This window comes from Macrococcus equipercicus, assembly GCF_024205945.1.
Lineage (GTDB): Bacteria > Bacillota > Bacilli > Staphylococcales > Staphylococcaceae > Macrococcus > Macrococcus equipercicus.
Genome location: NZ_CP073809.1, coordinates 1665152 through 1892512 on the forward strand (window position 1 = coordinate 1665152; position 227361 = coordinate 1892512).

The 227361-nt window shown below is 45.9% G+C and carries 235 protein-coding genes, 28 tRNA genes, 6 rRNA genes, 1 pseudogene and 1 riboswitch (2 of these 271 only partly in view); of the genes and pseudogenes, 68 read left to right on the forward strand and 202 right to left on the reverse strand.

The features are described 5' to 3' along the window. Positions 1-549, reverse strand: the 5' end (the start) of a protein-coding gene (locus KFV11_RS08740) for an ABC transporter permease (RefSeq protein WP_254249751.1). It extends 669 nt beyond the left edge of the window; the window shows 549 of its 1218 coding nt (coding positions 1-549); its start codon is at positions 547-549; the stop codon falls past the left edge of the window. Next, positions 542-1279, reverse strand: a complete 738-nt coding sequence (locus KFV11_RS08745) for an ABC transporter ATP-binding protein (RefSeq protein ID WP_254249752.1) — start codon at positions 1277-1279, stop codon at positions 542-544. Before KFV11_RS08745 ends, KFV11_RS08740 begins: the two co-directional genes overlap by 8 nt. Positions 1280-1389: 110 nt before the next feature. Between KFV11_RS08745 and KFV11_RS08750 the strand changes: the two genes are divergently transcribed. From KFV11_RS08750 to KFV11_RS08770, 5 genes are all read left to right on the forward strand, one after another. Then, positions 1390-1803, forward strand: a complete 414-nt coding sequence (locus KFV11_RS08750; protein ID WP_254249753.1) for an HIT family protein — start codon at positions 1390-1392, stop codon at positions 1801-1803. A 47-nt stretch (positions 1804-1850) separates the two neighbouring features. Then, positions 1851-2207: a YtxH domain-containing protein gene (locus KFV11_RS08755; RefSeq protein WP_254249754.1), complete on the forward strand. Its 357-nt coding sequence runs from the start codon at positions 1851-1853 to the stop codon at positions 2205-2207. Positions 2208-2291: 84 nt separating this feature from the next. After that, positions 2292-2837, forward strand: a complete 546-nt coding sequence (locus tag KFV11_RS08760) for an HTH-type transcriptional regulator Hpr (RefSeq protein WP_254249755.1) — start codon at positions 2292-2294, stop codon at positions 2835-2837. A 45-nt stretch (positions 2838-2882) separates the two neighbouring features. Continuing rightward, entirely contained in the window at positions 2883-3428 is a 546-nt protein-coding gene (locus KFV11_RS08765; protein ID WP_254249756.1) for a DUF3267 domain-containing protein, read from the forward strand. 98 nt (positions 3429-3526) lie between these two features. After that, positions 3527-4453, forward strand: coding sequence for a foldase protein PrsA (locus KFV11_RS08770; RefSeq protein WP_149459426.1), 927 nt, complete (start codon positions 3527-3529; stop codon positions 4451-4453). Between the two features lie 38 nt (positions 4454-4491). On the opposite strand, the gene yhaM is transcribed toward KFV11_RS08770, so the two are convergent. The 6 genes from yhaM to xdrA all read right to left on the reverse strand — a co-directional run bounded on the left by yhaM (position 4492) and on the right by xdrA (position 12136). Next, positions 4492-5433 (reverse strand): 3'-5' exoribonuclease YhaM, encoded by a 942-nt coding sequence (gene yhaM, locus KFV11_RS08775; protein ID WP_149459427.1) that lies wholly within the window; start codon positions 5431-5433, stop codon positions 4492-4494. After that, a complete protein-coding gene (locus KFV11_RS08780) occupies positions 5433-8336 on the reverse strand; it encodes an ATP-binding protein (protein ID WP_254249757.1) in 2904 nt (967 codons plus the stop codon). The genes yhaM and KFV11_RS08780 overlap by 1 nt, the downstream gene beginning before the upstream one ends. Then, a complete protein-coding gene (locus KFV11_RS08785; protein ID WP_149459429.1) occupies positions 8333-9514 on the reverse strand; it encodes a metallophosphoesterase family protein in 1182 nt (393 codons plus the stop codon). The genes KFV11_RS08780 and KFV11_RS08785 overlap by 4 nt, the downstream gene beginning before the upstream one ends. A gap of 156 nt (positions 9515-9670) precedes the next feature. Beyond that, on the reverse strand, positions 9671-11146 hold the full coding sequence (locus tag KFV11_RS08790) for a coproporphyrinogen III oxidase (RefSeq protein ID WP_254249758.1): 1476 nt from the start codon (positions 11144-11146) through the stop codon (positions 9671-9673). Between the two features lie 57 nt (positions 11147-11203). Beyond that, a complete protein-coding gene (locus KFV11_RS08795) occupies positions 11204-11566 on the reverse strand; it encodes a YlbF/YmcA family competence regulator (RefSeq protein ID WP_149459431.1) in 363 nt (120 codons plus the stop codon). Between the two features lie 105 nt (positions 11567-11671). Continuing rightward, positions 11672-12136, reverse strand: coding sequence for an XRE family transcriptional regulator XdrA (gene xdrA, locus KFV11_RS08800; RefSeq protein WP_149459432.1), 465 nt, complete (start codon positions 12134-12136; stop codon positions 11672-11674). Between the two features lie 306 nt (positions 12137-12442). Between xdrA and KFV11_RS08805 the strand changes: the two genes are divergently transcribed. Then, a complete protein-coding gene (locus KFV11_RS08805; protein WP_149459433.1) occupies positions 12443-13309 on the forward strand; it encodes a cation diffusion facilitator family transporter in 867 nt (288 codons plus the stop codon). Between the two features lie 4 nt (positions 13310-13313). Beyond that, positions 13314-14018 carry an SDR family NAD(P)-dependent oxidoreductase gene (locus tag KFV11_RS08810; RefSeq protein WP_254249759.1) on the forward strand — a complete coding sequence of 235 codons (705 nt, stop codon included), beginning with the start codon at positions 13314-13316 and terminating at the stop codon, positions 14016-14018. Between the two features lie 51 nt (positions 14019-14069). Here the strand turns inward: KFV11_RS08810 and KFV11_RS08815 are convergent, their stop codons facing one another. The 3 genes from KFV11_RS08815 to KFV11_RS08825 are packed head-to-tail and all read right to left on the reverse strand — an operon-like array spanning position 14070 to position 17355. Continuing rightward, on the reverse strand, positions 14070-14702 hold the full coding sequence (locus KFV11_RS08815) for a response regulator transcription factor (RefSeq protein WP_254249760.1): 633 nt from the start codon (positions 14700-14702) through the stop codon (positions 14070-14072). 4 nt (positions 14703-14706) lie between these two features. Beyond that, positions 14707-15810 (reverse strand): GAF domain-containing sensor histidine kinase, encoded by a 1104-nt coding sequence (locus KFV11_RS08820; protein WP_149459436.1) that lies wholly within the window; start codon positions 15808-15810, stop codon positions 14707-14709. Between the two features lie 6 nt (positions 15811-15816). Continuing rightward, positions 15817-17355 carry a bifunctional GNAT family N-acetyltransferase/carbon-nitrogen hydrolase family protein gene (locus KFV11_RS08825; protein WP_149459437.1) on the reverse strand — a complete coding sequence of 513 codons (1539 nt, stop codon included), beginning with the start codon at positions 17353-17355 and terminating at the stop codon, positions 15817-15819. Positions 17356-17435: 80 nt separating this feature from the next. On the opposite strand from KFV11_RS08825, the gene KFV11_RS08830 reads away from it, so the two are divergent. Together KFV11_RS08830 and KFV11_RS08835 are read left to right on the forward strand one after the other, a co-directional pair. Beyond that, positions 17436-18257, forward strand: a complete 822-nt coding sequence (locus KFV11_RS08830) for an RluA family pseudouridine synthase (protein ID WP_149459438.1) — start codon at positions 17436-17438, stop codon at positions 18255-18257. Between the two features lie 64 nt (positions 18258-18321). Next, a complete protein-coding gene (locus tag KFV11_RS08835; RefSeq protein WP_254249761.1) occupies positions 18322-18933 on the forward strand; it encodes a nitroreductase family protein in 612 nt (203 codons plus the stop codon). A gap of 35 nt (positions 18934-18968) precedes the next feature. Here KFV11_RS08835 and KFV11_RS08840 read toward each other — a convergent pair whose 3' ends face one another. The 4 genes from KFV11_RS08840 to KFV11_RS08855 form a co-directional block, all read right to left on the reverse strand. Beyond that, on the reverse strand, positions 18969-21128 hold the full coding sequence (locus tag KFV11_RS08840) for an RNA degradosome polyphosphate kinase (RefSeq protein ID WP_254249762.1): 2160 nt from the start codon (positions 21126-21128) through the stop codon (positions 18969-18971). Between the two features lie 64 nt (positions 21129-21192). Beyond that, positions 21193-22719, reverse strand: a complete 1527-nt coding sequence (gene ppx / locus KFV11_RS08845) for an exopolyphosphatase (protein ID WP_254249763.1) — start codon at positions 22717-22719, stop codon at positions 21193-21195. Between the two features lie 50 nt (positions 22720-22769). Continuing rightward, entirely contained in the window at positions 22770-24155 is a 1386-nt protein-coding gene (gene fumC / locus KFV11_RS08850) for a class II fumarate hydratase (protein WP_149459442.1), read from the reverse strand. Positions 24156-24242: 87 nt separating this feature from the next. Beyond that, positions 24243-24395 (reverse strand): SAS053 family DNA gyrase inhibitor, encoded by a 153-nt coding sequence (locus KFV11_RS08855; RefSeq protein WP_170234589.1) that lies wholly within the window; start codon positions 24393-24395, stop codon positions 24243-24245. Positions 24396-24505: 110 nt separating this feature from the next. On the opposite strand from KFV11_RS08855, the gene KFV11_RS08860 reads away from it, so the two are divergent. Continuing rightward, entirely contained in the window at positions 24506-25414 is a 909-nt protein-coding gene (locus KFV11_RS08860) for a nuclease-related domain-containing protein (protein ID WP_254249764.1), read from the forward strand. Positions 25415-25662: 248 nt separating this feature from the next. Here the strand turns inward: KFV11_RS08860 and KFV11_RS08865 are convergent, their stop codons facing one another. From KFV11_RS08865 to KFV11_RS09040, 36 genes are all read right to left on the reverse strand, one after another. Continuing rightward, entirely contained in the window at positions 25663-26277 is a 615-nt protein-coding gene (locus KFV11_RS08865) for a 6-phosphogluconolactonase (RefSeq protein WP_254249765.1), read from the reverse strand. 21 nt (positions 26278-26298) lie between these two features. Continuing rightward, positions 26299-27441, reverse strand: a complete 1143-nt coding sequence (gene nagA, locus KFV11_RS08870; protein WP_254249766.1) for an N-acetylglucosamine-6-phosphate deacetylase — start codon at positions 27439-27441, stop codon at positions 26299-26301. A 221-nt stretch (positions 27442-27662) separates the two neighbouring features. Next, entirely contained in the window at positions 27663-28406 is a 744-nt protein-coding gene (nfsA, locus tag KFV11_RS08875; protein ID WP_254249767.1) for an oxygen-insensitive NADPH nitroreductase, read from the reverse strand. Positions 28407-28417: 11 nt separating this feature from the next. Continuing rightward, the gene (trmL, locus tag KFV11_RS08880) at positions 28418-28894 is read right to left on the reverse strand and encodes a tRNA (uridine(34)/cytosine(34)/5-carboxymethylaminomethyluridine(34)-2'-O)-methyltransferase TrmL (protein WP_149459447.1); all 477 of its coding nucleotides are present in this window, start codon (positions 28892-28894) and stop codon (positions 28418-28420) included. Continuing rightward, positions 28881-30017, reverse strand: a complete 1137-nt coding sequence (gene queG / locus KFV11_RS08885) for a tRNA epoxyqueuosine(34) reductase QueG (protein WP_149459448.1) — start codon at positions 30015-30017, stop codon at positions 28881-28883. The genes trmL and queG overlap by 14 nt, the downstream gene beginning before the upstream one ends. Positions 30018-30122: 105 nt before the next feature. Then, positions 30123-30845, reverse strand: a complete 723-nt coding sequence (locus KFV11_RS08890) for an amino acid ABC transporter ATP-binding protein (RefSeq protein ID WP_149459449.1) — start codon at positions 30843-30845, stop codon at positions 30123-30125. Next, entirely contained in the window at positions 30838-32262 is a 1425-nt protein-coding gene (locus KFV11_RS08895) for an ABC transporter substrate-binding protein/permease (protein ID WP_149459457.1), read from the reverse strand. The genes KFV11_RS08890 and KFV11_RS08895 overlap by 8 nt, the downstream gene beginning before the upstream one ends. 128 nt (positions 32263-32390) lie before the next feature. Further along, the gene (locus KFV11_RS08900; protein ID WP_149459450.1) at positions 32391-33443 is read right to left on the reverse strand and encodes a PTS sugar transporter subunit IIC; all 1053 of its coding nucleotides are present in this window, start codon (positions 33441-33443) and stop codon (positions 32391-32393) included. A 32-nt stretch (positions 33444-33475) separates the two neighbouring features. Then, positions 33476-33940 carry an NUDIX hydrolase gene (locus KFV11_RS08905; protein ID WP_254249768.1) on the reverse strand — a complete coding sequence of 155 codons (465 nt, stop codon included), beginning with the start codon at positions 33938-33940 and terminating at the stop codon, positions 33476-33478. A gap of 11 nt (positions 33941-33951) precedes the next feature. Beyond that, positions 33952-34467 (reverse strand): GNAT family N-acetyltransferase, encoded by a 516-nt coding sequence (locus KFV11_RS08910; protein WP_254249769.1) that lies wholly within the window; start codon positions 34465-34467, stop codon positions 33952-33954. 71 nt (positions 34468-34538) lie between these two features. Further along, a tRNA-Leu gene (locus KFV11_RS08915) sits at positions 34539-34622 on the reverse strand. A gap of 120 nt (positions 34623-34742) precedes the next feature. After that, positions 34743-34817 (reverse strand) — tRNA-Gly (locus KFV11_RS08920). Between the two features lie 12 nt (positions 34818-34829). After that, positions 34830-34903: transfer RNA gene (locus tag KFV11_RS08925), tRNA-Cys, on the reverse strand. Between the two features lie 9 nt (positions 34904-34912). Beyond that, positions 34913-34984, reverse strand: a tRNA-Gln gene (locus KFV11_RS08930). A gap of 10 nt (positions 34985-34994) precedes the next feature. Continuing rightward, a tRNA-His gene (locus KFV11_RS08935) sits at positions 34995-35067 on the reverse strand. 2 nt (positions 35068-35069) lie between these two features. Further along, a tRNA-Trp gene (locus KFV11_RS08940) sits at positions 35070-35143 on the reverse strand. A 5-nt stretch (positions 35144-35148) separates the two neighbouring features. Beyond that, a tRNA-Tyr gene (locus tag KFV11_RS08945) sits at positions 35149-35232 on the reverse strand. Between the two features lie 7 nt (positions 35233-35239). Beyond that, positions 35240-35315: transfer RNA gene (locus KFV11_RS08950), tRNA-Thr, on the reverse strand. A gap of 12 nt (positions 35316-35327) precedes the next feature. Next, positions 35328-35400, reverse strand: a tRNA-Phe gene (locus tag KFV11_RS08955). 5 nt (positions 35401-35405) lie between these two features. After that, positions 35406-35481, reverse strand: a tRNA-Asp gene (locus tag KFV11_RS08960). Between the two features lie 4 nt (positions 35482-35485). Further along, positions 35486-35559, reverse strand: a tRNA-Met gene (locus KFV11_RS08965). A gap of 51 nt (positions 35560-35610) precedes the next feature. Continuing rightward, positions 35611-35703: transfer RNA gene (locus KFV11_RS08970), tRNA-Ser, on the reverse strand. Positions 35704-35713: 10 nt separating this feature from the next. Continuing rightward, positions 35714-35787 (reverse strand) — tRNA-Ile (locus KFV11_RS08975). Between the two features lie 32 nt (positions 35788-35819). After that, a tRNA-Met gene (locus KFV11_RS08980) sits at positions 35820-35893 on the reverse strand. Positions 35894-35907: 14 nt separating this feature from the next. Beyond that, a tRNA-Ala gene (locus KFV11_RS08985) sits at positions 35908-35983 on the reverse strand. Positions 35984-36009: 26 nt separating this feature from the next. Continuing rightward, a tRNA-Pro gene (locus KFV11_RS08990) sits at positions 36010-36083 on the reverse strand. A 16-nt stretch (positions 36084-36099) separates the two neighbouring features. Further along, a tRNA-Arg gene (locus KFV11_RS08995) sits at positions 36100-36173 on the reverse strand. 5 nt (positions 36174-36178) lie between these two features. Continuing rightward, positions 36179-36267 (reverse strand) — tRNA-Leu (locus KFV11_RS09000). A gap of 32 nt (positions 36268-36299) precedes the next feature. Further along, positions 36300-36374 (reverse strand) — tRNA-Gly (locus KFV11_RS09005). A gap of 5 nt (positions 36375-36379) precedes the next feature. Then, positions 36380-36463 (reverse strand) — tRNA-Leu (locus KFV11_RS09010). A 10-nt stretch (positions 36464-36473) separates the two neighbouring features. Beyond that, positions 36474-36549 (reverse strand) — tRNA-Lys (locus KFV11_RS09015). A gap of 5 nt (positions 36550-36554) precedes the next feature. Next, positions 36555-36630 (reverse strand) — tRNA-Thr (locus tag KFV11_RS09020). 11 nt (positions 36631-36641) lie between these two features. Next, a tRNA-Val gene (locus KFV11_RS09025) sits at positions 36642-36717 on the reverse strand. Between the two features lie 10 nt (positions 36718-36727). Beyond that, positions 36728-36842: ribosomal RNA gene (rrf, locus tag KFV11_RS09030) — 5S ribosomal RNA — on the reverse strand. Between the two features lie 197 nt (positions 36843-37039). After that, positions 37040-39963 (reverse strand): 23S ribosomal RNA (locus KFV11_RS09035). Between the two features lie 237 nt (positions 39964-40200). Further along, positions 40201-41754, reverse strand: a 16S ribosomal RNA gene (locus tag KFV11_RS09040). The 16S, 23S and 5S rRNA genes sit together here with 23 tRNA genes alongside, the layout of an rRNA operon. Before the next feature lie 522 nt (positions 41755-42276). Between KFV11_RS09040 and KFV11_RS09045 the strand changes: the two genes are divergently transcribed. Next, positions 42277-42708, forward strand: coding sequence for a DUF2614 family zinc ribbon-containing protein (locus tag KFV11_RS09045; RefSeq protein ID WP_149459626.1), 432 nt, complete (start codon positions 42277-42279; stop codon positions 42706-42708). 33 nt (positions 42709-42741) lie between these two features. Here the strand turns inward: KFV11_RS09045 and perR are convergent, their stop codons facing one another. The 3 genes from perR to KFV11_RS09060 form a co-directional block, all read right to left on the reverse strand. After that, positions 42742-43197, reverse strand: coding sequence for a peroxide-responsive transcriptional repressor PerR (gene perR, locus KFV11_RS09050; protein WP_149459544.1), 456 nt, complete (start codon positions 43195-43197; stop codon positions 42742-42744). Positions 43198-43270: 73 nt separating this feature from the next. After that, positions 43271-44221, reverse strand: a complete 951-nt coding sequence (locus KFV11_RS09055; RefSeq protein ID WP_254249770.1) for an NAD(P)-dependent oxidoreductase — start codon at positions 44219-44221, stop codon at positions 43271-43273. Then, positions 44218-44667, reverse strand: a complete 450-nt coding sequence (locus tag KFV11_RS09060) for a peroxiredoxin (RefSeq protein ID WP_149459546.1) — start codon at positions 44665-44667, stop codon at positions 44218-44220. The genes KFV11_RS09055 and KFV11_RS09060 overlap by 4 nt, the downstream gene beginning before the upstream one ends. A gap of 80 nt (positions 44668-44747) precedes the next feature. On the opposite strand from KFV11_RS09060, the gene KFV11_RS09065 reads away from it, so the two are divergent. After that, positions 44748-46046 carry a glutamate-1-semialdehyde 2,1-aminomutase gene (locus KFV11_RS09065; RefSeq protein WP_254249771.1) on the forward strand — a complete coding sequence of 433 codons (1299 nt, stop codon included), beginning with the start codon at positions 44748-44750 and terminating at the stop codon, positions 46044-46046. A 50-nt stretch (positions 46047-46096) separates the two neighbouring features. Beyond that, entirely contained in the window at positions 46097-47188 is a 1092-nt protein-coding gene (locus tag KFV11_RS09070; RefSeq protein WP_149459548.1) for an FUSC family protein, read from the forward strand. Between the two features lie 97 nt (positions 47189-47285). Here KFV11_RS09070 and KFV11_RS09075 read toward each other — a convergent pair whose 3' ends face one another. The 4 genes from KFV11_RS09075 to mutY form a co-directional block, all read right to left on the reverse strand. Continuing rightward, entirely contained in the window at positions 47286-47888 is a 603-nt protein-coding gene (locus KFV11_RS09075; RefSeq protein ID WP_149459549.1) for a DNA-3-methyladenine glycosylase, read from the reverse strand. Positions 47889-47969: 81 nt separating this feature from the next. Further along, complete coding sequence (locus KFV11_RS09080) at positions 47970-49712, reverse strand: ABC transporter ATP-binding protein (protein WP_254249772.1); 1743 nt, start codon at positions 49710-49712, stop codon at positions 47970-47972. 155 nt (positions 49713-49867) lie between these two features. Further along, positions 49868-50419 (reverse strand): nucleoside tri-diphosphate phosphatase, encoded by a 552-nt coding sequence (gene ntdP, locus KFV11_RS09085; protein ID WP_149459551.1) that lies wholly within the window; start codon positions 50417-50419, stop codon positions 49868-49870. Between the two features lie 73 nt (positions 50420-50492). Continuing rightward, positions 50493-51533, reverse strand: a complete 1041-nt coding sequence (gene mutY / locus KFV11_RS09090; protein WP_254249773.1) for an A/G-specific adenine glycosylase — start codon at positions 51531-51533, stop codon at positions 50493-50495. A 74-nt stretch (positions 51534-51607) separates the two neighbouring features. On the opposite strand from mutY, the gene KFV11_RS09095 reads away from it, so the two are divergent. Beyond that, the gene (locus KFV11_RS09095; protein WP_254249774.1) at positions 51608-52618 is read left to right on the forward strand and encodes a metal-dependent hydrolase; all 1011 of its coding nucleotides are present in this window, start codon (positions 51608-51610) and stop codon (positions 52616-52618) included. Positions 52619-52663: 45 nt separating this feature from the next. On the opposite strand, the gene KFV11_RS09100 is transcribed toward KFV11_RS09095, so the two are convergent. The 12 genes from KFV11_RS09100 to KFV11_RS09155 all read right to left on the reverse strand — a co-directional run bounded on the left by KFV11_RS09100 (position 52664) and on the right by KFV11_RS09155 (position 61609). Further along, positions 52664-53428, reverse strand: a complete 765-nt coding sequence (locus KFV11_RS09100) for a hypothetical protein (RefSeq protein ID WP_149459554.1) — start codon at positions 53426-53428, stop codon at positions 52664-52666. A 9-nt stretch (positions 53429-53437) separates the two neighbouring features. Beyond that, the gene (locus KFV11_RS09105) at positions 53438-54964 is read right to left on the reverse strand and encodes an ATP-binding cassette domain-containing protein (protein ID WP_149459555.1); all 1527 of its coding nucleotides are present in this window, start codon (positions 54962-54964) and stop codon (positions 53438-53440) included. Positions 54965-54976: 12 nt separating this feature from the next. Next, a complete protein-coding gene (locus KFV11_RS09110; protein WP_149459556.1) occupies positions 54977-55300 on the reverse strand; it encodes a YfhH family protein in 324 nt (107 codons plus the stop codon). Beyond that, positions 55293-56087, reverse strand: coding sequence for a recombination regulator RecX (gene recX, locus KFV11_RS09115; protein WP_149459557.1), 795 nt, complete (start codon positions 56085-56087; stop codon positions 55293-55295). The genes KFV11_RS09110 and recX overlap by 8 nt, the downstream gene beginning before the upstream one ends. 15 nt (positions 56088-56102) lie before the next feature. Next, positions 56103-56822 carry a glycosyltransferase gene (locus KFV11_RS09120; protein WP_302054837.1) on the reverse strand — a complete coding sequence of 240 codons (720 nt, stop codon included), beginning with the start codon at positions 56820-56822 and terminating at the stop codon, positions 56103-56105. 162 nt (positions 56823-56984) lie between these two features. After that, positions 56985-57503: a type 1 glutamine amidotransferase domain-containing protein gene (locus tag KFV11_RS09125; protein WP_149459559.1), complete on the reverse strand. Its 519-nt coding sequence runs from the start codon at positions 57501-57503 to the stop codon at positions 56985-56987. A gap of 66 nt (positions 57504-57569) precedes the next feature. Continuing rightward, positions 57570-58946, reverse strand: a complete 1377-nt coding sequence (gene rlmD / locus KFV11_RS09130; RefSeq protein ID WP_254249776.1) for a 23S rRNA (uracil(1939)-C(5))-methyltransferase RlmD — start codon at positions 58944-58946, stop codon at positions 57570-57572. Positions 58947-58956: 10 nt separating this feature from the next. After that, complete coding sequence (locus tag KFV11_RS09135) at positions 58957-59115, reverse strand: SE1561 family protein (RefSeq protein ID WP_170234595.1); 159 nt, start codon at positions 59113-59115, stop codon at positions 58957-58959. 180 nt (positions 59116-59295) lie between these two features. Continuing rightward, a complete protein-coding gene (locus tag KFV11_RS09140) occupies positions 59296-59814 on the reverse strand; it encodes an acyl-CoA thioesterase (RefSeq protein WP_149459561.1) in 519 nt (172 codons plus the stop codon). A 101-nt stretch (positions 59815-59915) separates the two neighbouring features. Beyond that, the gene (locus KFV11_RS09145) at positions 59916-60107 is read right to left on the reverse strand and encodes a hypothetical protein (protein ID WP_254249777.1); all 192 of its coding nucleotides are present in this window, start codon (positions 60105-60107) and stop codon (positions 59916-59918) included. A gap of 53 nt (positions 60108-60160) precedes the next feature. Next, entirely contained in the window at positions 60161-61396 is a 1236-nt protein-coding gene (locus KFV11_RS09150; RefSeq protein WP_254249778.1) for an aminopeptidase, read from the reverse strand. Between the two features lie 15 nt (positions 61397-61411). Next, entirely contained in the window at positions 61412-61609 is a 198-nt protein-coding gene (locus KFV11_RS09155; protein WP_149459564.1) for a DUF1128 family protein, read from the reverse strand. Between the two features lie 165 nt (positions 61610-61774). On the opposite strand from KFV11_RS09155, the gene KFV11_RS11770 reads away from it, so the two are divergent. Genes KFV11_RS11770 through KFV11_RS09170 form a run of 3 tightly spaced genes read left to right on the forward strand, consistent with a single transcriptional unit; the run spans position 61775 to position 63822 of the window. After that, positions 61775-62197, forward strand: a complete 423-nt coding sequence (locus KFV11_RS11770) for a hypothetical protein (protein WP_436970200.1) — start codon at positions 61775-61777, stop codon at positions 62195-62197. 35 nt (positions 62198-62232) lie between these two features. After that, the gene (locus tag KFV11_RS09165) at positions 62233-63240 is read left to right on the forward strand and encodes a YihY/virulence factor BrkB family protein (protein WP_149459565.1); all 1008 of its coding nucleotides are present in this window, start codon (positions 62233-62235) and stop codon (positions 63238-63240) included. A 9-nt stretch (positions 63241-63249) separates the two neighbouring features. Further along, positions 63250-63822, forward strand: a complete 573-nt coding sequence (locus KFV11_RS09170) for a beta-class carbonic anhydrase (protein WP_149459566.1) — start codon at positions 63250-63252, stop codon at positions 63820-63822. Between the two features lie 39 nt (positions 63823-63861). On the opposite strand, the gene KFV11_RS09175 is transcribed toward KFV11_RS09170, so the two are convergent. The 5 genes from KFV11_RS09175 to map all read right to left on the reverse strand — a co-directional run bounded on the left by KFV11_RS09175 (position 63862) and on the right by map (position 67408). Further along, positions 63862-64488, reverse strand: a complete 627-nt coding sequence (locus KFV11_RS09175; RefSeq protein WP_149459567.1) for a response regulator transcription factor — start codon at positions 64486-64488, stop codon at positions 63862-63864. Continuing rightward, a complete protein-coding gene (locus tag KFV11_RS09180) occupies positions 64485-65510 on the reverse strand; it encodes a sensor histidine kinase (RefSeq protein WP_149459568.1) in 1026 nt (341 codons plus the stop codon). Before KFV11_RS09180 ends, KFV11_RS09175 begins: the two co-directional genes overlap by 4 nt. Continuing rightward, the gene (gene liaF / locus KFV11_RS09185; protein ID WP_149459569.1) at positions 65507-66202 is read right to left on the reverse strand and encodes a cell wall-active antibiotics response protein LiaF; all 696 of its coding nucleotides are present in this window, start codon (positions 66200-66202) and stop codon (positions 65507-65509) included. Before liaF ends, KFV11_RS09180 begins: the two co-directional genes overlap by 4 nt. Further along, entirely contained in the window at positions 66199-66564 is a 366-nt protein-coding gene (locus KFV11_RS09190) for a hypothetical protein (RefSeq protein ID WP_149459570.1), read from the reverse strand. The genes liaF and KFV11_RS09190 overlap by 4 nt, the downstream gene beginning before the upstream one ends. Positions 66565-66649: 85 nt before the next feature. Continuing rightward, complete coding sequence (gene map, locus KFV11_RS09195; RefSeq protein WP_149459571.1) at positions 66650-67408, reverse strand: type I methionyl aminopeptidase; 759 nt, start codon at positions 67406-67408, stop codon at positions 66650-66652. Between the two features lie 91 nt (positions 67409-67499). On the opposite strand from map, the gene KFV11_RS09200 reads away from it, so the two are divergent. Beyond that, positions 67500-68486, forward strand: a complete 987-nt coding sequence (locus tag KFV11_RS09200) for an FUSC family protein (protein WP_254249779.1) — start codon at positions 67500-67502, stop codon at positions 68484-68486. A 34-nt stretch (positions 68487-68520) separates the two neighbouring features. Here KFV11_RS09200 and KFV11_RS09205 read toward each other — a convergent pair whose 3' ends face one another. Together KFV11_RS09205 and murT are read right to left on the reverse strand one after the other, a co-directional pair. Then, positions 68521-69240, reverse strand: coding sequence for a type 1 glutamine amidotransferase (locus KFV11_RS09205; protein ID WP_149459573.1), 720 nt, complete (start codon positions 69238-69240; stop codon positions 68521-68523). Continuing rightward, entirely contained in the window at positions 69240-70550 is a 1311-nt protein-coding gene (gene murT, locus KFV11_RS09210; protein WP_149459574.1) for a lipid II isoglutaminyl synthase subunit MurT, read from the reverse strand. Before murT ends, KFV11_RS09205 begins: the two co-directional genes overlap by 1 nt. Positions 70551-70772: 222 nt before the next feature. Here murT and KFV11_RS09215 point away from each other — a divergent pair, with 222 nt between their 5' ends. From KFV11_RS09215 to KFV11_RS09230, 4 genes are read left to right on the forward strand one after another with little or no spacing between them, the layout of a single operon-like run. Then, complete coding sequence (locus tag KFV11_RS09215; protein WP_149459575.1) at positions 70773-71006, forward strand: FeoA family protein; 234 nt, start codon at positions 70773-70775, stop codon at positions 71004-71006. Next, positions 70999-72990: a ferrous iron transport protein B gene (feoB, locus tag KFV11_RS09220; RefSeq protein ID WP_149459576.1), complete on the forward strand. Its 1992-nt coding sequence runs from the start codon at positions 70999-71001 to the stop codon at positions 72988-72990. Before KFV11_RS09215 ends, feoB begins: the two co-directional genes overlap by 8 nt. A gap of 11 nt (positions 72991-73001) precedes the next feature. Further along, positions 73002-73163, forward strand: coding sequence for a FeoB-associated Cys-rich membrane protein (locus tag KFV11_RS09225; protein ID WP_149459577.1), 162 nt, complete (start codon positions 73002-73004; stop codon positions 73161-73163). Positions 73164-73216: 53 nt separating this feature from the next. Further along, on the forward strand, positions 73217-74101 hold the full coding sequence (locus tag KFV11_RS09230; RefSeq protein ID WP_149459578.1) for an exonuclease domain-containing protein: 885 nt from the start codon (positions 73217-73219) through the stop codon (positions 74099-74101). On the opposite strand, the gene KFV11_RS09240 is transcribed toward KFV11_RS09230, so the two are convergent. From KFV11_RS09240 to KFV11_RS09255, 4 genes are read right to left on the reverse strand one after another with little or no spacing between them, the layout of a single operon-like run. Next, on the reverse strand, positions 74102-74302 hold the full coding sequence (locus KFV11_RS09240) for a hypothetical protein (protein WP_149459579.1): 201 nt from the start codon (positions 74300-74302) through the stop codon (positions 74102-74104). A 17-nt stretch (positions 74303-74319) separates the two neighbouring features. Next, positions 74320-75387, reverse strand: a complete 1068-nt coding sequence (gene dinB / locus KFV11_RS09245; protein ID WP_149459580.1) for a DNA polymerase IV — start codon at positions 75385-75387, stop codon at positions 74320-74322. Between the two features lie 4 nt (positions 75388-75391). After that, a complete protein-coding gene (gene rlmD / locus KFV11_RS09250) occupies positions 75392-76738 on the reverse strand; it encodes a 23S rRNA (uracil(1939)-C(5))-methyltransferase RlmD (protein ID WP_254249780.1) in 1347 nt (448 codons plus the stop codon). Further along, positions 76738-78537 carry a 5'-nucleotidase C-terminal domain-containing protein gene (locus tag KFV11_RS09255; protein WP_149459582.1) on the reverse strand — a complete coding sequence of 600 codons (1800 nt, stop codon included), beginning with the start codon at positions 78535-78537 and terminating at the stop codon, positions 76738-76740. The genes rlmD (KFV11_RS09250) and KFV11_RS09255 overlap by 1 nt, the downstream gene beginning before the upstream one ends. A gap of 113 nt (positions 78538-78650) precedes the next feature. On the opposite strand from KFV11_RS09255, the gene KFV11_RS09260 reads away from it, so the two are divergent. Beyond that, the gene (locus KFV11_RS09260; RefSeq protein ID WP_149459583.1) at positions 78651-79469 is read left to right on the forward strand and encodes a glucose 1-dehydrogenase; all 819 of its coding nucleotides are present in this window, start codon (positions 78651-78653) and stop codon (positions 79467-79469) included. Between the two features lie 112 nt (positions 79470-79581). Here the strand turns inward: KFV11_RS09260 and KFV11_RS09265 are convergent, their stop codons facing one another. The 4 genes from KFV11_RS09265 to KFV11_RS09280 form a co-directional block, all read right to left on the reverse strand. Beyond that, complete coding sequence (locus KFV11_RS09265; protein WP_149459584.1) at positions 79582-80562, reverse strand: diacylglycerol kinase; 981 nt, start codon at positions 80560-80562, stop codon at positions 79582-79584. Continuing rightward, entirely contained in the window at positions 80562-80759 is a 198-nt protein-coding gene (locus tag KFV11_RS09270; protein ID WP_149459585.1) for a hypothetical protein, read from the reverse strand. The genes KFV11_RS09265 and KFV11_RS09270 overlap by 1 nt, the downstream gene beginning before the upstream one ends. Continuing rightward, entirely contained in the window at positions 80756-82183 is a 1428-nt protein-coding gene (locus KFV11_RS09275) for a helicase HerA-like domain-containing protein (protein WP_254249781.1), read from the reverse strand. The genes KFV11_RS09270 and KFV11_RS09275 overlap by 4 nt, the downstream gene beginning before the upstream one ends. Before the next feature lie 93 nt (positions 82184-82276). Then, positions 82277-82801: a GrpB family protein gene (locus tag KFV11_RS09280; protein ID WP_149459587.1), complete on the reverse strand. Its 525-nt coding sequence runs from the start codon at positions 82799-82801 to the stop codon at positions 82277-82279. A gap of 262 nt (positions 82802-83063) precedes the next feature. On the opposite strand from KFV11_RS09280, the gene KFV11_RS09285 reads away from it, so the two are divergent. Continuing rightward, positions 83064-83819 (forward strand): hypothetical protein, encoded by a 756-nt coding sequence (locus tag KFV11_RS09285; RefSeq protein WP_254249782.1) that lies wholly within the window; start codon positions 83064-83066, stop codon positions 83817-83819. A 71-nt stretch (positions 83820-83890) separates the two neighbouring features. On the opposite strand, the gene KFV11_RS09290 is transcribed toward KFV11_RS09285, so the two are convergent. Then, positions 83891-84685, reverse strand: coding sequence for a tyrosine-protein phosphatase (locus tag KFV11_RS09290; RefSeq protein ID WP_149459589.1), 795 nt, complete (start codon positions 84683-84685; stop codon positions 83891-83893). A gap of 212 nt (positions 84686-84897) precedes the next feature. Here KFV11_RS09290 and KFV11_RS09295 point away from each other — a divergent pair, with 212 nt between their 5' ends. Further along, complete coding sequence (locus KFV11_RS09295) at positions 84898-85089, forward strand: hypothetical protein (RefSeq protein ID WP_254249783.1); 192 nt, start codon at positions 84898-84900, stop codon at positions 85087-85089. Between the two features lie 104 nt (positions 85090-85193). On the opposite strand, the gene gatB is transcribed toward KFV11_RS09295, so the two are convergent. The 3 genes from gatB to gatC are packed head-to-tail and all read right to left on the reverse strand — an operon-like array spanning position 85194 to position 88377. After that, the gene (gene gatB, locus KFV11_RS09300) at positions 85194-86621 is read right to left on the reverse strand and encodes an Asp-tRNA(Asn)/Glu-tRNA(Gln) amidotransferase subunit GatB (protein ID WP_149459590.1); all 1428 of its coding nucleotides are present in this window, start codon (positions 86619-86621) and stop codon (positions 85194-85196) included. Between the two features lie 12 nt (positions 86622-86633). After that, on the reverse strand, positions 86634-88079 hold the full coding sequence (gene gatA / locus KFV11_RS09305) for an Asp-tRNA(Asn)/Glu-tRNA(Gln) amidotransferase subunit GatA (protein WP_254249784.1): 1446 nt from the start codon (positions 88077-88079) through the stop codon (positions 86634-86636). 1 nt (position 88080) lies between these two features. Next, positions 88081-88377: an Asp-tRNA(Asn)/Glu-tRNA(Gln) amidotransferase subunit GatC gene (gatC, locus tag KFV11_RS09310; RefSeq protein ID WP_149459592.1), complete on the reverse strand. Its 297-nt coding sequence runs from the start codon at positions 88375-88377 to the stop codon at positions 88081-88083. 157 nt (positions 88378-88534) lie between these two features. Here gatC and putP point away from each other — a divergent pair, with 157 nt between their 5' ends. Continuing rightward, entirely contained in the window at positions 88535-90070 is a 1536-nt protein-coding gene (gene putP / locus KFV11_RS09315; RefSeq protein ID WP_149459593.1) for a sodium/proline symporter PutP, read from the forward strand. Between the two features lie 180 nt (positions 90071-90250). Here putP and KFV11_RS09320 read toward each other — a convergent pair whose 3' ends face one another. The 11 genes from KFV11_RS09320 to KFV11_RS09370 form a co-directional block, all read right to left on the reverse strand. Continuing rightward, the gene (locus KFV11_RS09320) at positions 90251-91417 is read right to left on the reverse strand and encodes a CamS family sex pheromone protein (protein ID WP_254249785.1); all 1167 of its coding nucleotides are present in this window, start codon (positions 91415-91417) and stop codon (positions 90251-90253) included. A 10-nt stretch (positions 91418-91427) separates the two neighbouring features. Next, positions 91428-93419: an NAD-dependent DNA ligase LigA gene (ligA, locus tag KFV11_RS09325; RefSeq protein ID WP_254249786.1), complete on the reverse strand. Its 1992-nt coding sequence runs from the start codon at positions 93417-93419 to the stop codon at positions 91428-91430. 3 nt (positions 93420-93422) lie between these two features. After that, the gene (gene pcrA, locus KFV11_RS09330; RefSeq protein ID WP_254249787.1) at positions 93423-95567 is read right to left on the reverse strand and encodes a DNA helicase PcrA; all 2145 of its coding nucleotides are present in this window, start codon (positions 95565-95567) and stop codon (positions 93423-93425) included. 6 nt (positions 95568-95573) lie between these two features. Next, positions 95574-96266, reverse strand: a complete 693-nt coding sequence (gene pcrB, locus KFV11_RS09335; protein WP_254249788.1) for a heptaprenylglyceryl phosphate synthase — start codon at positions 96264-96266, stop codon at positions 95574-95576. A gap of 85 nt (positions 96267-96351) precedes the next feature. Beyond that, positions 96352-97044 carry a M15 family metallopeptidase gene (locus KFV11_RS09340; RefSeq protein WP_254249789.1) on the reverse strand — a complete coding sequence of 231 codons (693 nt, stop codon included), beginning with the start codon at positions 97042-97044 and terminating at the stop codon, positions 96352-96354. Between the two features lie 68 nt (positions 97045-97112). Further along, positions 97113-97439, reverse strand: a complete 327-nt coding sequence (locus KFV11_RS09345) for a YerC/YecD family TrpR-related protein (RefSeq protein ID WP_149459597.1) — start codon at positions 97437-97439, stop codon at positions 97113-97115. 208 nt (positions 97440-97647) lie between these two features. Next, a complete protein-coding gene (gene purB, locus KFV11_RS09350; protein ID WP_254249790.1) occupies positions 97648-98943 on the reverse strand; it encodes an adenylosuccinate lyase in 1296 nt (431 codons plus the stop codon). A 136-nt stretch (positions 98944-99079) separates the two neighbouring features. Further along, positions 99080-99256 (reverse strand): NETI motif-containing protein, encoded by a 177-nt coding sequence (locus KFV11_RS09355; protein ID WP_254250614.1) that lies wholly within the window; start codon positions 99254-99256, stop codon positions 99080-99082. After that, entirely contained in the window at positions 99246-99785 is a 540-nt protein-coding gene (locus tag KFV11_RS09360) for a DUF2179 domain-containing protein (protein ID WP_254250615.1), read from the reverse strand. Before KFV11_RS09360 ends, KFV11_RS09355 begins: the two co-directional genes overlap by 11 nt. A gap of 78 nt (positions 99786-99863) precedes the next feature. After that, positions 99864-100688, reverse strand: a complete 825-nt coding sequence (gene nadE, locus KFV11_RS09365; protein ID WP_254249791.1) for an NAD(+) synthase — start codon at positions 100686-100688, stop codon at positions 99864-99866. After that, complete coding sequence (locus tag KFV11_RS09370; protein ID WP_254249792.1) at positions 100689-102146, reverse strand: nicotinate phosphoribosyltransferase; 1458 nt, start codon at positions 102144-102146, stop codon at positions 100689-100691. It lies immediately after the preceding gene. A 111-nt stretch (positions 102147-102257) separates the two neighbouring features. Here KFV11_RS09370 and KFV11_RS09375 point away from each other — a divergent pair, with 111 nt between their 5' ends. The 3 genes from KFV11_RS09375 (at position 102258) to KFV11_RS09385 (ending at position 105635) form a co-directional block, all read left to right on the forward strand. Beyond that, positions 102258-103424, forward strand: a complete 1167-nt coding sequence (locus KFV11_RS09375; protein ID WP_254249793.1) for an MFS transporter — start codon at positions 102258-102260, stop codon at positions 103422-103424. Positions 103425-103481: 57 nt separating this feature from the next. Further along, positions 103482-104513, forward strand: coding sequence for a pyridoxal phosphate-dependent aminotransferase (locus KFV11_RS09380; protein ID WP_254249794.1), 1032 nt, complete (start codon positions 103482-103484; stop codon positions 104511-104513). A 66-nt stretch (positions 104514-104579) separates the two neighbouring features. Then, positions 104580-105635, forward strand: a complete 1056-nt coding sequence (locus KFV11_RS09385; protein WP_302054838.1) for a nitric oxide synthase oxygenase — start codon at positions 104580-104582, stop codon at positions 105633-105635. 76 nt (positions 105636-105711) lie between these two features. Here KFV11_RS09385 and KFV11_RS09390 read toward each other — a convergent pair whose 3' ends face one another. Then, the gene (locus KFV11_RS09390) at positions 105712-106851 is read right to left on the reverse strand and encodes a glycosyl hydrolase family 28-related protein (protein ID WP_149459630.1); all 1140 of its coding nucleotides are present in this window, start codon (positions 106849-106851) and stop codon (positions 105712-105714) included. Positions 106852-106930: 79 nt separating this feature from the next. On the opposite strand from KFV11_RS09390, the gene KFV11_RS09395 reads away from it, so the two are divergent. Genes KFV11_RS09395 through KFV11_RS09405 form a run of 3 tightly spaced genes read left to right on the forward strand, consistent with a single transcriptional unit; the run spans position 106931 to position 108733 of the window. Continuing rightward, positions 106931-107488, forward strand: coding sequence for a cysteine hydrolase family protein (locus KFV11_RS09395; protein WP_254249795.1), 558 nt, complete (start codon positions 106931-106933; stop codon positions 107486-107488). Between the two features lie 40 nt (positions 107489-107528). Beyond that, the gene (locus KFV11_RS09400) at positions 107529-108449 is read left to right on the forward strand and encodes a manganese-dependent inorganic pyrophosphatase (protein ID WP_254249796.1); all 921 of its coding nucleotides are present in this window, start codon (positions 107529-107531) and stop codon (positions 108447-108449) included. A gap of 14 nt (positions 108450-108463) precedes the next feature. After that, positions 108464-108733 carry a GNAT family N-acetyltransferase gene (locus KFV11_RS09405; RefSeq protein WP_254249797.1) on the forward strand — a complete coding sequence of 90 codons (270 nt, stop codon included), beginning with the start codon at positions 108464-108466 and terminating at the stop codon, positions 108731-108733. Between the two features lie 97 nt (positions 108734-108830). Here the strand turns inward: KFV11_RS09405 and KFV11_RS09410 are convergent, their stop codons facing one another. The 3 genes from KFV11_RS09410 to KFV11_RS09420 are packed head-to-tail and all read right to left on the reverse strand — an operon-like array spanning position 108831 to position 110454. Beyond that, positions 108831-109142, reverse strand: coding sequence for a DMT family transporter (locus tag KFV11_RS09410; RefSeq protein ID WP_254249798.1), 312 nt, complete (start codon positions 109140-109142; stop codon positions 108831-108833). Continuing rightward, complete coding sequence (locus KFV11_RS09415; RefSeq protein ID WP_254250617.1) at positions 109139-109459, reverse strand: DMT family transporter; 321 nt, start codon at positions 109457-109459, stop codon at positions 109139-109141. The genes KFV11_RS09410 and KFV11_RS09415 overlap by 4 nt, the downstream gene beginning before the upstream one ends. A 35-nt stretch (positions 109460-109494) precedes the next feature. Next, positions 109495-110454 carry a Gfo/Idh/MocA family protein gene (locus tag KFV11_RS09420; protein ID WP_149459608.1) on the reverse strand — a complete coding sequence of 320 codons (960 nt, stop codon included), beginning with the start codon at positions 110452-110454 and terminating at the stop codon, positions 109495-109497. An 85-nt stretch (positions 110455-110539) separates the two neighbouring features. Between KFV11_RS09420 and KFV11_RS09425 the strand changes: the two genes are divergently transcribed. Continuing rightward, positions 110540-111913 carry an aldehyde dehydrogenase gene (locus KFV11_RS09425; RefSeq protein WP_254249799.1) on the forward strand — a complete coding sequence of 458 codons (1374 nt, stop codon included), beginning with the start codon at positions 110540-110542 and terminating at the stop codon, positions 111911-111913. Between the two features lie 285 nt (positions 111914-112198). Beyond that, entirely contained in the window at positions 112199-113092 is an 894-nt protein-coding gene (locus KFV11_RS09430; protein WP_149459610.1) for a nuclease-related domain-containing protein, read from the forward strand. 148 nt (positions 113093-113240) lie between these two features. Here KFV11_RS09430 and KFV11_RS09435 read toward each other — a convergent pair whose 3' ends face one another. Both KFV11_RS09435 and pglS read right to left on the reverse strand, forming a co-directional pair. Continuing rightward, the gene (locus tag KFV11_RS09435) at positions 113241-114014 is read right to left on the reverse strand and encodes a carbon-nitrogen family hydrolase (protein ID WP_254249800.1); all 774 of its coding nucleotides are present in this window, start codon (positions 114012-114014) and stop codon (positions 113241-113243) included. 12 nt (positions 114015-114026) lie between these two features. Next, complete coding sequence (pglS, locus tag KFV11_RS09440) at positions 114027-115055, reverse strand: 6-phosphogluconolactonase (RefSeq protein ID WP_254249801.1); 1029 nt, start codon at positions 115053-115055, stop codon at positions 114027-114029. 198 nt (positions 115056-115253) lie between these two features. Here pglS and KFV11_RS09445 point away from each other — a divergent pair, with 198 nt between their 5' ends. The 4 genes from KFV11_RS09445 to speB are packed head-to-tail and all read left to right on the forward strand — an operon-like array spanning position 115254 to position 118896. Continuing rightward, positions 115254-116759 carry an aminotransferase class I/II-fold pyridoxal phosphate-dependent enzyme gene (locus KFV11_RS09445; protein WP_149459613.1) on the forward strand — a complete coding sequence of 502 codons (1506 nt, stop codon included), beginning with the start codon at positions 115254-115256 and terminating at the stop codon, positions 116757-116759. Between the two features lie 4 nt (positions 116760-116763). Then, positions 116764-117189, forward strand: coding sequence for an adenosylmethionine decarboxylase (speD, locus tag KFV11_RS09450; protein WP_149459614.1), 426 nt, complete (start codon positions 116764-116766; stop codon positions 117187-117189). An 11-nt stretch (positions 117190-117200) separates the two neighbouring features. After that, positions 117201-118061: a polyamine aminopropyltransferase gene (speE, locus tag KFV11_RS09455; RefSeq protein WP_149459615.1), complete on the forward strand. Its 861-nt coding sequence runs from the start codon at positions 117201-117203 to the stop codon at positions 118059-118061. Beyond that, positions 118048-118896, forward strand: coding sequence for an agmatinase (gene speB, locus KFV11_RS09460; protein WP_149459616.1), 849 nt, complete (start codon positions 118048-118050; stop codon positions 118894-118896). The genes speE and speB overlap by 14 nt, the downstream gene beginning before the upstream one ends. Before the next feature lie 19 nt (positions 118897-118915). Here the strand turns inward: speB and KFV11_RS09465 are convergent, their stop codons facing one another. Then, complete coding sequence (locus KFV11_RS09465) at positions 118916-120142, reverse strand: MFS transporter (protein WP_149459617.1); 1227 nt, start codon at positions 120140-120142, stop codon at positions 118916-118918. A 99-nt stretch (positions 120143-120241) separates the two neighbouring features. Between KFV11_RS09465 and KFV11_RS09470 the strand changes: the two genes are divergently transcribed. From KFV11_RS09470 to KFV11_RS09480, 3 genes are all read left to right on the forward strand, one after another. After that, on the forward strand, positions 120242-121837 hold the full coding sequence (locus KFV11_RS09470; RefSeq protein WP_254249802.1) for an ABC transporter substrate-binding protein: 1596 nt from the start codon (positions 120242-120244) through the stop codon (positions 121835-121837). A gap of 86 nt (positions 121838-121923) precedes the next feature. Further along, entirely contained in the window at positions 121924-123162 is a 1239-nt protein-coding gene (locus KFV11_RS09475) for an MFS transporter (protein ID WP_149459619.1), read from the forward strand. 161 nt (positions 123163-123323) lie between these two features. Next, positions 123324-123728, forward strand: a complete 405-nt coding sequence (locus KFV11_RS09480) for a YolD-like family protein (RefSeq protein ID WP_149459620.1) — start codon at positions 123324-123326, stop codon at positions 123726-123728. Between the two features lie 51 nt (positions 123729-123779). On the opposite strand, the gene KFV11_RS09485 is transcribed toward KFV11_RS09480, so the two are convergent. Next, positions 123780-124391, reverse strand: coding sequence for a response regulator transcription factor (locus tag KFV11_RS09485; protein WP_254249803.1), 612 nt, complete (start codon positions 124389-124391; stop codon positions 123780-123782). 308 nt (positions 124392-124699) lie between these two features. On the opposite strand from KFV11_RS09485, the gene KFV11_RS09490 reads away from it, so the two are divergent. After that, positions 124700-125143 carry a hypothetical protein gene (locus KFV11_RS09490; protein ID WP_254249804.1) on the forward strand — a complete coding sequence of 148 codons (444 nt, stop codon included), beginning with the start codon at positions 124700-124702 and terminating at the stop codon, positions 125141-125143. A gap of 6 nt (positions 125144-125149) precedes the next feature. Here KFV11_RS09490 and KFV11_RS09495 read toward each other — a convergent pair whose 3' ends face one another. Next, a complete protein-coding gene (locus KFV11_RS09495; protein ID WP_254249805.1) occupies positions 125150-125626 on the reverse strand; it encodes a hypothetical protein in 477 nt (158 codons plus the stop codon). Positions 125627-125680: 54 nt separating this feature from the next. Beyond that, positions 125681-125842 (reverse strand): hypothetical protein, encoded by a 162-nt coding sequence (locus tag KFV11_RS09500; RefSeq protein WP_170234600.1) that lies wholly within the window; start codon positions 125840-125842, stop codon positions 125681-125683. Between the two features lie 123 nt (positions 125843-125965). Here KFV11_RS09500 and KFV11_RS09505 point away from each other — a divergent pair, with 123 nt between their 5' ends. The 3 genes from KFV11_RS09505 (at position 125966) to KFV11_RS09515 (ending at position 129145) form a co-directional block, all read left to right on the forward strand. Then, entirely contained in the window at positions 125966-126337 is a 372-nt protein-coding gene (locus tag KFV11_RS09505; protein WP_254249806.1) for a hypothetical protein, read from the forward strand. A 14-nt stretch (positions 126338-126351) separates the two neighbouring features. Continuing rightward, a complete protein-coding gene (locus KFV11_RS09510) occupies positions 126352-127362 on the forward strand; it encodes an NAD(P)H-dependent flavin oxidoreductase (RefSeq protein WP_254249807.1) in 1011 nt (336 codons plus the stop codon). A gap of 262 nt (positions 127363-127624) precedes the next feature. After that, positions 127625-129145 carry a M4 family metallopeptidase gene (locus KFV11_RS09515; protein WP_149459882.1) on the forward strand — a complete coding sequence of 507 codons (1521 nt, stop codon included), beginning with the start codon at positions 127625-127627 and terminating at the stop codon, positions 129143-129145. 40 nt (positions 129146-129185) lie between these two features. Here the strand turns inward: KFV11_RS09515 and KFV11_RS09520 are convergent, their stop codons facing one another. The 3 genes from KFV11_RS09520 to KFV11_RS09530 all read right to left on the reverse strand — a co-directional run bounded on the left by KFV11_RS09520 (position 129186) and on the right by KFV11_RS09530 (position 130680). Beyond that, complete coding sequence (locus tag KFV11_RS09520; RefSeq protein WP_254249808.1) at positions 129186-129983, reverse strand: hypothetical protein; 798 nt, start codon at positions 129981-129983, stop codon at positions 129186-129188. 278 nt (positions 129984-130261) lie between these two features. Continuing rightward, entirely contained in the window at positions 130262-130480 is a 219-nt protein-coding gene (locus KFV11_RS09525) for a hypothetical protein (protein WP_149459880.1), read from the reverse strand. Further along, on the reverse strand, positions 130477-130680 hold the full coding sequence (locus KFV11_RS09530; protein WP_149459879.1) for a helix-turn-helix transcriptional regulator: 204 nt from the start codon (positions 130678-130680) through the stop codon (positions 130477-130479). Before KFV11_RS09530 ends, KFV11_RS09525 begins: the two co-directional genes overlap by 4 nt. A 154-nt stretch (positions 130681-130834) precedes the next feature. Here KFV11_RS09530 and KFV11_RS09535 point away from each other — a divergent pair, with 154 nt between their 5' ends. After that, positions 130835-131872 carry a C45 family autoproteolytic acyltransferase/hydrolase gene (locus KFV11_RS09535; protein WP_149459878.1) on the forward strand — a complete coding sequence of 346 codons (1038 nt, stop codon included), beginning with the start codon at positions 130835-130837 and terminating at the stop codon, positions 131870-131872. A gap of 412 nt (positions 131873-132284) precedes the next feature. Here the strand turns inward: KFV11_RS09535 and KFV11_RS09540 are convergent, their stop codons facing one another. From KFV11_RS09540 to KFV11_RS09550, 3 genes are all read right to left on the reverse strand, one after another. Continuing rightward, complete coding sequence (locus KFV11_RS09540) at positions 132285-133043, reverse strand: NUDIX hydrolase (protein ID WP_254249809.1); 759 nt, start codon at positions 133041-133043, stop codon at positions 132285-132287. A gap of 79 nt (positions 133044-133122) precedes the next feature. Next, on the reverse strand, positions 133123-134220 hold the full coding sequence (locus KFV11_RS09545) for a DUF1648 domain-containing protein (RefSeq protein WP_254249810.1): 1098 nt from the start codon (positions 134218-134220) through the stop codon (positions 133123-133125). Next, on the reverse strand, positions 134213-134587 hold the full coding sequence (locus KFV11_RS09550) for a GntR family transcriptional regulator (RefSeq protein ID WP_149459875.1): 375 nt from the start codon (positions 134585-134587) through the stop codon (positions 134213-134215). The genes KFV11_RS09545 and KFV11_RS09550 overlap by 8 nt, the downstream gene beginning before the upstream one ends. 188 nt (positions 134588-134775) lie before the next feature. Here KFV11_RS09550 and KFV11_RS09555 point away from each other — a divergent pair, with 188 nt between their 5' ends. Continuing rightward, entirely contained in the window at positions 134776-135816 is a 1041-nt protein-coding gene (locus tag KFV11_RS09555) for an NADH:flavin oxidoreductase/NADH oxidase (protein WP_254249811.1), read from the forward strand. A 4-nt stretch (positions 135817-135820) separates the two neighbouring features. Beyond that, a complete protein-coding gene (locus KFV11_RS09560) occupies positions 135821-136471 on the forward strand; it encodes an HAD family hydrolase (RefSeq protein ID WP_254249812.1) in 651 nt (216 codons plus the stop codon). Positions 136472-136484: 13 nt separating this feature from the next. Here KFV11_RS09560 and KFV11_RS09565 read toward each other — a convergent pair whose 3' ends face one another. Continuing rightward, positions 136485-136898 (reverse strand): DUF2188 domain-containing protein, encoded by a 414-nt coding sequence (locus tag KFV11_RS09565; protein ID WP_254249813.1) that lies wholly within the window; start codon positions 136896-136898, stop codon positions 136485-136487. A gap of 121 nt (positions 136899-137019) precedes the next feature. Between KFV11_RS09565 and KFV11_RS09570 the strand changes: the two genes are divergently transcribed. Next, positions 137020-137724 (forward strand): PepSY domain-containing protein, encoded by a 705-nt coding sequence (locus KFV11_RS09570; RefSeq protein ID WP_170234617.1) that lies wholly within the window; start codon positions 137020-137022, stop codon positions 137722-137724. Between the two features lie 44 nt (positions 137725-137768). On the opposite strand, the gene KFV11_RS09575 is transcribed toward KFV11_RS09570, so the two are convergent. Beyond that, on the reverse strand, positions 137769-138998 hold the full coding sequence (locus tag KFV11_RS09575) for an aminopeptidase (protein WP_149459870.1): 1230 nt from the start codon (positions 138996-138998) through the stop codon (positions 137769-137771). Between the two features lie 252 nt (positions 138999-139250). On the opposite strand from KFV11_RS09575, the gene KFV11_RS09580 reads away from it, so the two are divergent. Continuing rightward, on the forward strand, positions 139251-139805 hold the full coding sequence (locus KFV11_RS09580) for a thioredoxin family protein (protein WP_254249814.1): 555 nt from the start codon (positions 139251-139253) through the stop codon (positions 139803-139805). Positions 139806-139928: 123 nt separating this feature from the next. Here the strand turns inward: KFV11_RS09580 and KFV11_RS09585 are convergent, their stop codons facing one another. The 8 genes from KFV11_RS09585 to KFV11_RS09620 form a co-directional block, all read right to left on the reverse strand. Then, positions 139929-140828 carry a nuclease-related domain-containing protein gene (locus KFV11_RS09585; protein ID WP_149459868.1) on the reverse strand — a complete coding sequence of 300 codons (900 nt, stop codon included), beginning with the start codon at positions 140826-140828 and terminating at the stop codon, positions 139929-139931. Between the two features lie 59 nt (positions 140829-140887). Further along, complete coding sequence (locus KFV11_RS09590; protein ID WP_149459867.1) at positions 140888-141337, reverse strand: GNAT family N-acetyltransferase; 450 nt, start codon at positions 141335-141337, stop codon at positions 140888-140890. Between the two features lie 13 nt (positions 141338-141350). Then, positions 141351-141962: a LysE/ArgO family amino acid transporter gene (locus tag KFV11_RS09595; protein WP_149459886.1), complete on the reverse strand. Its 612-nt coding sequence runs from the start codon at positions 141960-141962 to the stop codon at positions 141351-141353. A gap of 51 nt (positions 141963-142013) precedes the next feature. Continuing rightward, a complete protein-coding gene (locus KFV11_RS09600) occupies positions 142014-142490 on the reverse strand; it encodes a DinB family protein (RefSeq protein WP_254249815.1) in 477 nt (158 codons plus the stop codon). 1 nt (position 142491) lies between these two features. Continuing rightward, positions 142492-144561, reverse strand: a complete 2070-nt coding sequence (locus tag KFV11_RS09605) for a HelD family protein (RefSeq protein ID WP_254249816.1) — start codon at positions 144559-144561, stop codon at positions 142492-142494. Positions 144562-144614: 53 nt separating this feature from the next. Continuing rightward, positions 144615-145112 carry a hypothetical protein gene (locus tag KFV11_RS09610; protein WP_149459864.1) on the reverse strand — a complete coding sequence of 166 codons (498 nt, stop codon included), beginning with the start codon at positions 145110-145112 and terminating at the stop codon, positions 144615-144617. A 140-nt stretch (positions 145113-145252) separates the two neighbouring features. Beyond that, complete coding sequence (locus tag KFV11_RS09615) at positions 145253-146089, reverse strand: nuclease-related domain-containing protein (protein ID WP_254249817.1); 837 nt, start codon at positions 146087-146089, stop codon at positions 145253-145255. A gap of 152 nt (positions 146090-146241) precedes the next feature. Continuing rightward, positions 146242-147438: an NAD(P)/FAD-dependent oxidoreductase gene (locus KFV11_RS09620; protein WP_254249818.1), complete on the reverse strand. Its 1197-nt coding sequence runs from the start codon at positions 147436-147438 to the stop codon at positions 146242-146244. 160 nt (positions 147439-147598) lie between these two features. Between KFV11_RS09620 and KFV11_RS09625 the strand changes: the two genes are divergently transcribed. Together KFV11_RS09625 and KFV11_RS09630 are read left to right on the forward strand one after the other, a co-directional pair. Continuing rightward, a complete protein-coding gene (locus tag KFV11_RS09625; protein ID WP_149459861.1) occupies positions 147599-147829 on the forward strand; it encodes a hypothetical protein in 231 nt (76 codons plus the stop codon). Positions 147830-147867: 38 nt separating this feature from the next. Beyond that, positions 147868-149016 (forward strand): low temperature requirement protein A, encoded by a 1149-nt coding sequence (locus KFV11_RS09630; protein WP_149459860.1) that lies wholly within the window; start codon positions 147868-147870, stop codon positions 149014-149016. Positions 149017-149029: 13 nt separating this feature from the next. On the opposite strand, the gene KFV11_RS09635 is transcribed toward KFV11_RS09630, so the two are convergent. Next, on the reverse strand, positions 149030-149677 hold the full coding sequence (locus tag KFV11_RS09635; protein WP_149459859.1) for a metallophosphoesterase family protein: 648 nt from the start codon (positions 149675-149677) through the stop codon (positions 149030-149032). 126 nt (positions 149678-149803) lie between these two features. On the opposite strand from KFV11_RS09635, the gene KFV11_RS09640 reads away from it, so the two are divergent. Together KFV11_RS09640 and KFV11_RS09645 are read left to right on the forward strand one after the other, a co-directional pair. Beyond that, positions 149804-149902: a type I toxin-antitoxin system Fst family toxin gene (locus KFV11_RS09640; RefSeq protein ID WP_149459858.1), complete on the forward strand. Its 99-nt coding sequence runs from the start codon at positions 149804-149806 to the stop codon at positions 149900-149902. A gap of 255 nt (positions 149903-150157) precedes the next feature. Then, positions 150158-151468: a PepSY-associated TM helix domain-containing protein gene (locus tag KFV11_RS09645; RefSeq protein ID WP_254249819.1), complete on the forward strand. Its 1311-nt coding sequence runs from the start codon at positions 150158-150160 to the stop codon at positions 151466-151468. Between the two features lie 31 nt (positions 151469-151499). Here KFV11_RS09645 and KFV11_RS09650 read toward each other — a convergent pair whose 3' ends face one another. Next, positions 151500-153104, reverse strand: coding sequence for an ABC transporter substrate-binding protein (locus KFV11_RS09650; protein ID WP_254249820.1), 1605 nt, complete (start codon positions 153102-153104; stop codon positions 151500-151502). A gap of 11 nt (positions 153105-153115) precedes the next feature. Continuing rightward, positions 153116-154726 (reverse strand): SgrR family transcriptional regulator, encoded by a 1611-nt coding sequence (locus tag KFV11_RS09655; RefSeq protein WP_149459855.1) that lies wholly within the window; start codon positions 154724-154726, stop codon positions 153116-153118. A gap of 353 nt (positions 154727-155079) precedes the next feature. Here KFV11_RS09655 and pgaC point away from each other — a divergent pair, with 353 nt between their 5' ends. The 5 genes and pseudogenes from pgaC to KFV11_RS11710 all read left to right on the forward strand — a co-directional run bounded on the left by pgaC (position 155080) and on the right by KFV11_RS11710 (position 158939). Continuing rightward, complete coding sequence (pgaC, locus tag KFV11_RS09660; RefSeq protein ID WP_436970201.1) at positions 155080-156333, forward strand: poly-beta-1,6-N-acetyl-D-glucosamine synthase; 1254 nt, start codon at positions 155080-155082, stop codon at positions 156331-156333. Then, positions 156285-157460, forward strand: a complete 1176-nt coding sequence (gene icaB, locus KFV11_RS09665; RefSeq protein ID WP_496113305.1) for an intercellular adhesin biosynthesis polysaccharide N-deacetylase — start codon at positions 156285-156287, stop codon at positions 157458-157460. The genes pgaC and icaB overlap by 49 nt, the downstream gene beginning before the upstream one ends. Then, on the forward strand, positions 157457-158500 hold the full coding sequence (locus KFV11_RS09670) for an acyltransferase family protein (protein ID WP_254249822.1): 1044 nt from the start codon (positions 157457-157459) through the stop codon (positions 158498-158500). Before icaB ends, KFV11_RS09670 begins: the two co-directional genes overlap by 4 nt. Positions 158501-158520: 20 nt before the next feature. Next, positions 158521-158733: pseudogene (locus KFV11_RS09675) on the forward strand (AarF/UbiB family protein); the annotation flags it as partial. A gap of 71 nt (positions 158734-158804) precedes the next feature. Next, positions 158805-158939 carry a hypothetical protein gene (locus tag KFV11_RS11710; RefSeq protein WP_302054839.1) on the forward strand — a complete coding sequence of 45 codons (135 nt, stop codon included), beginning with the start codon at positions 158805-158807 and terminating at the stop codon, positions 158937-158939. 87 nt (positions 158940-159026) lie between these two features. Here the strand turns inward: KFV11_RS11710 and KFV11_RS09680 are convergent, their stop codons facing one another. The 4 genes from KFV11_RS09680 to groES all read right to left on the reverse strand — a co-directional run bounded on the left by KFV11_RS09680 (position 159027) and on the right by groES (position 162150). After that, a complete protein-coding gene (locus KFV11_RS09680) occupies positions 159027-159197 on the reverse strand; it encodes a hypothetical protein (protein ID WP_254249823.1) in 171 nt (56 codons plus the stop codon). 65 nt (positions 159198-159262) lie between these two features. Next, a complete protein-coding gene (locus KFV11_RS09685; protein WP_254249824.1) occupies positions 159263-159826 on the reverse strand; it encodes a hypothetical protein in 564 nt (187 codons plus the stop codon). Between the two features lie 368 nt (positions 159827-160194). Then, positions 160195-161814 (reverse strand): chaperonin GroEL, encoded by a 1620-nt coding sequence (gene groL / locus KFV11_RS09690; RefSeq protein ID WP_149459853.1) that lies wholly within the window; start codon positions 161812-161814, stop codon positions 160195-160197. Between the two features lie 51 nt (positions 161815-161865). Then, a complete protein-coding gene (groES, locus tag KFV11_RS09695) occupies positions 161866-162150 on the reverse strand; it encodes a co-chaperone GroES (protein ID WP_149459852.1) in 285 nt (94 codons plus the stop codon). Positions 162151-162322: 172 nt separating this feature from the next. Here groES and mroQ point away from each other — a divergent pair, with 172 nt between their 5' ends. Then, positions 162323-163090: an intramembrane glutamic endopeptidase MroQ gene (gene mroQ, locus KFV11_RS09700; RefSeq protein WP_254249825.1), complete on the forward strand. Its 768-nt coding sequence runs from the start codon at positions 162323-162325 to the stop codon at positions 163088-163090. A 51-nt stretch (positions 163091-163141) separates the two neighbouring features. Here mroQ and KFV11_RS09705 read toward each other — a convergent pair whose 3' ends face one another. Next, complete coding sequence (locus KFV11_RS09705; protein ID WP_254249826.1) at positions 163142-164566, reverse strand: phosphate--AMP phosphotransferase; 1425 nt, start codon at positions 164564-164566, stop codon at positions 163142-163144. Positions 164567-164675: 109 nt separating this feature from the next. On the opposite strand from KFV11_RS09705, the gene KFV11_RS09710 reads away from it, so the two are divergent. Beyond that, positions 164676-166373, forward strand: a complete 1698-nt coding sequence (locus tag KFV11_RS09710; protein WP_254249827.1) for a M3 family oligoendopeptidase — start codon at positions 164676-164678, stop codon at positions 166371-166373. A 56-nt stretch (positions 166374-166429) separates the two neighbouring features. On the opposite strand, the gene KFV11_RS09715 is transcribed toward KFV11_RS09710, so the two are convergent. Continuing rightward, positions 166430-167443, reverse strand: coding sequence for an LPXTG cell wall anchor domain-containing protein (locus KFV11_RS09715; protein WP_254249828.1), 1014 nt, complete (start codon positions 167441-167443; stop codon positions 166430-166432). Between the two features lie 235 nt (positions 167444-167678). Here KFV11_RS09715 and KFV11_RS09720 point away from each other — a divergent pair, with 235 nt between their 5' ends. Together KFV11_RS09720 and KFV11_RS09725 are read left to right on the forward strand one after the other, a co-directional pair. Next, the gene (locus tag KFV11_RS09720) at positions 167679-168530 is read left to right on the forward strand and encodes a VOC family protein (protein WP_254249829.1); all 852 of its coding nucleotides are present in this window, start codon (positions 167679-167681) and stop codon (positions 168528-168530) included. 35 nt (positions 168531-168565) lie between these two features. Next, entirely contained in the window at positions 168566-169201 is a 636-nt protein-coding gene (locus KFV11_RS09725; RefSeq protein ID WP_149459846.1) for a nitroreductase family protein, read from the forward strand. An 85-nt stretch (positions 169202-169286) separates the two neighbouring features. On the opposite strand, the gene KFV11_RS09730 is transcribed toward KFV11_RS09725, so the two are convergent. The 5 genes from KFV11_RS09730 to KFV11_RS09750 all read right to left on the reverse strand — a co-directional run bounded on the left by KFV11_RS09730 (position 169287) and on the right by KFV11_RS09750 (position 173386). After that, a complete protein-coding gene (locus tag KFV11_RS09730) occupies positions 169287-170156 on the reverse strand; it encodes a MurR/RpiR family transcriptional regulator (protein WP_170234615.1) in 870 nt (289 codons plus the stop codon). 13 nt (positions 170157-170169) lie between these two features. Then, positions 170170-171639, reverse strand: coding sequence for a glycoside hydrolase family 32 protein (locus tag KFV11_RS09735; protein WP_149459844.1), 1470 nt, complete (start codon positions 171637-171639; stop codon positions 170170-170172). A gap of 84 nt (positions 171640-171723) precedes the next feature. Next, positions 171724-172482, reverse strand: coding sequence for a twin-arginine translocase subunit TatC (gene tatC / locus KFV11_RS09740; RefSeq protein WP_149459843.1), 759 nt, complete (start codon positions 172480-172482; stop codon positions 171724-171726). A gap of 53 nt (positions 172483-172535) precedes the next feature. Next, positions 172536-172742, reverse strand: coding sequence for a twin-arginine translocase TatA/TatE family subunit (gene tatA / locus KFV11_RS09745; protein WP_254249830.1), 207 nt, complete (start codon positions 172740-172742; stop codon positions 172536-172538). Between the two features lie 11 nt (positions 172743-172753). Next, complete coding sequence (locus KFV11_RS09750) at positions 172754-173386, reverse strand: redox-sensing transcriptional repressor Rex (protein ID WP_149459841.1); 633 nt, start codon at positions 173384-173386, stop codon at positions 172754-172756. Positions 173387-173538: 152 nt separating this feature from the next. Between KFV11_RS09750 and KFV11_RS09755 the strand changes: the two genes are divergently transcribed. Then, on the forward strand, positions 173539-175461 hold the full coding sequence (locus KFV11_RS09755) for an ABC-F family ATP-binding cassette domain-containing protein (protein WP_254249831.1): 1923 nt from the start codon (positions 173539-173541) through the stop codon (positions 175459-175461). Positions 175462-175706: 245 nt separating this feature from the next. Here the strand turns inward: KFV11_RS09755 and tsaD are convergent, their stop codons facing one another. The 25 genes from tsaD to KFV11_RS09880 form a co-directional block, all read right to left on the reverse strand. Beyond that, positions 175707-176705: a tRNA (adenosine(37)-N6)-threonylcarbamoyltransferase complex transferase subunit TsaD gene (gene tsaD, locus KFV11_RS09760; RefSeq protein ID WP_149459839.1), complete on the reverse strand. Its 999-nt coding sequence runs from the start codon at positions 176703-176705 to the stop codon at positions 175707-175709. Then, entirely contained in the window at positions 176698-177126 is a 429-nt protein-coding gene (gene rimI / locus KFV11_RS09765) for a ribosomal protein S18-alanine N-acetyltransferase (RefSeq protein WP_149459883.1), read from the reverse strand. The genes tsaD and rimI overlap by 8 nt, the downstream gene beginning before the upstream one ends. A gap of 11 nt (positions 177127-177137) precedes the next feature. Beyond that, positions 177138-177794 carry a tRNA (adenosine(37)-N6)-threonylcarbamoyltransferase complex dimerization subunit type 1 TsaB gene (gene tsaB, locus KFV11_RS09770; protein ID WP_149459838.1) on the reverse strand — a complete coding sequence of 219 codons (657 nt, stop codon included), beginning with the start codon at positions 177792-177794 and terminating at the stop codon, positions 177138-177140. Then, on the reverse strand, positions 177775-178236 hold the full coding sequence (tsaE, locus tag KFV11_RS09775) for a tRNA (adenosine(37)-N6)-threonylcarbamoyltransferase complex ATPase subunit type 1 TsaE (RefSeq protein ID WP_149459837.1): 462 nt from the start codon (positions 178234-178236) through the stop codon (positions 177775-177777). Before tsaE ends, tsaB begins: the two co-directional genes overlap by 20 nt. Before the next feature lie 162 nt (positions 178237-178398). Next, positions 178399-178513: ribosomal RNA gene (gene rrf / locus KFV11_RS09780) — 5S ribosomal RNA — on the reverse strand. 197 nt (positions 178514-178710) lie between these two features. Next, positions 178711-181634, reverse strand: a 23S ribosomal RNA gene (locus KFV11_RS09785). Positions 181635-181771: 137 nt separating this feature from the next. Next, a tRNA-Ala gene (locus KFV11_RS09790) sits at positions 181772-181847 on the reverse strand. 28 nt (positions 181848-181875) lie between these two features. Beyond that, positions 181876-181952, reverse strand: a tRNA-Ile gene (locus KFV11_RS09795). A 91-nt stretch (positions 181953-182043) separates the two neighbouring features. Then, positions 182044-183597, reverse strand: a 16S ribosomal RNA gene (locus tag KFV11_RS09800). A 135-nt stretch (positions 183598-183732) separates the two neighbouring features. Then, positions 183733-183806 (reverse strand) — tRNA-Gly (locus KFV11_RS09805). A gap of 16 nt (positions 183807-183822) precedes the next feature. Beyond that, positions 183823-183906, reverse strand: a tRNA-Leu gene (locus KFV11_RS09810). Between the two features lie 111 nt (positions 183907-184017). Continuing rightward, a tRNA-Glu gene (locus tag KFV11_RS09815) sits at positions 184018-184089 on the reverse strand. A gap of 74 nt (positions 184090-184163) precedes the next feature. Further along, on the reverse strand, positions 184164-184613 hold the full coding sequence (locus KFV11_RS09820) for a SprT family protein (RefSeq protein WP_254249832.1): 450 nt from the start codon (positions 184611-184613) through the stop codon (positions 184164-184166). After that, on the reverse strand, positions 184610-186754 hold the full coding sequence (locus KFV11_RS09825) for a Tex family protein (RefSeq protein ID WP_254249833.1): 2145 nt from the start codon (positions 186752-186754) through the stop codon (positions 184610-184612). The genes KFV11_RS09820 and KFV11_RS09825 overlap by 4 nt, the downstream gene beginning before the upstream one ends. 67 nt (positions 186755-186821) lie before the next feature. Continuing rightward, positions 186822-187598: an RNA polymerase sigma factor SigB gene (gene sigB / locus KFV11_RS09830; RefSeq protein WP_149459114.1), complete on the reverse strand. Its 777-nt coding sequence runs from the start codon at positions 187596-187598 to the stop codon at positions 186822-186824. Then, positions 187573-188049 (reverse strand): anti-sigma B factor RsbW, encoded by a 477-nt coding sequence (rsbW, locus tag KFV11_RS09835; RefSeq protein WP_149459115.1) that lies wholly within the window; start codon positions 188047-188049, stop codon positions 187573-187575. The genes sigB and rsbW overlap by 26 nt, the downstream gene beginning before the upstream one ends. Then, positions 188046-188372 carry an anti-sigma factor antagonist gene (locus KFV11_RS09840; RefSeq protein WP_254249834.1) on the reverse strand — a complete coding sequence of 109 codons (327 nt, stop codon included), beginning with the start codon at positions 188370-188372 and terminating at the stop codon, positions 188046-188048. The genes rsbW and KFV11_RS09840 overlap by 4 nt, the downstream gene beginning before the upstream one ends. Positions 188373-188454: 82 nt before the next feature. After that, positions 188455-189453, reverse strand: coding sequence for a SpoIIE family protein phosphatase (locus tag KFV11_RS09845; RefSeq protein ID WP_425463260.1), 999 nt, complete (start codon positions 189451-189453; stop codon positions 188455-188457). An 81-nt stretch (positions 189454-189534) separates the two neighbouring features. Further along, positions 189535-189888 (reverse strand): type II toxin-antitoxin system PemK/MazF family toxin, encoded by a 354-nt coding sequence (locus tag KFV11_RS09850; RefSeq protein WP_149459118.1) that lies wholly within the window; start codon positions 189886-189888, stop codon positions 189535-189537. Next, positions 189889-190032 carry an antitoxin MazE gene (locus KFV11_RS09855; protein ID WP_254249835.1) on the reverse strand — a complete coding sequence of 48 codons (144 nt, stop codon included), beginning with the start codon at positions 190030-190032 and terminating at the stop codon, positions 189889-189891. It lies immediately after the preceding gene. A gap of 65 nt (positions 190033-190097) precedes the next feature. Further along, positions 190098-191243, reverse strand: coding sequence for an alanine racemase (alr, locus tag KFV11_RS09860; RefSeq protein WP_254249836.1), 1146 nt, complete (start codon positions 191241-191243; stop codon positions 190098-190100). A gap of 95 nt (positions 191244-191338) precedes the next feature. After that, positions 191339-191686, reverse strand: coding sequence for a holo-ACP synthase (gene acpS, locus KFV11_RS09865; protein WP_149459318.1), 348 nt, complete (start codon positions 191684-191686; stop codon positions 191339-191341). 169 nt (positions 191687-191855) lie between these two features. After that, on the reverse strand, positions 191856-193358 hold the full coding sequence (gene cshA / locus KFV11_RS09870) for a degradosome RNA helicase CshA (RefSeq protein ID WP_149459121.1): 1503 nt from the start codon (positions 193356-193358) through the stop codon (positions 191856-191858). A gap of 191 nt (positions 193359-193549) precedes the next feature. Further along, a complete protein-coding gene (locus tag KFV11_RS09875) occupies positions 193550-194893 on the reverse strand; it encodes a UDP-N-acetylmuramoyl-tripeptide--D-alanyl-D-alanine ligase (protein WP_254249837.1) in 1344 nt (447 codons plus the stop codon). A 5-nt stretch (positions 194894-194898) separates the two neighbouring features. Next, a complete protein-coding gene (locus tag KFV11_RS09880) occupies positions 194899-195969 on the reverse strand; it encodes a D-alanine--D-alanine ligase (RefSeq protein WP_254249838.1) in 1071 nt (356 codons plus the stop codon). Between the two features lie 135 nt (positions 195970-196104). Between KFV11_RS09880 and KFV11_RS09885 the strand changes: the two genes are divergently transcribed. Further along, positions 196105-197280 carry an FtsW/RodA/SpoVE family cell cycle protein gene (locus KFV11_RS09885; protein WP_149459124.1) on the forward strand — a complete coding sequence of 392 codons (1176 nt, stop codon included), beginning with the start codon at positions 196105-196107 and terminating at the stop codon, positions 197278-197280. Positions 197281-197321: 41 nt separating this feature from the next. Here KFV11_RS09885 and KFV11_RS09890 read toward each other — a convergent pair whose 3' ends face one another. Beyond that, positions 197322-197456 (reverse strand): Lmo0850 family protein, encoded by a 135-nt coding sequence (locus KFV11_RS09890; RefSeq protein ID WP_254249839.1) that lies wholly within the window; start codon positions 197454-197456, stop codon positions 197322-197324. A gap of 196 nt (positions 197457-197652) precedes the next feature. Between KFV11_RS09890 and cls the strand changes: the two genes are divergently transcribed. Further along, entirely contained in the window at positions 197653-199128 is a 1476-nt protein-coding gene (gene cls / locus KFV11_RS09895; protein WP_149459125.1) for a cardiolipin synthase, read from the forward strand. On the opposite strand, the gene KFV11_RS11715 is transcribed toward cls, so the two are convergent. Continuing rightward, positions 199125-199247: a hypothetical protein gene (locus KFV11_RS11715; protein ID WP_302054840.1), complete on the reverse strand. Its 123-nt coding sequence runs from the start codon at positions 199245-199247 to the stop codon at positions 199125-199127. The two genes, cls and KFV11_RS11715, sit on opposite strands and share 4 nt — an antisense overlap. A gap of 104 nt (positions 199248-199351) precedes the next feature. Between KFV11_RS11715 and KFV11_RS09900 the strand changes: the two genes are divergently transcribed. After that, the gene (locus tag KFV11_RS09900; protein ID WP_149459126.1) at positions 199352-199978 is read left to right on the forward strand and encodes an HD domain-containing protein; all 627 of its coding nucleotides are present in this window, start codon (positions 199352-199354) and stop codon (positions 199976-199978) included. 50 nt (positions 199979-200028) lie between these two features. Here the strand turns inward: KFV11_RS09900 and KFV11_RS09905 are convergent, their stop codons facing one another. The 9 genes from KFV11_RS09905 to KFV11_RS09950 all read right to left on the reverse strand — a co-directional run bounded on the left by KFV11_RS09905 (position 200029) and on the right by KFV11_RS09950 (position 206905). Further along, positions 200029-200577: a divalent metal cation transporter gene (locus KFV11_RS09905; protein ID WP_367305165.1), complete on the reverse strand. Its 549-nt coding sequence runs from the start codon at positions 200575-200577 to the stop codon at positions 200029-200031. 17 nt (positions 200578-200594) lie between these two features. Continuing rightward, positions 200595-201449: a membrane protein insertase YidC gene (yidC, locus tag KFV11_RS09910; RefSeq protein WP_149459128.1), complete on the reverse strand. Its 855-nt coding sequence runs from the start codon at positions 201447-201449 to the stop codon at positions 200595-200597. Between the two features lie 82 nt (positions 201450-201531). Beyond that, positions 201532-202173 (reverse strand): thiamine phosphate synthase, encoded by a 642-nt coding sequence (thiE, locus tag KFV11_RS09915; protein ID WP_254249840.1) that lies wholly within the window; start codon positions 202171-202173, stop codon positions 201532-201534. Then, a complete protein-coding gene (thiM, locus tag KFV11_RS09920; RefSeq protein WP_246143135.1) occupies positions 202174-202959 on the reverse strand; it encodes a hydroxyethylthiazole kinase in 786 nt (261 codons plus the stop codon). It lies immediately after the preceding gene. Further along, positions 202959-203753, reverse strand: coding sequence for a bifunctional hydroxymethylpyrimidine kinase/phosphomethylpyrimidine kinase (gene thiD, locus KFV11_RS09925; protein ID WP_254249841.1), 795 nt, complete (start codon positions 203751-203753; stop codon positions 202959-202961). The genes thiM and thiD overlap by 1 nt, the downstream gene beginning before the upstream one ends. Further along, complete coding sequence (tenA, locus tag KFV11_RS09930) at positions 203719-204417, reverse strand: thiaminase II (RefSeq protein WP_254249842.1); 699 nt, start codon at positions 204415-204417, stop codon at positions 203719-203721. The genes thiD and tenA overlap by 35 nt, the downstream gene beginning before the upstream one ends. Positions 204418-204466: 49 nt before the next feature. Further along, positions 204467-204564, reverse strand: a riboswitch (TPP riboswitch). An 88-nt stretch (positions 204565-204652) separates the two neighbouring features. After that, a complete protein-coding gene (locus KFV11_RS11720) occupies positions 204653-205522 on the reverse strand; it encodes a LysM peptidoglycan-binding domain-containing protein (RefSeq protein WP_302054841.1) in 870 nt (289 codons plus the stop codon). A 330-nt stretch (positions 205523-205852) separates the two neighbouring features. Beyond that, the gene (locus tag KFV11_RS09945) at positions 205853-206098 is read right to left on the reverse strand and encodes a hypothetical protein (RefSeq protein ID WP_149459134.1); all 246 of its coding nucleotides are present in this window, start codon (positions 206096-206098) and stop codon (positions 205853-205855) included. Between the two features lie 186 nt (positions 206099-206284). After that, a complete protein-coding gene (locus KFV11_RS09950) occupies positions 206285-206905 on the reverse strand; it encodes a single-stranded DNA-binding protein (RefSeq protein WP_149459135.1) in 621 nt (206 codons plus the stop codon). A gap of 215 nt (positions 206906-207120) precedes the next feature. On the opposite strand from KFV11_RS09950, the gene KFV11_RS09955 reads away from it, so the two are divergent. Continuing rightward, positions 207121-207549, forward strand: coding sequence for a YwpF-like family protein (locus KFV11_RS09955; RefSeq protein ID WP_149459136.1), 429 nt, complete (start codon positions 207121-207123; stop codon positions 207547-207549). 42 nt (positions 207550-207591) lie between these two features. Here KFV11_RS09955 and fabZ read toward each other — a convergent pair whose 3' ends face one another. The 26 genes from fabZ to glpX all read right to left on the reverse strand — a co-directional run. Further along, positions 207592-208032, reverse strand: coding sequence for a 3-hydroxyacyl-ACP dehydratase FabZ (gene fabZ, locus KFV11_RS09960; protein WP_149459137.1), 441 nt, complete (start codon positions 208030-208032; stop codon positions 207592-207594). Beyond that, positions 208033-208224 (reverse strand): DNA-directed RNA polymerase subunit beta, encoded by a 192-nt coding sequence (locus tag KFV11_RS09965; protein ID WP_211359996.1) that lies wholly within the window; start codon positions 208222-208224, stop codon positions 208033-208035. 5 nt (positions 208225-208229) lie between these two features. Next, positions 208230-209513: a UDP-N-acetylglucosamine 1-carboxyvinyltransferase gene (gene murA / locus KFV11_RS09970; protein ID WP_254249843.1), complete on the reverse strand. Its 1284-nt coding sequence runs from the start codon at positions 209511-209513 to the stop codon at positions 208230-208232. 97 nt (positions 209514-209610) lie between these two features. Beyond that, positions 209611-209838 carry a DUF1146 family protein gene (locus tag KFV11_RS09975; protein ID WP_149459139.1) on the reverse strand — a complete coding sequence of 76 codons (228 nt, stop codon included), beginning with the start codon at positions 209836-209838 and terminating at the stop codon, positions 209611-209613. Between the two features lie 57 nt (positions 209839-209895). Further along, complete coding sequence (locus KFV11_RS09980; RefSeq protein ID WP_254249844.1) at positions 209896-210303, reverse strand: F0F1 ATP synthase subunit epsilon; 408 nt, start codon at positions 210301-210303, stop codon at positions 209896-209898. Positions 210304-210324: 21 nt separating this feature from the next. Beyond that, positions 210325-211737 carry a F0F1 ATP synthase subunit beta gene (gene atpD, locus KFV11_RS09985; protein WP_149459141.1) on the reverse strand — a complete coding sequence of 471 codons (1413 nt, stop codon included), beginning with the start codon at positions 211735-211737 and terminating at the stop codon, positions 210325-210327. A 19-nt stretch (positions 211738-211756) separates the two neighbouring features. Beyond that, positions 211757-212617: an ATP synthase F1 subunit gamma gene (atpG, locus tag KFV11_RS09990; RefSeq protein WP_149459142.1), complete on the reverse strand. Its 861-nt coding sequence runs from the start codon at positions 212615-212617 to the stop codon at positions 211757-211759. Positions 212618-212654: 37 nt separating this feature from the next. Beyond that, complete coding sequence (gene atpA / locus KFV11_RS09995; RefSeq protein WP_149459143.1) at positions 212655-214163, reverse strand: F0F1 ATP synthase subunit alpha; 1509 nt, start codon at positions 214161-214163, stop codon at positions 212655-212657. 18 nt (positions 214164-214181) lie between these two features. Continuing rightward, complete coding sequence (locus KFV11_RS10000) at positions 214182-214715, reverse strand: F0F1 ATP synthase subunit delta (RefSeq protein WP_254249845.1); 534 nt, start codon at positions 214713-214715, stop codon at positions 214182-214184. After that, complete coding sequence (locus tag KFV11_RS10005; RefSeq protein WP_149459145.1) at positions 214715-215239, reverse strand: F0F1 ATP synthase subunit B; 525 nt, start codon at positions 215237-215239, stop codon at positions 214715-214717. The genes KFV11_RS10000 and KFV11_RS10005 overlap by 1 nt, the downstream gene beginning before the upstream one ends. Before the next feature lie 86 nt (positions 215240-215325). Then, positions 215326-215538 carry a F0F1 ATP synthase subunit C gene (gene atpE, locus KFV11_RS10010; protein ID WP_149459146.1) on the reverse strand — a complete coding sequence of 71 codons (213 nt, stop codon included), beginning with the start codon at positions 215536-215538 and terminating at the stop codon, positions 215326-215328. A gap of 45 nt (positions 215539-215583) precedes the next feature. After that, positions 215584-216306, reverse strand: a complete 723-nt coding sequence (gene atpB, locus KFV11_RS10015; RefSeq protein ID WP_149459147.1) for a F0F1 ATP synthase subunit A — start codon at positions 216304-216306, stop codon at positions 215584-215586. A 24-nt stretch (positions 216307-216330) separates the two neighbouring features. Then, a complete protein-coding gene (locus KFV11_RS10020) occupies positions 216331-216684 on the reverse strand; it encodes an ATP synthase subunit I (RefSeq protein ID WP_149459148.1) in 354 nt (117 codons plus the stop codon). A 188-nt stretch (positions 216685-216872) separates the two neighbouring features. Then, a complete protein-coding gene (gene wecB / locus KFV11_RS10025; RefSeq protein WP_149459149.1) occupies positions 216873-218012 on the reverse strand; it encodes a non-hydrolyzing UDP-N-acetylglucosamine 2-epimerase in 1140 nt (379 codons plus the stop codon). Positions 218013-218031: 19 nt separating this feature from the next. Then, positions 218032-218661, reverse strand: coding sequence for a uracil phosphoribosyltransferase (gene upp, locus KFV11_RS10030; protein ID WP_149459150.1), 630 nt, complete (start codon positions 218659-218661; stop codon positions 218032-218034). Positions 218662-218695: 34 nt separating this feature from the next. Then, positions 218696-219934 (reverse strand): serine hydroxymethyltransferase, encoded by a 1239-nt coding sequence (glyA, locus tag KFV11_RS10035; protein ID WP_254249846.1) that lies wholly within the window; start codon positions 219932-219934, stop codon positions 218696-218698. 31 nt (positions 219935-219965) lie between these two features. Continuing rightward, a complete protein-coding gene (locus KFV11_RS10040; RefSeq protein ID WP_149459152.1) occupies positions 219966-220490 on the reverse strand; it encodes a TIGR01440 family protein in 525 nt (174 codons plus the stop codon). Next, positions 220477-220929, reverse strand: coding sequence for a ribose 5-phosphate isomerase B (gene rpiB / locus KFV11_RS10045; protein ID WP_149459153.1), 453 nt, complete (start codon positions 220927-220929; stop codon positions 220477-220479). The genes KFV11_RS10040 and rpiB overlap by 14 nt, the downstream gene beginning before the upstream one ends. Positions 220930-220993: 64 nt before the next feature. After that, the gene (locus tag KFV11_RS10050) at positions 220994-221422 is read right to left on the reverse strand and encodes a low molecular weight protein arginine phosphatase (protein ID WP_254249847.1); all 429 of its coding nucleotides are present in this window, start codon (positions 221420-221422) and stop codon (positions 220994-220996) included. 12 nt (positions 221423-221434) lie between these two features. Beyond that, positions 221435-222442 carry an L-threonylcarbamoyladenylate synthase gene (locus KFV11_RS10055; RefSeq protein ID WP_149459155.1) on the reverse strand — a complete coding sequence of 336 codons (1008 nt, stop codon included), beginning with the start codon at positions 222440-222442 and terminating at the stop codon, positions 221435-221437. Positions 222443-222530: 88 nt separating this feature from the next. Then, positions 222531-223367 carry a peptide chain release factor N(5)-glutamine methyltransferase gene (prmC, locus tag KFV11_RS10060; protein WP_254249848.1) on the reverse strand — a complete coding sequence of 279 codons (837 nt, stop codon included), beginning with the start codon at positions 223365-223367 and terminating at the stop codon, positions 222531-222533. Further along, a complete protein-coding gene (gene prfA, locus KFV11_RS10065) occupies positions 223354-224430 on the reverse strand; it encodes a peptide chain release factor 1 (RefSeq protein ID WP_149459157.1) in 1077 nt (358 codons plus the stop codon). Before prfA ends, prmC begins: the two co-directional genes overlap by 14 nt. Before the next feature lies 1 nt (position 224431). Beyond that, the gene (locus KFV11_RS10070; protein WP_149459158.1) at positions 224432-225010 is read right to left on the reverse strand and encodes a thymidine kinase; all 579 of its coding nucleotides are present in this window, start codon (positions 225008-225010) and stop codon (positions 224432-224434) included. 119 nt (positions 225011-225129) lie between these two features. Then, on the reverse strand, positions 225130-225387 hold the full coding sequence (locus tag KFV11_RS10075) for a type B 50S ribosomal protein L31 (RefSeq protein ID WP_149459159.1): 258 nt from the start codon (positions 225385-225387) through the stop codon (positions 225130-225132). 107 nt (positions 225388-225494) lie between these two features. Beyond that, on the reverse strand, positions 225495-226811 hold the full coding sequence (gene rho / locus KFV11_RS10080) for a transcription termination factor Rho (protein WP_149459160.1): 1317 nt from the start codon (positions 226809-226811) through the stop codon (positions 225495-225497). 130 nt (positions 226812-226941) lie between these two features. Continuing rightward, on the reverse strand, positions 226942-227361 hold the final stretch of the coding sequence (glpX, locus tag KFV11_RS10085) for a class II fructose-bisphosphatase (protein ID WP_149459161.1). 558 nt of this gene lie beyond the right edge of the window; 420 of the gene's 978 nt are visible here — the last part of the coding sequence; its start codon lies off the right edge, out of view — the gene reads right to left on this strand; it ends in the stop codon at positions 226942-226944.

Below are 227361 nucleotides of genomic sequence, written 5' to 3' on the forward strand. Positions count from 1 at the left end.
TTCCAGCGAGTTATAAATGCCGGCCATCAAGATGATGAACAGCAGAATGTTAACTGATAGATTGCTGATGCCGAGCTTCATCGCTGACCAGCGGACAAGCAGACCAAGCAGAATGGCTGCCACACCGAATAAATAGGCACCTATCATACCGATGAAATAAAAGTGAGCGCCTGCGTGATAGAGCGGATACAATAAGGCAAAAAACAGCGACCAGATTACTGCATGCTTGATGAATGCTGCTATGATCGATTTCTTCACATAATCTTTCAGCTGCCGCTCATAGGCCAGCAGGAACACTTGGTCCGCTTCCTTGAAATACGTCCTGAGCGGCGCGATGCCGCCTAAAGAGAGCAGCAGAGCGATGATAAGGTGATAATTAATGCCTTTCGGCAGATGTTTCAATAATTCAGCGTACTGCAGCATCAGCGCCCCGAACGCGATGGACAAGAATAAGATGAAGTGGCCGTTAAAGATAAATCTGCTGTAACGAAGCACTTCAGCTCTATTGTCATTTGACCGTTTGGCAAACAATGTTTGTGCGTTAACCATTCACATCACCTTGCGTCAGACGGATGTAGATGTTATCAAGTGACTGTCCCGGCATGCTGAGAGCATCCTGCAGCTCCTGCATATTACCTTTAGCGACGAGCCGGCCCTGATGCATAATGAGGAAATAATCACAGTACTTCTCAGCGGTTGCGAGTATATGGGTGCTCATCAGTACAGTGCGGCCTGCCTCACGTGCTTCGACCATCAGTTCAAGCATCGAATGAATGCCGAGTGGGTCAAGCCCTAAAAACGGCTCATCGATGATATGCAGCTGCGGCTGACTGATGAACGCACAAATAATCATTACTTTCTGCTTCATCCCTTTGGAGAAGTTCTGCGGGAACTGCTTCAGCTTATCCTGCAGCCGGAAAATGCGAAGCAGCGGCAGACTTCTTGCCACCGCTTCGTCTTTAGTCAGGCCGTAAGCCATCGCCGTCATATCGATGTGCTCCTCTAAAGTCAGTTCATCATAGAGGACCGGGGTCTCCGGTATATAGGTGATCATCCGCCGGTAGTCATACGGCGCCGCATCCAATGACAGGCCGTCAATAGCAATCTCTCCCGCCATCGGTCTCAGCAGTCCGAGCATATGCTTGATCGTCGTGCTTTTACCTGCCCCGTTCAAGCCGATAAGCCCTACGATCTGCCCTTTCTGTAATGTGAAATCAATATCATGAATAACAGGCTGATTACCATAACCACCTGTCAGCTGTTTTACTTCTACAGTCACGCTTGCACCTCCAGCTTTTCTTTAATTCATATTGTATCAAATAACTTATCCATTCACCTATCGAAATCAATTAAATGCTATAATATCATTAAATGATTGGAGGGACTCCTATGACAACATGTATTTTCTGTAAGATCATCAGCGGTGAGATTCCATCGTATAAAGTATACGAAGATGACCATACGCTCGCTTTCCTGGATATTTCTCAAGTATCAAAAGGGCATACGCTCGTCGTACCGAAGCAGCACAGCGACGATCTGCTGAGCACTGATCCTGAAGTGCTACAGCATACGACAGCTACTGTACAGAAAGTCGCGCAGCAAATTGATGATGCGTTAAAACCGGATGGCATCAATATTCTTCAGAACAATAGAAGCTTCGCTGACCAGAGTGTCTTTCATCTGCATTTCCATATTATGCCCCGCTATAAAGATGATGTAGACGGCTTCGGCTACAAATGGCAGACACATGATGTGGACGCTGACGAAATGACGGAACTGCTGCAGACGATTAAGGATGCTTGATTCTCCTCAGTCGGGGTATAACTAACAAAACTATTGGAGGAATTAACATGAAACTAAGAACTGTGCTAATCGGCTTCACTTCCGGCGTGGCGACAGGTATCATCACAGCATTGATGAAATCACCGCGTCCGGCAGGAGAAACTGAACAAAACTTCGTCTCTAACTCTTACGAAACAAAGTCCTTGCTCCGCCAGCTTAAAATTGAAGCGGTAGAAGTGAAAGATTACGTGATGAAAACTAAAAATGAAAGCCAGTCTGCGATGAAGACGATGGGCGATGAAGTCAAAACGATGATCGCTACGTACAAAAGCGATATTGACCCAAATATCACTCATCTGAAATCTAATATCGAAAATGTCAAAAATCGTGCAGATGAAGTAAAACAAACGTTTTCAAAAAAATAACAGCTATGCTAAAATAATAATTAATAAGTACAAAAAGCATGATGCGACCATCATGCTTTTTCTTTATATTAAGGAGGTAAAGCGATGAAGAGAGACCGGGAGACCATCGAGAAAATGTTATACACCCATAGAATTTCACAGCTCAGTAAAGCATTGTGGAAAACTGTTGAGAAAGACTGGCAGAATTGGATCAAACCTTTCGACTTGAATATTAATGAGCATCATATTCTAATCATTATCAGAAATCTTGAGAAGGCCACAATATCTGAAGTTTCCCAGTATGGTGTCATGCATGTCTCAACCGTGTTCAACTTTGCGAAAAATCTTGAGAAGCGCGGTTATTTAACGATGCCGAAAAGTGAATATGACAAACGTAACACTTATCTTGAACTGACTCAAAAAGGACGAGATCTGCTGTATGAGACATACATCGGCTACAGTGATATCGACAACCGCATTTATGATGCAGCCGAAGAATACAGTGAGCTGATGCTGTCTTTACCTCCATTCATCGATATCACGTTTATGGTCGGCCAGATTTACGGCAAGGAGTTTGTTGAACAGCTGAATAAAAGTCATGATGATTTGTTGAAGCTTCTACTTGACGAAAATGATAGTGATAATGCATAATGCATAAGATATGTCTGCCCATTATACAAACAAGGAGTATTTATCGTGTTTTCATGCACAAAAAATTTCAATATTAAAACCACTTATGGTATTCAGCGCATTGTGTTTATTTCAGCTATTATCACAATTGTCGTATTCCTTATTTCGTTTGAAATCTTTATTTCATTAGTCAGCAACCGGTTTACCGATAAGAACTTTCTGCTGTTCCTGTTCAGTCTGCTGGCTATTTATCCGGTCCATAAAATCATTCATCTGCTGGCTTTTATCGGCGACACGAGATCACTCGTCATCCAGAAGATCACAAGAAAGTCATGGCCGCCGCTGCTTAACATTCGTGTTAATCATCCGGTCAGCAAGCTGCACTTCACCATCGCACTGCTACTGCCTTTCACCCTGATCACGGCTGCTGCGGTCACTGCAGCCGTGATGATGCCGCAATACGGGCATTATTTATTATTTATCGGCTCAGTCAATGCAGGCATTTCATTCATTGACTTTATTTATCTGAAGTACATCATCAAAACACCAAGAGGCACATTCATTGAAGAAAGACGCTATGGCCTGGAGTTATTAATTAAATGTAATGGTTAATTCTCATCTGATTTTAATCAGTAAATGATAGAGTAAATTGCAATCAATTATTTCAGTATGCTATATTGGGTGTACGTTTTCAGAAAAGGAGAATTATAATGAACAAATTCAAAACAGCTGTACTGCCTGCTGTGTTATCAGTTTCAGTCCTTGGGCTGGCAGCGTGTGGTAATAACAACGGAGAAACTTTGATTACATCTAAGGCAGGAGACGTCAGCTCTGCAAACGTCATCGACCAGTTGGGAAAAGATGAAGTAGCTAAAACAGCTTTTCAGATTCTCATTACAGACATTTTAAAAGATAAATACGGCAAAAAAGTCGATGAAGATAAAATCAAAAAAGATGTCGACGCTGAAGTTAAGAAATACGGCGGTAAAAAACAATTTGAATCTATTCTGCAGCAGCAGCAGGCCGGTATGACTATCGCTAAATACAAAGAATCCCGCATCAATGACGCTTATCAGAAAAAACTGATGGAAGAGACAGTGAAAGTCTCCGACGCTGATTTAAAGAAAAATGCGAAAAAAGCTTCGCACATTTTAATCAAAATCAAATCCTCTTCTGATCCATCCGGATTAACAGCTGACAAAGCGAAAGCAAAAGCTGAAGAAGTTCTGCAGGAAGTAAAAGCACATCCGGAAGACTTTGCTAAAATCGCGAAGAAAGAATCAGGAGATACTGGTTCTAAAGCAGCAGGCGGTTCACTCGGCTATGTCGTCAAAGGCCAGACCGTAGAAGCATTTGAAAATGCACTATTCAAACTTAAAGAAGGCGAAATGTCCGGCCTTGTGAAATCTGATTACGGTTACCATATCATTAAAGCAGATAAGCAGGATGACTTCGATAAGAAGAAAGCTGACTTGAAAGACCAGGTCCGTCAAGCTAAAGTTCAGAATAATCCTCAAGTGATGATTGATGCTTATAAGAAACTGCTTAAAGAATATAATGTAGACTACAAAGATAAAGATATCAAGAAAGTCGTAGAAGAACAGATTTTGACGGCTTCAAGCGCTCAGCAGCAATAAAATAAAAGCACAGCCGCCGGCTGTGCTTTTATTTTGTCTCAGTCAAGTGAGGAAGGCTTATAAAACTGTCTGTTCTCCAGTGCAAATATTCGTTCTGTGAACTGACCTTTCTCCACTTTTTTCAGGTGTTTATCAAACATCTGCATACGCGCATCGATGTTATCAATGAAATGCAGAATTTCCGCCTCTTTGACCATCGGCAGTTTCGGTGAACCATATTCATACTTACCGTGATGCGACAGTACTAAATGTCTTAAGAGAAGAATCTCCTCCCCTTCAATATGGTGCTCTTTCGCCATATCAGCAATTTCATCACTCATGATCGAAATGTGTCCGAGCAGATTGCCTTCCACTGTATAACTGGTCGCGACAGGTCCGGACAGTTCTTTCACTTTGCCCATATCATGCAGGATGATGCCTGCATAGAGCAGACTGCGGTTCAGTGACGGATAAATATTGCACAGCGCTTCTGCCTGCTTCAGCATCGTTACAACGTGATAGAGCAGCCCGGAGACAAAGTTGTGATGGTTTGAACTCGCTGCTGGATACGTGATAAATTCCTGCTGATATTTCTTCAGCAGCAGTCGTGTCACCCGCTGCAGGTTCGCATTGCTGATGTCCATCACATAAGTCATGAGCTGATCGGTCATCTCATCAGCTGAAACTGGTGCAGACTCGAGGAAGTTCTCGAGCCTTACACCATCTTCTGGTGTCACTAAGCGGAACTGGTTGATTTTCATCTGCATTCTGCCGCGATAATCAATGACATCCCCTTTAACGCGGATCAGTTTTTCGGGGACGAGCTTTTTGATGTCTTCCTCAGTGACTGTCCACACTTTCGCTTCAATGTCACCACTTTTATCTTTTAAGTATAATGTCAAGTAAGGCTTCCCCTGCCCTGTCACACCTTGCACAGCCCGGTGAATCATGAAATAAGCATCCACAGATTCCCCCGGCTTCAACGTTTCAATCGTTCTCATTATTTAGTCTCCTTGTCGTGACGCTCAAGTACAAGCGTATTTTTACCCGGTATGTTTGTTGAACGGTTAGGCGTAAAGTAGAGAACCTGGTTGTCTTCTTTCCTCATCAAATAATCAATAATGAAGTCCTTCCGCTGCTTATCAAAATGGACGAACGCATCGTCGATAATAATCGGCAGTGGATACAGGTGATGCAGATGCTGGATCAGACTCAGCCGCATCGCGATATAGAGCAGCTCTTTCGTCGACTGTGACAGTTCTGTCGGATGATACACTTGACCGTCCTTATGTTTGACCACCAGCTCTACTTCATACATTACAGCAATATATCTACCTTCTGTTAGTGTACTAAAGATACGCGATGCTTCACTAATGATATGCGGTATTCTTTCTTCTTTGACTTTCTGCCGGTGCGATGCGATGAGTGTTTCGATATAATTCAATGCGCCGTATTCTTTAGCAAGTCTGTTCACAATCTCTCGTTCAATCGCATACTGATAGTTCAGTCCAGATAATGTCGTATCCTTCTCCAGTTCAGCCATTTCCTGTTCCGTCCGGTGCAGCTCAAACTGTTCTTGCTGGAGAGCATCTTTGAGCTCATGAATTTGATCGCTGATTTCTGCTTCTGACCTTCTCAAGTCTTCCGCTGAAGTATGAGCGAGCTCTGTGTTCATCTCATAAGTGAAGTTTTCATCTTCCAGCTTACGGCTTAACTGCTGATGACGTTCAAGGTCCTTCTTGTACTGCTTATATTCAGCAAACCTGGCATAATATGCAGCTTCATCTGCTGCAGCTGTATCGCTGAAAAGCTGGGCGATCTCTGCATTCATCTCATCGGCTGAAGTTTTTACTGCGGCGAGCTCTCGTTCACTGATGGTGAGCTGTTCGTCGCGGCGGAGCTTATGCGTACGCTTCTTTTCTTCTGATTTTACGATAGCGCTCAACTCCTGGAACGCAACGGTCAAGTGTTCATGATTAGTAATCCCGCCGAAGTCAGCCAGCCGTGCTCTGAAATTCTCGATGACTGACTGCTGAGCCAGATACTGCGTTTTCAGCTGATCAATCGCTGTTTTTAACTGCTGCATCCTGCTGACTGTGCGATAAACATGGTGCAGCAGACTATCTTCAAAATGTGCTGGAAGCCGGAGCTGCTCCTTTGTTTTCTCCAGCTCCCGGACAATCACAGCATAAGCTGCCTGCTTCTTCTCAAGACTGTTGTTCAGCTGCTGCTCTTTTCTTTTATGAAGCTTCTGTTCCCTGTCAAGTACAGTCAGCCGCTCTCTATAATCACGCTGTACTGAAAGATCAAATGAGTCATCAAGACTGCCGGCCAATGCAGCAATGGAACTCTCAAGGGCTGAAATTTCATCATCCAGTATGTTCCATTCATAAGTACGTGGTTGTTTATTCAGCAGAAATAATATTATCATGCCGATCGGAATGACGATCATCGCTAGAGCTGGAATCAGCATGGCACTGAAGAAGAAGTAAACAGCCGCAGCCACTGCTGCAAGTGCAATAATCCCATACGCGATGTTTAATTTTTTACGCTTTACTTCATCGACTGCTGCATTTCTCTTCTGCTCGGCGCTCAATTTGTTGTACAGCTCTGTTTTCTGAGCCAGTTCATCCTGCTGAGCGCCTAGCTGTATACCGTTACTGTACTGCTCATCGGAGACGATATGAGGTTCAAGTTCTGCCCGCTCCTGCGCTGTCATCGCTGCTTCTGACTTTGCCTGCTCTCGTTCACGGTTCAGCTGTTCAAGCTGTGACAGCAGTCGCTCTTTTTCAGCGACGTTATAAATAATCTGCTCTTTCAGTGAGTCGCCGAGCGGAATATCTTCATAGCGGGACCAGCCGATATCTGTCTGCAGCGAATGCATGGCAGCCTGCTTATCCAGTATATCGCGGTCCAGATTGTTCAGCGTCTTTTCATGCTGCTTGATGACCGGCTCTTCTTTAAGGAGCCCCTGTGCCGTCTCATAAGCAACATCCGGCATCAGTTCAATGGCCGCCTCTTTTGTCAGCTGCTTCACTTTTTCAGCGCGGAGCATAATATCGCGTTCATTATTATAACGCTGCCGTTTTAATGACTCATAGCGTTCAATCCCGTTGTCAGGAAACACGACCGGTTCAATGTTCAGCTGATGCTCCAGCTGTTTCCATTCTTTCATATCAGCATGGAACATCATTTCCTTCTGCTTCCGCTGCTGGATTTCTGTCAACTGGTCAATATGAGAACGCAGCATGTCTATCTTGCCTTTCAGCTGATACGCACGGCTTGTGTGGACATCATAGTGCTGGAGTTTGTTCTCCTCTTCTCTGATCTGTATTTCAAGGTTATTAAGCGTAAGCAGATGGTCATACAGTTCCCCTGATTCGTGGTCATGAGTAATAATTTTCAGCTTCTCCTCTTCCAGCTTGCTTTCCAGACTGGAATATTCAGTTGAACCGAAGACACCTGCCTGCAGTAGATAAGTCTGCAGTTTATTCTCTGTCAGCTGGTGGACATGCTGCAGGCTCAAGACATCAAAAGAGAAAATCTGTCTGTACGTCTCTTTAGTGATGAAACTCAGCTTCTGGTTCAACCAGGCTGCATCTTTCGGCTGATCCTGATACATCACGGTCAGCTCTTCTTTATGCTCGCGGTAGACACGTTCGACAAATAGTTCTTCACCATCTATCTCAATGATCAGATTACCGCCGTAAGTCGTCGCAAATCGCGGCATCAGCTTCGGTTCATCAGGACCCGGAAAGCCGAATAAAATAGAATGGATAAAGAGCTGCATCGTCGATTTGCCGGTTTCATTTTCTCCGTAGATTTGAGTGAATGAGCGGTTTAACTGATACTTTCTCTGCCGCAGTCTTCCGTAACCGTATATTTCAAGTGATTTTATGTTCATTCGTTATCCCTCATTCGTGCTTTGATCTTTCTCTCGCCGGTAGCAAGCAGCTCTTCTTTACTGAACGTCTCATAGTTATCAAGGAAGCGGCTGAACGTCTCATCGTGATAGAGAGGACTTAGTGCGTCATTGAACAATGTACTGTCATTCAATGACGCAGTGTCAAATTCGTGATGCAGCGTTGTGCCGTCATGCGGCTGCGTGAGTGTCAGCTGGTCAATCCAGATAAAGTTCTGTTCGTGCGTCTCATACTGCTGAAGCAGCGACAGCAGCTCATCAAGCTGACTTTGTTTGACCAGTGTCTCACTGTTATTGATCAGTTCAATCTTATAAATACATTTACCGTTCGTTCTCTGGTCATTTTTGAAATCAGTCACGTCCTGATAAATCGCATTCTTCCCTGTATCCGTCAACTTAATCTGAGCTTCTTCAAAGCGGATGAACTGGGTCGGCACAAAGACCACATCCATCGATACATGGTCCCCCGTTACAAGCAGATAACCTTTCTTGCCTGATTCGTCCATCGTAGTCCCTTGAATATTACCTGGATAATGAATATGAGGCAGTTCGCTGATCAGTCTTCTGTCATGCACATGTCCAAGTGCCCAGTAATGATACAGCTTTTCGTTGAGTTCTTCCTGACTGAATTCAGTCAGCGGATCCCGGGCCTGATGCTTCACGAATGTCCCGTGCAGCAGCCCGATATGTATGCTGGAATCTACTTGATTAGTCGGATACTGTTCAAGTTTATTGTGATAGTTCATATGTTCTTTGTAACTGAAACCATGGATATAGACAACATTGCCTTCTTTAGTGATAAATTCATATGTTTCCACTTGTTCGCCGAAAACCACTACATTGGACGGCCAGTTAATGCGTGAATATTTGATATCATCAGCTTCTCCGCGAATGACATAGACAAAAATATGTGCATCCTTCAGCCGCTCGAACTGCTCCTTCAGGAAAATCATCGTTCGTAACGACTGGTTCTTAGCATCAAATAAATCACCGGCTATCAAGATGAAATCCACTTCCTGATGAATAGCATCTGTTACAAGCCTCCTGAAGCTTTCAAAGCTAGCTCTGCGGATATCTTCCATAATTGCGTCTGATACATGATAGTTCAGTTTAAAAGGTGCATCCAGATGTAAATCAGCACAATGGATAAATTTAATCATAAGAATCCCTCATTTCCAGTATTCAATTTATTTTACAACAAAAATTAAGCGAGTTGTATGACTTGAGGAATCTTTCCTTAAAATAAAAGATGTTCCTTCATCTATGTTAATGAAGGAACATCTTGTGAAATTCAGCTGCTCTCGTTGCGCAGAATGTTATTCGACTACAGCTGTGCCGTTATACAGCAGCTCGAGTTTCCTGATTTTTTCTGTAGTGTAATGTTTGTATGACTTGTTGTAGCTCTTCGGGTCTTTCGGGTTCAAGTAATTTTCTATTTTCCCTGTTTCAGGATGAATCAACTTACTTGAAGCACCGCAGCCGATGCCGAGGATAGTCTGGACTTCCTCCATAATCAGAATATTATAGAGTGAATATTCCTTATCAATCGCATAACCTATGTTCTCAAGATTACCGAGAATATTTTTCTGGCGGTATAAATAATAAGGAACATAGCCATGATCACGGGCATATGTCTTTGTCAGTCCCATCATCGTCATAATCTCATCGCGGTCAGCGACAGGATATTTCGCTTTATTGCGCGTCATTTCACTCGCACGCTTGAAACTCAGCGTATGGACAGTGATCGACTCGGGTCTCAGCCTGGCCACTTCAGCAAGGGAATGCTGCACATGTGTCCGGTCTTCGTTAGGCAGACCAATGATCAAGTCCATATTGATGTTATTCATCTGGTGCTCCCGTGCAAGCTTGAACTTCTCCACTGTCTCTGCCACTGAATGATGTCTGCCGATTGCTTTCAATGTCTCATCAGTGAAGCTCTGCGGATTAATGCTGATGCGGTCGATATGAAAGTCATTCAGTACATCCAATGTCGCGGGATCAATCGTATCCGGCCGTCCTGCTTCAACGGTCACTTCGCGCACAGCCGTCATATCAAATGAACGGTAGCATTCGTCGAGCAGCAGCTTCAAGTCTTCCGGTGTAATAGACGTCGGCGTACCGCCCCCGAAGTAAATAGAAGTGACTTTAACGTCGTTTTTCTTCAGCCACTCACCTGTCTCCTTAATCTCATGGAGAAGACCGACGAGAAATTCAGGTACATCATTTTTGTGGACAAGAATGCTGTAGGCAGGAAATGTGCAGTAGGCACACTTCGTCGGACAGAACGGAATACCGATATAGACGCTGACTTCTCGTTTCAAGTCATATAAATCCGGTATCGCTTCATTTTGAATACGGACGATATCACGCATCAAGTCCAGCTTCTCGCGGCTGATCAAATAATCGGCTGCAAGCTTCTCGCATATCGCTTCATGACTGAGTCCCTGCCGGTACAGCCGGTGATACAGCTTTGTCGGCCGGATGCCGGTCAAAGTCCCCCAGCTCTGAGTGATGCCTGTATGCTCGGTCAACATGTTGACCAAAGTTTTTGCTATCGCCTGCTTCACTGACTTCTTATCTGTTTCAGGCCGCACTGCTTCTGACTGGTAACTTTGTCCTGCTATCGTCAAGCAAGCTTTGACGTGTGTCATCGTATCGTTCATTATATTGAAGGTGAGCTGATTGTCACCTTTGCCGTTCAGCACGAAGACATCCTCGAAATACAGGTTGAATATATTTTTGATGAACAGGAGCTGCGGCTCAAGTTCCGGATGATCTACATATATCTTCATCTTTGTTTACCTCTTAAAAAAAATAAACGAAATCTTCATTCCGTTTATTTTTCACTATTATTGTTCAGTCGGTTCGTTGACACCATATAAGTCCTGTAATGGTCTCATGATGATGCGGTTTAAGTCTTCGATGATCTGGCTCATGCGCTGTTCTGCCTGCATTAACTTAGCGATATTTTCATCCTGCTCAATTTTAGCAGCGACGTTGTTCGCACTTGCGATATCTTCTTCAGTGATCTCCTGGCCGGACATCTGTTTCTCCTGCAATGTCAGCTGGATGTTTCTGAACTCATCGAACAGCTGCTTTGATTCAGGGTTATTATTGATTGCCTCGAAGTAAGTTTTTACTGCCGTGTATTCGTCACTTTGACGTAATGCACTTTCCAGGCGATTTGCTTCATCATAAATATTAACTGTCATTTTGAATGGCTCCTTTAAGTAATGTCTGTTAATAATGTACCATAATTCAGCAGATTAACCAATCGATACTATAGACATAAAAAAAGCAAACGACGTGTCGTCTGCTTAAGCGTTGATTAACTGATCCGCCACTCTTCTGTTGAAGAAAGTATCAGCTTCACGTTCTTTGTTTGAGCCGAATAACGGCTGATTAGCTGAATCAATAACGCGGTAAAGGTTTGAAATTTTATTGAACTGAAGTGTGTAGCCTGCTTCTTTCTGCTTTGTTTCCCACCACAGCTCATCAAGATTCTCATTTTTAGGGTATGCACATGCACCGCGTGAGATGACTTGAATGACTTCAAGCGGATCTCCGCCGAGTGTCGTCTGCAGTACTTCTGAATCTCTGAATAATGCACATAACGATACGCATGTTGTCCAGTTGGGTAGCACCCGTTCCTTTTCAATTTGCACTAATGTTTTTTTAGACAGACCGATCGTTTGAGCCATTGTATCCTGTGTGTAGCCTGCTTCTATACGGACCATTTTGAATTTTGTCTGCAATAAATCTGTGAAGTTCTGTTTATCCATTATATACGACCTTTCTTCTATATATTTACGCTCAACATATGCACTGAGCATTAAATTGAAATAATACACATCTTTTTAAGACACATTTACCATCTTAATATAATTTACAGCAAATTAAAAGAGGAAAAACTCGAAGTTTTTCCTCTGTCGCAAATTTGTCACTTATTGAGCGGTGATACGATTTAATTTTCTTTTTTCACGCTGTGCTGTGCTGCCTGATTTCATTATTCCGGGAAACTATCACTAGATATTTCACCGGTAATGCCTCATAATAAGACGGTACAAAACGTAAAGGACGCGATGATATTGCATATTAAGGATAAGCTTGAGCAGGCTAAAAAAGGTGCCCGGCTCAGTATTTTAATGTATATAGTTCTGACGCTTGCCAAGTTATTATTCGGCTGGATCAACGGTTCACAGGCACTGATTGCGGATGGTCTGAACAACGCGACTGATGTCATTTCATCTATTGCGCTTCTTGTCGGCTTATCTATCTCCATGAAGCCCGCAGACTCCAATCATAACTACGGGCATTACCGCTCAGAATTCATCGCTTCTCTTACAGCATCGTTCATCATGTTTGCAGTCTCTGTGCAGGTTATTGTGCATGGTGTGACAAACTTTCTGAGCGGCACGTATTCAACGCCGACCGCTGAAGCGGCTGTAGTCGCCATCATTTCGGCCGCTGTCATGTTCTGCGTCTACTTATATAACCGGAACCTTGCCAGGAAAGTCGATTCCAGCGCTCTGAAGGCTGCCGCTTATGACAACTTATCCGATGCATTGGTCAGCGTCGGCACATTTATCGGAGTGATGGGTGTATACGTCGGTGTTCCGATGCTCGATACTATCGCCGCTATCGTCGTCGGCTTCATCATCATGAAAACAGCAGTCGATATATTCAGGGATACGGCAATCACTTTAACTGACGGCTTCGAAGTAGAAACATTAGACAGGATGAGACATCTTGTCTCCTCCATCCCCGGCGTCATCCAGGTCGTCGACTTAAAAGGCAGAAATCACGGTGTCATCTCTTTTGTCGACGTCACCGTCACCGTACTACCTACACTTTCTGTGAAAGAAAGTCATGACATTGCAGAGCAGATTGAACAGCAGATGAAAGAAGAGTTCGGTTCTGTCGAAACAATCGTCCATATTGAACCTGAGGAGTGATTCGATGTTTAAAGAGCGAGTAGTGGTCATTACCGGTGCCGCAAGTGGTATCGGCAGAGCTGCAGCAGAAGCATTCAAGAAAGAAGGGGCACATGTCGCGGTCATTGATATGGCACCTAATGATTATTTCACAGGTGATATCGCTGATGAGCAGACGCTCATTCAGTTCAAAAACCAAGTCATCCAGGACTTCGGACATATCGATATACTTGTCAACAACGCGCTGCCTTTAATGAAAGGGCTCGATGACTGCTCTTATGAGGAATTCAACTATGCCTTAAAAGTCGGTGTGACAGCGCCTTTCTTTCTCACCCAGCTCTTCCAGCCGCACTTCAGACAAGGAGGTACGGTCATCAATATTGCATCGACGAGAGCGACGATGAGTCAGCCGCAGACTGAAAGCTATGCAGCTGCTAAAGGCGGCATCAGCTCCTTGACTCATGCATTGGCAATCTCGTTAAGCGGCAAAGTCAGAGTCAATGCGATTGCACCCGGCTGGATAGCTACTACAGGACAGACGTTTTCAGGTGCGAACAACAGCCAGCATCCCGCTGGACGCGTCGGTAAGCCGGAAGATATCGTCGACATGATACTGTTCCTTGCTTCAGATAAAGCAGGCTTCATCACAGGCGAACAGATCACGATTGACGGCGGCATGACTAAGCAGATGATCTATCATAACGACCAAGGCTGGACTTATCAGCCATAACAAAAACAGCACACTTTGTTAAAGTGTGCTGTTTTACTGTAGTTTTGATGCTTATTGCTTTTTCACTAAATGATAAGTCATCGCATAGATGGCAGCCTGCGTCCGGTCGTTGACCTCAAGCTTTGAGAAGATGTGGCTGACATGCGTTTTGACGGTTTTCTCAGACACGAATAAAATACCCGCTATTTCCTTGTTCGTCAGTCCTTTGACCATCTGCTCCAGCACTTCCAGTTCACGCTTGGACAGCTTCTTCTGTAAATGCGGCAGCTGTTCGGCGTTTCTGACAGCAGTCATGACAGACGGATGAAAGATTTTTTCTCCGGCGACTACCCGGCGGATTGTTTCTATCAGCTTACCGGGTTCTGCATCCTTCACTTCATAGCCGTCTGCACCAGCTTCCATCACACCGAGCACATGCTCTTCGTCAATGTAACTTGAAAGCACAAGAATCTTAAGGTCGGGATGCAGTGCCTTCAATGTCTTCGTCGTCTTGATGCCGTCCATCTTCGGCATGACAAGGTCCATTAAAATACAGTCCGGTGGTTCATGTGTTGTTAAATAATCGATGACTTCGGACCCGTCGCTAAAATCAGCCGCAATGGTATAATCCGTCATCGAACTGATGAGGAACTTCAGTCCCTGTCTGACGATATGGTGGTCATCGACCAGTATAATTGAAGTCATTCCGTCATCCTTCCTGCAGCGTAAATGTAACGACTGTGCCGGTGTCCATACTGCTCGTAATGAACAGCATCCCGCCGATTGACTCTGCCCGCTGCCTCATATTAGCCAGTCCATGCGTCGGCAGCTGCTTCGCCGATTGCACAGCGAATCCTTTACCATTGTCTTTGATCGTCAGGCTGAATGCCGTCAGCTGATTGATTGTGATTTCCACTTCAGCTGTTCCTGCATGCTTCTTTATATTATTCAGTGCCTCCTGGGCAATTCTGAAGACGACCGTCTCTTCTTTGTTATCCAGCTGAATCAGTCCGTTGATGTGCATCGTCACGTTCAAGTTAAGGACATCCGCATACTGATGGATGGCATGAGCAAGGCCCTGCTCAAGTCCGATAGGCTTCAGCTGCCAGATCAGTGCGCGCATCTCATTGACTGCCGACTGACTGGTTGCTTCTATAATTTCAAATGCAGATTTCGCTCTGTCATCCTTTGTATTGGCGGCGGCAGCATGCGCAGTCAGCCTGAGTGAGAACAGCATCTGGTTGACTGAATCATGAAGGTCACGCGCAAGACGGTTCCGTTCATTAGTCAGTGCAATCTCACGTTCGCGCTCTGTCAGAAATATGCGTTTAATAGCGCTGCCGATCTGGAACGCGACGGACTCCAGCAGTTCCAGCTCATCTTCACTGTAGCTTGTTTTATGTGGAGCGGCGACATTCAGCAGCCCGAACCGTTCCTGCCCTGACTGGAGCGGCACTGTTGCATGGTGCGTAATATCAGCGGTCCCGTCCGGATGCTGACGATTAGCCTTGACGATGCGGGAGCACGTGATGATATTGGATGCTTTCGTCAGCTTCCCCTGATGATATCTGGACACACACCAGCACGGTCCTGCCGTCATATAGTGACAGTCATTCTGCTCAAGTGCATCCGGCAGCCGGTAGTCAGAGATCAGCTGATGGCTGCCTTCATCATCAATGAAGAAAATCCAGCCGGTCGAAAAATCAGTGCCTTCGACAAGCCGCTTCAGTGCACCGTCCAGCATGGAATAAGTCTCTGTCTCTTCATTCAGAAACTCCGCGATCTCTTTAAGTAAAGCGGTCCTCGACTTCATGGTCTCTTATCTCTTATATTCGACGCGGTATAGGTCATGACGTCTGTCACGCAGCTGTCTGACGGTACCATCTTCACGGCCGCGGCGCAGCACTTCCAAGTCGACGTCTCCGATCATGACCATCTCCAGATTCTCCCCTGTTTCACCTATAATACCATCACGGGCAAACCCGAAATCACTCGGCGTATATATACCTGACGCTGAATACTGGATGTCCATGTTTTCAGTCTGCGGCAAGTTACCACATGTACCGCTCGTCACCGTGTAAATCTGGTTTTCGATTGCACGGGCCATTGAGCAGTATTTAACGCGCAGATAACTCTGACGGTCTTCTGTTGAGAACGGTGTGAAGATGATCTTCGCACCTTTTTCGGTTGCGATACGTGCCATTTCAGGGAACTCAGCATCGTAACAGATCTGGATTGCAATCTTACCGCAGTCTGTATCGAACACTTCGACTTTCTTGCCCGGAGAAATTCCCCACCAGCGGCGTTCGTTCGGTGTCACATGGATTTTGTACTGCTTCTCAATAGAGCCGTCACGGCGGAATAAGTAGGAGATGTTATAAATGTCATCGTTCTCCTCAACGAAATGCGAGCCACCGATAATATTGATGTTATAGCGCAGCGCAAAGTCATTGAACATCTCAATGTACTGCTCTGTGTAATTGGTCAGCTGGCGGATAGACTCAGCAGGACTCCGCTTCTCATCAAAGCTCATAAGCTGTGTAGTCAATAGTTCCGGGAAGACGACAAAATCACTGCCGGCATCATAGGCCACGTCGACAAAGTATTCAATCTGATTCGCAAACTCCTCAAAAGAATCGATCTTACGCATCATGTAGTTGACCGTGCAGATACGTATCGGATGACTCGTCTTGAAATGAAGATTTGATTTCGCCACAAAGTCAGGATTGTTCCACTCCATCAATGTCGCGTATTTGCTGCTTTTCACGTCATCCTTCAAATAACCCGGATTGATACGCATCAACGTGAAGCCGTTCATAAACTGGAACGTCAGCACCGGGTCCTTAATTTTGCGCTTCATGACATCAGTCACATACTCACGCGGTGTCAGTTCATCTTTGTAAAGATGATAGTTCGGGATGCGGCCGCCGATAATAATACTCTTCAAGTTCAATTCATAGGCAATTTCGCGGCGTGCCTCATACAGCCGCTGTCCGACGCGCATGCCACGGTAGTCAGGGTGAACCATCACTTCAATACCGTATAAGTTATGACCGTTCTCATTATGATTCGTAATATAACCGTTATCGGTAATATCATCCCATGTATGTCTGTCATCATATTCATCAAAGTTAATAATCAGACTAGAGCATGAGCCGATAATGCGGCCTTCATATTCTATGACCATCTGGCCGCGCGGGAATAAATTCAGATGCGATTCCAGCTGCTCTTTCTTCCACGGATCCATACCCGCGAAACAGATTTTCTGCAGCTGCATCACTTCTTCTATATCTTCAAATGTCATCTGACGCGCTTCTATAGACTTGTTAAACTTCTCAAGATTCAATTCTTCTGTCATGTTCAAGCTCCTTCATGTAAACTATACATATATTATACACGATTATAAGTACTATCAAACGAACTGCTCTGGAGGAAACAATGAAAATAACGATAAATGATCAATTTAAAGGAATGACAATCGAAGAACTGCTCAGACATTGGGTGCTGCCGAAGAAAATGATTCATGAGCTGAGAATGTCTAAAGCGCTGACCGTGAATAGTCAGCCTGCTCTGTTCGCCACACAGCTGCACACAGGAGATGTTCTGGAGCTGCCTGTCGCTGAGGAGCACAGCCAGTATAAGTCGTCTCACCGGCTCTGTGAAGTCGTCTATGAAGATGACTATTTAGCGGTGCTCGTAAAACCAAAAGGCGTCAAGACACATCCAAACGACATGATGGAAACCAATACACTACTGAATCATGCCGTCTATACATTGAAATCTGACTATGTCGAACCGATTCACCGCCTTGACCAGGAGACAGTCGGCCTAGTGCTCGTCGCTAAAAATCCGCTGATCAAAAAAATTCTCGACCGCATGCTTGAACAGCGTGAAATTACCCGGACTTATAAAGCGAAAGTCAGAAGTCTTCTGCCCATTAAAAACCAGACGATTGAACTGCCGATCGGCAAAGATAAGTTCCATCCGAATAAACGCCGTGTGTCCGATACGGGTCAGCACGCAGTGACACATATCATCAGCTCTCAAGTGCTTGGGGACGGTGTCACTGAAGTCGAACTGAAGCTTGATACAGGACGGACGCACCAGATCCGGGTGCATCTCGCAGCTATCGGCCACCCTGTGCTCGGCGACCCGTTGTACAGTGACTCCAAGCTTCGCCAGCTCCAGCTGACAGGCTATAAGCTCAGCTTCATCCATCCGTTTACCGGTGAACTCGTACAGGCTGAATTGAAGCAGTAATATTGCATTTTCTCACTTTCAGTCTTACCATAATAACTAGGAAGATTTAACACGGAGGATTATTATGATACAAACACATAGAGATATTTTCTTTGACAGACGCTCAGTGAAAGAATATGATCCAGCCTTCAAGCTCACTCAGGACGAACTGTCAGAGCTGATCAACAAAGCCAATCAGGCACCATCAGCATGGAATCTGCAGCACTGGAAGTACTTGGTCATCCATAGTGACGAAGCAAAAGCTGCGTTACTGCCGATTGCATTCCACCAGCAGCAGATTGCTGACTCAAGTGCAACAGTGGTGATTCTCGCTGACCGGGAAGCACATAAACAGGCAGAGCCGGTCTTCAGCCGTGACATCGCGGAAGGTCGTATGACCGAAGAAATCAAGGCACTGCTGACAAAGCAGATTGACAGTGCTTACGCGAAAGCAGAATATCGCTTTGAGTCCGGCGTGCTGAATGCCTCACTTGCAGCGATGCAGCTGATGAACGCAGCAACACTTGCCGGGCTCGGCACTTGCCCGATCGGCGGCTTCAAACGGACCGAACTGATCAGACAGTTCAATATTGAGGAGCGTTACTTACCGCTCATGCTCATCACCATCGGCAGAACGCGTCAGGAACCTCGTGCGACCGCAAGATTATCGGTCAAAGAAACTGCAACTTTTCTATAGACACTAAATAAAGCATCCCTTGCGGGATGCTTTATTTAGTTCTTTCTTATACGTGAAATCACACGGTCAAGCAGTTTAGAACGGCGCGACATGACTGGTTCCGGCACAGCGGGTTTCTCTTTCAGTGAGCGTCTGAACTGCTCTGCTTCTTTCACTAAATATTCCTGTGAATTAAGCGGCTCAAGTTCATTTCTCACGTAATGATACACACCATTCATATCCTGTTCACGCGCTTTCTGATTATCATTCAGCTGGAGCTGCAGAAAATCTTTCAGCCGTGTGACAATGTCCGGATCAAGAATCGGGAATAGAATTTCCACCCGTTTGATCATGTTTCTTGTCATCATATCTGCTGACGATAAGTACATTCTTTCTTCTCCGTTATGATAGAAATAATAAATTCTTGAATGCTCGAGGAACCGTCCGACGATACTAATCACGCGTATATTGTCACTGACGCCGGGAATGCCGGGTTTCAGACAGCAGATACCGCGGATGATCAAGTTCACTTTAACGCCGGCCTGACTCGCTTCAAACAGTTTTTTGATGACCGCTTTATCCGTCAGCGAATTCATCTTTGCAATGATCAGGCCATTGCCATTCTGACGGTGTGATTCAATCTCCTGATCGATGTGATCCAGAAACTCCTCCCGTATCTCAAATGGTGCTACATGCAGCTTATTGTATTCCGGCTTCTCAGAATAACCGCTTAAGTAATTGAAGAAGTTCATCGCGTCCTGCCCGATTTCCTTGTTCGTCGTAATGATGCCCATATCGGTATAGATTTTCGCGGTTTTATCATTATAGTTACCGGTGCCAAGATGAACATAAGGCACAAGTTCATCGTTGATTTTCTTGATGACGAGCGTAATCTTACTATGGGTCTTCAAGTAGGTCATCCCGTAGATTACATGACATCCTGCTTCTTCAAGCATCTTCGCCCAGTGCACGTTGTTCTCTTCATCAAAACGCGCCTTCAGCTCTACAAGCACAGTGACCTGTTTGCCGGCTTCAGCTGCATTTTTTAATGCTTCAATAATCGGAGAATCACTGGAAACGCGGTACAGCGTCTGCTTGATGGCAAGCGTCGCCGGATCAACTGACGCTTCCTTAATGAAATCCACAATCGGCTGGAAAGATTCATACGGGTGATGGAAGAACACATCGCGCTCGCGTGCTGCTTCGTACACATTTCTTATGCCGAGTGAGGCAGGCGGTGCTGGCTCGAATTTCTTAAATTCGAACTGCGGGTACTTTTTCGACACCATGCCGGATAACTGGAACAGCATCGTCAAATCAAGCGGGCCGTCAATCTTGTAGACATCGCGCTCCTCGATCTCCAGTTCGTGAGTCAGGAAAGAACCACCGATTGTCGGATCGTTTCTCGTATCGATCTCAAGGCGGACAGCGGCACCGCTCTTTCGTTTTTTGAGGAACTTTTCGATTTCAATGAGCAGGTCTTCTGCACCGTCTTCATGAATCGATAAGTCGGCATTACGCGTGATTCTGAACGTAAATGCACGGCGTACTTCATGTCCACTGAATAATCTGCCGATGAAATGGATGATGACATCTTCCAGCATGACAAAAATCATGCGCTGATCATCCTGCAGCAGAATAATGCGGTTTAACAGTGCCGGAATCTGGACGATGGCTGATTTGTCCTCGCCTTTTGCATCAACTACATCCACAAAGACATTCAATGACTTATTGGACAGCTTCGGAAACGGTCTGTAGGCATCAATGCCGAGCGGCGTGAGTGTCGGCATAATTTCAAACTCAAAGCGCTGCTTGATTACCTCATAATTATGCGATTCGAGTTCCTCCGGCTGCTTGAGAAAAACGTTATGCCCTTCCAGTTCCTGCAGCAGCTGGTGATACTGCTCATATTGCAGCCTGACATTCTCTCTGTTGTCTTTGTCGATAGCTACAAGCTGTTCTTTAGGTGTCATCTGCGTCTTGTTTTCACGCTCATTGAAGTTAAGTTTAATCTGGTCTTTCAGTCCTGCGACACGGACCATGAAAAACTCATCTAAGTTTGAAGAAGCGATGGCAAGAAACTTCAATCGTTCTAACAGCGGATTTCTTTTATCCAGAGCTTCTTCAATGACGCGGTGGTTAAATGCAACCCAGCTTACTTCTCTATTGTTGTAATATTGCTTGTTGTTCAAATCAATCGCGTTTGTCGTCTCCATATATTATCACTTCCACTTTTAATAGTTAAAATATTATCCCGACTTAAGTTATAACGAACTATTGTTAATTCTCTGTAAAAGTGATGTGAATTTTTGCTTTCACAATCTTCTCAAGGTGTTTCTTCTGTCTTTCAGCCTGATATTCTTCGGCTATCGGATCGCCTTTATACATTATAACTAAGTTATAGCGGTCTTTATGCTTTTCAAGATAAAGAGAGTTCACGACGCTTGTATTGCTGCTGTTCAGTGCATAGGCAAATTTCAGTATACTGCCGAGGAGCTGAATCTTGGCTTTTTCGGCTTCTGTGAACCATCCCGTTTCATCCGCGAAGAATTTCAGCAGCGTTTTATTCTTGTAGCTGGATAATAAGGCAAGCTTCACCCGGTTGCGGTGGGACACGCCGTTTAAGCTTGAGTTGGAAATGATATAGTACGTATGCTGGCTCGCTGCATCGGAATCGATGTAACTGCCGAGATAAAATAAGTAAGCTGACTGAAGCAGCAGTTTTTTATCCAGTTTGTTTCCGTCTATCAAGTCGTTCTTCTCAAGTTCATAATAGAGCATTTCGGCGAGCCTCTGACGCTGCAGCGCTTCCTGCCGCCCGATATTATAGCTGTAAGCCAAGTTGCGCAGACTTTCTTTGAACACTTCATGCTTATCAAACGGGTGTTTGTATTCTTTCTCGAGGATGGACATGATGACACCTTCACGCAGACCTTTACGGGAGAAGACAAACTCAGTTGCCTCCACTTCTTCATACAGTTCCTTGAACAGCAGTGTCGACGGGATGATGATGTCTCTCCGGTCGCGGCTCAGTCCGTCCAAGTCTTCCAGGTCATCCATCGTTGAACTCATCAGCTTCTTGTAGACGACACTAATGTCTTCCTCTTTCATGGAGTAGCCATGAACACCGGCTATCGGATATTCGACAAGCGACTGATGAATGCGGGCAATATTACGGGCAGAGCCACCGATGGCAATAATCGGCACTTTTCGTTTCGCCAGCCATTTTAAGCTCTGCAGCTGCTCTTTAATGAATGCACGTGCCTGAGACACAGCTTTGTCATCATTATGCTTCTTATTCTCAAAGAACAGCTTCTGCAGGGTCACGACGCCGAACGGGAAACTGTGCGAGAACTTCAGTTCCTTGTCTTCAAAGTAGGTGACTTCTGTACTACCGCCGCCGATATCCACTGTGACACCGTCGCTGAAGTTAAGCGTATGGACAACCGCATAGTAGCCGTAGAACGCTTCTTCTTTCTCCGTGACAATCTGCATCGTGATATTTGTCTGTTCTTTGACGTAACTAATAATTTCTTCGATATTCTTTGATTGCCGGACCGCTGCTGTCGCCACTGGATATAAAGCTTCCACATGAAACTTCGCAGCTACCTGCTGAAAGCTTTGAAGCGTACTGCAGAGCACTTCTATCCCTTCCTGTGCCATCACTTTATCTCGATCCAGATACTGATACAGCCGGGCCGGCGTCTTGATGTTCTGGAGTTCCTGCAGGCCGGTTGACTCCGAGTATTCAAATATAACAAGGCGGATGGTGTTTGAACCGATATCCACTAATCCTATTCTTCTCATGGTGAACCTCTCTTTAGTAAAAAATGCCTGCTATCATGCAGGCATTCCAATTATTTTGGGTGGATCATCTCTTCTGGTTTAATCCACTCGTCGAACTGCTCTTCTGTTAAATAACCGCTGTTAATCGCGGATTGTTTTAACGTCAGTCCTTCTTTATGAGCAGTCTTCGCAATATATGCTGCTTTTTCGTAACCGATATGCGGGTTGAGTGCAGTGACCAGCATAAGAGAACGGTTTAAGTAATCGGAGATATTGTCTGCTATCGGTTCTATACCCACTGCGCAGTTGTCGTTAAACGAGTTCATGCCGTCAGCCAGCAAATAAATAGACTGCAGTGTATTGTACATGATCACTGGTTTGAAGACATTCAGCTCAAAGTTACCCTGGCTTGCCGCAATACCGACTGCCGCGTCATTTCCCATGACCTGTACAGCGACCATCGTCAGCATCTCACTTTGAGTCGGATTGACCTTACCAGGCATAATTGATGAGCCGGGTTCATTTTCCGGGATGGACAGTTCACCGAGACCTGCACGTGGTCCTGATGACAGCCAGCGAACATCATTGGCGATTTTCATTAAATCAGCTGCCAGTGCTTTTAAGGCACCGTGGACAAATGTCACTTCATCATGAGCTGTTAAAGCATGGAATTTATTAGGAGAAGAAATAAAATCATAGCCTGTCTGTGCTTTGATCTGAGCTGCGACTCTATCGCCGAATTCCGGATGCGCATTGATGCCGGTGCCGACTGCAGTGCCACCGATAGCAAGGTTAAGCAGTTCTTTCCGGGATAAGTTAAGCAGTGCTTCACATTTGTCGAGCATATATCTCCAGCCGGAAATCTCCTGACCGAGCGTCAGCGGTGTCGCATCCTGTAAGTGCGTACGGCCGATCTTGATGATATGATCGAACTGCTCTTCTTTCTGCTTCAATGTGTCACGCAGTTTTGCCAGTGCAGGCAGCAGCCGCTCTTCAATTTCACTGTACAGGCTGACATGCATCGCTGTCGGATAAGTATCGTTTGAACTTTGAGATTTGTTGACATCGTCGTTCGGATGAACAGATTCATCGCTGCCTGATTCCTGTAAATACTTGTTCGCTGCAAAAGCCACCACTTCATTGACATTCATGTTGCTCTGCGTACCGCTTCCTGTCTGCCAGACGACAAGTGGGAAGTGGTCATCCAGCTTACCGGATAACACATCGTCACATGCTTTGACGATCGCCTCACATTTAGCTTCGGATAGTTTGCCGAGGTCCTTGTTGACGATCGCTGCCGCTTTCTTCAGATGCGCGAATCCATAGACAACTTCAATCGGCATCTTTTCTTTACCGACCGGGAAGTTTTGTTTACTTCTCTGCGTCTGTGCGCCCCAGTATTTATCCGCAGGTACTTCTATTTCACCAAATGTATCATGTTCAATTCTTACAGACATTCTTTTCTCCCCTTATCTCTTAATAAGTCCATTCTACAATAAATAACGCTTTCATTCATCTGTTTTCATAGAAAAACAGCTGATTTCTCAACTGTTCTGCGCGTCATCTTCTTCCGACCAGTCATTGTCCCGGTCTTCTTCGTTGCGGAGTGAAATCTGCTCCATCTCCTTGCCCAGTTCGACAACATCGTCGAAGTCCTGCACCATTTCGTTGTCCTGATCTTGATAGCGGTCTGTCATTATCATGACCTCCTTTTTAAATGATTATACTACATAACGCTCAAAGTTGTGAATGTTAACAAAATGATATATCTTATAATTGTTAAATTTTATATGTAGCGGAGGTATGGATGAAATCATTGAAACCACGTGTATCATTGCACCAGGCAGACTGTTTCCGGCTGCTGCAGGAACGCTTCCACTTTTCTGACGACACTGCTGCAAGGTGTGACAAGCTATTAAAAGGTGAATACGGTGAAACTCGTGTCGATGAACTGCTGAGTTGTTTTTTTGATGGGTTTGATGGCATTTATATTAGTGACCTCAGATTGAATATTGATTTTCAGCAAGTGCAGGTTGATAGTTTGATTGTTCTGGACGACTGCGTGCTGGTGTTTGAAGTCAAGAACTTATCGTTCGATCTGCATGCTGCGGACGGCTTATTTTACATGATGAGCGGAGAGCCGTTCACAGCGCTGAACGATCAGCTGGCGCGCCTGAAGAAACTGCTGCGCGCTTATGTTGCGCAGTTCGATCCCTACATCGATGTTATCGTCTACCCGTTTTTCATAAATGACAGCCAGTGCATTCATGGCATGCTGCTCCGCGGCGACGTGCTGGCCACCAGTAACTTCGCGCTTGTACTCGCGAAATACCGTAGACGATTTAATTGGCGCAGCACCGTCCCATTAGTCAATCACCTAATGAAGCGCAGCGTTCCCAATAATTTCGATAAAAAGATGGACATCGACTATTCCAAAGTGACAAAAGGCACCTACTGCTCTGTATGTTATAACAAAGTAGAGCGGATTAGCCAGAGAAAGTTCCAGTGCCTGAAATGCAATACTGACATAAGCACGGCTGCCGTTATTTCTAATGGTGTTAAAGAAATCTCACGAATCTGGCCGGATAAACCGATAACTACTAAGTTAGTGACTGACTGGCTTGGAGAGTCGATTGACAAAAGAACCATCCAGCGAGTTCTGTCGAAAAACTATCTGCTGACTAAGGGTAATTATGAGGGCTGGCACTATAAATAATTAAATGGAAGACACTCATGAGAATTCGTAATCACGAGTGTCTTCAATCAGGACACTCAGCTCCACTTCTGCTTACGAGTGTCTTCAATCAGGACACTCAGCTCCACTTCTGCTTACGAGTGTCTTCAATCAGGACATTCAGCTCCATTTCTGCTTACGAGTGTCTTCAATCAGGACACTCAGCTCATCTTCCATGTTCCCACTCTTTACAAACAAAAAACATCGGCCGCAGCCGATGTTCTGTTATATCAGGAGAATAATGAGCGGTAATATTCGCGGATATCCGCAGGTAATCCTTGTGCTGCTTCGTTATCGAGGATAACAGTGACCATGCGGTGTCCTTTTAAGTTGGCCGCTTCAAACGTCGTCTGAGATTCAGCCGTTTCGTACAGGCGTTTGACTGCCTTTGCTTTGTCAGGTCCTGTCACCAGCACAATGACTTCACGCGCTGTCAGCAGACCTTCCTCTTTATCTGCATTGACTTCACGGTAGCCGATGCTGCCGTCTGCATTGAACGTCGTCACAAGCATCGTCAGCTTGCCTTTGTTCTCTTTAGTCTTCACTTTTTTCACGTCATGCTGCAGGCTGCCGTTTCTGTCTGCCTTATGCAGCTGTTCTGTGACGATGCCCATCTGTTTGAAGCTTGCTTCATTCTTGTCATAGTCGAACACATGGATCTGGCTGGCATCCACTGGATTTTTCGTCACATCCTCTATTAATGCACGATAGAAAAAATCCTGCTCATCATTCATAGCGAAAGCGATGATGGATGTTGGATTGTTGTTCATCTGTTTACGTACAAGGTCCGCTGCATATTTTGCTGCGATGCCTTTAGAATCAAATATTTTAAAGTTCATAGCCATGATGTTTTCCTCCTGTACAACCTAGTTTTTAATCAATTTCATATACCCTTTTTTCACTGCTGTTAAAACATTTAACTCGTGATCCACTAAAACGAGGTCCGCATACTTCCCTGCTTTGATGCTGCCGATATCCTGCTGCATGCCGAGAGCGACGGCCTGGTTATAGCTGACGACGCGCCATGCATTATCAAGTGTCTCACCAGTATAAGCCATAAAGTTGCGCAGCGCATCATTCATTTTCAGAATACTGCCGGCAAGCGTCCCAGAAGCGAGTACGGCCTTACCGCCTTTTTTGATGACCCGCTGACCACCGAGCTCATAATCCCCGTCAGGCATTCCTTTGGCACGCATCGCATCGGTGATGACCATGAAGCGGTCACGCCCTTTCAACCGGTAGGCAATTTTGACAGCGGCGGGGTGAGAATGAATACCGTCTACTATACATTCTGTCTTCAGTCCATCATTCAACCATGCTGCACCGAATGCCCCGGGTTCGCGGTGTTCAAACGGTGTCGCCGCATTATAGAGATGGGTGATATGCGCTGCCCCCGCTGCTGCTGCCTCGTTCAGCTCATCAAATGTCGCTACAGTATGACCGAGCGAGAAGATGATATCCTCATGTTTTTCGCGGATGACGTCCATCGCACCTTCCACTTCGGGTGCGATAGTCATAATTTTAATTTTACCACGCGCTGAGCGCTGCAGCTCCTCAATTAACTCGACAGTCGGACGCCTGACATAGTCCGGATTCTGGGCACCGACTTTATGCTCGGAAATAAACGGCCCTTCGACATGAATGCCGATGATCTCTGCACCAGGACCATCATAAGCGCTCGCAGCATCAAGTGCACGTTTCACACGGCTTAAATCTTCTGTCATCGTCGTCGCGAGAAAAGATGTCGTCCCCTCACTAAGGAGGCCTTCTGTCAGCGTAGTGAGCGCGTCCTTGTCAGCATCCATCGTGTCCACTCCGTAACCGCCGTGGATATGAATATCAATGAACCCCGGCAGCAGTATATGGCCGCCCCCGTCCATCACGTCAGTGCAGTCTCCGGCATAGTCTCCGGGCTCGACCGCCGCAATCCGTTCTCCATCTATTAGAACATAGCCCCGCTCGATGACTGCATGCTCCGTGTAAATTTTCACATTGTTTATAACCTGCATGTCCTAACGTCTCCTTTTCTTTAGTCTGGCTTTAGTATATAATAAAATCAATAATAGTATAGGAGGCCAACATCAATGGGCACAATTTTAATTGGTATGGTTGCTTTATCTTTCATTGTCGCTATGTTAACTGCCGGCAGAGAATCTAACTACGGAATTAGAGACGAAGATCTTAACAAATAAAAGACAGAATCGGCTGAGCCGGTCCTGTCTTTCTTTTATTACTGCTGCAAAAAGCCCTGGGTTTTAACGATGCCGTCTACGTCTGTGCGGGTCTTCCTGCTCAGCATATCAGTGACCTGGCTGCTCCACTTATCACTGCGTCTACCGTCCGTACGTTCACGGTAGTAGTCAGCAATCTCTTCATCATACGCTGCTATCTGCTGCAAGTACTCGGCACCTGTCTCATAACGGTTCTCGTGATAGACATGTTCAAACGGCAGGCGTGCTTTTCTGCTGCCCGTCTGTGCCGGATAGCCGACGACCATGCCGAATAACGGATACGTATAATCAGGAAGCCCGAGCAGTTCAATGACTTCAGCCATATTATTTCTCAGGCTGCCGATATAGCATATACCAAGCCCCATGCTTTCTGCGGCTACAGCCATGTTCTGTGCGGCAAGGCTGGCATCAACTGTGCCGACGATAAAGCTCTCTGTCGCACCGAAGTAATCATCGATGGAGACTTCTGCCCGTTCAGCGATTATATGGTGCCGTTTGAAATCGGCGATAAAAACAAAGAGATGGCCGTTATGTTCAACGTAGTCCTGTGTGCTGATGGCGCGCAGTGCCTGTTTGATCTCAGGATCAATCACCCCGATAATAGAGTATGCCTGGACAAAGCTTGATGTCGATGCCTGCTGTGCTGCTTCGACCAGTATTTTTACCGTATCCTCGTCCAGTGATTTATCTTCAAATTTCCGGATTGAACGGTGCTCCATCAGCTGCTTCACTACTTCATTCATGTAATCAGTCCTTATTTAAGATTTGGGTAGTTCTGCTGTCTCAGCGCTTCGTATACTAAAATCGCTGCAGTATTGGATAAGTTCAGTGAACGTACATTGTCATTCATCGGAATTCTGAGGGCCGTGTCCATATACTTCTCTTTCACCCAGTCCGGAAGTCCTGTCGTCTCACGGCCGAAGATGAAGTAATGGTCGACTGACGTGTCTGAATAGTCGAATGTTGTATGCGGCTTTTTGCCGAACTTCGTCAGCAAATAGTAATTACCGCCTGCTGTCTTGTCGAAAAATTCCTCGATGCTGTCATAGTAGATGATGTTGACGAATTTCCAGTAATCAAGGCCTGCACGGCGCAGCATTTTATCGTCCGTTGAAAATCCGAGCGGACGTATTAAATGCAGTGTCGTATCCGTTGCTGCACAAGTTCTTGCGATATTACCTGTATTCGCCGGAATTTCCGGCTGATATAAAACGACATTAATTGATGACATGTTCAATCTCCTCTAAACCTTTTAATATTTCATTTCTGACTTCTGCGTCTTCTTCTATATTATACCGTTCCTTCAAAAACGGCGCTTCCAATTGGCCTGCGATTTTGCCGATGGCCCAGTAAGCAGTCCCTTTAATGACAGGGCGCGTGTCTTCGACGGCGACCTTTTTCAACGCCGGGACGGCTGACTCTTCCTTGAAATGCGCCAGCGCAATAATCGCATTGCGCTGGATCGGCTTCTTACCCCGCCAGCTGCCTGCTAGATGACTGTATTCATTTTTGAACATCTTGTTACTGATGGTCAGCAGCGGCTCGAGCAGCGGCTTCAGCTTCAGCGGCTCAAGAATGATATCATCCTGCAGTGTGTTAATACCGCGGTTTCTCGGGCAGACTTGCTGACAAGTATCGCAGCCGTACAGCCTGTTACCGATCTTTCCGCGGTACTCATCAGGAAGAAAGCCTTTCGTCTGCGTCAGAAAACTGATGCATTTCTGAGCGTTCAGCTGGCCGTTCCCGACCAGTGCACCTGTCGGACAGCGGTCGATGCATATTGTGCAGTCGAGACAGCTGTCGCTGACCGGCTTATCCGGCGGCAGCGGAATCGACGTCAGCAGTTCACCGAGATACGTCCATGTGCCGAGCTTGTCATTCAGTATAAAGCCATTTTTTGCTGCGTAGCCGAGCCCCGCACGCTCTGCGACTGCCCGGTCACTCAGCACGCCTGTGTCTACCATCGACAGGCATTCGGCAGACGGCATCCGTTCCTCGATGAATGCCTGCAGCAGTGTCAGCCGCTTCCTGAGCAGCGAATGGTAATCCATTCCCCATGACGAGCGGGCGAACATACCCCGCCGCTCCCCGCGTATGCTTCGCGGCGCATCTGGAAGCCGGTTCGGATAGCCGACTGCAATGGCAATGATGGAGCGCGCAGACGGCAGTGATTTCTTCGGATCGATTCTGAGCTCGATATCAGAACTCTCAAACCCGGATGCGTATCCCTTCGAATAATACTCTTCAAGCTTCGGCCGCAGCTCTTCGAACGGTTCAGCCGTCGTAAATCCGATGGCATCTATACCTATCGTTCTGCTGTAGGCGATAATCTCCTGCTTCAGCTGTTCTGACATGTACTCACCTCCAAATCAATGCAACTATTTTAACACAAAAACAAGCCGGCACCTAAATAAATCTTCGGTTGCCGGCTTATTTGATAGCTCTATTTTAGTCGCTTACTATAATACTTTAGATAGGAAGTTCTGCGTCCGTTCGTTCTGCGGGCTGCCGAATACTTGCGCCGGTGTCCCTTCTTCCTGGACGATTCCTTTATCCATGAAGACAACGCGGTCTGCTACTTCTCGTGCAAATCCCATTTCGTGTGTCACAACAACCATCGTCATCCCTTCACGTGCGAGGTCTTTCATAACTTGCAGCACATCACCGACCATCTCCGGGTCAAGCGCTGAAGTCGGCTCATCGAAGAGCATCACGTCCGGGTTCATCGCCAGTGCTCTTGCGATCGCGACACGCTGCTTCTGTCCACCTGATAACTGCGACGGATAAGCACCTGCCCGTTCTTTCAGTCCGACTTTTTCGAGCAGTCCTAATGCGCGCTGCTCTGCTGACTCTTTCTTCTCACCCTTAACAAGCATCGGTGTCAGCGTCAAATTCTCAAGCACCGTTTTATGCGGGAAGAGATTGAAGTTCTGGAACACCATCCCCATCTTCTGACGGAGTTTATTGATGTTTGCCCCTTTCGCGTTCAGCACTTCCCCTTCAAATATAATGCGGCCGCCTGTCGGTGTTTCAAGCAGGTTCAGGCATCTTAAAAATGTCGATTTGCCGCTTCCTGACGGTCCGATTACTGCCACTACTTCTCCTGATGCCACTTCAAGGTCAATCCCCTTTAATACTTCTACTTGTCCGAAACTTTTATGAAGGTTTTCTACATTAATCACTTACACTCATTCTCCTTTCGAAGACATTCATCACACGAGATAACGTGAATGTCAGGATAAAGTAGGCAACTGCGGCAATCAACAATGGGGTAAACGGATCAAACGATGCACCTTGCACTTTCTGTGCATTGAACATCAGTTCGCTGACACCGATAACAGACACAATTGATGATTCTTTAATAACAGTGATAAATTCATTACCAAGTGCCGGCAGAATGTTTTTAATGGCCTGCGGCATGATGACTTTGTTCATCGCCTGTGAATGACTTAAACCGAGTGAACGTGCCGCTTCCATCTGTCCTCTGTCGACTGCGTTAATACCTGCACGGATAATTTCAGCGATATACGCTGCACAGTTCAGTATCAGAGCAATGACACCGCAGACAAATGCTGACAGATCAAGGCCAAGCACTGCTGTTGTACCGAAGTAAACAAGGAACACCTGCACTAATAGTGGTGTGCCGCGGACGAACTCAATATATATCCATGCGATAGCTTTCACGATGATGTTTCGGCTCAGTTTCATAAAGGCCAGAATGCCGCCGAACAACGAACCGAGTATAACACCGAAGATAGAAATCAGAATCGTCGCTCCAATCCCTTTCAGGAAGTAATTGCCATACTTGCTTAAGAATGACCCTTCTTCAAACATCGCTTTATTGGCTTTTTTCTGATAGTCTTTAATCAATCCCTGGTCCCGCACTTCTTTAATGCTGGCATTCAGCTTATCAAGCAGCTCCGGTGAATCTTTCGGTAAAGCGATTGCTGTTCCTTTAGCCGCATCTGCAAACTGCAGTTTTGAATAAGAAAGTCCTGTGTTTTTTGAGAGGTATGCATCAGCTACCGGTCCTTCAAGGATAACCCCGTCAATCTTACCGGAGTTAAGTGACATGATGATTTCAGGCACACGCGTTAATGAAGACAAGTTTGCATCTGGAATTTCTTTTTGTGCTAGTGCTTCCTGAGTCGTCTGCTTCTGCACCCCAATATTTTTACCTGAGAAGTCTTTAATTGATTTAAGTTTATCTTTATTCTTCTTCTGAACAACCATACGCTGAGTGACTTCCATGTAATTATCTGTGAAGTCCACTTCTTTACGACGTTCAGGTGTCGGTGACATCCCTGAAATAATGACGTCAATCTTACCCGTTTTCATCGAACCGAGCAGACTGTCAAATGACATATCTACAACATTTAATTTTACCCCTAAATCTTTCGCGATCTTTTTGGCAAGCTCAATGTCTATGCCGACATATTCACTTTTACCGTTGACAGTCTGCTCAAACTCATATGGTGCATAGTCAGCAGACAGCCCGACGCGAATTTCCCCTCTTTTTTTAATGGTCTCATACTGATCGTCCTGTGCACTCGCCGATTTAAACGGAATACAAGACAATAGCAGTACGGTCATCATCATGAACACGACTAATTTCTTCAATTCACTGCCCCCTTTGTTACTTTCCTGTATAAAAGTATACAGGTCATTGAAATAATATACAATACTAAAAATAAAAAATATTCTGTTAATTAACAGAATATTTTTTATCACTCACTTTTATTAAATTGATAAATATCAGCGTGATATCCCGGCAGAATTTTCAACAGCACGGTATGGGCTAATATGCTGACCGGCAGCGGCACGAGGACATAAGCTGCAAGCAGTTTCAGGACATTGACTAAAGCACTGCTGTCCATATATTTAAACGCATTGAGCGGACCGACAAGCCCTGTATAGCCGAACCCTGCTGACATCGGCGTCCCTTGAACGCCCATGAAATAAGCCATTGTACCGCCGACGATGCCATTGATTATCAGCGGCACCATAATGATAGGATGTCTGACATAAACCGGCATCATCATCTTGGCAGCGCCGATGACGAGTGTTGTATTCACCCCTTTATCATTGACGAACCAGGAACCGACAATAAACGTATAACAGCATGCCGTAATCCCTAAATTGGCAGCGCCGCTCCCTAAACCTGACAAGCTGATCACGGTGGCGATTGCGACTAAAGAAATAGGTGTCGCCATCAGCAGTGCATAAGCAGTGCATATTAAAATGCACATGACGAGTGGATTTAACGTCGTAAAATGCGCGATGACCTGGCCGAGTGAGCCTGTGACCATCTTCATATAAGGCAGCGTAAACGTTCCGACGGCCCCGGGCAGAACGCCTGCCAGTATCGGCAGAAAGACAATGTTCAGCGTGCCGAGCCGGTTGCCGAGCGCTCTGATGACAAGGGCCGCTACAGTTATTGTCAGCAGCATATTAAGCAGATCACCCATACCGGCAAGACTTGCCCCTTTATCCGTGAACTGGACCGCACCAGAACCGATAAATGCCGCCCCGCCGAGAATGACACTCTGAATGCCGTTGAACTTCAGCTGATATCCTGCAAGCACCCCGATGATAATAGAGGCGCTGAACTGGAACATCATCAAGTACTGCGTCAGCACTGTAAACAGCTCATGATACTGACTTAAGTATTTAAACAGCTCACCGAGCATCGCATTCGGAATCAGTGCCACTACAATTCCGGTTGCCATACCGTTCAATATATTGAAGTAGAATGATTTAAAAGACATATGTTTTTCCATAAATGACCGACTTTCTGTTTTAATCTCTGCTGTTAAAGATTATCCGCTATATAGTGACCGTGGTTATCTTTTCCGAGCATTAATACTTTTAATTCCTGAGGCTTAATAATCTCCTGATCCAATTCTACTGCTGAATAGAATTTGAAGACAAAATGAGGGTCGGGCTGTGCAAATATTTCTCCTTCACCCAGCTCATCGCCGACTTCTAATAAGTAGACAAATAGCAGCTCATGATAATGCGTCCCTCTGTAATCAAAGAAGCTCTCGATAATCGTTTTAAACTGAAGCTCATTCGCACTTACTGTCAAATTTAACTCTTCCTTCAGCTCTCTTATCAGCGCAGACTGTGAATCTTCCAGTAACTTAATGCGTCCGCCGACCGTCGTGATAAATTCATCGTTGACCCCGTAATGCATCAACCATTCATCACCGCGCCGAATGATCGCCGATGTTCTCATATTTAGTTTGTGGCTGTCTAATAACAGAGATAAGTCCATAGTTTTTCTCCTTAAAGGGTGACCACCCATATATGATGATCCCCGCCCTCACCCCAGTAATCTTTAACTACATAGGTCGCAGGACCAAACATCTTCGTCCATGTTTTGATCGCAAGAGTATACGAAGCATCAAAACAGAATTCACGTATTCCAGCAGCCCGCAGCTCTTCCTGCATCTGTCTGATCAATGTACTGCCAATCCCCTGCCCCTGATATGCTGGATTGACATACAACGAACCTATTTCATATAAGTGATTCAACTTGCCTTTCATCATCTTGTCGATGTTACTGTTTGGACGATAGGAGGCAATGCCGCCGATGATCTGTTTATCATTTTTAGCTATTATAAAGCATACATCCGTCTGACGATAATAGCGCTCAATATAACTATATTTCGTATCGATTTCATGCTGCAGGTCTTCAGCATCGTCAATACCGTCTACTTGAAATGTATGGGTAATGACCCGCTTATAATGTGCTTTTAAAGCGCTCTTGTGTTCAAGAGCCGGCTTTATATAATCAATCAATTGAGCACCTCCTGTACATTTGTCTTATTATACACTAAAAAAACCCTGAAACATAAGTTTCAGAGTTCAGATACCGGCGGCCGGGGTCGAACCGGCACTCCTGTGAGGGAACTGGATTTTGAGTCCAGCGCGTCTGCCAATTCCGCCACGCCGGCGTAATATTATAAAGAGCATTTAATCAAAAATAATGGAGCGGAAGATAGGACTTGCACCTATATCTCGAATCAGGAAGATTCGTATTCTAAAGTTGAAATACTCCCGCACAATATAAAATATGGAGCGGAAGACAGGACTTGCACCTGTATCTCTGACCAGGAAGGTCAGTATTCTAAAAATTGAAATACTCCCGCATATATGATGAATGGAGGCGCCAACCGGATTTGAACCGGTGATAAAGGTTTTGCAGACCTCTGCCTTACCACTTGGCTATGGCGCCAGAAAAGAGCTGGGGTAGCTGGATTCGAACCAACGAGTGACGGAGTCAAAGTCCGTTGCCTTACCGCTTGGCTATACCCCAAGAATAGAAGGGCGACTGATGGGAATCGAACCCACGAATGCCGGAACCACAATCCGGTGCGTTAACCACTTCGCCACAATCGCCATGGCAGGGGCAGTAGGAATCGAACCCACATCAAAGGTTTTGGAGACCTCTATTCTACCGTTAAACTATGCCCCTATTTATGGTGGAGGGGGGCAGATTCGAACTGCCGAACCCGAAGGAGCGGATTTACAGTCCGCCGCGTTTAGCCACTTCGCTACCCCTCCAAATACATGGTGCCGGAAAAAGGACTTGAACCCTCAACCTACTGATTACAAGTCAGTTGCTCTACCAGTTGAGCTATTCCGGCATAATAAAAAGATGGCTCAGGACGGAATCGAACCGCCGACACATGGATTTTCAATCCATTGCTCTACCGACTGAGCTACTGAGCCATACATGGCGGTCCCGACCGGGATCGAACCGGCGATCTCCTGCGTGACAGGCAGGCATGTTAACCGCTACACCACGGGACCTTAGTTGCGGGAGGCGGATTTGAACCACCGACCTTCGGGTTATGAGCCCGACGAGCTACCAGACTGCTCCATCCCGCGATAATAATAAATAGTGTGTTTATTCTTGTTGAGTGCTGAAGTAAAAAATAATGGCGGAGGAAGAGGGATTCGAACCCCCGCGGGCCGTTAAGCCCCTGTCGGTTTTCAAGACCGATCCCTTCAGCCGGACTTGGGTATTCCTCCATTATATAAGTGGACCTTGCAGGACTCGAACCTGCGACCAAACGGTTATGAGCCGTTTGCTCTAACCAACTGAGCTAAAGGTCCTAAATCCAGAAGTTACACTTTTAAAAAATTAGTGGCGGCAGAGGGGATCGAACCCCCGACCTCACGGGTATGAACCGTACGCTCTAGCCAGCTGAGCTACGCCGCCGTATTAAATTATTATGGTGGAGACTAGCGGGATCGAACCGCTGACCTCCTGCGTGCAAAGCAGGCGCTCTCCCAGCTGAGCTAAGCCCCCATAATATAAACTACTTAAGAAGTAAGTCGGGAAGACAGGATTCGAACCTGCGACCCCTTGGTCCCAAACCAAGTGCTCTACCAAGCTGAGCTACTTCCCGTAGCAAAAATAATTAGCGCGCCCGAGAGGAGTCGAACCCCTAACCTCTTGATCCGTAGTCAAACGCTCTATCCAATTGAGCTACGGGCGCATAAATGGTGCCGAGGACCGGAATCGAACCGGTACGGTAATCACTTACCGCAGGATTTTAAGTCCTGTGCGTCTGCCAGTTCCGCCACCCCGGCTGATATATCGATTTTTGACAAAAAAATAATAATGGAGCGAAAGACGGGATTCGAACCCGCGACCCCAACCTTGGCAAGGTTGTATTCTACCACTGAACTACTTTCGCAAATATGGTGCGGGTGAAGGGAGTCGAACCCCCACGCCGTAGGCGCTAGATCCTAAGTCTAGTGCGTCTGCCAGTTCCGCCACACCCGCATATTTAAAATGGTGAGCCATAGAGGATTCGAACCTCTGACCCTTTGATTAAAAGTCAAATGCTCTACCAACTGAGCTAATGGCTCTAACATGGTGCCGGAAAAAGGACTTGAACCCTCAACCTACTGATTACAAGTCAGTTGCTCTACCAGTTGAGCTATTCCGGCATAATAATAAATGGTGGAGGATGACGGGATCGAACCGCCGACCCTCTGCTTGTAAGGCAGATGCTCTCCCAGCTGAGCTAATCCTCCAAATGTTTCTGCCCGGCAGCGTCCTACTCTCGCGGGACGTCAGTCCAACTACCATCGGCGCTAGAGAGCTTAACTTCTGTGTTCGGTATGGGAACAGGTGTGACCTCTCTGCCATCGTCACCAGACAGATGGGGTGAATTATACCCTCAAAACTAGATAAACGCTGAAGAAGTGATCCGACCGGCAATGCCGATAAATCTATGTTTGTCCAGCTACAGCTGCGCTGTCTTTCATCATTTTCTAAGCCGTACTGACAATCAGGATTGTCATCCGCCTCATCAAAAATGATTCAAGCCATTCCGCTTGCCTTCACTTTTCTTAATTGATTAAGTCTTCGATCGATTAGTATCCGTCAGCTCCACACATTACTGTGCTTCCACCTCGAACCTATCTACCTCATCATCTTTGAGGGATCTTATAACCGAAGTTGGGAAATCTCATCTTGAGGGGGGCTTCATGCTTAGATGCTTTCAGCACTTATCCCGTCCATACATAGCTACCCAGCTATGCCGCTGGCGCGACAACTGGTACACCAGAGGTATGTCCATCCCGGTCCTCTCGTACTAAGGACAGCTCCTCTCAAATTTCCTACGCCCACGACGGATAGGGACCGAACTGTCTCACGACGTTCTGAACCCAGCTCGCGTACCGCTTTAATGGGCGAACAGCCCAACCCTTGGGACCGACTACAGCCCCAGGATGCGATGAGCCGACATCGAGGTGCCAAACCTCCCCGTCGATGTGAACTCTTGGGGGAGATAAGCCTGTTATCCCCGGGGTAGCTTTTATCCGTTGAGCGATGGCCCTTCCATGCGGAACCACCGGATCACTAAGTCCGTCTTTCGACCCTGCTCGACTTGTAGGTCTCGCAGTCAAGCTCCCTTGTGCCTTTACACTCTGCGAATGATTTCCAACCATTCTGAGGGAACCTTTGAGCGCCTCCGTTACTCTTTAGGAGGCGACCGCCCCAGTCAAACTGCCCGCCTGACACTGTCTCCCGCCACGATAAGTGGCGCGGGTTAGAAAGTCAACACAGCCAGGGTAGTATCCCACCAGCGCCTCGACGTAAGCTGGCGCTCACGCTTCGAAGGCTCCTACCTATCCTGTACAAGCTGTGCCGAATTTCAATATCAGGCTGCAGTAAAGCTCCACGGGGTCTTTCCGTCCTGTCGCGGGTAACCTGCATCTTCACAGGTACTATGATTTCACCGAGTCTCTCGTTGAGACAGTGCCCAAATCGTTACGCCTTTCGTGCGGGTCGGAACTTACCCGACAAGGAATTTCGCTACCTTAGGACCGTTATAGTTACGGCCGCCGTTTACTGGGGCTTCAATTCGTAGCTTCGCTTGCGCTAACCACTCCTTTTAACCTTCCAGCACCGGGCAGGCGTCAGCCCCTATACGTCACCTTACGGTTTTGCAGAGACCTGTGTTTTTGATAAACAGTCGCTTGGGCCTATTCACTGCGGCTCTTCAGGGCTTGCACCCTAAAAAGCACCCCTTCTCCCGAAGTTACGGGGTCATTTTGCCGAGTTCCTTAACGAGAGTTCGCTCGCTCACCTTAGAATTCTCATCTTGACTACCTGTGTCGGTTTGCGGTACGGGCACCTAATTTCTAACTAGAGGCTTTTCTTGGCAGTGTGAAATCAACGACTTCGCTACTATAATTTCGCTCCCCGTCACATCTCAACCTTCGCGAGCACCGGATTTGCCTGATGCTCAGTCTTGATGCTTGGACGTACATAACCAACAGTACGATCGCCTATCCTTCTGCGTCCCCCCATCGTTCAAACAATCTTAGGTGGTACAGGAATATCTACCTGTTATCCATCGCCTACGCCATTCGGCCTCGGCTTAGGTCCCGACTAACCCAGAGCGGACGAGCCTTCCTCTGGAAACCTTAGTCAATCGGTGGACGGGATTCTCACCCGTCTTTCGCTACTCACTCCGGCATTCTCACTTCCAAGCGCTCCACATGTCCTTGCGGTCATGCTTCGACGCCCTTGGAACGCTCTCCTACCATTGTCCTACGGACAATCCACAGCTTCGGTAATATGTTTAGCCCCGGTACATTTTCGGCGCAGCGTCACTCGACTAGTGAGCTATTACGCACTCTTTAAATGATGGCTGCTTCTAAGCCAACATCCTAGTTGTCTGGGCAACGCCACATCCTTTTCCACTTAACATATATTTTGGGACCTTAGCTGGTGGTCTGGGCTGTTTCCCTCTCGACTACGGACCTTATCACCCGCAGTCTGACTCCCGCATTAAATTATCTGGCATTCGGAGTTTGTCTGAATTCGGTAACCCGAGGGGGGCCCCTAGTCCAAACAGTGCTCTACCTCCAGTAATCATCATGCGAGGCTAGCCCTAAAGCTATTTCGGAGAGAACCAGCTATCTCCAGGTTCGATTGGAATTTCTCCGCTACCCACACCTCATCCGCTCACTTTTCAACGTAAGTCGGTTCGGTCCTCCATTCAGTGTTACCTGAACTTCAACCTGGACATGGGTAGATCACCTGGTTTCGGGTCTACGACCTGATACTCATTCGCCCTGTTCAGACTCGCTTTCGCTGCGGCTCCGCATCCACTGCTTAACCTTGCATCAAATCGTAACTCGCCGGATCATTCTACAAAAGGCACGCCATCACCCATTAACGGGCTCTGACTACTTGTAAGCACACGGTTTCAGGTTCTATTTCACTCCCCTTCCGGGGTGCTTTTCACCTTTCCCTCACGGTACTGGTTCACTATCGGTCACTAGAGAGTATTTAGCCTTGGGAGATGGTCCTCCCGGATTCCGACGGAATTCCACGTGTTCCGCCGTACTCAGGATCCACTCAGGAGGGAATAACTTTTCGACTACAGGACCTTTACCTTCTCTGGTTGACTTTTCCAAAGTCATTCGTCTAAATTATTCCTTTGTAACTCCGTGCTGAGTGTCCTACAACCCCAGGATGCAGGCATCCTGGTTTGGGCTCTTCCCGTTTCGCTCGCCGCTACTCAGGGAATCGAGTTTTCTTTCTCTTCCTCCGGGTACTTAGATGTTTCAGTTCCCCGGGTGTGCCTTCTCATATGCTATGTATTCACATATGGATAACATGACATGACTCATGCTGGGTTTCCCCATTCGGAGATCTCTGGATCAAAGCTTACTTACAGCTCCCCAGAGCATATCGTCGTTAGTAACGTCCTTCGTCGGCTTCTAGTGCCAAGGCATCCACCGTGCGCCCTTAATAACTTAATCTGTTATTAATAATGTGATGTCTGCATAAATGCAGACGCGCGATTTCTAAGAATTCAAAAAATGAACTCACTCGGTATTGCTTGGTAAAATCTTTTTCTTCTTCATTGCTTATCTAGTTTTCAAGGTACAATCTGAATGCATGGACCACAGGTCCTATGAACATTCAAAACTGAATACAATATGTCAGACGTTAATCCCTAAGGGATATCAAGTATCCCTTTTCCGTATAATCCTTAGAAAGGAGGTGATCCAGCCGCACCTTCCGATACGGCTACCTTGTTACGACTTCACCCCAATCATCTGTCCCACCTTCGACGGCTAGCTCCTAAAAGGTTACTCCACCGGCTTCGGGTGTTACAAACTCTCGTGGTGTGACGGGCGGTGTGTACAAGACCCGGGAACGTATTCACCGTAGCATGCTGATCTACGATTACTAGCGATTCCAGCTTCATGTAGTCGAGTTGCAGACTACAATCCGAACTGAGAATGGTTTTATGGGATTGGCTTGACCTCGCGGTTTTGCTGCCCTTTGTACCATCCATTGTAGCACGTGTGTAGCCCAAATCATAAGGGGCATGATGATTTGACGTCATCCCCACCTTCCTCCGGTTTGTCACCGGCAGTCTCTCTAGAGTGCCCAACTGAATGATGGCAACTAAAGATAAGGGTTGCGCTCGTTGCGGGACTTAACCCAACATCTCACGACACGAGCTGACGACAACCATGCACCACCTGTCACTCTGTCCCCCGAAGGGGAACGCTCTGTCTCCAGAGTTGTCAGAGGATGTCAAGATTTGGTAAGGTTCTTCGCGTTGCTTCGAATTAAACCACATGCTCCACCGCTTGTGCGGGTCCCCGTCAATTCCTTTGAGTTTCAGTCTTGCGACCGTACTCCCCAGGCGGAGTGCTTAATGCGTTAGCTGCAGCACTGAGGGGCGGAAACCCCCCAACACTTAGCACTCATCGTTTACGGCGTGGACTACCAGGGTATCTAATCCTGTTTGATCCCCACGCTTTCGCACCTCAGCGTCAGTTACAGACCAGAGAGCCGCCTTCGCCACTGGTGTTCCTCCATATCTCTGCGCATTTCACCGCTACACATGGAATTCCACTCTCCTCTTCTGCACTCAAGTCTCCCAGTTTCCAATGACCCTCCCCGGTTGAGCCGGGGGCTTTCACATCAGACTTAAGAGACCGCCTACGCGCGCTTTACGCCCAATAATTCCGGATAACGCTTGCCACCTACGTATTACCGCGGCTGCTGGCACGTAGTTAGCCGTGGCTTTCTGGTAAGGTACCGTCAAGGTACGTTCAGTTACTAACGTACTTGTTCTTCCCTTACAACAGAGTTTTACGATCCGAAAACCTTCTTCACTCACGCGGCGTTGCTCCGTCAGACTTTCGTCCATTGCGGAAGATTCCCTACTGCTGCCTCCCGTAGGAGTCTGGGCCGTGTCTCAGTCCCAGTGTGGCCGATCACCCTCTCAGGTCGGCTACGCATCGTCGCCTTGGTGAGCCGTTACCTCACCAACTAGCTAATGCGCCGCGGGTCCATCTATAAGTGACAGCAGAACCGTCTTTCACTGTTTCACCATGAGGTGAAACATATTATCCGGTATTAGCTCCGGTTTCCCGAAGTTATCCCAGTCTTATAGGTAGGTTACCCACGTGTTACTCACCCGTCCGCCGCTGACTTCAAGGAGTGCAAGCACTCCTGTCTGTCCGCTCGACTTGCATGTATTAGGCACGCCGCCAGCGTTCATCCTGAGCCAGGATCAAACTCTCCATAATAGTTTGTCTGATAAAAGCTCGTTGACTGCTTAAGCCAGTCACTCTTTGAAAGTACTAAAGTACTCAAATTATTGGAATTAACGTTGACATATTGTCATTCAGTTTTCAATGTTCATTTTTCGCTGTTACAAGATTAAATTATATCAGCTATCTTCTTTCGAAGCAAGCCTTTTATTTAGGAAGTTTTACACTCAAGCGTTAGCTGCTTGTCAGTGTTTTATTCCCTCTTGCATAAAAAATTTTACTCGCTTTTTGTTCTAAAGACAAGCGTCTTTTTTACACTTTTCATCATTTAATTATCAAGCTTTTGCGATGTTTGTCTGCTGTTTTCAGCGACTTTTATATCTTAACAAGATGACTGGAAAGAGTCAACAGTTTTTCTGCAATTTTTTTAACTTCTTTTCTCTATAGAAGAAAGCTTATAAGTTTTCTTCTTATTATTAGTAGTGTGCTAAGAAGCTAGCAGCAAAAATCTGTGACTTTTCAGTGGCTTCTGCATTATATGAAGATAGATATGCTATAATGCTTGCAGTAATTAATCAAGGAGATGATTATTTGAAATTCGCTAAAAAGCCAACAAGTAAAATTAACCGCATTAGAACATGGGCACTTGCACTGATTTTTATTGCGATGATTGTCATGTACTTAGGTGTTGTGCTGTTTTACTACACGAAAAGTCAGCTGCTGTTCTCATTGTTTTTACTTCTTGGAACATTGGCTTTCATATTAAGTTTTGTCGTGTATTTCTGGATTGGCATGTTATCTACGAGGGCCGTCACAGTACTCTGTCCGAACTGCAATCAATATACGAAGATGCTGGGCCGTGCTGATATATGCGCCCGCTGTAACGAACCGCTGACGCTGGATCCGACTCTGGCCGGCAAAACATTCGACCAGGACTATAATAACAAACGTAAAAGTAAGAAGCTGGAACAGGAAAGTGAAGCTGAGTAAAAAATCACCCTTACAATAAGTAAGGGTGATTTTTTACTGCTCTGCTTTCTGCTGGCACTCAGGACAGATACCATAGATCTCCATCCGGTGGTGAGTGACATTGAAGTTCGTGATGTGTTCTGCTATATTCTCTACTTCATCTAATCTTGGATAATGGAAGTCGTTAATCTTTCCACATTCGCTGCAAATGATATGGTAATGATTATGTGAGTCAAAATCAAATCGACTAGCTGCATCGCCATAAGTCAGTTCTTTGACCAGTCCGCTTTCTTTGAAGACTTTCAAGTTATTATAAACCGTCGCTACACTCATACTTGAGTATTGTGGAGCTAACGCCTTATAGATTTCATCTGCTGTCGGATGGCTATCCGCTTCGATCAAGTAGTTAAGTACGGCTTGTCTCTGCGGTGTAATTCTGACACCACTGTCTCGAAGCTGCTGTACTGCCTCATGCAGTTTCGCTTCTGCTGAAACACTTTCAACCGCCATACTCGCACCTTCTTTCTACTTATTTTATTTCTTTCATCATACCTGTAAAAGTCAAATCGTGTCAATGTAGATGTTAGTAGCCTTTGTCGTAATCGACAAGATTGATGAAGGCGCTGCTGTGCTCGATGCCCTTTTTCAGATTTCCCTTGAAGATATTGGTCGCCCTAGCATTATAGTGCCTGCTCAATCCGGTAATATGCGGCGTCATGATGACATTAGCTAGTTGATAGAGCGGATTGTCTTCATTGAGAGGCTCATGCTCATACACATCAAGTGCAGCTTTACGGATCACTCGATTCTCCAGTACTTTCACCAGTGTATCTTCTGCAACCACCGTCCCTCTTCCGACGTTGATGAACAGAGCATCTTTCCCCATAGCTTCGAAGTCTTCCCGTGTCAGCAGCTCAATGGTCTCTGCTGTTTCAGGCAGAACATTGACGATGATGTCAGCTTGCGTGAATGCACTCCTTCTATTAGTAAGCGGCTCTGTCTCGTTAAAATGTTCGACACTCCGCCCGTCTGTATTAACGCCGATAGTCTTCATACCGAAAGCGCGGGCGATACGCGCTGCGTTCTTTGCGATTTCCCCGGTGCCGATAAAACAGATGGCCTGTTCATAGAGTTCTGAAGTTCTGATTGCCGTCTTGTAGCCCCGGTTTTCCTGCAGCTCCTGAAACTCAGCCAGATACTTGTAGTCAGCCATAATATACGCAAATATGAACTCAGCTATTTGTATTTTATGTATGCCGCGTGCATTCGTCAGTATAATACCCCGTTCTTTCATATAAGAGAGCGGCAGCTTGTTGACACCCGCCACATACCAGACAAGCCATTTCAATTTCGGCATCTGTCCAAGCAGCGCTTCATCGAGCTTCGTCTGCTGAGCAATCAGTACTTCCACTGACGATAAATCTTCCGGCGTCAAATAATCAAGTGATTCCCGCTCAATGAACTCATGCTCATTAAATTCATCTTTCAGCTCATCGAGTAAATGTTTCAGCTTGACTGTTGATACAATTTTCATGACTGTCCCTCCAGTGCTGCAGTAATATCGTCGAACTGCTCTTTCACTTTCACTTTGTCAAACCGTCTCATAATTTCAAGATCCGGCCCGATGATTAGTGTCGTCCGGACAATTCCCATCGCTTCTTTGCCGAAACTCTTCTTCAGCTGATAAATACCCAGCTGTTCTGATAACTTAAACCCGTCATCGACAAGCAGGTCAAATCCGATATGATGCTTGGTGATAAAATTTTGGTGCTTCTTCCGGCTGTCTCCACTGATGCCGTATACTTGGATGCCTTTAGCGGCAAAGTACTCAATATGTTCAGTGAAATCAACGGCCTGCGCGGTGCATGTCGGTGTATTATCCCGCGGATAGAAGTAGAGAATACTCGTTTGTCCGAGCAGCTGCTGCTCTGTAATAAATTCCCCGTGCTGATTCTCCAGCTGGAATGCCGGTACTTTCATAATTGCCCCTCCTGTTCAAAGTTCTCTCCTATTTATGTTACGATATGTTATGTAAAATATTAAGCAAAAGAGGTTATAGTATGAAATTTACAGAGTCAGAACGAGTTCAGCAGGAAGCAGAACAGTATATTTTAGGCGGCGTCAATTCACCGTCCCGCTCTTATAAAGCAGTCGGCGGCGGTGCCCCGGTCGTCATGGAGCGCGGCGATGGTGCCTACTTCTATGATGTCGACGGCAATCAATACATCGACTACCTGGCAGCGTACGGTCCGATTATTGCCGGCCATGCCCACCCGCATATTACTGAAGCCATCAACAAAGCGGCTGAAACCGGTATATTATTCGGAACGCCGACTAAACACGAAGTAACGTTCGCTAAAATGCTGCAGGAGGCTATTCCTTCCCTTGAAAAAGTCCGTTTCGTCAATTCAGGGACAGAAGCCGTGATGACAACGATCCGCGTCGCCCGCGCCTATACAAAGCGCGATAAAATCATCAAGTTTGCCGGCTGTTACCACGGTCATTCTGACTTAGTGCTCGTGGCAGCAGGCAGCGGACCCAGCCAGTTAGGAACACCTGATTCTGCCGGCGTCCCTAAAAGTGTCGCCCAGGAAGTGATCACTGTTCCGTTCAATGATATTGAGTCATTCAAAGAAGCCGTGAATCATTTCAGCGACCAGATTGCAGCCGTACTCGTTGAACCGATTGTCGGTAACTTCGGTATTGTTGAACCTGTATCTGGATTCCTTGAAGCTGTGAATGACATTGCCCACGCTAATGGTTCACTCGTCATCTATGATGAAGTCATCACAGCATTCCGCTTCTGCTACGGCGGCGCCCAGGATATGCTCGGCGTGAAACCTGACTTGACAGCGTTCGGCAAGATCATCGGCGGCGGACTGCCGATTGGTGCTTACGGCGGCCGGCAGGATATTATGGAGCAGGTCGCACCGCTCGGCAAGGCGTATCAGGCAGGCACGATGGCAGGTAACCCGCTTAGTATGCAGGCAGGCATCGCCCTACTTGAAGTCATTAAAGAGGAAGGCACTTACGACTACCTCGACCGGCTCGGCAAGCAGCTGGAAGACGGCATCAATGCATTGATCACAGAATATGAGATCCCTGCGACCATCAACCGCTTAAAAGGGGCCATGACCATCTACTTCACGACTGAGAAAGTCACAAGTTACGAGCAGGCTGAAAATACAGACGGCGAACTGTTCGCCCGCTTCTTCAAACTGATGCTTAATCAAGGCATTAACTTAGCTCCTTCTAAATATGAAGCATGGTTTATCACCATCAGACATACAGAAGAAGATATCAAACAGACATTGCTCGCTGTTGAAAACAGTTTCAAGCAGCTTTCTCTTGTAAAGTAAAGAGGGATACTGTATAAGAATAGTATCATCTTAATAAATGAGGTTACTATATGAAACTAGGGGCTCGAATATTCAAGACAGGTGTCTCCATAGCACTGGCACTGTTTTTAGCACAGTTTATCAGTCTTCAGGGTTCAGTTGTCTCCGGCATTTCAGCGTTGTTCGCGATGCAGCCGAGCGTCTACAAATCTTATAAGACTATTATCGAGCAGTTTCAAGGAAATATCATCGGCGCTTTACTTGCTGTCGCCATGGTCCAGCTGTTTGGTGTCCATATTTTAATCATCGCGCTGTCATCCATTATATTAATCGCCGTGCTCTCTCAGCTCAAACTGCAGAACGTTACCGGCCTTGCAGTCGTCACCCAACTGATCATCATGGATCACCATCAAGGAGATTTCTTTCAGACCGCACTCATGCGCTTTGCCTTCGTGATGATCGGTGTGATCAGCGCGTCCATCGTCAACCTTGTTTTTCTGCCGCCGAAGTATGAGACAAAGCTTTACTACAACTGCTTGAATGTGTGCGGTGATATTTTCAAATGGATCCGGCTCAGCATCAACGGCACAAGCGAATATCATATCGTAAAAAAAGATCTGGAAGAGTTTCACTCGCGAATTACATCGCTCGAATCCCAGTACAATCTGTACAAGGATGAGCGGGCCTATACTAAGCGCCAGGCTTATCAGAACACCCGCAAGAAAATATTGTTCAAAGAAATGATCAGTGCAACACGCAAGGCATATGAGCTGCTCAGAAAACTGAATCGCTATGAAAACGATATTTTGAATCTGCCGGAAGACTTAAGAATACAGATGAAATTTGAACTGGATGAACTAATGAGCTATCACGAGGAACTGCTGATGCGTGTGACGAACAAAGTATCACTCGGCCGCGCCGCGAATACCTCACTCGTCAATGACCAGTTCAAAGAAGACCTGCTTGATGTCTACTTAAAAGAGCTGAACAGCTATCATGCCCGTGAAGAAAATTACTACAAGCAGCACGTTTTTCAAGTCATCGGTGCGATGTTTGAATACCGCGAAAAACTGGAACACTTGGATACGCTCACTCACAGCTTCTACAACTATCATAAAGAAGAAAAGAAAATCACTGTCGAAGATGAGAATTTCGATATGTAATCTGTCATGACTTATTCGTTATCACAATAACCCCCCTCACTTTTAGTTACACTAAAAGTGAGGGGGGTTATTTTTTGTCAGCTATCTATAAATATCCTTACAGCCATCCAAGCTGCTGTGCCGGTTTCACGCGGTCTTTTGACACATACGGATTTCCTTTGACGGTGAAGCGGTACAAATAATCGACCGCTTCTTCTTTATTGGCGATGCCGATTCTCTTTGATTCAAGGATCACTTCAGGGCTGCGCCCTGCTTCAATTAAGATCGGTCCTTCATTCAGTTTCAGACCATTATGCAGGTCACGCTTCACGCCAAGGCTTTTCGTCAATTTCCCCGGTCCGTCTGTCAGATGATCTGTTCTGCCGCGCCGCTCCTGCATCACATCGATTCCTTCCAGCGGTTCTATCGCCCGGATCAGCACTCCTTCAGGCGACTCTTGATCACGCGTGATGAAATTCATACAGTGATGGCCATGCATCGTATAGACATAGATTGTCCCGTAATCCCTGAACATCATCTCATTTTTCTTCGTCCGTCTGCCGCCGAATGCATGGGCCGCTTTATCATGAATCCCTAAATACGCTTCAACTTCTGTAATATAGCCTGACGTCGTCGTGCCGTCAACGATAGTCGTCAGTTTTTTGCCGAGCAGCGCTTTTGCTGCGGCCAATGTGTCATCTTCCATAAAACTTAAGTCCATTTATATCTCCTCTTTCACTTCGGTGTTCTTATAAAAATACCCCTGATGTATGGTTATCATACATCAGGGGTATACCGGAAGTTAACCTTCCAGATGCTGTATCGTATAAAGATTGTAATAATGTGATTCATTCTGCATCAGTTCCTGATGCGTGCCTGTCTCAACGATTTCACCGTTCTGCACGACTACAATTTTGTCTGCATGAGTGATTGTTGACAGACGATGGGCGACGATGACTGTTGTCCGGTCCTGAGACAATATCTCGAGTGCCTCCTGGATGACTGCCTCACTTTCAAGGTCAAGCGCACTAGTCGCTTCATCAAGAATTAAGATCGGTGGATTTTTCAGGAACACACGGGCGATAGCAACGCGCTGCTTCTGCCCGCCTGATAACTTAACGCCGCGCTCACCGACTTCAGTGTCATAACCGGCGGGCAGACTCATGATGAAGTCATGGGCGTTGGCAAGCTTCGCCGCATAGATCATCTCATCTTCTGTCGCATCCGGTTTACCGAGCAGTATATTCTCTCTGATGGATTCTGAGAACAGAATATTGTCCTGCATGACCATGCCGATCTGACTGCGCAGACTTGCTATCGTATAAGCATCTATCGGCCGGCCGTCAATCAGAATTCTACCTGATGTCACATCGTAAAATCTCGGAATCAGACTGATCATCGTAGATTTACCGCCGCCGCTCATACCGACGAACGCAACAGTCTGACCGCTCTCAATATCAAGACTGACATGTCGGAGCACTTCACTTTCATCTTCATTATATTTGAAGCCGACCTGCTCAAATGTAATGCCGCCATGCTCGATTGTCATCGCTTTGGCACCGGGTTTATCAACGATGTCATAAGGTTCATCAAACAGCTGGAACATTCTGTCCATCGACGCTAAACTTTGTGTCAAAGTCGTCGATGATGAAACGAGTCGTCTTAACGGGCCATAGAGCCGGTCAAGATAGGCGATGAACGCCGCAAGACTGCCGACCGTCATGCCATCATTGATAACGAAATAAGCACCGAAGCCGACGACAAGGAGCGGCCCGATATCGGTTACCGTATTGATGACAGCAAAACTTTTCGCATTCCACTTTGTATGTTCAGTCGCCTTTGTCAGGAAGTTCATGTTTCTCTTGTTGAAGCGTTCGTTCTCATTCTCTTCAATAGCGAAGCTTTTAATGACCGTCATCCCCTGCACCCGTTCATGCAGGAAGCCCTGCACTTCTGCCAGTGACTGCGACCGTCTGCGGGTCAGCTTACGGAGATTGCCGAAGAAATAATAAACACTGAAAATGTAAAACGGGAAGATAATAAGTGAGACAAGCGTCAGCTTAGCATCCATCGTCCACATAATGGCCAGGGCAATAATGATAGTGACAAGATCAAGCCAGACATTCATAAGCCCTGTGACAATGAAATCTTTCGTTGATTCCACATCATTGATAACACGTGAAATCACCTCGCCGACTTTATTGTTCGCATAGAAGCGGACACTTAGCGCCTGGAGATGACGGTATAACCTTTTACGTATATCATAAAGAATTTTGTTGCTCGTCCACTGCGCTAAATACTGTCGGTAATATTCGACCGGCGGCCGGATGACCGTAAAGATAAAGCCGAAGATCAGCAGCACGCGCAGCAGCGCATCTTTTTTATCTGCAAGTGACATCGTGTGACTGCCGATGACATCGTCAATGACATATTTAATAAGCAGTGGTATTAACAGCGGTATACCAAACTTCAGTATACCGATTAAGATCGTCAGTATGATCAGCCATGTATAAGGCTTAACAAACTGCAGATACCTTCTGAACATTCAATCATCTCCTTAAAATGTAAGAGCCCGAGATAACATCCTCCTTCTTCGAACTGAACTTCACCGATGAAACCGGAGACGCAATGCTGGTTGTCCGATCCATGAAGCAGGCACGTCTTTCTGTGTTCGAAGAAATATAGATATTAGTCTCAGACTCAGTCTTCCATCATACGTTTTTGCAGATGAAAACGTTCCTGCCAGACTTTAATAAAGTCAGGCGCAAATGGTCCTTTTTTTCGTTCAATCCATTGCTGCAAAGTATCAACGTTTCTTCTCAGGATCTGATCAATCGCCGCCGGATAGTTCATCTGTTTCATATGCTGCTGATACTCATCCTCATCCAGCAAGTGATATTTGCCATTTGGGTATACCTTGATATCCAGATCATAATCAATATATTTGATTGCCTCTGTATCATAGACAAAGGGTGACGACAGATTACAGTAATAGTAGACGCCGTCTTCTCTGAACATGCAGATAACATTGAACCAGTACTCTGCATGGAAATAGACAATCGCCGGTTCTCTCGTAATCCAGGTTCGTCCATCACTTTCAGTGACAAGTGTCCGGTTATTCCCCCCAATGATGACGTGATTCGTTCCCTTTAAAATCGTTGTTTCAGACCAGACGCGGTGGATTTTCCCGTTATGCTTATAACTTTGAATCTGCACGCTCTGGCCTTCTTTTGGTATGGATTCTTTGACCATGTTCCACACCACCTAATGAATAGTATTTGCATACATATTATAGCATAGATTGTGCAGCATGAAACGAATTTGTCTAGCTCTCTGTCTTCAAGTAATGCTCATAAATCTTCGTCATTGACACCGGAAACGTGTAATTCTCTTTTTCTTCTCGTGCTATAAAGTGGTAATCACCCGTTGCACTGTCAGTCGTCCGGTACAAATAAACGTCAAGCAGCCAGTCTAGATGCGTGAATTTATGAGTCACTGTATGAAACAATTCCGCTTCCTGATATAAGTTCATATGGAGCAGCTCTTCAATGTCTGCAAGTGACGCCTCTTCATCCACCATCGGAAACTGCCACATACCGCCCAGCAGCCCGCTAGTCGGCCGCTGCACAATAAGCAGTTCACCTTGATCGTTGACGATGAGCAGCACTTTATAGCGGTATGACTTCCGCTTGAGCTTTTTGACTTTCACCGGCCGCTGCAGAACGGTACCTTCGGCGAAAGCTTCACAATGGTCCTGCACTGGACAGAGCATGCAGATTGGGTTTTTCGGTGTACAGACAGTCGCTCCGAGCTCCATCAGTGCTTCGTTGAAATCTCCTGCCGCATCCGGCATCACGGCCATCACTTTTGCTTCAAAATGTTTTCTTGCCGTACTTTTAGCGATGTCAGTCGCATCATCATCAAGTCTTGAGAATACCCGGTAGACATTGCCGTCTACTGCCGGATACTTCAAGTTATAGGCGATGCTCATGACAGCCCCGCGTGTATACGGGCCGACACCTTTCAAGCTTAAGAAAGCATCGCCGTCTTTCGGCACGACACCCCCGTACTGCTCCTGCACTTCGCGCACACCTGCCTGGAAATTCCGGACCCGCGAATAATAGCCGAGTCCTTCCCAATATTTCAGCACTTCATCTTCATCTGCTGCTACAAGACTCGTCATCGTCGGGAACCGTTCGATGAATCTGTTGTAGTAACCTTTCACAGTGACGACTTGTGTCTGCTGCAGCATGACTTCTGACAGCCATATTTTATATGGATCATTCGTCTCACGCCACGGCATAGACCGCTTGTTGTTATGGAACCAGTCCAGCAGATTATGTGAGAATGTCTCTATCTTATACAATAACTTCACCTCTAAGTCTAAATATTTATTTATACGTATATATTCGATTATAATGATAGGAAAGGAGGGGTAGTATGGATACTGCAACACACTTCGCAATGGGTGCAGCACTCGCGGGGCTCGCTACAATAGATCCCGCAGCTGCAGCCCACTATCCTGTATTCGTGACCGCTGTTGTTGCCGGCTCTCAAATACCAGACATTGACACTGTCTTAAAGTTAAGAAACAATGCCGTCTATATTACCCATCACCGAGGGATCACACACTCCATTCCTTTCACTTTCATGTGGCCGGTACTTATAACTGCAATTCTTTACTGCTTTAACCACAACATCAATGTCATGCATTTATGGGCATGGACACAGTTCGCCGTCTTTCTTCATGTTTTCGTTGATATATTCAACTCATACGGCACGCAGGCATTAAGACCTATTTCGAAAGAATGGATTCAGATTGGTATCATCAATACATTCGACCCGATTATTTTTTCCCTGCTGCTGGCAGGATGCGTCATCTGGGCATGGGGAGGCCCTCCGTTCTATACATTCGTTATCATCTTCTTAATACTAGTCATTTACTATATCATTAGAAGAAATCTTCAGCAAATGATTAAGAAGCGTGCGATGAAATTAATAGCGACGCACGAAACCGTACAAAAAGTGTTCGTCGCTCCAACGGCCCGTTTCTATGAATGGCGCGTCGGCATCCAGACGGATAAATTTGACTACATCGGCCGCAGCTACGGGACAACCGTGAACTTCAGTGATAAGTTCAAGCGAGAGCCCTATCCTTCGGACGAAGTGATGATTCATGCGAAGGATGATCCGAACTTAGTAGCTTTCCGAAGCTTCAGCTCTATTTACCGCTGGACATTTATCGAGCAGCCGTTCGGCTATGAACTGAGATTGATTGATCTGCGTTATTTAAAGAACGGTCACTATTCTTTTGTCGCTATCCTTAATCTGGACCATGAGTATAACGTGACCCATAGTTATACCGGCTGGGTATTCTCAGAGAAAAAACTGCAGGACAAACTGAAACAAAGCGTCATCAAAAGTAATATCCAGCTGAATGCCCGGCACTGAAAAAGCCAGATGGAATGATTATTCCATCTGGCTTTTCGTTTACTATCAATTGGTTTTATTCATGTTGATCTCATCTTTCATCAGCTTGTAGAAATAGCCGGTCCATAAGTAGATGAGCACCAGCTCAAAAATGAACAGCAGATGATTCGGATAATTATAAAATGCCGACGTGCCGAGGACGACTGATTCCTGAAAGCCGTTCACTAAAAAATAAAAGGGATTCAGCTTCAGTATGTTGAGCAGTCCAGTCGGCATCATAGATGGCACCCAGAGTATTGGTAGTGTTAAAAAGAGCACGGCTATAGCACTGCCGATGATGACCGGTTTCTGTCTAAAGAGACTGACCAAAATGCATACCGGCATGAGCAGTAAATACGTCAGCGCGATAAAATAGACGACGCCGAGCCAGCTTGTTTCAAGCTGTATGCCGCTGATTGATTTGATGACCAGCAGCAGCAGAAACGAGATTAAAAAAGTAAAGAAAAAATTAATGATCTGTATATTGACGAGCACATAGACCGGTAAGTTCGTGATATTAAGGATAAATCCTTTTCTCGGCAGTATTAAGTTCGAGATGATGATCGATCCTGCTATCCATAACAGCATGACATAGCCGCTCAGCTGAAAAATACGTGTCGACCGGTCAATCGGCATGCTGCCCATTAAGTTGAGCAGCAGAAGTGCAAGCACAATGACGATCATATTGGCTGACAGAAAGATAATATACTGCTGCAGATGATAACGGAGTTCTATCCAGATGTTTCTCAGCATATAGGGAACATATTTAACTAAATTTATCACTTCATTCATTCAATTCACCTACATCTTAAAATACAGCCACTGCTTACGTTCAAAATCAGCTACCGCATAGGCATCGCCGATTTTGACAATCCACTGCCTGTCCTTAATATTAAATTTCTTTTTCAGTTCATCGGCCTTCAGCATCGGGAAGCTGATGCCCGTCATTTTATTCGCATCATTGAAGTGAAGGAAAATATCATTCTTTGTCAGCTTAATGCGGAACCGGTCACTGGATTCCGGATACAGCTCTTTATTGATCGTCGCATGACTTTTACCGAGATAGCTGTTAAAGAAATCCTTGAAGTTCGCATAGTTACTATACATATAGTCGCTCAGCTCATCAAAGTCATGCTCATCATATAAGGCTGCCGGATTAATATAAAGCATATGGCTCCGCTTCATCGTCATTGCTTTATCGCCGTAGGAGATCCGGTAATCAGTATCATTGAATCCGGTGACTTCCATCAATGTACCGGCAGGAACTTTGACGACCGGCCTGTTCTGATAAATAATCGGCTGATTATCCGCTTCGACTACCACAAAGGCATATTTATCGGTAAACGCTTCTTTCTTTTTGACGATTGCCGTTTCGTCCTTCATTTCAGTCTTCGGCTCATAAGCCACCTGCTGCCATACAAGGATAAACATAATGAGGCATAGCGTCATGACCACAAGTGTTGTGAGCAGCAGTTTCTTGACATCTTTATCGAGCAGACTTTTGGAGTGCCTGGATACGCGGCGCATCGCTTCTTCATTGCCGACAGCCTGCCGCTGCATCTTGTAATCAAGGTCAAACAGCTCTCCGTTCTTTGTCCTAAGTGATTCGTTATAACGTGACAAATAATTCTCATAAACCGGCATGACTTCTTCCGGTTTCCCCGACTTCCTCACCTGACCATGGCTGATCCACGTCATATAGTTCGCTTTCTCTTCGATTAACTTAAGTTCGTCTTCAATGAGGACGACTGCTTTGTTCTCCATCATCAACAGATCAATCACGGTTCTGAACTTCTCTTTGAACAATGGCGTTAAATGCCGGGATAGTTCATCATAAATCACCACTTCAGGTTTCAGGAAATAAGTAAGCGCTATAAACAGCTGTGACTTCTCACTTACTGTCAGCTGATCGAATGGTGATTTCGACTTATCCTGCAGTTCAGCATAACTGAGTATCTGCCCTATCTTGTCAGGAAAATCTGTCAGCGGCACATTATATGACAGTAAAATCGTTTCAATCATCTGATTCAGTGAATGCCGCCCTGTGAACCGGTGATTATGGCTCGCCAGAAACGTCGGCGAGTCATTGCGGACTTTTCCGCTTGACGGCTCAATGACTTTGGAGATCAGTTTGCCGATGACTGATTTCCCGGATCCCGGCAGTCCAGTGATACCTAGCGTTTCACCACGGTATAAATGAATGGTCACATTGTTGACTTCCACATAACGCTGTTCCTTGTTATGCAGCCTTCTGAAAGGGCTCATATTTGCTGTGTCCCTGAAATATTTAGTTACGTTAACCAGTCTGACAAGTATCTCACCGGACATATCGTTGCTCCTTTACTCTTTCAGCTGCAGCAGGGCCAGCGGTATGCCTTCTTCACTGGAAGTGCCGTTTAATCTGAATCCCCATGCAAATATTCCTTTAATACGTTCTACTTTGAAGTAATGATCTTCAATACCGATCAACCGGTAGACTTGGCCGATTGTGACCAGGTCTGGATCAACTAAATAACTTTCTGCAATCAGTGCCTTCCGCTGATATACTTCGTATTCATTGATGACACCCATCGTTTCAGCTTTTCGTGCTTGCTCTCGATAGTGCGCAATGACTTCACGTAGTTCGTGCGCCGTCATTTCAACTAATTTTTTGTCTTCACTCATCTGCTATACCACTTTCCTTCAGCGCCGGTAATAGTTCATCATATGAGAACCCTTTACGCATCATCGCTGTAATGACTTTTTGTTTCAGTTCATTGCCGGAAGCTTTACGTGACCATTTTGCGACCTGCTTCTCCAGTTCGTTGTGCATGACATCCCGGTCCCCGTTATATGATATCTCTTTCATATAAGGGATTATGATATTCAAATTATAACCTTTTTGGACAAGGGTTTGTATTGTTTTTTGTTCAGCCAGCCGCTTCGATGACTTACGCGCATGTTTATCGAGTTGTTTCTGGATAAGCCCGGTCATCCGTTCCTCATCCATCTGCTCTGTATAGTACTCATAGTACGCGTCGATCAAATCGCGTTCAATCCCTTTTTCAAACAGCTTCTGCTTAAAGATATCCGGTCCTTTGTCCGTTGTGTTGATCATCGTGTTCATCAGACTCCGGGCGTAATCATCGTGATTGATATAACCATTATCATAGCAGTATTTCAGTACTTGACTAACGGTTTCTTCCGGCACTTCATCTTTCAGCAAATAATCGCGAATTTCTTTTTCAGTGCGTTTCTTGAACGACAGATAGCCGATAGCACGATTAATCGCCCTGCGGTAATCATCATAAAGCTTGATTTCCGCAAGGCGTTCTTTTGTTACTTCATCGTCTTTTCTTAAATTGAAGTGGACATAAGTCGCACTGTCTATTCCCATATGAAAGTTACCATCAATATAAAGGTTGAAGCGGTCCTTGTTGTTTTTCTGGACTTCTATCATCGTAATCTTCATTGATTCACCCCTTTATCAGTTCACCGGGATGCCTGCTACTGCTGCGTCGTACTGCATCTGTGTGATTAACTTCTGCTCAAGCATCTTGTCCAGCGTGTTCTTTGTGCGTGTTTGCAGTGCAGTATCTGCCGCAAAGTTCTCGGCATGGTAATTACTCGGTGCGTTAATGACGCTCGCAAGAATCGCACTCTGCAGCACTGTAATTTGAGGCCGATAGCCGTTCATATAGGTCGTCGTGCCAAAATATGTGTTAGCGGCCTGCTCTATATTATAAATATTATCACCGAAGTAGATAGAACTTAAGTAATAACTCAAAATTTGGTCTTTTGAGTAGTTATTTTCAATTCGTTTTGCAACGACAATCTCCTTCAGTTTACGGGATATGGATTTCTCATTGTTAAAGAAATAATTTTTGACCAGCTGCTGAGTAATAGTACTGCCTCCTTGAGACGCTTCCCCATTTTTCAGCGATATGACAAGCGCACGACCTGTCCCGAGCCAGTCGACACCATCATGCTGATAAAACCGTTTATCTTCAACTGCGATAAAAGCATTTTTAACGTAGTCGGGCATATTTGAAGCAGCGACATATGTTTTTTCATTTTGAATGTCCTGCAGTGAATCGATATTAACTTTCATGCCTTGATAGTAATAAAAACCGAGAACTAACGCGATGACTAAAATAGGAACGAATAAAAACAAACAGCCGCAGCCGCGTCTTTTCCTTCTCATCAACTTTCTCCTTCCTTTGTATATTGATTAAATAGTAACAAATATAACCGCACGAAGGAACGTTAATTACTCGGGAACACAATAAATCAGACTTAAGCCGTAGAGAGAATAAGCCGGGATATCTTCAATAAAAATAAGAGCCGTGACGGCTCTTATTATAAGATGCTATTTAAGCTGTGCTAATAATTCACGGTTGAAATCAGGCAGGTCATCAGGCGTTCTTGAAGTGACAAGTTTACCGTCAACTACTACTGATTCGTCGACTACTGTTGCCCCTGCATTTTCAAGATCTTTACGTACTGACAGATAACTTGTTAATTTACGGCCGCTCAGCTCATTTGTGTCAATGAGTAACTGCGGACCGTGGCAAATAGCAAACACCGGTTTGTCAGCTGCAAAGAATTCTTTCGTGAACTGTCCAAAACGTCCTTCTTTATCGCCGCGCAGCTGGTCAGGTGAAAAGCCGCCCGGAATAAGTAATGCGTCATAATCAGACGCTTGAACATCAGCAATTCCTTTATCAATCTGAACTTCTGTGTTTTCTTTTTTGCCTTTGACGCTTGTACCTGCTTCTTTACCGATGACTTCTACTTCATAGCCCTCGCCTTTCAGCGCTTCTACCGGGCTTGTATACTCAACATCTTCGAACAAATTATCTAATACGACTGCTACTTTCTTAGTCATGAATAAATTCCTCCTATAAGTAGTGATAGTATTATTTACCCGTCTGCCATGTCATAAAACATATGTTTAGCCGAGCCGTTTTTTTCTGCTGAGTTTGACGACCATTTCGACCTGGACAGTCTGCGGGAACATATCAACCGGCTGAATAAAGTCTACTGTAAATGCTTTCGTCAAATGCGCGAGGTCTTTAGCAAGAGATGATGGATTTCTGCTGATATAGATTAATGTCTTCGGCTTGATATCATTGAATGCATCTAATTCGTCGAATGATAGGCCGGCTCTTGTCGGATTGACAGTGATAACATCAGGATAAAACCCTTCCTCAATCCACTCTTCCAGCTTATCAAGCGGCTCACCCGCTTCAAACTTGCAGTTTTCAATATTATTCAGTGCTGCATTATAGACCGCATTAATGATTGCTGCATCGTCCACATGGACGCCGCGCACTTCTTCTGCCTGCTCCGCAAGCCAGAGCGCGCTGCCCCCTGTGCCGCAGAAAAGGTCAGCCACTGATTCCGTTCCTGTTAAAGCTGCTGCGTCTTTAATCGCTTTGTATAATACAGTGCTCTGTTCTGTATTGATCTGGAAAAATCCTTCTGGCGTCAAATCATATTCAAAATGCGCGAGCAGCTCACGAATCGTCGGTTCACCTTTAATAATCAGCGTCTCTGGCCCAAGAACGCGGGATTCTTTGTCAGCGTTAATATTCAGCGCCAGACTTTTCACGCCTGGAATGCGCATAATGCGTTCGGCAAGCATATCCAGCTTATTAAGTGAAGCAGTTGTCGTCACAATCACCACTTGAATGTCACCGGTCTCTTTCGCGATACGCGTCACGATAAAACGGACACCGTCTTCCCGCTGCGGATTTTTAGCGACATCAATATTCAGTTCGCTCATAATCCGCTTGACTTCATTAGTCACTGCCATTGTCCGGCTGTCCTGCACGATGCAGTCATCGATATCAATCAATGTATTGGAATGTTCCTTATAGAGTCCGGCACGTATGGTCCGTCCTGATTTTTCGACAGGGAATAAGTTCATATTGCGGTATCTGAATGGTTCTGCCATACCGATGACTGGACTCACTTTATCTTCCGGTATATGCCCGGCGTAGCGGTCGAGCGAGTCTTTAATAATCTGCTGCTTGTATTCCAGCTGTGCCGGATAGCTTAAATGCTGGATTTGACAGCCACCGCACAGATGAAACACAGGGCACGGGGCTTTCACGCGGTCTTTTGAACGCTCTCTAATTTTCAGCATTTTACCTTCGAGATACTTAGTGTTGACTCGTGTCACCTGCACAAGCACTACCTCACCCGGCAGAGCGTCAGGAACGAACGTTGCTTTACGCTTGTAATACCCTACGCCTTCTCCGTTAATGCCGAGCCGTTTAATTGTCAGCGGGAACTTCTGTCCTACTTTTACATTGATATCTGCCATGTATTACTCCTTAAGATTTAATTGACTTCACTTTCTGTTCCAATTGATCCAGGATTGCAAGCCACTCATCGATATCAGCAAGATCCGTTGTTTCAGGATTCACAGATTCAATCTCTTCAATAAAATCCGTTAACTTCTCTTTAATTTCATTTAATGATTCATTAGCCATCTTCATCTCTCCAGTTTTCAATCTTTTATTTAGTCGTCCTTTATTATGTACCACATAGCCATCACTTTCAATCTTATTCTGTTTGACACACGAACGGGGATCATACCATCAGTAAAAAAAGACGGCCCGGACAATCGTCCAAGTCATCTCTTATGAACAGCTCAAACTGCCGGGCAGTAGTTAAACATATAATTTCGTGGCAAAGAAATTAAGCAGCTCTTTACTCTGCGTCACACGTTCTTTACGCTTCTGTGCTCTTTCCTTACCGGTTTCATTCAGCCAGACTTGATCTTCAGTCTCCCCGTACACTTCCGGCACCTGCACCGGCTTATTATTCTCGTCCAGCGCGACAAATGTCAGAAAGCTGATAGCGGCGAGCTGTTTCGTCTGCTCAAGCACATTTTCAGCAATAATCTTGACGCATACTTCAAGCGATGAATTGCCTGTGTAAGTCACTAATGACACTAATGAGACAATCTCGCCCGGACGGATCGGTTTGATGAAGTCGACTGAATCGGTCGAGGCAGTGACGACTGAGCGGCCGCAGTGTCTTGTCGCGGCAATCGCTGCTACGTCATCAATCATCGCCATCAGTCTGCCGCCGAACAATGTATTGTGATGGTTCGTATCTGTCGGAAATACTTGCTGTGTTTTAATGGTCCGTGATTCGGACATGGATTTTCGCTGTCTTTCTGTCATAACTTGATCCCCTTATCCCTTATATTACTTCTATTTTACATGATGTATTTAAATAAAGACATAAAAAAAGAGATAGCGGACTATCTCTTTTGTCATTCTTATTAATGCATGTCGTCTGCAAAGACTTTCTTCTCAAGCGCTTCTTCAGGCGTGTCAATTTTCTCAGCTTCTGATGAAACGAACGCATGACGCAGGAAATACATCAACGCTCCACCGAATACAAACATTGAGAAGAGGAAAGCTAATACTACAAACCACATCATTGGTTCAGACATCATTGGATTTTCAGCCATTATTTATCCTCCTGTTCATCTACAGCTATTATCATATCATTTATAACTTTAAATTAAAATGCCCAATTCCCGTTGATGAAGATCGGTTCTTCATTGCCTTCTGCTGTAATTCCGCTGATATTCATCTCAGCACTGCCGATCATGAAGTCTTCATGAGTGATTGAATTATTCAGTCCCGCTGCTGTCAGTTCATCATCAGACATCAACTTGCCGCCTTCAAGACAAAACGGGTAAGCAGAACCGAGCGCTAAATGGCATGAAGCATTCTCATCGAACAGCGTATTATAGAACAGCACCTGGCTGTTAGAAATCGGTGAATCATGCGGTACTAAAGCAACTTCTCCTAAATAAGCGGCAGCGTCGTCGGATTCTAACAGACCTTTCAGTATGTCTTCTCCAGTCTCCGCTTTGTAATCTACTACTTTGCCGTCTTTAAAAGTGAGCACGAAATTATCGATGATATTGCCGCCGTAACTGAGCGGCAGCGTACTGCTGACCGTGCCGTTGACCTCATCTTTATGTGGAACTGTGAACACTTCTTCCGTCGGCATGTTAGCCATGAAATCGATACCTGCCGCGCTGACAGAAGAAGCACCGCACCAAATATGACCTTCCGGCAGTCCGATTGTAAGGTCTGTGCCGGGCGCCGTATATTTAAGCGCTTTGTAGTTTTTCTTATTTAAGTAATCGGCCTTAAGATGAAGGTTCTCGTTATGTGCTTCCCATGCCTTGACAGGATTTTCAACGTCTGCACGCACTGTATATAAAATCAGTTCAAGCAGCTTGTCGAACGCTACTTCCTTGTCAAGTTCCGGGAACACAAGCTGCGCCCACTCATAAGAAGGATAAGCTGCTACCGTCCATGCGAACTGATCAGACTGCATCATCTTCATATATTCTTTGAAAGCTGTGCCATAAGCACGCATGTTTGCTGCTAATTTTTCAGGATCTGCATCTTTTAGACTTTCAGGACTTGAAGAGATCAGTGCCAGCTGTGCTGCCCCGTCTTTTGCATAGTCCATCCGTTCGTCTACTACATAATCCGGAAAATTAGTAATCACTTCAAGTGGACGGTACTGGAAAGCAAGCTGCGACAGCCGGTCATCACTATAAGCCACATGAACATCTTCCGATCCTGCTTTGTACGCTTCTTCTACTACTAAATGGACAAATTCTGCCGCATCTACTGTCGCTCTAATATAAACACGCTGCTTCGGCTGAACGTTCATGCCGACATTGACCAGCAGACGTGCATATGTTTGTAACTTCTCATCCCGCTTGGTTATCATTCTTAAAACTCCCCTTTACTTTCTTAAACTACCTAACGCTTCTGTAATAGCTGTCATTTCGCTTGGTGATATATTATCGCGTTTCATGACCATCTCATAGAGTTCCTGCAGTTCATCTGTTTTTGCGTCATCAATACTTTCAGGTTTTATGACACCGATATTAACCAGCTTCAACTTACCGGCAATAGCGTTCAACATTTCTTCTTTAGTCATTGTATAGTCCTTTCTGTTCAGTGTGAATTCTACTTCATTCTAGCAAAACTACATCTGTCTTGAAACATTTTAATTATTTTCTTGCCGAAAAGAAGTTTATCCATATATGATAGTGGATATACATACATTAACAACACAAAACATTTATCCAGGAGGAGATTCAACATGAATAACAAGTTAGTCCCAGCAGTAGTAGCAGGTGCAGCAATTGGTGCCGCTGTTGCTCTATTAGACAAAAAAACACGCAGCTCAGTAAAAGGCCAAGTTAACAATGTAGGCCAAGTGACTAAAAATCCATCAAGTGTTAAAGATAAAGCATTGAACATCAAAGATGAGTTCCTTTACTGGAAAGACCAGGTGGAAGAAATCCGCCGCAATAACCCAGAACTCGAAAAAGCATTAATTCAGGCGAAAGACTTAGTAGTCAGCTTACGTAACGGCGATGCCAGCGTTAACAACTTAAGCGATGCTTTAAAGCAGACTAAACCTGAAAATAATGATAACAACAATACTAACTCTAATAAAAATAACAATAATAACAACAACAATAACAAAACGTTTGATCAGCATAAATCAAACAATAAATAATCAACAATAACTTAATAGCATAAGGAGTGAGTCATTTGGCGAAAGACCAAAAAAGCTCCTCTAAATACTTGACTCAGACGGCCCATCCGTCTGAGTCAAGTCATTTGGAGGAAAACTATGTAGCGACACAGGAGTTCCAGTCAAAGGAACCGAAAAAATCTGACGAAGAACTCCACGTCTCTAAAATCAATAAACCGGCAAAATACAAAAAAGACGGAAATTTCTTTCAGAAGTTACTTTACCGTATCGGCAAAGACGATGCATCAGGCTTAGCAGCACAGCTGGCTTACTATTTTCTGCTGTCGTTGTTCCCACTGCTTATTTTCTTATTAACGTTGATTCCATTATTTAATGTTGACCAGACGACAATTACTGACGCTATTTCTCAAAACGCGCCGGGTGATACTGCTAAGATGATTAATGGTATCGTCGGAGATGTAATGAAGAGCAGTTCAGGCGGTCTGCTGTCATTCGGGATCATCGCTGCCTTATGGTCAGCCTCAAACGGTATGACTGCTTTAATGAATGCGTTCAATGTGGCTTACGAAGTAGAAGACGGCAGAAACCCTATTATTGCAAAGCTGTTATCAGTCTTATTCACTGTCGTCATGATTTTAGTGCTTGCTATCACACTTGCCTTACCAGTATTCGGCGAGCAGATCGGCAACTTCTTATTCGGTAAACTTGGTCTTGAGAGTCAGTTCAAATGGATATTTAATGTGATTAAGGTTGTCCTTCCTTTAATCGTGACTTTTGTCGTCTTTATGACCTTGTACGCTATAGCACCACATGTTAAACTTAGATGGAAATCTGTCTTACCCGGTGCGTTGTTTGCAACCATTGTCTGGCTTGGTGCCAGCGCTCTTTTTGGAGTATATGTCAGTAACTTTGCTAACTACTCTAAAACATATGGCAGCATCGGCGGCGTTATCGTGTTGATGTTATGGCTTTATCTGACCGGCTTCATCATTATCATCGGTGCACAGATCAATGCAATCTTCCACCAGAATAAGACGGGTAAAACAAGCAGTATGAACAACTAGGAGGAACTTATGACATTACTTGATGACGTACTTTCTTACAATAAACAATTTGTAGCAAACAAAGACTATGAAGGATTTGAAACTTCAAAAGTTCCATCGATGAAAGCTGTTGTCCTGACTTGTATGGATACACGGTTAGTCGAATTATCTTCTAAAGCATTAGGCTTCAAAAACGGCGATATTAAAATCGTCAAAAATGCCGGTGCTACTATCACTCACCCATACGGCGCAACCATGCGGAGCCTGTTAGTCGGCATCTATGCATTAGGGGCTGAAGAAATAATTATTATGGGCCATAAAGACTGCGGCATGGGTAACCTTGATGTAGATGCAGTGCTTACGACGATGAAGTCACGCGGCGTTAAAGAAGAAGTCCTTCATACGCTGGAACATTCAGGTATTGATATTCATCATTTCCTTGAAGGATTTAAAGATGTCAGAGAAAATGTTAATAATAACATTGAGCTCATTTACAATCATCCATTGTTTGATAAATCAGTTCCTGTACACGGATTAGTCATTGATCCACATACCGGTGAACTTGACTTAATTCAAAATGGCTATGATAAAGTGATTAAATAACAATAAACCGCTGAGAAATCTCAGCGGTTTATTGTTATTCTACTGTGCTACGAGATGATGCTTGAAAGCATAAATGACAGCCTGTGTTCTGTCCTGCACTTCAAGTTTACTCAAAATATTGCTGACATGGGTTTTCACTGTCTTGATTGTGATATGGCTGGCATCGGCAATCTCCTGATTTGAATAGCCTTTGGCAATGAGCATAAGAATCTCCATCTCACGCTCGGTCAGCATTTCGTGCAGTGCCGCTCTCTGGTTCACCCGGTTGCGCATCTTCGTCATGACTTCCGCTTCAAACACCGATTCTCCGCTGTATGTTTTACGGACTGCTTCTGCGATAGCATCGGCACTCGATGTCTTCAATATATAGCTGTCCACACCGGCATCAATCGCTGCATACACTTCCTGGTCATCGATGAAGCTCGTCAGCATGACGACTTTAATCTGCGGCCATCTGCTCTTAATAATAGTAGTCGCTTCGATGCCGTTCATCTTATCCATCACCATATCCATCAGTATGACGTCTGGATTCAGTGCTTCCGCCTGCGCGACCCCCTCTATGCCATCCCCTGCTTCACCGACAATCTCAATGTCACTTTGCGTGGACAGAAAACTCGATATCCCGATTCTAACCATCTCATGATCATCTACAAACAATACTCTCATGATGTCTCTCCTCCTGTATATGGCACTTTGACTTCTATTCTTGTACCACTCTTAACAGCAGAGATGATCTGACAGTTGCCGCCGATCTCTACCGCTCGTTCCTTCATTGTATTGATGCCGTAGCGTGATTCATCGCGCTGTGACATATCAAAGCCCCTGCCGTCATCAGTCAATCTTAAAATCACACTATCCCCGACTTGGAACAGCTCTATAGCCAGCTGGCTGGCGTGCGCATGCCGTAAAGTGTTGGAGATAGCCTCCTGTGTAATTCTGAACAGATGGTCTTCTACGCCTTTAGACATCGTGATATCCGCTATATCCATTCGTATAGTAAGCGGTATTTTCTTCTTCAACTCAGAGATGAGGTCCTGAATTCCGGCACGGAGCGACTTATTCTGCAGCGCGAGCGGCCTTAAGTGCAGCAGCAGCGCTCTCATTTCAAGCTGCGCTTCATGCAGCATTTTCCCGAGTATGGCGACCTGCTTTGCCGGCTGTTCATCAAGCGGGTGGTTTTTAATGGCAGACAACATCATGCTCGCTGCAAAAAGCTGCTGGCTGACGGAGTCATGAAGGTCACGGGCGAGTCGCTGCCGTTCTTCCTCGACAATTTTTTTGACAATCTGTTCATTGACACCTGTTGTGACAAGCTGATTCTGATGCTTGATAGTCCGGACTGACTCATTCAGCTTGACGATGGTCTGAAACAGTTCATATATTTCCGGCTGCATCATCATCTCCTCATTGTCATCGAGCGGTTCGCCGAAATCAACAGCCTGCATCTGCCCTTTAATCCATGCCAGCTGCTCGTTCTGCTTGTAAGCAGTGAGTGACCCCATAACAATGCATGCCAGAATAACGACGATATTGAGAAATAAAAATGCCGGGACTCCGATAATCTGTGTATACAGCATCCCCTGGAAATAAATGATATTTGTAAAAATACGGTCAAGTATATAAAAGATAAAGACGAGAGAATAAACAAGGATGAGCATGACACCAATCATTCGCGTATAGTTATTCATCGATGCACGACCTCCAGATCACCGACAATAGATGAGACGATGACTTTGACTGCGACGCCGTTCTCATAGTCTTCAGAAATATAAGTCAAGCGCTCATTTTTGGCGCGTCTCGTGAACTCATGATCTACTTTCAGCTGTCCATACAGTGCTGAATAATCAATCTTAGTCTGATAATGATGCGGCACAATGACCGTCGTCTTTCCTATCATATGATTGACGACTATTAAATTTTCCTGCTGCAAGTTCGCCGCATTCGTCAAATCAATCGTCACATCGCCGACTGCATGCTGAAGATGAATATCATCAAAGCGGTAAACGGTCTTCGGCGTCTCCTGTGTATTGAACCACTTCTGCCCGTAGACATGAACATCTTTATCAGCGGTGACAATCACATGAACCGGCTTTCTTTTCGTAATCGCATAGCGCACTGCAATGATGACGAGAAAGCTGAACAATACAATAAGTGTATAAGGGTTGGACAGCAGTCCGAACAGCAAAAGGCTAAGACCGCTCCAGAACAGCACAAGCCCTCTCAGCTTCTTCCTGAAATACTGACTGATGTAAATCAGCAGCCCCCCGAGCACGAGTACGAGGAGCATCCCTGTCTTGATAAAAAAGATATAGTATAAGTTAGACAACAGCAGCAGGATTAAAAAGCTGATTAATATTTCTGTTGATACTAATTGCTTCACGTACTCACTTCTTTCCCCTTCAGTTTTCTAATCATCATTATCTCATATTCTGTCTCTTCTTTCATGTGGTCGAGCATTTGCAGCGATGCTTCAATCTGCTGCAGCTCATCGTCAATCTTGTTCAAAGCGTCGATTGCTGCATAGCGGTTCGTACGGAAATCACGCATGCTGCCGTCCTCTGAATCAATGACAGCTAGCTGGCTGTCATAGGCTTCAGTCAGACGTCTATGTTCTTCACGTTTCATCGCTTTCATCACATTCAGTTCAGTCAGTCTCTGCTGCAGTTCTTTTAACTTTAAATATAGACTATGCCTCACGCTTTTCTTCACGGTCTGCTTTAAATAAGATTTCAGTCGCTCCATCTCGTCATCTCCTTACTATATCTTCTACTATAAAAAAAGCTCCTGATGACGTGAAACGTCTCAGGAACGATTTTTATCTCATACTTTAGTCGGAGATGCGCTCAGTGAGTAACAGGGGACCTTGTTCAGTGACAACAATGGTATGTTCAATCTGTGCGACATAGCTGTTATCACTTGTTTCAAAGGCCCATTCATCCTTACCGTCTGTTACCAGTGTCGCTTTTGATGAAATGAACGGCTCTACTGCAAGAACCATGCCTTCTTTCAGCAGTTCTTTCTCAAAAGGGTCGTAGTAATTCAAGATATGCTTAGGATTTTCATGCAGACTTCTGCCGATGCCGTGGCCTGTCAAGTTTTTGATGACAGTGACATCGTTCTTCTTCGCCGTCGCATTCACCGCACGACCAATCTGGCTGAGCTTTGTGCCCGGTTTCACTTTCTTCATCGCTTCTTCAAACGCCATCAAGGCCACATCGACCACTTTTTGTTTGAGCGGGTCTGTGCTTTCGCCGACCACGAATGAAATGCCTGTATCTGCATAATAGCCATCCTTGCAGCCTGACACATCAACATTGACGAGGTCGCCTTCATTGATCACACGGCTGCCCGGAATACCATGAGCCACTTCTTCATTAACACTGATACATGTGTAGCCCGGAAACTCGTATTCGGTAATTGGTGCAGATTTTGCACCGAGCTTATCAAATAGCTTTCCTGCGATATCGTCCAGTTCTTTAGTCGTAATGCCAGGAACTGTTTTTTCCTTCAGCGTATCGCGGATTTCTGCGACAATCTGACCGATTACCTTTAATTTCTCAAGTTCTTCGTTCGTTTTTACGATCATCAATTATCTCTTCTTTCAATTAGTTATGATAGTTCATTATAACAAATTATTAATGTTATACTAATAAAAAACTACGAATAGGTACGAGCTCATGAAATGGACAAAACAAATTATCGGTCCGCGGATCATCAAGACGGGTCTTGCGACATTTTTGACGGCGTTGTTCTGCCAGCTGCTTCATCTGCCGGCTACATTCGCTGTTATTGCATCGCTTGTTTCCATCGAACCGACAGCTAAAGCGTCGCTCAGAAAAGCGTTCATCAGGTTTCCTGCTTCTATACTCGGGGCATTCATCGCAGTGACCAGCGCTTATTTCCTCGGCGAATCACCTTTAGCATACAGCATTGCTGCAACCCTGACAATTGTCATCTGCTATCAGCTCAAGCTGCATGACGGCATGCTTGTCGCCAGTCTGACTGCTGCTGCCATGATTCCGAACATCCATGATGACTTCGTCTTCAACTTCTTCTCAAGACTAGTGACAACGACGATCGGTCTGACGACAGCAGGGCTTGTCAACTTCCTCGTGCTGCCGCCGAAGTATCAGCTGCAGATTGAGACGCTGATCAACAATGTCGAGAGCGAACTGCAGCAGTTATTCATTGCCCGCGGAAAAGAAGTTTTAATCGGTCATTTCCATTCGAAGGACAGCGTCAGAAAGCTGAATCATATAGACAAGATGATCACTAAAATAGAGCAGCTGATCCAATATGAACACGAGGAATTTCAGTATCATCAGAGCGATATCAACAGAAAGAAATTGATGATGACGCTTGAGAAACGACTGCAGTTCAACCGGCTTTATATCATTCATCTGACCAACATGATCTATATGCCGCAGGAAACAGCATTTGATTTTCATGCAGAAGAGCGGCAGGCGTATACGGATATGATCACAGCGATGCAGCAGCATGAGCCGGTGCCGAGAGCTGCCTTGTCGACATTCAAGTCAAGTGTCAAACACCTGGCAGAATTTGATGACAATCAGCTGAAAAGTCATTACATATACGAGCTGCTGATGATTCAGAAACTGCTGACAGAACAGCACGCCGATTACCAGACAGACGAAACGCCTTGACCGCTCCTGGTCAAGGCGTTCTTTTGTGTCCACCTTACTTCTCACTGAGCAGGCGGTTAATAATGACATTTTTTGCGTTCTCTTCTGTACTGTTGTCGCCGATTGATTCAAACGGGATGTTCTTACGGTCACACGCAGCTTGCAGCAGGTAGTCAGTGATCTCATGATTTTTCGGCAGAATCGGCCCGTGCAGATAAGTGCCGAGCAGATTTTTATAATGCAGTCCTTCTTTTTTGTCGGTATCGTTGTTGCCGTATCCTGCGATGACGTCTCCGAGCGTACCGTAAGGATGATACGTTCTGCCGCCGTGGTTCTCAAAGCCGACAATGCGGCCGAATGTCTCTGACTCTATGACGATGTTGCCTGTCAGCCGTTCTTTCTTCGATTCTGTATAGAAATCAAGAATATTCAGGCCCGGCAGCTCCTGACCATCAGGCGTCACATATTTCTCGCCTAAAAACTGATAGCCGCCGCAAATAGTAAGTGCCGGCACGCCGTCTTCAATAGCAGCCTTGAACTCATCTTTAATGCGGAATAGTTCCTGTGTTGCGATTGCCTGCTCGCGGTCACTGCCGCCGCCGATAAATAAAATATCCGCTTCACTGACAGCGAGTCCAGACGTCTCTTTGACATCAGTGACTGTGACGTCAATACCACGCCATTTCGCCCGTTTCTTAAGCGCGATGATATTTCCGATATCCCCATATAAATTGAGTTTGTCAGGCATAAAGTGATAAACATTGATTGAAGACATTAGTTGCCCTCCTTAAAGAAGTTTGTCAGTGTACGGTGCATCGGTTCGAGTGATGTATAGTTCGGTATACATACGGTATAGGCGTCATCCATAAGCGCCGCTTTTGTTGCAGCCGGAATATCCCTGATGACTTCGACCGGCACATTAATTTCAGCGTATTTCAGTCTTACTGCCAGTTCCTCCGCCCGGTTACCTGTACAGTAAATCCGGCTGATCGTCTGACGTTCCAGTTTTTCAAAGTCAGCGTCCCAGATCCAGGAAATGTCCCGTCCATCGGCTCCATTGTCGTTCAGACTGATTAAATAGCTCTTCTGTCCTTCAATTTTCTCTCCGACAGACAGACTGGCATTCAGTCCAGCGGGATTTTTAGCGAGATTGATGATCGCTTCTTTCCTTCCGTTCGTGAAGTACTGCATGCGGCCGTTGTCCGATGCATAGCTTTCGAATCCTTTTCTGATGGCTTCATCAGTTAAGCCCAGTTCTTTCAGGACGCTGTAGGCCGCAATAATATTGAAGACATTGAAGTCACCGGCAAGCTTCATGTTGAATGTCTCGCCGTTAATAACCGGCACTAAATACGGATTTTCAGCAAGTGCTTCGATTTCATATTTAGGCACAGCACGGTTAAAGCCGCAGTCACAAGTATAATGACCCAGCTGGTTATAATGAATGGCACTGTAATCGAGCAGTCTGCCGCAGTTCGGGCAGTACTTGCTTTCAATCATCGTGCTTTCCTCGAAATGATGGATGCCTGCTTTCATGCCGTAATAGACAACGTCGTCACTTGCTATTTTAAGACGTGACACAAATGGGTCGTCAGCATTCAGGAGGAGCTTGATGCCTTTACCTTTAATATGGTCCGCTATACCATCGACCAGTATATCGATCTCACCGAAACGGTCCATCTGGTCGCGGAAGAAGTTCGTGAACACCATCATAGTCGGTGTCATCTCGCTCAATACACGTGGAATTGACCCTTCATCGATTTCTATAATGGCGAGCTTTGTATTTCTTTTTGTCTGGACGATAAAACTTGATGTGATACCGGCTGCCATATTGGCACCTTCTGTATTATGAACAATCTGAATATGATTAGTTTTTAAAGTGTGACCGATTAAGTTCGATGTCGTCGTCTTACCGTTCGTCCCTGAAATAAAGACTACGGCATCGACTGATGATGCGAGTTTGCGTAAAATATGCGGATCAATTCTACGCGCCAGCTGACCCGGCAGATCCGTCCCGCGTTTACCGGCAGCGATGCTTGCGCGTCTTGCTGCTTTTGCGATTAATTTAGCTGAAAAAGTTCTCATAACAACCTCCTTGATTAACAATTCATTATACCATAGTTAAGCCATTGCTAAATATTATACCGAACCTATTAAATTGATTAACTTTGTATCACTGTTTTATTGCTGGCTGGCCGTTGTCACGAAGTTGTGATAAATTTTTGTGCTACTTTATTGATGAGATGTATAGACCGTGTTATTATGTAATTGAGAATGATAATCAATACAAATTAAGAAGGTGTCCGCATGCTTCATGCAGCAAATGCTCAGTTAGGTACGACTTATAAAATTAAATCAATGATACTTGATCATCATATGCTCCACCGATTGAATGCACTTGGTTTCTCAGAAGGCAGCCTGATCAAAGTCCGTCAGAAAAGCCTGTTCAAAGGGCCGTGTACGCTGGATATGAACGGTCAGCACATCTGTATCAGAAACTGTGATGCGTGCAAGATTATGCTGGAGCTCAATCATGACTAATTCATTCTGTATTTTAGGCAATCCGAACGTCGGTAAAACGTCACTGTTCAATGCACTGACCGGTTCTTATGAATATGTCGGTAACTGGAGCGGTGTAACCGTCGAGAAGAAAATTGGCCGGCTGAAGAAAAACTATGGCCAGCTCGTCGATCTGCCCGGTACATATGATCTGCTGCCGATTTCAAAGGACGAAACAGTCGTCACTAATTTTCTGCTGCATGAATCGTTCTCCGGAATGATCAATATAGTAGATGCCGCTCAGCTGCAGCGTAATCTGCTGCTGACGATCCAGCTGATGGAGTATGGCTCTCCTTTGTTGATCGGACTCAATATGGTCGATGTTGCCAGCAAGCGCGGTATTCGTATCGACACTCAAAAACTGATGCGCAAGCTGAAAACACCTATTATTCCGGTTGTCGCAAGAACGGGCAGAGGTTCTGATGAAGTACTCAAAGCACTCGGCGATGCTCAGCTGTCGACTGCCCGTCCGCTAAAAATCAATTATGACAAGCGCATTGAATCCGCAGTCAGTCAGTTAGTGACACTGTTCAGCAGCTTGTCCATCCACCAGAAGCACAAGCGATTTCTTGCGCTGCAGTACTTGCTTGAAAATCCGTCAGTGATCGACTATATCGGCCCTGCAATCGCTGCAGAAAGTGACAGCATCAAAGCAGCGCTGCAAAACTCACTGGACCGCTCAATCAAATATTATATTCAGCAGGCCCGGACTAATTTCATCAGTGAGCTGCTGACTGATGTAGTGACTTATCCTGAGAACCGGACCAGTTATTTATCTGAGACGATCGACAGAATCGTCACACATAAAATATTCGGTATCCCTATTTTCTTATTTTTAATGTGGCTTATCTTTCAGACGACTTTCACATGGATCGGTACACCTTTATCAGACAAGCTGGACGGCTTTTTCGGCGGACCGCTGACAGATTTCGCTCAGTCAGTGATGTCGTCACTCGGCATCGTCCCTTTTCTGCAGCATCTCGTCACAGACGGGATCATCGCAGGTGTCGGCGGCGTGCTCGTGTTCGTCCCGCAAATACTCGTCCTGTTCTTCTTCATCTCACTGCTTGAGGATTCCGGCTATATGGCAAGAATCGCAGTGATCATGGACCGGATTATGGAGATGTTCGGACTGAACGGTAAATCCTTCATCCCTATGATTATCGGCTTCGGCTGCAATGTGCCAGGCATTATGGCGGCACGCAGCATCGAGGAAGAGAAAGAACGGCTGACAACGATACTGATTGCACCGTTTATGTCCTGCTCCGCCCGGCTGCCTGTATATGCTTTGTTCGCAGGTGTATTCTTCAAGGAGAATCAGGCACTGATTGTACTGAGTCTGTACATCATCGGCATAGTCGTCGCACTGATTGTCAGCTTTATACTGTCACGGACGTTACTGAGCAAAGATACATCGATCTTTGTCATCGAACTCCCGCCGTATCGCCTTCCTTCTTTAAAGACATTATGGCGCAGCACTTGGGAAAAAGGAAAAGGATTCATCAAGAAAGCAGGGACTTTTATATTCGGTGGTTCCGTGCTCATCTGGCTGCTTAACTATGCAGGACCAGCAGGCTTCGGCGTCGATATCGATCACAGTTACTTAAGCATGATCGGCGGCCTGCTCGCTCCGCTGTTACTCCCTCTTGGCTTTGGGACATGGCAGGCAGGCGCGACGTTAATTCCCGGCTTCCTCGCAAAAGAAGTAGTCGTCAGTGCGATGGCCATCATCTATGCGGTGAAAGACAATGCATTGATCGGAGTCATTCATGAACAGTTCACACCGGTGTCAGCCTATGCCTTTATGCTGTTTATACTGCTCTATATTCCATGCTTGTCAACAGTAGCTGCAATTCGTAAAGAGACTTACTCATGGAAATGGACGGCACTTGCAGTCGCTTATCCGCTCGCTACCGCTTACAGTCTGACATTTATTGTCTACCAGCTCGGAAATATGTTGTTCTAGGAGGAAAAGACATGGCTTTACTATTTAATATACTGCTCTTTGCATTGATTTTTGGCTATGCCATCTATACTTTAGTGAAGTTCTTCAACAAATCAAAAGCCGGCAAGTGCAATACTTGCGATACAAATCCTGCCTGCTCATGTGAAGTACTGATTGACGACAAACGTATTTAAAGCGTTTGTCTTCTTTTTTTTGTAGAATAAGTAGTATGAAGGGGGCAACGACAATGACTGAATTTATCGCACTGGATTTTGAAACAGCGAACGGGCAGCCGGCGAGCATATGCAGCGTCGGCATGGTCAAAGTGCAGGACAATATGATGACTGAGACTTTCTATACACTAGTGAACCCCGAAACTTATTTTTCAAAAGGGAACATCGCGGTACATGGCATTAAACCTGAAGACGTGACAGATGCACCGTTGTTTCCGGAAGTCTATCAGCATATGCTTGACTTCATCGGCGAGCTGCCGGTCGTGGCTCACTTTGCACGCTTTGATATGAATGTGCTTTATGCATCCATCGAACGTTACAATCTTGATATGCCGACGCTGAAATATTTCTGCTCATGCAATATGGCGAGGAAGACTGTTAAAAATCACAGCTACAGTCTGAAGAATATGATGGCTTATTATAACCTTGACTTCCATGGTCATCACCATGCACTGAACGATGCTAAAGCGAGCGCTATGATCACAGTCAGATTATTGAAATCATATCCATCACTGGACGATTACTTGAAAAAGAACGGGTCCTATTTATCTTCCATGAAAAACAAAGCATCACAGCTTGACCGTTACAATAAGGAGCTCAAAAGCATTAAACCTTCGAGCAGTGACTTCGATATGACGCATCCTTTCCACGACAAAAAAGTGGCCATTACAGGAACGCTTCACATGAAACGCAAAGACATCGTCCAGTATATCGTTGACCACGGCGGCACGTTTGAACTTGATTTGGAGCAGCCGGTCGATATATTTATATTCGGCAGACAGCGCAGCAATCAACCATCAAAAAAGGAGACAATCATTAAAAATAAGATTGCCTCCGGTCAGGATATATTACTCCTCAGTGATGACAAACTGAAGCAGCTGATTACGTTTTATCAGTAGTTACTTCCTGTTTCTCATATTGTCCTTGATGCGTGTTCGGGATACAGGACGTTCCAGTTTCTGGTCAATCCAGAACAACAGCCCTGCTATTAACACAATAGCGAGAAGCTTCAGCGGCTCAAAGCCGTTGTCGATGGTGTTCTTTATGAACATCGCTATCAGCACGGCAGTGATTCCTATAATAGAAAACTTGAATTTCATACTCATCACTCGTTTCCTCAAATAAAATCATAAATTGTCATGTTCATGAACTGACGTTCTTCTAAATTCCCGACTGTAACACCGATTAAACGTATCGGCCGGTCGGGATGTTTTAATGCAGTATACAAATCATAACATACATTGTAAATATCTGTAGTATCGGACACTCGGTAAGGCAGCTTCAGCTGTCTGGATGTCGAGCGGAAGTCAGACTCTTTCATTTTCACAGTGACTACATCGCCTGTCAGACCGTAGCGGTTCAGCTTGTCACTCACCTGCTGTGAGAGCTGACGGATGATACCGAGTATTTCATCATCATCGTTTTTATCGACAGCGAACGTCGTCTCTTTGCCGATCGACTTTCTGATGCGCTCTGCTTTGACTGTCGAATGATCAATACCGCGTGCATAGTCATAGAGTCTCGGCCCCCGCTTACCGAACCGTTTGATGAGTTCACGTTCTGTCAGCTGATAAAGGTCAAGTCCGGTGTGAATGCCGTCCTGCTTCATCTTCTCCTCAGTCACACGGCCGACGCCCGGAAAAGCACCAATCGGCAGCTTCATCAATATGTCATGGACATTCCCGTGATGGATAATCGTCAGACCATCCGGCTTATTCATTCCAGATGACAGTTTAGCGAGAAACTTATTATAGGAGACGCCCGCTGAACATGTCAGACGGGTCGCTTCAAAAATATCGCGTTTAATGAACGCCGCAATACGTGATGCCGGCATATCCCGTCTCACGAGATGCGTGATATCCAGATACGCCTCATCAAAAGCGACCGGCTGCACATGCTCAGTGTAACTTCTGAATATCGCCATGATTTTCTCTGATTCATCGCGGTAAACATCAAACCGCGGCCTGACATAATAACCGTCCGGACAGAGCTGGTGGGCACGGCTCATCGGCATGGCTGAATGCACCCCGAACTTTCTCGCTTCATAGCTCGCCGTCGCGACTACACCTCTTGAGCTTGATTTACCGCCGACAATGACCGGCTTGCCCTGAAGCTTAGGATTATCACGCTGCTCTATCTGCGCATAGAAGGCATCCATATCGACATGGAGTATTCTTCTTTCCATAGCATCATCCCTTGAGCGTCATCCGACAGACCGCTTCGACATGCGTTGTCTGCGGGAACATATCAACAGGTGTCATTTCATCGATGATATAAAGTTCTGCCAGACTCTGAATATCCCGCATCAATGTCGCAGGATTACAGGAGACATAGACAATACGTTCTGGTTTCAGTGCTTTCAATGTATCGATGAAGAGTGGATCACAGCCCTTTCTCGGCGGGTCAATCATGACAACGTGAGGCTTCACGCCCTGCTGCTGCCACTTGATGATGATGTCCTCTGCCTTACCTGCCTCAAAATGCGTGTTCGATAAGCCGTTCAGTGCTGCATTCTTCTCTGCATCCTTGATGGCCTTCTCGACGATTTCCACGCCGTATACGCGTTCAGCATGCGCTGCCATAAATAAGCCGATGGTACCGACACCGCAGTATGAGTCAATGACATTCTGACGGCCGTTCAGTTCGGCATAGTCAAGCGCCTGCTGGTAGAGCTTCTCGGTCTGTTCATGGTTGACCTGATAGAAGCTCATATCTGATATCTCAAATTTGAGTTCAGCCAGCTGATCCTGTATCTCATCTTTCCCTCTGATTGTCTTTGACTTGCTGCCCATAATGACGTTCGTCCGCTCCGGATTGATATTCTGTTTGACACTGACGATAGCCGGGAATTTCGTCATCATATGCTCTGCGATGACATCAGCCTGTTCAAGACGACTGTTTTTCGTCACGAGGACAAGCATCGTCTCGTCGATTCGCGTACCGCTTCTGATGACAATGTGTCTCAAGTTGCCGCTATGACGCCGTTCGTCATAAATGCTGACGTTCAGTTCGTTCAGCAGCCGCCGCAGCTCATTCATGATATCATCGTGACTTTCCTTCTGGATGATGCATTCTTCAATCGGGACGATGTCATGTGAACGCGGTCTGTAGAAACCGGTCACTATCTCATCTTCCCGTTTCACAGGAAGCTGACTTTTATTGCGGTAACGCCATGGATTTTCCATGCCGATGATCGGGCGCACCGGGATATCAAGCTTCGTCATTTTGCGGATGAGATTTCTGACCTGCTCTTCTTTCATCTGCAGCTGGGCGTCATAAGATAAATGCTGAATGTTGCAGCCGCCGCACTGATAATAGTAAATACACGGCGGTGTCACTCTGTCCGGGCTTTCTTCGACAATGGAAACCAGCCTGCCGATTCCGAAGCCTTTGCTCATTTTTATGACTTTAACTGTCACTTTTTCACCTTTGACTGTGTTAGGTACAAATATAGGATAACCGTCGAACTTGATGACACCATTGCCTTCATGGGTGTAATCAATGACATGTCCTGTCAATATATCGTTTTTATTCATTATGTCCTCAATTCTTTCGTATCTATTTCAAATAAAGCATAGCCGTCTGCCAGCTGTGACTTCAGCGTGACGGGGTAATGGGCTGCCACTGTTTGTGCATGCCGGCTTGTCTTGATCAAGTAGCGGCCGTCCTCAAGCAGTTTAAACGGTATATGCGGCGTGAAGTCAACGCCCTGTGTTTTCACGTAATGGCTGACCGCATCCCGCACTTCAATGTCATCCAGCGGAACGACCGAGACCGCATCATCCTTCAGAAAAGGCGTGAAGTTTGCCCGGTAGTCATGGGTCAGCACTATATATATCTCTTCGTCATCAAGCGGCGCGCCTTGATAAGTGACGGCTGTCACTCTTTCTGAGTCGCTGATTTTTATGCCGGCATGATTATAGCGTGGCGGCTGTGCAAGGCTGATCGTGTAGTCCAGCTCATAGAACAGATCCATGTTGTAGCTCGGAAAACCAGGCGCTATCGACTGATTTTCCTTCAGTAAATATGGCGCGCCGTCCGTATTGAATGCAGAGGCACTCCACTCGAGCCATTCTTTGAGGAGACGACCCGGTACATTGAGCGCCGTCAGCTTGTTCGGAAAACGGTAGATGCTCATCACATCTTTCAATGTTATATCACCGGGCTTCACCATGACGTAGTCGTCGCCACCGTCTCTCCCTGCCTTCAATGGTGCTGATGTCGATATAATGTTCATACCGGCTGTACCAACGCGCGCGGAGAAGGCAGAGCGTGTGCTTTTAGCAATCAGTTCCACTGCTCTGCTCGGCGCGACTTGACTGAAGAAACTTTCTATCTCATGACTTGTGCAGCCGACTTTACTGTTGATGAACGCGAGCACGTCATGATGCGTGCGCTCATTGACTGCAGCGAGCTGCGGCTCAACAGGTTCACCTTTCAGTCCGATGACTTCGCTCTTCCCGTCCTTAATAGTAAAGCCGTTTTCACCGTAAGTGAGCGTCAGCTGGATCACGCCTAAATGCGTGCCGAAAGAAACCGGCTGAACGGCAAACGTCCCGTTAATCGTCCCTCTTTCAGCATCGACGTAGTCTACAGCACTGTAGTCACCACCAGGGAACTGCTGATGCGTATGACCGAAGATCATGGCGTCAATATCAGCAATCGTACTGATCAGATGGACTTGATTTTCAAGGCCCGGTATTTCTCCCTGCGACGGATCGAAACCTGAATGACATAGACATATGATGATATCACACTGGCCCTTAATTTGTCCTGCCCAGTGTCCAGCAGCCTCATACATATCATCCACTATCAACTGACCATCAAGGATGGCTTTATCCCATATCAAGATCTGCTCCGGTACAACGCCGATCACGCCGACTTTAACGGTCCTGCCGTCAGCAAATGTTCTGCTGATAATTGTATGCGTCTTGAAAATGTATTCTCCTGCGCTGTTTTTAACGTTGCAGTTCACGACCGGAAAATTTGCTTGTGCCATCGTGTCGAACAAGAAATCGAGCCCGTAGTTGAACTCATGGTTGCCTAACGTCCCCGCATCATAGCCGATTTCATTCATGATATTGATCACCGGATGTACGGCGGGTCTATTACCCACCGCATAATCCGCCACAAGATTGCCCTGCAGAACATCCCCGTTATCGACGACAATAGTCTGTATATCACGTCCGTCATTCTGTGCCTTCAATGCTTTAATTTTACTGCCTGCAAGTATGAACCCATTCGCTTCCTGCGGCTGGTCCATAAAGTAATCATACAAGCTGATATGAGCATGAACATCTGTCGTTCCTAAAATCATTAATTGATAGTCTGTCATCGGTCTCCACCTTTCTATTCTATTTTATTCCAACATGAATTCATTGTCACATAGATTACACGGGAGCGATATGGGTATATGGAAGCTAGACTGATTAAAAGGAGTGTAGTTATATGTATAATGACTTAAAAGATAAAGTAGCGCTCGTCACAGGCGGCTCTTCTGGTATCGGTAAAGCGATTGCTGAGCGTTTTGCCGCAGAAGGCATGAAAGTAGCAATCAACTATCATTCAGGTTCTGAAGCTGCGGAAGAAATGGTGAAGGCCATTAAAGAACAGGGCGGAGAAGCAATTGCCATCAAAGCTGACACAACAAAAGAAGAAGAATTTCTGGCGATGTTCAAAGAAACGATCGATACGTTCGGTGCCCTGCACGTCATGGTGAATAATGCCGGCATCCAAAAAGATATCGTCAGCCATGAGATGACGACGGAAGAATTCGATCAAGTCATGAACGTCAATCTCCGCGGTACATTTATCGGCTGCAGAGAAGCGATCAAGCAGTTCATGAAGCAGAAATATAAAGGGAACATCATCAATGTTTCAAGCGTCCACGAAATTATTCCATGGCCGCATTACGCCCAGTATTGTGCGAGTAAGGGCGGCGTCAAACTCCTCACTCAAAGTTTAGCGATGGAATACGCCCGCGTGCAGATCCGCGTGAACAATATTGCGCCGGGTTCTGTCGATACACCGATCAATGCGGCAAACTTCGATACTGAAGAAAAGAAAAAAGGCGCAGAGGACTTTGTGCCGATGGGTTATGTTGCTGAGCCGGCAGAGATGGCTAACATCGCTGCTTTCCTCGCAAGTAAGGAATCTAAGTACATCACCGGACAGACTATCGTTTCTGACGGCGGACTGTCGCTCTATCCATCACACCGTAACTGGGAATATGATGAACTGGCGGCAGAATTTACTGACGAAATATAACAGAGTCATAATAAACTAGTGGATTGCCAGCTGAACTTAAAAACAGCCTCCCATCTTTGCAGCTTAAGATGGGAGGCTGTTTTGTTAACGAACTGTTACGGCTATACGCCGATTACTGTCCGGTTAGACTACTGTCTCGGATTTCTTTCTGATACTGGCCGTCGATTTCATTTTTCTTCTGCACATTATTCTCCTTCTCCAGTCTTTCCAGCGGACTGAAGACATTGACGTGCCGCTCAAGGTTGATGAAGTGCGCCGGCAGTATGCCACCGAACTCACCGTCCACATTCAGCTGCACTTTCTCAAATGACGATACTTTCACATCTTTCGCCTTCACATAATGAACTTTCGGATGCTTTAAATGCTCTCCTCTCGTTGCAAGCGTAAATATATGGCCGAACTCCGCGATATTCACTTTCTCAAGGAACAGCACTGTAAAGTAGCCGTCGTTAATCGATGCTTCAGGCGCCAGCTTCTCGAAGCCGCCGACTGAATTAGTCAGTCCGATCAAGAACAGCATGACTTCTCCGGTAAATACTTCTCCGTCATATTCAATGCGTACATCTGACGCTTTAATCTCAGGCAGCATTTCAAGCCCTTTGACGTAATAGGCGAGCGGCCCGATCATCGTCTTCAGCTTGCTCGGTGCCTCGTATGAGATCTCTGTGATCTTACCGCCGCCTGCTATGTTGATGAAGTAGCGGTTATTCATCTTGCCGATATCGACCGGCACTGTCTCACCGTCAATAATGACGTCCACCGCTTCCATAATATCTTTCGGGATCACAAGCGCTCGTCCGAAGTCATTGACGGTTCCCATCGGTATAATGCCGATGTCAGGAATGTTGTCCTGTTCCGCCACACCGTTAATGACTTCGTTCAATGTCCCGTCTCCGCCCGCTGCGATAATCAGATCGAACTCCTCTTTTAACGCAGCTCTTGCCGCCACTGTTGCATCGCCGACTGCTGTCGTCGCATGAGCACTCGTCTCAAAGCCTGCCTGTTCCAGTTTAATCAGCACATCCGGCAGTGCTTTTTTAAACTGTTCCCGGCCAGATGTCGGATTATAGATGATTCTTGCTTTTTTTCTCATTATCTTTCTCCATCTTCTTTATTTTCTTTAATGAACTCCCGCTCTTTTACATACATTCTGAACAATGTGAAAGTAACTACTACAATCAGTATTTGCAGCAGCTTATGCATCCAGCCTTCAGTCAGCTGCATAAATAAAAGCGTGATCAGCACTAAATTGACAGCGATCAATGCGATATAAACCAAATTTTTGTTCATCGTCTGCGTCCACCGAAAATATTTCTGACAATTTCGCGGCCGATCTGCCTGCCGACACTCGTCAGCACAGATGCCGCTACGCGCTGCAGTTCAGATGGTTTTTCTTTTTGCGGTCTTGCTTTTTTCGCTGTGACTTTCGGCGCCTCCTGCTCATCTTCGAACTTCTGCTTGAGCAGTTCGTACGCACTTTCGCGGTCGAGTGTCTGATTATAGACGGCATGCAGTGGATTCGCCTTCAGCAGTGCGGCTGCAATATCGGGCTCAATCACTCCGATCTTACTTTCCGGCGGTCTTATGAATGCACGTTCGACGATCATCGGCTGACCTTCTTCATTCAGAAATGAGATCAGGGCCTCTCCTGTCTTCAGCTCACCGATAGCAGACGCCACATCAATGTCCGGATTCTGTCTGAACGTCTCAGCTGCGCTTTTGACCGCTTTCTGGTCGCGCGGCGTAAAGGCACGCAATGCATGCTGGACGCGGTTACCGAGCTGACCGAGCACCTCATCCGGCAGATCGACCGGATTTTGAGTGATGAAATAGACGCCTACTCCTTTTGAACGGATCAGACGCACCACCTGTTCTACTTGCGTGATAAATGCTTGATTGGCATCCTTGAACAATAAATGTGCCTCATCAAAGAAGAAGACAAGCTTCGGCTGATCCAGATCTCCTACTTCCGGCAGCACTTCGAATAACTCTGTCAGCAGCCAGAGCAGAAATGTCGTGTAAAGCAGCGGCTGCATATAGAGGTCGCCCGCCTGCAGAACATTGATGACGCCTTTACCATCGACCTTCGCCATGAAATCTTCCAGCTTCAAAGCCGGTTCCCCGAAGAACTGAGCGGCACCCTGACTTTCAAGCTCAAGCAGCTTACGCTGAACCGCACCGATTGACTGCTTCGAAATGTTGCCGTACTGACTTATATAATCATTGCTGTTGTCCGCCATATGCCGCAGCAGTGCCTGTAAATCTTTCAGATCAAGAAGCACCAGTCCTTTATCATCACTGATTTTAAAGGCCATATTAAGCAGCCCTGCCTGCGTGTCATTGAGCAGCAGCAGCCGTGACAATAACAGCGGCCCCATTTCAGTGATTGTCGCTCTGACAGGTGTGCCGTTTTTACCGAAGACATCCCACAATCTGACAGGAAAGTGCTGCGGCTGATAATCACTCAGCTGAAGAGTATCCAGCCGCTCCTGAATCTTATCAGTGACTGTCATCGTTTCAGCGAGACTTGCAAGGTCGCCTTTAACGTCAGCCAGGAATACCGGTACACCGGCCTTTGAGAATTGTTCAGCCATTACTTTCAAAGTAATGGTTTTGCCTGTCCCTGTTGCTCCGGCAATCAAACCGTGGCGATTGGCCATTTTAAGATTTAAAGCAATATCACTACTATTTTTCGCTATATTCAGCCCAGTCATTTATATCACTCTTTCACATTTTATTGTTATCATCATTGTACCTAATTTATTCAATTATGCAATTTTAGAAAAAAAAAGACCCGCATGCGGGTTTTAACGTTTCATTGATTGGTACCAGCTGATGGCATCCCGTTCTAGAGATGAGACATACTCATTCCTTGCAGTGTGATAGTCCGGCGAGTCATCGCTGTATTGAAAGGCAAGCTTCTCTTTTAAGGCATATGCCGTTCTAATATCAGCATGCACCCTTAAATAATCTCTTACTGCCAGCCTTCTGTCGACCACTTCATAATTAGTCTTTTCAACCATAATGATGACACGGGTCAGATTATCGATTTCTCTCGTAAATGATTTGCAGCGTTCGTCTGCGCAGATGGACAGCTCTGCCGCGCGATAGCCGGCAAGAGTCATCGCTTCTGAATACTGGTCAATTTTATCGATGTTTTTGACGACAGGCAGTATATCCATCGACTGATTGCCGGGCATATCCTGGACGGCAGTGCTGCCGACATGGTGGATCTCAACAATCTCATTTCGGAAAATCTCAATCAGCTGCTTAGCTTCAGCTATAAATATTTTATGATAATCTGTGACATTCCACGGGGTATAATCAATCATATAAATCCTCCACTTTTGGTATGTCTCTGCTTTTCCGCTATTCTATCACAATAAATGTAAATATTCTATTAAGATTGTGTATATTTTCAACAAAAATCCATTTACAGCGGTCTAGACAATAACTAATACCTCGTTATGAAAATGCTAAACATGCTGTCAAGGCGTTGTAAATTATTTGTTAAAGCCAATATAGTTGTATAAATTTTTTCCTGCGTTTGCTAAAATTGAATTATTGACCATCATGTCGGGAGGAAAGGCATCAATGAAAAACTTACTTTTCTGGCTCTATGTGGTGATTGCTCTTGCACTCATTGCATTCGGCTACATTTACTGGCAGCAAAAAGTAACTGATTCAGCTGCAGCAAACAACGTGAGCACTCAGTCAGTCAGCAAGAAAGCACCTAAAAAACAAGCAGCTGCTAAATCAGCCGGCAGCCTGTTCAAAGACGATGCCTTTCAACAGCTCTATAATAAGAAGACTAAAGACGGCGGGAAGATGACGATCACATTAGTAGCGACACCCTACCAGACATCTGAACATAACACAAGCGTCAAAGATGACCTGGAGAAAGCAGCCGACAAACAGCTCGCTATCAATGCTGTGGAAGTTTCAGGGGCGTCAACTGCCGCAAGCTTAGCAGCAGCCTATGAGAAAAAGCCCGACTTAATTCTACTCGATGCACTGACAATCAATGATTACTACGAAAATATTCCAGTGAACGCTCATCTGGCAGCTCTAGAAACAATGTATAATGATGCCGTCGAACAGCATGATATTCCTGTTGTGATCATCGGCACGAGACCGATTTATAATGATCCCGCATTTGCTGACTACCAGCAGGCAGAAGCTGATTATCTCAGCAATAAAGACAACAACTTCAACTATGTCAGTCAAGCTGGCGAGTGGCCGACTGATGACAGCATCACGGATGACTACAATACAGCAAGCGCGTTACTGACTAGTCGCGGTATTAAGCGCTGGTCGACTGCCATAACTGACCACTTATTCAACAAATAAACCAGATTCCAGGACATCCTGGAATCTGGTTTTTATAATCAAATCTATGCCTTTCAGCAAAAACTTCACCTTTAAAATAATCCTAGAAATTTTTTCTTTTTCTTCTGTCTCTCTAAATGGCCGGCCTGCACTTCAAGCGGGCTGACGTAGCGTATCTTTTCACCGTTCAGCACTTTCCGGGCGTTTTCCTTGTAATAGTTGACCTGGTCAATCCCGTACTGACCCTCTATATATTCATAGCACTCATCCATAAAGAAGTTCCGGCCTGTTACATTGTGGGCGTCACTTGCCACGAAATGAATCATCTTATGCTTCATCATCTGCTGAGCGACTGACTGGGAATAATCTCCGAGCCTTCCGACGACGACACCTGCCGTCACTTGGCACAGTGCTCCGAGCTCAATTAATGACGCAAGTTTATTCGGATTCTTCTGCAGTTCACTGTTACGCTCAGGATGTGCTATGACCGGCACATAGCCTTCCAGCGCCATGTTAGTGAACAGCTGCTCTGTATAAACCGGCACTTCCTGTGTCGGCAGTTCAATCAGGACGTAAGGTGCGTCTTTCATCAACGGCAGTGCTTTTCCGGTTTTCAGATCTGCAATGACGTCACCGTAAATTCTGATTTCCTGACTCGGATGGACAGTGACCGGTATTTGATGTGACCGTATCAAGTTATTGACCTGGTCAGTAAGTTCGATGATTTTCGGTCCGTAGTTTTCATAGACGCCAATTTTATGGTGCGGCGTCGCAATAATATCCGTGATGCCGTTCGCTGCAGCAGTCCGGGCCATCTCAAGAGCTTCTTCAGTATTTTTAGCCCCGTCATCAATGCCGAACAAAATATGGTTGTGTATATCTACCATTAGAATCCCTCTCTTCCTATCATGCTTTATTTTCAATATACACGGCGCAGCAGGAAATATAAAGCGAATAAGTTATCTGAATATTCCTGCACTTTGGGTTGCCATGTTTACTCTTATCATATACAATTACTGTTAACGATATGGACGCCAACAGCTACTTCAAAGGAGGACGACTTGTGACATATACCGACGTAATCTTTCGAGTGAGTCGAATGGAATGCTTATATAAACAATATATGGCTGAATCACGGGAAGAACTTTTCCATCATTTGAAGCATTATTATTATAGCCAGTGGGCTGACGACCGTGATTTCATATTTGCAGAAACTGATCTATCATATATTATCTTTCAGCCGCATCGACTCAACCGGCTCATTGAGCAGACTGAAGAAATTATGCTGTAAGACAACAAAACCTTCGATTTTCATGTAATGCTGACTTCTTCTAAGAAGCTGCATCGCTATAAGAATCGAAGGTTTTTATATAACGATCATTGATTAATTGACGATCAGCGCTTTTCAAGCTCCTGCTTAAGAAGCTGGTTGACGAGCTGCGGGTTCGCCTGACCTTTCGACAGTTTCATGATCTGACCGACCAGGAAGCCCATCGCTTTACCTTTACCGTTCTTAAAGTCTTCGATAGACTGCGGGTTCTGGTCAAGTGCATCATTCACCAGCGCTGTTAACTGTGCCGGGTCAGAAATCTGTACTAATCCCTGCTCTTCCATGATGACTTTCGGTGCTTTTCCAGATTCAACAGTTTCCTGGAAGACCTTCTTGGCAATCTTGCTTGAAATCGTGCCGTCAGCAAGCAGTTTGATCATCTCAGCAAGATTTTCCGGTGTCAATGCGGTCGCGCCTAGTTCTTTCTGCTGTTTGTTCAAGTACTCGTTCACGCCGCCCATCAGCCAGTTGGAAGTGAGCTTCGCATCAGCACCCAGTTTGATTGTCTCTTCAAAGAAGTCGGACATTTCTTTTGTCAGTGTCAAGACGTGGGCATCATATGCCGGCAGACCATAGTCGCTGACGTATTTTGCTTTACGTACATCCGGCAGTTCAGGAATAGAAGCACGTACACGTTCTTTCCATTCTTCGTCGATAACGAGCGGCACTAAGTCCGGTTCAGGGAAGTAACGGTAGTCATCAGACCCTTCTTTAACACGCATTAAAATCGTTTTACCGGTCGACTCGTCAAAGCGGCGTGTCTCCTGCAGAATTTCTCCGCCGGACAACAATACTTCTGCCTGCCGTTTCTCTTCGTGCTCAAGTCCACGTCTGACGTAGTTGAATGAGTTCAAGTTTTTGAGCTCCGCTTTCGTACCGAATGCTTCCTGCCCTCTAGGACGCAGCGAAATATTGGCATCACAGCGCAGTGAGCCTTCTTCCATCTTACAGTCAGAGACGCCTGTGTACTGGATAATCGCCTTTAATTTCTCAAGGTAAGCATACGCTTCTTCCGGCGTACGAATATCCGGCTCAGAGACAATCTCAACAAGCGGTGTACCCTGCCGGTTCAAGTCAACTAATGAATAACCATCTTTATGGGACAGTTTCCCAGCATCTTCTTCCATATGAAGACGTGTGATACCGATACGTTTTGTCTCGCCGTTCACTTCAATATCAATATAACCGTTCTCACCGATCGGCTCATCAAACTGTGAAATTTGATAAGCTTTCGGATTATCCGGATAGAAGTAATTTTTGCGGTCAAACTTTGTCTCTGTTCTGATATCCATATTGAGCGCCATCGCAGCACGCATCGCCCAGTCGACTGCCGTTTTATTCACGACCGGCAGGACGCCCGGATAGCCGAGGTCGATGACGCTGACGTTTGTGTTCGGTTCAGCACCAAAGTGTGCAGGAGAACTGGAGAACATCTTGGATTCAGTCTTTAATTCAACGTGGACTTCAAGTCCGATTACTGTTTCGAAATGCATATCATCGTCTCCTTATAACGTTTGATAACGGTCTGTTAAGTTAAATTTTTGTTCGTACTGATAAGCGACATTGTAGACTTTCTGTTCATCGAATGGTTTACCGATGATCTGCAGTCCGATTGGTCGACCGTTATGTTCGCCGCAAGGTACAGAGATCGATGGCAGGCCGGCTAAATTAATTGGAATCGTCAAAATATCATTGGCATACATAGTCAGCGGATCATTGATCTGCTCACCAATATTGAATGCTGGTGTCGGTGCTACTGGTCCGACGATGATATCGTAGTCAGCGAATACTTTCTCGAAGTCCTGCTTGATCAATGTTCTTACTTTCTGTGCTTTTTTGTAGTAAGCATCGTAATAGCCTGAACTTAACGCATAAGTCCCGAGCATGATACGGCGTTTGACTTCATCACCGAAACCTTCCTGACGCGTCTTCTTGTACAGTTCCTCTAAGTTCGTCGCACCTTCTGCCTGATAGCCGTAACGGATACCGTCAAAACGCGCTAAGTTAGCTGAAGCTTCTGAAGAGGCAAGAATATAGTAAGTTGCTACTCCGTATTTAGAGTTAGGCAGCGACACTTCTTCAACGACTGCACCGAGTGCGCTTAATTCTTTGATTGCTGCTTCTACGCTTGCTTTTACTTCTGCCTGGACACCTTCACCTAAATATTCTTTCGGTACAGCAACACGCAGGCCCGTCAAATCTTTCTCGAGATTTGATGTAAAGTCGACATTATCTACTGGTGCACTTGTTGAATCCATTTTGTCGACACCTGAAATGATTTCAAGTACAGTCGCATTGTCCTTAACATTGCGCGTGATCGGACCGATCTGATCAAGTGATGAAGCGAAAGCGACAAGGCCGTAACGTGAGACCCGGCCATAGGTCGGCTTCATGCCGACAACGCCGCAGTATGATGCCGGCTGGCGGATAGAGCCGCCTGTATCTGAACCAAGTGCGAACGGCACAAGGCTCGCTGCCACTGCTGCTGCACTGCCGCCTGATGAACCGCCCGGCACTGCTGTATGATCAAACGGATTGACCGTCTTCTTATAGAATGAGTTCTCTGAAGAACCGCCCATCGCGAATTCATCCATGTTCAGCTTCCCGACTAGTATCCCGTTTTCGTTATTTAATTTCTGCATAACAGTTGCATCGTATACCGGAGTAAAGCCAGTCAGCATTTTACTTGCGCAAGTGGTCTCAACATTTTTAGTGACAATGTTATCTTTGATACCCATCGGAATACCGAATAAGCGGCCGGATGGTGTTTCATTATCAAGCGCTGCAGCTTTTGCCATCGCCTGTTCTTTATCAAGTGCAAGGAACGACTGGATCTTCGCGTCATCCTGTTCAATATTTTTGAATGTGTCAGCGATAAGCTCTGACGGTTTCAGCGCTTTGTTCTGAATCATTTGAGACAATGATTCAATCGATTCATATCTTAACGACATTTTATTCTCCTCCTAAAATTGAAGGCACACGGAACTGGCCGTCTTCTTTGACCGGCGCATTCTTCAGTACTTCTTCTTGTGTCAAGCTGTGATGCGCCACATCATCACGCAGTACGTTCTGCAGATCCAGTACGTGGAATGTCGGCGCAACACCTTCTGTATCTACTTCTTCGAGCTGATTGGCGAAATTAAGAATCGCTTCCAGCTGGGTGCTGAATTTTTCCGCTTCCTGTTCATTAATAGCAAGACGTGCCAGATGGGCCACGTGTTTTACTTGATCATTTAATATGGTCGTCATGTTTATCCTCCTAAACGTATATAACATCTATAAATTCTATCAAATTTCTATATAAAAATCTAAAGAAACTAAAAAAGATATATGAAAACGCTTTAACGCGGTATATAATTAGTACATAAGTATTATAATTATTCATAAAATTAAAGGAGGAACATTTATGATACTCGCTTCTACTTTTCAAAATGTCAAGATTGAAGCCACTTGGATGACGTATGTCATGATTGCTGTCTATTTCTTAATCCTGCTCGGCATCGGCTACTATGCCTATAAACAGTCGACAAGCACGCTTGATGAGTACATGCTCGGCGGCAGAAGTCTCGGGCCGCTAGTCACAGCATTGTCTGCCGGGGCAGCTGACATGAGCGGGTGGATGCTCATGGGCCTACCGGGTTCTGTCTATACGACAGGACTATCTGCCACATGGATTGCGATCGGCTTGACGATCGGCGCATGGCTGAACTATATACTTGTCGCACCGAGGCTCAGAGTTTATACAGAGCTTGCTGACAACGCCATCACTATTCCCGACTTCTTCGAGAAACGTGTCAGCGACCATACACGGATGCTGAAAATCATTTCAGGCCTTGTCATCGTCGTCTTCTTCACTCTATATACACAGGCCGGTATGGTCTCAGGCGGTGTACTGTTCCAAAGTGCGTTCGGCCTTGACTATCACTGGGGTCTCATTCTAACAGCAGGCATCGTTATTCTTTATACGCTGTTCGGCGGTTATCTTGCGGTTTCGCTGACGGATTTCTTCCAGGGCGTCATCATGTTGATTGCACTTGTTATCGTCCCTATCGTCGCCCTGCTCAAATTAAATGGCCTTGATACATTTGATACTGTCGTTGACTTGAAACCGACGAACCTTGACTGGTTCAAAGGAACGACGACAATCGGCATTATCTCGCTGCTTGCCTGGGGACTGGGTTACTTCGGTCAGCCGCACATCATCGTCCGCTTTATGTCTATCAGATCGCACAGACTGCTGCCGGCAGCACGCCGCATCGGGATTTCATGGATGGCCGTGTCACTTATCGGCGCTTGTATGACCGGTCTGATCGGTATCGCATTCGTCCACGAATCCGGCCAGAAACTGGATAACCCAGAGACCATCTTCGTTGTAATGAGTCAGATTTTGTTCCATCCGTTGATCGCAGGATTTTTCCTCGCTGCTATTTTAGCGGCAATCATGAGCACTATTTCTTCACAGCTGCTTGTAACGAGCAGTTCGTTGACACAGGATTTCTATATGCTGTTCCGCAAGACAAACATTCAGGATAAATCCCGCGAGAAAGAGTTCGTGCTTGTCGGAAGGCTGTCAGTACTCCTCGTCGCGCTAATTGCCGGATTCATCGCATGGCATCCAAATGACACCATTTTGAACTTAGTCGGTAATGCATGGGCAGGATTCGGTGCCGCATTCGGACCACTTGTACTGCTGTCATTATTCTGGAAAGGCCTGACAAAAGAAGGCGCTATTTCCGGGATGATTCTCGGCTCGCTGACGGTCATCTTCTGGATCGTCATGAAATCCGCACCTCACCATGCGACAATATTTGATCTTTATGAAATCATCCCGGGCTTCGTCATCAGCTTATTATCCACTATTTTAGTGAGTATGCTGACAATCAAACCGGAACAGCGTGTGCTTGATGAATTCGATGAAATGAAGCGGATCGTCAGAAGCTGATTCAAGATAACCACAGCGATAATAAAAGCACGTTCCATAAAGGAGCGTGCTTTTTTCTGTTACTGACCGAGTAAATCCACTGTAACAGTTTCTCTTCATCAAAAAAGAAGAGAAGCTCAACATGAGAAAGATCAATTTATAGTTATAAAACAAGATCAGCTTCAGGAAGCTGATCTTGTTCTACTGCTGATATACATGAATTTTAGGTTCTTTATCATCTTTCTTCTTTGTAATCAGTGCCAGCGGTTTATCACTGTCGACAATTGAGATTTCCAGATTGTCAACACCACTAAAATACTTCGTGGATAAGTCACTGATATACTGCGTCACGCCGACTACTTCAGCTTTGCCATAGTAATCAAGCGGGACATTGATTGTCACTTCTTTTATTTTATCATTAACGAAGTGACCGGTGCCGATGGCCTGTGTGAAGTTCGGGAAGAAGCTCTGCAGAGAGTCGTTGAACTGCTTGAAATCATTGTTCAATTTCTTGTTCAGTTCTTCTGCATCACTTGACGGCAGCAGTGCATATTTTTCATTGACGTCTTTCCACTTCTCTAGAGATTGACTGCCTTTATCGCTGACAGCATACGCTACAAAGTTTCCAGGAACGATACTTTCTTCTGAACTCTGCATAAAAATCGCAAATGTAATCGGAATATTTTTCAATTCAGACTTCGCGCGTAGTCGTGACAGAATTTCCTCCGCCATTTCCTTCCCTTTCTTTTCACTGAGCTTTGTATCGAGCGTTTGACTGTATATCTCACCGTACTGCTCTTTCTGGTAATAATAGACGCTGTTCATCGCAAGACCAATTGTCATGCCGGAGATCTTCTCGTTCTTCGCGTCCTTCTTCGTATAATAATCCTGTTCTAGCAGGTGAGATAAGTAGGCCGGCGAATTCTCGGCGATTTTCTCAGGGTCCGTCTCACCGTGATGAGATGGATTCAGACCGAAGTTAGCATAGGCATTGCGTTCTATGCGCGTATCTTCATCCATCGCATCTATTTCTTCTTTCGTAAACTGCGGCTCAAGATAACTTTCAACGGCATTTTTCGTCAGCAGCTGCCCGTCGCGGAACAAGTAATCGTCCGGCGAGAACACACGTCTGCTGATGCTGAACAGACCTGATTCAAAGGCATCACCATTATAGGCATTCGCCATGTTTGCACTTGTCAAACCACGCGCCTGGCTTTCTTTGAACGGCAGCAGTGTCCGGTAGTAATCTCCTGAAATCCGGGCATCTGTCGCAATCTGCTTCTCATCCTTCTGTTGCGCCGTATCATTAGTTGAGCCACAGGCTGCCAGCAGCAATGCTGAGAGCATGACAATTGATACTTTCTTCATAATAGGCTCCTTAATTCATTTCCTGTAGTTTATTGATCAGTTGTTCCTCAGTCCACACTTCAATGCCAAGATTTTCAGCTTTCTCAAGCTTACTTCCGGCATCTTCACCCGCAATGACTAAATCGGTCTTCTTAGTGACACTGCTTGTGACATTCGCACCGAGCTTTGTCAGCTGTTCGGTCGCTTCTGTCCGCGTCATGATAGAGAGTTTACCCGTCAGTACAATGGTCTTGTGCTGAAATTCAGGGTTAAAAGCTGTTTCATCTATCGTAGCACCAGTATACGTCATATTGACAGCTGCTGCATTCAGTTTTTCAATCAGCGCCTGAATATCTTCATTGTTCAAGTAAGTCATGAGTGACTGAGCCATCTTATGGCCGATATCGTGAACGGCTGTCAGCTGTTCTTCAGAAGTCGTCATCAGCTTGTCCATCGTCTTATACTGCGCCGCCAGAATACTGCTTGCCTTTGTGCCAAGATGGCGGATGCCGAGACCGAACAGCAGCCGCTCAAGTGAATTCTCCTTGGATGCTTCTATTGCAGCGAGCAGCTTATCAACTTTTTTGTCGGCCATACGCTCAAGCGGCAGCAGATCTTCCCGCTTCAAGTAATAAATGTCCGCGACATCTTTAATGAGTCCTGCTTCAAACAGCTGGGCGACAATCTTCTCGCCTAAGCCCTCGATATTCATCGCCTGCCTTGAGACGAAATGAATGACGCCTTCAATGAGCTGGGCTTCACATGTCGGATTAATACAGCGGAGCGCCACTTCATCTTCCAGGCGGACAAGTGCATGGCCGCATGCGGGACAGTTATCCGGCATGTGATAAGGTTCAGCGTCAGCAGGCCGTCTGTCAAGAATCGGCCGCACGACTTCAGGAATGATGTCTCCTGCTTTACGGACGACGACGTCATCACCGATCCGGATATCTTTCTCGTGGATTAAATCTTCATTATGCAGTGAAGCACGGCCGACAGTTGTTCCTGCAACTTTAACCGGTTCAAGAATAGCAGTCGGTGTAACGACCCCGGTTCTGCCGACAGACAGTTCGATATCGTTCAGCTTCGTGATCACTTCTTCAGCCGGAAACTTATAGGCGATAGCCCAGCGCGGAGATTTCGCTGTAAATCCGAGTTCTTCCTGCTTCGTCAGACTGTTGACTTTAATGACGATGCCATCGATATCATAGCTTAAATGATTGCGTTCTTTCGTCCAGCGGCTGATATAGTCCAGTACTTCATCAATAGAGGCGCATAGTCTGCGTTCGTGGTTCGTCTTGAAACCGATTTTATCAAGTGTATCCAGCGCCTCACTCTGCGAGGCAGCATCCAGTTCCCGTAAATCATTGACGCTGTAAAGAAAGATATCCAGCTTACGCTTTGCCGCAAGCTTGGAATCCAGCTGTCTCAGTGAACCCGCAGCAGCATTTCTCGGGTTCGCTGCAAGCGGCTCACCGCGCCGTTCTTTTTCCTCGTTGAGTTTCAGGAATGACTGACGCGGCATGTAGGCTTCACCCCGCACTTCCACAGTCAGCGGCTCTTTAATGACCAGCGGAATGGCGTAGATCGTCTTTAAGTTGTCTGTGATGTTCTCACCTGTCGTGCCGTCGCCGCGCGTCAACCCTTGAACGAATACGCCGTCCTCATATTTCAGCGATACAGCAAGACCATCAATTTTCAGTTCAACCATATATTCAACCTGCCCGACGTTATCGGTCACGCGTTTGTCAAACGCTCTTAAATCCTCTTCATTGAAAGCATTGCCGAGACTGAGCATCGGTGTATCATGACGCACTTTTTCAAAGGCAGACACCGGTGTGCCGCCGACACGTACCGTCGGTGAATCGACCGTCTTCAAGTCTGGATACTCTTCCTCAATCGCGATGAGCTCGTGAAGCAGCTTGTCGTATTCACTGTCAGGGACAGACGGCTGATCAAGTACATGATATTCATAATTATACTGGTGCAGCAATTGATGCAACTCATCTACTCTTTTTTGCATGGCCTACTCCTTCTTCTCGATCGGCGCAAACTGGCTGAGCAGTCGTTTCATGCCTACCGATTTAAATATGATGTCCAGTTCAAGAGAACCGGATTTTTCCGTGACGTTGCTGACGAGCCCTTCTCCCCACGATTTGTGGATGACTTTATCACCGATATTATATGTCTGGCCGGATGCAGCTGGTCTGCTTGATGCACTTCTTTTCGTGCCGAAAACAGGACGCGGCTTATGCCCTTCCAGCAAGTCCGCCGGAATCTCATCAAGAAAGCGTGATTTCCGGTTGGACTGACTGCGGCCGAATAATGTTCTGCTGTCGGCATGCGACATATGCAGATGTTCTTCCGCTCTTGTAATAGCTACATACATCAGCCGCCGTTCCTCTTCCATCTCGCTGTCATCCGCGAGACTTCTTGAATGCGGGAAGATGGTTTCTTCAAGCCCGGCGATGAACACAACTTTGAACTCAAGACCTTTAGCCGAGTGCATCGTCATCAGTGTGATGCCTGTCCCCATATCGGCATTGTCTACATCGCTGACAAGTGACAAGTCGGTCAGAAAGTTGACAAGTGACTGCTCTTCAATCGGTGTCAGCTTCTCATAATCTTGCGGTACGCTTAAAAACTCCTCCAAGTTCTCAAGGCGCGACTGCGACTCTAGCGTCCGGTCCGCCTTCAGCATATCAGTGTAGCCTGTCTTCTCCATAATCTGCTCGACAAGCTCTGTAATTGACAGAAACTCCTGCTGTTTCATAAAGCCGTCCATCATTTCGTAAAACTTTACGAGTGTTTCTGTCGTCTTACGCGGCAGTCCGATGAAATCAACTTCTGCCAGCGCGTCAAAGTAGCTCAGGCCGTTAGCTGTTGCGTACGCCGCTATTTTATCCAGTGCTCCTGGGCCTACGCCGCGCTTCGGTGTATTGATGACACGTGTGAAGCTGATATCTTCATTGCTGTTAGCGACGAGCCGTAAGTAACTTAAAATATCTTTAATCTCTTTCCGTTCGTAGAACTTCGTGCCGCCGACCATCGTATAGTTGATGTTGGATTTTAAGAGCGTCTCCTCCAGCACACGCGACTGTGCATTCGTCCGGTAAAGAATCGCCATATCGCTCAGCTGATAATGGTCGCGCTGTTTTTTCTGGATCTCGGCGACGATATATTCTGCCTCATGGCGTTCAGACATGGCCTTGAAATATTGAATCTTGCTGCCGTCCTCATTATCCGTCCATAATGCTTTCGGTTTCCGCTCTGTGTTATTTCTGATGACTTCATTTGCTGCATGCAGAATATTTTTCGTCGACCGGTAATTGCGTTCAAGGAAGATGGTCTTTGCACTTTTGTAGTCTTCTTCAAAGCTTAAAATATTATAAATGTCCGCGCCGCGCCAGCCGTATATCGACTGGTCAGAATCACCGACGACACATAAGTTCTCAAATTTTTCGGCGAGCATCTTGACGAGCATGTACTGCGCTCTGTTCGTATCCTGATACTCATCGACGTGAATATAATGAAACTTGTTCTGATAATACTCAAGCGCTTCAGGGATGCGCTCGAACAGCTGCAGTGTCGTCATAATCAGGTCATCGAAATCAAGCGCATGATTTTTCAGCAGAATATTTTGATAGCGTTTGTAGACTTTCGCAGTTGTCAGCGCCATATAATCATTCGCTTCACGTTCTGCGTCATTCGGTGTCTTCAGTTCATTTTTCAAGTTTGAGATCTGGGCAAGCAGTGAGCGGGGCTCAAACTTTTTCAGGTCCAGATTTTCCTGCTTCAGCACTTCCTTCATCACAGAGCGCTGATCAGTCGGGTCAAGTATGGTGAAGTTACGCTCGATACCGATACGGTCAATATCGCGTCTCAGTATTCTGACGCACATGGAGTGAAACGTTGAGATCCATACTGCTTCTGCTTCAGCGCCGATCAGCTGTTCCACCCGCTCCTTCATTTCCTTTGCTGCTTTGTTCGTGAATGTGATCGCCAGTATATTATAAGGATTGACTGATTTCTCTCTGATCAAGTAGGCGATGCGGTGCGTCAGCACGCGTGTCTTACCGGAGCCGGCACCTGCCATGATCAGCAGCGGTCCTTCAGTCGTCTGCACGGCTGCCCGCTGTTCCTCGTTCATTCTCTTCAATAATTCGTTCACTATCAGTTATCCTTTCTGTGCTTTGATTTTCACTGTTTCAAGTGCGCGCTTTAAGTCTTTATATATAATATTTCCGACAACGATAGTATCCGCATACTGCTTCATCTCAAGCGCCTGGTTCAGGCTCTCAATGCCGCCGCCGTAAATGAGTCGTGTGTCGGGACAAGCTGACTTCAACGTCTTCAGCAGTGTGACATCACCATAAGTTCCGCTGTATTCCAGATAGCAGACCGGGAACTTATAGAAATGGTTGATCATCTGCCCGTAGGCGTATATATCATCTGCGTCAAGTGTCGTATCAGCTGCCGTCAGCCGGGCTACTTTGCTCTCTTTGTTCATCACGATATAGCCTTCCATTGTGAATTCATCGAAGTCAATCATATGACCATACTGCTTGAGCGCTTCCAGCAGCATGCCGTTATGAAACGTCACGTCCGGACTGTTGAGGACAGCGGGCACTAAGTAGCGGTCAAAGCCCGGGATGACGCTTGCCAGATTTGATATTTCAAGCGCGCAGGGCACTGTATAGCGCCTTACTCTAGACATCAAGTCCAGCACATTATCGAGCGTGACATTATCAGTCCCTCCGATAATAATCGCATCTGTACCTGATTCACAGAGCTGCTGCAGCGTGCTGTCATCGATTTCATTGGCAGGATCCAGTTTAAAAACATGTTCCCAATCTTTCACTTTATACATGGAACTACTCCTTTTTTGATATATTTATAATTATAGCATTTTTAGTGCATTTCTTTGCTGTAGAAACAAAAAAGCCAGTGACTGCTCACTGACTTTTCTTCTTATACAGCCCTAAATATTCTTCAAGTGTCTCATTGTTCTTATACAGCTCTGAAGCGAGCGCTGTACCGACATATCTGACATGCCACGGCTCGTACTGATAACCCGTAATAAATGTCTTCCCTTCCGGATAACGGACGATAAATCCGTAGTCATGGGCATGCTGCTGCAGCCAGGCACCTTCCGGCGTATCACCGAATGACACTGTGAAATCATTGACTGATGCCACACTGCCGATATCGAACGTCAGACCGGTCTGATGCTCAGAATGGCCAGGCCTTGCGCTGTACTGATCAGCCGCCTGCTGACCGTCGCGTGCCACATATTCAGTATAAAGATGCTGCTGCTCACTATAACTGCGGTAGCCGCTGCGAATCACAAACTGCAGGCCGCTGCTGTTACCTGCAGCCATCAACCGTTCCACAGCCTGCTTCGCTGCTGGATTTTCGCCGGGCGCGTAAGTAGGCGGCAGCGCAATCTGCTTATTAACAATCAAAATACCATCGATGTATGTGACACCGTCTTTTACCGTTCTCACATGACCAAAAGAAGCGAGCTTCTTCAGCGGCAGTGAGTGCAGCGCGCTGTCTGTTGATGGTGTTAATTCTGTCTTAACCGGCTTCGTGCTGCAACTTGCAAGAAACAGGACAGCGGTCACTGTAGTCAATAATCTTTTCATCTTAACCCTCATTTCCCTATTATTATAAGACAAAAAAATACTGAATCAAATTGATTCAGTATTCCCTGTTATTCTTCCTGGTGTGCTGTCTGTTCATCTTGTTTATCATCATTCATTCTCTGGATGACCATTGAATAAGCATCATTTCCCCACTGCAGTGAGCGTTTGACACGGGAAATCGTCGCAGTGGAAGCGCCGGATTCCTTTTCGATGACCGCATAAGTATGACCCTGCTTGATCATCATCGCTACTTGCAGCCGCTGTGAAAGTGAATGAACTTCGTTGACTGTACATAAATCATCAAAGAACTCATAGCATTCTTCACGCGTTTTAAGTGTAAGAACTGCATCAAATAAATCATCAAGACGCTTGCCCTTTAATTTTTCTATCTGCATTACTTCAACCCCTTGAACTGTTATATAGATATATTAACGCATTAAACTATTAAAGTACAGTTTAACATGTTATACCAAATTGCTTCGTATATCGATATATAATTTTCTCATGTTTCAGGCAATTTGTCGAATTAAATCATTAAAGTCTGGAAATTTTTCTGTTAACCGCCGGTAAAAAAGCACACTGCCGCCAGTGTGCTGCCATTTCTTATTCTAATCCTGCCCGTCTAAACAGCGTATCAACTTGATTCAAGTGATGCGTCTCGTCGAAGCAGTCATCAAGATCCTGCTCTGATAACAGGGATGTCACTCTGTCATCCTGTTCAAGCAGTTCTCTGAACGGTGTTTCTGTCTCCCATGATTCCATTGCTTTCGGCTGCACTAAGTCATACGCTTCTTCACGGACCATGCCTTTGTCAATCAATGTCAACAGCACGCGCTGTGAATAGATGAGGCCGAATGTTTTATCCATATTGCGTTTCATATTATGGTCATAAATAGTTAAGTTCTCAATGATATTCGCAAAACGGTTGAGCGCATAATCAAGCGCAATCGTCACGTCCGGCAGCATGATGCGTTCTGCTGAAGAATGTGAGATGTCGCGTTCATGCCATAACGGTACATTTTCGTAGGCAGTCGTCACGTAACCACGGATGACACGTGCCAGCCCTGTGATGTTCTCTGACCCGATCGGATTACGTTTATGCGGCATCGCGGATGACCCTTTCTGACCTTTTGCGAATGCCTCCTCTACTTCACGCGTCTCTGTTTTCTGCAGGTTACGTACTTCAACTGCGAATTTCTCAAGTGACGTCGCAATCAGTGCAAGCGTCGCCACGTAGTAAGCATGTCGGTCACGCTGCAGCGTCTGCGTAGAAATTTCAGCGAAGCCGATACCGAGTTCCTGACAGACGTATGCTTCAATTTCCGGCGGAATGTTCGCAAATGTGCCGACAGCACCGCTCATCTTACCGACTTCAATTTCTTTACGGACTTCTTTGAAACGCTTAAGATTACGCTGCATTTCCATGTACCAGAGCGCCATCTTCAGACCGAACGTCGTCGGTTCTGCGTGGACGCCGTGTGTGCGTCCCATCATCAATGTATTCTTATATTTCAGCGCTTTCTGCTTCAGCACTTCAATGAAACGTTCTAAATCTTTCTCGATGATGTCATTCGCCTGTTTAATGACATAGCTCAGCGCCGTATCAACGACGTCTGTGCTTGTCAGTCCGTAGTGCACCCACTTCCGTTCTTCACCTAACGTCTCGCTCACTTGACGGGTAAATGCCACGACGTCATGACGCGTCTCCTGTTCGATTTCTTTTGCGCGTTCCACATCCACACGTGCATTTTGTCGGATCAACTTCACATCTTCTTCAGGAATATAACCTAATTTACTCCATGCTTCACATGCCAGTATTTCTACTTCCAGCCATGCTTCAAACCTGTTCTGCTCGCTCCAAATACTTGCCATCTCTTTACGGGAATAACGCTCGATCATAAATTAAGCTCCTATCATGGTTAATTTGTCTTCTTCATTATAACAAAAAACCGTACATTAAATACAATAATTTTAAAAATGTCCGTTATTATAACTAAAAAACAGATTCAGCAATAGTATATCACTGAACCTGTTGTTATTCTTCTATCTTCCGTCCGACAAATACAATCTGCTGTTTCAGCACTTCTACTTCACCATCTTTTGTTTCGTGAAAGATAGGTTTCTCCATACGTCTGACCGGCGTATAGCCCGCCTCCCGCATACGAGCAAGGCAGTCTGCAAGCGTCTCATGTTCTCTCACTTCAAACTTCATCTGTGTCATAGGATTTCAACCGTTTGCTGCGTAAACCTTTTACCCAGAAGCCGCCATGAATGTTTTTCGGTTCATAGGCGATGATAAAAGCTTTCGGGTCAAGCGTCTTCACAGTGTCCATCAGTTTGAGTTCATATTTACGCGGCGTTAAAATCTGCATCACCATACGCTGACCATCACGGCCGTTCGCCGCATAGTGCGTCACACCGTAACCAAGATCGCGCAGTTTTCTCGGGATGTCTTTCTCATAATCCGCTGTTGTTACATTCACCACAATATATCCTAAAGCAATCCACTCTTCCAGTTTCATGCCGATAATAATGCCGACACCGAAACCAATCGCATAAGCAAGTACGTTCTCTATTTTGTCCAGACTGTTCAGAACAAGCCCTAAACCGACTACGTAAATTACTGTTTCAATGACCGAAACGCCTGCAGCATAATAGCGGTAACCTTTAAGCGTCAAGATCATTCTCATCGTCAGACATGTCACATAGATGACATTGATTAAAAAGATGACAGCTATCATGATTAATGGATTATCTAACAAGGGTGCACCTCCTCAAGTACTAACGAATTCTATCAAACAATCGAAGAGGATGCAATATTACTTGATTAATTCATCAAACGAATATCTGGAAATCGGCATCATGCGTTTATGCTGTGTTTTCAGATAATGCTTTTCAATGGTTTCACGCGCTTCACTTGTCACTTCTTTACCTTCCAGGTAATCGTCAATCGCTTCATAAGTGACACCGAGCGCCACTTCATCCGGCAGCTGCGGCTTGTCTTCTTCAAGATCCGCGGTCGGCTGTTTATTGTAAAGATGCTCCGGACAGCCTAACTGTTTCAGTATAGCCCGGCCCTGCCGCTTATTCAGACCGAACAATGGAAGTACATCAGCACCGCCGTCACCATACTTAGTATAGAAGCCGGTGATGCTTTCTGCCGCGTGATCTGTGCCAAGTACAATGCCGCTGTTCGATGCAGCGATAGAATACTGGACTTTCATACGTTCGCGTGCTTTCTCATTACCTTTTTGAAAATCTGTGAGCTCAATGCCTGCCTCTTTCAGTGCTTTGACACTTTCATCGACGCTCGCCTTAATATTGACCGTCAGTTCCTGTGATGCACCGATGAAGTCAAGTGCATCCTGACAGTCCTGCTCGTCTTTCTGCACACCGTGCGGAAGACGGACAGCGATGAATGAATAATCGCCGCCTTCCTCGTTCAGTTCATTGACAGCCAGCTGTGCAAGTTTACCGGCAAGCGTTGAATCCTGGCCGCCGGAGATGCCGAGCACCATTGATTTTAAGAAGCCGTACTGCTTCATATAAGTCTTCAGGAAGTCGATAATCGCACGTGACTCCTGTTCCGGATTGATTTCAGGTTTTACATGCAGTTCCTGAATGATAGTTTCTTGTAATGTCATTTATTCCACGTCCTCTACTTTATTAGATACTTCGTGTATTTTGTCATTTTTGTTGTTCCAGCATGCTGTACTTAAATCAACAGGATATTCCTGCGGATTCAAATGGCGCTTTGTCTCCTCCCAGATTAACTCCAGGTTCTCCAGATGGTATGCTGCGATTTCGTCAAGACGCGGCGTCGTGTAAACAAGTTCGCCCTCATTGAAGATATCGACATGCAGATCTTTTGCCGTAAAATCCTTTACCCGTTTTTTCTTGTAAGTAAAGATAGGATGGAACATTTTCAGTTCTGCTTCTGCTGAAGGATTTTCATGGTCAAGTGTAATGTAGTCTCCTTCAGATTTGCCGGTTTTATTGTTGATGATGCGGTAAAGGTTCTTTTTACCGGGCGTCGTCACTTTTTCAGCGTTATTAGAGATTTTGATGCGGTCCTGCAGCACGCCGTTATCGTCAGCGATAGCAACAAGCTTGTAGACGGCCCCGAGCGCCGGCTGGTCATAAGCGGTGATCAGCTTCGTACCGATTCCCCACGCCGTGATTTTGCTGCCCTGCTGCTTCAGACTGATGATTGTCTCTTCATCAAGGTCATTGGAAGCGAAGATTTTAGTATCTTTAAATCCTGCGTCATCGAGCATTTTGCGCGCTTCTTTTGACAAATAGCTCAAGTCTCCTGAATCGAGACGGATACCGACGAAGTTGATTTTATCGCCGAGCTCTTTTGCAACGCGAATCGCGTTCGGGACACCGCTCTTTAATGTATGGAATGTATCGACGAGGAAGACGCAGTTTTTATGGCGCTCTGCATACTTTTTAAAAGCAATATATTCGTCGTCATAAGCCTGGACCATCGCATGAGCATGCGTTCCTGAGATCGGGATGCCGAACAGTTTGCCTGCTCTGACATTGCTCGTTGAGTCAAATCCTGCAATATAAGCCGATCTCGCTCCCCAGATCGCCGCGTCCATCTCCTGGGCACGTCGTGTACCGAATTCCATGACAAGCTCATCTTTGACGACTTGTTTAATGCGGCTCGCCTTAGTCGCTATCAATGTCTGGAAGTTGATGATGTTCAGCACCGCTGTCTCAATCAGCTGCGCCTGAATTAACGGCGCCTCGACACGCAGCAGCGGTTCGTTGTTGAAACAGATCTCTCCTTCACGCATCGACCGGATATTGCCGGTAAAGCGAAGTTCCTTTAAATAGCTCAGGTAATCTTCCTGAAAGCCCTGCTCTCTTAAATAATCGATATCAGACGGCGAGAACTTCAGACGTTTAATATATTCAATAATACGTTCAAGCCCGGCGAACACTGCATAACCTGAATCAAACGGCATGCTGCGGAAATACACGTCAAATACCGCTGTATTTTCGTGGATACCATCAAACCAGTATGTCTCTCCCATATTAATCTGATACAAATCAGTATGTAGCATTAAACTGTCGTCTTCTTTTAGAAACATCTCAATCCCTCATTTACTTTTGATATATTTAGTTTAACATACCCTATTTAAATTCAAAATCCGAGGAATATAATGCTACACTAAAGCTATTAACAGAAAATGGAGAACGCTATGGAACAGAAAAAACTTATTGTTGTCTTAACTATCGTCGTGTCGATATCAGGCTTGTCGCAAGGGATGCTGCTGCCGCTCATCGCCTATATTTTTGAGCGGGAACATGTGCCGAGCCACATTAACGGCCTGCATGCCACTTCGCTCTATATCGGCGTGTTTGCAGCCTCGCTGTTTCTGGAAGGGCTGCTCAGGACATTCGGCTACCGGACGCTCATCGTCTGCGGCGGGCTGCTCGTCTTTTTGTCGCTTGTCCTGTTCCCCGTCTTTAATTCAATGACGGTCTGGTTTATTCTGCGTCTGATTGTCGGAATCGGTGATAACACGCTTCACTTTTCAACGCAGTCATGGCTGACAGAAATCATACCGAAGCATAAGCTCGGGAAGACGATGGCCGTCTATGGCCTCAGTTTCTCTCTCGGCTTCATGCTCGGACCGCTGCTGGCGAAGCTTGTCGAGTATCATGCAGCGCTGCCTTTTTTAGTGAGTGCCGGTATGACGCTCTGTGCGTTCTTGTTGACGTTCAATTTGAAAAACAGTTTCCCGCCGTCTGACGAGCGGGCGATTTCGTTCAGCTCGACACTCAACAACTTCGGGACAGTCATTAAAGTGTCGTGGATTGCCTTTATCTTTCCGTTAATATTCGGGCTGCTTGAAAGCACATTGAACAGCAACTTTCCCGTGTTCGCCTTGAAAAATCAGCTGACACTCAGCGATATCACATTGATTCTGCCGGCTTTCAGCCTCGGTTCAATTTTGTTTCAAGTGCCGATCGGCGGATTGACCGATAAATATAAGCGCAGTCATGTCATGGCGGTGCTGACACTGCTCGGCGGACTGACCTTTATCAGTGCCGACTTGTTCATCGGCAGCAGCTGGATGATGATAATGATTTTCTTTCTCGCAGGTGTATTTGTCGGCTCGCTGTACTCCCTCGGCGTCAGCTATATGGCCGACATCACACCGAGTCATTTGATGCCTGCCGGCAACTTGATGTGCGGCATGGCGTTCAGTGCAGGCAGTATTACCGGTCCTATCATCGGCGGTATGATGATCCATTATTCCGGCAATCAGTATTACTTTGTACTTGTCGGCCTGTTGATTCTCATGACAAGCGCCGCTACATTTCTCTTCATTAAAAAAACATCACAGGGCATTGCGTCATAATACATAGCATGGTATATTAATTTTCAGATAATTCAGTACTTTAAAGGGGTGGCTTAATTGATCAGAATCAACAAAAATGAAAGTCCTATCCGTGCTTTCACAGATGAGACTTTAAAGGAAATCGTCGTCAATTCCAGGTTTTTTGAATATCCGGATGATGAATACGATGAATTTCTGGAGGCTTATGCCACTTATAACGGCTTTGACAAAAACCAGCTGTCAGCAGCCAATGGTTCTGATGAATGGATACAGAAATGCATGATTGCGCTCGGCGATGGTCCCGTGCTGACGATCAATCCGGATTTCTTTATGTATACCGATTACGCGGCGCAGCTTAAACGTCCGATTCATTATGTTAACTGTGAAGAAGATTTCAGCTTTGATCTCACTAAAATATTGACAGCAATGGATGACCTGAAGCCGTCATTCTTCATCCTGAGTCAGCCGAACAATCCGACCGGTGCACTGTTCAGCGATGACTTCATCCAGCAGTGCAGCGACAAAATGGAAGCGCTCGGCGGCTATTTCGTGCTCGACGAAGCCTACATCGAGTTCAGTGAGCCTTACTCAGTGCCTGCCGGTAAACACGTCATTCAGATGCGGACGATGAGCAAGATTTATGGTTTCGCCGGTCTCAGAATCGGTATTGTCATCACTCACCCTGATACTATTGCCCTATTGAACAGCATCCATCATCCTTATCCGATCAATACACTCAGTCTGCAGCTGGCCACTCATCTACTACGTGATCAGCCGAGCCTTGATGAGTTCTTCGCTTATCAGCGCGCCCGGGCGGCACAGCTCCAGGCTATCTTCCTGAATCAGTCGGATGTCATCAATGTCATTCCATCGCACACTAACTTCATTATGACGTATGGTGAGAATGCCTTATCACTCGGCCGCTACATCGAGTCGCACGGCTTCCTGCCGAGAACTTATCCTGATGATGCGCTGCTAAAGGAAGTGGTCCGCTATTCTATCTCGACCGAGGAAAACCTGAATCAGCTTGCACGTATTGTAACTGACTGGCGCAGTCATTATGACAGCGTAAACGACCAGTCATTAGAAATTCGCGATAAAGTTAAATAAAAGGTAACAAACTCCGTATCCCTCTTAATTTCCTTCATGCTATGATGATATTAAGAGGTGATTTTTTTGTATGCAGAAGCTGTTGAATTTATAGAACTTATGCACCGTGAACTGAATATTCCATATACCATTACAGCAGAACGGCTGCATAGCATTGAGTCAGAAATCAAAGCGACGGGCACCTATCACCATACGTTCGAGGAACTTGATTACGGAGCGAAAGTCGCCTGGCGTAACAGCAACCGCTGTATCGGCCGCTTGTTCTGGGATAAGCTCCATGTCCTCGACAAAAGACATCTGACGGCTGAAGCAGAGCTGCTGGATGCTGTCGTCCATCATATTGATTATGCGACGAACAGTGGTAAAATCCGGCCGACTATTACTATTTTCCCTCAAGGGAAGGCGGCTGATGCGCCGTTTGTCATCGTCAATGACCAGCTTGTCAGATATGCAGATGACCCTATAGCAGGGCCGCTCAAACAGCAGGTTGAACAAATGACAGACAGCCGCTCTCATATCCTTCCGCTGCTCTACCGCTATGACGGAGAACTGAAGACGTTTGAAATTCCGGCGGATGTCATTATGGAAGTGCCGCTTGTTCATCCGGCTTATCCGGCGTTCTCGAAGCTCAACTTAACATGGTACGCTGTACCGATGATTTCAGCGATGGATCTTCGTATCGGCGGCATCACTTATTCATGCGCGCCGTTTAACGGCTGGTATATGGAATCTGAGATTGCAAGCCGCAACCTGCTTGACACTTATCGCTATGACCTGCTTGAGCAAATCGCTGATGCCTTTCAGCTCGACCGTTCAACGACTGTCACTTACTGGCGTGACAAAGCACTCGTTGAGCTCAACTATGCAGTTTATCACTCCTTTAAGACAGCCGGTGTTTCAATCGTCGACCACTATACAGCGAGCAGGCAGTTCGAGAAGTTTGAACAGAATGAACTGGCAGAAGGGCGCAAAGTCACGGGAGACTGGACATGGCTCATTCCGCCCATCTCGCCGTCGCTCGTCCATAATTTCCATAAAGGTTATGATAATACGTACAATAACCCTAACTTCTATTACCGCAGCAAAAAAAGCTGCCCATTTCTGCAGCAGCTTGAGCAGTAACTATCATAATCGGTGTCATTATTAAATCTTTGCCTGCAGCGCGCAGCCAAAGATTTTTTTAGTTTGTCACTAAGCGTTATTTCTCTCCGTGACTTTCCTGACGCTCTGTAAGCTCATCGTAGAAATCTTCTACTTCCTGCTTTTTCAGTTTCTTCAGATGGCTGTTCTGCGCACAGATGACCCCTTTAGCGAAACCGATTTTAACGCGGCAGCTCTCATCTTCACTGAACGTATTATCAATGATGAAGATGTCTTTATTATGGACGCCTTCATAGCTTTGAAACAGAATGGCATACTTGCTGTTGATGGAATGGAAGTGATTATTGTCAATCATCGTCATCTCTCCCGCCTGAACACCCTGGTCAATGCCATCAGCGTCCACTGAATATTTGCCTTTATTGACTGCAAGATACCGGACACCGCCTTCGCAGTCATTGAATGTATTGCCGGTAATACGCAGCACTTTGCTTTTCAGGAACGTCAGCGCGTAGTCTCCCATCTTATCAAATGTATTGTTCTCGATAAAGATATTCTCGTAATAAATCTCATAGCGGCTTGCATGCGAGCCGATTGCACGGTTCCACGGCTTCATCAGCGGTTCATCGGAATTGCCGAAATAACAGCCTGAAATAATGACGTTTTTCGTTGGTGTGCCGTCGTATTCACCGAACTTCGGAAATGAGTCTTTCAGCTGCAGGTCAATCTGGACGGCTTCTGAGAATGCCCGTGTCCCGGTGTCATCCCGGAAACCGAGGAACTTACAGTTACGCACTTCAAAGCCGTCAATCCCGCATGCATCGATGGCATGACCCTGCACAACGTTTTTGAAAGTGACGTCTTCTATTAATATCTCTCTTGCATGGCCGAGCGACATAATCGTGTTATTATAGTTCAACACATGCCCGTACTGATCAAATGTTCCACCTTTAATGGTAATATGACCGTTGCCGTCATAGCCCTTGTAGCCTTCACTTTTCAGTCCGTTCTTCAGCATTGCAAATGGACTCATCCGTCTGAGCACGGCATCTTTATGCAGCAGCAAAGTCGTATGCGCGTAAATGACCAGTTCCTTGCCGATATAATAAGTACCGGCCGGTATGTATACGGTAACCGGCCCTTTCTTCGCCCGGTTCAGCGCCAGCTGAATGCCGAGTGTATCGAGCAGAACATTCTTTCCTGTGGCACCGTATTTTCTTACGTTAATTGTATTTTTAATTTTATTCACGATTTACACCTACATATCCTATATAATGAAATTGATATTACTGTTATATACCCAACTGGAGGATGATTACATGGAAAAAGCACTGCTGATCGTTGATTATTCGTATGACTTCGTCGCTGATGACGGCAAATTGACTTGCGGCAGACCCGGTCAGTCGATTGATCGTGCTATCGCCGACAAATTCAATGATTACGTCGCGGCAGCACGTCCGGTCTTCATCATGATGGACTTGCACCACGACAATGACCCTTATCATCCGGAAACAAAACTGTTTCCGCCGCATAACATCGCCGGCACACCAGGCCGCGAACTATACGGACGTGTCAAAGAAGTCTATGACGCGAATAAAGATAACCCGCTCGTGATATGGATCGACAAAACCCGCTACAGTGCATTTGCAGGCACTAACTTACATCAGCTGCTGGCTGAGCGTTGTATTCAGTCGATTGAAATTACAGGTGTATGTACAGATATTTGTGTGTTTCATACGGCTGTGGACGGCTATAATCTTGGTTACGACATGACAGTCGATGCAGCAGCCGTGCAGTCGTTCAATGAAGAAGGCCATCGCTATGCACTCTCTCACTTCAGAAGCACACTCGGCATGACGGTTCATAGTGAGTCATGATAAACTATATTTATCTTGTTAAAGGAATAGGAGAAGAACAATGACTAAAATTTTGACTTTCGGACATCAAAATCCTGATACAGACACGATTACATCAGCTCTTGTGATGCAGGACCTTCAGACAGCTGCCGGTAAAGATGTTGAAGCGGTGAGACTTGGCGAAGTAAGCGCTGAAACGCAGTACGCACTTGACCAGTTCAATGTCGCTGCGCCGCGGTTAATCGACAAAATAGAAGGTGAACAAGTCATCCTTGTTGACCATAACGAATTCCAGCAGTCAGCACCAGGTATTGAATCAGCGACGATATTAATGGTAGTCGACCATCATCGTATTTCCAACTTCGAAACTGCAGCGCCGCTTTATTACCGGGCAGAACCGGTCGGCTGTACAGCAACTATTCTGAACAAAATGTACAAAGAGAACGGCATTGAGATCAAACCTGAAATAGCCGGCTTAATGTTATCTGCCATTATTTCTGATACATTGCTGTTCAAGTCACCGACATGTACAGCAGAAGATGTGCAGGCAGCAGCAGAACTTGAGAAAATTGCAGGCATCACCAAAGAAGAATACGGCCTCGAAATGCTAAAAGCCGGTGCTTCTACTGCGGATAAAACAGCTGAAGAATTATTGAACATCGATGCGAAATCATTCTCAATGGGTGACAAAGAAGTACGTGTCGCACAAGTGAATACTGTCGATATCGACGAGGTGTTCGCCCGTCAGGAAGAACTCGAAAATGCCATCAACGCTGAAACAGCACAGCACGGCTATGATCTATTCGTCCTAGTGGTCACAGACATCATCAACTCTGATTCAAAAGTGCTGGCGCTCGGCCAGGAACAGGCAGCTGTAGAGCAGGCATTCAATGTTGCACTTGATAAAAATACAGCGCTCCTTAAAGGTGTCGTATCACGTAAAAAACAAGTAGTTCCTCAATTAACTGATGTACTGTCATAATCAGGAGGTTAGTCATGGATATTAAACAAGGTGACAATCGTTTCTATATCGACGAAGGCTCTTCTTTCAAAGCGGAGATCACTTTTGTGCCGCAAGGTGATACATTAGTGATTGATCATACATTTGTCGATCCATCGCTGCGCGGCCAAGGAGTCGCAAAGCAGCTGGTCGACCGCGTAGTGGCTTACGCCCGCCAGGAAAACAAGAAGATTCTTCCCGTCTGTTCCTATGCGATGATCGTTATGGAACGGGACTTATCAACGCATGATGTCCTGAAAAGATAGTAAATAAAGCGCCCAGGCAGCTGCCTGGGCGCTTTATTTACAAGAATGAAAAAATGGCACTTATATAATAGCATTATTTATCAGAATAATCAATATTTCATACTAGCTTTAAGCCGGCTATCAAGATGATAATCAATGTAATCAATATAATTTTCTGCAGGCTCACTTTCTCCTGGAAGAACAGCATACCGACGACTACGCTTCCCATAGCTCCAATACCGGTCCATACTCCGTACGCGGTCCCGAGCGGAATCTCCTTGATAGCAAGCGACAGCAGAAACAGACTTGTCAGACTGAGCAGAAACCAGATGGCGCTCCATTTTTTATTGCTGAAGCCGTTACTGTTTTTCAGCGCAATGACCATCAATACTTCCATGATACCCGCACCGATCAATGTGATCCAGCTCATTCTGATTCAGCTCCTTCCACAAGCTTCAGCCCGATGATGGAACCGATCAGCGTCATAAGAAGCAGTGCTTTTAACAGACTCATGCCTTCATCAAGGAAAAGATAACCGTACAGCACTGTACCGACAGCACCGATTCCAGTATAGATGGCGTAAGCTGTACCGATTTCAAGCCTGGACAGACTATAGGCGAAGAAATAAAATGACACGGCCATGACGGCCAGCGTAAAAATAGTCCACGGTATGCTGGTAAAACCGTGTGCGTATTTCAGCCCTACCGCCCAGACGACTTCCATCAGACCGCCGATGACTAAAAACATCCATGCTTTGTTAGTTATCACACTGCGACCTCCCATTAAAATGCCAGGCCAATCTGCTCTTTCACTGCTTCTACGACGCGCAGCGTGTCAAGACTCGTCTGCTCGTTGTTATTAGTCAGCTTCATCGTTTTGCACGCCTCCGTGAAGTTCGCGACTTCGTATGACATCGGTGGTGCACTATGCGTAAATTCTTCGAGTGTCTCTCCTGCTCTAGTCATCTTGACGATATGACTGGGAGCAGAAATCTTATCAATCGTTATAATGCCTGCCTCACCGATAATTTCTGACGGCATATAGCTGTCGGCAATTTTGCTGAAGCTGAGCACTGCCGTCATGTCGCTGTACTGGCAGAGCACTGTCCCCTGTCCGTCGGCTCCAGTCGACAGTTTTTCAGCTGCTGCATGCAGCGTATCCGGTACGCCGAACAGTTTGACGAGCGGCGCAATTGTATAGACGCCGAGATCCATTAATGAGCCATTACCAAGCTCCGGTTTGAAGGCATTTTCAATGATACCTTCTTTCAGTTTGTCATAACGCGAAGAATATTGATTGTAGTGGAAGTTCACACGACGGATCAAGCCGATTTCATGAATCCACTCTTCAAGCTTTCTGAATGCTGCTGATTCTGTTGATTTCATTGCTTCCATCAATATAACGTTATTGTCGCGGGCTGTCTGGAACATCTCTTTTGCCTGTGCGACAGTTAATGTCAGCGGCTTTTCGCATAAGACATGTTTGCCGTGCTTCATCGCATCTATCGACTGGCGGGCGTGCAGTAAGTTCGGTGTTGCAATATACACTGCTTCGTATGTATCGCTCGCAAGAAACGCCTCCCAGTTATCAAATCGATACTCAATATGATGTTTATCAGCGAAGTCATCGGCTTTTTCCTTTGTTCTTGAATAGACTGCTGTCACTTCAAATTCTGCTGTTGTCTGACCTGCTTCAATCAGCCGGTCAGTAATCCAGTTAGTGCCTACTATACCAAATCTCATGTCGTCACCTCTTTTTAAGCTATATTAATTTTAACATGTTTTAATTTGATGTACACTGAAGACAAAGGCGAATGGAGTGAATGGGATGACTTATAAAGCACAAGTCGAGGCAATGAATACATTTTTTTATACTGATGCAACAAAAGAAATTAAGTTCCGAAAGAAGCAGCTGAAAGCACTGAAAAAAGAAATACAGCATAGAGAAGCCGATATTTTAACGGCGCTGAACCAGGACCTCGGAAAAGGCAAAGTCGAAGGCTATGCATCTGAAATCGGCATCATCCTGAAATCTATCAGCATGTTCTTAAAAGAAATTAAAACGTACAATAAAGTAGAAACCGTCACGACGCCGATGCTGCAGTTCCCTGCGAAAAGCTTTGTCATGCGTGAACCGCTCGGCACCGTGCTGATTATCGGACCGTTCAACTATCCATTCCAGCTGGTCATGGAACCATTAATCGGAGCAATCGCTGCCGGCAACTGTGCTGTCGTCAAACCATCTGAACTGACGCCGCATACAAGCCAGGTGATCAGCGAGATTATCGCTGCAGCATTTCCGCCGGATTATGTAATGACTGTACTCGGCGAGAAAGAAGCGACGACTGACCTGCTGCAGGAAAAGTTTGATTTCATTTTCTTCACCGGCAGCACAAGAGTCGGCCAAATCGTCTATGAAGCAGCAAGCAGACATTTAACACCGGTCGCTCTCGAACTCGGCGGCAAAAGCCCGACTATCATCGATGAGACGGCGAACATCAAAGTAGCAGCAGAACGCATTACATTCGGGAAATTTATGAATGCCGGGCAGACATGTGTCGCACCGGACTATATTTTAATCGACCGTAAAGTCAAAGATAAGTTCATTGAGGCCATGCGGATGACAATCGCAGAGTTTTACGGCAAAAATCCGGCAGAAAGCGCGGACTTCGGCCGGATCGTCAATGACAATCATTTCAGACGGCTGAGCGGAATACTTGCATCAGCTGAAGGGCGGATCGTTTCAGGCGGCAGGACAGAGGCAGCAGAACGCTACATTGAACCGACGTTGATCGATGATGTCACGCTTGACGATGAAGTGATGAAAGAAGAGATTTTCGGTCCACTGCTGCCGATCATCACTTTTGATTCACGCGATGAAGTGTTTGATATCATCCGCAGCTATGATAAGCCGCTCGCACTCTATATTTTCAGTGAGGACAGTGACTTCGTCAAGACCGTGTTCAAACGTCTGTCATTCGGCGGCGGCTGCATTAACGACACACTGATGCACGTCTCCAATCCATATTTACCATTCGGCGGCGTCGGTGCTTCAGGTATCGGGGCTTATCACGGCAAATATTCTTATGACTTGTTCAGCCACCAGAAAGCCTATATGACAAAAGGCACGAAGCTCGAAACGGGGCTCATGTTCCCGCCTTATAAAGGCAAGTTTAAGTACATCAGACAGTTCTATAAATAAGCACGGAAGCGACTACCGACTGACCGGTAGTCTTTTTTTGTCAAAATTTCTATAATAACAAATTATAGGGCGTAAAATTTAAAAGTTGCCAATTTGGAAATTTTCCGCATTTTAATATTAAAACATGGTATAATTAAATATTTTAGTGAAAATCGATGAAATCTTTACTGAAAATGACGAAATCACTGTTTTCATGAATTTCTGCAGGCTGATCGGAGGTTTTCGTCATTTTCTGCTTTTTGATTTTTGAAGTCGTCGCCGCTATAGTGATAGCGGGGTGAAGATATGTTCATTAAACTGCACGAACCGACTCGCTATCAGCAGTTTCTACTTGCCGCTGAGCACCGTACAGCTTTGAACGACTATGACCGGCATCAATTATTCAATTATTTAAGAGGTCAGGAAGGAGAACGGTATTTTTACGAGCTCGTTAAAACTTCTGCCGGCGTGAAACTATGGGATATCAGTCTTGATTACCGGAAAGGCAGTCAGTATGACTTTCTCATTTTCGATAAAAGAATCGTTTATCATTTTGATGTGAAGAACTTTACGGGATCTTACAAGCTAGTCAACCAGCAGTTCGTCTCACAGCAAGGTTACGTCCATGCAGATGTTTTGTCACAGTTGAATAAAGCGCACTATAAGTTAGAAGAATTTTTGAAGTCTCAGCTTATTCAGATGAAAGTAGTGAGCAGAGTATTATTTGTGAATCATCAATATGAACTGCCTGACGCTCATGTGCCTGACAAAGTGCTGCTTCCTCATCAAGTGCAGGAAGTCGTGCAGTACATTCACACAATTAGACCTTCACAAGAACACGTGACGATTGCTGACAAAATTAAAGCCTGCCATAGGAATGAGCTGGTCAAGGAACGGATTCATTACTATGCATTTGAGGACTACAGGCAAGGTATACGCTGTGAACAGTGCCGGCAGCTGTCGATGATTCCTGACTGCAAGAAAAGATATATCAGCTGCATTAACTGCCGCTATCGCGTGGATAATAAAACTGCTTTATTGGCATTAATAAAAGAAATGTTCCTCCTTAAAAACGATGCGCTCTCAGCCGCTGAAGTCAGCAGATGGAGCGGCATACCTCAGCAGACAGTTAGAAGAATCATGGCTGACTTGTGCCATACAAGCGGTGCCAACAAAAACCGTCAGTACATCCTTAAATAGTGGGCGAAGTTATGACTGATATTCCGGATTTATCGGTCATAACTCTGCAAAATCACAGGGTTTCTTGGAGTTATGACCGATATTCTTCAGTTATCGGTCGTAACTCCACAAAAAAACCGCCCCTCATCATGAGGAGCGGTTCTACTTCTTAATATAAGTCAGTTCTGCGTGATTTAAGTATCGGTATCGCCTGACGAATCGCTTCGGACTGTTCTATGTCGATGTCAGCTGTTATCGTTGCTTCGTCAATATCCGCTGCCACTATTACAGCGCCCGACGGACTGACCACCATTGATTGTCCTCCGAATACTGTATCTTCACATTCGCCGGACGCGTTACATGCGACGATATAGCATTGATTCTCTATCGCCCGTGCTTTCAGCAGCGCCGTGAAATGAGTAATGCGCTCAAGCGGCCACTCGGCTACGACATAGATGACTTCTGCACCGTCAAGCGCGAGCTTCCTTGTAATCTCCGGGAATCTGAGGTCATAGCAGATGATGAGTCCCATCTTTTGATCATCCAGCTTAAAGGTGCTGAATTCGTCTCCCGCTTCTAAAAATTCAGGTTCATTAAGCATCGGTACTAAATGGACTTTGTCATAGTGATAAATGATATGGCCGTGCCGGTCAATGACAACGGCCCGGTTCCGGAACTTATCACCATGCTTCACTGCGATTGAGCCCGCTACAATATTCAAGCGCCGCAGCCGGGCGATGTTCTGGAGTGCACTGATTTCAAGGCTGCCTTCATCATCAATCAAATCGGCTAATTGCTGAAGCATGTAAGAAGTGTTCCACATTTCAGGAAGCACCGCGACATCTGTATCTTCCGGCAGCCGATTCAGCCAGTCCGCCACTTTCTTCAAGTTCTCCCGAGGTTGCCCCGGTATGACTGTCATCTGATAGACTGCTGTTTTCATGACCACGGCCCCTTACAAAAACTGTACGCAGACACCTTCTGCCGCCTGCTTGTCATTTTCAAGCAATGTCAATCTGCCTGTCGCGCTGTCTCGTTCAAACAGTGAGACATTACCGCTCACTTCGTGCGCACATACTAAAAACTTGTCGCGCGGCGTAATGTTGAAGTCGCGCGGCCAGTCACCGCCGCAGTCCGTAATTTCTACAAGAGAAAGCTTAGCGCCGTCTTCTTCCACTTTATAGACAGCGATACTTTGATGCCCCCGGTTAGACGCATAGACGAATTTGTTATCACGGCTCATGCGGATAGCTGCACCCTGCGTATTGCCGGAGAAGTCAGCCGGCACCGCATGATGCTGCTCCAGCACTTCAAATGTACCGTCATTATAGTTAAGCACGAATACATCGTTGCTCAGTTCAGTGAATAAATACGCATACTGCCCGTTCTCATTAAACGTCAAATGTCTTGGACCAACGCCTGCCGGCAGCTTTAATGCGCGGATTCTCTCAAAGCCATTGTCACTGAACTTGAACGTGATGACTTCATCAGCACCGAGATCTATCGCCACTGCATACTTCAAGTCCGGCGTCTGCTGGATGAAATGTGTATGGGCCTTATCCTGGCGGTCCTCATTCGGTCCTTTCCCGTCCTGCACGACTGTATCAATCAGCTGCAGCACTTCGCCTGTTTCCGGCTGCAGGCTGTACAGACGTACTTCTCCTGCCCCGTATACTGCTTCCATCAAATATTTACCGTCGTCAGTCACCCATATATGACAGCCGCTTTCTGCTGATTCACGGCAGTCATTGATGTATTCAAGCTGTCCTTCTTCTCCGATTTTGTAAGCAGCGACACCTGCTTTGTCATCTTCTTTCTTAATGCCATATAAATAGTCTCCATGTTTGACGACATAAGTAGACGCAGGCACTTCAAAAGCCGTCTCCACTGTCTCGATTTTTTTTGCTTCTTCGTTCACTGTAAAACGGTAAATTCCTTTGCCTTCGCCTTTTGTATAAGAACCAATATAGCCGATAGTATTCATAATTATCCCCCTCTTGTTTTCTACATTCTATCAGACTATTCCCGCTTCAAAAAAACATATGCAAAATGAAATTTTTTCTTGCTAATAGTTTAGTAATACATTACAATTTGTTTGGTAAAAATAAATTAACAGATATATAAAACCTCTGGTTAAGTATTACTATATTTTACAATTCACCTAATATTGTGGGGTGCAAAATTGATTAAACGATCAGAAATCAAGCCATTGACAGCAATTGATAGCACGAAACATCATGCTACCCCGCTGTTTGATGCATTAAAATTATACGAAGCCCAAAATGTCACAAGCTTTGATGTGCCGGGTCATAAACGTGGTCTGGACGAGCAGTCGGAACTTTACTATTACGGCCGTTCTACATTAAGGCACGACGTCAACTCCATGCCGCAGCTGGACAATTACGATAACCCGAAAGGCGTCATCAAGGAGGCACAAAATCTGCTTGCTGACTTGTATTTAGCAGATGAGGCTCATTTTTTAGTCAACGGTACGACAGAAGGCATTCAGACGATGATTCTTGCGGTCTGCAGACCCGGTGATAAACTGATTCTTCCGCGTAACGTCCATAAATCAGTCCTGAATGCGATGGCACTGGCTGATGTCACACCTGTCTATGTCTCACCTGAATTCGATGTTAAGTTCGGTATCGCCCACAACTTGAGCTATGACAATGTCAAAGCCGCTATCGATAAACATCCGGATGCGCGCGCTATCTTCATTATGAATCCGACTTACTTTGGTGCTGTCAGTGATCTGCAGGCGATAACAGAGCTTGCGCACGCACACGGCATGCCGGTGCTTGTAGACGAAGCACATGGTGCGCATTTCAGATTTTCGCCGCATCTGCCGATTTCCAGCATGGAAGCCGGCGCAGATATGGCAGCGACCAGCCTTCATAAGACAGGCGGCTCGTTCACTCAGTCAAGCGCACTGCTCGTCCAAGGAGATTTAGTGGATAAGCGCAAAGTGAAAAGTGTCATCAACATGCTGACGTCAACGAGCGCGTCTTACCTGCTCATGTCGTCACTCGACATCGCACGTAAAAATCTGGCGCTGAACGGCCCGGAGAAGTTTGAGCAGTTAATGATTTCTCTCCAGAAGTTCAAGCAGGCTGTCAATGACATTCCAGGGTTTCATATGCTGGACGGCAAAGCATTCAAAGACCTTTATCATCAGCAGCTTGATGAATCCAAGCTGACTATCTACATTGATTCAACCATTGAATTGTCTGGATTTGAAGTGTACAAACTACTGAGAAGCGATTACAGCATCCAGATGGAACTCGCTGAACCGAACTTAATCATGGGAATTGTCTCTATCGCTGATAACGAGGCGGTGCTGGAACGTCTGCTCGAGGCGCTGCAGTCCATCAGCCGGCTTCATCACCAGGCAGAGCGGGAAGTCCACTCGCCGGTGCTCAAACAGCTATCCATCCCCGAGCAGGCGATGGGGCTCCGGGAAGTCTTGTATGCGGATAAATATCCAGTCAATATCGAAGATGCTGTCGGAGAAATCTGCGCAGAATCACTGATGATTTATCCGCCGGGCATACCGATCGTCATGGCAGGCGAACGCATCAGCCAGGACATCGTTGATTACTGGCAGTTCATCAACAACCAGCCGATCATCAAAATCGGCACTGAAAATTCAAATCAAGTTTATATCATAGAGAAAAGAGGAAAATAATATTATGAAATTAACGACTTTAGGAAGACACGTATTAATCGAGTACTACAACTGTGACAAGGATATTTTAAAAGACCACGATAAAATCGAAGCAATCATGAACGAAGCAGCACGTGTCTCCGGTGCAACAATCGTTGAAAGCTGTTTTCATACATTCAATCCGTACGGCGTATCAGGTGCTGTCATCATCTCAGAATCTCATTTAACCATCCACACATGGCCTGAATACGGCTATGCATCTGTTGACGTCTTCACATGCGGCGACACAGTAGACCCGTGGAGAGCAGAAGATTACTTAGAGAAAGCATTAAAAGCCGAACTTTCTGACTCATATGAAATCGGCCGCGGTATGGCTGATAAAATCCACAAATATTCTAAAGGTGAAATCGTTGTAGAATCATTCAAACCTGTTGAAGTAGACGTTAAATAAGGAGGATTATTATGTTAGACCTTTGGTATACAGAGAATCACACAGACCATGTTAAATTTTCAATCAAGACAAAATCACATCTTCATACTGAAACGTCACCTTTCCAGCAGATTGATTTCTTTGAATCTGAAGAATTCGGTACATTCTTTACGCTGGACGGCTTAATGATGGTCAACGAAAAAGATGAGTTCGTTTATCACGATATGATTACGCACGTGGCGATGGCGACAAATCCTAATATCAAAAAAGTGCTTGTCATCGGCGGCGGCGACGGCGGTACAGTGCGCGAACTGGCACGTTACGAATCTATCGAGCAGATCGATATGGTTGAGATTGATGAACGCGTTGTACGTCTGTCACAGGAGTACTTGCCGATTACTGCAGGGAAACTGGAAGATCCACGTGTAACCTTATTATTTGAAGACGGCCTTGCTTACGTGAAGAACAAAGAAGACGGCTACTATGACTTGATTCTTGTGGATTCTACTGACCCGATCGGTCCTGGCGAAGGTCTGTTCTCTCATGACTTCTACAACAATTGTTTCCGTGTGCTGACTGACGACGGTATTTTAATCAACCAGCATGAGTCACCGTATTACCCAAGCTACGCACACGAAATGAAACGTGCACATTCAAAAATTAAAGGTTTATTCCCGATCACACGTGTGTATCAGTTCCATATGCCGACTTATCCATCAGGTCACTGGCTGTTCGGCTTCGCATCCAAGAAATACGATCCATTGAAAGATGCCGATTTAGATGCATGGAACAAACTCGGCCTTAAAACAAAGTACTATAACACAGATATTCATACAGGCGCATTCGCCCTGCCGACATTCGTCAAGGAGATGCTTGAAGATGCAGCCGAATAAGCATGTCTATATGAGCTGCGAGGCATCATTCGAAGAAGCATCAACGGTGATTTACGGCGCACCATTTGACGGCACTGTGTCCAATCGTCCAGGCACACGTTTCGCAGCGGATGCCATCCGTTCTGAGTCATACGGCCTTGAGACTTACAGTCCTTATCTTGATAAAGACTTAGAAGATGTCAGCATCATGGATTCAGGCGACGTTGACATCACAATCGGCAATAAAGTGAAAGTGCTGGATGAATTAGAAGCAACAGCACGCGAGATTCTGACTGCCGGCAAACTGCCGTTTATGATCGGCGGCGAGCATTTAGTGACGCTCGGACCGTTCCGTGCTGTACACGAGAAATATCCAGATGTCGTATTAGTGCAGCTCGATGCACATACGGACTTGCGCGACGACTATATGGGTGAGCCGCTCAGTCATGCGACAGTCGTGCGCCGCATTCACGACATCACAGGCGACGGCCGCATCTATCAGTACGGCATCCGTTCAGGCACGAAAGAAGAGTTCGACTGGAGTGATGCTCATACAACACTCGAGAAATTCTCTATCGATACACTGAAAGACCTGCCGGCCCTGTTAAAAGACACACCGGTCTATGTGACAATAGATCTCGACTGTCTTGACCCGTCTATCTTCCCGGGCACTGGCACACCGGAACCGGGCGGCTTGACATACAAGGAACTGCAGCCGGCATTCAAAGTATTTGAACAGCTGAATGTCGTCGCAGCAGACATCGTGGAGCTCTCTCCACCATACGATGCATCAGGCGTATCCAATGCAGTCGCGGCAAAAGTCGCACGCGAACTGATGCTTGCCATCACTAAATAACAAGAAGAATCCCTGGATGCTATCCAGGGATTTTTTTATAGTGCGTGCCGAATAAGCTGCTCATCATGAACACACTGCCCAGCATGACGATGAAGAAGACGACGAAGCTCATGGCATAAGGATTTAAATAAGCGCCGATAATGAGTGAACCATTTGACAGCAGCTGGGCACCGCTATATGTGAAAGAACTGAATGTATTATAGGACCCCCGCTGATTCTTCGGAATAAGCGTTAACGTTTCAGCGCTTTTAATTGGTGCATAGATCATCTCCCCGCATGTCGCGATCAGCATCGCAACGATAATCAGCCACCATAAATTCGCAGCTGTCAGCAGCGCATAACCTAATCCATAAACAACGAGCCCTGCCAATAGTATACGGTTGACCGGGAAACGTTCCGCAAATTTGCCGACCAGCAATGAGCAGCTGACCACTGTCAATGTATTGGTCATATTGATCAGCGTGAACATGCGGACACCGTTAATGCTGAACCCCATTAGATTAATCGGCGCAAACGACTGGTGCAGCCTGACAGCAACGTAAGTACTGGTCATCAGTTCAACAGTCGCCAGCAGCATGCCGCCGATGACCATGATGACAAAACGTCTATCGCGCGATACAGTACTGTAGGCAGACAGCAGATCCCTAAAAATATTGTGATGCTTCTTCTCCCGTATGAAGCTGTTCGTCTCCTCGATGTACTTTGCATATAGGCCAGCGAGTATCGATGCGGCCAGTGCAGTCATAAAGAACAGCCACTCTTTATGAGTGGTGTAAAGCAGGCCGCCGAGCAAGGCGCCGACCGCAAGAGAAAGGTTAATCAGCCAGTAATCCATGCGGTACAGCAGCTTTTTGTTTTCCGGCGTCGCTGAATCCTGGACGATTGCACTCATGGCAGGCCGTCTGAACGCACTGAAAATCGTAAACAGCACATATGACGCGAGAAATAATACAAGCCAGGACTGAAGAACAGTGACCCACATTAACACAAGTGCTGCCGCTTCGAGAACTGCGCCGAAAACCAGCATCTTCTTGCGGGGCATACGGTCAACAAAATAACCGCCCCATATATTACTCGCAAACTGAACAAACACACCTACTGCCAGGAACAGTCCGGCGAATGAAGCATTGACCTGATCCGTTAAATAAAGCGCTAAAAATGGTAATGTCGCACTGTAAGTACAACGGTTGACGAACGACCCCCACAACCTCAAATGAATATTAAGCGGTAAATCTCTGATCCTCATATCCTTCACCTCTTCTGTTATATTTAACTTTATGATAAAGTAGACTGAATTAATTAAAAATGGACAATATTTTATTTCAGTCTACTTTTAGAGGTGACCATGGAATCATTACTACTCTCTTTTTATAATCTCAGCAAAGCGTCAATCAACCAGAAGACAGTCAGTGAACAGCTGAAAATCAGCCAGAAACATTTAGCACGCAGTTTAAAAAGATGGCAGGCTGAGCAGTTCCTCACTTATACAAGTGGCAGAGGCCGCGGCCATATGACAGAAATTGACTGGCAGTTAAATATCGATGACCATTATTTCCAGCAAGTCACATCATTATTCAGCACGGAGCCGCTTGATGAAGTCGTCCACTATCTGACGTGGGATTGGTCTGAAACATCGAAACAGTCGCTGCTGCTGCAGGCTAATCAGCTGCTCGGTATAGACAGAAAAGACAATGACAGGCTGATCATCAAAAAGCGCTATGCCCCTTTAACCCTTAATCCGCTCGCTGCGAATGATATTAACAGCTTTAATGTACTGAGCAACCTCTATGATACGCTCGTCGAATTTAAAGAAGGCCGTTATCATTATCAGCTTGCTCATCATATTCATGTGACGGAGACTGAAGCTGTCATTTATTTACGGAAGAACATCCGCTTTCACGACGGTCAGCTGTTGACAGCACTCGATGTCAGTGACTGTCTGAAGACGGCGAAGTCCTCTTCTTATATGCACGGCTTACTTGATCCGCTTCACTCGATTGAGACTATCAATAACTATCAGCTCAAACTGTCATTCACTGACTGTCCTTACATTCTGGATATTCTATCGACACTTAACTTAAGCATTTATAAAGTGGCAGATGAAAGCTATATCGGCACCGGCCCTTTTTATATTCACAAGAACACGGACACGCATTCCATCCTGAAGGCATTTGATAATTATTACGGCTTGCGTCCGTTTCTCGATGAAGTAGAGATGATCTATATCCCTGACCAGAAGCACGATGAATTCTCCCTGCTGGCCGGCGACCAGCTCACCGCTCACACTGTAACAGACGGATTTTATTACATGCTGTCACTGCGGGATAACCGGCTGACGCAAGCACAGCGGGAAACCACCCATTACATCATGCAGACGTATTTACGTCAGACGTCCGAACGAAAGAACATCGCCAAGGCTGCACCCACTATTCTGAAACAGTCACGTTACTTCAGCCGGACACCTGAACTGACATCCGGGTTCACTGTTCGTCTTGTTTATCCGAGCTATATCAGGAAGCTGATGAACGATGTCAGGCAGCTGCTGAAACGGCATCATATTGAAGTAGAGCTTATCCCTGTCACGATTGACGAGGCGATTCATTCCAGACTTGATTATTCAGCAGACTATTATTTGCACGGGGCTTTCTTAAACGGTGCAGAGCACTACGAATATTTCAGCTTGCTCTTTCAGCATAAAGCGATGCAGCATCACCTGCCTGCACAGTATCCGGCACTAAAAGATATATTCGAGAGCTATATCACAAGCCCCACAGCTACCTGGTCGCGGCGCCATATTATCGTTGACCGCGCACTGGAAAAACGTCATCTTCTTATCCCGCTGTTCAATAATCAGAAGACGCTGTACGTCCCTCAAAAGCTGCACAGTGCACGCATCGTCCTGCACGGTTTCTACAACTGGGACGAAGTATACATCGAATAAGAGCGGCCACACTGCAACAGCTGTATTATTTTTGAAATATTTAGATTATAATGTAACTAATCTTATGAAAATAGAGGACTATCACCATGAAATTCTCTGAGTTCCCTTCCAATGTTAAACTTCGTATTTGCTGCGGTTTCTTTGACCATGCGGCGAGTATGAGTGTGATGCCTTTTATGGTGCTGTATATCGCTGACGAACTCGGTAAAGTTACATCAGGGCTGTTATTATCGATCAACGTCATCTTCGGTTTACTATGCAACCTGCTCGGCGGTTACTTTGCTGACCGCTTCAGCAGAAAAGGCCAGCTGTTAGCAGGTCAGATGATTTTTGCGGTCATTATGATCTTAATGACCATCTTCATCCATCCTCATGTCAATATGCCATGGGTTGTCGCCATTCTGTTCATGCTGACAGCTATCAGCAATGCGATGGTCTTCCCGGCACTTGAAGCTTTGATCATTGATTCAACGACTGAAGACATGCGCAAATCAGTCTACGTGACGACGTACTGGGCAAATAACTTAGCGACTGCTGTCGGTACAGCGATCGGTGGTCTGTTCTACAGGGACCACCGCCTGATGCTGTTCATATTGATTATTGTCATTATGCTCATCAACACGTTCATCTTTAAGAAGTATTTAATCGATCCGACAACTGACCGCGCCCCAAGAGCAGTGACAACCCACTGGATGCGGGATCTCTTGAGCAACTACCAAGCGGCATTAAAAGATACAAGATTCGTCTTCTTCACGATGGCAGCCGTTTTTATCTTTTCAGCAGAGTTTGCGCTGACGAACTACATCGGTGTCCGGCTGCATGATGAATTTAAACCGGTCAATCTGCTCGGCATACATGTCGACGGCGTCCGGATGATGAGTTTGATGCTTATCGAGAACACGCTGCTTGTTGTATCCATCACTTTTCTAGTCGCTAAAGTGACCGAAAAGAGCAATCAGCTTGCTGTACTTATGCTCGGTGCTTTCATGTACACAGGCGGCTATGGTCTGGCGCATCATTTGACGAATTGGTACTTGCTGCTGCTTGTCGTTCTTATCGCGACTATCGGTGAACTGATGCAGACACCGATTCTCTCGGTCTTTCAGGCTAAGCTGATGCCGGAGGACAAGCGGGCAAGCTATATCGCCTTCGGTTCACTCGGCTATAGTGGTGCCGGCCTTGTGGCGAGTTCCGGTCTCATTGTCGGTACTGTGCTGAACAGCACAATGATGTCGGTCTACGTCATTTCTCTTGGTCTGATTGGCATGCTGCTGCTTTATCTCTCTATTCACTCAAACTTTTTCAAGCAGCAGACCCCGTCATAAAAAGACTGCGGAAAACCTTGATACAACAAGGTTTTCCGCAGTCTATTTTTTGTTGTGCACTTATGAAGTTATAACTGTAAAAGATAGCTAATCATTAAATATCTTGAAATACCGAACATATGTTCTTATAATGAGGTTACATCCACGAAAGAAGTGATGTTATGATTCATCCTGTTTATGGTGAGACTGATTACCGTAACATCGAGCGGAGTCAATTGAATCCGAATATTCCTTTGGGACGCGGCATGATCAAATGGGCGCCTTTTGCGACGATGCCTGAACAGTATGCGGATATTAAAAAGCAGCTTGAGCAGCAGCACAAAGTAGAACGGCCGGTGCTCTGTGATGACCGGCTTGAAGAGCTCAACCGCACATTACAGGAAGCGCTGCACCGTCATTGTCCACTGCTGATTGAGTTTTATCACGACGGCTATATTAAGCAGCTGCAACTTACCGTCGAAAAAATCGACCACTGGGCTATGCTGATTATCGGTGTCAATCTGGATAACCAGCAGCTGTGCTTTGTTTCTTTCATCGATGTCATCAATCTCTCGCTCCAGCTGTAATCAGTCATAACAAAGAACCCGGTCCGGGTTCTTTGTTATCTCTATAAACATCTACATCCTTATATCTTCTTCGATGATGCCGAGCTTCAATCCTTTAATCACTGCCCCTACTCTTGATTCCACCTCAAGCTTACGGATCAGGCTGGACACTTGATATTCGACCGTACGTTTGCTGACAAACAACGCTTCACTGATTTCCTTGTTTGTCATATCCCGCGCAACCAGTGCGAGTATTTCCCGCTCACGGACAGTCAGGAGCTGATATTCCGGCTTGATCTCGGTCAATAGGTTGCGGTTGAAGTAATAGACTTTCCTCAGCGAATCAATTAAATAATCGGCGGATTCTTCTTTCAAAATAAAGGCCGCTGCCCCGTTATCATATGCTCTTGCCTTATATTCTTCTATGTCGTAGCCCGTCAATATGATAAAGCGCGTTTTGTCATATTTATCGACGAGCGCCCGCAAATTGAGCAGCATGTTTATTCCGCTGATTTTCGCTTCACAGAGCACAATATCAGGTAATAATGTCTCTATATAATATTCCAGATGATGAAGTTCCGAGAATGCTTTCAGCACATCTATATCAGTTTCAGCTGACAGTAGATGTGCGATTCCCTGTCCCACCATTTCCTGATCATCCAGCATAATAATCTTGATTCCCATCACCTACTTTACTGATATCTCACTATTGCAGCTTTATATGGTTTTTGCAGCATTTTTATCATCATACATTAAATTTTAGACAAGTTCGACAATTTTTTGATTTTAAGTGCTGCTGCTTCAAGATTTGCTTCACTATATCCAGTTAATACTATATAAATTTTAATTATTTTTACATAGCTTCCTGATCTTGAAGAAACAATGAATTCCATGTGACAGCTGTTAAGATATTGATAATTATCGTCAACATCATAGAGGAGCAGCTTATTATATGTCATAATAAGTTTAATCAACTGCAAAGGAGAAGCGAAATGAAAATTTTTTTACGAACTTTTATATTAACCCTTTTCTTTGTCACCCTGCCCTTGACTGTATCTGCAGCCACGACTAATTCTAGCGCTAAAGATCCGGTCAGCCGAATCATCAATGAGCATCAGCCTGCTGAAGACGTTAAGACTGAAGTTAGCAGCTATGCAGATCAAGTGCCGCCTCAGCTGCCGGTTGAAAGCGGACCTGATGGTTTCAAGCTTCCTGCTGACACGAGAACCTTAGAGACGAGCAGCAACAGAACAAGCAGCTCACACGATGCCTCAACTGAAGACGCACATGAGCAGAAAGAATCATCTTCAGCAGTACTGCCGGCCGCCGGAGAAAATCCGCTGCCGTTGAACGCAGCCTATATAATGATCGTCACCGGACTAGTGCTGCTATTTATGCCTCATCGCCGTAATAGAAGGCAGTCATCCGTCAGGTGACTGCCTTTATGTAATAGTTTGGAGCTGTGACATTCTCCACGCTTCTCCGGTCCAGCTGACGCCCGTTAATTGGTGAAAAAACAATGAGTCCAGTGACCCGTCTCTATTTCCGAGCACGTAAGTCTGCTCAGCTGTCAGCTCAGAGCACTTATGAAGACGCCTATTGATCTCCTTAAAACCCGCTGTCATCCCGACGACCACAAAAGCATCGGGATGGTGCCGGGCAATACGACTGCAATACTTATTGAACGAACTCGACTGCTCATTCCAGCACACAATATCAAGCACTGTGCCGCCTTCACTATTAAAACCGCCTCGCTGTTCCCATGCTTCCTTAATAGACAGTGCCACCGCATAATCTTCCGGTTTTCTTTGACAACCAATCACAATGTCTTCAATACAAGGATGTTTCAGACTCATCAACTTCACCAGCTGGTCAAGTGCCTTTTCTATTAGAGATACATCCGACAATGTCAATGCCAAACGGCCGCCTCCTCAATTCACTTAATAAAAAAGAACTCACCATAATGGTAAGTTCTAGACATTTTCTGATTCAATTTTAGCGATAATATCCTGAGTACGACGCTCAATATCTTCAAAGTCAGCTTTAAAACGCGTAAATAATACAGCTGCTCCACCTGTTATAATGATTGCCAATAGAAATACGATGAAAAATAATCCTTTTAATAAACTCTTCATTCTCATTTCACCTCTTATCATCTGATAATCCTATATTATCATATTAAATTCTATTAAAGAAATGTTTATCTCTTTAGTTCATGCTATAATAAATCACAATCAACCAAATTGCTGAAAAGGAACGTGAATGACTTGGCACATGTCCGTCTATTAGCCGCATGGCAGAACCAAGATATAGAAACTATCAAGACTATACTCTCACCAGAATTAAAGGCAAGTTTTGTTCTTTCCACTCATGAAGAACTCATCTACAATTATGACCAGATCATCAATGTGTTTAATGAGCGTTTTAAAGAGCAGCAGGAATGGCGTTTTGATGTTCTCTACAAGACAGAGCGCGGGACAGATAACATTGTCATCATTCGGATTTACCGTGAGGATGACCACTATAATCTGCTTGAAGATTCTTCACTGACTATTTTAACGTTCAAGACCATTGATGGAGACCGTAAACTCATCCGTATGTATACCGAAATGGGTATTACAGGCGCTTAAAGGAGTGTTTTCCTATGCTTGACATCACCTTCCCTATCATTCAGGCACCGATGGCAGGCGGCATTATCAGCCCTGCATTTGTGGCTGCAGTGTCAAATTATGGCTGTCTCGGCTCATTAGCTGCAGGCGGCCTTTCTCTTGATACGCTGGCTCGTCAGATTGAAGAGGTGCGATTCAGGGCCGCTCGACCTTATGCCGTCAATATTTTTGCGCATCAGCGCACGCCTGAAGTCCCGGATAATATAACAGCTGTGAACGACGCGCTTAACGACATCCGCCGGATATTGAACATTCCGGAAGTGACGGATATCCAATTTTCCAGTGAGCCGTCTATCGAAGACTATGCTGCGTTCTGCATCAAGATGAATGTTCCGGTAGTCAGCTTTACTTTCGGCTGTCCGGATAAGCAGCTGATCTTACAGCTGAAAGACGCCGGCATACAAGTGATCGGCACAGCGACAAATGTCAAGGAAGCGCTTATTATCGAAGAACACGGTATGGACTATGTGACAGTGCAAGGGTACGAGGCCGGCGGACATCAAGGCGGCTTCCTCAAGCAGCCGTCCATCGGTCTGATAAGTCTTATTCCACAGGCGGCAGATGCCGTCAGCATTCCGGTCATTGCAGCGGGCGGTATTGCTGACCGCCGGGGAATCGCAGCCGCGAAAATGCTCGGGGCGGATTATGTTCAAATCGGTACCCGCTTCCTCAACACTTATGAAAGCAGTGCGCACCCCCTTCATAAAGAAGCGATTAATAACGCCGACGAAACTGCAGCAGTAGTAACCACTGCTATTACAGGGAAGTCAGCCCGAGGCATCCGCAATAAACTGATGCAGCAGCCGGCTGTTCCTTATCCGCTAATGAATCAGATGACAGCTGATATAAGGGCAGCAGCAAAAGTTCAGAATAACTCAGAATATATGAGCAACTGGTCAGGGCAGAACATACGCAGCGCTGAAACAATCGCTTTACATGTGCTGCTGGATGAACTGACAAATACTGAACAGCCGGATTTTCAATGATCCGGCTGTTTTGTCATGAGGTTGTTTTTAACTTTTTAACATACTTTAAAAGTTAAAATTATGTTTATAAATCAGTAATATCAACATATTTAATATTTAATTTTAGTCATATTATATATATTTTTTATATAATATAATCATATTATCAAGAAATGTTAACATCTCTTTTATACAGATTTGCGTAAAATACAGATGTCAAACAATTCAAAATAATTATAATAAGAATTAGCTTTAAAAAACCACTATTTAAGGAGTGTATTACATGTCGAAAAAATTCATCGTTCCTGCAGTATTATCTACAGCTTTACTTGCTTCACTTGTTCCAGCGAATGAGTCGTTCGCGAAATCAGATGGTTCAAAGGCACTGACAAAGCTTGAAAAAGTACAGAATAAACAGGAAGCTAAAAACACACTTAAAAATTTACCTGGTTCAAAAGAAGTTAAGAAAACTTACAAGCAGTACGATGTCGTTTCAGTTGAACAAGACGATCTCGGCTTCACTCACTATACATTAAAGCCAAAAGTTAACGGCAAAGTCGGACTGAACACAGAAGTTAAAGTCCACGTCAATAAAGAAGGACAAGTGACATTCGTCAACGGTGACCTTGACCAGAAAGAACTCGCACCGACCAACACTCAAAAACTGACAGCAGAACAGGCAGTCGATAAAGCTTATGCTGCTGCAGGTGTCGATAAAGATGCAGTCAAAAACCAAGGTCGTAAAGTCGTCAAAAAAGCAGATTTAGTCGTCAACCCTGAGCACAATAAACTCGTCTATGATGTTCAGCTGATTTACTTGACACCTCAGCCTGCTAACTGGAAAGTTCAAATTGATGCAGAAACAGGCGAAGTCGTTGCTAAGCAGAATGCGCTGACTGACGTCGGGCCGACTACCGGCAGCGGTACAGGTAACAAAGGCGATACTAAAACATTGAACATCTATGAAGAGAACGGCACTTATTATTTAGCGGATATGACGCACACTGGTAACATCGAGACATATGACGCTAAAAATGCGACATCAAACTATTCTATCGTGACGGATTCAGACAAATATTTCACAAGTCCAGCACAGCGTGCAGCAGTCGATGCGCATTACTATGCTGACCAGGTTTATGACTACTACAAAAATGTCCATAACCGTGATTCCTACGATAATCAGGGTGCACCTATCTACTCTATCGTCCATTACAGCACCAACTACAACAATGCTTTCTGGAACGGTGAATCGATGGTTTATGGTGACGGAGACGGCGTGACATTCTCCCCGTTATCAGGTGCCAATGATGTCATCGCTCATGAACTGACACATGCGGTCACTGAAAAAACAGCAGGACTTGTCTATGAGAATCAGCCTGGTGCATTGAATGAATCATTCTCAGATGTCTTCGGTTACTTTGTAGACCCTGACTTCTTAATGGGTGAAGATGTCTATACACCGAACAAGAGCGGTGATGCACTGCGCAGCATGTCGAATCCAGATCTTTATGGCCAGCCTTCTCATATGAACAATTATAAATACTTGCCGAACACAAAGGCCGGCGACTGGGGCGGCGTTCATACAAACAGCGGTATCCCGAACAAAGCGTTCTACAACACAGTAACGAAACTCGGCAAAGCAAAATCAGAGAAAATCTACTACCGTGCTTTAGTTTACTACTTAACACCTAATTCATCATTCGCAGACGCTAAAGCTTCCTTAGTAAGAGCAGCGACTGACTTATACGGCACAACAGATGCTTCAACTGTGGCTAATGCGTGGAGCCAAGTCGGCGTCAACTAACCAAAAAAAACCGGGTCAGCCGATCCGGTTTTTTTGTCGTTTAAGCGTAACAAGCTTGTTTGTTAGTCCTTGCCATATTTGCTTTCCCGGCTGAACTGTAATAGACCAGTTCACAGTCTTTCCAGTCGGCCTTCACTTTGTCAATGCGGGCGATATGCCATGGATTGTAGAACATCTGTCCTGATTTATTGAAGCAGTAGTCGTCATCAATCATATAGCATGCATGGACGACGACACCATCACGGACAAATACCATGACGCTGTCACTTTCCGGCTGATCAGTCTGTATATAGTGATTACGGGTCAGCATGTCAGTGAACATCTGATCATGAATCCACTCATTAAGAATTGTTTCTTCGTCCGTCACACCGTACAGAGCCGCTGCGAAACAGTTACCACCGTGCTCATCAGGAAATACGCCGTGCAGACGTGTGAAACGGTCAGGCAGCCCTGACACATCCAGCTGTTCTATCGGTTCATCGTAAAGACTGATGACTTTCTGCTGCTGTGCTGCTGTCAATTGTGACCAGAAGCGCTGTGTGATCAGCGTACTGCCGATCAGCATGCAGGAACCTGTCCGTTTCTGCTCATTGAACACAAGCTGCTGCTTACTTGCCGGCAGACTTTCGTACCAGCCGGGCTGTGCAGCAATCACATAGTCATAATCTGAAATGCGCCACGTTCTATGGCAGTTGCTCACATGAAAGTTTTTATAGATGGCATGTCCGCGAAATTCATCTTTCGGGCATACAACGGTCGTCTTTAATTCCTCTGTCAGTAAATCGTACGTTGAACCATCAATAAAGAAGAGATCCTTCTCCTGTTCCAACGTTCTCATACTATCACTCCTCACCGCCTACCTTAGTAAAAATCAGGAGTGAAGTCAACCGACGCGGGCTGGAGACGGAGAAATCAGACAAAAAGTCCCGCTTTGCAGGACTTTTAAACCATATTATCACTTTCGGTTACTCATGCACGGGCAACATCAGCATTATTATTTATTATATTCATTAGCTTTATTGTAATATTTAACAGCTGAATAAATCAACATACCCGTAAATAGCAGCATCCCTATAATCTGGTTCTCACCTTGAGCAATCTGGTAAATAGCGAGAATCAACTTTGAAGAAGGTTATTTGTCGTTCTAAACTTTCTCATGGAAAGCGTTATATATAGTACCAGCGCCATAATAATAATGATGATGGCTCCTGCTTTCATTTCACTGTCGAAACGAGCTGCTAGAAAATTAATCGCATCCAGCCCCCCGCCTAACAGCATACCGAAAATCCCTCCAATCACAGCACCAATCAAAAAGCCTTTCCACATTTTTTTCATAGTTCATCCTCCTTAAAAATAAATACGTCTTCTATCTGTTCCTCAAAAATCCGCGCGATTCTAACTGCCGTCAACAGAGAAGGCATGAAACCATCACGCTCAATCAAACTGATTGTCTGTCTCGATACGCCTGCCCGCTTTGCGAGCTCTGTCTGATTAAAGCCATCTCTTGCCCGCAGTTCCTTCAGCCTGTTTTTCATAATGTATTCACATCTCTTTTCACTAGAATTCATTGAATCTATCTTTATTGTAATATATGTTTTACAATTTGACAAATACAATAGTCAATTTGTTTGTTATGATAGTCAAATCAATTATGTTAGAATATATATAAAAGGCTAAAGGCGTGATCATATGCAGGACGTTACAAGCAGCATTACAGAATTCCGCGGCAGTCATTATGACTTCGGTTATGCCCAGGGAGAATGGATTAAAGGAACACTGATGATGAAAAACCGCGCCCGCGAATGGCGGATCAGACGACCGCGGTTTGATGTGGATATAGAGGAAACAAGACGAGTGTTCAATGAGTTTGCACCGTATATATGGGATGAATTAATCGGGCTTCAAGATTCACTTGATATGGGACTTGAACAAGTGCTGCAGAACTTCGGCGGCTATAGAGTTTATGCGAAAGACTCCGGGTGCTCTGTCTTTACTGCCGAAGGTTTTCTTGTCCGTAATTATGACTATCATCCAGCGACTTACGACGGCCGGCTGACATTCTTTCAACCGGATGACGGCGGTTATGCGACGATGGCCCCTGTCTCGCGGGTGACCGGCCGGATGGACGGCATCAATGAACACGGTTTGACGATGGGCTACAATTTCATGCACCGCAAAAATCCGGGTGACGGCTTCGTCTGCTATATGATCGGCCGGCTGATACTTGAGACATGCAGAGATGTCGAAGAAGCAGTCAAGCTGCTGCAGTCCATTCCCCACCGCTCAAGCTTCTCCTATATTGTGCTCGACAAAAAAGGTATCACACAGATTGTAGAAGTGACACCGCGGGATATTAATATAAGAGAACACCATTACTGTACCAATCACTTCGAAGTCCTCACTCATGAAAACCGAAAAGTACTGACAGATTCTTATGACAGAATGACCGCGATGACTGCGCAGGTCAACAGCGGATTAACTGCAGCCGAGGCATTTAATGCTATGAACAGTTCGACTGCCGGCATCTTCAGTGATAAATATTCCAGCTGGAGCGGCACCATCCACACAAGCTGCTATTTTCCGAAGGAGCTGAAGGCCTGGATAGCGCTCGGCGGTGATACAGAGCCGACAGAACTTGATTTCGGTCAGTGGCTGCAGGGCGGACCGCTGCCGCTGACCGAATTGACCGGCCAGCTTGATACAACTCTTAAATTCGCCAGTGAATAATGGATTTTTTCTTGAAAATCAGCGAGAAGTGGCCTTCAAACAGCTCCTGAAGGCCAAAATCCAGTCCAACCGATCGAAATTCAGTGAGAAGTGGCCTTCAAACAGCTCCTGAAGGCCAAAATCCAGTCCAACCGACCGAAATTCAGTGAGAAGTGGCCTTCAAACGGCTCCTGAAGGCCAAAATTCAGTCCAACCGACTGAAAATCAGCGAGAAGTGGCCTTCAAACAGCTCCTGAAGGCCAAAATCCAGTCCAACCGACCGAAATTCAGTGAGAAGTGGCCTTCAAACAGCTCCTGAAGGCCAAAATCCAGTCCAACCGACCGAAATTCAGTGAGAAGTGGCCTTCAAAAGTCATAATAAACGCCCTGCAGTTCGCCACTACTGCAGGGCGTTTATTTTGGCTATACTTCTTTAGTTCAGGCGTTCGACAAGATTGTAAGGTCTGCTTGTCATAATATCGAGCGGAAGATAACTCAATTTCTGTGATTCGATAATACGTTCCTTGAAATCGGGGCGTTTAACGTAACGGTCAATCGCTTGTTCAGATGTATCGTAAAAGCCGACATCCTTTGTCTCTTCTTCATAGTCTGCAATTTGGCCGCCTGTAATTTTTCCGTGGAAGACAAACGCTACGATACCGTTAGACACGTTGTGCGAAATATAAACAAGTCCTAATATTTCCACATCGAGTCCTGTTTCTTCCTTCGTCTCTCGGATGGCACATTCTGTCAGGCTCTCTTCATGATCCACCATACCGCCGGGGAGTTCCAGTGTATCGCTTCTATGCAGACTTCTGACAAGCAGTGTCTCGCCTTTGTCATTTTGTGCAAACACACTTGCTGATACACTGTGCAGCGGCTGGAAGTAATTACCCGTCGGCTCCATATGTGTTTCTTTCTTCGAGATAATCCATTTATCATTAGCCAGTTTCTCGGCTACGCTGTTCTTGTAATGAGATGTCTTCTTTCTCAATTCAAAAAACTGCTGATAATGATTTTTATCATGGAATGCCCATATTTCTGTAATCAGTGTACAGTCGGCGTCCACCCAGCGTCCTCTAAGCTTTGCACCGAGCTCAATATAACTGCGGAATACATGGTCATGAAAAAATCGGTTCACTGACTCAAATCCGTCCGGAATAATCTTGACTTCTGTTTTCACTTCATACATATTCCCACGCCCAATCTTATGGTCTTGAACTTATTATAGGAAAGATTGGCCTTGATTGCATGTAATAACGCGCTGCCGGCTAGCCGAAAATAAATAATAAAATGATCGGCAGCAGCGTCACAATAAGAATTACAGCGGAAATAAGCAGTGCTTCCGGCCGTGCAAAGTTCATCGTCATCCCGAACTGCGAAACTTTCGGCACCCAGACGCTCGAATCCTGCTTATTGTAGTAAAACAAGCCCCATTTGTAGTTACTGTCATCATGATAAGGTGCTTTATCGACTACTGCTGCAGTTTCCCGGTACTTTTTGTCTGCACGGAACTGATAAATGATACTGAGAACAATCGGGATAATCATGCCGGCAATCATCACCGGCATGACATAACCCGGCATATAGCCCGGCGGGAACAATAACGGCTGCACAAGAATAAAACTGAACATCAGTGACACGACAACAGCGATGATAAACATCAAATAGCTGTTGTTTCTTCTCACGCTGCTCTCATATTGCTGTGACGCCTCTTTCGCTGCGGGATTAAGCATCATCGGAAAACAGCTGATGGCTGAATTGACCGCTATCAGCAGCAGAAGAATGCCGTAACCGAGCAGCCCTGAATAGAATACAGTGCCGATACTCTTGTCCTCCCAGCGGTCCGCTTCATTATTGATGTTCCAGTGCACCGCTATTCTGTCTGGTATATGACTATAGTTCAGCGCCGTGTAAATCACACTGAGCGTCAGCAGCGCGAATGGAATTAAATAAATCTGCCATGGCAGCAGTGCAAGATCATCCCGGGCAGCTGTATTTGCTGTCCGCAGCATTTTTACACCGGCCATCCAGTCATCTCTCTCTTTCAGTGCCTTCATCTTTTCATTGGCGTTCCTGTACAACAGTACATCTATGATGAGCAGCAGATTGAGCAGCATCATCAATATAATGACCGCTGTATGGCCGGCAGACAGCATGACGATAAAGTTGACCATGGCGCTGAGCACTGCCGCTGTAATGACCTGCACTCTAAACTGTTTGATGATGTCCCTTACTTCAGCTTCCTTCCGGTACTTGTCAGGAACGTACACGGAAAACAACATATTACGTTTAACGAAGCGTCCTGATAACAGTATGACGAGGCCTGTCACCCCTATAATCAAACTTGTGACTATCGCTTCAATCATCATTTTCACACTCCTTGATTAATTGATAGATGGCTTCTTTAGATAACCGCAGACATCTTGCTTCATCTATAATAGGCTGCAGTCGTTCTTTCAGTAACTGTACTTCACTGGCACTGGCCGCTCTCACCGCTTCCGGATGAATCATGGCACCCGACTTCGGCTGCACTTGAATAAAGCGTTTATCCTCCAGATAATGGTAGGCTTTGTTCACGGTATGCATGTTAATCCCGAGGTCGCCTGCAAGCATGCGACCGGACGGCAGCGCTTCGTACGGCACCAGCTCTTTGTTCGCAATGCCCCGGATAATCTGATTGGCCAGCTGCAGATAAATCGGGGTGCTGCTTTGATCATCGAGTTCTATATACATTATGTCACCACCTGTTCTATTATTTGTATAACAGAATAACAAGCAAAAAATTAGGAACGTTACAACTGTTCTACTGATAGTAGAACACTATTTCCTCATTGTGTAAACTGTAACTTTAAAATCTTCAAGCATATTCATGTTATATTGCTTTATTCATTACTATAATAAACGGTATAGGAGGAATGATGATGAAGACTTTATTGAACACACCTTTTACATATAAGAATATGGAACTTAAAAACCGCGTGGTCATGCCGCCGATGTGCCAGTATTCTGTCACAAAGGAAGATGGCACACCGAATGACTGGCACTTTGTCCACTACGCATCCAGGGCTGTCGGTCAGACCGGCCTTATTATCGTCGAGATGACCAATATAGAGCCGGACGGCAGAATTACTGCCAACTGCCTTGGACTATGGGATGATGCCCAGATCCCAGCGTACAAGCAGCTCGTAGACGTCATTCATGCACAAGGCAGCAAAGCAGCGATCCAGATTGCGCATGCCGGCCGTAAAGCGACACACATTAAAACACCGGTCAGCTCGTCAGAAATGCCGGTTGAAGCTCATTCGGAGTTCGGCGAGACACGTTATCCAAGAGCGCTGTCCACTGAAGAAGTGAAGCAGATGGTGGATAAATATAAGGAAGCCGCGCGCCGCGCCGTTGCAGCCGGATTTGATTCGATCGAAATACACGGCGCCCATGGTTACTTGATCCATCAGTTCCATTCACCAGGCATCAACAAACGTGACGATGACTACGGCCGTGACTTATCATTGTTCGGCGTCGAAGTGATCAAAGCCGTTAAGTCAGTCATGCCGGAAGATATGCCGCTGATGTTCAGAATATCTGCCCGTGAATATATGGACGGCGGCTATAATGTGGACCATGCTCTTGAACTCGGCCGCAAATATAAAGAAGCAGGCGTCGATTTATTCGATATTTCAACAGGCGGAGAAGCACCGGCCGGCAGCGACAAGCCCGGCAACTATCCAGGCTACCAAGTACCGTTCGCCCGCCGCTTCAAAGAAGAACTTGATGTTCCAGTTATCGCAGTCGGCATACTGGACACACCGGAAGTCGCTGAAATGACATTGAAAAATAATGACGCTGATTTAATCGCAGTCGGCCGTGGTATGCTGAATGACCCGTACTGGACGATTCATGCTGTCAAACAGCTGAGAGATGAAATCATCGTTCCAACACAATATGAACGGGGCATCAGATAGCACTATGACGTATAAAAATATATTATTTGACCTTGATGGCACGTTAACAGATCCAAAGCTTGGTATTACAAACTCCATCATCTTCTCACTCGGCAAGCTCGATATCGCTGCTCCGCATAACGACGAACTGGAACATTTTATCGGGCCGCCGCTCAGTGAAAGCTATGAATCCACTTACCAACTGACTGGTGACAGAAATCATCTGGCGATTGATTACTACCGGGAATATTTTTCGGACAAAGGCCTTTATGAAAACAAAGTATACGAAGGCATCGAAGAGCTGCTCAAGGAACTGAAGTCAGCAGGATGTCATCTGTTTGTCGCTACGAGTAAGCCTGTCGTATTTGCAGAGCAGATACTTGAGCACTTCAAGCTGGATGGTTATTTCGATGCTATCGCCGGCAGTGAGCTTGACGGTACAAGAGTCCATAAAGATGAAGTCATCAAGTTTGTCGTCGACCGCTATCAGCTCGATGTCCATGACTGTGTGATGATCGGCGACAGAAAGCATGATTTAGTCGGCGCCCGCAAAAATAACATGGATGCAATCGGCGTCATGTATGGTTACGGTAGTCTTGCTGAACTGGAAAATGAACAACCTGTAACAGTCGTGGAGTCCGTTGAAGAACTCGGCGATTATTTAAAAGCACATTAACAAGGAGAGCAGTCTACTGCTCTCCTTTGTTATGCTGTATCACTTTCGTGCCTTTGTTGCCGGCGATTTCCTTTGCCCGGTCGACTGCTTCTTTCTTCGTGCTGAAAGTGCCGCTCGCACGCTTTGCACTCACAGTTTTCACTTTCCACGCATCTTCTTCGTAGTACACTTCAACATCCTCATCCATCAGCTCGGGATTCGCCGATGCGTCTTTACTGTGCTTTGAGACTTTCTTGTTCTTCAGTTCTTTCAGTTCATCAGCAGATGCATCTTTATACCATTTTTCCGCCTGACTTGTTGCAATCGGAATGGCATCCGCTTCTTTGTAACCATTCGTCAGCATCGCGTTACCGATATCAATCGCTTTTTTGCGTTCCAGTTCATCGAGGTTCTTCCAGCTGTCCGGATAATTCTGAGTAGTCCACATTAATGATCCGCCCCTTTCAGTTATACTGTTCTATACCACTTTTGCTGCCAGTTATTCACAATAAAGTTTAGCGGTAATTGAAAGAGGTTATGAGTTTAGTAAAAGTACACAGGAGGATATGATGATGAAATTTAAAATACTAAGCCTGCTGTTGACTGCTGGTCTCGCTCTTGCAGCGTGTGATGCAGATAACAGTAATGATAAAGCAACCAGTCCGGACGATAAAAATAAATCAGAAGTTGATTCTTCAGAAGCGAATAAATCAGACGCAGTCAAAAAGAATGAAGCTGCGAATGTCACAAAAGACAGCAATGCCAATGATGAAGACGATGCAGATGACGCTGTGAAAGATGACGAGAAAGCTTCATCAAGTAAAGACAGTGAGGACAAGATGCTGCTCTCTAAAGATGAGATCACTGCGACGCCTGATGACATCATTAAACAGCTGCAAAATGACAACAAGCAGGGAAAACTGACGAATATCGATTTTGAAAATGATAACGGCCAGTGGGTCTATAAAATCGGTCAGAATGAAAACAATAAAAATATGGTATACACCTATTCCATGAAAGATAAGAAACTGCTGTCCTCTAAAGAAGATGCAGTAGCTAAAGACGAACAGACATTCAACTATGACAAGATGCTGTCTTTCGACGAAGCACTGACAAAAGCACAGAATAAAACAAGTAAAGACGCTAAAATCAAAGAATGGACGCTTGAATCAAAAGATAACATTCCAGTCTATGAGTTCAAATTGATGGACGGCAGCAAAGAAAAAACTGTTATGGTCGACCCGTATGAAGGAGAAACTCACGTAGAGGAATAAATAATAACCCCGCAGACACTGAAACGTATCTGCGGGGTTTGTTATTAAATCACCCAGTTGCCATTGCGGAATACCGGTTCTGATGTGCCGTCTTCCTTGACACCATCGATTGAAAGATCCGGGCCGCCGATCATAAAGTCGACATGAATGATTGAACTGTTCATTCCTCGTGCCGTCAGCTCTTCTTTTGATAATGATTTACCATCTGCGATCGCATTCGGGAATGAGCGGCCGAGTGCGACGTGGCATGATGCATTTTCATCGTACAATGTATTATAGAACAACACGCCAGAATTCGATATCGGTGAATCGTCAGGTACAAGCGCGATTTCACCAAGACGTCGTGCACCGTCATCACTGTCCAGCATATTTTTCAGCACTTCATAGCCCTGCCCCGCTTCGAAGTCAGTGACGACACCGTCTTTGAATGTCAGCTTGAAGTCATCGATGATCGCACTGTTGTAACTCAGCGGTCTTGTGTTGCCGATCACGCCGTTCACCCGTCTGAAGTCAGGGGATGTGAACACTTCTTCAGTCGGCATGTTCACTTGAATTTCCACACCATCAGCATTGACGGCACTCGCACCAAGCCAAATATGGCCTTTGTTCAGACCGATTTCAACATCTGTCCGTTCGGACTTGTAGTGCAGCTTATCATAACCTTTGTCAGTGAGCACGCGTGCCTTCTCGTTTAACTTCTCATTATGCAGCCGCCAAGCTTCGACCGGGTCCTCCTGGTCCACACGCACTGCCTTGATCATTTCATCAAGCAGCTTCATGCGCGCTTCCTCGCCTTTTAAGTCAGGAAACACAAGTTCCGCCCACGCTGTATTCGGAAATGCTACGATGCTCCATGTAAAGTCATAACGCCCGACCGCACGTGCATAGTCACGGTTTGCTTCACCAAGCGCCTTGGCAGACGCCGCGATTTTAGCGGGATCCGCCTGTTTCAGCAGTTCAGGTGTCTGAGAATAAATCTTTAAGTTAGCAATGCGCTCTGCAACGTAAGCGTTCGTTTCATCGATGCGGTACTGTTCTACTGTTTCGAACACGTCAATTGGTGCGTGCTCGTACTTCATCTGCAGCGATGGACCGTCTGACAGTTTCTGGATGACTTCTTTTGCACCTGCTGCGTATGAGGCACGTGTCAGTTCACGTACAAAGTCAATGGCATCAATATCTGCATTCAGTACAACACGCTGGCCCGGCTGCACGTTAAGCCCTACTTTAACGACTAATTCAGCATACTTTTTTACTTTTTCTTCATAATTCATGCGATCACTCCTTTGTCATTTAATTATATTATATCGGAAAACGAAATAAATGAGGAGAAAAAAATAAAAAAGGGACCAGTGCGTACTGGTCCTGAAGGAGACTTGCAGTATGAAAAAATTAGCTGTCTTAAGATTATCAGGCCTTCAATGAAGATTCATCCGTATTTACCGCAAATTCAATAAAAAATCAGATTATTTTGAGAGCTTTATCGGCATTGCTATAATGGGATTGAATACAAGGGAGGAATCATCATGACAACATTAAAGACTTATTTTGAGAACGGACTGACAGCTGATGACTATATCAATCAGATGGAAGTGAATAAAGAAGAGATGCAGACGATCTACGACAACTTCGAACTGCCGGAAGATGCACGTCTTGAATCCGTGACCGATAAACACCTGAAAGCAATCGCCATCACTGAAGACTGGTGCGGAGATGCAATGATGACTATTCCAGTACTGCTGAAAATCGCAGAACAAGCAGGCATCGACGTGCGCTTTGTCCTGCGTGATGAAAACCTTGATTTAATCGATCAGTATTTGACAAACGGCACAGCCCGCGCTATTCCTATTTTCGTCTTCATGGATAATGACTATCATCAGACAGCTGTCTGGGGGCCGCGTGCTCAGAAAGTACAGGAGTTTGTCACTGAAACACGGAGCGACCTGCCTGCTAAAGAAGACCCGACTTTCGACGAGAAAAGCAAAGAAAAACATCAAGTCATTCACGACAAATATAAAAACACGCCGGAGTTCTGGCAGGAAGTGTATCAATCTATCGTTGACCGACTCGTCCATGCATAGCTGACAGTTGAGTAACGGCTCGTTGTTGTTTATCCGGGAAACTGGTCCACATTTTGATTTGTGGGCCACTTTTTGAGTGAAACTGGTCCACATTTTGATTTGTGGACCAATTTTGAACTTGTTCTACAAATAGTATTTCACTGATTTTTTCTGTCCTGTAGATTTGAAATATTCTCGCAGCAGCCTTTTAAGTGTTGTCCGGCTGGATAATTGACACCATTCCTCAGCCTCACTAATACTAAAGGGTACTTCTTGTAAGTAATATAGGTCTTGCAGACTTCTCAACAAAATTTCTTTTCTCATAAAGACTCTCATGCATGCCGGGCAGTTGTAATATTTTTTGCCGGTCAACAGAATCTCTATCCGCTTTCTGCACAACGGACATTTTAAACCTCCGGCTATACTGCTAAACTCAGTTTTAACGGGCATATTCAAATGAGGGTTCGGCTGATGTCTCTGTAGTAAATGGTTACCAAGCTGCATATTATGTTCGGTCATAGGATGCGGATTGTCGATAGCAGAAAGGTGATGTTTCAGCTGACTTTTGTACAGCCACTGTTCTTTCTTACTGCCATCAAGATGGAACGTCTCATTAATAAATACAATATAGCTTTCGACTTCATACCGCCAGTCATAACTTTTTATTTCACTTTCCAGTACTGCATGTGCCACAGCAAGCTGCGTATCCGGATTTTTAATTTTGCTGCCTGTCCTGGAGACAAACATATTTCCCTGCAACTGATATGAGCCTTTGAAGTTCTTTACATCATAATGCGTCACGACATAATCATGGATTACAATAAAATCAAACTGCGCTTCACCACAACGATTATTGAGCGAAACGTCCCATAATACGACTGCATGCTTATATGCTTTGATCAGCTCAGCAAAAGACCACTCACCTTGATAGCCCGACTGATAGATGGCATAGTCTTTCGACTGCTTATCAGTCATCTTGACCCGTCCGACCAGCGCATCATAATATTTCAGTCGATAAGGTACGTCACATGATTTTAGTAACAAATGACACCTCCTCTCACTATATTTTATTATAATATAACAAAATAAAAAACATCTTATTATTAATAAGATGTTAACTTTTTCTCCCAGTATATTATGTCAGAACTCTCACTTGTGACGTTAAACGCGAGCTTCTCGAGCACGCGCTGCGACGCCGGGTTATCCTTAAAACACTCTGCTTTCACGGTTAAAGCTGCATTCCGTGCGTACACATCAGCCAGCAGCGCACTGACACTTTCAGTCGCATAGCCCTGTCCGTGATAGTCCTGCAAAAAGCTGTATCCTACTTCAATTTCCAGCGATTCATCCGGCTTCCCTTTAAAGCCGATGTCACCGATATAAGTGCCGTCTTTCAGCTGCACAATCCACACATCCCATCCTGTCAAAGTCGGGTCGATCGACAGCTTCTCGACATGGTTCAAAAATCGCTCTTGCACCGGCTCATCCGCTGTCATGTCATCGATTAACTGCTTGTCAAGCGGCCGGATGGTCAGCCTTTTCGTTATAATCATCTTCTTCCCCCTGTTAAATCAATTCCATAAGCTGTCTCACCAGCATGACGATCACGATCAAGATGATGAATACCGACAGCTTGTTAATAGCAGTGAGCAGTTTGCCATCTTTATCAATATGACCCGCTTTTCTGCCGGCAACAGCGAGCATGAAGAACCAGAGCCATGACACAGCGATACACGTCAATGTGTACGCCCATTTTTCAGCACCGTCATAAGCGATTGAATTCGTCCCGATGACGCCGACTGTATCCATGATCGCATGAGGATTGAGCAGTGACACCGACATAGCAAACAACACCTGCTTCTTCGCTGACAGCGGCGCTCCTTCTTCTGCCGTCACAGCACTTGTCCATATTGACCAGCTCATATAAAGGAGAAATATGATACCGACGATATAAAGCGCGATCTGCAGTGAAGGCATACTCACAATAATGACCGATACACCAAGCACGGCGAGACTGATCAAGAGCGTATCACAAAGCGCCGCTGTTAATATCACGGGAAGTGCACGAGCAAATTTCTGCTGTGTCGCCCCTTGATTAAACACAAAGATGTTCTGCACACCAAGCGGCAGAATCAGCCCGATGGCCAGTAAAAATGCATGTAATACAGCTTGCAGCACGATAGTAACCTCCAGTGAGCGCATTAAAATAGACATCTCTCAAGATGTCTATCATTCAAATAATTGAATCGTTCGAAGATCTTCTCCTTCAACTTTCAGAAAGCTGAACAGCTGGCTGCGGTGATGACTTAAATGCGTCAAAATAGTGAGCAGCCACTCCGTCTGACTGTATGCCGTCCCCCAGTAACTGCGGGATCTGCGCACCAAGTCTTCCTGTTCCAGCTCTTTATACGCATCCTCTAACATAATGAAGCTCAAGTCAAGCCGCGCTTCCAGCATTTCAATCGTTGTCAGCTCTTTCTCCCAGTAAAAATAAAACTGCCGGATTTCTTCTTCCGCTGCACCTTGTGACAATCTGTAGTCTGCTTCCGGAAGCAGCACAATATGTCTCAGCAGTTCAAGACACGTCCGGCCCCCGGGATAGATTTCCTGCTCCATAGAGAAGAAGCTGACACAGTGCATCAGTTCTTTAATACTCTCGACCTGAAATTTGATCTGGCTGAATATCGGGTTTAATGGTGGCTGCATATCAATCCTCTTTTCCGACGAGCGTCAAACTTCTAGTCGCTCTTGAGGCGAGCGTATAAAGCAGAAACTTGTCCTGCTCTTGATCATACCCGTCATAATCAATAATGAAGACATATGAAAATTCAAAGCCTTTTGACATGTAGTTCGGCATGATGAGCTTCCCTTTCGTAAAGATGAACTGGTCATGCGTCAGCAAAGTGACGTCCGGCATAGCGAGTGCCGCGTTAATCGCTTCAGCGTGAGCTGCATCCCGGCTGATAATAGCAGCACTCTCGGAATCAAGTGTCTTCAACTGCTCCTTGAAAGCTTCAAAAGAAATAGATGTTACTTCCCTGCCCTGCACACCGAGTGATTCAGTCGTATCATTATCAATCAGCTGTTTTGTGAACTCTGTGATCTGAACAGTAGACCGGTATGATTTGGTCAGTTCAATGGCATTCAACTGGTCCAGCGTATTGACCGGGAACGGATGAACGAGTTGATGCTTATCGCCGAGCATTGTCTTTCTCGCGTTAGGAAAAACAGCTGAAATGCAGGCCAGCTGAACCGGGCTGTAGTCCTGGACTTCATCAATAATCAAGTGCTGGATTTTCGGTTCTTTCTGCAGCCCTTTGATCACAACATTGAGATAAAGCAGCGGAGCGATGTCCTCATAGTTAAGTGCCCTATTTTTAAGCGCCGCCATCGTCCGGTTTCTTGTGCCGCTATCCAGCCGTTTCAACGTATCGAGATAAATGCGCTCAATATTGACGAACTGAAGATGCGCAATATAATTTTTAAGCGTTCTGAACTGCTTGGTCATCTCCTGCTTTGCCCGACGTTCAAGCTCATCATCTGTACCGATATACGTATGCACTTTTTTCAGTGCTTTCGTCCGCTCTTTGATCGCTTTATCGAGTGCCTTATGGTAGCGGGGTGTCAGCTCGACTTGAATCTTCTTAAGCCGTGTATCGATAGGTGATGACTTGAACTTGTCATAGAACAAATATTCAAGTTCTTCAGTCGTAGCAAAAGGCTCCTCTTTAATGCGCACTGTTCTGAACTTCAGTTCACGCTCGGCAAGCTGCGCGATCGTCCGGTCGAGCGCAGCGAGCATTGCCTCGGATGATTTCAATGTAAAGTCGTGCTGCTCTTCAGCGCCGGCATGTCTCATCCGTTCAATATGCTTGAACAGCGTCTCATATTCGTTGCGCCGGCCGAGCTTGTAGCGGAGCCGGAAAAACGTCGTCGCGTTGATTGATGCTTCTCCAAGTTCGGGCAGCACTTCACCGATATAGTCACCGAACATTTCATTCGGTGTGATGAAGAGCATATTGTCAGCCGACATTTTATGACGGTGCAAATATAACAAGTAGGCAATCCGCTGCATGGCAATGGACGTCTTTCCGCTGCCCGGCGGTCCGAGCACAAGCATATCTTTAGCAGACGTCTGCCTAATAATCTCGTTCTGATCCTGCTGGATTGTCGAGACGATGGCTTTCATCCGGTCTTTCGCAGTGTCCACCAATAGATGCTGCAGTGCATCATCACCGATATAAAGTTCAGAATCGAAGACGTCCAGCAGTCTGCCGTCTTCAATGACCAGCTGGATCCGCTCATTGACATCGACCGTTCTCGCGCCGACATCCGGTACATTGTAAGTCACCGGTCCAAGGTGATTGGCATAGTACGTGCTTGCGACCGGCGTCCGCCAGTCATATATAATTAAATCGTTTGTCGATGGGTCTTTTAAACTGTTAAGGCCGATGTAAAGCTTTTCCCGGCCTGCATCGTCATCAGTAATGGTCACCGCTCCGAAATAAGGACGGTCCTTCATTCTACTTAAGCTGCCGGCAACATCCTGCCGGTTGACTTGAATCTCTTCCTGCATTTTAAGCGACGGCAGTACTTGTGAATATTCAATCTGTGTATCATCGGAAATCTCAGAACCAAGCTCGGCCAGCGCGTGACGCCGTTCTTCAATCAACTCGCCGGTCGTTCTGGACAGTTCACCTGTCAGTTCATCATGTATGACATCAATCAGGCTGATGACACCTTCAAGATGCAGTGCTTCTTTATCTTTTGAAACCATAACATCCTCCTTTGCAGTATTACTATTTTAGCGGATTACGCAGTGAGATACAGCTATTTTGACCGCAGTGCCCGCGATAACTGCGAACGTGCCGGCTTTCTATGGATCAGGAGCTGTTTGAACTCACGCGGTGATAAATAAGACAATCTCATATGAAAATAATTGATGTATTCAAGCCACATAAAACTATAGATCAGTATCAGAAGCAGCGGCTGACTGACCGGCAGATTGATGACCATCAGTATAGTCGCAGTGATCATCGCTATAATAATCAGCCGGTGCAGCCAAGCGAACCGGCTGCGCTGTGCAGCAGTCAATCTTACGGGTCGCTTTTCTTTAATACAGCTGTTCATAATCGACCAGAAATAGCTCCCGGCCGCAAGTATGATGCAGATTGTCAGCAAAGGAACGATGTACAGCGGATTCAATAAATAACTGCGTGCCTCTTCATTAATAACAGCAGTAATGCCCCATAATATAATGAATCCTGCAGCAGATGCACCTTCCCCGTACATCAGCTGCTTGACTTCTCGCTGCAAAGACGTTGTCATAGCGCCCCTCCTTTCAGGAAATGCATCATAACTCTCGCGCTTGTGATGCAATTACTGCTTTTTGCATCATAACTTTCGTACTTGTGATGCAATTACTGCTTTTTGCATCATAACTTTCGCGCTTGTGATGCAATTATGGCTTATAAATAATATTTCGTGCCTTTTGTATGGCCGGTTGACTTGAATTTTGATTTCAGCACGCGGTATACGCTTGCTCGTGAAGGGTTACCGCACCAGGCCATTGCTTCCTTTAAATGAAAAGGACTGCCCTTCAAATAATAAAGTTCAGTTAAATTATATTCAAGAAGCGCATGATACAAAGTCGTCCGACTGCATAGTGGACATCGAAACTTCCGCCGGCCTTTGAACGTCACTTCTACAAGCTTGCAGCATTGCGGGCACTTCATACCCCGGGCGACTGCCGAGAACTCACTTTTAACCGGCAGTATGTGATCATGGGGGTTATGACAAGACAGCAAATAATTGCCGAGACCAATATTGTCATGCTTCAGATGATTCGCACGCTCCAGCTCACGGAGATGACGTTTCAACTGCCCGGGAAACAGCCAGTGTTCATTATCGTTATTACCCGAAAAATGAAAGTCTTCATTAATAAAGACGACATAACTTTCCACTTCATAGTGAGAGCTGTAACTGTCGGCATGTGCCTTCAATATTCCGTCCGCCCTCAGCAGCTGGCCAAGCGGGTTTTTCATCAAATGTCCGAACGATGATTTCAAGTTATCGCCGGTCAGAACGTAATGACCTTTGACATTCTTCACGTCGTAATGAATTAAACGGCTGCCGTGAATGACTAGAAAATCAAACTGCGCACTTCCTTTATACTGCCAGTCAAGCGCAACATCCCATAACACTATGCATTCCTGCAAGCTTTCAATCATTTGAAAGAACTTTCTTTCCCCGGCAAATCCTGCTGCTGCTTTATAATATTCTGCCTGCTGCCGCTCGGTTAACATTGTGCGGCCGCTCAGTGCCTGATACTATGATAAGCTCTTCATATCTGCTAAACTTTTAATAATCATTGGACACCTCCATATGTTAACTTAAAGTTAACACAGAAGTGGATTTTCTCAAGCAAACAAAATAACCTGACTCAAGCAGTGTCAGGTTATCGCTCCAGTTTGAATAAACGGTGCTGAGGATTCTCTTCTCCGCGTATCATTTCAAGCAGCAATTTTGCTCCAAATGCCGAATAGACTGTTCCATTGCCGCCGTAACCAAGCAGCATGTAGCAGTTCGGCATGTCCGGCACTTCTCCGATAAACGGCTTCCCGTCTTTTGTTTCACCGAACCGCGCACCGTAACAGTCAGCCGCTTCCAGCGTAATCGTCGGGAATAACTTATGAAACTCACGGATTAACCGGCGGGATTTTTTACGGATCAGTCGTTTAGAAGGGATTCTTCTGTTATTATCATCAAGTCCGCCGACTAGAATTCTGTTGCCTTCTACATGCCTGATGTATAGATAAGGTCTCGCTGTCTCCCAGAGCATCGCCTTATCAGCCCAGAACTGATTACTGCTCAGCGGCTTGGAGACAAGGGCGAAAGAGCGGACGAAGCGCTTCTTCTTGATCGCCTTCACGAACTCATTATCCGCATAGCCCCCAGCATAAACAACGTGCTGCGCTGTAATATGGTGACGAGTGACATCACAGCGCACTTCCTCTCCGTCGCTTCTCCAGTTCAGCAGCTCAGTCCGTTCAAAAACCTTAAGCCCGTAGTCCGATACCGCCTTCTCAACTAAACGCTGGATAAATACGTACGGGTTAATTTCTCCGTCACAATGCGTCACAAGCCCCATCGACCGAGGGATTCCATATTTGTTGTACAGCTCCGTTCCAGTCAACAGCTCACACGGGAAGCCGAACTTCCTGAGGGCGATATACTCTGCCCGTAACATACTATCATGCCGTTTCTTTGAAGCATAAAGGACGCTATCACGGTCATGAAATTCTACATCAGCAGGCAGTTCTGTGCATAGTTCACGGATATAATTCATACCGCGGAATGACAGCTCATAAAATTCGTATGCGTCTTCCTCACCGAAATCTTCAATACAGTCAGCAAGCGGTTTATCGCTCATAAACTGCAGCAGTCCTGTATTAGCTGCCGAACTTTCTCCGGCAATCGTTTCTTTATCAATCATAATCGTTCGATAGCCAGCGCGTGCCATCGTAAATGCGGTTATCGCACCGCTCATACCGCCGCCCACGATAAGAACGTCACAGACCGCGTCATGGTCAAGCGCTGGATAATGTTTATTATAGTAAGTCTTCGGCCAGAATAATTCTCCGTTATGCAGCATTAAGTTGCCCTCCTCGCTTTTCAATTATATACCCCATTGTTTGACATGACTACTGCTCTCTAGTAATTTGTAGTAACTAATTACTAGAGAGGATTATATGTATAATATAAGCTTTTTAGGGTATAAACTAACAAATCTATTGTTAAGGGAGCTTGAAATCATGTCAGAAAGTAATGAATACTTACACATTGAAGTTTTAATGGAAGATGGAGTCACTCTCAGTCATTTTGAACGTTTGACGACTAACGAAAGCATCACTTTCAACAACTTCATCGCAAAATTTGACCGTAATGCTAACGGATTTTTATCTATTAAAGAAGGCGATACTTTTTCAGCTATCAATGTCGACAAAATTTTAAAATTGACACCTAAAGATATTCATCACTTTTAAGATCAGTTCACATTGATTTTTTCAAAAGGGGGTCAGCAATGAAAGAGCATTTTGCCGAAGATTTAACAGACAGGCATGAAGAGGAAACAAAGAGTGTGGAACTAACAGAACTCTTCTATGATCTGGTTTATGTTTTTGCTATTGCACAAATATCCCACACGATTCTTAACGGCAAAAATGGTGATATCCCGCTCGACAGCTTTATGAAATATATTGTGATGACGCTTGTGTTTTATTCAGTCTGGTCATACCAGACTGCTTACACAAACCGGTTCGGCGCTCTCCGACCAAAGGACGTCGTGTTTTTGCTGTTCAATATGTTCATCGCTATCTTCCTCGCTATCAGCCTGGACAAGCATTTTTCAGAAGTATTTGATGCGGTTAATATCTGCATCGCGATTCTGTATTTTTCAACCAGTCTGCAGTTCTTTCTAAGTCTGCTCGATAAAATCACAGATGAAGACAGATTCGCAGCCATTACTTTCGGGACAGCGATGCTGATCAGTGCTGTTCTTGCGACTTTCTCGATTGTATTGTCTTCTCCGTTAATGTACATCTTCTTCGGGCTTGCTATTGTGACTGCTTGCGTGTTCCCGATGCCTTTCACAAAAAAGCTGAAGCAGTCAGCTATTAACGTGCCGCATATGGTTGAACGCTATACGCTGCTGACCATTATTATGTTCGGTGAGACCATTATTGGACTGACTAAAATATTCAAGATTGATGATATTAAATATACAGATTTCTTATTATTTTTGATTATTGTCTCTCTGTTCGGCTCTTACTGGATGAAGACAAACCGGTTGATCAGCTATGATAGATACGCCTCTGGTATGACGCTGACTATCGCTCATTTCTTTATACTGATTGGTCTTGGCATGGTCAACGCATCACTTATTCTTGACGCCAACAATGATGTCACGAACCTGTTCAAAGTTCAGTTGATGTACGGTGCGCTCGGCTGTTATTTCACCGGACTGCTGCTGACCTTGAATTATTCTCATGAAGATTTTAAGCACGATAAGCATATGATTGTCATTATGACTGCTATACTCATCGCCGGCTTTTTTATAGAATATTTACTGAAGGACGCACCGTATACATTGCCGATTTCAACTTCAATCATTACAGTATCTATATTTTTTGTCTCTTCTTATATTTACCGCACAAAATATCCTCAGGAATAACAAGACGACCACCTTACCGGTGATCGTCTTGTTCTACTTTCTCAGTGAACGTGCGCAGCAGGCGGCCGTCAGCACTGATCAGCACGGCTGACAGCGCAGTAAAATTACCTGCCCCGCTGTCTATATTCAAGCTGTGAAATTTCTCTGTATATTCCGGTCGTCCTGTCAAAGTCGGTGTATGGCCGATGACCTGCAATTGCTTCATCCGCTTCAGCTTCCCGCGGAACCGCAGCACACTCCACCATGAATCTTCCTTGAACTTTCTGACACCTAAGAAGTTCACACCGGCATGAGAAACGTAGATCGCTTTGTTCTCATAAAACAGTGGTAAGTTTTTCATCCAGTTGACGTCGTCTTGATAACGATGCAGCAGGTCATAGTCCTTCAATGTATTGCGGTAATTATCCTTCATCTCTTGCAACGGTGTATGACTTTCGATGTATTTGACCATCTCATATTCGTGGTTCCCTTTAAGACACACCGTATCAGGATACTGCCGCTGCAGTTTTCTGATCAGCGCGACGACCTGCCTTGAATGCTGGCCCTTATTAATATAGTCACCGACAAATAACAGCTGCTCCTGCGACGGGTGCCAATGTTTAAGAATTTTTTTCAGTGTATGATAGCAGCCGTGGACATCTCCTATAATATAGTAATTCATTGGTTAATCCATCCTTTTATTAGTTGTTATCATTAAATTACCACTATTTTATGCGAACATGCGTTCTATTTTATGTTATAATGGCTATGTCGTCACCCTCGTTTATTAGCGGGAGGAGGTGTTATAATGGATGAAATCCTTGTTCGCTTGATTCCTGCTCTGATGAGCGGAATCGCTATCACTTATTTCGGTTACTGGCTGAATCATCGGGATAAGGATCAGTAAATTGACGACAACACCACAAAAAATCCCAGGTCGACTCGCACTCGACCTGGGATTTAGTGTTATCTGAATGAATCCTGTTCGCTTTTATTATAGCATAAAAGCTATGATGATGCCATTTTACTTTTCCAGCAGCCGTTCCACTAAAATACATAACTCTGTAAAATTTCTGTCGCTATTTTTTCACAATCTTTTTGCTAATAACTATAGCGATTATGGTAAGATTTCCTAAGATTGTGAAAAAGGAGTTCAACACTTATGACGAAATACTTCAATAACATTTTCTGGCGCTGGCATTTTTACGCCGGATTGTTTATCACCCCTCTGCTCATCACATTAAGTATCAGCGGCATTTTATATTTATTTTATCCGCAAGTAGAGCAGGTCGTGAACCATGACGCACTGTTCGGTCAGACCGGTAAGCCAAAGCAGTCGTTAGACGCCGGTCTGCATGATATCGAAATGAAATATCCCGGCTGGCATGTGATGAAAGTCAGCTTCCCGAAAGCAGACTATAACATACGCATCACATTGATGGGACCTGATGACGGCAGCAAAGTCATCTATCTTGATCATCATAACCATATTCAGGCTGCGCTTAATCCTGCCCAATTATTCTCGAATATCACAAGAGAATTCCATTCTCATCTGCTGACGGGCAACACTATTGTCAATTACATGGTCGAACTTGCTGCCTGCTGGACGTTATTTCTTATAGCGACCGGATTATTTATGACGTTCTACAAGAAATATTTAACGCAGCCGAAGTCCAAGATCGACCGCAAAAACAAAGCGAAATTCCATGCACTGCTCGGTACTGTATTCGCCCTGCCGCTTACACTGCTCATTCTTTCAGGACTGCCATGGTCAGGTTATCTCGGTGATAAAATTTACAGCTTTGCGGTCGACCATACGGTCATCGGCTTCCCGGAAGCTGAAAAGATAGCCCCTGTGTCAAATAATGAAATTCCTTGGGCGACGAGGAATGAGCATACTAATTCCACAGCTGCTCATAGCGCCCGGCTGCCGCTCAGCCGCGTCGTCCAGCTGGCAGAAGAAGAATCATTCCACAGACCGTATTCCATCAGTGTGCCGATGGATGACAGAGGCACTTACGTCTTATCAGTCAACAGTGCTACAGGCGTCACAGGACTCGACGCAAGCCCGTTTGATGAACGGACGATTCACCTCGACCAGTACTCCGGTATGAAACTTGCGATTTTTGATTTTGCTGATTACGGCATTCTCGCCAAACTAATTGCGATCTCCATTCCTCTTCATGAAGGTCAGCTGTTCGGTGTCATCAATCAGCTTATCAATCTGCTCGTTACTAGTGCCTTATTAGTTATTGCAGGTTACGGCATTAACATTTACTTGATGCGCAAAGTGCGGGGCAGCTTATCAAGTCCGCGCGCGCAGCGCTATAACCGTTATTCATGGATTTTTGCCGCGCTGCTGCTTATTATGGGAATACTGATGCCTTTGTTCGGCTTATCAGTGCTGGTTATTGCTGTAATAGAAATCATACTGCTCCTCGTACGCAGAAAGAAAAAACAATTAACCATATAATATATTATAAAGCGTGGTCTACTGACCACGCTTATTTTGTGACAATCATCCGGTCATATTTAAATGTGCCGTAGTGATAACATTGAAAGTTCTTCAGTGCATCCGGAAAGTAAATGACGCGCTTTCTGATATAAAGTGGAATAACGTACGCCTGCTCCACCCATTGCTCAAAAAGCTGCGCCGCATAACCTCTTGACGCTTTTGCAGACATATTTTTAATCGTACTGAGAAATTCTTTTGACGTTGTCAGCAGCTGATACCATTCCTTGAATTTACTCTGTGTCAGTAAATTGATGGTCAAGAGCGGCTGCGACTGATGAAGCGCTTCATACATCCATATTAAATCTACATCAATATGTGCCAGATTAGTGCGTAAATAAAGTTCATGCGTCAACTTCATATATTCAGCAGGAATATGATGATTGCTGAATATTTCAGCTATGAAATGAATATCATTGATTGACATATCATCCACTAAAATTTTCACGGGATGACAAAACTCCGGTGCTTCCATCGTCGTCTCTTCATAAGCTGATGACAATGTATAGAGGGCAGCGGGCAGTTCCAGCCGGCTGACGGCCTGCAGAATGATATGCCTGATAAATCGTCTTTGTCTCAATGATAATCTATCAGCAAGCGGGTTAAACACAAGCAGCTCGTTAAAAGCATAGCACAGCTGGGTCGTCATCCCTTTCGCCTTCATCAGACTCATGCTCTGGTCAACGGTGCGATGCCCCCGGGCAAAGTAATGGATGGTCTTGACGTCCGGATTGATAGGTTTATAGTAATAATTAGCTTTTAATACCATTTCAGTTGTCTCATGCTTATGAATATAATAAGGTCCGGTGCCTAATAGTTCTCCTTCTTCCAGCTTATAGATTGAACTGAACGTTTCTGCCATCATATATTTGATATTATTGCACGGTTCAACAAATGTCAGTGTCAGATGAGTGTCATCAAATAGTTCAATGGACAGGAGTGATTGGTATAAATACTGGTATTCGCTCTGCTCTTTTAAGATCAGCAGCACATATTTGACATGCTCACTCGTCAGTAAACTGCCATCACTAAAGAGAATGCCTTTCTTCAAATAAAGATGCAGAATATTATCCTGCCATTCATCATAGCGCAGCAGCTGATAGACGATTTCTCCAGTTTCATCTACTCTGTACAGCGTCTCAAAGACTTGCAGACAAATTTGAATACCGCCCAGTTCCTTCAAGTAGGCCGGATGAAGCGTGACAGGAATGGTCGGTACATAATCCATGACTGTCACTTCCAGCGGCTTATCATCCGGATGGAAGTACTGCTCCATCAAGCGCTCTTTCAGTGATTCAACGACTGTGATGCTCCAGGGGAGTGATAAGAGCTCGTTGATTTCTGCCAAAGTCATCGTTTTATCGTGATTGACGATTTCAAAAAACAGCTGTTTTTCAATATCGATGAGAAAATCGAGATGACATTTATTGCCCCGCCCCTGCCCGGGATAATATTCAATATAACCTGCATCCTCCCATGTTTTCAGCAGTCTTGATAACTGCCTTCCTGATAATCCCAGCACTTCAGCAAACAGATTCATCTCAAATTCATGCTGCTCCAGTAACCGTTTAACAATCAATAACCGCGTGTCTATCATAACTATCCCTCCTATGCTGCTGTCACAATGATCTTACTGTAGTCGACAATACCAAAGTGACCAGGTCTGACATTTTTAAACGAAGAAGGAAAGCGATAATGATGCTCTATTCTGTAGACAGGAATAAACAATGCCTGCTTCATTAAGTAGTCCCCGTACATCCGCTCTGCATAAGGCCAGTATGCCGCGTGACGGTTAGTGTATATATATCGGAGCTTCGTACTACAGGCCATGTCTTTGAACCACTCTTTGAATTTGCTGCACTGCAGCCAGCCATAGAATAATCGGTCCGGTTCATATATTTCATTCATACCGATGATATCGGCATCCGAGTCATCCAGATGCATATACTTAAAATCATGTGACGAGGTCATCACGACTTCAAGCGGAATGCCTGCGCTTTGTAAATAATCTGTCAGCTTTAAATGATGGTCTGAATCCTGCCGGACCAATATTTTAACAGCGTCACTAAATATCACTTCATTGTCCCGTATTCTCTCAAGAGCAGACAAATATGTGTCGAAGAGCCGACAGGACGAAGTGCCACCTTGCTGCGCAAAGTAGTCCATTATCCGAAGCGACAAATAACGTCTCTGCTTAATATTAAGTCTGTCACTCCGGGGATTAAATATAAAACTTTCCATACTGACCACTTCATCAGCAGTGAGCTCGGTGAACTGACGTGCCTTCAAAAAATCGTTGTATTCCTCTTTATCAGTCGTGAGCCATAAAGTCGTAATATCACTTGTATTGTTGAAATAGAAGAGATTGGACTCAAGTTTCAAGGTGTCCCGCTGTCTCTCAGCGATACAATACGGTCCGGTACCAATGTATTCTCCTTCTTTCTCTTTATAAATACTAGCAGGCAAAGTCGTCAGCTTCTCGCGGATGGAATCAATATGCTGCGTGCCGGTGATTTCAACAGTATAGAGCCCGCTCGCCTTAATGCATTCAACCGTACTGAAGAACCTCTTATAGCGTTCATGGGTAATCAGCTCGTTAAGACAGGTGGCCACACATCTTGCATTCATGACCGTTCCATCAGAGAATTTTACATTCCGTTTTAAATGAAGCGTTAAAATATTTTCATGCCATTCCTCAAAGATGACAAGAAACGGCTGAATGTCTCCTTTTTCGTTGAAGTGATATAACCGGCTCATCGTGTTAACAATGATCAGTGAAGTGTTGGGATCCAGTAGTGTCAGCGGATGGTATGAGGAAGGTATGAATGAGATGTATTCCATATAACTGAAGTCAGGGTAGATATAGCATTTTTCATTTCTCGCATTAGCGACAGCGTCATTAATCACTGTATGGATTTGTCGTTTCACCCGCTGCGGCAATGGCAGCTTCAACAGTTGCGTAATTTCTTCAATAGACTTCTTTTCTATAGCACCGAAAAAATAGTCGATCACTTGTTCTTCTACATCCATTTTAAAGTCTATTTTCGAGTTATTCCCTCTGCCGTTTCCTGCTTTGTAATCTATCAGACCTTCATTCTCCCATTTTTTCAGCATACGTGTTAACTGTCTGCTGGAAACATTCAAGTATTCTGCGATTTGTTCTCTTGTGCGATTAGCTCCTGCAATATAGTCCTTAAGCAGCAGTAATTTAATATCCATAATAAACACCTCTATCTGTGCTCTTCATGTCAGAGCCGATCTACATAATAACTCATACCTTATAATCTAACTATTAAACCATATATTGTTACAAGATAAAAGAACGGCTCATATTTTATAGTTGTCAATGGATACTTTATTAAAATTATAAAATACTACTAGCATATAGTGTAAGATATTTAATTCTATCTTTTATTAATTCATTATTTTAATGTATAAAAGAAGACATTATGAATAGATATGACACTTTTTATTATTTATTTTAAATATTACTATTCTCATATGGAAAGTTAAATCTCATTAATGATTCTGCTTTTCAATACAATCCATTGACTAGAAGGAGATGATTCTATTTGACAGCCTTAATTAATGCATTCGGTGCATTCCTGTTGTTCTATCCTATCACTATGGCACTCTTCTGGGTGATCGGCTCTTTATTCTATTACTTGATTATAGAAAGAAAACTGAAATGGAAGCAGCAGATGACAAGCGAGGAAGGCATCACATTTTTAGTGCCCTGTTACAATGAGGCTGAGACAATTGAAGAGACCATCAGAAATCTTCAGTCATTAAGCTATCCGAAGAAAGAAATCATCATTATTAACGACGGCAGTTCAGACCAGACATCCGCCGTTATTAAAAAACTGAAAACGCAGTATACATTCCAGTTCATCGATTTAACAGTCAACCAAGGGAAAGCTCAAGCTTTGAATACAGCTGTGAAATCCGCCCGCTACAACTACATCATGTGTATTGATGCTGATACAATCATGGATGATGACGCGCCGTATTATATGATTAAACATTTAATTGATGATTCAACGCTCGGGGCAGTGACCGGCAACCCAAGGATACGGAATAAGTCATCACTGCTCGCAAAAATACAGACGGTCGAATATGCCAGCATGATCGGCAGCATTAAACGGGCGCAGACGATGAACGGTTACGTCAATACGATCTCCGGGGTCTTCACGCTGTTTAACAAACAGGCGCTGGAGGACGTCGGCTTCTGGGATATCGATATGATCACTGAAGACATCGCCGTCTCCTGGAAATTCCACACAGCCGGTTACGGCATTCGCTATGAGCCGCGTGCCTTATGCTGGATGCTTGTCCCGGAAACACTGTCAGGTCTCTGGAAACAGCGTGTACGCTGGGCTCAGGGCGGCCATGAAGTACTGTTGAGAGACTTTAAGAAAGTCGTATCAACATTCAATTTCCCTTTATGGTTTTTGTATTTTGAACAAGTGTTATCAATCATCTGGGTGTACAGTACGTTATTTATATTAGTAGCATCTCTCCTAAGTTTTAACTTCCTTGATTATTACTACTATGAATATCACTTTTCCATTTTCATACTTTCAGCCTTTTTGATGACTGTCACCAACTTAGTGCAGTTCTCCATCGCCATGTTAATTGACAGCAGATACGAAAAACATCACTGGAGCTACTTGTTCTTCCTGAGCTGGTATCCAACGTTCTACTGGCTGATCAATGCAGTCGTCGTCGTATTTGCACTACCTAAAGCATTGAAGCGTAAGAAAGGAGTGTTTGCGACATGGACAAGTCCAGACAGAGGCAGTATCCAGTGGTCAAATCAAGACTGAACTGGATACGTGAATTATTTATTTTACTGTGCTCAGCGATTTTATGGAGTTACTGCTTTATGGTAATAGCCGTCTTAGCGGCAACTTTGTTGAACACAGACACTTATCTCATCCAGTTAATCAGAACGATGCTGAATATCGAACGCGATCAAATCATCATCTTATATAGACTTTTCACGCTGATTGCCGTGGTGATCACCTTATATTTAACGTTCATCTGCATCAGACGACAACGTTCAGTCAGTTCTCAATCAAGACGCCGTTCTCTGCTGTCGGATCAGTATCACGGCGCAGCAAAGAAGTTCTTTAATATGCTACTGCTGCTCCTTGTGCTGTCATTAATCGTCAACGATTCAGCAGCAGCTGTTAAGAAACTGCCGGCAGACAAAAATGCCTGTCTCGGCTTAAATTATCACCGTGTCCGTGAGCAGAACTTTATTGACAGCATGCTGATGCTGCTGTCCAACAGCAAGGAGCTTAATATTTACAGCATTACTGATCAATCATTCGACAACCAGCTGAAATGGCTGACCGCTCACAATGCACGTTTTGTAACCCTTGATGAACTGCTCAGCTATAAGGAATCCGGGCATTTTCCTGCCCGCTGCGTCTGGATCAACTTCGATGACATGGATTCCACCATTGAAAAAAATGCGCAGCCGATACTCAAAAAATATAATGTACCTGCTACCGGCTTTGTCATTACAGGAGAAGTCGGCAATCCGAACTTCCATAATTTAAAGATGATAGATTATAGCGGCTTAAAAGCGATGGAGGACTCGGGGTTATGGACATTCGCCTCGCACACAGACAAACTGCATTCGATAGTCAAAAAAACATCGATGTTCATCAGACCGGAAAATCAGGCCGCTATACAGCAGGACATCAACAACAGTACAGATTATCTGGCAGAAAACTTAAATGGTAACGTAACAGCGATGGCTTATCCTTATGGTCAGATTGATGATGAAGTGATTGAAGAGCTCAAAAAGACTCAGCTGACGTACGGCTTTACGCTGGAAGACGATGTCATTACTCCTGACAGCGACGATTACTATCTCCCGCGCATTTTGATCAATGACGATTCATTCAATACACTTGTCAAAACATGGGAGGGATTTCAATGAATATAAAGACGCCGAAGACAGAGCTGAATTATTTAAGGATTATTTTCTGTCTAATAATCATCACGACACATATACTGACAGAATATACATTGAACTATCAGCCGGACGATAAACAGATCAAAGTCATCTACTGGATCAGAATGGCCATTATTTTCGGCACACCGGGATTCATCATGCTGTCACAGCTGCTTGTCACGATGAACTATAAAGCAGCACTGCCTAAAAATTACTTGTCCTCACGGTTCAGCTTTATCGTCGTCCCTTATTTAATCATCGGCTTGTTCTACAGCTTAAGTGAAAGCCAGGCGAACGGTCACACTTACTGGCATGAATTCATGTTTGCCGTTGTCTCAGGCAACTGGCACGGTTACTTCGTCATCGTCATCGTCCAGTTTTTTCTCTTGAATCTCATTGTCTACAAATACTTTCCGGGATTGCTGGGCTCTAAATTAGCGGTCGTCGCTGCTTTCGCTGTCAATACCGCTTATTTATTCGCCCACAACACGATTGAGCCTTTCAGTCAGTTTATGGCCGCTTATTATCCGCTCAGCCCCGATACTTTCATACTTGGATGGATCAGCTATTATTTCATCGGTTCATATATCGGACTGAATTACGAGCGCTTTTTGACGTTCGTCAAAGAACATACGACAGTTGTCATCATCATGGCCATTGCCTCCTATATGCTGTTCATAGTCATCAAGCAGCACGATTACTGGGATGTCAGCAGCTTTAACTATGCGACTATTTTATTCACTGCCTGCATGTTTCTATTAATGCTGAGAGTCAGTACAACAATGACTTCATTTATGCCCAAAACAGCCGCCCAGATCAGCGCCTATTCATTCTTCATCTACTTGTTCCACCCACTGATACTCGATGCTGTCTACAACTATACATCACGCTTCCAGGAACATACCATCCTGTTCATCTCGACGTCAATCATCATCGTCCTTGGATGCTGCATCGGTGTCGGCACACTGCTCCGTGACTTCCCGATATTCAAATACGTCATCGGCAAGCAGCCCTATAAGCTCTAACTCAAAATGAGGTTAAGACATCTATATCAACCAGTCAGATTCTGGTGATGGAAATGATTAACGGGACAAGTATCAGTAAAACGGCAGTTGAACATCCTGAAACGATTACCGCTCAATTGATCAATGCCTTCTTAAACCAGATACTTGTTATCGGTACATACCATGCCGACCCTCATCCTGGTAATATTTTTATCATTCATGACGGAGACATCGCATTGATTGAGTTTGGTTGAATCGGTCGGTTAACGCGTAATGAACGGTTTGGGATGATGTCATTTTCGATTTCAATCAACGGAATGCTCATATGATGGCTGACGGGCTGCTTGGTCTGTGTGAAGAGACGACGGAACCCGAAGCGCTGTACCCGCAGATGGAGCAGCTGCTAATGAAACAGATGATAACGATCATCTCAAAACTCGGTCTATCGTTAAAACCGTAAGTAGCTGGTGTATTCAGAACCATCATCACACTGGACGGGATACTGACATTCATATGTATTATTTCAAATAATAATTTGTCATATTTATTAACACTGTTTATTCAAAATAAAAAAGAGAGCATTAGCCCTCTTTAACAGCAGTAGGATTATTTTGTTGAGTTTCTTCACCATCACCTCATCAGTAACTTTATCAGTTAATGAATTTCCTACTAAAAGCTGTTTTGCTTCTGGCTTATCAACTACAGGTTGCTCTGCCACTGGTTGCTCAACTGTTTCAGATTCACTCCTACTAATTAATACATCGCTTTCAACATTGTCATCAATTACCGTCTATCTAAATTTCTTGAATCATTTGTTCCAATAGCAATAGGCTTTACTGTAATCTTCTTAACCACTGGCTTCGTAGTAGTTGTTGTCTTAGGCTGCGGCTTTGTTGCCTTAGGCTGTGGCTTTGTTGCCTTAGGCTGCGGCTTTGTTGCCTTAGGCTGCGGCTTTGTTGCCTTAGGCTGCGGCTTTGTTGTCTTAGGCTGCGGCTTTGTTGTCTTAGGCTGTGGCTTTGTTGCCTTAGGCTGTGGCTTTGTTGCCTTAGGCTGCGGCTTTGTTGCCTTAGGCTGCGGCTTTGTTGCCTTAGGCTGTGTTGTTGTAGTCGTTGTTGGCTTTGTAACTACTTTCTCAGGCTCGCCACGACTAATTAATACTTCACCCTCAACCATATCATCAATTACTTTATTAGCATCAGTTATTCTAAAATATGTTCCAGTATCAACAGGTTTTACTGCTGCTTGGTAACCCGATGACGCCGCTTCTGCTACCCCATTAAATTGTGGTGCTAATAATGCCCCTGTCAACACTGCTCCCGTTAATACTGTTCCCTTAGTTTTTTTCATTATCCTCAATGTTAGCAACCATTTTTCATCCCCTTAGTTACTAACTCCTCCTTGTTTTTAGGCTGGGAAACCTTACTTATCCTTCTAAAAGATCATAGTTCTAAAACATGGGTGTGAAGAAGTTCATTGCTACATCTGTTTCACTTCATTTTAAAAGATTATAGTTCTAAAACGCAAGCAGAAGGTTGTTGACATCAGCAAAAGTTTCACTTCATTCTAAAAGATCATAGTTAAGTTAAAATAAGCTTAAAGCGTAAAAGTGGTATTCATACCAACACCTCACTGTGTCAGTGAGGTTTTTTTATTTATCATAAAGCTACTAAAAAAAGCACTTTCCAGAACTAACTGGAAAGTGCTTACTCTTTATATTACATCATCCCCGGCATGCCGCCCATTCCCATGTCTGGTGCTGCTTCTTTTTCCGGGATGTCTGCGACGACTGCTTCTGTTGTTAAGAACATCGCTGCGACGGATGCTGCGTTCTGTAATGCGGAACGTGTCACTTTAGTCGGATCCACGATACCCGCTTCAATCATGTTCACCCATTCGTCTGTCGCTGCATTGTAACCGACACCTGTTTCAGCGTGTTTGATTTTCTCAACGATGACTGAGCCTTCAAGACCTGCATTTTCAGCGATCTGACGGATCGGTGCTTCTAATGCTTTCAAGACGATTTTGACGCCTGTTGCGACGTCGCCTGCTGCTTCTACTTCAGCAACTTTGTTGTAGATGGATACTAATGCTGTACCACCGCCTGCGACAATACCTTCTTCTACTGCTGCACGTGTAGAGTTCAGTGCATCTTCGATACGAAGTTTACGCTCTTTCAGTTCTGTTTCTGTTGCGGCACCGACTTTAATCACTGCCACACCGCCTGCAAGCTTCGCTAAACGCTCCTGCAGTTTTTCTTTGTCGAATTCAGAAGATGTTTCTTCAATCTGTGCTTTCAGCTGTCCGACACGTGCGTCGATGTTGCTTGAGTCGCCTGCACCTTCAACGATTGTTGTATCGTCTTTAGTGACATGGACTTTCGCTGCTGTACCGAGCATGTCGATTGAAGTTTCTTTCAGTTCAAGACCTAAGTCATCAGTGATGACCTGGCCGCCTGTCAGTATCGCTAAATCTTCAAGCATGGCTTTACGGCGGTCACCGAAGCCCGGTGCTTTCACTGCGACTGCTGTGAACGTGCCACGCAGACGGTTTAAGACGATGTTAGTCAATGCATCGCCTTCGACATCTTCAGCGACGATCAGTAATGGACGTGATGTTTGAACAATCTGCTCTAAAATCGGCAGGATGTCCTGGAATGAAGAAATCTTCTTATCTGTGATTAAAATATACGGGTTATCCAAATCTGCTACCATCTTATCTGAGTCTGTGACCATATAAGGTGACGCGTAACCACGGTCAAACTGCATCCCTTCTACAACTTCAAGCTCTGTCTTGAAGCCTTTAGATTCTTCGATCGTGATGACACCGTCGTTACCGACTTTCTCCATCGCTTCAGAGATGAACTGACCGATCTCTTCGTCAGCAGCTGAGATAGCACCGACCTGCGCAATCTCTTCTTTGCTTGATACTTCTTTAGAGATTGCTCTTAACTCTTCAAGAGCGACAGCGACTGCTTTGTCGATTCCTTGACGGATGCCGACCGGGTTCGCACCGCTTGTGACGTTTTTTAAGCCTTCCTGAATCATCGCCTGTGCAAGAACTGTCGCTGTTGTTGTACCGTCTCCTGCGATTTCGTTGGTTTTATTCGCTACTTCTGCAACGAGTTTCGCCCCCATATTTTCGTAAGGGTCTTCCAGCTCGATTTCTTTCGCGATAGTTACACCGTCATTCGTGATTAATGGTGCGACGAATTTTTTATCTAAAACAACGTTACGTCCTTTAGGTCCTAAAGTCACTTTCACTGCATCTGCTAATTTATCAACACCTGCAAGCATTGAACGTCTAGCATCTTCTGAGAACTTGATTTCTTTTGCCATTCTAATAATTCCTCCTATTTGATAGTAAGCATATTTAGAAATTTTAAAGTTTTATTGTACGATTGCAAGTACGTCTTCTTCAGTCAGTACTAAGTATTTATCTTCTCCAAGCTTCACTTCAGTACCACCATATTGAGAATAAACGACGCGGTCGCCTACTGAAACTTCCATTTCAGCCCGTGTCCCGTTATCAAGTAAACGTCCAGGTCCTACAGCAACGACTGTACCTTCATTTGACTTTTCTTTTGCCGATTCAGTCAGGATGATACCACTTGCTGTTGTCTGTTCTTTTTCAGTTTTTTCAACTACGATACGATTACCTAATGGTTTTAACACGATACTTCCTCCTCAGATTGTAAAATGACTTAGCACTCTGTCATGTGAAGTGCTAACAATTAAATAATAATCAAAGAAGGTCAAAAAAGCAATTATTTTGCTGCATTAATTTTTTACGCGTCACAGAATTTAATGTACAATAAGACAGTATCTTGTCATAAAGGAGCAAACCATGAAAATTAGACGTCTCTGGGCCAATATTCTGATTGTCCTGATTTACGCAGCGTCACAGCTGTCATCACTCATCCCCCTGCTGATCTATCAAAATGATGGATTAACATCTAATGAACTGTACGCAAAAACCATTCCCTTTCTAGTCGGCGGGTTTATCATCGCCGCTATTCTTGTCTATTTTGTCAACCGTTCCATTATCAATGAAACAGCATTGGAGCGCTCGCCGAAAGAACGCTGGCGCTATACGATTATATGGATGGTTGCCGGGCTGTTCCTGGCGCTGTTCGCGCAGATGATCATGAATATGATCAACGTCTATATTTTCAATCAGCCGGTTGAAAGCCAGAATACGACGAATATACTGGATATTGCTCGGAAATTCCCGGTGTTCATCGTCCTTATTTCTGTCGTCGGTCCGATATTGGAAGAATTTGTCTTCCGCAAAGTTATTTTCGGAGAACTATACGAACTGATTAAGTTACCACGTGCTGCCGCTTTCATTGTTGCCGGAGCAATCAGCGGTCTGATTTTCTCGGCTGCGCATAATGATGTCGACCATACATTGATTTACATGGGAATGGCATTCGTCTTTGCCGGATTATATGTAGCGACGCGACGCATTATCGTGCCGATTGTCGCCCATATGACGATGAACACATTCGTTGTCCTCATGCAGCTCGTCTTCAGTGACCAGATTGAGCAGGCCGCACAAAAAGCAAAACTGTCTACACAGTTCATCTGGCTGAGTGTTAAACACTGGCTGTAATCAAATCCATAAAAAAACGCCAAACTCTCACTTGGCGTTTTTTGTATGGGGTTAAATATTGAGCCGTTTCTCGCAGTGCCCGATGATTGTTTTCAGCGCTTTAATCCGGGCTGCTTTTTTGTTGTTGGCAGGAACGATGACCCACGGCGCATCATCCGTTGATGTTTTTTCGATCATATCTTTACTCGCTTCCAGATAAATGTCCCACTTCTCACGGTTGCGCCAGTCCTCATCAGTGATCTTCCACTGTTTATCAGGCGTCTTCTCACGGTCTTCAAACCGCTTCAGCTGCTCATCTTTATCCAGCACCAGGAAAAATTTAATGATGATTGCCCCTTCAGTAATCAGGCTCTTCTCAAACTCCTTAATTTCTTCGTAAGCCCGCTGCCACTCAGTTGTACTTGCAAAGCCTTCCACACGTTCGACAAGCACGCGTCCATACCAGCTGCGGTCAAAGATTTCAATGTGTCCTGTTCGCGGCAGGTCAACTGCAAAGCGCCATAAATAAGGATGGGCAAGCTCTGTTTCAGTCGGCGCTGATATCGCGTTCACTTCGTAGCCGGTCGGGTCCAGCGCTTCACGCACGCGTTTAATATTACCGCCTTTACCGGCAGCATCCATTCCTTCATACACAAGAATGAGCGGCACTTTCTGCTCATACAGTGCATATTGAATTTCACGCATGCGGTTTTGCAGTGCAGGCAGCTGTTCTTTATAGTCTTTTTTGGACATGTCGTCTTCTGTATCGACAAAGAGGTCTGTCGTGAAATCCGCGGTGAACTTGCCGTCCACTTCCGGCTTTTTCTTTTTCTTATACTTTTTCAGTGCCTTTTCCAGTCTGTCGATGATCACTTCGTACATCTCGCTAATAGCCTGCGTACGTTCTGTATAGTTGATCGTCGTCCACGACGAAATATCAGCGGTATTGCTGATCAGTTCCTTCATGCCGTTCTCGTATAGTTCTTTCGGAATAGCATGCTCAAATTCTTCAGCCTTCCAGCGTGTCAGTGGATTTTCTTTTGTCTTCTCGATGTGCTCCTGACGCTTATCCTCGCTGATTTCCACATGGAACTTAATGATTTCATAGCCGTCATTGATGAGCAGCTTTTCAAAGCCTTCGATTTCCTGCTGCAGCACTTGATAGTCTTTGTAAATATCTTTTTTAAAGCCATGATATTCGTAGTCGAGAAGACTCGCATACCAGCTGCGGAAGTAAAGAGTTACTTCACCTCTTGCAGGCAGGTTGGTCCAGTAAGGGAACAGAAACGGCATGCGCAAGTCTTCAGGCGTCGGAGTTTTAGTCGCATAGAACTGCGTATACTTCGCATCGAGCGCCAGCAGCAGTTCGTTAGCAAGCCGTGATTTCCCAGATGCCGCTACCCCTTCAAACAAAACCATGACCGGAATTTTCGCCTCATGAGTCAAGCGGACAAGCTCTGCTGCTTTCAACGCTAATTCTTCGTTTACTTTTGTCATCCTATCATCCCCTTTTCGTTCCATAATAACATATAACACCTTTTGAAATATATTTCAAATCCCGAACAACTATTGTAATATTAAAGAAGATAAACAAAGGAGGATATCGATGACTACAACTTTTAAAGATTATACTTATCAGCGCCCTGACCTTGGTGCGACGAAGCAGACTTTTGACATACTGCTCGAGAAATTTTCTGCTGCTGAATCAGCAGAGGCTCAGCTTGCAGTGATCAAAGAGCTGAATCAAATCCGCAACGACATTAACACTAACTATTCATTAGCGATGATCCGTGCATCGATCGACACGAATGACCAGTTCTATTCCGATGAACGCGATTATTTTGACGATCATGCAGCAGCACTTGCAGCACTTGAAGCCGATTACTTCAAAGCATTGACGACCAGCGCATTCAAGGATGAACTGGAAGAGCGACTCGGCTCTCAGCTGTTCAGCCTCGCTTACAACGTCGTCAATTCCTATTCAGATGACGTCAAAGACTTGATCAATGAAGAGAACAAGATCAGCAGCGAATATTCCAAGCTGATTGCCAGCGCTGAAATTGACTACGACGGCAAAGTGCTGAACCTTGCACAGATGGCACCTTATACGCAGTCGACTGACCGTGCTGTCCGTAAAGAGGCTGCATTAAAAGTACAGGAATTCATGAGCACCAATCTCCATGCCTTCGATGATATTTATGACCGTCTCGTCAAAGTGCGCCACAAAATTGCCGTGACGCTCGGTTTCGAGAACTTTATCGAGCTCGGTTACATGCGGATGCAGCGCATCGACTATGATCAGACGATGGTGAGCAGCTACCGGAAACAGATTAAAGACCATGTCGTTCCGCTTGCAACAAAGCTGTACGACCGTCAGGCTGAACGCATCGGTGTCGACAAACTGAAATTTTATGATGAAGTCATCGTCTTTTTGAGCGGCAACGAAAACCCGAAAGATGAACCGGCTGTTATTCTAGAGAACGGCCGCAAAATGTATGAAGCGCTCAGTGCTGAAACTGGTGAGTTCTACGACTTCATGATGAAGCGGGAACTGTTTGACATCGAAGCTAAAAAAGGCAAAGAAGCAGGCGGCTACTGCACGTTCATCGATAACTACAATGCACCGTTCATCTTCGCGAACTTCAACACGACGGATCATGATATTACTGTGCTGACGCATGAAGCGGGTCATGCGTTCCAGGTGTACTCATCACGTGACCTTGAAGTACCTGATTACTTATGGCCGACCCATGAGTCATGCGAAATTCACTCTATGAGCATGGAGTTCTTCACGTATCCATGGATGGACTTATTCTTCGCCAATGCCGACAAGTTCAAATACAAGCACATCGGCGACGCTGTTCATTTCCTGCCGTACGGCGCTGCCATTGATGAGTTCCAGCATAGAGTTTATGAACGCCCTGATATGACCCCTGTAGAACGCCGCCGCGTCTGGACGGAACTTGAAGAGAAATATTTACCTCATCGTGATTATGATGGTATTTATCCCCTGTCAGAAGGTTCCTTGTGGCATCGCCAGGGACACGTCTTCAGCTCGCCGTTCTACTATATCGACTATACACTTGCTCAACTGTGCGCCTTCCAGTTCTTCAAGCGCAGCCGTGAAGACTTCGATGGTGCATGGCATGATTATTTGAATCTCTGCCGATTAGGCGGCTCCATGCCGTTCAATGCACTTGTCAAAGAAGCGGGATTAAAATCACCATTTGAGCAGGGAACACTTAAAGAAGTTGTCGACTATCTTGAAGATTATATCGACAGCATCGACGACTCACAGTTTTAATACACAAAAAAGCGGCAGGGATTCTTGTGAATCCCTGCCGCTTTATATGTGATTGATTAATGGATGAACGATCTACGAAGGAATAATAGGCCTGCGAATAACAGACTCACTCCTGCCCATAGCAAATTCGTGTGTTGTCCGGTGTCCGGTAGTTGTTTCAGCTGTGTTCCGCTCGTTTGATGAACTTCCTTGTGTTCAGCAGCCTGTTGTTCAGCAGGCATTTTTTCAGTGAACTGCTGTACAACGGGCGGATTTCCGGCAGGCTGCTGTTCAGCGGCTTTTTTTTCAACGTGCGGCTCAGCGGTTTTTGCTGTTCCCGCCTGATGTCCGGGGACTTGTTGAGTGACCAGCTGATTCACTTTATGATCAAGAGACCGGTAGTAAGATTCTCCTTCAACCGGCGAGAACTTACCTGGCCGAATTGTTGCCGGTGTCGACGGTTCAGCTGGACGTGCAGGTTCAGCCGTTCCTTCTGGAGCCGTCCGCTCATTTGATGCTGGTTGCTCAGTCGATGCCGGTTGCTCAGGCACTGACTGTTCACTGTGTACAGACGGCGTTTCAGCTGAATAAGGTTCTACAGACGGCGCTTCAACTGTAGCCGGTTCGGTCGTTGGCGCAGATGCCGCCTCCTCAGAAGAATTCACAGGCAGATTTTCAGGCGACACCACTTCAATCTCTGCTGTGCTGTCTTCCACTACTACTGATTCGGTTTCCTGAAATTCGGTCATTTGAGGTTCTGCCGCTGCAGGAGCAGACGTTGCTGCTTCTACTGGTACCGATTCCAGCATTTCTGACTTCGTCATTGGACGTTCTGTCGTCGGCTGCTCCGTTGATGCTGACTCAGTTGCCGGCTGTTCAGTGACTGGCTCGGCCGCTGCTTCAGTAACATTTACCGGCGGCACTTCAGACGATACGACGGTTTTGTTTTCTCCAGTTGCCGCTTCAGTCGCTGCTACTTCGCCCGCAGCAGGCACTGTATTATTTTCAGATTCTGCAGCATAAGTTATTGAACTTACCAGCGCACCGGAAAAAAGCACTGTCAGACAAATAGAGTATTTAAACTTATGCATAATTAATTCCTCCAATTTATGGTTATCCTAATTATATAAGATAGCGCTGAGGAATAGGGTGAAGTTCCGGTATTGTTATCTATTCTTAATAATATATATACGACTGCAATATCTTTATTCCTTATTTAATTAATAGTTAAAATGCTGTAATAAGCATCTGTAGTTACAACTTTACTTTTTGGATGAATGATAATATTGTAAGTAGTAAGTATAAAATATATATCAAGGAGTCAATATGGAAACTAAATTTTTTACGACTGACACTCATATGGGGGCTGTACATTTAAACGTGAATTTCATGGATAATTCTATTCGCTTCTATACTGATATTATCGGGTTGAAAGTTATAGAGCGTAACAGTCAGTACACGATGCTCGGCACCGGTGAACAGCCGCTGCTTTATCTTTATGAAACAACATCACCGCGTAAAGCACGACAGGCAGGCCTTTATCATATGGCTTTCCTTGTGCCTTCCCGCACGGAGCTCGGCAATGTCTTCCAGCATTTAATCAACACCGGTTATCCGCTGAGCGGCGCAAGCGATCACTTTGTGTCAGAGGCCATCTATCTGCAGGACCCTGAAGGGAACGGCATTGAAATATACCGCGACGTGCCAAGTATGGAGTGGACGTATGACGATAACGGCTTCATCAATATGGGAACAGTCGAGATGGATTACCAGGGCGTGCTTGATGCGAATGACGGCTCTTCGTTTAACGGGCTTCACCCTGATACAGTGATGGGGCATGTTCATTTATCGGTGAAAGAATTACCGGAGACGATTAAGTTTTACGAAGATGTGTTCGGTCTTGATGTCATGACTTTGTACGGCAGTCAGGCAGCCTTTATGAGTGCCGCAGGTTATCATCACCATCTCGGTCTGAATACATGGGGACGGGCAGAAGATACAGCTGAACTGAATGATCCCGGCCTCCGTAAATATGAAATCAACTTCCCGAATTTCGAGGATTTCGAATATTTTAAAAATAAATTGACGGAATTAGGATTAACTACTGATAGAGATGGGAACTCAGAACTTGTAAGAGATCCGAACGGCATTGGAATCCGGGTCATGTTCAAACAGTAGCCGTATACTGATAATCTATTGAAGGAGTGATTATGATGAGTTTATTTAACAAAAAAGATGACAAGCAGGAATACAAGCATTTAGAAGGGGCAATGGAAAAAAGACGGTCAGTGTATCACTTAGAACCGAAATCTCCTATATCAGATGCTGAAATCGAAAAGATTTTAACAGAGGCAGTTAAATTTGTACCATCAGCATTCAATTCACAGAGCACACGTATCGTACTGTTGCTGAACGATAACCATAAAAAACTCTGGGACTTAACAAAAGATGCGCTGCAGGAGGTAATGGGTGCAGACCGTGACTTCGCAGCAACTGAACAGAAGATCAATAGTTTCAAAGCAGCTTACGGCACTGTTTTATTCTTTGAAGACACAGGAGTCGTCAAGGGATTACAGGAGAAATTTTCGAGCTACGCTGCCAAGTTTCCGCAATGGAGCGAGCATACAAATGCTATGCACCAGTATGCCATCTGGACTGCATTCGCCGTTAAAGGCTTAGGCGCGTCATTACAGCACTATGACGGTGTCATCGACGAACAAGTCTACGAAACATTCAGCCTGCCAAAAACATGGCGCCTGATTGCCCAGATGCCATTCGGCTCTATCGGGTCAGAGCCGGGTCCAAAAGACATTTTACCTGTCGAAAACCGTCTGATCATTAAGAAATAGTTTAAAAAGCCGCTCAGCTGAGCGGCTTTTTTGTGGCGTCTGCAAGTATTTTCGTCCGGGCGGTCCCTTGCGAATATTCTCCCGGCTATTTTCGCCTGAGCGGTCCCTTGCGAATATTCTCCCGGCTATTTTCGTCCGGGCGGCCCTTTGCTGCAACGATGCCCTGCACTTCCTCAAGACCGCTTATGTAATGCATGACGGTTTCCTCCATCAGCCCGCATAAGACCGCAAACACACAGTCAATCACTACAACTTGTGTCAAGTATTCAGTCATCGACAGCATAGGATAATTATCCTCTTCTTTATAAGTCAGCAGTTTAATATCAGCATAGGACGGCTGACCAAGTGCTATAACTCGTACCTCTTTACTTCGCGCATAGCTCAGGAGTTCTTCGAAAGATTCCGTCCGCTCAGCTGTAAATATGACGTCCCCTTTAGACATATGAACTATCGCGCTTGCCGCAGCTCCTTTGTCATGCACTACTTCTGTTCTTTTATTAAGATGTGCGAGCTTTTGTTTGAAGACAGTCATCACTACTGAATCACACGCTTCAACAAGCAGTATATAACTTGCTGCTTTAAGACAGACCGCTGCTTCCTGGACAGCTGCCGCTTCTATTAATCTCTCAGTTCTGTCGAGTGCATAAACAGCTTGCTGAAATATTTTAGCAATTCGTTCATCCACGGGGTCAGATAAAGTCATTCCCTGCTGGCTACCGACCGGACCATCAAGCTCACGTGCCAGCTGGATTTTCAAGTCACGGAAGCCGCGCAGTCCGATCGTCCGACTGAAACGAACGACCGCAGCTTCACTTGCTGAGGCACGAATCGCAAGCTGCTTAATCGTCGCCTGCGTCACCCATTCAGCATGCTCCACGACTATGTCTGCAATGCGCTTCTCTACTTGCGTCAATGCATGTCGCCGTTCAGCAATCTCTACCAGTACAGAAAACACCGCGCCGCCTCCTCTAGTGCTGCAAGAGCTGATACTTCGTAAACTTAAAATAAACCTGCCCTGATTCTGTCGATGTTCGGATCCCGCGCGCATCACCGGCCGGAAAAATACGCGCAGTCATCACGCGCTCACCATGGTTCAGAAAAATCTCAATGCTCGATTCATCCATAAAAACTTGGATGTGCCTTAAATCATGCTCCAGCACAACAGACCGCCTCGTATCTTCGTCTCCCGCCAGCTGTCCGCTTTCCGACCGGTCGAGTGTGAAACGGCGTTCGCGTTGATTGTAGCTCAGCAGCGTCGATTCCTTTTTAGAGACACGGAGCTCAATATAAAATTCTGTTGATTCATTCTCAATGATATCGACAAGCAGCTCGTAGCAGTTTCCTTCGTAAGGATGCAGCTTAATATTGTGCTTCATCGCATACCCTTCCGCTGTCTCAACAGTCCCTCTGCGTTTCTGCCACTCTTTAAGCGGACGCTGCCGCAGCCGGCCGTCTTCCACTGTCAGCTCACGTGGTATCGTCAGGCAGTTCGCCCAGTTGTACGCATCAGTCGGATAAGCAGTGTCCGGCAGTCCCATCCAGCCGATCAACAGACGTCTGCCGTCTTCAGCGAGCGTCGTCTGCGGTGCATAAAAATCAAAGCCATGATCCAGTTCAATAAAGTCACCATGTGTCATCTGAAATGTCTCTTTGTCCAGCGTACCGAGCAGGTAGCCGGACTGATGAATATTTTTGTACTGCTCCCCATCCGCTTCGACTCCCTGCGGACAGAACAGTATAACGTCGTGGCCATCCAGCTCGAAATAGTCGGGGCATTCCCACATATAACCGAAGTCGGTATAATCGGTCTTCAGCTCAGAGACGAACTCCCAGTCTTTAAAGTCAGGCGACCGGTAGACGACGATAGTCCCTGTCTGATCCAGCCGCTGTGCACCGATGACCGCAAAATAACTGCCGTTGTCGAACCATACTTTCGGGTCACGGAAGTGCTCTGTGTAACCTGTATGAGGCCCTTTAATGATCGGCTGTTCGCGCTTCACAAAATCTTGAGACGTGAGCACTGCCACCAGCTGATAAGGGATGCGTTCCCAGTCCGCAGTGCGATGATTACCGGTATACACAACGTGCAGCTGCTCATCTACAACAATAGCTGAGCCGCTGTAGACACCATGAGAATCAAACGTAGTATCAGGTGCGAGTGCAGCGCCGTGCGCTTTGAACGTGACTAAATCATGTGACGTCAAATGATACCAGTATTTAACGCCGTGCACGGCACCGAGCGGAAACCACTGATAGAACAAGTGATACTCGCCCTTATAATAAACAAAACCGTTCGGATCGTTCAGCAGACCGGTCGGCGGCTGAATATGGAAGTGCTGACGCCACGGCGCACGGTCCGTCTCATCAAGCAGCTTCAAATATTCTTCTTCCGGCACGTCGCTCAGTTTCCTGTAACGCATCTCTCTCGTCCATTCCATTTAATCCGCCTCTTTCCCTCTGCTGTACTGTTTACTTAATTTTAGCATGAAGACACAAAAAAACCATCCCGAGATTGAGATGGTTTAATCGTTATTGAGTTCATCCTGCAGTAACTGCTGCTCCGCCTTCAAATACTGACGGTAGCCGATTTTGCTGATCTGGATGCTGACTTCATACAGGACAATCATCGGCAGGACGAAGATCACATACGTCATGACGTCAGGCGGTGCGATAATCGCTGCTACAACCATGAGCGCAAAGTATGCATATTTCCGGTTCTTCTTTAAAATGACCGGCGTGATGATGCCGAGCCTTGTCAGGAATAACAGCAGTATCGGCAGCTGGAAGACGAAGCCGAAAGGAATAGTGAATTTCAGCAGCTCATTGAAATATTCCCTGACACCGATCAGCTGATTGACCCCCATATCGGCTGCCAGTCCAATCGTGAAGTGAATCATGTAAGGAAAGATAATAAGGTAGCTGAACGTCAGACCAATCAAAAACAAGATGATGCTGACTGGAATATAGCTCAATGTGACTTTCCGTTCCTTCGGATGCAGGCCGGGCGAGACAAAGGCCCATACTTGATAAAGAATGACCGGCGAAATAATAATGATGGCAATCAGCATAATCACCGTAATATAGATGGTCAAAGGATCGGTCACTTTGAAGTAGTGCAATGTGATTTCCGGCGGCAGGTCATCCTTCGTCAGAAACTTTGTGACGCGCTTACCAAAGAAGAAGCCGACCATTACACCACCGACAAGGAAGTAGGCGATGATCATCAGCCGCTTTCTCAGCTCTTCCAAATGCTCGATTATCGTTAAATCGTCTTTACTCATTCGAGGTATTTCCCTCCCCATAAAAAAAACGGCAACAAGCTGCCGTTTTCAACTTATTTACGAACGTCTTTATCGTCTTTATCGTCTTTATCGTGGTCTTTCATAATGCCGTCTGTCGCATCTTTGAATTCTTTCAGCGATGAACCCATCGCGCGTCCGAATTCCGGCAATTTCTTAGGACCAAATATGATCAAGGCAATGACACCAAGGAATACAAGAATCGCTGGTGAAGCAAATCCTAATGTAGTAATTAAGAACATGTTTCTTCCTCCTAATGATTTTTCATAAAGAATATTAAAGACTGTAATTCGATACCTAAATCAATGTGATGGACGTGTACGCCGCTCGGTACGGTCAAACGTTCTGGTGTAAAGTTTAATATACCTTTAATCCCTGATTTTGTCACACGATTTGCTAATGATTGTGCGGCAGTGCCGGGCACTGTCAATATGACAATCTGAATATCCTGCGCTTCGATTATCTGCTCGAAGCGCTCAATGTCCTGCACCTCAATTTTACCGATATGCTTTCCGATAACCGCGGGATCTGCATCAAATGCCGCTTCAATCTTCATCCGGTCACTGACCGTAAAGTTATAGTTCACTAAGGCAGTCCCAAGGTTACCGACCCCGATGATTGCCACCTTTGTTATCATATCCTGCTGCAGAGTCGTCTTAAAGAAATTGAGCAGATACGCTACATTGTAGCCGTACCCTTTCTTGCCGAGTTCTCCAAAATATGAGAAATCCCGTCTGATGGTCGCGGAGTCAATCTGCAGGCCTTCACTTAATTCTTTGGACGAGACGCGGTCGACATTGGAATTATACAATGTGTCCACGAATCGATAATAAAGCGGTAATCGTTTCAGGGTGGCTTTAGGAATTTTTATCTCTTCTTTCGACATCCCGATCACCCAGTTTCTAATGTATTGTGATATACTTCACAGCAATTTATTATACCATGTAATGCCCCTGTTTACTAAGTGAAAATTATGTGACACGCTTTCAGATTCCCACTCATCCGTTATTCATGTAAAATGGATGAGAGGTGGAAATCATGATTCTTTTACAGGCAAGTCAACTCACTAAATCATTTTCCGGCGACACATTGTTTGCCGATGTTAAATTTGAAATTAAATCTAACGACCGCGTGGCTATTGTCGGAAGAAACGGTGCCGGCAAAACAACATTGATGAAAATTCTGGCAGGCGTCGAAAGCTATGACAGCGGTCATCTCATGCTCGCCAAAAATATACGGATGGGCTACTTGACCCAGCAGATGACACTTGATGCTGACGGGACAGTTTATGACGCGATGATGAAGCCGTTTCTGCACTTAGTGGCCATGGAACGGAAACTTCAGGACATAGCCGCATATTTAAGTGATGAGAGCGACAAGGCGGACTCCGCCGAATATCAGGAGAAGCTCACTGACTATGAGAAGCTGCAGGCGGCTTTCGAAGCAGAGGACGGCTATAAATACGACCATAAAATCAAGACCGTCCTGACCGGTCTGAATTTCAGAGAAGAAGACTTCAATCAGAAGATTGATAACTTCTCAGGCGGCCAGAAGACGCGTCTTGCACTCGCTGAGATGCTGCTGCAGGAACCAGACCTTCTGCTGCTCGATGAACCGACGAACCATCTGGACATGGAGACAACGGCGTGGCTCGAAAACTACTTGCTCACTTATAAAGGCGCCATCATTCTGATTTCACATGACCGCTACTTTCTCGATAAAGTCGTCGGGACGGTCTATGATGTGGCACTTGGACGTGTCACAAAATATGTCGGCAACTATTCGCAGTTCATTATCGAACGCGATGCATTCTACGATAAGATGACTGCAGAATATGAGCGGCAGCAGGCAGAGATTGAACGTCTGGAGACATTCGTCCAGAAGAACATCACACGTGCGTCAACATCAGGGATGGCGAAGAGCCGCCGGAAAGTTCTGGAGAAGATGGTACGCATCGAAGCGCCGAAGCTCGATGACCATTCCGTCAACTTGAACTTCAACATTGACCGTGAATCAGGCAATGATGTGCTGAGCGCGGAGCAGCTGGAAGTCGGCTATGAGACACCGATTACAGCCCCGATTTCATTCGACGTCAAGAAACAGGACGCGATCGCTGTCATCGGACCGAACGGTATCGGCAAGACGACATTGATCAAGACAATCGCGAAGCGGCTGCCGGCCATCAGCGGCCATATTAAATACGGTGCGAACGTCACTATCGGTTATTATGATCAGAAGCAGGCCGAGTTCAGTTCATCGAACACAGTGCTGGAAGAACTGTGGCAGTATTATCCGACGATGCCGGAGAAAGATGTCCGTGCGGTGCTCGGCCGCTTTCTGTTTGTGCAGGACGATGTGAAGAAAGCGATCAACGACTTATCCGGGGGCGAAAAAGCACGGCTGCAGCTGGCGAAGCTGAGTCTTGAGAACAACAATGTCCTCATACTCGATGAGCCGACCAACCACCTGGATATCGCTGCCAAGGAAATACTTGAAGAAGCATTGATTCACTACCCGGGCACTGTGCTGTTTGTCTCTCACGACCGGTACTTCATCAACCGTATCGCAACGAAAGTACTCAATGTCACTGCTGAAGGCGCTGCATTATTCCTCGGGGATTACACTTATTTCATCGAGAAAGAAGAAGAACGTGCCGCTCATGAAGCATATGACCAGCAAGAGCAGGCTGCTGCACCGAAAACATCAAGCTATGAAGACAACAAGCAGGCACGGAAAGAACGCCGCAAAATGGAGCGCGCTCTCCAGCAGCTGGAGGAAACAGTGGCGTCCCAGGAAACGCTCATTGCAGACATTGAGCATACGCTGACGCTGCCGGAAGTGTTCAATGACAGCCAGCGGAGCTACGAACTTCATCAGCAGCTGGTCGCAGCCCAGTCCACTCTTGAAGAAGCGATAGAACAGTGGGCAGAACTTGAAGCACTGCTTGAAGAATCGGAGTAATTGCCGGTTCTTTTTTTGTGCACAAAGTTATTCACAGGAAAGATGCGATATTGTCAGCCATCCACAAAGTTATTCTAGTTATCCACAGAAATCTGAAAATTTCATACGTATCCTTTCGTGTAAAATAGTTATTCCTTTAAAAGTTATCCACAATATGTTAACAACTTGTGTACAGGTACGTATGTTCTATTTGACTCAATCACCAGAATTTATACTAAAAAAGACCAGAAAATTAATTCCTGGCCTTATAAATCAAGTGAACTTCTGCCGTTCAGGCTGTAATCTGCAAAATGCTGCTGCCGGTATAGGAAATAAGCGGCGGCACCGATCATGGCTGCATTATCCGTACATAAGTTCAGCGGCGGAATATGAAGCTCAACATGATGCGCTGCTGCTTCTGCTGTTAATCGCTTCCTAAGTCCACTGTTCGCTGCCACGCCGCCGCAGACAATCAGTTCTTTAATATCATAAGCTTCAAGTGCCTCAAATGTCTTTTTGCTCAGCACGTCGACCACACTTGCCTGGAAGCTTGCTGCCACGTCTTCAGGCTTCACTGTTTCACCTTTCTGCTTTTTGTTATGCAGCGTATTAATGACAGCACTCTTCAGGCCGCTGAAACTAAAATCATAACCTTCCAGCACGGGTCTCGGGAAGTTTAATGTGTCTTTTCCCTCTGCCGCTAAGCGATCGACAAGAGGACCGCCTGGATACGGCAGGTCGATCGTCCGCGCCACTTTATCGTAAGCTTCTCCGACTGCATCGTCACGTGTCTCGCCGATCACTTCAAAGTTTAAGTGGTCACGCATCACGACAAGCTCCGTATGACCGCCTGACACAATAAGGGCAAGCAGCGGGAACTTCAGCGGTGCTACGATATGATTGGCATAAATATGGCCGGCGATATGATGTACAGGAATAAGCGGCTTGTTATGGCTGATGGCTAGAGCTTTCGCTGCGTTGATGCCGACAAGCAGGGCACCGATCAGGCCGGGCCCTTCCGTGACAGCGACTGCATCAATCTCCTCCATCGTCAATTGTGCTTCTTTCAAGGCATCTTCAATCACCATTGTAATGTTCTCGACATGATGACGGCTTGCTACTTCAGGTACAACACCACCGAATCGTTGATGTGACTCTATCTGACTGTTCACACTGTTACTGAGCACATCACGGCCGTTTCTGACGATACTAACTGCTGTCTCATCACAGCTCGTTTCCACTGCAAGAATTGTTATATCATTCATTTTTTAACCTCACCCACATCACTTTCGCATCCTGGCCGGGACCATAGTAATCACGTCTCAGGCCGCCGTACGAAAATCCTAGTTTTTCATAGACATGTCTTGCCGCAGCGTTTTCCTCACGCACTTCAAGACTCATCATCTCACACGTCATCCGCGCGTAGTTCATGACATACTCAAGGAGCAGCTGACCATAACCACAGCCTCGAAGCGTCTCAGCTATAGCGACTGTCGTAATCTGTGCCTGGTCAATGACAATCCAGAGGCCAAGGTAACCGATCACCTGGTCGTCTAATGTCATAACAAAATAATGACCGAATTCATTTTTTTCAAGCTCATGGTAAAATGCATCCATCGTCCATGAACCGGACGGGAAGCTCTGCTGTTCTATGTCATAGACTGCCGGGACATCGCCAACTGTCATTTTTCTGATGGTTAACCCTGGTTGTTCAGCCAATTGCGTTCAGCCTCCGATATTCTTAAGTAAGTCGGCTCAAATGTATGAACGTCGACTGCATCACCAATCAACCGGCGCATTTCCACACTCCGCGGAATGCAGTAGAAGACAGGTCCTTTTAACTGCTGCTCAAGCTTCACAGCATCCATACCGACGAATAAATACGGCAGATGCTGGTCTTTCAAGTAGCCATTCAGCTCAGCAATCGTCATATAGCTGTCTTCTTTAATCGTTTCAATAGTCACACCTTTATAGCGGTAAATACCTGTATAAACCGCATCTCTTCTCGCATCGATGACAGGGACCACTAGAAATTCATGCATTCTCACTGTTGCCGCAAGCGCCTTTAATGACGATACCGCATAGAGCGGTATATTCAATGTATAAGCAAGTGTCTTAGCAGCAGTCACGCCGATGCGAAGCCCGGTATATGAGCCCGGTCCTTTACTGACGACAATGCCTTCTAAATCTTTCATTTCTAAACCCGCATAGTTCATGACATAATCAACAGCCGGCATTAACGTGATAGAATGGTTGATTTTCTTTGCGCTGTTGAATTCAGCCAGCACTTCGATGCCATCGCTCACACTCACGGATAAGGGCTGATTCGCTGTATCAATATGAAGTAACTTCATCGTTCAGTGCCTCCAGTAATTTGTTGTAGTGTACTCCCTCTGCTGTCACAGTCACCTGGCGGGAATCGTCGGAAATTCGTTCAATCGTTATCGTTAAGTAGCCGGGCGGCAGAAACTCTTCAATCATCTGCGGCCATTCGATCAGCGTAACACCATCACCGTAAAAATAGTCATCAAATCCAAGGTCTTCGTCACTATTCTCCAGTCTGTAGCAGTCCATATGGTTAAATGGCATGCGGCCGTCATATGATTTGATGATGGTAAATGTCGGCGAGCTGATCGTTTTAGCTACGCCGAGCGCTTTGCCGAAGAACTGGCTGAAAGTCGTCTTACCAGCTCCAAGGTCACCTTTTAACAAATAGACGTCATTAGGCACTGCACGCTTAGCAAGGCGAGCTGCGAATATATTCATTTCTTCTAAAGAGTTAATTATCAGTTTCATCAATGATTCACCTACGTTAATTAATAATATCTATTGTAACATCTAATATGATGATTAAAACACTTTTATGGTGGCGTTCTCCTGTGTGCGAAGCAGGACACATTAAAAGAACACAAAAAAAAGAGACCTGAACGGTCTCGGTGCGGCTCATCGCATATTTCTGCCCGGCAGCGTCCTACTCTCGCGGGACGTCAGTCCAACTACCATCGGCGCTAGAGAGCTTAACTTCTGTGTTCGGTATGGGAACAGGTGTGACCTCTCTGCCATCGTCACCAGACAGATGGGGTGAATTATACCCTCAAAACTAGATAAACGCTGAAGAAGTGATCCGACCGGCAATGCCGATAAATCTATGTTTGTCCAGCTACAGCTGCGCTGTCTTTCATCATTTTCTAAGCCGTACTGACAATCAGGATTGTCATCCGCCTCATCAAAAATGATTCAAGCCATTCCGCTTGCCTTCGCTTTTCTTAATTGATTAAGTCTTCGATCGATTAGTATCCGTCAGCTCCACACATTACTGTGCTTCCACCTCGAACCTATCTACCTCATCATCTTTGAGGGATCTTATAACCGAAGTTGGGAAATCTCATCTTGAGGGGGGCTTCATGCTTAGATGCTTTCAGCACTTATCCCGTCCATACATAGCTACCCAGCTATGCCGCTGGCGCGACAACTGGTACACCAGAGGTATGTCCATCCCGGTCCTCTCGTACTAAGGACAGCTCCTCTCAAATTTCCTACGCCCACGACGGATAGGGACCGAACTGTCTCACGACGTTCTGAACCCAGCTCGCGTACCGCTTTAATGGGCGAACAGCCCAACCCTTGGGACCGACTACAGCCCCAGGATGCGATGAGCCGACATCGAGGTGCCAAACCTCCCCGTCGATGTGAACTCTTGGGGGAGATAAGCCTGTTATCCCCGGGGTAGCTTTTATCCGTTGAGCGATGGCCCTTCCATGCGGAACCACCGGATCACTAAGTCCGTCTTTCGACCCTGCTCGACTTGTAGGTCTCGCAGTCAAGCTCCCTTGTGCCTTTACACTCTGCGAATGATTTCCAACCATTCTGAGGGAACCTTTGAGCGCCTCCGTTACTCTTTAGGAGGCGACCGCCCCAGTCAAACTGCCCGCCTGACACTGTCTCCCGCCACGATAAGTGGCGCGGGTTAGAAAGTCAACACAGCCAGGGTAGTATCCCACCAGCGCCTCGACGTAAGCTGGCGCTCACGCTTCGAAGGCTCCTACCTATCCTGTACAAGCTGTGCCGAATTTCAATATCAGGCTGCAGTAAAGCTCCACGGGGTCTTTCCGTCCTGTCGCGGGTAACCTGCATCTTCACAGGTACTATGATTTCACCGAGTCTCTCGTTGAGACAGTGCCCAAATCGTTACGCCTTTCGTGCGGGTCGGAACTTACCCGACAAGGAATTTCGCTACCTTAGGACCGTTATAGTTACGGCCGCCGTTTACTGGGGCTTCAATTCGTAGCTTCGCTTGCGCTAACCACTCCTTTTAACCTTCCAGCACCGGGCAGGCGTCAGCCCCTATACGTCACCTTACGGTTTTGCAGAGACCTGTGTTTTTGATAAACAGTCGCTTGGGCCTATTCACTGCGGCTCTTCAGGGCTTGCACCCTAAAAAGCACCCCTTCTCCCGAAGTTACGGGGTCATTTTGCCGAGTTCCTTAACGAGAGTTCGCTCGCTCACCTTAGAATTCTCATCTTGACTACCTGTGTCGGTTTGCGGTACGGGCACCTAATTTCTAACTAGAGGCTTTTCTTGGCAGTGTGAAATCAACGACTTCGCTACTATAATTTCGCTCCCCGTCACATCTCAACCTTCGCGAGCACCGGATTTGCCTGATGCTCAGTCTTGATGCTTGGACGTACATAACCAACAGTACGATCGCCTATCCTTCTGCGTCCCCCCATCGTTCAAACAATCTTAGGTGGTACAGGAATATCTACCTGTTATCCATCGCCTACGCCATTCGGCCTCGGCTTAGGTCCCGACTAACCCAGAGCGGACGAGCCTTCCTCTGGAAACCTTAGTCAATCGGTGGACGGGATTCTCACCCGTCTTTCGCTACTCACTCCGGCATTCTCACTTCCAAGCGCTCCACATGTCCTTGCGGTCATGCTTCGACGCCCTTGGAACGCTCTCCTACCATTGTCCTACGGACAATCCACAGCTTCGGTAATATGTTTAGCCCCGGTACATTTTCGGCGCAGCGTCACTCGACTAGTGAGCTATTACGCACTCTTTAAATGATGGCTGCTTCTAAGCCAACATCCTAGTTGTCTGGGCAACGCCACATCCTTTTCCACTTAACATATATTTTGGGACCTTAGCTGGTGGTCTGGGCTGTTTCCCTCTCGACTACGGACCTTATCACCCGCAGTCTGACTCCCGCATTAAATTATCTGGCATTCGGAGTTTGTCTGAATTCGGTAACCCGAGGGGGGCCCCTAGTCCAAACAGTGCTCTACCTCCAGTAATCATCATGCGAGGCTAGCCCTAAAGCTATTTCGGAGAGAACCAGCTATCTCCAGGTTCGATTGGAATTTCTCCGCTACCCACACCTCATCCGCTCACTTTTCAACGTAAGTCGGTTCGGTCCTCCATTCAGTGTTACCTGAACTTCAACCTGGACATGGGTAGATCACCTGGTTTCGGGTCTACGACCTGATACTCATTCGCCCTGTTCAGACTCGCTTTCGCTGCGGCTCCGCATCCACTGCTTAACCTTGCATCAAATCGTAACTCGCCGGATCATTCTACAAAAGGCACGCCATCACCCATTAACGGGCTCTGACTACTTGTAAGCACACGGTTTCAGGTTCTATTTCACTCCCCTTCCGGGGTGCTTTTCACCTTTCCCTCACGGTACTGGTTCACTATCGGTCACTAGAGAGTATTTAGCCTTGGGAGATGGTCCTCCCGGATTCCGACGGAATTCCACGTGTTCCGCCGTACTCAGGATCCACTCAGGAGGGAATAACTTTTCGACTACAGGACCTTTACCTTCTCTGGTTGACTTTTCCAAAGTCATTCGTCTAAATTATTCCTTTGTAACTCCGTGCTGAGTGTCCTACAACCCCAGGATGCAGGCATCCTGGTTTGGGCTCTTCCCGTTTCGCTCGCCGCTACTCAGGGAATCGAGTTTTCTTTCTCTTCCTCCGGGTACTTAGATGTTTCAGTTCCCCGGGTGTGCCTTCTCATATGCTATGTATTCACATATGGATAACATGACATGACTCATGCTGGGTTTCCCCATTCGGAGATCTCTGGATCAAAGCTTACTTACAGCTCCCCAGAGCATATCGTCGTTAGTAACGTCCTTCGTCGGCTTCTAGTGCCAAGGCATCCACCGTGCGCCCTTAATAACTTAATCTGTTATTAATAATGTGATGTCTGCATAAATGCAGACGCGCGATTTCTAAGAATTCAATAAAATGAACTCACTCGGTATTGCTTGGTAAAATCTTTTTCTTCTTCATTGTTTATCTAGTTTTCAAGGTACAAATTTAATGGTGGAGACTAGCGGGATCGAACCGCTGACCTCCTGCGTGCAAAGCAGGCGCTCTCCCAGCTGAGCTAAGCCCCCAATATTCTGGAATATATTTAACTATTAATGGTGGGCCTAAATGGACTCGAACCATCGACCTCACGCTTATCAGGCGTGCGCTCTAACCAGCTGAGCTATAGGCCCATTTGAATGATGAACATTCAAAACTGAATACAATATGTCAGACGTTAATCCCTAAGGGATATCAAGTATCCCTTTTCCGTATAATCCTTAGAAAGGAGGTGATCCAGCCGCACCTTCCGATACGGCTACCTTGTTACGACTTCACCCCAATCATCTGTCCCACCTTCGACGGCTAGCTCCTAAAAGGTTACTCCACCGGCTTCGGGTGTTACAAACTCTCGTGGTGTGACGGGCGGTGTGTACAAGACCCGGGAACGTATTCACCGTAGCATGCTGATCTACGATTACTAGCGATTCCAGCTTCATGTAGTCGAGTTGCAGACTACAATCCGAACTGAGAATGGTTTTATGGGATTGGCTTGACCTCGCGGTTTTGCTGCCCTTTGTACCATCCATTGTAGCACGTGTGTAGCCCAAATCATAAGGGGCATGATGATTTGACGTCATCCCCACCTTCCTCCGGTTTGTCACCGGCAGTCTCTCTAGAGTGCCCAACTGAATGATGGCAACTAAAGATAAGGGTTGCGCTCGTTGCGGGACTTAACCCAACATCTCACGACACGAGCTGACGACAACCATGCACCACCTGTCACTCTGTCCCCCGAAGGGGAACGCTCTGTCTCCAGAGTTGTCAGAGGATGTCAAGATTTGGTAAGGTTCTTCGCGTTGCTTCGAATTAAACCACATGCTCCACCGCTTGTGCGGGTCCCCGTCAATTCCTTTGAGTTTCAGTCTTGCGACCGTACTCCCCAGGCGGAGTGCTTAATGCGTTAGCTGCAGCACTGAGGGGCGGAAACCCCCCAACACTTAGCACTCATCGTTTACGGCGTGGACTACCAGGGTATCTAATCCTGTTTGATCCCCACGCTTTCGCACCTCAGCGTCAGTTACAGACCAGAGAGCCGCCTTCGCCACTGGTGTTCCTCCATATCTCTGCGCATTTCACCGCTACACATGGAATTCCACTCTCCTCTTCTGCACTCAAGTCTCCCAGTTTCCAATGACCCTCCCCGGTTGAGCCGGGGGCTTTCACATCAGACTTAAGAGACCGCCTACGCGCGCTTTACGCCCAATAATTCCGGATAACGCTTGCCACCTACGTATTACCGCGGCTGCTGGCACGTAGTTAGCCGTGGCTTTCTGGTAAGGTACCGTCAAGGTACGTTCAGTTACTAACGTACTTGTTCTTCCCTTACAACAGAGTTTTACGATCCGAAAACCTTCTTCACTCACGCGGCGTTGCTCCGTCAGACTTTCGTCCATTGCGGAAGATTCCCTACTGCTGCCTCCCGTAGGAGTCTGGGCCGTGTCTCAGTCCCAGTGTGGCCGATCACCCTCTCAGGTCGGCTACGCATCGTCGCCTTGGTGAGCCGTTACCTCACCAACTAGCTAATGCGCCGCGGGTCCATCTATAAGTGACAGCAGAACCGTCTTTCACTGTTTCACCATGAGGTGAAACATATTATCCGGTATTAGCTCCGGTTTCCCGAAGTTATCCCAGTCTTATAGGTAGGTTACCCACGTGTTACTCACCCGTCCGCCGCTGACTTCAAGGAGTGCAAGCACTCCTGTCTGTCCGCTCGACTTGCATGTATTAGGCACGCCGCCAGCGTTCATCCTGAGCCAGGATCAAACTCTCCATAATAGTTTGTCTGATAAAAGCTCGTTGACTGCTTAAGCCAGTCACTCTGAAAGTACTAAAGTACTCAAATTATTGGAATTAACGTTGACATATTGTCATTCAGTTTTCAATGTTCACTGTTCATTATTAATAGTTATATGGAGCGGGTGATCGGAATCGAACCGACAACATCAGCTTGGAAGGCTGAGGTTTTACCACTAAACTACACCCGCTTATTCAAATAATTAGTGCGGCCGAGAGGACTTGAACCTCCACGGGATTAACTCCCACTAGGCCCTCAACCTAGCGCGTCTGCCATTCCGCCACGACCGCGCGTAGCCGGCATTTACTTCGTTTGTCTGTTTTAGCGACAAGATTTATTATATTATGTATCTGCCATGAAGTCAACACTTTTAATAAAGTTTTTTTATTTTTTTTTAAAAGTGACCCCTACGGGATTCGAACCCGTGTTACCGCCGTGAAAGGGCGGTGTCTTAACCGCTTGACCAAGGGGCCTTTATTTCAACAACGAATATAATCATAAGACGAATCAGCGGTTAAGTCAACATAAAAATAGCTGACACGTAAAATTATACTTTACGTGTCAGCTGTAACTTCCCGCGGCACTTGCCGCAGCTATATTTATGGACATCAATTGCGCGTTTCCTCAAATAGACTTGACCGCACTGGACGCAGTGATATTCATAGTTGTAGTGATGATGCTCGGGCAGTGCCTCGCAAAATCGCGGTGCATCTACCTGCCTGCTCAGCACCTTGAAATCACGGTCGCGATGCTTGTAACCTTTTCCTTTTATATGAAGGTGATAGTGACAAAGTTCATGCTTAATAATCGCGGTTAACGTCTCTATTCCATAGGCTTCGTATTGTCTGTAGTTGAATTCCAGATTGTGCGTACGCAGGAAATAACGGCCGCCTGTTGTCCTCAGTCTGCGATTGAAGACCGCTTTATGACGAAACGGTCGTTCGAACCATTCAAGTGACACCGCTTCTACTAATTGCTGCAGTTCTTCATCTGTCACTCTGGTGCCTTCATCGTCAAAGCGACTTTCCCTTTGTCGAGGTCGACACCATCCACCCAGACATCAACAATATCTCCTACGCTGACGATATCAGTCGGGTGCTTGACGAATTTGTCAGACAGCTTCGAGATATGGACAAGTCCGTCCTGCTTCACGCCGATATCAACGAATGCACCGAAGTCGACAACATTGCGCACGGTTCCTGACAGTTTCATCCCTGCTTTTAAGTCGGCAAGTGATAAGACGTCTGACTTCAGTAATGGCACATGATAAGCATCACGCGGGTCACGTTCCGGGGCGATTAAGGCGGCGATGATATCTTCCAGTGTCGGGAGCCCGATGTCCAGCTGCCTAGAGAGTGCCTGTTTGTCCAGCTCCTTCAGTTTATCCTGCAGCCGGGCTGTACCGAGTTCATCGATAGAGGCCCCTATTTCTTTGAGCAGCTGGTAAGTCACTTTGTAGCTCTCCGGGTGAATCGCTGTTCGATCAAGCGGCTCAGTGCCGTCTAGTATGCGCAGGAAGCCGATACTCTGTTCAATTGTCTTTTTGCCGAGACGCGGAATGCCGGCGATTTCTCTGCTGTGTTTAATCGGCCCTGCTTCTTCGCGGTATTTAATAATGTTCTCTGCGACAGTAGTCGACAGTCCTGAGACATACTGCAGCAACGGCGACGATGCGGTGTTCACATTCACACCGACCTGGTTGACAGCCGTCTCAACGACAAACGTCAATGCTTCGCTCAATGCCTTCTGGTTCACATCGTGCTGGTACTGGCCGACACCGATTGATTTCGGGTCGATCTTCACAAGTTCACTCAATGGATCCTGGACACGTCTGCCGATGGAGACAGCGCTCCGCTCCTCAACTTTGAAGTCCGGGAATTCCCGGCGGGCAAGGTCGCTTGCAGAGTAAACAGATGCGCCCGCTTCATTGACGATGATAAATGATACATCAAGCTTATGCTTCTTAATCATCTCCGCTGTGAACTGCTCTGTTTCGCGGCTGGCCGTTCCGTTGCCGATAGCGATCAGCTCAACATGATGCTGCTTGATCATATCGACGAAAATCTGCTCTGCTTCATGCTTTTTATTGACCGGTTGGTGCGGATACATGACAGACTTCGCGACAAAGGTGCCGTATTCATTAATGACCGCTAGTTTACAGCCCGTTCTATAGGCCGGGTCGACTCCAAGGATGACTTTCCCTTTCAGCGGTGCCTGCAGCAGCAGATTCTTCAAGTTCACTGCAAATATATCGATGGCCTGTGCCTCGGCTTTCATTGTCAGCTCATTTCTCACTTCGCGCTCAATGGACGGCAGTATGAGCCGCTTCAGGCTGTCCGTAATGGCCTCCTCAAATAAGTGGAGCGTATTCGTCCGGCGTTTGACTACTTGATTTCTTAAATATAGTGCCAGTCTGTCAAGCGCTATATCGAACGAGACTTTAAGGATCCCTGCATTTTCTCCTCTGTTCAAAGCAAGAATGCGGTGAGGCACAATAGCTTTAACCGGTTCATCATAAGCATAGTACATCTCAAAGATGCCTTTATCATCTTCAGCGCCGCGTTTCTTCGAAGCTGTAATATGTGCATTGTCCTGCACAAACTTCAGAATATAGCTTCGATATTTCGGTTCATCGGCGATTTGTTCGGCGATAATATCTTTCGCGCCGCTGATCGCATCATCAGTCGTCTGAACTTCTTCAGATAGAAACTGAGCCGCTACTTTGTCGATATTCATATCATTGAATTCAAACAGCTGCTCTGCCAATGGTCCTAAGTTTTTACGCTTCGCCTCTGTCGCGCGCGTTTTTTTCTTCTGTTTGAACGGCCGGTACAGATCTTCGACACGCTGCAGCTTCACCTGGCTTAAAATGTCCTGCTTCAGTTCCGCCGTCAATAATCCCTGTGACTCAATCGCACGGATGACTTCATCTTTTCGCTTCTGCAGCGCTGCCATGTAGCTGTATTCCGTCTCAATCGTCTTGATCTCCACTTCATCAAGACCGCCTGTCGCTTCCTTGCGGTAACGGGCGATGAACGGTACTGTGTTCTTGTCCTCAAGCAGCTTGAGCACTGACTTGATCTGCTCTTCCTTATACGGAAGTTTATTGATGATAAGTTTCATAATATGCTGTTCCATAATGACCTCCTTGATTCATAACGAGTGTAACATAAAAAGCATGTACCTTTATGGCACATGCTGAAAATTATTCGCTATTCTGTACGGCATCTCTCAGTTTCTTAATTGCTGTACGCTGCAATCTTGAAACATGCATCTGACTCAGACCTACTTTTTCACCGGTTTCTTTCTGGCTCAGACCTTCGATGAATGTACACTGAATAATCTGCCGTTCTCTATCAGATAAGATCGGGATAATCTTCTCAAGGATCATCCGCTTCTCAGTCAGTTCATAGCCGTCTTCCTGCTTGCCCATTACATCAAGAAGCGTCACTGTCGAACCGTCTTTATCCGCTTCGATGGAATGATCGACACTGAGGGCGTTATAGCTCTGCCCCATCTCCATCGCTTCCAGCACTTCTTCATCTGTGACTTCCAGGAAGCCGGCAATCTCAGAGATTTTAGGAGAACGTCCCAGCTGGTTCGTCAGCTCGTCAGTCGCTTTTTTTATTTTTGGGCCGATTTCCTTGATCCGCCTCGGCACGTGGACGCTCCACGTCTTATCGCGCAAGTAGCGCTTGATTTCACCGATGACTGTCGGCACAAGGAAAGCTTCAAACTTACGTTCAAAAGACACATCGAACCGGTTGATTGCACCGAGTAAGCCGACCATTCCCACTTGAACTAAGTCTTCATGATGGCTCTGTCCTTTAGAGTAACGGTATGCCAAAGATTCAACCAGCTTCTGATAGTGCTCGACCAATGTCGTCTGGGCCATCTCATCCTGTGTGTCCTGATACAGTTTGATCCACGCATTGATTTCTTCGGGTGTTACATCATTATAAGCTGTTGAGTCTTTCGCCATCAGGTTGCACCTGCTCCCCTGCGATATACTTCGTCATGCTGATTGTTACACCTGCATCTTTTTTAATATTAACTTCGTCCATTAACGATTCAATCAGGAATAAGCCGAGGCCGCCTTCGCGGATAAAATCGACATTCTCGTCTTCATTATAAGGTCCTAGTTCTGCCTTCGTCTTCTCGTAGTCGAAGCTCTGCCCTGAATCTGAGACGATGACTTCTACTTTGTCCTCAAAGATGACATAGCCGACAAGCACATCGCCTTTCACTTCATCTTGATAAGCATGCTTCACTGCATTAGTCACTGCCTCTGATACTGCGATCTTAGAATCCTCGATGTCATCATAAGAGGCGCCGATTCTGCTTAGTATACCGGATAATGTCAGACGGACAAGTCCTACATATTCAGCTGACGCAGGAAAACGCATTTCTACATAATCATAGTTTGACATCACTCAACCTCCGTCCCCTCATTAACATGCATCAGATCTTTCAGACCGGTAATGTCGAACAGACGCTCAATTCGGCTGTTCGCGCCTAACACATACAGTTCATGGCCATGCTTATTCAGTTCCTTTAACGTACCGACAAAAAGTCCGAGACCAGTGGAGTCCATGTAACTCACTTGGCTAATATTCAAGCGGATGTCGTGCGTTCCTTTCTGGCGCAGCGGCTGCAGTACTTCAAGCAGTTCCGGAGCTGTATAAACGTCCAGTTCTCCCGCTACTTTAATATCATAGTGAGTCTCATGTTCTACTGTTTCAATATTCAAGTTCATCTGATACACTCCTAATTAGCTATGGCAGTTTATAATAATCTGTTTGTTATACCCTATTTGTTTATGTATAAACATATAACACTTAATGAATTTTTTTAATGATAAGGATAGTTAAATCATCCCGTTTTTTCGGATCCTGCTGTTTCAGCAGCTCCTCGTAGACCACCTGCACGATATCCTGTGGATGCAGATGCTTATACTCCCTAATGATTTCGAGCAGCTCTTCGGTACTGACAAACTCACCGTTGAGCCGGCGGATTTCAGAGAAGCCGTCTGTAAAGACGATGATCATATCCCCTATTTCAATCTGATGCTCTTTCTGGTCATAACGAGTCGACGGATTGATTCCGAGGACAATGCCCCGGGCATTCAACTCCTGGAAAGAATCCGTTTGTTCTCTGTAAATGTAGCCGGGTTCATGACCCGCAGAACTGTAGTAAAACTTACTGTTCACTTCTTCATAGAGACCATAGAACATTGTGACAAACATATTCTGGTTGACGTTCTTTTCAACGACCCGGTTCAGTCGTTTCAAGCCGTCACTCGGCAGCTGGGAATGCCCGTAGGAATCCATGCCGAACTTGATCATGCTCATCGCCAGAGCTGCCGGGATACCTTTACCGATGACATCGGCAACCGCAAAGCTCATCGTGCCGTCTTTATGGTCGATCAAGTTGAAGTAATCACCGTTCACCCGCTGTGCCGGCACACTGATTGCACCGATTTCTATGCTGTCGAGCTTAGGAATCGCCGTCTTCAGCATCATTGACTGCAGACTGACCGCGACATCCATCTCTTTATCGTGCGCCTCCATTTTGCGGACCAGTGCTTTATAATCACGGTAGGAGAAGCCGAAACCCATAATCATTTCGAGCAGCACATCCATCGAGTACTTCGCTTCTTCCGCCGTCAGTTCTTTCTCAAGCATCAGATCTTTATGCAGTGATACGACTTCTTCCGGCGAAATGTCGTGCTCTATAGCCTCAAAACTCAAGTCCTGCAGACCATCTAAATCTTCTTCCTTCTTAGATGCGATATACTTATCAAAAATGATATTGTATTTCTCTACGAGTGTATCTATATGGTTCATTTAATACCCCCTATCTCTCTCCAATGAAAAAGACTTTAGTCTCCTAAAGTCTCAGACATTCCTCGGACAATATTATTCCTGAGACCGGCCACTCAGGCCAAGACTGATTTCAAGCGCCTCATCGACCTCATCCATTTTGTCAGGAGATAATACAGTCAGCTTATCTATCAATCTGTTTTTATCAATCGTTCTGATCTGCTCCAGCAGAATCACTGAATCCTTATCCAGCTGATGATTAGTCCGTCCGATTTCTACATGTGTCGGAATGCGCGCTTTATTAATTTTGGCGGTTATAGCCGCTACAATCACTGTCGGACTGAACTTATTTCCCACATCATTCTGAATGATGACAACCGGTCTTTTGCCACCTTGTTCAGAACCTTTCACAGGAGATAAATCCGCTAAATAAACATCCCCGCGTTTCATTTATTCACCATCTTCAGATGCAAAGAAGCAATCACTCTGTTCGCTTGCCTCGCACTCGAGTTCAAATTGCTCGTAAGAAATCATCAAGTTCAGTTCTGCCATTGATTGATATCCTTCAGCAAGTAATTGTTCAAACTTCTTCATGAGCTTCCCCCATTCAAACAACGAATTAAGATAATCATACCAAATGCATATAATAAAGACTATCTTTATTTCAGTAATTCATTATAAACTGTCTGCTCGCCGCTTGTATGGTAAATTCTCGGCAGCCGTCTGCTTAAATTGCACAGCACTTCATAGTTGATGGACTGCTGCTGTTCCGCCGCCTGCTCAAGCGACTGACCTGACTTACGTTTGTTATGGATCAATATCGCTTTGTCGCCGACACGGACACTGTCATCAACAACGACCATCAGCTGATCCATACAAATACGGCCGACGATTCTGCAGTCAGCGCCGTTAATGTTAACCGCATAGCCTTCCATACTGCGCAGAAAACCGTCAGCATAACCCAGCGGCAGTGTCGCGACCTTTGCATCAGCTGCTGCCGTGTACACTGCGCCGTAGCTGACGCTGTCACCAGCTGCCAGTTCTTTGACGAAGTTGACCGTGCTGACAAGCTGCATCGCAGGCTTCAGTTTAAGCGGCGCCTGTTCCTGAATAAACGGGGACGGATAATAGCCGTACATACTGATGCCGAACCGCAGTGCTGTGCATTCCGACATATCATAGCGGAGCGCCGCTGCAGAGTTCTGGCAGTGGATGAACTCAGGCCGGTCTTCACTGATGACGGCAAGAAAGCGGTCATAAGCTTCAGCGGTCAAGCTGTTATCTACGTCAGCAGAACTGAAATGTGTAAATACACCTTCAAAGACAAGTCCCGGGTGCTGTCTGACCACTTCAGTGACTGCACGATACTCCTCCACATCCCGTATGCCGATCCGGTTCATGCCGGTGTCAACTTTGACATGCAGCCAGAGCGATTTATCGCTATCTTCTTTAAGATAGGACAGCGCCTCATTCAGCCAGTCTATGCCGGGCACTGTCAGCGCCACACGATGACGCAGGGCCTTGTTGATATCTTCCGGCTCGATGATACCGAGAATAAGCAGCTTCGCTTTAATGCCGTGCATTCTCAGCTCTATCGCTTCGTCCAGTGTCGCTACTGCGAAAAATTCTGCACCGTTATCCATCAGATGCCCTGCAACCTGCACCGCGCCGAGTCCATAGGCATTAGCTTTAACAACAGCGATCACCGTCTTGTGAGGATGCAGCCGCTGCACAGCGTTGAAATTGTGGCTGATGGCGTCTAAGTCAACATTGATATAACTGGGACGATAATATTTTGTGGTCATTTCTTCACCTCAAATGGAATTACGTAGATTTTAACATAAATGATGTGGCTATTGATAAAAGTAAGGCAGAAAATTTATTCATCTGCTGCTGTGTGTTACTTATCTTCCAGCACAACAAAAGCAGTGGCGACCGTAGTGGAATGCGCGATACTGACATGGACGTTGTACTGACTGTCATGGATGTAAGGTTTGCCTTTTGCATCATTCAGACAGCATATATCATTAAAGCGGAATTTACTGCCGATACCTGTACCGTAAGCCTTTGAATAAGCTTCCTTGACGGCGAACCGGCCGGCCGTGAAACTGATTCTGCGGGCATCATGTGACATATCAGCCAGCAGTTCAATCTCCGCCGGGTGCAAAATACGCTTAATAAATTTTTCGCTCATCAGTGCTGCAATACGTTCTATTTCTATAACATCTGTACCGATTCCTGCAATGATGGTCATCTCCTCCTCTCAGTCATACGCCTTTAATCGTTTGTAGTGCTTCTACATATCATACCATCAAGATTGCTTCATCACTAAAGCAGAAGCCCCCTATTCCTCCATAGACTACAGTAAAAAATAAAAAAGTTAAACTCCACTAACGGAATTTAACTTTTCAGGCTTACTATTTTTTATGGTCCGCAAATGTACGGCCTTTGAATGTTTTTGGTTTGCTTGCGCCAGCACTGCGGTCATGTGGTTTACGACGACCGTCTTTGCTGTCACGACGTTTCTGACCCGGTTTGAAGTTTCGGCTGCCGCCTGCGCTGCCGCCGCGACGTCCGTAAGATGATTTACCGCCTTTACGGCCAAGTGGTTTTTCGAATGTCAATTGAACATCGACTTCGCTGTTTGACTGAATCAGCTCCTGCAGCAGAGCAGTGACTAATTTCACGTCACCATATTCTTCAAGCAGATTAGCTGCGATAGATTCAACGCGTTCTTCAGAAGGTTTCGCCACCCATTCAGCAACTTTCTTCTTCACTTCGCTTTCGCGGGCTTTCATCACTTCGCCTGGTGTTGGTGGACGCAGGGCTTTCATCGTGCGGTTCTTCTCTTTTTCGATCTGACGGATATAATCCATTTCGATCGGGTTGACGAATGAAATCGCCATACCATGTTTACCGGCACGGCCTGTACGACCGATACGGTGCGTGTAACTTTCAACGTCCTGCGGGATATCGAAGTTATAGACGTGAGATACGCCCGAGATATCTAATCCACGTGCAGCAACGTCTGTTGCAACGAGGATGTCGATCGCATCGTTCTTGAATTTTTTCAGTACTTCAAGACGTTTCGCCTGAGTGATGTCACCGTGAAGACCTTCTGCACGGTAGCCTTTAGAAATTAACGCGCTTGTCAGTTCGTCAACACGGCGTTTTGTACGGCCGAAGACGATTGCAAGTTCAGGGCTGTGAACATCGAGGAAGCTTGTGAATGTATCGAACTTCTCAAGTTCTTTGACGATTGTGTAATATTCATCGATATCCGGATTAGAATCGACGTTTGTCATCGTCTTAACAACGATAGGATCATTCATGAACTTCTGAACAAGTTCCTGGATCGCTTTAGGCATTGTCGCTGAGAAGAGTAATGTCTGACGGTTTTCTTTCGGTAGTTTATCCATGATGAAACGCATATCATCGATGAACCCCATGTTCATCATTTCATCTGCTTCATCAAGAATCAATGTATTGATCTGGTCTGTCTTTAAAGTACGACGGTTTAAATGGTCGATGACACGTCCTGGTGTACCGACAACGATTTGAGGTTTCTTCTTCAGCTCTCTGATCTGACGGTCAATCGGCATACCACCGAAAATAGTTGTCACTTGAATGCCTTGGCCGCGGCCGAATGCTTTCAGCTGGTCAGCCACCTGCACAGCAAGTTCACGAGTCGGCGCCAGAATTAAACTTTGGATGCCCTCATTATTTTTTACTTTCTCGATCAACGGAATACCGAATGCACCCGTTTTACCAGTACCTGTCTGTGCTTGACCAAGTACGTCTCTTCCCGCCATTGTGTGGGGAATACTATCCAATTGGATAGGGGTAGGATCTGTAAACCCTAATTTTTCCAGCGCATTGATTGTAGGCTCGCTGATACCTAATTCTCTAAATTTTTGCAAAATTATTTTCTCCTTTATAGTCGCTTGTTACTAAACATCTGTGTGATTTTTCACTATGCTCTCGCGTTAACTTCTCTATACTACCACCTGAGCCGGTTAATAGCAAATGACCCATCTCTCATTTCACTGGTCGTCCTTATAATAAAAGCCGCCCTGATGTGGACGGCTCAATGACGTATGCGCTTACATAATTAGTTCGAAATATTTTCGATAATCGTTTCCAGTGCCATGCCGCGGCTTGCTTTGAACAGCACAACTGTATCAGCCGTCAGCCGCGGGCGTAAAAATTCTGCGACTGCCCCTTTATCATCAAAATGATAAGCGGTCGTCAATTTCTTCGCTTCATCATGAATATGTTCAGCCGCCCGGCCGGTCGTAATAACCGTCATTTGCATGCCGTCAAAATACTTGCCGACTTCACGGTGATACTGCTCTTCATCAGGACCAAGCTCCAGTACATCGCTCAGCACGATATATTTATCGCCGGTCATCCCATTCACTGTATCGATAGCGGCCTTCATGCTCGTCGGGCTCGCATTATAAGCATCGTTGATCAGCAGACTGCCGTTCGGTCCTGCGAGCTGTTCCATCCGCATACCCGTCATCTCCAGCTGCTGAAGATGCATATTGATCGCTTCGTCTGTCAGGCCGAAACGTCTGCCGATCAAAATAGCGATCGCCGCGTTCCGGGCGTTATGGATGCCGAGCATCGGCAGCGTGAATACGGTGTCAGACGGCGTCACTTTGAACTGAATAGCGCCGTCGGTCATATGGATATCAGTGATGCGGTACGGGTTATCTTCATTCAGGCCGAGCGCTGCCCGTTCGCCCTTATACGTTTCAGCAAGAGGCGCAAGCAGCGGCTCATCGCCGTCATAGATGAATAGTCCGCTGAGGCCGTCGGTAATTTCAAACTTCGCCCTGGCAATGCCTGCTCGTGAACCCAGGTCACGCATATGGCTCTCCCCGATATTCGTGATGACTGCGACATCCGGTTCAGCAAGTGTCGACAGCAGTGAGATTTCCCCGAAACCTGACATCCCCATCTCAAGTATGGAGATTTCAGTGTCGTCATCCAGCTGGCAGATTGTCAGCGGCAGCCCGATTTCATTATTATAGTTACCGAATGTTTTCTTGACTTTGAAGACAGGTGACAGCACTGCACTAACTATATCTTTTGTCGTTGTCTTGCCGTTAGAGCCGGTAATCCCGATGACTTTCGGCTTCACTTCTTTAAGATAGGCTCTGCTTAAGCGCTGCAATGCTTGTAGACAGTCGTCCACCATCACGAGCGGTAAGTCCGCCGGAGCACCCGGCACATCCTCCTGCCAGAAGCTTGCGGCAGCACCGTCCGCTATCGCCTGACTAACAAAGCGATGACCATCCGTCTGCTCTCCTTTAAAAGGGATGAACAGAACACCTTCAGTGATTTTCCGGGAATCGATGGCGACTCCTGCCACTTCGGTCGTTTTATAGGCATCACTGACTGTTCCGCCGGCCATCTGTGCGATTTCCTGTAATGTGCGTTTTATCATGTCAATCAGTCCATTTTATACTTTATTTTTTTCTTGTCAGCGTAGCGCTCTTTTGACAGTTCAATCAGACGTGTGATGAGTTCACTGTAAGATACACCCATGTTCTGCCAGAGCAGCGGGTACATGCTGAACTTCGTGAAGCCCGGCATCGCATTCGTCTCATTAATATAGATTGTATGATCTTCAGTCACAAAGAAGTCCGCCCGTACAAGACCTGAACAGTCCGTCGCCTTGAATGCTTCTACTGCCATATTGCGGAGTGTCTCTGCGACTTCTGACGGAATATCAGCAGGAATCTGAAGCTTCACGTTGCCGTCTTTATACTTCGCTTTGTAATCATAGAAGCTGACGTCTTTAACGACTTCACCCGGCAATGTTGTTTCCGGATTGTCGTTGCCAAGTACCGCTACTTCTATCTCCCGGGCTTCAATTCCTTGTTCCACCACTAATTTGCGGTCAAACTGCAGCGCTTCTTCAATTCCTTTGATGAGCTCTTCTTTATTAGTACATTTGGAGATGCCGACCGATGAACCGAGGTTTGCCGGCTTAACAAATACCGGGTACTGAAGTTTCGTATTGACCAGCTCGATAATATTACTGCGGTATTTTTCAAATTCACTGCGGAGAAAGCTGACATAAGGCAGCTGCGGCAGTCCACGGTTGGCAAACAGCTGTTTCATGACAAGCTTATCCATTGAACTTGATGCGGATAGCACACCGTTACCGACATAAGGTAAGTCCAGCACTTCGAACAATCCTTGAATCGTTCCGTCTTCACCGTTCGGCCCATGCAGCAGCGGGAAGATGGTATCATAAGTGCCGCCGTTCACTGCCTGCCGCAGTAAATGCGTAATAGGTGCATCATCGCTCTTCGTCAGACGGAGCACTTCAGCATCTTCTATCGGCCCGCTGATCGGCTGACCTTTGATCCACTCGCCATCGTTAGTGATATAAATGATATCGATTGCATATTTTTCTTTATCCATCGCGTTGATCACTGATTGCGCTGTTAATATAGAAACATCATGTTCGGCGCTTTTGCCGCCATAAACGATACAAATATTTTCTTTAGTCATAATCTTCCTCCAACATGTTAATATAGTAATACTATCACGATAAAACCTGTGTTGCATTATTTTATCACAACTGCATTTTAAACTTCAGGTCTCATAAGGTATAATATAACTATTATCTACAGTAAGGAGCTATTCATGGTCTTATCACGCAAACATTTCCGGCTCGACAAAGTAGACTGGTGGCTGATTGTTCTGCTGATGCTGTTCGCAGCGGTCAGCCTGACAATCATCACATCTGCTATGGCAGGTCAGCAATACGAGACAAATTTTGCCAAACGTCAAGTGCTGTATTATGCGCTCGGCTTCATTATCGCACTCACGCTCATGTTCATCAGTCCAAAAACATTGCGGAAATTCGTCTGGCCGGTTTATTTCCTTGTGAACTTCGCACTGCTTGGACTTTATGTGCTGCCCGACTCCTCCTTCACACCGATCATCAATGGTGCGAAGAGCTGGTACAGGCTCGGTCCAATCAGTCTGCAGCCGTCAGAGTTCATGAAAATCACTTTGATGCTGGCACTTGCGAATGTCATTTACCGGCATAACCGCTTCACATTCAACAAGACGCTGCAGACAGATGTTATGCTGCTCGTTAAAATATTCATCACGGCGCTGCTGCCGATGGGACTGATCCTGCTGCAGAATGACTTAGGAACGACTCTCGTGCTGCTCTCCATCATTCTCGGTACAGTCATCGTGTCAGGCGTCAGCTGGCGCATTCTTGCACCGTTCCTCATCGGAGTCGCGGCTATCGGCACAACATTGATACTCGGCATTATTTACCGGCCATCATGGATTGAAAAAGTACTCGGCATTCAGACTTATCAGCTCGGCCGGATCAACTCATGGCTTGACCCCGGCGCTTACAGCGAAGGTGACGGCTTCCACTTAGTAGAATCCATGAAGGCTATCGGTTCCGGCGGCTTGTTCGGCAAAGGATTTAAAAACGGCGAAGTCTATATTCCTGAAAATCATACGGACTTCATTTTCTCTGTCATCGGTGAAGAATTCGGGTTTATCGGTGCGATCATCGTACTCGTCCTGTTTCTTGCACTGTTCATTCACTTGATCAGACTTGCCCAGCATGCGGATCATCCTTTCAGTGCACTATTTCTGATCGGCTTCCTGAGTATGCTTGTCTTCCACGTCTTCCAGAACATTGGTATGACGATCCAGCTTGTTCCGATCACCGGCATTCCACTGCCCTTCATCAGTTACGGCGGCAGCGCGCTCTGGGCTCAGATGTGCGGCATCGGCATCGCCCTCAGCATCTTCTATCATCATTCAAACCAATCAATAAAAGACCGATGACATGTCATCGGTCTTTTATTGATTATTATGTTTAATAAATGTTATTTCAGTTTAGCAGGTGCGACGTGCGGCAGCGTCCGCATCACTTCAAGGCGCGATTTTGTTTTAGAAATATTGACACCGAGCGTGGATAAGAGATTCACAACGTTCTTCATTTTGTCCTGTGTATTCGGCATAACAATCTCTCCTGTCTCTTTAATAATTATATTCTACCCAAATTATTCAGCATTATCCATAGGGCCATGGACCTATTTGTGTAAAGTTTTCGAAAAATTTATATGCATCATGTAAATCGCCTGAACTTCATGCTCAAACAGTCATAAATATCGGATGTCATGTATAATAAACAGTAATCAAAAGGAGGCCGTGACTATGCTTGATTTTCTTTCGAGGGAACTCCCTCAGATTTTCTCTACGCTGCTGTTTATCGCCTTTATCTTCAATATATTCCTGGCCTTCATTCTCATCTTTCTGGAGCGGAGAGCCGCCGCCTCTACATGGGCCTGGCTGCTCGTCCTGTTCTTCCTGCCGATTTTAGGGTTTATACTGTACTTGCTGTTCGGCCGGCAGATTCAGCGCCAGACATTGTTCAGGCTGGACGAAGAAGATAAGATTGGTCTTGAGACAGTCATTAATGAACAGCTCGTGGCGCTCGACAACAATTTGCTGCGTGAACCGACGGCGGAAATCAATAAACATAAAGACATGATCCGCATGATGCTGATGAACCAGCCGGCATTTTTAACGACTGACAACAAAGTCGAAGTGTTCACGGACGGCCGCAAAAAATTCGACCGGCTGATTGCCGATATATTGAATGCGACCGATCATATTCATATTCAGTATTACATTTTCAAAAAAGACGGTATCGGCAAAGAGATCATCGACGCCCTCGAGCAGAAGCTTGAAGAAGGCATCGAAGTCAGAATGCTCTATGATGATATGGGTTCGAGAACGCTGACGTTATCAAAGTTCAAAGACTTTAAAAAGCTCGGCGGTCATGTCGAAGCGTTCTTCCCGTCCATACTGCCGCTCATCAACTTCCGCCTGAATAACCGGAACCATAGGAAAATCGTCGTTATCGACGGCCGTATCGGCTACGTCGGTGGGTTCAACGTCGGCGATGAATATTTGGGACTGAACAAACGCTTCGGCTACTGGCGTGACACACATCTTCGTCTAGAGGGCGATGCGGTCAATGCGCTGCAGCTGAGATTCATGCTCGACTGGAACTCGCAGTCCAACCGTCATCGGATGATACACGAACCACAGTACTTCCCTGACGTGCAGAGCGGCGGCGGTGTCGGCATCCAGATTGCCTCAAGTGGACCAGATGACCAGTGGCAGCAGATTAAATACGGTTACTTGAAGATGATCGGTGATGCCAAGAAATCCATCTACATACAAACGCCTTACTTCATCCCGGATACGTCGTTTCTCGATTCACTGAAAGTAGCTGCGTTATCAGGAGTTGCCGTCAATGTAATGATTCCTAATAAGCCGGATCATCCATTCGTCTACTGGGCGACTTATTCGAATGTCGGTGAACTGCTGAAAACAGGAGCGAAAGTATTCATTTACGAGAACGGGTTCCTTCATGCCAAAACTATTGTGATAGATGATGAAATTGCAAGTGTGGGAACAGCAAACATGGATGTAAGAAGCTTTGATTTGAACTTCGAGGTCAATGCCTTCATCTATGACCGTGAGCTTGCGGTGAAAGTGAGAAAGACATTTGAGGAAGATATAAAAGTATCAAGTGAGCTGACTGAAGAAATCTACAGCCAGCGCACACCATGGATAAAAATAAAAGAAGCAGTCGCACGCCTGATATCACCGATTCTTTAAATATGAAAAAACATGAAATCACAGGCAATATTCAAGAAGAATACAGTGTGAAGTGCCAGAAAACCGAAAGCTGCCATCTTTTGCAGATGTGTCAGTTTGTAAGTATAAGTAGTTTCCATGATTATCACTCCTAATTGTTTTAATATTCAGATATTTAAAGTAAACACATTATACTACGTTAAACTTATAAAGTAAACTGAAGCGGAAAGGAAAAACTAACGCAATGCAACCTATCATAACAGCGGCAGAATTATTTGTAATGAATGTACACTCCGGGGATTCATCAGGTCACGATTACAGCCATATTGAGCGGGTCAGAAAAATGGCACTGCTCATCGGCCGGGAAGAGCAGGCAGACTTGTTCATCGTCGAGATGGCAGCGCTGCTTCATGACACGGTCGACGATAAGCTTGTAGAACCAGCACGTGCATGGCAGCAGCTGGAGCAGTTCTTTGACAGCGTCCAGCTCGCTGCTGACAAGCGGGCAGCGATTACCCATATTTTACAATATATCAGCTTTAAAGGCGGCAAAAACGCCGGTAAACTCCGTTCCTTGGAAGGAAAAGTAGTTCAGGACGCCGACCGGCTCGATGCGCTCGGCGCGATCGGCATCGCCCGGACATTCATGTATGCTGGTGCATTCGGCGATGTGATGTATGACCCTGACCGCGCGCCGAGAGATTTAGCAACAGCAGATTACCGGGCGCAGTCGACTGCCATCAATCACTTCTACGAGAAGCTCTTCACATTGAAAGAGCTGATGAACACTACTAGAGGCCGGCAGCTTGCCGAAGAGCGGACCGCATACATGGAGGCGTTTGTCGACCGCTTCAAGCAGGAATGGCATTAAAATAACGCAAACAAAAACGGAAATCCTATGACAGGATTTCCGTTTTTTAATTATGAATTCCACAGCTGTCCTAACCCCTGCAGTGACATGTAACCTGCAAAGATAGTGACGATAACTGCAAGTATGCCGAAGACGAGCATCCACTTCGGGTGTTTATAATCGCCGACGATTGATTTCTTCTGTGAAGCGATCAAAATCGCCGTCAATGTGACCGGTAAAATCAGACCATTGAATGCGCCTGCTAAAATCAATAGTTTGACCGGTTTACCGATTAAGACGAAGACGAGAGTAGAAAAGACAATAAAGACGATGATGACAATATTATTGTACTTCTCAAAGAAAGGATGGAAGCTTCTCAGGAATGAAGCACTCGTGTATGCTGCACCAATAACAGATGTCAGTGCGGCTGCCAGCAGAACAAGGCCGAAGATTTTCGGGCCGATATCGCTGAGCGCGAACTGGAAGGCTGATGCCAGCGGATTTGCGGGATCCAGCTTAACACCCGTTGCGACAACACCAAGAACTGCCAGAAAGTGGAACTTGCTGAAATAGTTATAAGTCCTTAGTTTTATATGAAAAAAACGGATGCCCGCGGGCATCCGTTAAGTAATCACTATTATTTTCTTTTCTTTTTCTTCGGTGCAACTGTCGTGTTTTTAGCAGCGGCCGCCTGATTCTGTGCATGTGCCTCTACTAACGGCTTCATATCTTCATGAACTTTCTTCTTGTAGAATTTGTTGCCAAGCCATGTCTGGAAGACAAGGAACAATCCACCGACTGCCCAGTATAACGGCAGGGCAGCTGGTGAGATAAATGACATCCACACAATCATGATTGGTGAGATGAACATCATCATACGCATCTGTGCTTTCTGCTCATCAGGAATGTTCTGCATAGAAACATAAGCCTGCAGCGCATAGACAAGACCCGCAATAATCGTCATGATAATATCTGGTTTTGTCAGATGGAACCATAAGAAGTTCGGATATTCAGTAATCCCGCCTGTTGACGGATATTTCAGCACATAGAACAACCCTGTAACGATCGGCAGCTGAATAAGCAGCGGCAGACAGCCCATGTTCAACGGATTGATGTTGTTTTCTTTGTATAACGCCATCATCTCCTGGTTAGCTGCCATCTTCTCTTCCTGCGTGCGCGCGTGTTTCACTCTTTCCTGGATTGCTTTCAGCTGCGGCTGAATCAAGTTCATCTTCTCTTTCATGACGCTCTGGTTTTTGTATGTTTTCATCATGAACGGGAACAATGCCAGACGGACAATCAATGTAATCGCGATAATCGCAAGGCCGTAGTTATGGCCCATATTAGCACCTAACCAGTGAATTAGATGGTCAAGCGGACGTACAAATGTATCATAGAAAAAGCCGTTTCGGTTGGATTCCTTGGAGTAGTCACACCCGGCCAGAAAAATCATAACACCGAACAATAATGGCAATATTGCCTTTTTCTTCATTTCTTCACCTCATAGTATTCTTTCACATAGAGGTTATTTTACCATATTTTTAACTTGTATTAAACTATTCCTTTAATGATTATCAGTTTTTCTGATAATAATGAAGATAAGCTTTCACATCTTGTTCAATATTGCTGCTGCGAGCAATTGACGAAATTGTAGAGACACCGTCTGCCCCTGCTTTTAAAATCGGTTCACAGTTCTTATTCGTAACGCCGCCGATCGCTACAATCGGGATATCTTCATCGTACAGCCTCATTTTGCGGATCAGTTCGATACCGCCGGGTTTCTTTGCATCACTCTTTGAGCTCGTCTCGTACACTGGACCGACACCGATATAATCAACGTGCGTAAGGTCAGACCGGTCATATTCCTGGAAATCGCTCACAGACAGACCGATAATCTTATCCGGAAAATAATTGATGATTTCCTTGATGTCCTGGTCGTCCTGACCGAGATGGACGCCGTCCGCAGCAATCCGGACCGCGAGTTCCCAGTCGTCATTCACAATAAAAGGTACTTGATGATGCAGACATAGTTCTTTCAGCTTCAGTGCCATCGCTAATTTAGCGTCGCCGGTCAATGCACTATCGCCTTTTTCTCTGAACTGAAACATCGTGATACCTGCTGTAAGTGCTTCTTTGAGTACCTGTTCAATATTGCCGCCCGGAACATCCGTCGTTCCGCAAATAAAATAAAGCTGCAGCATCCGTCGCTCAAACATTTAATCCACTTCTTCCGCTCGCATATTCTCTGCTATCTCACTTTCTCCTGTCTCCTGCAGCATATCCAGCAGGTTAATTTGAAAATGCCCGGGCAGAGTCCCATTATCACGCTGCGCCGCGCGTTCAGCGGCGATATTATAAAAGCTTACTGCTTCTGTCAGCATAGACAATGTCGGTTTGACTTCATTATATATAAAAGCACTGACGATTGCTCCTAATAAGCAGCCGCCGCCTGTCACTTTCGTCAGCATCGGCGTGCCGTTAGCGAGCTTCATCACTGTCCCGTCGACATAGACAGCATCAATCGCTCCTGTCACAACGACCGCCGTATTAAAATACTCGCCCGCTGCTCTGGCAACAACTGCTGTATTAAGCGACGTATCACTGTCCGTTCCTTTCATCGCCACTTCCGCGGACAGACTTTGCAGTTCAGATGCATTGCCGCGTATGACACTGATATGATATTGGCGCAGCAGCTTCAGACAGAATTCCTTCCGAAAGTTTGTCGCGCCGCATGCCACTGGATCCAGCACGACCGGTACATGATGCTTGTTCGCTGCCTGTATTGCTGTTTCAATGGACGGCATCACTGCAGTCGACAATGTCCCGATATTAATCAGCACTGCACCACAGTGTTCGATCAGCTCTTCAAGTTCCGCTTCATCAATCGCCATGATCGGGCTTGCGCCGAGTGCCAGCAGTCCGTTCGCCGTGAAGTTCTTGACGACATCATTTGTGATGCATAGGACAAGTGGTGCATGTTCTCTTACTTCATTGATTCTCATCATACATCCTCCAGTGGATAGCTGAAATGATTGACCGGTCCATTACCACGGCCAAGTTTCGGCGTATTTATTATTGCGCTTGTAATATAAGCTTTCGCTGTCCGGACGCTGTCTTCAATCGTGCGCCCTTTAGCAAGTTCTGCTGTGATGACAGCGCCGAATGTACAGCCGGTGCCGTGCGTATGATGCGTCGGCGTCCGCTGTGCTGTCAGTTCGATGCAGCCCGCTTTCGTAAATAAGTAATCTGTGGCGTCACCTTCCATATGACCGCCTTTAATGACGACCGACTGCGCACCGATTTCATTGACGAACATTTTGCCGGCCTTATCGATATCTTCTTTCGTTTCGATGGTCATCTGAAGAATACGTTCAAGTTCCGGTAAGTTTGGTGTCGCGACCGTCGCAAGGTCCAGCAGCTTATAGCGCACGGCCGTTTTACCCGCTTCATCGAGCAGGTCGTCACCGCTTTTAGCGACCATCACCGGATCGATGACGTAAGGGATACGATGTTTCAAAATGTACGGTCTGACGACATCCATGACATCGCTTGATGCCAGCATGCCGGTCTTCACCGCATCCGGCACGATATCGCTGTAGACACTGTTCAGCTGCGCTTCAACGACTTCAAGCGGCTGATCGAATACTTGCTGCACACCTGTTGTGTTCTGCGCGACGATACTTGTCACGACGCTCATACCGTATACGCCGCGCGACTGAAATACTTTAAGGTCGACGGTCGTTCCGGCGCCGCCCGTCGGATCAGTTCCCGCTATTGATAGTGCTGTTTTCAGCATGGAATATCCACTCCTCCTGCGTTGCCGCCATATTGAAGAAGCGTCGCTCATGCACACAGCTTTCCAGAAAATTACGGCGTAATATATCGCGTTCATATTCAGTCGCCTGTTCAGCGAAATTATTGACCCAGCGGTCCAGATGATTCATGAGTTCATCCATGTTGACCGTATAGAAATCAACCCACGGCTTCAGCGGATTACCTGTTAAGTCATGACGCGCTGCTATTTTCAGCGCCAGCTGCTGGTAGACATATGGACATGGCGCCATGGCGCATATCGTGAAGCTCGCATCATCATAGCGGAAGGCATTGTAATACATATGTTTAATATAGTGGTCGCTTGACGGATACCACTCACCGTCTTTAATAATAACGTCGTAATCTTCTCCGACATAATCAGCCATTGTCTGATGAGCCGCAATTTCACCATTCAGCACAAAGTCAATCTGACCGAGCAGGAAGTTGATGCCTTCACGGTCGTTAAGCTTAGCAATCAGCAGGCTGTAAATTTTAGCGAATTCGTTTAAATACAAGTGATCCGCCTTCAAATAATGACGGATAGCATCTTTATTAATATCGCCTCTAATAATCCCTTGAATAAAATCGTCGTTATAAATCGCTTCAATAATCGGGTCTGCCTGCTTCTTCAGTTCATCTGTAAACATTAAATATCCTCCTTAAAATTAAAAAAACCTATTTTCCGCAGAAAAAGGCCTCATAAGAAGGACGCTTTCCTACGCTAGTATTATCTAGATCAGGTAAAAGGGTTTGACGAAGTCATCTCAGCCGTTACGGCACCCCCAGCAGTCAATAGGTTATTTGATTAGTTCAAGGATAGCGGACATAAGCGTAAAAAGCAAATAAAAAAAGCCATCCGTGAAGGATGACTTTGAGTGATGCCTATAAGCGGGCACCGCATACCGGCCATGGCTGAGAACCACGTTGGCTGTAAAGAATTTGTGCACGTTTAGTCTGCTCAGCTGCTGATGCTTGTGACGGAAGACCTGAGCCGCCTACTGAACGCCAAGTTCGTACATCGAACTGGTATAAACCGTGGTAAGTGCCTGATGCATCTACTACGTTCGCTCTGCCGCCTGATTCACAAGCTGCCATTGCTGCCCAGTTTAAGCCGCTGCCTGAAGCTGCTGTTTGTGTTGTTGCAGTAGTTGTTTGTGTTGATTGAGTTGTTTGTGTTGATTGAGTTGTTTGTGTAGTTTGTTGAACAGGTGCCTGCTGTACTGGTGCCTGTTGTACTGGTGCCTGTTGTACTGGTGCCTGCTGTACTGGTGCCTGCTGTACTGGTGCCTGCTGTACTGGTGCTTTATATTCTACTTGAGGTGCTGTGTATACTCTTTTAGGAGCTGTTGGAGCTGCTTGAACGACTGCTGGTGCTGCTTGAGCTGAACCTGCAACGTTTAATGATTTACCAGCGATGATTAAATCAGATGATAAATTGTTCCATGCTTTTAATTGAGCAACAGTCACGTTGAATTTAGCAGCGATTTTTCCTAGTGTATCGCCGTAAACAATTTTATATGTCGTTGTAGCTGTATGATTTGATTCTTCATTAACTTTTAACACTTGGTTAGGTAAGATAAGATTTGATCTTAATCCGTTTTCAGCTTTAATAGCGTCTACTGATGTACCGTAGTTTTTAGAGATACTCCATAACGTATCACCAGATTGAACTGTGTGTTCAGCTGCATCTGCAGTTGCAGCGAAAGATCCTGAAACAGCTACTGCTGTTGTAACGGCTAATAATTTTTTCATAATTTGTTTTTCCTCCTAGGCATTTAATACTCTGCTAATAATATAACAGATAATAATATTTCATAGGTTACAGACAAATAAAAGATACGGGTCTTTATTACAGCAGCATTACAAATAGAAATATTTTACTTTTTTCATTTAAAATAGTTTTAAAACGCTTTAGAGTCATGAATTAAACACTATTTTTGCATAAAATTATCAAATTCAATGTTATCTTTCTGTAATGTTACAGGAAAAAAGTACCAATCTAAAGATTAATACTTGTTGTCATCTCCTGGTTATTTAGCAATAGAATGGACAATCGATGGCAGCTCATACAATCGTCAGCTTTTATTTGGCGCTCTGCTGGAACGCTTCTGTTTTCATCAATAAGCCGTCCACTGATTCATCACAATGGATGACAGCCGATTTCTCTCGGTAGGCTTTTTTCATGTTTGTTATCGTTGTATCATATTTGTCAGCGATCACCCATAATGACTGGCTGTGTTCATGGTTGTTCATTTCAGCTTCTGCCTGAGTCATTGTAATGATGCTGGAGATTACAACGGCCGCAGCAACGACTGCTATCTTTCTCATCATGCTCCTCCGCCTTTAGTATTATATGACTAATACTTTATCACGTAATAGAAATGCTATGGTTACAGCCATATGATAAGTTATAGTTTTAAATTACGTAAATATTACAGAATGATATCAATATAAATACCCCTCCAGACAGCACGACTGAAGAGGTAGTTGTGGGTGTGAGTAATGAAAGTGCGGTTAAGCAGTAACAGGTTCTTGAGAAGATGATTCTTGTTGCTGCTCTGAATGAGCTTCGTCGCCGATAGCATCCAGCTGCTCCATGAACTTCCTGCTCTCCTCTTCACTGATCACAGCATGTGTCTCAGCTTTTACAGGTTCAGTGTTAAGCGGCTCTGACTGTTCACTGATGAACTGCTTGACGATTGATTCTTTGGCTATCATAATGGCATGAGTCTTTTCAGCGTCTGACAGTTCATCCCATATTTCATCAGGTGTCTGCGGGAGTATATCGCCGGTTTTAATGACACCGAAGTTCGGCAGGAATTTAATATTCTCGACGACTATTTCTGTAAAGTACTGCGGTTTCTCTTCTCCGGCCTTCTGATATTTGTTGCTGTGGATCTGCCCTGTAATACAGACCGTCGAACCTTTTTTGCAGTACTGCATAATATTTGAAGCTGTTTTATTGAATGCCTTGCAATGCAGAAAATCGACGGTCTGTGCATTTTCGTCTTTTGGTTTATAGCCGCGTTCAATTGCCAGCGGAAATGTCACACATACAGTGCCGGTTTTTGAGCCGGATTGATTGGACTTCGGCACATTGGCCAGCCGACCTACAAGAACGACTTTGTTTATCATAAGTCACCTCCCTTCTACAACAAATATAATAGGAAGATTTTATTTTGAACAATTGCAGAAATTGATGAAATGACTGAAAAAACATGCAGATTCTGATGAAATTACAACATTTCTTCATAATCTGCAGCCAAACACTGTAATTTCAGAAAAAACGCATGTTATGATAGTTTTGACTAATAACAGGGGTATTCTATAATGAACGTGGAGGGATGGAAATGAAGACATTTAAAGCAGTGCGTTTCCAAATAGTCGAGGACGAAGCGACTAATGAATATATATTATATGATGGTATTATTATTAACAAGGAAAACAGCGGCACCGGCTGGCTGCTCGAAATATTAATCGATGATATTCATCTGGAGAAGATGGAGGACTATCAGAAATCCGCCACCTTGCTCGATACACGCGTGGTCATTACAAGAACATCCAATGACCCCGCCTTGTTTGAAGCGACGATTCAGAATATTAAACAGCTGCAGGATAAAATATCCGTTATCTTTGAATGTCATATTTACACGCCCCGGCAGGCCTATGCAGAACAGCTGCTCGAACAGCTGGTCGAAGACGGCTTAAGCGGCAGCGAACTGATCACGGTCTTCAACCGGATGATGGTCTCCAAACCAAAGCTAAAAGAAAAAGAATAGTCGAACGCCACAAAAAAAAGGAATGGATTTAATCCATTCCTTTTATTGATTGTCAGAAATCGCAAAAGTGATTTCACAGCTGCACGCGACTTCGCCGTTCACTGTAGCTTTTGCTGTTCCTTTGCCGATCGGCCCTTTAATTTTCACGATCTCCACTTCAAGTAATAATGTATCACCTGGTGTGACCTGCTTTTTGAAGCGGCATTTATCAATGCCTGCAAATAATGCAAGCTTCCCTTGATTCTCTTCCATACGCAGCATGGCAACTGCGCCGACCTGCGCTAATGCTTCGACAATCAATACGCCGGGCATCACTGCATAGTCCGGAAAATGACCTTGGAAAAACGGTTCGTTGCCGCTGACCTGCTTCAGGCCGACGCAGCGTTTGCCATCTTCCAGTTCGACGATGCGATCAATCAGCAGGAAAGGATAGCGGTGCGGTATCACTTTCTTGATTTCATCAAATGTCATAATCGTTTCCATTTAAGCAGCTCCTGTCAATTTCAAAATATGGGTCCATGTCCCCGGATTTAATACTTCAATCGGTGAATGTAAAATACCATAGCCGACCATCAGACCGACTAAAAATAAAAGCAGCGATAAAATAATGACAATCAATAGTACTGTCATTAACGGGAGTTTACGATGGATGAATTCCATTCTATTAGTCTGCATAGCAACTACCTCACTTCTGCTCGTTCTTTGCGATCTCCTGTCCGTTCAATATCAGCACCTAATGCTTTCAGCTTGCCATGGAAATTCACATAACCACGGTCCAGGTGTGATAATTCTGTGACGCGTGTATAGCCTTCTGCAGCAAGTCCTGCCAGGACAAGTGATGCAGATGCACGCAGATCTGTAGATTTAACTGCAGCACCGTGAAGATTCTGCTTCTGCACAAGGGCAGTGCGGTTATTCACTTTAATGCTGCCGTTCATCTTGATGAACTCATCCACATGCATGAATCTGTTCTCGAACACTGTCTCTGTCATGTGACTTGCTGTGTCCGCCGTCAGCATAAGCGCCATCATCTGCGCCTGCATGTCTGTCGGGAAGCCTGGATGAGGCATTGTCTTCACTTCTACGCCTGTCAATGCTTCCGGTGCAGAGACACGAATGCCGTTATCCTGAACAGTCAGCTGCACACCCATCTCTTCAAGCTTCGACAAAAGAGAAGACATATGGTCAGCACGGGCACCTTCAACAAACACATCACCGCGTGTGATCGCTGCTGCGATAATGAAAGTCCCCGCTTCTATCCGGTCAGCAATAATGGTATGCTCTGCCCCGTGAAGCGCTGCTACGCCGTTCACTGTAATGCGGTCTGCCCCCGCTCCAGTGACATCTGCGCCCATCGCATTCAAGTAATCCGCAAGTGCGACAATTTCAGGTTCTTTCGCCACATTATCCATGACGGTTGTGCCGTCAGCAAGCACTGCTGCCATTAAAATGTTCTGGGTGGCGCCGACGCTCGGAAAATCAAGATAAATATTCGCACCTTTCAGCCGGCCGTCCACTGTTCCTACTAAGTAGCCGTTATCCTGAACGATATTCGCACCAAGTGCGGTCAATCCTTTTAAGTGCTGTTCAATCGGACGTGAACCGATTGCACAGCCGCCCGGCATAGCGACTTTTGCCTTGCCGAGACGCGCAAGCAGCGGCCCCATCACTAAAATACTCGCACGCATTTTGCTGACATATTCATAGGCTGCTATATGATTGAGCTCACCTGCTGCATCCACGACATATGTATTGTTACTTTGTGCTGTGACATCGATGTTTAATCCTGCAAGTACATGGCTGATTGTTGCTACATCTGATAACGCTGGGACATTGTGAAATGTACTGACACCGGTAGAACCGAGTATTGATGCTGTTAAAATAGGGAGCACCGCATTTTTAGCACCATCAACTTTAACAGTACCTGTGAGTCTTCTGCCACCTCTTACTAAAATTGTATCCATCCAAAGTATCCTCCAAAACCTATATATACATTATATATACTATAACAGAAGCAGCGATGCCGTCAGTAAAAAAACCTCATAATTATTGAAAATATTTTTACATCCACGTCAGCTGCTGTGAAAAATAGATGATATCCATGATGAAATTGCTGACTAGACTGCCGAGCGCAAAGCTCATTAAAATCAGCAGCACTTGAATCTGACTCGTATGGTTCGCTTTAAACCACTGGTCCGTCCGCAGTGACTGCAGCGCCCAGAAGCTGACGCATACGCAGATGACGTGCACGATAATATGGATGAGTGCGTATATTCCGACATCCTGCATGACTCCCCCTCCTTCTCCAAATAAAAAAGATAGGACATAATATGTCCTATCTATGACTTAGCGGAATTTTGCGACATCCAGTCGATTCATTGCACGGTGCAATGCTTTTTCAGCACGGTGGTAATCAATGTTCTCCTGCTTATCTGACGCAAGACGTTCCTCCGCACGGCTTAACGAAGCTTTCGCACGTTCAATGTCAATCGCGTCAGCCTGCTCGGCAGACTGCACAAGAACAGAGACGCCTGTCGGTCTGATTTCTGCGAATCCTTCAGATACCGCTACATGAAGCTGCTTGCCTGCGATTGTCGTCCGCACTTCGCCGATCTTCAAGGGTGCAACAGTTGGAATATGTCCGGCCATGACACCCATTTCACCTGTTTCAGTTTGTAGTACAATCAGTTCAGCCTGATTAGTAGAATAAACTGAGCCATTAGGAGTGACTATATTTAACGCAAGTGTGTTCATATTTCGTTCCTCCTAAGTAGTTTAAACTTGTACGCCCATACCTTTAGCCTGTTCAAGTACTGCTTCGATGCCGCCGACTAGACGGAACGCATCTTCAGGGATATGGTCATATTTACCTTCAAGGATGGCTTTGAAGTCCTGTACTGTTTGTTGGACCGGTACATAAGAACCTTTCTGGCCTGTGAACTGTTCAGCGACGTGGAAGTTCTGTGATAAGAAGAACTGAATACGACGTGCGCGGTTAACTGTCTTTTTATCTTCATCAGATAACTCATCCATACCAAGGATAGCGATGATATCCTGTAATTCGCGGTACTTCTGTAACGTCTGCTGTACAGCACGCGCGACTTGATAGTGCTCTTCACCGACAACTGCCGGCGTTAACGCACGGGATGTCGAAGCGAGCGGATCTACTGCCGGATAAATACCCATCTCAGTCAGTTTACGCTCTAAGTTAGTCGTTGCATCTAAGTGGGCGAATGCTGTCGCCGGCGCCGGGTCAGTGTAGTCATCGGCTGGTACGAATACAGCCTGGATAGAAGTAACTGAACCTACGTTAGTAGATGTGATACGTTCCTGCAGCTGACCCATCTCAGTTGCAAGTGTCGGCTGGTAACCAACGGCTGACGGCATACGGCCGAGCAGTGCTGATACTTCAGAACCGGCCTGCGTGAAACGGAAGATATTGTCGATGAATAACAGAACGTCCTGCCCTTGTTCATCACGGAAGTATTCCGCCATTGTCAGGCCTGACAATGCCACACGCATACGCGCACCAGGCGGCTCGTTCATCTGACCGAAGACCATGGCAGTTTTCTTGATAACGCCTGAGTCACTCATCTCGTGGAATAAATCGTTACCTTCACGTGTACGTTCACCGACGCCTGCGAACACTGAAATACCGCCGTGTTCCTGTGCGATGTTGTTGATCAGTTCCTGGATAAGAACGGTTTTACCTACACCCGCTCCACCGAACAGACCGATTTTACCACCTTTAATGTACGGTGCTAATAAGTCTACTACTTTAATACCTGTCTCTAAAATCTCAACTTTAGTTGATAACTCTTCGAATTTCGGTGCTTCGCGGTGAATCGGGTCGCGGCGCACTTCCGGGCCAAGTTCATCTTCCAGGTCGATCTTCTCTCCAAGTACGTTGAAGACACGACCTAAAGTCACATCACCAACTGGTACTGAAATCGGTGCTCCTGTATCAGTAACGATTGCGCCGCGTTGAACGCCATCAGTGGAGCTCATCGCGATTGTACGTACTGCATCGTCACCTAAATGAAGGGCAACTTCTAAAGCAAGTTTAGTAGCGCCGTCTTCACGTTGAATTTCTAAAGTTAACGCGTTGTTTAACGCTGGTAACTGGCCATTTTCGAACTTAACGTCAATGACTGGACCCATCACTTGAATTACGTGACCTACTGCCATTATGATTTCCTCCTAAAGATTATTCCAGTGCGGCTGCCCCGCCGACAATCTCAGTGATCTGCTGAGTGATTGCCGCCTGACGTGCACGGTTATATTGTAAAGATAAGTCGTCGATTAATTCTTTTGCATTGTCTGTCGCGTTCTTCATCGCTGTCATACGGGAAGCATGTTCGCTTGCCTTCGCATCAAGCAGGGCCCCGTAAATCAAGCTCTCTGCATACTGCGGCAGGATGACTTCAAGAATCGCCTCTTTATCCGGCTCAAACTCATAGTTTGCAGCAGCTCCGCCGGCTAAATTGTCCTGGCTGACTGGGAGCACGCGGCGTTCCTGCACTTCCTGCTCAAGCACGCTGAGAAAATGACTGAAATGAACATACAGCTCATCAAATTCACCTGTCTCAAAACGGTGCACAGCGTTATGCGCTATTTCCTTGACGTTTTTGAATGATGGCTGCTCAGGCAGGCCAGTGACTTCATCGACAACATTGTAGCCACGTGACTTAAGGAAATCACGGCCGACACGGCCAATGACTAAAATAGCGTAAGCTTCTTTATTATCATTGTGACGTTCTTTGATCTGCTGCGTTACACTTTTAAGCACGTTCGCATTATATGGACCTGCAAGACCTTTATCACTTGTCACGACTAAATATCCTGTCTTATTCACCGGACGCTTCGTCAGCATCGGATGAGAACTGTCGTTGCCGCTGCCGATACTTGCAATCGTGTCCTGCATTTTATCCATGTAAGGATAGAAGCTTTTCGCGTTTTCTTCTGCGCGGCGGAGTTTGGAGTTGGATACCATGTGCATCGCTTTTGTGATCTGACTCGTCTTTTTAGTCGATGTAATACGGTTTTTAATCTCTCTCAGTGAACTCATTGTGTCACCACCTTATTTACATGATATATCGCTTGTATTATACAGATTTTTTGAAGACTTTCTTGAAGCCGTTAATCGCTTCGATGAATTTTTCATCTGCCGGCAGACCTTTAGTCTCGCGGATTTCTTCGAACAGATGCGGCGCATTGTTGCCGACCCAGCCAAGGAATTCATCTTCAAATCGAGTGATATCTTCAACCGGAATATCATCAAGGTGGCCTTTAGTCAGTGCATAAAGGATAACAACCTGTTTATCCACTGTTAATGGTTTGTTCTGATCCTGCTTCAGTACTTCAACTGTACGTTTACCACGTTCGAGTTTCGCTTTCGTTGCCGGGTCTAAGTCTGAACCGAACTGCGCGAATGACTCAAGCTCACGGTAAGACGCTAAGTCAAGACGTAGTGTCCCTGCTACTTTTTTCATCGCTTTGATCTGCGCTGAACCACCGACACGTGATACAGAGAGACCTGCGTTGATCGCCGGACGTACACCTGAGAAGAATAAATCAGATTGTAAGAAGATCTGACCATCTGTAATTGAGATAACGTTTGTTGGAACGTAAGCTGAGATATCTCCTGCCTGTGTCTCAACGAATGGCAGAGCAGTGATTGAACCGCCGCCTAACGTATCATTTAACTTCGCAGCACGCTCTAACAGACGGCTGTGCAGATAGAAGACATCCCCTGGATATGCTTCACGACCTGGCGGACGACGTAATAATAATGACAGCTCACGGTAAGCAGCTGCCTGCTTCGTTAAGTCATCATAGACGATTAAGACGTGTTTACCGTTGAACATGAATTCTTCAGCCATCGCGACACCTGCATAAGGAGCAAGGTATAGTAATGGTGCAGGCTGTGATGCAGAAGCTGAGACAACGATTGTATAGTCTAACGCACCGTGCTGACGTAAAGTTTCTACTGCAGTACGGACTGTAGATTCTTTCTGACCGATGGCAACATACACACAGATCATATCTTCATCCTTCTGATTAAGGATTGTATCGATAGCGACTGTTGTCTTACCCGTCTGACGGTCACCGATGATTAATTCACGCTGGCCGCGACCGATCGGCACTAAGGCATCGATGGCTTTAATTCCTGTCTGTAATGGCTCGTCTACTGACTTACGGTCCATAACGCCGGTAGCCGGCGATTCGATTGGACGTGTTTTAGTCGTATTCAATGGACCTTTACCGTCAATCGGTTGGCCAAGCGGGTTAACGACACGGCCGATTAATTGTTCACCGACAGGAACTTCCATAATACGTCCTGTACGTTTAACTTCGTCGCCTTCTTTGATTTCAGTGTAAGGGCCTAAAATAACGACACCTACATTGTTTTCTTCTAAGTTTTGTGCAAGACCTAATACACCGTTATGGAATTCAACAAGTTCCCCTGCCATAACATTGTTCAGACCATGAACTAACGCGATACCGTCACCGACCTGGATTACAGTACCTACATCGGTTACAGTGATGCCGGACTCGTAATTCGCGATCTGGGATTTCAGTAACGCACTGATTTCTTCAGCTTTGATGGCCATTGATGTCACTCCTTCGTATTATTGTTGGTGAAATGATTTCTCTAATTGTTTAAGATTGTTCTGGATTGAACCGTCGTATACGGTCGTACCGATTGTTGCCCGGATACCACCAATCAGCTGTGGATTGATGACATTATCAAGCAGCAGCTTTTTGTAGCCGGTACGCTGGATGAATGATTGGCCGATAGCGTCCAGTTCTTCACGGGTCAACGCATAAACAGATTCAACCTTCATATATTGTTGTTCATTGTATTCGTTATAATAAGACTCAAAACTGTCAGCAATCGCCGGCAGCAAGCTCAGCTGTTTACGTTCTGCGAGTATTTGCAGTAAGTTCAACAGCGGCTGGTCTGCACCACCGAATGTTTCTTTGACGAAGCGGATACGCGCTTCTTTTGAGACTTTAGGATCTTCTGCAAACAGCTGGAAAGCCGGCTGGCTGCTGACCGCTAAGTTGATTTCTTTCAGGTCAGCATGGACACTTTCCTGAACGCCGCTGTCACGGCTGACTTCGAATAAGCTTTCAGCGTATTTTTTAGCAACTTGTGCCATTATTTATCGCCTGCCTCTTGAATGAACTGGCGAACAAGATTCTGCTGGTCAGCTTCATTGATTTCCTTATTGATGACTTTAGAAGCAATCAATACAGAAAGTTCCGCTACACGGTCATTGATGTCAGCAATTGCACGCTGTTTTTCGTTCTCGATTTCGACTTGCGCATCCTCAACCAGTTTGTTTGCTCTTGAGTTTGCCGCATGAAGAATTTCCTCGTGTTCACGTTTTGCCTGAGTTTTTGCATTTTCAAGTATCGTCTGTACTTCTGTCTGTGTACGCTGTAATAATGCTTTATTTTCTTCTGCATAGCGCTTAGCGTCTGCGTTCTGCGCCGCTGCACTGTCGATGTCTGAATTGATGGTGTGTTCACGCTCATCCATGATAGTTTTCAGTGGACCCCACGCAAACTTACGAAGCAGTGCCAGTAAGATTAAAAATGTAAGTAAAGTGACAAGAATCGTTCCCCATTGAACGCCTGTCGCTGCTGTATTAGCAGTATGACCTAAAATAAAGTAATTCACGTCTTAACGCTCCTTTCACCGCAGTTATGTTCATAAATGAATGGCGAAATCTTGTTAGACTTCGCCCTTAACGAGTTGATATCAAATTAACGGTTCATTACCATGAACGCTACTACTACCGCGATGATTGGCAGGGCCTCAACTAAACCAACACCGATGAACATGATTGTCATTAATGGACCACGTGCTTCAGGTTGACGAGCAACACCTTCAACTGTACGTGATACGATCATTCCGTTACCGATACCTGCGCCAAGTGCTGCTAAACCAATTGCGATTGCTGCTGCTAATAAATTCATTAATAATTTCCTCCTAAGAAATATAATTGTTTTGTATTTTTTATATTAATGGTCTTCCGACACTTTGTGTGACATATATACCATTGATAACATGACGAAAATGTAGGCCTGAATTGCGCCGACAAAAATTGAGAATGCCTGCCAGATAATGAGCGGGATAAGGGCGCCGAAGAAGCCCAGCACGCCTCCTGCTGCAATAGCAGATAGTAAGCCAAGTAATACTTCACCTGCGAAAATGTTACCGTAAAGTCGAAGACCGAGTGTCAATGTTGATGAGAACTCTTCAATAATCTTGAACGGTACCATGAACCAGACCGGCTGTGCGAAACTCTTGAAGTAGTTTCCTGCACCGCGCATCTTAATACCATAGTAATGAGTCAGTACAACGATTAACGTCGATAATGTCAGCGTCACTGTTGCATCCGCTGTCGGTGATTTCCACCACAGTGTATGACCAGTAACGACCGCAAACGGTAAGCCGAGCATATTCGCGACAAAGATGAACAGAAGCAATGTGACTGCTAAAAAGTGAAAACGCGCACCTCTGCCCCAGTCCATGTTGCTGTTGATAATCCCGCGGGTAAAGTCGAAGACCCATTCAATAAAGTTCTGGGCACCTGCCGGTCTGACACTCAGGCGTCGTGTACATAGTACTGCAATCAATAAGACAATCAGCGCGGTAAGAATAACCATTAAGATAGAACTTAGATTGAAGATGATGTTATGACCCATGACGTGCCAAGTATAAAGCGGTGATCCGTGTTCCATTTCTTCACCTCTTCCTATTATGTATTATTGTTTCAAACTGATAAATGTATGTATGAGGATCATCACATACGTTAAAGCGAGGCCAAGTGCGATTCCGTAAATGCTGACAGCATCAGGAAATCTCACCCAGAAGAGACAGGCCGTCACTGCTATTAACAAGCGTAGACCTGAGCCACTTGAGATGTGAAGCGAATCACTGTTAATCGCACGATTAAGGTAGTGCTGCCACACAAAAGCACTGATAGCAGACGCTACCGTACCGATGATTAATCCTAATGCAAAGCTGCTTCCTGTAAATAAAAAAATGACAAGAACAGCGAGGATTAAATAGAGAAAATACTGCAGATAAAACTTAAAGAAAATCTTGAATTCAGACATATAATTATGTCTCCTTAGAATACGATTTCACGGAGATGAAAACCGTTTCATTCCAAAGTTTATGATAATATAGGGCAAAATATGTGTCAATGCTCTCCGAAAAACTCGTGTAAATAATTCTTCACAAATAGTTCACATTTCCGACACATATATGCCTTTATCATTATTAAGCGTTAAATTGAATAATTTTATTTTCCTTCGACCTTGAATGGTTGTGGTTTAACATCTGTCAAGCCGAAATAATATTTAATATGTTCACAAATACGTTCTGACGTTCTGCCGTCACCGTAAGGATTGCTTGCCTGGCTCATCGCATTGAACACTTTCTCATCTGTCAGCAGCTCTTTTGTCAGACGGTAAATGTCTTCTTCTTCAACACCAGCAAGCTTCAATGTCCCTGCTTTGACACCTTCAGGACGTTCAGTAGTATCGCGGAGCACGATGACCGGTTTACCAAGTGACGGCGCTTCTTCCTGCACGCCGCCGGAATCCGTCAATATGAAGTGACTGCGGCTCGCGAAGTTATGGAAATCGATGACGTCCAGCGGTTCAATCAGTGCGATGCGGTCATGGTCGGCAAGATATAATCCTGCAATCTCGCGGACTTTCGGGTTTTTGTGCATCGGATAGACGACTTTCACATCATCATGCTCATCTACAATACGTCGGACTGCTTTGAAGATGTTATGCATCGGCTGGCCGATATTTTCTCTGCGGTGCGCAGTCAGCAAGATGATCTTCTCATCACCTGTGTCGATAATATCGCTCTCGTAATTATCATGGACCGTTGTCTTCAAGGCATCAATTGCCGTGTTGCCGGTGATGACGACGCGGTCTGCCGGTTTGTTTTCGCGCAGCAGATTCTCTGCCGCTTCTTCAGTCGGTGCAAAGTGCAGATCTGCAAGCACACCTGTCATCTGACGGTTCATCTCTTCAGGGAACGGTGAATATTTCTGCCAAGTTCTAAGACCTGCTTCCACGTGACCGATCGCTACTTCGTTATACAGGGCTGCAAGGCTGCCTGCAAACGTCGTCGTCGTATCGCCGTGCACTAAGATCATGTCCGGCTGCGCTTCTCTAATGACTGATTCCAGGCCACTGAGGACACGTGCTGTCACTTCAGTCAGTGTCTGTCCTGCCTTCATGATGTCAAGGTCATAGTCCGGCGTGATATTGAAGATATCAAGCACTTGATCCAGCATTTCACGGTGCTGCGCTGTCACGACTACGATCGGTTCAAGTTCAGGATCTTTCTTTAACTGCAGTACAAGCGGCGCCATTTTAATGGCTTCCGGTCTCGTACCAAAAATCGTCATAATTTTTTTCATCGTCAATAACTCCTACTTATTATTTAGTGCCGAACAGTCTGTCCCCTGCATCGCCGAGGCCGGGAACGATATAACCGTGATCATTTAACTTCTCATCGAGCGCTGCGATATAAATATCGACATCAGGATGTGCTTCTTCGAGCAGCTTGACGCCTTCTGGTGCGGCGATCAGGCACATGAAACGGATTTTAGTCGCTCCGCGTTTTTTCAGCGAGCTGATGGCTTCAATCGCAGAGCCGCCTGTCGCAAGCATCGGGTCAACAACGATGAAGTCACGCTCTTCAATATCCTGCGGCAGCTTCGCGAAATATTCAACCGGCTGGAATGTTTCAGGGTCACGGTACAGACCAATATGGCCGACACGTGCCGCCGGAATCAGCTTTAATACACTGTCTGTCATGCCGAGACCGGCACGCAGAATCGGTACGACTGCCATTTTCTTACCGGACAGCCGTTTAGCGGTCATCGTCGTCACCGGCGTATCAATCGTCACATCCTGCAGCTCAAGGTCACGCGATACTTCGTACGCCATCAGCATGCCGACTTCATCGACCAGCTCACGGAACTCCTTCGTGCCTGTATTCACGTCACGAATATAGCTTAATTTATGTTGAATCAGTGGGTGGTCAAAGACATGTACTTTACCCATAGTGCACCTCAATCCTTTTATCTTTTAGTCCTGCTTACTTGCTGTACAGCGGGAATTTGTCAGTCAGCGCTGTGACTCTCTGCTGCGCCACCTCCAGCACGTCATTATTCTCATGGTCATGCAGCACGTCAGCAATGATCGCTGCGATTTCTGTCATGTCGTCTTCCTTGAAACCACGCGTTGTCACAGCTGGTGTACCGATGCGGACACCGCTTGTCACAAACGGGCTTTCTTTGTCAAACGGAATCGTATTTTTGTTCGTCGTAATACCGACAGCATCCAGCGCATGTTCTGCCGCTTTACCTGTCAGGCCGACCGTCGTCACATCAATTAAGAACACATGGTTCTCTGTATAGTCAGAAACGATGCGGAAGCCGCGTGCTTTCAGCGCTTCGCTCAGTGCTTTGGCGTTGTTGATGACCTGCTGCTGATAGGTGCTGAATTCAGGCTGCTGCGCTTCACCGAACGCGACTGCTTTCGCTGCGATGATATGCATTAACGGACCGCCTTGAATACCCGGGAAAATCGCTTTGTCGATCGCTTTAGCATACTCTTCCTTACACAGAATCATGCCGCCGCGTGGTCCGCGCAATGTTTTATGCGTTGTTGTCGTCACGAAGTCTGCATGCGGCACTGGGTTTGGATGAAGTCCCGCAGCGACAAGTCCTGCGATATGCGCCATGTCGACCATGAGCTTTGCGCCGACTTCATCCGCGATAGAGCGGAATTCAGCGAAGTCGATCTGACGGGCATACGCTGATGCACCGGCGATGATCAGTTTCGGTTGATGTTCTTTAGCCAGACGTCTGACTTCAGCATAATCGATCGCTTCTGTCTCTTTGTCCACTTCGTACGCTGCAAACTTGTAGTCAATGCCGCTGAAGTTGACTTTAGACCCGTGCGTCAAATGTCCGCCGTGGTTCAAGTCCATGCCGAGCACTGTATCGCCTGCTTCTAATGCGACACGATAAACTGCCATGTTCGCCTGTGAGCCGGAGTGCGGCTGAACGTTCGCATGTTCCGCTCCGAATAACGCCTTTGCCCGGTCGCGCGCCAGGTTTTCTACGACGTCGACAAATTCACAGCCGCCGTAGTAACGTCTGCCTGGATAACCTTCTGCATACTTGTTCGTCAAAACCGAGCCTTGTGCTTCCATGACGGCCTCAGACACAAAGTTCTCAGATGCGATCAGTTCAATGTTGTTATTCTGTCGTGCCTGCTCCTGCTGCATTGCTTCCCATAACTGTTGATCCTGTGCTTTTAAAGTAGACAATATATTTCCCTCTTTTCTGTAGTTTGAAGTGCTAATTGTATGTCGCGCGTGGTCCACCGATCAGCTTCGGCCGGTGCGCGGCAATCGTCACGACGGCACTGCCGACCATCTTCGTCGGCACGCGGACCGGAATCTGCACATGCTTGATATGCATGCCGATCAATGTCTGGCCGATGTCGATGCCGCAGTCCGCCTGGACATGCTCCACAACGACCGGGTCTGTCATCCCCCGGTAGGCGGCAGCGCTCATACTGCCGCCAGCAGTTCTGACCGGAACGACGGATACAGGGGGCAGCCCGCAGCGCACTGCCGTCGCCCGCTCCATCGTCAGCGCACGGTTGATATGCTCACACCCTTGAAAGCAGAAAGTGACCCCTGTTTCTGCTGCCACGCTTTGGAATGCCGCCAATAGTTCTGCGGCCACCTCATCAGAGCTGTGCGTGCCGATCTTCTCGCCGATGACTTCAGACGTTGAACAGCCGATGACACATAACTCACCCGGCTTAAAGAACTGGATGGCCTTCAGCTCTGTCAGCAGCTGATTAATGTCTGCCATAGTCTTCTTCCAGCCGGCTCAGTTTGTCGAGACGTTTCTGGTGACGCCCGCCTTCAAATGATTCGTTCAGCCATGTCTCGATGATCATCAGTGCCAGTCCTTCACCGATGACCCGCTGACCCATAGCGATGACATTCGAGTCATTATGCTGACGTGTCAGTTTCGCGGTGAAGACATCGTGCACAAGCGCACAGCGGATCCCTTTCACTTTGTTTGCTGCGATGCTCATGCCGATGCCGGTTCCACACACTAAAATCCCCCGGTCTGCCCGGCCGCTAGTCACTGCTTCACCGACAGGACGTGCATAATCCGGATAATCAACAGAATCCGGCGAATGCGTGCCAAAATCCTCATAACTCACCTGCAGCTCGTCAAGACGTTTCTTAATAGCTTCCTTGTAGGCATAGCCGCCGTGATCGCTTGCGATGGCAACTTTCATATGAATGACCTCCTTTTAGCAATTACACTTCATTATATCTTATTTAGTTTTTTTCCTCGAGCATTTATTGGGTATTGTCCAATTTTTCTAACAACTGTCTGACGTACTCGGCGATCTGGTTATAAGCGTGCTGATAAGCGCTTCTGTCCCCGCCGTACGGGTCAGCGATGCCCGCTGTTTCACCCGCTGCAAACTCACTCAGCATATAGACATTGGCTTCAGCATAGAGCGCCTTGATGTGCTGTTGATGACTGCTGGACATCGTCAGTATTAAGTCCGCGTGCGCATCTTCCGGCTGAAACTGTTCGGCCGCTGACGGCTCCGGCAGCGCATGCTCACGGATCAGTGCGGCCGAATAAAAGGAGACAGGTGCACCGTTATAGGCGGCCAGACCGCGCGAGGCGAAATCATGCTGCTCAGACAGTGACCGGGCGATGCTTTCAGCGAGCGGGCTGCGGCATGTATTACCGGTACAGACAAATACTATTCTCATCATAATCCTCCTTTATTTGCCGGCCGATGCTTTGTCGATCCGGTTCATCAGTGCGCGCGTCTGTTCCGAACGCTTAAAGCCGCTCATAATAATACGCGTCACGTCATGGTTATGGTCGATCGCTCGCAGCACCTCATAAAGATGGGTCGCGGCCGTCGCAATATCATCTTCATCCGCACAGAGCGGGTAGAAGTGACCACCGTCGATGAGCGGACGGACGCTTTCCGGGGCGATGACTGCCGTCTCGCGGTCAACGGCCAGCCGCTCGCGGATGCCCCCTTCAATAAGTGTCATCGGGCTGTTCGGTGCATAGTGGCGGTATTTCATGCCTGGTGCTATCGGCGCAGCTGACTGATAATCCGCTTCCGTCACACAGCCCGGCACCACTTCTTCAAGCATGGTCTCGGTAATGCTGCCGGGCCGGGCAATCTTGAATGGATAGCTCGTGCAGTCGAGCACCGTACTTTCAATGCCGAGCTCACTGTCCGGCCCTTGAATGATCCCGTATATTCTACCGTCCAGGTCTTCTCTGACATGCTCAAACTGCGTCGGGGACGGGCGGCCGCTTAAGTTCGCGCTCGGCGCTGCAAGCGGCAGCTTCGTAAGTTCAAGCAGCTGGCGGGCGATAGGATCTTTCGGCATTCTGACTGCGACAGAAGGCAGGCCGGCAGTCACCTGCGGCGCAAGCATGCCGGGCTTCACCGGCAGAATAAATGAGATCGCACCCGGCCAGTACGCCGCCATCAGTCTGCGCGCTGCCGGATGAATGTACTCGATAAAGTCCAGCTGCTCCAGCTGATGAATGTGGACAATCAGCGGATTATCACTCGGCCGGCCTTTCGCCGCGTACACTTTCCCTACTGCCGCCGGACTATAAGCATTGGCAGCCAGACCATACACTGTCTCTGTCGGTATGGCGACCAGTGCGTCGGCCTCGAATGCCGCGATAATTTCTGTGATTTGTGGATATGTGGATAACTCATCCACATAGTTACGAACATCCCAAACGTATGTTTTCATCACTGTAACTCCCTTCTTTCCGTATATTTTATTACAAAAGAAAAAGTTATGCACAAATTGTGTATAACTTTTCTGAGTTGTGCATAACTTATTCACACCAATTGAACCAGAGAATACGGTCCAGCTGATTAATGTCCTGTTCGACATGAACAGTGACGTTGTAACGTTCAGTAATATAATTTGTCAGCGCCGGCCCCTGGCTGTGGCCGATCTCAAAGAAGACATAACCGTTGTCCTTCATGACACGAGGCAGCTGTTCAATCATCCGCTTATATAACGCGAGACCGTCATCGTCGGCAAAGAGCGCTAAGTGCGGGTCATGCCCGAGCACTGACTGCGTCATGAGCGCGCGCTCGGAAGCCGCGATGTACGGTGGATTAGATACAAGTATATCGAGCTTGATGTTCGATGCGATAAGCGGCTCAAGCAGATCGCCGTGGTGGAAATTCACACGGCTGCCGAGCGCGCGTGCGTTTTCCCGGGCAATGGCCAGTGCCGCTGTACTGATATCAGTCCCGTGCACCGTATAGTCGCCTTCAAGCTCAAGCGTAACAGCGATGCACCCTGTTCCCGTGCCGATATCTGCCGCAACACCTGAACGTTTCGTCGACAGTACTTTCAGCACAAGTTCCTCGGTCTCCGGACGCGGTACAAGCGTATCAGCCGTCACGTTAAAGCGCCGGCCGTAGAATTCCTGGAAGCCCGTAATATGAGCGAGCGGCACATCGCGGCACAATGCCTGTATACCCGCCGCGTAGCGCGCTGCCTCTTCGTGGCTGAGCGTCCTGCTGCCGAGCGTGATAGCAAGCTGTGACAAGTCGAAGAGGTCCATCATGAGGAACAAGGCACCGACGGGCGGCTGCCCGGCTTCACTGAGTGTCCGGCTGCCAGCTTTGACGAGCTCAGCAGGCTTACAGCAGACCATCGTTCAATGCTTCAAGCTTACTTGTCTGCTCCGCGATGGTCAGCGCTTCGATGACTTCACTGACTTTACCTTCCATGATCTGGTCGAGCTTCTGGATGGTCAGGCCGATACGGTGATCCGTCACGCGGTTCTGCGGATAGTTATACGTGCGGATACGCTCTGAACGGTCGCCCGTGCCGACAGCCGACTTACGCTGTTCTGCGTATTTCGCCTGCTCTTCCTGCAGCATTTTGTCGTAGACACGTGTTTTCAGCAGCTTCAGTGCTTTCTCACGGTTTTTGATCTGTGATTTCTCTGAGCTCGTCGCGACAAGTCCGGTCGGAATATGCGTGATACGCACCGCTGAGTCAGTCGTGTTGACGTGCTGACCGCCGGAACCGCTTGAACGGTATGTTTCAATACGCAGATCTTCTGTTCTGATGTCCACTTCAACGTCTTCTACTTCAGGCAGTACTGCGACTGTCGCTGTTGACGTATGGATTCTGCCGCCGCTTTCTGTCGCCGGAATACGCTGCACGCGGTGGGCACCGTTTTCAAATTTCAGCTTGGAGTATGCCCCGTTGCCGACGATCGTGAAACTGATCTCTTTATAGCCGCCGTGGTCCGATTCATTCGTTTCCATGACATCGATTCTCCAGCCCTGCTCTTCAGCAAAGCGTGAGTACATACGGAATAAATCACCTGCGAAGATCGCTGCTTCGTCTCCACCGGCAGCACCCCGGATCTCCATGACAACGTTTTTATCGTCATTCGGGTCTTTCGGGATTAAGAGCACTTTCAGCGCTTCTTCCAGCGCCGGAACTTGCGGCTTCAGTTCATTGATCTCTTCTTTGATCATCGCTTCTTCTTCAGGGTCCGATGTCTCTCCCATCATGTCGAGCGCTTCTTCCAGCTGTTCTTTCACTGATTTATAGCTTCTATATACTTCAACCGTCTTATGCAGATCAGACTGCTCCTTTGAATACTGACGCAGTTTGTCAGGGTCTGATACGATATCCGGGTCACTCAGCAGTTCATTTAACTGTTCATAGCGTTGCTCTACGATTTCTAATTGATCAAACATATTAATCCTCCTTCACAATATGATGCTCGCGGCATCTCGGTTCATAGCTTTCTTTAGCGCCGATCATAATGATCGGGTCATTGATATGCGCGGGTTCTCCGTTGATCAGCCGCTGTGTCCTTGATGACGGAGAGCCGCATACTGCACATACGGCCTGCAGCTTCGTCACGTGTTCACTGATTGCCATGAGCTCCGGCACTGGATCAAAGGGCACGCCTTTAAAGTCCATGTCGAGTCCGGCGACGATGACGCGGTGCCCTGCTTCAGCAAGCTGCGTCGCAACACCGACAACCTCTGCATCAAAGAACTGCACTTCGTCGATCGCCACAATATCGATGTCCGGCGTCACGTACTGCAAAATATGCGACGCGGATGCGACGTTATGCGCCTCTATTTTAGAGCCGTTATGAGAGACGACTGCATCATCACTGTAACGGTTGTCAATCTCCGGCTTGAAGACGACAACTTTCTGCCGGGCATATAAGCCGCGTCTCAGTCGTCTGATGAGCTCTTCACTCTTACCACTGAACATACTTCCTGCAATACATTCTATCCAACCTGCGGGATAACTTTCATACATAGTTACGGCCACCTTTTTTACACATAATCGCTTTATTATACCACAGTTTGTGCACTATCTTATGTACAAAAAAAGTTCCACCACTCAGCCATGCTGAATGCGGAACTTCTTTTAGCAAATTATTCGTTGCTGCTTTTAAGACCGAATTTTTTGTTGAAACGCTCAACACGACCATCGGCAGAAGCGAATTTCTGACGACCTGTGTAGAATGGGTGAGAATCTGAAGAGATATCTAAACGGATAACTGGATACTCGTTACCATCTTCCCAAGTCATTGTTTCGTTTGAAGAACGTGTAGAACCGCTTAAGAATTTAAAGTCAGTTGTAGAATCTAAGAAGATTACTTTGCGGTATTCCGGGTGAATTCCTTGTTTCATTATTTTCAGCTCCTTTGCCCTGAACCATCTGGAACAGAGTTATTCGTGATATTTCACGTCAATACTTACATATTATATAGGGTTAACCGTCAAATTGCAACTGTTAATTAAATGATCGGCTTGCCGGTTTTCGCGCTCATCGCGATGCGGTCACCCAGCTGGCTGAAGAAGTCATCATTGCTGCTGCTCTGCTTCAGACGGCGCAGGAACCGTTCAGTGAAGTCCTGCTGCTCAGTGAACAAGTTTCTGAGCTGCCATACCATCTCGAGCTCTTTCGGTTCAAGCAGCAGCTCTTCTTTACGCGTCGAACTGCGGCGGATGTCGATGGCCGGATAGACGCGTTTCTCAGCAAGTTTGCGGTCAAGCGTCAGCTCCATGTTGCCTGTCCCTTTGAACTCCTCGTAGATCATATCGTCCATACGTGAACCGGTCTCAACGAGCGCAGTCGCAAGGATGGTCAGACTGCCGCCCGCTTCAATGTTACGCGCAGCACCGAAAAAGGCTTTCGGACGATGGAGGCTCGCGGGATCCAGTCCCCCTGATAACGTACGGCCGCTCGGCGGCACCACTAAGTTGTATGCCCGGGCAAGGCGCGTGATGGAGTCCATGAGAATGATGACATCTTCCCCGAGTTCAACGAGACGCTTCGCACGCTCGAGCAGCAGCTCTGCTACTTTGACGTGGTGCTCAGGCGGTTCATCAAACGTGGAATGCACAACTTCTGCCTGTGCGACTGAACGCTCTAAATCCGTCACTTCTTCCGGCCGTTCGCCGACGAGCAGAATGAAGAGCTTCGCTTCCGGGTGATTCGTGCAGATGGCGTTCGCGATCTCTTTCAACAGGGAAGTCTTGCCGGCTTTCGGCGGCGCGACAATCATGCCCCGCTGGCCGAAACCGATCGGCGTCACAAGGTCCATAATACGCGTGGAATAAGCCGTCTTCGTTGTCTCAAGCTTAATGCGGCGGTCCGGGTAAAGCGGCGTCAGCGCCTGGAAGTGCGGTCGTTTCTTCACTTCCTCTGCATTCTGGTCATTGACGAAGTCCACCTGCAGCAGGCCGTAATACTTCTCGTTCTCTTTCGGGCGACGAACTTTCCCCGTTACTTTGTCGCCCTGCTTGATCTCGAAACGACGAATCTGGCTGGCAGAGATATAAATATCCTTCTCGCCTTTGGAATAGTTGACCGTGCGCAGGAAACCATAGCCGTCCACCTGGATATCATCTAAAATACCCTCCATGTAGTAGTTGCCGTCCTGCTCCATCTGTTTCTCCATGACCGCAAGAACCAGTTCTTTTTTATTGAGTTTACTGTAATTGACAAGTCCTAGTTCTTTTGCGCGTGCTGTCAGTTCTTTCGTTGTACTGTTCTTGTAAAGCGCATCAAAAGATTCATACTGCGGGCTTGTGCGTTGTTTTTCTATCATATAGCACCTTCTGTTTAATAGTGTAGTGTACGGAGGATGTGAGGGCATGCGTGGATAACTTCAATAGTTTATCATGAATCAATACAATGTCAAAGAAAAAGCCAGCATGCAGACACATGCTGGCTGATGATTAAATCGTTTCATTGCCGGCCATTGTCAGACCCGGTTTCTTCTCAAGACTATGGCGTCCTTGAATGAAGCGGACTGTGCCGGATTTCGCACGCATAACAAGTGAATGCGTCTCAGCGAATCCTCCTTTGAACTGCACACCTTTCAGCAGTTCGCCGTCAGTGACCGCGGTCGCCGCAAAGATCGCATCGTCCCCTTTGACCATGTCATCCAGCTTCAATACAGTGTTCGGCTCAATACCCATGTTGCGGCAGCGTTCTTCCTGCTCGCTGTCTTCCGGCAGCAGAATACCCTGGAAGTCACCGCCCAGCGCTTTAATGCCGACCGCCGCGATGACGCCTTCCGGTGCGCCGCCTGAACCGAAGAGAATATCGACGCCCGTGAAATCAAACGCTGTGTTGATCGCAGCTGCGACGTCGCC

What these genes read in the sequence shown, in the direction of transcription:
- KFV11_RS09105 (WP_149459555.1), bottom strand. Translation starts at nt 54,964, where the DNA reads ATGTCCGGTGAGATACTTGTCAGACTGGTTAACGTAACTAAATATTTC.
- KFV11_RS09205 (WP_149459573.1), bottom strand. Translation starts at nt 69,240, where the DNA reads ATGTCTTCAATCAATGTTTATCACTTTATGCCTGACAAACTCAATTTA.
- ligA (WP_254249786.1), bottom strand. Translation starts at nt 93,419, where the DNA reads ATGCAAAAAAGAGTAGATGAGTTGCATCAATTGCTGCACCAGTATAAT.
- KFV11_RS09375 (WP_254249793.1), top strand. Translation starts at nt 102,258, where the DNA reads ATGGAACAGAAAAAACTTATTGTTGTCTTAACTATCGTCGTGTCGATA.
- KFV11_RS09430 (WP_149459610.1), top strand. Translation starts at nt 112,199, where the DNA reads ATGTTCATTAAACTGCACGAACCGACTCGCTATCAGCAGTTTCTACTT.
- KFV11_RS11720 (WP_302054841.1), bottom strand. Translation starts at nt 205,522, where the DNA reads ATGAAAAAATTATTAGCCGTTACAACAGCAGTAGCTGTTTCAGGATCT.
- KFV11_RS09535 (WP_149459878.1), top strand. Translation starts at nt 130,835, where the DNA reads ATGCAGGACGTTACAAGCAGCATTACAGAATTCCGCGGCAGTCATTAT.
- KFV11_RS08865 (WP_254249765.1), bottom strand. Translation starts at nt 26,277, where the DNA reads ATGGCTATGAACTTTAAAATATTTGATTCTAAAGGCATCGCAGCAAAA.
- KFV11_RS09850 (WP_149459118.1), bottom strand. Translation starts at nt 189,888, where the DNA reads ATGAAACGCGGGGATGTTTATTTAGCGGATTTATCTCCTGTGAAAGGT.
- KFV11_RS09395 (WP_254249795.1), top strand. Translation starts at nt 106,931, where the DNA reads ATGGAAAAAGCACTGCTGATCGTTGATTATTCGTATGACTTCGTCGCT.
- KFV11_RS09635 (WP_149459859.1), bottom strand. Translation starts at nt 149,677, where the DNA reads ATGAATTACTATATTATAGGAGATGTCCACGGCTGCTATCATACACTG.
- KFV11_RS09640 (WP_149459858.1), top strand. Translation starts at nt 149,804, where the DNA reads ATGGATGAAATCCTTGTTCGCTTGATTCCTGCTCTGATGAGCGGAATC.
- KFV11_RS09600 (WP_254249815.1), bottom strand. Translation starts at nt 142,490, where the DNA reads ATGCAGCCACCATTAAACCCGATATTCAGCCAGATCAAATTTCAGGTC.
- KFV11_RS09055 (WP_254249770.1), bottom strand. Translation starts at nt 44,221, where the DNA reads ATGAAAATTGTATCAACAGTCAAGCTGAAACATTTACTCGATGAGCTG.
- KFV11_RS09265 (WP_149459584.1), bottom strand. Translation starts at nt 80,562, where the DNA reads ATGAGAAAAAAAGCAAGAATCATCTATAATCCGACATCTGGCCGGGAA.
- rlmD (WP_254249780.1), bottom strand. Translation starts at nt 76,738, where the DNA reads ATGAATAAAAACGATATATTGACAGGACATGTCATTGATTACACCCAT.
- KFV11_RS09525 (WP_149459880.1), bottom strand. Translation starts at nt 130,480, where the DNA reads ATGAAAAAAATGTGGAAAGGCTTTTTGATTGGTGCTGTGATTGGAGGG.
- KFV11_RS09880 (WP_254249838.1), bottom strand. Translation starts at nt 195,969, where the DNA reads ATGACTAAAGAAAATATTTGTATCGTTTATGGCGGCAAAAGCGCCGAA.
- KFV11_RS08780 (WP_254249757.1), bottom strand. Translation starts at nt 8,336, where the DNA reads ATGAACATAAAATCACTTGAAATATACGGTTACGGAAGACTGCGGCAG.
- atpE (WP_149459146.1), bottom strand. Translation starts at nt 215,538, where the DNA reads ATGAATTTATTAGCAGCAGCAATCGCAATTGGTTTAGCAGCACTTGGC.
- KFV11_RS09650 (WP_254249820.1), bottom strand. Translation starts at nt 153,104, where the DNA reads ATGATAGACACGCGGTTATTGATTGTTAAACGGTTACTGGAGCAGCAT.
- recX (WP_149459557.1), bottom strand. Translation starts at nt 56,087, where the DNA reads ATGAAGATTACGATGATAGAAGTCCAGAAAAACAACAAGGACCGCTTC.
- KFV11_RS08810 (WP_254249759.1), top strand. Translation starts at nt 13,314, where the DNA reads ATGTTTAAAGAGCGAGTAGTGGTCATTACCGGTGCCGCAAGTGGTATC.
- KFV11_RS09615 (WP_254249817.1), bottom strand. Translation starts at nt 146,089, where the DNA reads ATGTTAACCGAGCGGCAGCAGGCAGAATATTATAAAGCAGCAGCAGGA.
- gatB (WP_149459590.1), bottom strand. Translation starts at nt 86,621, where the DNA reads ATGCATTTCGAAACAGTAATCGGACTTGAAGTCCACGTTGAATTAAAG.
- KFV11_RS09610 (WP_149459864.1), bottom strand. Translation starts at nt 145,112, where the DNA reads ATGACAACGTCTTTGCAGCGAGAAGTCAAGCAGCTGATGTACGGGGAA.
- KFV11_RS09900 (WP_149459126.1), top strand. Translation starts at nt 199,352, where the DNA reads ATGCAACCTATCATAACAGCGGCAGAATTATTTGTAATGAATGTACAC.
- KFV11_RS09140 (WP_149459561.1), bottom strand. Translation starts at nt 59,814, where the DNA reads ATGACAGAAAGACAGCGAAAATCCATGTCCGAATCACGGACCATTAAA.
- KFV11_RS09110 (WP_149459556.1), bottom strand. Translation starts at nt 55,300, where the DNA reads ATGAGTGAAGACAAAAAATTAGTTGAAATGACGGCGCACGAACTACGT.
- thiM (WP_246143135.1), bottom strand. Translation starts at nt 202,959, where the DNA reads ATGAGAATCAATGAAGTAAGAGAACATGCACCACTTGTCCTATGCATC.
- KFV11_RS09400 (WP_254249796.1), top strand. Translation starts at nt 107,529, where the DNA reads ATGACTAAAATTTTGACTTTCGGACATCAAAATCCTGATACAGACACG.
- KFV11_RS09975 (WP_149459139.1), bottom strand. Translation starts at nt 209,838, where the DNA reads ATGCAGGATGTCGGAATATACGCACTCATCCATATTATCGTGCACGTC.
- KFV11_RS09550 (WP_149459875.1), bottom strand. Translation starts at nt 134,587, where the DNA reads ATGTATATAGAACTCGATGATCAAAGCAGCACCCCGATTTATCTGCAG.
- KFV11_RS09520 (WP_254249808.1), bottom strand. Translation starts at nt 129,983, where the DNA reads ATGAGAACGTTGGAACAGGAGAAGGATCTCTTCTTTATTGATGGTTCA.
- tatA (WP_254249830.1), bottom strand. Translation starts at nt 172,742, where the DNA reads ATGTTCTTAATTACTACATTAGGATTTGCTTCACCAGCGATTCTTGTA.
- KFV11_RS09345 (WP_149459597.1), bottom strand. Translation starts at nt 97,439, where the DNA reads ATGCAGATAGAAAAATTAAAGGGCAAGCGTCTTGATGATTTATTTGAT.
- KFV11_RS09280 (WP_149459587.1), bottom strand. Translation starts at nt 82,801, where the DNA reads ATGATTGATTATACCCCGTGGAATGTCACAGATTATCATAAAATATTT.
- pglS (WP_254249801.1), bottom strand. Translation starts at nt 115,055, where the DNA reads ATGAATACTATCGGCTATATTGGTTCTTATACAAAAGGCGAAGGCAAA.
- KFV11_RS09470 (WP_254249802.1), top strand. Translation starts at nt 120,242, where the DNA reads ATGGAATCATTACTACTCTCTTTTTATAATCTCAGCAAAGCGTCAATC.
- KFV11_RS09190 (WP_149459570.1), bottom strand. Translation starts at nt 66,564, where the DNA reads ATGGAGCGACTGAAATCTTATTTAAAGCAGACCGTGAAGAAAAGCGTG.
- KFV11_RS09275 (WP_254249781.1), bottom strand. Translation starts at nt 82,183, where the DNA reads ATGACTGGGCTGAATATAGCGAAAAATAGTAGTGATATTGCTTTAAAT.
- KFV11_RS08790 (WP_254249758.1), bottom strand. Translation starts at nt 11,146, where the DNA reads ATGAAGATATATGTAGATCATCCGGAACTTGAGCCGCAGCTCCTGTTC.
- KFV11_RS09065 (WP_254249771.1), top strand. Translation starts at nt 44,748, where the DNA reads ATGAAATTTACAGAGTCAGAACGAGTTCAGCAGGAAGCAGAACAGTAT.
- KFV11_RS09425 (WP_254249799.1), top strand. Translation starts at nt 110,540, where the DNA reads ATGACTTATAAAGCACAAGTCGAGGCAATGAATACATTTTTTTATACT.
- KFV11_RS09630 (WP_149459860.1), top strand. Translation starts at nt 147,868, where the DNA reads ATGAAAGAGCATTTTGCCGAAGATTTAACAGACAGGCATGAAGAGGAA.
- KFV11_RS09670 (WP_254249822.1), top strand. Translation starts at nt 157,457, where the DNA reads ATGAATATAAAGACGCCGAAGACAGAGCTGAATTATTTAAGGATTATT.
- KFV11_RS09580 (WP_254249814.1), top strand. Translation starts at nt 139,251, where the DNA reads ATGACAACATTAAAGACTTATTTTGAGAACGGACTGACAGCTGATGAC.
- KFV11_RS08815 (WP_254249760.1), bottom strand. Translation starts at nt 14,702, where the DNA reads ATGACTTCAATTATACTGGTCGATGACCACCATATCGTCAGACAGGGA.
- KFV11_RS09840 (WP_254249834.1), bottom strand. Translation starts at nt 188,372, where the DNA reads ATGAACTTGAATATTGAAACAGTAGAACATGAGACTCACTATGATATT.
- gatA (WP_254249784.1), bottom strand. Translation starts at nt 88,079, where the DNA reads ATGTCGTTAAGATATGAATCGATTGAATCATTGTCTCAAATGATTCAG.
- KFV11_RS09200 (WP_254249779.1), top strand. Translation starts at nt 67,500, where the DNA reads ATGAAATGGACAAAACAAATTATCGGTCCGCGGATCATCAAGACGGGT.
- speD (WP_149459614.1), top strand. Translation starts at nt 116,764, where the DNA reads ATGAAATTAACGACTTTAGGAAGACACGTATTAATCGAGTACTACAAC.
- ppx (WP_254249763.1), bottom strand. Translation starts at nt 22,719, where the DNA reads ATGAGAAGAATAGGATTAGTGGATATCGGTTCAAACACCATCCGCCTT.
- fumC (WP_149459442.1), bottom strand. Translation starts at nt 24,155, where the DNA reads ATGTCTGTAAGAATTGAACATGATACATTTGGTGAAATAGAAGTACCT.
- KFV11_RS10000 (WP_254249845.1), bottom strand. Translation starts at nt 214,715, where the DNA reads ATGGCACAAGTTGCTAAAAAATACGCTGAAAGCTTATTCGAAGTCAGC.
- KFV11_RS09410 (WP_254249798.1), bottom strand. Translation starts at nt 109,142, where the DNA reads ATGAGCTGGATCACATTGATCGGTGCGGGTATCATGGAAGTATTGATG.
- KFV11_RS09500 (WP_170234600.1), bottom strand. Translation starts at nt 125,842, where the DNA reads ATGAAGAGTTTATTAAAAGGATTATTTTTCATCGTATTTCTATTGGCA.
- nagA (WP_254249766.1), bottom strand. Translation starts at nt 27,441, where the DNA reads ATGCAGGTTATAAACAATGTGAAAATTTACACGGAGCATGCAGTCATC.
- KFV11_RS09540 (WP_254249809.1), bottom strand. Translation starts at nt 133,043, where the DNA reads ATGTATGAAGTGAAAACAGAAGTCAAGATTATTCCGGACGGATTTGAG.
- upp (WP_149459150.1), bottom strand. Translation starts at nt 218,661, where the DNA reads ATGGGTAAAGTACATGTCTTTGACCACCCACTGATTCAACATAAATTA.
- groL (WP_149459853.1), bottom strand. Translation starts at nt 161,814, where the DNA reads ATGGCAAAAGAAATCAAGTTCTCAGAAGATGCTAGACGTTCAATGCTT.
- KFV11_RS10075 (WP_149459159.1), bottom strand. Translation starts at nt 225,387, where the DNA reads ATGAAACAAGGAATTCACCCGGAATACCGCAAAGTAATCTTCTTAGAT.
- KFV11_RS08900 (WP_149459450.1), bottom strand. Translation starts at nt 33,443, where the DNA reads ATGGAAAAACATATGTCTTTTAAATCATTCTACTTCAATATATTGAAC.
- KFV11_RS08855 (WP_170234589.1), bottom strand. Translation starts at nt 24,395, where the DNA reads ATGACAGACCGCTATCAAGATCAGGACAACGAAATGGTGCAGGACTTC.
- KFV11_RS08770 (WP_149459426.1), top strand. Translation starts at nt 3,527, where the DNA reads ATGAACAAATTCAAAACAGCTGTACTGCCTGCTGTGTTATCAGTTTCA.
- KFV11_RS09735 (WP_149459844.1), bottom strand. Translation starts at nt 171,639, where the DNA reads ATGGAATGGACGAGAGAGATGCGTTACAGGAAACTGAGCGACGTGCCG.
- tsaD (WP_149459839.1), bottom strand. Translation starts at nt 176,705, where the DNA reads ATGAATGATATAACAATTCTTGCAGTGGAAACGAGCTGTGATGAGACA.
- trmL (WP_149459447.1), bottom strand. Translation starts at nt 28,894, where the DNA reads ATGTCATCAATTAATGTCGTTTTATATCAGCCGGAAATTCCGGCGAAT.
- KFV11_RS10020 (WP_149459148.1), bottom strand. Translation starts at nt 216,684, where the DNA reads ATGTCTGAATTCAAGATTTTCTTTAAGTTTTATCTGCAGTATTTTCTC.
- nadE (WP_254249791.1), bottom strand. Translation starts at nt 100,688, where the DNA reads ATGACATTACAAGAAACTATCATTCAGGAACTGCATGTAAAACCTGAA.
- KFV11_RS09485 (WP_254249803.1), bottom strand. Translation starts at nt 124,391, where the DNA reads ATGGGAATCAAGATTATTATGCTGGATGATCAGGAAATGGTGGGACAG.
- wecB (WP_149459149.1), bottom strand. Translation starts at nt 218,012, where the DNA reads ATGAAAAAAATTATGACGATTTTTGGTACGAGACCGGAAGCCATTAAA.
- ntdP (WP_149459551.1), bottom strand. Translation starts at nt 50,419, where the DNA reads ATGGTCAAAGAATCCATACCAAAAGAAGGCCAGAGCGTGCAGATTCAA.
- yhaM (WP_149459427.1), bottom strand. Translation starts at nt 5,433, where the DNA reads ATGAGAACGATTGAAACGTTGAAGCCGGGGGAATCTGTGGATGCTTAT.
- KFV11_RS09465 (WP_149459617.1), bottom strand. Translation starts at nt 120,142, where the DNA reads ATGAGGATCAGAGATTTACCGCTTAATATTCATTTGAGGTTGTGGGGG.
- KFV11_RS09575 (WP_149459870.1), bottom strand. Translation starts at nt 138,998, where the DNA reads ATGAATTATGAAGAAAAAGTAAAAAAGTATGCTGAATTAGTCGTTAAA.
- tenA (WP_254249842.1), bottom strand. Translation starts at nt 204,417, where the DNA reads ATGTTTACAGATGAACTGAAGAAGCAGGCAGACCCGATTATTGAAGCG.
- KFV11_RS09980 (WP_254249844.1), bottom strand. Translation starts at nt 210,303, where the DNA reads ATGAACACACTTGCGTTAAATATAGTCACTCCTAATGGCTCAGTTTAT.
- queG (WP_149459448.1), bottom strand. Translation starts at nt 30,017, where the DNA reads ATGTCAGAACAGCTGAAGCAGGAGATTATCGCCTACAGCAGAACGATA.
- KFV11_RS09180 (WP_149459568.1), bottom strand. Translation starts at nt 65,510, where the DNA reads ATGAATAACTATACGCGAATGATTGGTGTCATGCTCATCCTTGTTTAT.
- purB (WP_254249790.1), bottom strand. Translation starts at nt 98,943, where the DNA reads ATGATCGAGCGTTATTCCCGTAAAGAGATGGCAAGTATTTGGAGCGAG.
- map (WP_149459571.1), bottom strand. Translation starts at nt 67,408, where the DNA reads ATGATCGTAAAAACGAACGAAGAACTTGAGAAATTAAAGGTAATCGGT.
- KFV11_RS11715 (WP_302054840.1), bottom strand. Translation starts at nt 199,247, where the DNA reads ATGGAAACTACTTATACTTACAAACTGACACATCTGCAAAAGATGGCA.
- KFV11_RS08835 (WP_254249761.1), top strand. Translation starts at nt 18,322, where the DNA reads ATGATACAAACACATAGAGATATTTTCTTTGACAGACGCTCAGTGAAA.
- KFV11_RS09945 (WP_149459134.1), bottom strand. Translation starts at nt 206,098, where the DNA reads ATGAGAAAGATAGCAGTCGTTGCTGCGGCCGTTGTAATCTCCAGCATC.
- KFV11_RS09170 (WP_149459566.1), top strand. Translation starts at nt 63,250, where the DNA reads ATGACATTACTTGATGACGTACTTTCTTACAATAAACAATTTGTAGCA.
- tatC (WP_149459843.1), bottom strand. Translation starts at nt 172,482, where the DNA reads ATGAGTAAAGACGATTTAACGATAATCGAGCATTTGGAAGAGCTGAGA.
- KFV11_RS09260 (WP_149459583.1), top strand. Translation starts at nt 78,651, where the DNA reads ATGTATAATGACTTAAAAGATAAAGTAGCGCTCGTCACAGGCGGCTCT.
- speB (WP_149459616.1), top strand. Translation starts at nt 118,048, where the DNA reads ATGCAGCCGAATAAGCATGTCTATATGAGCTGCGAGGCATCATTCGAA.
- KFV11_RS10050 (WP_254249847.1), bottom strand. Translation starts at nt 221,422, where the DNA reads ATGAGAATAGTATTTGTCTGTACCGGTAATACATGCCGCAGCCCGCTC.
- KFV11_RS09360 (WP_254250615.1), bottom strand. Translation starts at nt 99,785, where the DNA reads ATGATAGCTGTCATCTTTTTAATCAATGTCATCTATGTGACATGTCTG.
- KFV11_RS09270 (WP_149459585.1), bottom strand. Translation starts at nt 80,759, where the DNA reads ATGAACAAAAATTTGGTTTATATCGCATTGATCGCTGTCAATTTAGTG.
- KFV11_RS09605 (WP_254249816.1), bottom strand. Translation starts at nt 144,561, where the DNA reads ATGGTTTCAAAAGATAAAGAAGCACTGCATCTTGAAGGTGTCATCAGC.
- KFV11_RS09215 (WP_149459575.1), top strand. Translation starts at nt 70,773, where the DNA reads ATGCTTCATGCAGCAAATGCTCAGTTAGGTACGACTTATAAAATTAAA.
- KFV11_RS09965 (WP_211359996.1), bottom strand. Translation starts at nt 208,224, where the DNA reads ATGCAGACTAATAGAATGGAATTCATCCATCGTAAACTCCCGTTAATG.
- KFV11_RS09715 (WP_254249828.1), bottom strand. Translation starts at nt 167,443, where the DNA reads ATGCATAAGTTTAAATACTCTATTTGTCTGACAGTGCTTTTTTCCGGT.
- KFV11_RS08905 (WP_254249768.1), bottom strand. Translation starts at nt 33,940, where the DNA reads ATGGACTTATCTCTGTTATTAGACAGCCACAAACTAAATATGAGAACA.
- KFV11_RS09155 (WP_149459564.1), bottom strand. Translation starts at nt 61,609, where the DNA reads ATGACTAAAGAAGAAATGTTGAACGCTATTGCCGGTAAGTTGAAGCTG.
- atpB (WP_149459147.1), bottom strand. Translation starts at nt 216,306, where the DNA reads ATGGAACACGGATCACCGCTTTATACTTGGCACGTCATGGGTCATAAC.
- KFV11_RS09285 (WP_254249782.1), top strand. Translation starts at nt 83,064, where the DNA reads ATGAAAAACTTACTTTTCTGGCTCTATGTGGTGATTGCTCTTGCACTC.
- KFV11_RS09060 (WP_149459546.1), bottom strand. Translation starts at nt 44,667, where the DNA reads ATGAAAGTACCGGCATTCCAGCTGGAGAATCAGCACGGGGAATTTATT.
- KFV11_RS09355 (WP_254250614.1), bottom strand. Translation starts at nt 99,256, where the DNA reads ATGAAGTTTGAAGTGAGAGAACATGAGACGCTTGCAGACTGCCTTGCT.
- KFV11_RS09230 (WP_149459578.1), top strand. Translation starts at nt 73,217, where the DNA reads ATGACTGAATTTATCGCACTGGATTTTGAAACAGCGAACGGGCAGCCG.
- KFV11_RS09725 (WP_149459846.1), top strand. Translation starts at nt 168,566, where the DNA reads ATGAGTTTATTTAACAAAAAAGATGACAAGCAGGAATACAAGCATTTA.
- KFV11_RS08825 (WP_149459437.1), bottom strand. Translation starts at nt 17,355, where the DNA reads ATGACAGAAGAATTGAATCTTGAGAAGTTTAACAAGTCTATAGAAGCG.
- KFV11_RS10070 (WP_149459158.1), bottom strand. Translation starts at nt 225,010, where the DNA reads ATGTATGAAAGTTATCCCGCAGGTTGGATAGAATGTATTGCAGGAAGT.
- speE (WP_149459615.1), top strand. Translation starts at nt 117,201, where the DNA reads ATGTTAGACCTTTGGTATACAGAGAATCACACAGACCATGTTAAATTT.
- xdrA (WP_149459432.1), bottom strand. Translation starts at nt 12,136, where the DNA reads ATGGATAAACAGAACTTCACAGATTTATTGCAGACAAAATTCAAAATG.
- gatC (WP_149459592.1), bottom strand. Translation starts at nt 88,377, where the DNA reads ATGACGACCATATTAAATGATCAAGTAAAACACGTGGCCCATCTGGCA.
- icaB (WP_496113305.1), top strand. Translation starts at nt 156,285, where the DNA reads ATGGACAAGTCCAGACAGAGGCAGTATCCAGTGGTCAAATCAAGACTG.
- murA (WP_254249843.1), bottom strand. Translation starts at nt 209,513, where the DNA reads ATGGATACAATTTTAGTAAGAGGTGGCAGAAGACTCACAGGTACTGTT.
- KFV11_RS08830 (WP_149459438.1), top strand. Translation starts at nt 17,436, where the DNA reads ATGAAAATAACGATAAATGATCAATTTAAAGGAATGACAATCGAAGAA.
- KFV11_RS09370 (WP_254249792.1), bottom strand. Translation starts at nt 102,146, where the DNA reads ATGTTTCTAAAAGAAGACGACAGTTTAATGCTACATACTGATTTGTAT.
- KFV11_RS09875 (WP_254249837.1), bottom strand. Translation starts at nt 194,893, where the DNA reads ATGATAAAACGCACATTACAGGAAATCGCACAGATGGCCGGCGGAACA.
- murT (WP_149459574.1), bottom strand. Translation starts at nt 70,550, where the DNA reads ATGAGAACTTTTTCAGCTAAATTAATCGCAAAAGCAGCAAGACGCGCA.
- KFV11_RS09045 (WP_149459626.1), top strand. Translation starts at nt 42,277, where the DNA reads ATGCTTGCAGTAATTAATCAAGGAGATGATTATTTGAAATTCGCTAAA.
- KFV11_RS08755 (WP_254249754.1), top strand. Translation starts at nt 1,851, where the DNA reads ATGAAACTAAGAACTGTGCTAATCGGCTTCACTTCCGGCGTGGCGACA.
- KFV11_RS08860 (WP_254249764.1), top strand. Translation starts at nt 24,506, where the DNA reads ATGAAATCATTGAAACCACGTGTATCATTGCACCAGGCAGACTGTTTC.
- KFV11_RS11710 (WP_302054839.1), top strand. Translation starts at nt 158,805, where the DNA reads ATGATGGCTGACGGGCTGCTTGGTCTGTGTGAAGAGACGACGGAACCC.
- KFV11_RS09475 (WP_149459619.1), top strand. Translation starts at nt 121,924, where the DNA reads ATGAAATTCTCTGAGTTCCCTTCCAATGTTAAACTTCGTATTTGCTGC.
- KFV11_RS09560 (WP_254249812.1), top strand. Translation starts at nt 135,821, where the DNA reads ATGACGTATAAAAATATATTATTTGACCTTGATGGCACGTTAACAGAT.
- KFV11_RS09545 (WP_254249810.1), bottom strand. Translation starts at nt 134,220, where the DNA reads ATGATTGAAGCGATAGTCACAAGTTTGATTATAGGGGTGACAGGCCTC.
- cls (WP_149459125.1), top strand. Translation starts at nt 197,653, where the DNA reads ATGCTTGATTTTCTTTCGAGGGAACTCCCTCAGATTTTCTCTACGCTG.
- KFV11_RS09620 (WP_254249818.1), bottom strand. Translation starts at nt 147,438, where the DNA reads ATGCTGCATAACGGAGAATTATTCTGGCCGAAGACTTACTATAATAAA.
- KFV11_RS09625 (WP_149459861.1), top strand. Translation starts at nt 147,599, where the DNA reads ATGTCAGAAAGTAATGAATACTTACACATTGAAGTTTTAATGGAAGAT.
- KFV11_RS08785 (WP_149459429.1), bottom strand. Translation starts at nt 9,514, where the DNA reads ATGATTAAATTTATCCATTGTGCTGATTTACATCTGGATGCACCTTTT.
- KFV11_RS09295 (WP_254249783.1), top strand. Translation starts at nt 84,898, where the DNA reads ATGGAATGCTTATATAAACAATATATGGCTGAATCACGGGAAGAACTT.
- KFV11_RS09080 (WP_254249772.1), bottom strand. Translation starts at nt 49,712, where the DNA reads ATGTTCAGAAGGTATCTGCAGTTTGTTAAGCCTTATACATGGCTGATC.
- nfsA (WP_254249767.1), bottom strand. Translation starts at nt 28,406, where the DNA reads ATGAATGAAGTAGTGAAGCAGCTGATGGAGCACCGTTCAATCCGGAAA.
- prmC (WP_254249848.1), bottom strand. Translation starts at nt 223,367, where the DNA reads ATGGTCTGCTGTAAGCCTGCTGAGCTCGTCAAAGCTGGCAGCCGGACA.
- KFV11_RS09710 (WP_254249827.1), top strand. Translation starts at nt 164,676, where the DNA reads ATGACTACAACTTTTAAAGATTATACTTATCAGCGCCCTGACCTTGGT.
- KFV11_RS09320 (WP_254249785.1), bottom strand. Translation starts at nt 91,417, where the DNA reads ATGAAGAAAGTATCAATTGTCATGCTCTCAGCATTGCTGCTGGCAGCC.
- rimI (WP_149459883.1), bottom strand. Translation starts at nt 177,126, where the DNA reads ATGACAGTTGGCGATGTCCCGGCAGTCTATGACATAGAACAGCAGAGC.
- KFV11_RS09890 (WP_254249839.1), bottom strand. Translation starts at nt 197,456, where the DNA reads ATGCCGAATACACAGGACAAAATGAAGAACGTTGTGAATCTCTTATCC.
- KFV11_RS09655 (WP_149459855.1), bottom strand. Translation starts at nt 154,726, where the DNA reads ATGGATATTAAATTACTGCTGCTTAAGGACTATATTGCAGGAGCTAAT.
- thiD (WP_254249841.1), bottom strand. Translation starts at nt 203,753, where the DNA reads ATGCTGAAAACAGCACTATCAATAGCGGGAACTGATCCGACGGGCGGC.
- feoB (WP_149459576.1), top strand. Translation starts at nt 70,999, where the DNA reads ATGACTAATTCATTCTGTATTTTAGGCAATCCGAACGTCGGTAAAACG.
- KFV11_RS09405 (WP_254249797.1), top strand. Translation starts at nt 108,464, where the DNA reads ATGGATATTAAACAAGGTGACAATCGTTTCTATATCGACGAAGGCTCT.
- KFV11_RS09150 (WP_254249778.1), bottom strand. Translation starts at nt 61,396, where the DNA reads ATGATAACCAAGCGGGATGAGAAGTTACAAACATATGCACGTCTGCTG.
- KFV11_RS09290 (WP_149459589.1), bottom strand. Translation starts at nt 84,685, where the DNA reads ATGGTAGATATACACAACCATATTTTGTTCGGCATTGATGACGGGGCT.
- KFV11_RS09145 (WP_254249777.1), bottom strand. Translation starts at nt 60,107, where the DNA reads ATGGCTGAAAATCCAATGATGTCTGAACCAATGATGTGGTTTGTAGTA.
- KFV11_RS09135 (WP_170234595.1), bottom strand. Translation starts at nt 59,115, where the DNA reads ATGGCTAATGAATCATTAAATGAAATTAAAGAGAAGTTAACGGATTTT.
- KFV11_RS09225 (WP_149459577.1), top strand. Translation starts at nt 73,002, where the DNA reads ATGGCTTTACTATTTAATATACTGCTCTTTGCATTGATTTTTGGCTAT.
- KFV11_RS09705 (WP_254249826.1), bottom strand. Translation starts at nt 164,566, where the DNA reads ATGACAAAAGTAAACGAAGAATTAGCGTTGAAAGCAGCAGAGCTTGTC.
- KFV11_RS09240 (WP_149459579.1), bottom strand. Translation starts at nt 74,302, where the DNA reads ATGAAATTCAAGTTTTCTATTATAGGAATCACTGCCGTGCTGATAGCG.
- KFV11_RS09435 (WP_254249800.1), bottom strand. Translation starts at nt 114,014, where the DNA reads ATGAAAACAGCAGTCTATCAGATGACAGTCATACCGGGGCAACCTCGG.
- KFV11_RS09255 (WP_149459582.1), bottom strand. Translation starts at nt 78,537, where the DNA reads ATGACAGACTATCAATTAATGATTTTAGGAACGACAGATGTTCATGCT.
- KFV11_RS09565 (WP_254249813.1), bottom strand. Translation starts at nt 136,898, where the DNA reads ATGTGGACTACTCAGAATTATCCGGACAGCTGGAAGAACCTCGATGAA.
- KFV11_RS09095 (WP_254249774.1), top strand. Translation starts at nt 51,608, where the DNA reads ATGGATACTGCAACACACTTCGCAATGGGTGCAGCACTCGCGGGGCTC.
- KFV11_RS09100 (WP_149459554.1), bottom strand. Translation starts at nt 53,428, where the DNA reads ATGAATGAAGTGATAAATTTAGTTAAATATGTTCCCTATATGCTGAGA.
- KFV11_RS09685 (WP_254249824.1), bottom strand. Translation starts at nt 159,826, where the DNA reads ATGAAAAAAACTAAGGGAACAGTATTAACGGGAGCAGTGTTGACAGGG.
- KFV11_RS09555 (WP_254249811.1), top strand. Translation starts at nt 134,776, where the DNA reads ATGAAGACTTTATTGAACACACCTTTTACATATAAGAATATGGAACTT.
- KFV11_RS09750 (WP_149459841.1), bottom strand. Translation starts at nt 173,386, where the DNA reads ATGTCGAAAGAAGAGATAAAAATTCCTAAAGCCACCCTGAAACGATTA.
- KFV11_RS09510 (WP_254249807.1), top strand. Translation starts at nt 126,352, where the DNA reads ATGCTTGACATCACCTTCCCTATCATTCAGGCACCGATGGCAGGCGGC.
- KFV11_RS09480 (WP_149459620.1), top strand. Translation starts at nt 123,324, where the DNA reads ATGATTCATCCTGTTTATGGTGAGACTGATTACCGTAACATCGAGCGG.
- KFV11_RS09645 (WP_254249819.1), top strand. Translation starts at nt 150,158, where the DNA reads ATGACGAAATACTTCAATAACATTTTCTGGCGCTGGCATTTTTACGCC.
- rpiB (WP_149459153.1), bottom strand. Translation starts at nt 220,929, where the DNA reads ATGAAAGTTGCCATCGCAAGCGATCACGGCGGCTATGCCTACAAGGAA.
- tsaB (WP_149459838.1), bottom strand. Translation starts at nt 177,794, where the DNA reads ATGAAGTTACTTCATATTGATACAGCGAATCAGCCCTTATCCGTGAGT.
- KFV11_RS08795 (WP_149459431.1), bottom strand. Translation starts at nt 11,566, where the DNA reads ATGACAGTTAATATTTATGATGAAGCAAATCGCCTGGAAAGTGCATTA.
- atpD (WP_149459141.1), bottom strand. Translation starts at nt 211,737, where the DNA reads ATGGCAGTAGGTCACGTAATTCAAGTGATGGGTCCAGTCATTGACGTT.
- KFV11_RS09825 (WP_254249833.1), bottom strand. Translation starts at nt 186,754, where the DNA reads ATGGAACAGCATATTATGAAACTTATCATCAATAAACTTCCGTATAAG.
- yidC (WP_149459128.1), bottom strand. Translation starts at nt 201,449, where the DNA reads ATGAAGAAAAAGGCAATATTGCCATTATTGTTCGGTGTTATGATTTTT.
- KFV11_RS09570 (WP_170234617.1), top strand. Translation starts at nt 137,020, where the DNA reads ATGATGAAATTTAAAATACTAAGCCTGCTGTTGACTGCTGGTCTCGCT.
- perR (WP_149459544.1), bottom strand. Translation starts at nt 43,197, where the DNA reads ATGGCGGTTGAAAGTGTTTCAGCAGAAGCGAAACTGCATGAGGCAGTA.
- KFV11_RS09755 (WP_254249831.1), top strand. Translation starts at nt 173,539, where the DNA reads ATGATTCTTTTACAGGCAAGTCAACTCACTAAATCATTTTCCGGCGAC.
- KFV11_RS08840 (WP_254249762.1), bottom strand. Translation starts at nt 21,128, where the DNA reads ATGGAGACGACAAACGCGATTGATTTGAACAACAAGCAATATTACAAC.
- KFV11_RS08760 (WP_254249755.1), top strand. Translation starts at nt 2,292, where the DNA reads ATGAAGAGAGACCGGGAGACCATCGAGAAAATGTTATACACCCATAGA.
- pcrB (WP_254249788.1), bottom strand. Translation starts at nt 96,266, where the DNA reads ATGTATAAAGTGAAAGATTGGGAACATGTTTTTAAACTGGATCCTGCC.
- alr (WP_254249836.1), bottom strand. Translation starts at nt 191,243, where the DNA reads ATGACCACAAAATATTATCGTCCCAGTTATATCAATGTTGACTTAGAC.
- atpA (WP_149459143.1), bottom strand. Translation starts at nt 214,163, where the DNA reads ATGGCCATCAAAGCTGAAGAAATCAGTGCGTTACTGAAATCCCAGATC.
- KFV11_RS09905 (WP_367305165.1), bottom strand. Translation starts at nt 200,577, where the DNA reads ATGCCCGCGGGCATCCGTTTTTTTCATATAAAACTAAGGACTTATAAC.
- mroQ (WP_254249825.1), top strand. Translation starts at nt 162,323, where the DNA reads ATGAAAATTAGACGTCTCTGGGCCAATATTCTGATTGTCCTGATTTAC.
- KFV11_RS09340 (WP_254249789.1), bottom strand. Translation starts at nt 97,044, where the DNA reads ATGAAAAGATTATTGACTACAGTGACCGCTGTCCTGTTTCTTGCAAGT.
- dinB (WP_149459580.1), bottom strand. Translation starts at nt 75,387, where the DNA reads ATGGAAAGAAGAATACTCCATGTCGATATGGATGCCTTCTATGCGCAG.
- KFV11_RS09855 (WP_254249835.1), bottom strand. Translation starts at nt 190,032, where the DNA reads ATGAAGAAGTTTGAACAATTACTTGCTGAAGGATATCAATCAATGGCA.
- KFV11_RS08895 (WP_149459457.1), bottom strand. Translation starts at nt 32,262, where the DNA reads ATGATGATGACCGTACTGCTATTGTCTTGTATTCCGTTTAAATCGGCG.
- atpG (WP_149459142.1), bottom strand. Translation starts at nt 212,617, where the DNA reads ATGAGTTCACTGAGAGAGATTAAAAACCGTATTACATCGACTAAAAAG.
- KFV11_RS09885 (WP_149459124.1), top strand. Translation starts at nt 196,105, where the DNA reads ATGGTCTTATCACGCAAACATTTCCGGCTCGACAAAGTAGACTGGTGG.
- KFV11_RS11770 (WP_436970200.1), top strand. Translation starts at nt 61,775, where the DNA reads ATGAATAACAAGTTAGTCCCAGCAGTAGTAGCAGGTGCAGCAATTGGT.
- KFV11_RS09070 (WP_149459548.1), top strand. Translation starts at nt 46,097, where the DNA reads ATGAAACTAGGGGCTCGAATATTCAAGACAGGTGTCTCCATAGCACTG.
- tsaE (WP_149459837.1), bottom strand. Translation starts at nt 178,236, where the DNA reads ATGAAACTGATAATTAACTCTTTAGAAGAAATGAATATATTCGCAGCT.
- KFV11_RS10040 (WP_149459152.1), bottom strand. Translation starts at nt 220,490, where the DNA reads ATGGCAGACATTAATCAGCTGCTGACAGAGCTGAAGGCCATCCAGTTC.
- KFV11_RS08820 (WP_149459436.1), bottom strand. Translation starts at nt 15,810, where the DNA reads ATGAAGTCGAGGACCGCTTTACTTAAAGAGATCGCGGAGTTTCTGAAT.
- KFV11_RS09955 (WP_149459136.1), top strand. Translation starts at nt 207,121, where the DNA reads ATGAAGACATTTAAAGCAGTGCGTTTCCAAATAGTCGAGGACGAAGCG.
- KFV11_RS09590 (WP_149459867.1), bottom strand. Translation starts at nt 141,337, where the DNA reads ATGATTATAACGAAAAGGCTGACCATCCGGCCGCTTGACAAGCAGTTA.
- rho (WP_149459160.1), bottom strand. Translation starts at nt 226,811, where the DNA reads ATGATAGAAAAACAACGCACAAGCCCGCAGTATGAATCTTTTGATGCG.
- KFV11_RS09490 (WP_254249804.1), top strand. Translation starts at nt 124,700, where the DNA reads ATGAAAATTTTTTTACGAACTTTTATATTAACCCTTTTCTTTGTCACC.
- fabZ (WP_149459137.1), bottom strand. Translation starts at nt 208,032, where the DNA reads ATGGAAACGATTATGACATTTGATGAAATCAAGAAAGTGATACCGCAC.
- KFV11_RS09075 (WP_149459549.1), bottom strand. Translation starts at nt 47,888, where the DNA reads ATGGACTTAAGTTTTATGGAAGATGACACATTGGCCGCAGCAAAAGCG.
- rlmD (WP_254249776.1), bottom strand. Translation starts at nt 58,946, where the DNA reads ATGGCAGATATCAATGTAAAAGTAGGACAGAAGTTCCCGCTGACAATT.
- putP (WP_149459593.1), top strand. Translation starts at nt 88,535, where the DNA reads ATGATACTCGCTTCTACTTTTCAAAATGTCAAGATTGAAGCCACTTGG.
- KFV11_RS08750 (WP_254249753.1), top strand. Translation starts at nt 1,390, where the DNA reads ATGACAACATGTATTTTCTGTAAGATCATCAGCGGTGAGATTCCATCG.
- KFV11_RS09530 (WP_149459879.1), bottom strand. Translation starts at nt 130,680, where the DNA reads ATGAAAAACAGGCTGAAGGAACTGCGGGCAAGAGATGGCTTTAATCAG.
- KFV11_RS09125 (WP_149459559.1), bottom strand. Translation starts at nt 57,503, where the DNA reads ATGACTAAGAAAGTAGCAGTCGTATTAGATAATTTGTTCGAAGATGTT.
- KFV11_RS09175 (WP_149459567.1), bottom strand. Translation starts at nt 64,488, where the DNA reads ATGAGAGTATTGTTTGTAGATGATCATGAGATGGTTAGAATCGGGATA.
- thiE (WP_254249840.1), bottom strand. Translation starts at nt 202,173, where the DNA reads ATGTTTGAGCGACGGATGCTGCAGCTTTATTTTATTTGCGGAACGACG.
- KFV11_RS09950 (WP_149459135.1), bottom strand. Translation starts at nt 206,905, where the DNA reads ATGATAAACAAAGTCGTTCTTGTAGGTCGGCTGGCCAATGTGCCGAAG.
- KFV11_RS10055 (WP_149459155.1), bottom strand. Translation starts at nt 222,442, where the DNA reads ATGAAAACATACGTTTGGGATGTTCGTAACTATGTGGATGAGTTATCC.
- KFV11_RS09515 (WP_149459882.1), top strand. Translation starts at nt 127,625, where the DNA reads ATGTCGAAAAAATTCATCGTTCCTGCAGTATTATCTACAGCTTTACTT.
- KFV11_RS09415 (WP_254250617.1), bottom strand. Translation starts at nt 109,459, where the DNA reads ATGTTTTTAGTCATCGGCGGTCTGATGGAAGTCGTCTGGGCGGTAGGG.
- KFV11_RS09420 (WP_149459608.1), bottom strand. Translation starts at nt 110,454, where the DNA reads ATGAGATTTGGTATAGTAGGCACTAACTGGATTACTGACCGGCTGATT.
- KFV11_RS09720 (WP_254249829.1), top strand. Translation starts at nt 167,679, where the DNA reads ATGGAAACTAAATTTTTTACGACTGACACTCATATGGGGGCTGTACAT.
- prfA (WP_149459157.1), bottom strand. Translation starts at nt 224,430, where the DNA reads ATGTTTGATCAATTAGAAATCGTAGAGCAACGCTATGAACAGTTAAAT.
- sigB (WP_149459114.1), bottom strand. Translation starts at nt 187,598, where the DNA reads ATGGCGAAAGACTCAACAGCTTATAATGATGTAACACCCGAAGAAATC.